This window comes from Shinella sp. NM-101 (assembly GCF_021401195.1).
Lineage (GTDB): Bacteria > Pseudomonadota > Alphaproteobacteria > Rhizobiales > Rhizobiaceae > Shinella.
Genome location: NZ_JACBFT010000004.1, coordinates 57,672 through 285,466, shown reverse-complemented (window position 1 = coordinate 285,466; position 227,795 = coordinate 57,672). Strand labels below are relative to the sequence as shown.

Annotated in this window: 203 protein-coding genes and 1 riboswitch (2 of these 204 cut by a window edge); of the genes, 84 read left to right on the top strand and 119 right to left on the bottom strand. The window is 67.3% G+C overall.

Annotation, left to right across the window (positions count from 1 at the left end):
- On the bottom strand, positions 1-2,105 hold the 5' portion of the coding sequence (locus L0976_RS10685) for a TonB-dependent siderophore receptor (protein WP_234187273.1). 91 nt of this gene lie to the left of the window's left edge; the window shows 2,105 of its 2,196 coding nt (coding positions 1-2,105); it begins with the start codon at positions 2,103-2,105; its stop codon lies off the left edge, out of view.
- A 183-nt stretch (positions 2,106-2,288) separates the two neighbouring features.
- Here L0976_RS10685 and L0976_RS10680 point away from each other — a divergent pair, with 183 nt between their 5' ends.
- The 3 genes from L0976_RS10680 to L0976_RS10670 all read left to right on the top strand — a co-directional run bounded on the left by L0976_RS10680 (position 2,289) and on the right by L0976_RS10670 (position 5,304).
- Positions 2,289-3,161, top strand: coding sequence for an AraC family transcriptional regulator (locus L0976_RS10680; protein WP_234187272.1), 873 nt, complete (start codon positions 2,289-2,291; stop codon positions 3,159-3,161).
- A 107-nt stretch (positions 3,162-3,268) separates the two neighbouring features.
- Positions 3,269-4,198 (top strand): bifunctional enoyl-CoA hydratase/phosphate acetyltransferase, encoded by a 930-nt coding sequence (locus L0976_RS10675; RefSeq protein WP_370643632.1) that lies wholly within the window; start codon positions 3,269-3,271, stop codon positions 4,196-4,198.
- Positions 4,195-5,304 (top strand): acetate/propionate family kinase, encoded by a 1,110-nt coding sequence (locus tag L0976_RS10670; RefSeq protein WP_234187271.1) that lies wholly within the window; start codon positions 4,195-4,197, stop codon positions 5,302-5,304. The genes L0976_RS10675 and L0976_RS10670 overlap by 4 nt, the downstream gene beginning before the upstream one ends.
- 9 nt (positions 5,305-5,313) lie before the next feature.
- Here the strand turns inward: L0976_RS10670 and L0976_RS10665 are convergent, their stop codons facing one another.
- Complete coding sequence (locus L0976_RS10665; protein ID WP_234187270.1) at positions 5,314-6,231, bottom strand: hydrogen peroxide-inducible genes activator; 918 nt, start codon at positions 6,229-6,231, stop codon at positions 5,314-5,316.
- 165 nt (positions 6,232-6,396) lie between these two features.
- Here L0976_RS10665 and katG point away from each other — a divergent pair, with 165 nt between their 5' ends.
- Complete coding sequence (gene katG, locus L0976_RS10660) at positions 6,397-8,571, top strand: catalase/peroxidase HPI (protein ID WP_234187269.1); 2,175 nt, start codon at positions 6,397-6,399, stop codon at positions 8,569-8,571.
- Between the two features lie 57 nt (positions 8,572-8,628).
- Here the strand turns inward: katG and L0976_RS10655 are convergent, their stop codons facing one another.
- Positions 8,629-8,808 (bottom strand): hypothetical protein, encoded by a 180-nt coding sequence (locus L0976_RS10655; RefSeq protein WP_234187268.1) that lies wholly within the window; start codon positions 8,806-8,808, stop codon positions 8,629-8,631.
- Positions 8,809-9,140: 332 nt separating this feature from the next.
- Between L0976_RS10655 and L0976_RS10650 the strand changes: the two genes are divergently transcribed.
- The 3 genes from L0976_RS10650 to rpsU all read left to right on the top strand — a co-directional run bounded on the left by L0976_RS10650 (position 9,141) and on the right by rpsU (position 10,054).
- On the top strand, positions 9,141-9,350 hold the full coding sequence (locus L0976_RS10650) for a cold-shock protein (RefSeq protein ID WP_203320287.1): 210 nt from the start codon (positions 9,141-9,143) through the stop codon (positions 9,348-9,350).
- 132 nt (positions 9,351-9,482) lie between these two features.
- Positions 9,483-9,770, top strand: coding sequence for a cold-shock protein (locus tag L0976_RS10645; RefSeq protein ID WP_203320286.1), 288 nt, complete (start codon positions 9,483-9,485; stop codon positions 9,768-9,770).
- Positions 9,771-9,808: 38 nt separating this feature from the next.
- Positions 9,809-10,054, top strand: coding sequence for a 30S ribosomal protein S21 (gene rpsU / locus L0976_RS10640; RefSeq protein ID WP_203320285.1), 246 nt, complete (start codon positions 9,809-9,811; stop codon positions 10,052-10,054).
- A 72-nt stretch (positions 10,055-10,126) separates the two neighbouring features.
- Here rpsU and L0976_RS10635 read toward each other — a convergent pair whose 3' ends face one another.
- The 7 genes from L0976_RS10635 to L0976_RS10605 all read right to left on the bottom strand — a co-directional run bounded on the left by L0976_RS10635 (position 10,127) and on the right by L0976_RS10605 (position 18,382).
- Positions 10,127-10,954, bottom strand: a complete 828-nt coding sequence (locus L0976_RS10635) for a LysR family transcriptional regulator (RefSeq protein ID WP_234187267.1) — start codon at positions 10,952-10,954, stop codon at positions 10,127-10,129.
- Positions 10,955-11,078: 124 nt separating this feature from the next.
- Positions 11,079-12,269 (bottom strand): NnrS family protein, encoded by a 1,191-nt coding sequence (locus tag L0976_RS10630; protein WP_234187266.1) that lies wholly within the window; start codon positions 12,267-12,269, stop codon positions 11,079-11,081.
- Positions 12,266-13,018: an ABC transporter ATP-binding protein gene (locus L0976_RS10625; protein ID WP_203320282.1), complete on the bottom strand. Its 753-nt coding sequence runs from the start codon at positions 13,016-13,018 to the stop codon at positions 12,266-12,268. The genes L0976_RS10630 and L0976_RS10625 overlap by 4 nt, the downstream gene beginning before the upstream one ends.
- Entirely contained in the window at positions 13,015-13,824 is an 810-nt protein-coding gene (locus L0976_RS10620; protein ID WP_234187265.1) for an ABC transporter permease, read from the bottom strand. The genes L0976_RS10625 and L0976_RS10620 overlap by 4 nt, the downstream gene beginning before the upstream one ends.
- Positions 13,825-13,828: 4 nt before the next feature.
- Entirely contained in the window at positions 13,829-14,812 is a 984-nt protein-coding gene (locus L0976_RS10615) for an ABC transporter substrate-binding protein (protein WP_234187264.1), read from the bottom strand.
- 15 nt (positions 14,813-14,827) lie between these two features.
- Positions 14,828-16,972 carry a TonB-dependent receptor gene (locus L0976_RS10610; protein WP_234187263.1) on the bottom strand — a complete coding sequence of 715 codons (2,145 nt, stop codon included), beginning with the start codon at positions 16,970-16,972 and terminating at the stop codon, positions 14,828-14,830.
- Positions 16,973-17,098: 126 nt separating this feature from the next.
- Positions 17,099-18,382 (bottom strand): cystathionine gamma-synthase family protein, encoded by a 1,284-nt coding sequence (locus L0976_RS10605; protein WP_203320278.1) that lies wholly within the window; start codon positions 18,380-18,382, stop codon positions 17,099-17,101.
- Between the two features lie 302 nt (positions 18,383-18,684).
- On the opposite strand from L0976_RS10605, the gene L0976_RS10600 reads away from it, so the two are divergent.
- The 3 genes from L0976_RS10600 to L0976_RS10590 are packed head-to-tail and all read left to right on the top strand — an operon-like array spanning position 18,685 to position 21,256.
- A complete protein-coding gene (locus tag L0976_RS10600; RefSeq protein ID WP_203320277.1) occupies positions 18,685-19,779 on the top strand; it encodes a methionine ABC transporter ATP-binding protein in 1,095 nt (364 codons plus the stop codon).
- A complete protein-coding gene (locus L0976_RS10595) occupies positions 19,769-20,437 on the top strand; it encodes a methionine ABC transporter permease (protein WP_203320276.1) in 669 nt (222 codons plus the stop codon). Before L0976_RS10600 ends, L0976_RS10595 begins: the two co-directional genes overlap by 11 nt.
- 42 nt (positions 20,438-20,479) lie before the next feature.
- Positions 20,480-21,256: a MetQ/NlpA family ABC transporter substrate-binding protein gene (locus tag L0976_RS10590; RefSeq protein WP_234187262.1), complete on the top strand. Its 777-nt coding sequence runs from the start codon at positions 20,480-20,482 to the stop codon at positions 21,254-21,256.
- A gap of 230 nt (positions 21,257-21,486) precedes the next feature.
- Here L0976_RS10590 and L0976_RS10585 read toward each other — a convergent pair whose 3' ends face one another.
- From L0976_RS10585 to L0976_RS10495, 19 genes are all read right to left on the bottom strand, one after another.
- The gene (locus L0976_RS10585; protein WP_234187261.1) at positions 21,487-22,398 is read right to left on the bottom strand and encodes an FAD:protein FMN transferase; all 912 of its coding nucleotides are present in this window, start codon (positions 22,396-22,398) and stop codon (positions 21,487-21,489) included.
- 4 nt (positions 22,399-22,402) lie between these two features.
- The gene (locus L0976_RS10580) at positions 22,403-22,984 is read right to left on the bottom strand and encodes a nitrous oxide reductase accessory protein NosL (RefSeq protein ID WP_234187260.1); all 582 of its coding nucleotides are present in this window, start codon (positions 22,982-22,984) and stop codon (positions 22,403-22,405) included.
- Positions 22,981-23,802, bottom strand: coding sequence for an ABC transporter permease (locus L0976_RS10575; RefSeq protein WP_234187259.1), 822 nt, complete (start codon positions 23,800-23,802; stop codon positions 22,981-22,983). The genes L0976_RS10580 and L0976_RS10575 overlap by 4 nt, the downstream gene beginning before the upstream one ends.
- Positions 23,799-24,698, bottom strand: coding sequence for an ABC transporter ATP-binding protein (locus tag L0976_RS10570; protein WP_234187258.1), 900 nt, complete (start codon positions 24,696-24,698; stop codon positions 23,799-23,801). The genes L0976_RS10575 and L0976_RS10570 overlap by 4 nt, the downstream gene beginning before the upstream one ends.
- Positions 24,664-25,992, bottom strand: coding sequence for a nitrous oxide reductase family maturation protein NosD (locus L0976_RS10565; protein WP_234187257.1), 1,329 nt, complete (start codon positions 25,990-25,992; stop codon positions 24,664-24,666). The genes L0976_RS10570 and L0976_RS10565 overlap by 35 nt, the downstream gene beginning before the upstream one ends.
- A 3-nt stretch (positions 25,993-25,995) precedes the next feature.
- Positions 25,996-27,924 carry a TAT-dependent nitrous-oxide reductase gene (gene nosZ, locus L0976_RS10560; protein WP_203320269.1) on the bottom strand — a complete coding sequence of 643 codons (1,929 nt, stop codon included), beginning with the start codon at positions 27,922-27,924 and terminating at the stop codon, positions 25,996-25,998.
- Between the two features lie 19 nt (positions 27,925-27,943).
- Positions 27,944-30,100, bottom strand: a complete 2,157-nt coding sequence (locus tag L0976_RS10555; RefSeq protein WP_234187256.1) for a NosR/NirI family protein — start codon at positions 30,098-30,100, stop codon at positions 27,944-27,946.
- Positions 30,101-30,393: 293 nt separating this feature from the next.
- A complete protein-coding gene (locus tag L0976_RS10550; RefSeq protein ID WP_234187255.1) occupies positions 30,394-31,602 on the bottom strand; it encodes an MFS transporter in 1,209 nt (402 codons plus the stop codon).
- A 1-nt stretch (position 31,603) separates the two neighbouring features.
- Positions 31,604-32,608: a glycoside hydrolase family 3 N-terminal domain-containing protein gene (locus L0976_RS10545; RefSeq protein WP_234187254.1), complete on the bottom strand. Its 1,005-nt coding sequence runs from the start codon at positions 32,606-32,608 to the stop codon at positions 31,604-31,606.
- Positions 32,609-32,624: 16 nt separating this feature from the next.
- Positions 32,625-33,407: a DeoR/GlpR family DNA-binding transcription regulator gene (locus tag L0976_RS10540; RefSeq protein ID WP_234187253.1), complete on the bottom strand. Its 783-nt coding sequence runs from the start codon at positions 33,405-33,407 to the stop codon at positions 32,625-32,627.
- Positions 33,404-34,033, bottom strand: a complete 630-nt coding sequence (locus L0976_RS10535) for an HAD family hydrolase (RefSeq protein ID WP_234187252.1) — start codon at positions 34,031-34,033, stop codon at positions 33,404-33,406. Before L0976_RS10535 ends, L0976_RS10540 begins: the two co-directional genes overlap by 4 nt.
- Before the next feature lie 73 nt (positions 34,034-34,106).
- On the bottom strand, positions 34,107-35,738 hold the full coding sequence (locus L0976_RS10530) for a GMC family oxidoreductase (RefSeq protein ID WP_234187386.1): 1,632 nt from the start codon (positions 35,736-35,738) through the stop codon (positions 34,107-34,109).
- A 15-nt stretch (positions 35,739-35,753) separates the two neighbouring features.
- Complete coding sequence (locus L0976_RS10525) at positions 35,754-37,256, bottom strand: GMC oxidoreductase (protein ID WP_234187251.1); 1,503 nt, start codon at positions 37,254-37,256, stop codon at positions 35,754-35,756.
- A gap of 9 nt (positions 37,257-37,265) precedes the next feature.
- A complete protein-coding gene (locus L0976_RS10520) occupies positions 37,266-38,366 on the bottom strand; it encodes an ABC transporter ATP-binding protein (RefSeq protein ID WP_234187250.1) in 1,101 nt (366 codons plus the stop codon).
- Between the two features lie 4 nt (positions 38,367-38,370).
- Entirely contained in the window at positions 38,371-39,246 is an 876-nt protein-coding gene (locus L0976_RS10515) for a carbohydrate ABC transporter permease (protein WP_203320261.1), read from the bottom strand.
- Positions 39,239-40,132, bottom strand: coding sequence for a carbohydrate ABC transporter permease (locus L0976_RS10510; protein ID WP_234187249.1), 894 nt, complete (start codon positions 40,130-40,132; stop codon positions 39,239-39,241). Before L0976_RS10510 ends, L0976_RS10515 begins: the two co-directional genes overlap by 8 nt.
- A gap of 67 nt (positions 40,133-40,199) precedes the next feature.
- Complete coding sequence (locus L0976_RS10505) at positions 40,200-41,447, bottom strand: ABC transporter substrate-binding protein (RefSeq protein WP_234187248.1); 1,248 nt, start codon at positions 41,445-41,447, stop codon at positions 40,200-40,202.
- A gap of 60 nt (positions 41,448-41,507) precedes the next feature.
- Entirely contained in the window at positions 41,508-42,821 is a 1,314-nt protein-coding gene (gene hisD / locus L0976_RS10500; protein ID WP_234187247.1) for a histidinol dehydrogenase, read from the bottom strand.
- A gap of 95 nt (positions 42,822-42,916) precedes the next feature.
- Entirely contained in the window at positions 42,917-44,719 is a 1,803-nt protein-coding gene (locus L0976_RS10495) for a thiamine pyrophosphate-binding protein (RefSeq protein WP_234187246.1), read from the bottom strand.
- Between the two features lie 387 nt (positions 44,720-45,106).
- Here L0976_RS10495 and L0976_RS10490 point away from each other — a divergent pair, with 387 nt between their 5' ends.
- Positions 45,107-45,796: a hypothetical protein gene (locus L0976_RS10490; RefSeq protein ID WP_234187245.1), complete on the top strand. Its 690-nt coding sequence runs from the start codon at positions 45,107-45,109 to the stop codon at positions 45,794-45,796.
- A 15-nt stretch (positions 45,797-45,811) separates the two neighbouring features.
- On the opposite strand, the gene L0976_RS10485 is transcribed toward L0976_RS10490, so the two are convergent.
- Complete coding sequence (locus tag L0976_RS10485; RefSeq protein WP_234187244.1) at positions 45,812-46,639, bottom strand: helix-turn-helix transcriptional regulator; 828 nt, start codon at positions 46,637-46,639, stop codon at positions 45,812-45,814.
- Positions 46,640-46,769: 130 nt separating this feature from the next.
- Here L0976_RS10485 and L0976_RS10480 point away from each other — a divergent pair, with 130 nt between their 5' ends.
- Both L0976_RS10480 and L0976_RS10475 read left to right on the top strand, forming a co-directional pair.
- On the top strand, positions 46,770-47,768 hold the full coding sequence (locus L0976_RS10480) for a Gfo/Idh/MocA family protein (RefSeq protein ID WP_234187243.1): 999 nt from the start codon (positions 46,770-46,772) through the stop codon (positions 47,766-47,768).
- A 32-nt stretch (positions 47,769-47,800) separates the two neighbouring features.
- Complete coding sequence (locus L0976_RS10475) at positions 47,801-48,685, top strand: sugar phosphate isomerase/epimerase (RefSeq protein ID WP_234187242.1); 885 nt, start codon at positions 47,801-47,803, stop codon at positions 48,683-48,685.
- Positions 48,686-48,772: 87 nt separating this feature from the next.
- On the opposite strand, the gene L0976_RS10470 is transcribed toward L0976_RS10475, so the two are convergent.
- Complete coding sequence (locus L0976_RS10470; RefSeq protein WP_234187241.1) at positions 48,773-49,669, bottom strand: fructose bisphosphate aldolase; 897 nt, start codon at positions 49,667-49,669, stop codon at positions 48,773-48,775.
- A 217-nt stretch (positions 49,670-49,886) separates the two neighbouring features.
- On the opposite strand from L0976_RS10470, the gene L0976_RS10465 reads away from it, so the two are divergent.
- The 7 genes from L0976_RS10465 (at position 49,887) to L0976_RS10435 (ending at position 57,375) form a co-directional block, all read left to right on the top strand.
- Positions 49,887-51,380, top strand: coding sequence for an NAD-dependent succinate-semialdehyde dehydrogenase (locus L0976_RS10465; RefSeq protein WP_234187240.1), 1,494 nt, complete (start codon positions 49,887-49,889; stop codon positions 51,378-51,380).
- A 75-nt stretch (positions 51,381-51,455) separates the two neighbouring features.
- On the top strand, positions 51,456-52,499 hold the full coding sequence (locus tag L0976_RS10460) for an amino acid ABC transporter substrate-binding protein (protein WP_234187239.1): 1,044 nt from the start codon (positions 51,456-51,458) through the stop codon (positions 52,497-52,499).
- Positions 52,499-53,623: an amino acid ABC transporter permease gene (locus tag L0976_RS10455; protein WP_234187238.1), complete on the top strand. Its 1,125-nt coding sequence runs from the start codon at positions 52,499-52,501 to the stop codon at positions 53,621-53,623. Before L0976_RS10460 ends, L0976_RS10455 begins: the two co-directional genes overlap by 1 nt.
- The gene (locus L0976_RS10450; protein ID WP_234187237.1) at positions 53,620-54,699 is read left to right on the top strand and encodes an amino acid ABC transporter permease; all 1,080 of its coding nucleotides are present in this window, start codon (positions 53,620-53,622) and stop codon (positions 54,697-54,699) included. The genes L0976_RS10455 and L0976_RS10450 overlap by 4 nt, the downstream gene beginning before the upstream one ends.
- A 41-nt stretch (positions 54,700-54,740) precedes the next feature.
- A complete protein-coding gene (locus L0976_RS10445) occupies positions 54,741-55,403 on the top strand; it encodes a GntR family transcriptional regulator (RefSeq protein ID WP_234187236.1) in 663 nt (220 codons plus the stop codon).
- A gap of 84 nt (positions 55,404-55,487) precedes the next feature.
- A complete protein-coding gene (locus L0976_RS10440) occupies positions 55,488-56,291 on the top strand; it encodes an amino acid ABC transporter ATP-binding protein (RefSeq protein WP_203320247.1) in 804 nt (267 codons plus the stop codon).
- 34 nt (positions 56,292-56,325) lie between these two features.
- The gene (locus tag L0976_RS10435) at positions 56,326-57,375 is read left to right on the top strand and encodes an Ldh family oxidoreductase (RefSeq protein ID WP_234187235.1); all 1,050 of its coding nucleotides are present in this window, start codon (positions 56,326-56,328) and stop codon (positions 57,373-57,375) included.
- A gap of 6 nt (positions 57,376-57,381) precedes the next feature.
- Here the strand turns inward: L0976_RS10435 and L0976_RS10430 are convergent, their stop codons facing one another.
- Positions 57,382-58,422 (bottom strand): tartrate dehydrogenase, encoded by a 1,041-nt coding sequence (locus tag L0976_RS10430; protein ID WP_234187234.1) that lies wholly within the window; start codon positions 58,420-58,422, stop codon positions 57,382-57,384.
- 61 nt (positions 58,423-58,483) lie between these two features.
- A complete protein-coding gene (locus L0976_RS10425; protein ID WP_234187233.1) occupies positions 58,484-59,869 on the bottom strand; it encodes an aspartate aminotransferase family protein in 1,386 nt (461 codons plus the stop codon).
- A gap of 258 nt (positions 59,870-60,127) precedes the next feature.
- Here L0976_RS10425 and L0976_RS10420 point away from each other — a divergent pair, with 258 nt between their 5' ends.
- Complete coding sequence (locus L0976_RS10420; protein ID WP_234187232.1) at positions 60,128-60,802, top strand: GntR family transcriptional regulator; 675 nt, start codon at positions 60,128-60,130, stop codon at positions 60,800-60,802.
- A 16-nt stretch (positions 60,803-60,818) separates the two neighbouring features.
- Here the strand turns inward: L0976_RS10420 and L0976_RS10415 are convergent, their stop codons facing one another.
- Positions 60,819-61,289, bottom strand: coding sequence for an Lrp/AsnC family transcriptional regulator (locus L0976_RS10415; RefSeq protein WP_234187231.1), 471 nt, complete (start codon positions 61,287-61,289; stop codon positions 60,819-60,821).
- A gap of 120 nt (positions 61,290-61,409) precedes the next feature.
- On the opposite strand from L0976_RS10415, the gene L0976_RS10410 reads away from it, so the two are divergent.
- On the top strand, positions 61,410-63,488 hold the full coding sequence (locus L0976_RS10410) for a transketolase C-terminal domain-containing protein (RefSeq protein WP_234187230.1): 2,079 nt from the start codon (positions 61,410-61,412) through the stop codon (positions 63,486-63,488).
- 2 nt (positions 63,489-63,490) lie between these two features.
- Complete coding sequence (locus tag L0976_RS10405) at positions 63,491-64,675, top strand: dihydrolipoamide acetyltransferase family protein (RefSeq protein ID WP_234187229.1); 1,185 nt, start codon at positions 63,491-63,493, stop codon at positions 64,673-64,675.
- A 15-nt stretch (positions 64,676-64,690) separates the two neighbouring features.
- Here L0976_RS10405 and L0976_RS10400 read toward each other — a convergent pair whose 3' ends face one another.
- Genes L0976_RS10400 through L0976_RS10390 form a run of 3 tightly spaced genes read right to left on the bottom strand, consistent with a single transcriptional unit; the run spans position 64,691 to position 66,491 of the window.
- Complete coding sequence (locus tag L0976_RS10400; RefSeq protein WP_234187228.1) at positions 64,691-65,239, bottom strand: GNAT family N-acetyltransferase; 549 nt, start codon at positions 65,237-65,239, stop codon at positions 64,691-64,693.
- A 60-nt stretch (positions 65,240-65,299) separates the two neighbouring features.
- Positions 65,300-66,049 carry an SDR family oxidoreductase gene (locus tag L0976_RS10395; RefSeq protein ID WP_234187227.1) on the bottom strand — a complete coding sequence of 250 codons (750 nt, stop codon included), beginning with the start codon at positions 66,047-66,049 and terminating at the stop codon, positions 65,300-65,302.
- 28 nt (positions 66,050-66,077) lie between these two features.
- Positions 66,078-66,491, bottom strand: a complete 414-nt coding sequence (locus L0976_RS10390; RefSeq protein WP_234187226.1) for a hypothetical protein — start codon at positions 66,489-66,491, stop codon at positions 66,078-66,080.
- Between the two features lie 324 nt (positions 66,492-66,815).
- Between L0976_RS10390 and L0976_RS10385 the strand changes: the two genes are divergently transcribed.
- The 7 genes from L0976_RS10385 (at position 66,816) to L0976_RS10355 (ending at position 74,829) form a co-directional block, all read left to right on the top strand.
- Entirely contained in the window at positions 66,816-67,985 is a 1,170-nt protein-coding gene (locus L0976_RS10385) for a PAS domain-containing protein (RefSeq protein WP_234187225.1), read from the top strand.
- On the top strand, positions 67,982-69,382 hold the full coding sequence (locus L0976_RS10380) for a sigma 54-interacting transcriptional regulator (protein WP_234187224.1): 1,401 nt from the start codon (positions 67,982-67,984) through the stop codon (positions 69,380-69,382). The genes L0976_RS10385 and L0976_RS10380 overlap by 4 nt, the downstream gene beginning before the upstream one ends.
- Before the next feature lie 28 nt (positions 69,383-69,410).
- Positions 69,411-70,469, top strand: a complete 1,059-nt coding sequence (locus L0976_RS10375) for a PotD/PotF family extracellular solute-binding protein (RefSeq protein ID WP_234187223.1) — start codon at positions 69,411-69,413, stop codon at positions 70,467-70,469.
- A gap of 77 nt (positions 70,470-70,546) precedes the next feature.
- The gene (locus L0976_RS10370; protein WP_234187222.1) at positions 70,547-71,638 is read left to right on the top strand and encodes an ABC transporter ATP-binding protein; all 1,092 of its coding nucleotides are present in this window, start codon (positions 70,547-70,549) and stop codon (positions 71,636-71,638) included.
- Positions 71,635-72,504 (top strand): ABC transporter permease, encoded by an 870-nt coding sequence (locus L0976_RS10365; protein WP_234187221.1) that lies wholly within the window; start codon positions 71,635-71,637, stop codon positions 72,502-72,504. Before L0976_RS10370 ends, L0976_RS10365 begins: the two co-directional genes overlap by 4 nt.
- A 9-nt stretch (positions 72,505-72,513) precedes the next feature.
- On the top strand, positions 72,514-73,302 hold the full coding sequence (locus L0976_RS10360) for an ABC transporter permease (RefSeq protein WP_203320232.1): 789 nt from the start codon (positions 72,514-72,516) through the stop codon (positions 73,300-73,302).
- Between the two features lie 21 nt (positions 73,303-73,323).
- Complete coding sequence (locus L0976_RS10355; protein ID WP_234187220.1) at positions 73,324-74,829, top strand: aldehyde dehydrogenase; 1,506 nt, start codon at positions 73,324-73,326, stop codon at positions 74,827-74,829.
- Positions 74,830-74,887: 58 nt separating this feature from the next.
- Here the strand turns inward: L0976_RS10355 and L0976_RS10350 are convergent, their stop codons facing one another.
- Genes L0976_RS10350 through L0976_RS10335 form a run of 4 tightly spaced genes read right to left on the bottom strand, consistent with a single transcriptional unit; the run spans position 74,888 to position 77,385 of the window.
- Positions 74,888-75,685 (bottom strand): pyrroline-5-carboxylate reductase, encoded by a 798-nt coding sequence (locus L0976_RS10350; protein ID WP_234187219.1) that lies wholly within the window; start codon positions 75,683-75,685, stop codon positions 74,888-74,890.
- Positions 75,682-75,867 (bottom strand): hypothetical protein, encoded by a 186-nt coding sequence (locus tag L0976_RS10345; RefSeq protein WP_234187218.1) that lies wholly within the window; start codon positions 75,865-75,867, stop codon positions 75,682-75,684. The genes L0976_RS10350 and L0976_RS10345 overlap by 4 nt, the downstream gene beginning before the upstream one ends.
- A gap of 32 nt (positions 75,868-75,899) precedes the next feature.
- Entirely contained in the window at positions 75,900-76,643 is a 744-nt protein-coding gene (locus tag L0976_RS10340) for an SDR family oxidoreductase (RefSeq protein ID WP_234187217.1), read from the bottom strand.
- Positions 76,636-77,385, bottom strand: coding sequence for an SDR family oxidoreductase (locus L0976_RS10335; protein ID WP_234187216.1), 750 nt, complete (start codon positions 77,383-77,385; stop codon positions 76,636-76,638). The genes L0976_RS10340 and L0976_RS10335 overlap by 8 nt, the downstream gene beginning before the upstream one ends.
- Before the next feature lie 99 nt (positions 77,386-77,484).
- Between L0976_RS10335 and L0976_RS10330 the strand changes: the two genes are divergently transcribed.
- The 8 genes from L0976_RS10330 to L0976_RS10295 all read left to right on the top strand — a co-directional run bounded on the left by L0976_RS10330 (position 77,485) and on the right by L0976_RS10295 (position 87,661).
- On the top strand, positions 77,485-80,535 hold the full coding sequence (locus tag L0976_RS10330; protein WP_234187215.1) for an FAD-binding and (Fe-S)-binding domain-containing protein: 3,051 nt from the start codon (positions 77,485-77,487) through the stop codon (positions 80,533-80,535).
- Positions 80,536-80,569: 34 nt separating this feature from the next.
- The gene (locus tag L0976_RS10325) at positions 80,570-81,301 is read left to right on the top strand and encodes a FadR/GntR family transcriptional regulator (protein ID WP_203320225.1); all 732 of its coding nucleotides are present in this window, start codon (positions 80,570-80,572) and stop codon (positions 81,299-81,301) included.
- A 398-nt stretch (positions 81,302-81,699) separates the two neighbouring features.
- Complete coding sequence (locus L0976_RS10320) at positions 81,700-82,815, top strand: branched-chain amino acid ABC transporter substrate-binding protein (RefSeq protein WP_234187214.1); 1,116 nt, start codon at positions 81,700-81,702, stop codon at positions 82,813-82,815.
- A 90-nt stretch (positions 82,816-82,905) separates the two neighbouring features.
- Entirely contained in the window at positions 82,906-83,823 is a 918-nt protein-coding gene (locus L0976_RS10315; protein WP_203320223.1) for a branched-chain amino acid ABC transporter permease LivH, read from the top strand.
- 10 nt (positions 83,824-83,833) lie between these two features.
- Entirely contained in the window at positions 83,834-85,141 is a 1,308-nt protein-coding gene (gene livM / locus L0976_RS10310) for a high-affinity branched-chain amino acid ABC transporter permease LivM (RefSeq protein WP_234187213.1), read from the top strand.
- The gene (locus tag L0976_RS10305) at positions 85,138-85,956 is read left to right on the top strand and encodes an ABC transporter ATP-binding protein (protein ID WP_234187212.1); all 819 of its coding nucleotides are present in this window, start codon (positions 85,138-85,140) and stop codon (positions 85,954-85,956) included. Before livM ends, L0976_RS10305 begins: the two co-directional genes overlap by 4 nt.
- Positions 85,953-86,678 carry an ABC transporter ATP-binding protein gene (locus L0976_RS10300; RefSeq protein WP_203320220.1) on the top strand — a complete coding sequence of 242 codons (726 nt, stop codon included), beginning with the start codon at positions 85,953-85,955 and terminating at the stop codon, positions 86,676-86,678. Before L0976_RS10305 ends, L0976_RS10300 begins: the two co-directional genes overlap by 4 nt.
- A 107-nt stretch (positions 86,679-86,785) precedes the next feature.
- Positions 86,786-87,661: a DMT family transporter gene (locus L0976_RS10295; RefSeq protein ID WP_234187211.1), complete on the top strand. Its 876-nt coding sequence runs from the start codon at positions 86,786-86,788 to the stop codon at positions 87,659-87,661.
- 13 nt (positions 87,662-87,674) lie between these two features.
- Here the strand turns inward: L0976_RS10295 and L0976_RS10290 are convergent, their stop codons facing one another.
- From L0976_RS10290 to L0976_RS10220, 15 genes are all read right to left on the bottom strand, one after another.
- Entirely contained in the window at positions 87,675-88,577 is a 903-nt protein-coding gene (locus L0976_RS10290) for a LysR substrate-binding domain-containing protein (protein WP_233290863.1), read from the bottom strand.
- Between the two features lie 66 nt (positions 88,578-88,643).
- On the bottom strand, positions 88,644-89,849 hold the full coding sequence (locus L0976_RS10285) for an FAD-binding oxidoreductase (RefSeq protein ID WP_234187210.1): 1,206 nt from the start codon (positions 89,847-89,849) through the stop codon (positions 88,644-88,646).
- Positions 89,846-90,664, bottom strand: a complete 819-nt coding sequence (locus tag L0976_RS10280) for an NAD(P)-dependent oxidoreductase (RefSeq protein ID WP_234187209.1) — start codon at positions 90,662-90,664, stop codon at positions 89,846-89,848. Before L0976_RS10280 ends, L0976_RS10285 begins: the two co-directional genes overlap by 4 nt.
- A 12-nt stretch (positions 90,665-90,676) precedes the next feature.
- On the bottom strand, positions 90,677-91,882 hold the full coding sequence (locus tag L0976_RS10275) for a pyridoxal phosphate-dependent aminotransferase (protein ID WP_234187208.1): 1,206 nt from the start codon (positions 91,880-91,882) through the stop codon (positions 90,677-90,679).
- Positions 91,879-93,498, bottom strand: coding sequence for a hydantoinase B/oxoprolinase family protein (locus tag L0976_RS10270; protein ID WP_234187207.1), 1,620 nt, complete (start codon positions 93,496-93,498; stop codon positions 91,879-91,881). The genes L0976_RS10275 and L0976_RS10270 overlap by 4 nt, the downstream gene beginning before the upstream one ends.
- 2 nt (positions 93,499-93,500) lie before the next feature.
- Complete coding sequence (locus L0976_RS10265; RefSeq protein WP_234187206.1) at positions 93,501-95,579, bottom strand: hydantoinase/oxoprolinase family protein; 2,079 nt, start codon at positions 95,577-95,579, stop codon at positions 93,501-93,503.
- Positions 95,576-97,252 (bottom strand): thiamine pyrophosphate-binding protein, encoded by a 1,677-nt coding sequence (locus tag L0976_RS10260; protein WP_234187205.1) that lies wholly within the window; start codon positions 97,250-97,252, stop codon positions 95,576-95,578. The genes L0976_RS10265 and L0976_RS10260 overlap by 4 nt, the downstream gene beginning before the upstream one ends.
- Positions 97,242-97,853: an SDR family oxidoreductase gene (locus L0976_RS10255; RefSeq protein ID WP_234187204.1), complete on the bottom strand. Its 612-nt coding sequence runs from the start codon at positions 97,851-97,853 to the stop codon at positions 97,242-97,244. Before L0976_RS10255 ends, L0976_RS10260 begins: the two co-directional genes overlap by 11 nt.
- Positions 97,854-98,093: 240 nt before the next feature.
- Complete coding sequence (gene kynU / locus L0976_RS10250; RefSeq protein WP_234187203.1) at positions 98,094-99,299, bottom strand: kynureninase; 1,206 nt, start codon at positions 99,297-99,299, stop codon at positions 98,094-98,096.
- Between the two features lie 23 nt (positions 99,300-99,322).
- A complete protein-coding gene (locus tag L0976_RS10245; RefSeq protein WP_234187202.1) occupies positions 99,323-100,147 on the bottom strand; it encodes an SDR family NAD(P)-dependent oxidoreductase in 825 nt (274 codons plus the stop codon).
- Positions 100,144-101,463 (bottom strand): branched-chain amino acid ABC transporter permease, encoded by a 1,320-nt coding sequence (locus L0976_RS10240; protein ID WP_203320209.1) that lies wholly within the window; start codon positions 101,461-101,463, stop codon positions 100,144-100,146. The genes L0976_RS10245 and L0976_RS10240 overlap by 4 nt, the downstream gene beginning before the upstream one ends.
- A complete protein-coding gene (locus L0976_RS10235) occupies positions 101,460-102,473 on the bottom strand; it encodes a branched-chain amino acid ABC transporter permease (protein ID WP_203320208.1) in 1,014 nt (337 codons plus the stop codon). Before L0976_RS10235 ends, L0976_RS10240 begins: the two co-directional genes overlap by 4 nt.
- Entirely contained in the window at positions 102,470-103,180 is a 711-nt protein-coding gene (locus tag L0976_RS10230; protein WP_234187201.1) for an ABC transporter ATP-binding protein, read from the bottom strand. Before L0976_RS10230 ends, L0976_RS10235 begins: the two co-directional genes overlap by 4 nt.
- The gene (locus L0976_RS10225) at positions 103,177-103,986 is read right to left on the bottom strand and encodes an ABC transporter ATP-binding protein (protein ID WP_234187200.1); all 810 of its coding nucleotides are present in this window, start codon (positions 103,984-103,986) and stop codon (positions 103,177-103,179) included. The genes L0976_RS10230 and L0976_RS10225 overlap by 4 nt, the downstream gene beginning before the upstream one ends.
- 54 nt (positions 103,987-104,040) lie before the next feature.
- Positions 104,041-105,231: an ABC transporter substrate-binding protein gene (locus L0976_RS10220; RefSeq protein ID WP_234187199.1), complete on the bottom strand. Its 1,191-nt coding sequence runs from the start codon at positions 105,229-105,231 to the stop codon at positions 104,041-104,043.
- Positions 105,232-105,449: 218 nt separating this feature from the next.
- Between L0976_RS10220 and L0976_RS10215 the strand changes: the two genes are divergently transcribed.
- Positions 105,450-106,142, top strand: a complete 693-nt coding sequence (locus L0976_RS10215; RefSeq protein WP_234187198.1) for a GntR family transcriptional regulator — start codon at positions 105,450-105,452, stop codon at positions 106,140-106,142.
- A 78-nt stretch (positions 106,143-106,220) separates the two neighbouring features.
- On the opposite strand, the gene L0976_RS10210 is transcribed toward L0976_RS10215, so the two are convergent.
- Both L0976_RS10210 and L0976_RS10205 read right to left on the bottom strand, forming a co-directional pair.
- Positions 106,221-107,060, bottom strand: coding sequence for a hypothetical protein (locus tag L0976_RS10210; protein WP_234187197.1), 840 nt, complete (start codon positions 107,058-107,060; stop codon positions 106,221-106,223).
- 17 nt (positions 107,061-107,077) lie between these two features.
- Positions 107,078-108,535, bottom strand: coding sequence for an amidohydrolase family protein (locus tag L0976_RS10205; protein ID WP_234187196.1), 1,458 nt, complete (start codon positions 108,533-108,535; stop codon positions 107,078-107,080).
- A 301-nt stretch (positions 108,536-108,836) separates the two neighbouring features.
- Between L0976_RS10205 and L0976_RS10200 the strand changes: the two genes are divergently transcribed.
- The 10 genes from L0976_RS10200 (at position 108,837) to L0976_RS10155 (ending at position 118,211) form a co-directional block, all read left to right on the top strand.
- On the top strand, positions 108,837-109,655 hold the full coding sequence (locus tag L0976_RS10200; protein ID WP_234187195.1) for an SDR family NAD(P)-dependent oxidoreductase: 819 nt from the start codon (positions 108,837-108,839) through the stop codon (positions 109,653-109,655).
- A gap of 80 nt (positions 109,656-109,735) precedes the next feature.
- On the top strand, positions 109,736-111,034 hold the full coding sequence (locus tag L0976_RS10195) for an ABC transporter substrate-binding protein (protein WP_203320203.1): 1,299 nt from the start codon (positions 109,736-109,738) through the stop codon (positions 111,032-111,034).
- A gap of 157 nt (positions 111,035-111,191) precedes the next feature.
- The gene (locus L0976_RS10190; RefSeq protein ID WP_233290859.1) at positions 111,192-111,887 is read left to right on the top strand and encodes an ABC transporter ATP-binding protein; all 696 of its coding nucleotides are present in this window, start codon (positions 111,192-111,194) and stop codon (positions 111,885-111,887) included.
- Positions 111,884-112,615, top strand: coding sequence for an ABC transporter ATP-binding protein (locus tag L0976_RS10185; RefSeq protein ID WP_203320201.1), 732 nt, complete (start codon positions 111,884-111,886; stop codon positions 112,613-112,615). Before L0976_RS10190 ends, L0976_RS10185 begins: the two co-directional genes overlap by 4 nt.
- Positions 112,602-113,459, top strand: coding sequence for a branched-chain amino acid ABC transporter permease (locus L0976_RS10180; protein ID WP_203320200.1), 858 nt, complete (start codon positions 112,602-112,604; stop codon positions 113,457-113,459). The genes L0976_RS10185 and L0976_RS10180 overlap by 14 nt, the downstream gene beginning before the upstream one ends.
- Positions 113,460-113,463: 4 nt before the next feature.
- On the top strand, positions 113,464-114,507 hold the full coding sequence (locus tag L0976_RS10175) for a branched-chain amino acid ABC transporter permease (RefSeq protein WP_234187194.1): 1,044 nt from the start codon (positions 113,464-113,466) through the stop codon (positions 114,505-114,507).
- The gene (locus L0976_RS10170) at positions 114,504-115,517 is read left to right on the top strand and encodes a zinc-binding dehydrogenase (protein ID WP_234187193.1); all 1,014 of its coding nucleotides are present in this window, start codon (positions 114,504-114,506) and stop codon (positions 115,515-115,517) included. The genes L0976_RS10175 and L0976_RS10170 overlap by 4 nt, the downstream gene beginning before the upstream one ends.
- A gap of 24 nt (positions 115,518-115,541) precedes the next feature.
- The gene (locus L0976_RS10165) at positions 115,542-116,321 is read left to right on the top strand and encodes an alpha/beta fold hydrolase (protein ID WP_234187192.1); all 780 of its coding nucleotides are present in this window, start codon (positions 115,542-115,544) and stop codon (positions 116,319-116,321) included.
- Between the two features lie 58 nt (positions 116,322-116,379).
- A complete protein-coding gene (locus L0976_RS10160; protein ID WP_234187191.1) occupies positions 116,380-117,606 on the top strand; it encodes an acyl-CoA dehydrogenase family protein in 1,227 nt (408 codons plus the stop codon).
- On the top strand, positions 117,603-118,211 hold the full coding sequence (locus L0976_RS10155) for a flavin reductase family protein (protein WP_234187190.1): 609 nt from the start codon (positions 117,603-117,605) through the stop codon (positions 118,209-118,211). The genes L0976_RS10160 and L0976_RS10155 overlap by 4 nt, the downstream gene beginning before the upstream one ends.
- Before the next feature lie 34 nt (positions 118,212-118,245).
- On the opposite strand, the gene L0976_RS10150 is transcribed toward L0976_RS10155, so the two are convergent.
- Positions 118,246-119,196, bottom strand: coding sequence for a LysR family transcriptional regulator (locus L0976_RS10150; RefSeq protein ID WP_203320194.1), 951 nt, complete (start codon positions 119,194-119,196; stop codon positions 118,246-118,248).
- Positions 119,197-119,276: 80 nt separating this feature from the next.
- On the opposite strand from L0976_RS10150, the gene L0976_RS10145 reads away from it, so the two are divergent.
- From L0976_RS10145 to L0976_RS10105, 9 genes are read left to right on the top strand one after another with little or no spacing between them, the layout of a single operon-like run.
- Complete coding sequence (locus tag L0976_RS10145; protein ID WP_234187189.1) at positions 119,277-120,137, top strand: dioxygenase; 861 nt, start codon at positions 119,277-119,279, stop codon at positions 120,135-120,137.
- Positions 120,134-121,198, top strand: a complete 1,065-nt coding sequence (locus L0976_RS10140) for a maleylacetate reductase (protein ID WP_234187188.1) — start codon at positions 120,134-120,136, stop codon at positions 121,196-121,198. The genes L0976_RS10145 and L0976_RS10140 overlap by 4 nt, the downstream gene beginning before the upstream one ends.
- A gap of 24 nt (positions 121,199-121,222) precedes the next feature.
- Positions 121,223-122,500 carry an ABC transporter substrate-binding protein gene (locus L0976_RS10135; RefSeq protein WP_234187187.1) on the top strand — a complete coding sequence of 426 codons (1,278 nt, stop codon included), beginning with the start codon at positions 121,223-121,225 and terminating at the stop codon, positions 122,498-122,500.
- 3 nt (positions 122,501-122,503) lie between these two features.
- Positions 122,504-123,223, top strand: coding sequence for an ABC transporter ATP-binding protein (locus L0976_RS10130; protein WP_234187186.1), 720 nt, complete (start codon positions 122,504-122,506; stop codon positions 123,221-123,223).
- The gene (locus L0976_RS10125) at positions 123,223-123,933 is read left to right on the top strand and encodes an ABC transporter ATP-binding protein (protein ID WP_234187185.1); all 711 of its coding nucleotides are present in this window, start codon (positions 123,223-123,225) and stop codon (positions 123,931-123,933) included. The genes L0976_RS10130 and L0976_RS10125 overlap by 1 nt, the downstream gene beginning before the upstream one ends.
- Positions 123,930-124,793 carry a branched-chain amino acid ABC transporter permease gene (locus L0976_RS10120; protein ID WP_234187184.1) on the top strand — a complete coding sequence of 288 codons (864 nt, stop codon included), beginning with the start codon at positions 123,930-123,932 and terminating at the stop codon, positions 124,791-124,793. The genes L0976_RS10125 and L0976_RS10120 overlap by 4 nt, the downstream gene beginning before the upstream one ends.
- A gap of 1 nt (position 124,794) precedes the next feature.
- Positions 124,795-125,877, top strand: a complete 1,083-nt coding sequence (locus L0976_RS10115) for a branched-chain amino acid ABC transporter permease (protein ID WP_234187183.1) — start codon at positions 124,795-124,797, stop codon at positions 125,875-125,877.
- Positions 125,877-127,631 carry an FAD-dependent monooxygenase gene (locus L0976_RS10110; protein WP_234187182.1) on the top strand — a complete coding sequence of 585 codons (1,755 nt, stop codon included), beginning with the start codon at positions 125,877-125,879 and terminating at the stop codon, positions 127,629-127,631. The genes L0976_RS10115 and L0976_RS10110 overlap by 1 nt, the downstream gene beginning before the upstream one ends.
- Positions 127,632-127,638: 7 nt before the next feature.
- Positions 127,639-128,523, top strand: a complete 885-nt coding sequence (locus L0976_RS10105; protein ID WP_234187181.1) for an intradiol ring-cleavage dioxygenase — start codon at positions 127,639-127,641, stop codon at positions 128,521-128,523.
- A gap of 47 nt (positions 128,524-128,570) precedes the next feature.
- Here L0976_RS10105 and L0976_RS10100 read toward each other — a convergent pair whose 3' ends face one another.
- A complete protein-coding gene (locus L0976_RS10100; protein ID WP_234187180.1) occupies positions 128,571-129,563 on the bottom strand; it encodes a LysR family transcriptional regulator in 993 nt (330 codons plus the stop codon).
- Between the two features lie 166 nt (positions 129,564-129,729).
- Between L0976_RS10100 and L0976_RS10095 the strand changes: the two genes are divergently transcribed.
- A complete protein-coding gene (locus L0976_RS10095; protein ID WP_234187179.1) occupies positions 129,730-130,686 on the top strand; it encodes a VOC family protein in 957 nt (318 codons plus the stop codon).
- A gap of 10 nt (positions 130,687-130,696) precedes the next feature.
- Positions 130,697-131,341 (top strand): alpha/beta hydrolase, encoded by a 645-nt coding sequence (locus L0976_RS10090; protein ID WP_234187178.1) that lies wholly within the window; start codon positions 130,697-130,699, stop codon positions 131,339-131,341.
- Between the two features lie 31 nt (positions 131,342-131,372).
- On the opposite strand, the gene L0976_RS10085 is transcribed toward L0976_RS10090, so the two are convergent.
- From L0976_RS10085 to L0976_RS10070, 4 genes are read right to left on the bottom strand one after another with little or no spacing between them, the layout of a single operon-like run.
- Positions 131,373-132,677, bottom strand: coding sequence for a hypothetical protein (locus L0976_RS10085; protein ID WP_234187177.1), 1,305 nt, complete (start codon positions 132,675-132,677; stop codon positions 131,373-131,375).
- Positions 132,674-133,267: an SCO family protein gene (locus L0976_RS10080; protein ID WP_234187176.1), complete on the bottom strand. Its 594-nt coding sequence runs from the start codon at positions 133,265-133,267 to the stop codon at positions 132,674-132,676. Before L0976_RS10080 ends, L0976_RS10085 begins: the two co-directional genes overlap by 4 nt.
- On the bottom strand, positions 133,264-135,117 hold the full coding sequence (locus L0976_RS10075; protein ID WP_234187175.1) for a hypothetical protein: 1,854 nt from the start codon (positions 135,115-135,117) through the stop codon (positions 133,264-133,266). The genes L0976_RS10080 and L0976_RS10075 overlap by 4 nt, the downstream gene beginning before the upstream one ends.
- A gap of 10 nt (positions 135,118-135,127) precedes the next feature.
- Positions 135,128-142,366 carry a hypothetical protein gene (locus L0976_RS10070; RefSeq protein ID WP_234187174.1) on the bottom strand — a complete coding sequence of 2,413 codons (7,239 nt, stop codon included), beginning with the start codon at positions 142,364-142,366 and terminating at the stop codon, positions 135,128-135,130.
- A gap of 260 nt (positions 142,367-142,626) precedes the next feature.
- Between L0976_RS10070 and L0976_RS10065 the strand changes: the two genes are divergently transcribed.
- Positions 142,627-143,535 (top strand): serine protease, encoded by a 909-nt coding sequence (locus tag L0976_RS10065; RefSeq protein ID WP_234187173.1) that lies wholly within the window; start codon positions 142,627-142,629, stop codon positions 143,533-143,535.
- Positions 143,525-145,567: a S8 family serine peptidase gene (locus L0976_RS10060; RefSeq protein WP_234187172.1), complete on the top strand. Its 2,043-nt coding sequence runs from the start codon at positions 143,525-143,527 to the stop codon at positions 145,565-145,567. Before L0976_RS10065 ends, L0976_RS10060 begins: the two co-directional genes overlap by 11 nt.
- A 34-nt stretch (positions 145,568-145,601) precedes the next feature.
- Here the strand turns inward: L0976_RS10060 and L0976_RS10055 are convergent, their stop codons facing one another.
- The 12 genes from L0976_RS10055 to L0976_RS10000 form a co-directional block, all read right to left on the bottom strand.
- Positions 145,602-146,708, bottom strand: a complete 1,107-nt coding sequence (locus tag L0976_RS10055) for an ABC transporter ATP-binding protein (protein ID WP_234187171.1) — start codon at positions 146,706-146,708, stop codon at positions 145,602-145,604.
- Positions 146,709-146,743: 35 nt separating this feature from the next.
- Complete coding sequence (locus L0976_RS10050) at positions 146,744-148,147, bottom strand: FAD-binding oxidoreductase (protein WP_234187170.1); 1,404 nt, start codon at positions 148,145-148,147, stop codon at positions 146,744-146,746.
- Complete coding sequence (locus tag L0976_RS10045; RefSeq protein ID WP_234187169.1) at positions 148,144-149,013, bottom strand: PfkB family carbohydrate kinase; 870 nt, start codon at positions 149,011-149,013, stop codon at positions 148,144-148,146. Before L0976_RS10045 ends, L0976_RS10050 begins: the two co-directional genes overlap by 4 nt.
- Positions 149,010-149,855, bottom strand: a complete 846-nt coding sequence (locus tag L0976_RS10040; RefSeq protein WP_234187168.1) for a sugar phosphate isomerase/epimerase — start codon at positions 149,853-149,855, stop codon at positions 149,010-149,012. Before L0976_RS10040 ends, L0976_RS10045 begins: the two co-directional genes overlap by 4 nt.
- 12 nt (positions 149,856-149,867) lie before the next feature.
- Complete coding sequence (locus L0976_RS10035; protein ID WP_234187167.1) at positions 149,868-150,728, bottom strand: carbohydrate ABC transporter permease; 861 nt, start codon at positions 150,726-150,728, stop codon at positions 149,868-149,870.
- Positions 150,725-151,690 carry a carbohydrate ABC transporter permease gene (locus L0976_RS10030; RefSeq protein WP_234187166.1) on the bottom strand — a complete coding sequence of 322 codons (966 nt, stop codon included), beginning with the start codon at positions 151,688-151,690 and terminating at the stop codon, positions 150,725-150,727. The genes L0976_RS10035 and L0976_RS10030 overlap by 4 nt, the downstream gene beginning before the upstream one ends.
- Before the next feature lie 13 nt (positions 151,691-151,703).
- Entirely contained in the window at positions 151,704-153,029 is a 1,326-nt protein-coding gene (locus L0976_RS10025; RefSeq protein WP_234187165.1) for an ABC transporter substrate-binding protein, read from the bottom strand.
- Positions 153,030-153,113: 84 nt separating this feature from the next.
- On the bottom strand, positions 153,114-154,127 hold the full coding sequence (locus tag L0976_RS10020; protein WP_234187164.1) for an SIS domain-containing protein: 1,014 nt from the start codon (positions 154,125-154,127) through the stop codon (positions 153,114-153,116).
- 167 nt (positions 154,128-154,294) lie between these two features.
- On the bottom strand, positions 154,295-155,317 hold the full coding sequence (locus L0976_RS10015; RefSeq protein WP_234187163.1) for a LacI family DNA-binding transcriptional regulator: 1,023 nt from the start codon (positions 155,315-155,317) through the stop codon (positions 154,295-154,297).
- Positions 155,318-155,439: 122 nt separating this feature from the next.
- On the bottom strand, positions 155,440-156,570 hold the full coding sequence (locus L0976_RS10010; RefSeq protein WP_234187162.1) for an FAD-binding oxidoreductase: 1,131 nt from the start codon (positions 156,568-156,570) through the stop codon (positions 155,440-155,442).
- Positions 156,571-156,768: 198 nt separating this feature from the next.
- Positions 156,769-157,608 carry a sugar phosphate isomerase/epimerase gene (locus tag L0976_RS10005; RefSeq protein WP_234187161.1) on the bottom strand — a complete coding sequence of 280 codons (840 nt, stop codon included), beginning with the start codon at positions 157,606-157,608 and terminating at the stop codon, positions 156,769-156,771.
- A gap of 76 nt (positions 157,609-157,684) precedes the next feature.
- The gene (locus tag L0976_RS10000) at positions 157,685-159,178 is read right to left on the bottom strand and encodes an FAD-dependent oxidoreductase (protein WP_234187160.1); all 1,494 of its coding nucleotides are present in this window, start codon (positions 159,176-159,178) and stop codon (positions 157,685-157,687) included.
- A 146-nt stretch (positions 159,179-159,324) separates the two neighbouring features.
- On the opposite strand from L0976_RS10000, the gene L0976_RS09995 reads away from it, so the two are divergent.
- Genes L0976_RS09995 through L0976_RS09985 form a run of 3 tightly spaced genes read left to right on the top strand, consistent with a single transcriptional unit; the run spans position 159,325 to position 162,010 of the window.
- Positions 159,325-160,332, top strand: coding sequence for an SIS domain-containing protein (locus L0976_RS09995; RefSeq protein ID WP_234187159.1), 1,008 nt, complete (start codon positions 159,325-159,327; stop codon positions 160,330-160,332).
- Positions 160,333-160,350: 18 nt separating this feature from the next.
- Complete coding sequence (locus L0976_RS09990) at positions 160,351-161,061, top strand: GntR family transcriptional regulator (RefSeq protein ID WP_234187158.1); 711 nt, start codon at positions 160,351-160,353, stop codon at positions 161,059-161,061.
- A gap of 10 nt (positions 161,062-161,071) precedes the next feature.
- The gene (locus L0976_RS09985) at positions 161,072-162,010 is read left to right on the top strand and encodes an ornithine cyclodeaminase (RefSeq protein WP_234187157.1); all 939 of its coding nucleotides are present in this window, start codon (positions 161,072-161,074) and stop codon (positions 162,008-162,010) included.
- A gap of 4 nt (positions 162,011-162,014) precedes the next feature.
- Here L0976_RS09985 and L0976_RS09980 read toward each other — a convergent pair whose 3' ends face one another.
- The 3 genes from L0976_RS09980 to L0976_RS09970 form a co-directional block, all read right to left on the bottom strand.
- On the bottom strand, positions 162,015-162,803 hold the full coding sequence (locus tag L0976_RS09980; RefSeq protein WP_304945042.1) for an amino acid ABC transporter ATP-binding protein: 789 nt from the start codon (positions 162,801-162,803) through the stop codon (positions 162,015-162,017).
- Entirely contained in the window at positions 162,803-163,726 is a 924-nt protein-coding gene (locus tag L0976_RS09975; protein ID WP_203320161.1) for an amino acid ABC transporter permease, read from the bottom strand. The genes L0976_RS09980 and L0976_RS09975 overlap by 1 nt, the downstream gene beginning before the upstream one ends.
- Positions 163,727-163,815: 89 nt before the next feature.
- Positions 163,816-164,661, bottom strand: coding sequence for a transporter substrate-binding domain-containing protein (locus L0976_RS09970; RefSeq protein WP_234187156.1), 846 nt, complete (start codon positions 164,659-164,661; stop codon positions 163,816-163,818).
- 260 nt (positions 164,662-164,921) lie between these two features.
- Between L0976_RS09970 and L0976_RS09965 the strand changes: the two genes are divergently transcribed.
- From L0976_RS09965 to xth, 6 genes are all read left to right on the top strand, one after another.
- Positions 164,922-166,010 (top strand): LacI family DNA-binding transcriptional regulator, encoded by a 1,089-nt coding sequence (locus L0976_RS09965; RefSeq protein ID WP_234187155.1) that lies wholly within the window; start codon positions 164,922-164,924, stop codon positions 166,008-166,010.
- 246 nt (positions 166,011-166,256) lie between these two features.
- Entirely contained in the window at positions 166,257-167,144 is an 888-nt protein-coding gene (locus L0976_RS09960) for a PfkB family carbohydrate kinase (RefSeq protein WP_234187154.1), read from the top strand.
- Between the two features lie 451 nt (positions 167,145-167,595).
- Positions 167,596-167,787, top strand: coding sequence for a hypothetical protein (locus tag L0976_RS09955; RefSeq protein ID WP_234187153.1), 192 nt, complete (start codon positions 167,596-167,598; stop codon positions 167,785-167,787).
- Between the two features lie 22 nt (positions 167,788-167,809).
- Positions 167,810-168,508, top strand: a complete 699-nt coding sequence (locus L0976_RS09950) for an isoprenylcysteine carboxylmethyltransferase family protein (RefSeq protein ID WP_234187152.1) — start codon at positions 167,810-167,812, stop codon at positions 168,506-168,508.
- Between the two features lie 99 nt (positions 168,509-168,607).
- Positions 168,608-168,796 carry a hypothetical protein gene (locus tag L0976_RS09945; RefSeq protein ID WP_234187151.1) on the top strand — a complete coding sequence of 63 codons (189 nt, stop codon included), beginning with the start codon at positions 168,608-168,610 and terminating at the stop codon, positions 168,794-168,796.
- A gap of 6 nt (positions 168,797-168,802) precedes the next feature.
- Positions 168,803-169,588: an exodeoxyribonuclease III gene (gene xth / locus L0976_RS09940; protein ID WP_234187150.1), complete on the top strand. Its 786-nt coding sequence runs from the start codon at positions 168,803-168,805 to the stop codon at positions 169,586-169,588.
- A 63-nt stretch (positions 169,589-169,651) separates the two neighbouring features.
- On the opposite strand, the gene L0976_RS09935 is transcribed toward xth, so the two are convergent.
- Complete coding sequence (locus tag L0976_RS09935) at positions 169,652-170,029, bottom strand: DUF4112 domain-containing protein (RefSeq protein WP_203320154.1); 378 nt, start codon at positions 170,027-170,029, stop codon at positions 169,652-169,654.
- Positions 170,030-170,209: 180 nt separating this feature from the next.
- The gene (locus tag L0976_RS09930; protein WP_234187149.1) at positions 170,210-170,575 is read right to left on the bottom strand and encodes a hypothetical protein; all 366 of its coding nucleotides are present in this window, start codon (positions 170,573-170,575) and stop codon (positions 170,210-170,212) included.
- A 163-nt stretch (positions 170,576-170,738) separates the two neighbouring features.
- Here L0976_RS09930 and L0976_RS09925 point away from each other — a divergent pair, with 163 nt between their 5' ends.
- The gene (locus L0976_RS09925) at positions 170,739-170,942 is read left to right on the top strand and encodes a cold-shock protein (RefSeq protein WP_203320152.1); all 204 of its coding nucleotides are present in this window, start codon (positions 170,739-170,741) and stop codon (positions 170,940-170,942) included.
- 486 nt (positions 170,943-171,428) lie between these two features.
- On the opposite strand, the gene L0976_RS09920 is transcribed toward L0976_RS09925, so the two are convergent.
- The gene (locus L0976_RS09920) at positions 171,429-171,641 is read right to left on the bottom strand and encodes a hypothetical protein (protein WP_234187148.1); all 213 of its coding nucleotides are present in this window, start codon (positions 171,639-171,641) and stop codon (positions 171,429-171,431) included.
- Positions 171,642-171,881: 240 nt separating this feature from the next.
- A riboswitch (cobalamin riboswitch) is annotated at positions 171,882-172,091 on the top strand.
- 151 nt (positions 172,092-172,242) lie between these two features.
- Here L0976_RS09920 and L0976_RS09915 point away from each other — a divergent pair.
- Genes L0976_RS09915 through L0976_RS09900 form a run of 4 tightly spaced genes read left to right on the top strand, consistent with a single transcriptional unit; the run spans position 172,243 to position 176,820 of the window.
- The gene (locus L0976_RS09915) at positions 172,243-174,177 is read left to right on the top strand and encodes a TonB-dependent siderophore receptor (RefSeq protein ID WP_234187147.1); all 1,935 of its coding nucleotides are present in this window, start codon (positions 172,243-172,245) and stop codon (positions 174,175-174,177) included.
- Between the two features lie 14 nt (positions 174,178-174,191).
- Positions 174,192-175,055, top strand: coding sequence for an ABC transporter substrate-binding protein (locus L0976_RS09910; RefSeq protein WP_370643624.1), 864 nt, complete (start codon positions 174,192-174,194; stop codon positions 175,053-175,055).
- Positions 175,052-176,053 carry an iron ABC transporter permease gene (locus L0976_RS09905; protein ID WP_203320149.1) on the top strand — a complete coding sequence of 334 codons (1,002 nt, stop codon included), beginning with the start codon at positions 175,052-175,054 and terminating at the stop codon, positions 176,051-176,053. Before L0976_RS09910 ends, L0976_RS09905 begins: the two co-directional genes overlap by 4 nt.
- Positions 176,050-176,820: an ABC transporter ATP-binding protein gene (locus L0976_RS09900; protein ID WP_234187145.1), complete on the top strand. Its 771-nt coding sequence runs from the start codon at positions 176,050-176,052 to the stop codon at positions 176,818-176,820. The genes L0976_RS09905 and L0976_RS09900 overlap by 4 nt, the downstream gene beginning before the upstream one ends.
- 147 nt (positions 176,821-176,967) lie before the next feature.
- On the opposite strand, the gene L0976_RS09895 is transcribed toward L0976_RS09900, so the two are convergent.
- Positions 176,968-177,867, bottom strand: coding sequence for a hypothetical protein (locus L0976_RS09895; protein WP_234187144.1), 900 nt, complete (start codon positions 177,865-177,867; stop codon positions 176,968-176,970).
- Positions 177,868-178,270: 403 nt separating this feature from the next.
- Here L0976_RS09895 and L0976_RS09890 point away from each other — a divergent pair, with 403 nt between their 5' ends.
- Both L0976_RS09890 and L0976_RS09885 read left to right on the top strand, forming a co-directional pair.
- A complete protein-coding gene (locus L0976_RS09890; RefSeq protein ID WP_234187143.1) occupies positions 178,271-178,966 on the top strand; it encodes a response regulator in 696 nt (231 codons plus the stop codon).
- Entirely contained in the window at positions 178,959-180,023 is a 1,065-nt protein-coding gene (locus L0976_RS09885; protein WP_234187142.1) for an ATP-binding protein, read from the top strand. The genes L0976_RS09890 and L0976_RS09885 overlap by 8 nt, the downstream gene beginning before the upstream one ends.
- 31 nt (positions 180,024-180,054) lie before the next feature.
- Here the strand turns inward: L0976_RS09885 and L0976_RS09880 are convergent, their stop codons facing one another.
- From L0976_RS09880 to L0976_RS09870, 3 genes are all read right to left on the bottom strand, one after another.
- Entirely contained in the window at positions 180,055-183,159 is a 3,105-nt protein-coding gene (locus L0976_RS09880) for a multidrug efflux RND transporter permease subunit (protein ID WP_234187141.1), read from the bottom strand.
- A gap of 13 nt (positions 183,160-183,172) precedes the next feature.
- The gene (locus L0976_RS09875) at positions 183,173-184,225 is read right to left on the bottom strand and encodes an efflux RND transporter periplasmic adaptor subunit (RefSeq protein ID WP_234187140.1); all 1,053 of its coding nucleotides are present in this window, start codon (positions 184,223-184,225) and stop codon (positions 183,173-183,175) included.
- Positions 184,226-184,544: 319 nt separating this feature from the next.
- Positions 184,545-186,065, bottom strand: a complete 1,521-nt coding sequence (locus L0976_RS09870) for an MFS transporter (RefSeq protein WP_234187139.1) — start codon at positions 186,063-186,065, stop codon at positions 184,545-184,547.
- A 46-nt stretch (positions 186,066-186,111) separates the two neighbouring features.
- Between L0976_RS09870 and L0976_RS09865 the strand changes: the two genes are divergently transcribed.
- From L0976_RS09865 to L0976_RS09850, 4 genes are all read left to right on the top strand, one after another.
- The gene (locus L0976_RS09865) at positions 186,112-186,684 is read left to right on the top strand and encodes a TetR/AcrR family transcriptional regulator (RefSeq protein WP_234187138.1); all 573 of its coding nucleotides are present in this window, start codon (positions 186,112-186,114) and stop codon (positions 186,682-186,684) included.
- 378 nt (positions 186,685-187,062) lie between these two features.
- Positions 187,063-187,317: an antitoxin gene (locus L0976_RS09860; protein WP_203320142.1), complete on the top strand. Its 255-nt coding sequence runs from the start codon at positions 187,063-187,065 to the stop codon at positions 187,315-187,317.
- Positions 187,314-187,649, top strand: coding sequence for a type II toxin-antitoxin system RelE/ParE family toxin (locus tag L0976_RS09855; protein ID WP_234187137.1), 336 nt, complete (start codon positions 187,314-187,316; stop codon positions 187,647-187,649). Before L0976_RS09860 ends, L0976_RS09855 begins: the two co-directional genes overlap by 4 nt.
- Positions 187,650-187,826: 177 nt before the next feature.
- Positions 187,827-189,470, top strand: coding sequence for a Na+/H+ antiporter (locus L0976_RS09850; RefSeq protein WP_234187136.1), 1,644 nt, complete (start codon positions 187,827-187,829; stop codon positions 189,468-189,470).
- Positions 189,471-189,713: 243 nt separating this feature from the next.
- Here the strand turns inward: L0976_RS09850 and L0976_RS09845 are convergent, their stop codons facing one another.
- The 9 genes from L0976_RS09845 to L0976_RS09805 form a co-directional block, all read right to left on the bottom strand.
- Entirely contained in the window at positions 189,714-190,937 is a 1,224-nt protein-coding gene (locus L0976_RS09845; RefSeq protein ID WP_234187135.1) for an OpgC family protein, read from the bottom strand.
- A gap of 409 nt (positions 190,938-191,346) precedes the next feature.
- Entirely contained in the window at positions 191,347-192,834 is a 1,488-nt protein-coding gene (locus L0976_RS09840; RefSeq protein ID WP_234187134.1) for a sugar ABC transporter ATP-binding protein, read from the bottom strand.
- Complete coding sequence (locus L0976_RS09835; RefSeq protein ID WP_234187133.1) at positions 192,831-193,901, bottom strand: hypothetical protein; 1,071 nt, start codon at positions 193,899-193,901, stop codon at positions 192,831-192,833. The genes L0976_RS09840 and L0976_RS09835 overlap by 4 nt, the downstream gene beginning before the upstream one ends.
- Positions 193,898-196,021 carry an SMP-30/gluconolactonase/LRE family protein gene (locus L0976_RS09830; RefSeq protein WP_234187132.1) on the bottom strand — a complete coding sequence of 708 codons (2,124 nt, stop codon included), beginning with the start codon at positions 196,019-196,021 and terminating at the stop codon, positions 193,898-193,900. The genes L0976_RS09835 and L0976_RS09830 overlap by 4 nt, the downstream gene beginning before the upstream one ends.
- Before the next feature lie 59 nt (positions 196,022-196,080).
- Complete coding sequence (locus L0976_RS09825) at positions 196,081-197,109, bottom strand: sugar ABC transporter substrate-binding protein (protein WP_203320135.1); 1,029 nt, start codon at positions 197,107-197,109, stop codon at positions 196,081-196,083.
- An 86-nt stretch (positions 197,110-197,195) separates the two neighbouring features.
- Positions 197,196-198,128: an ABC transporter permease gene (locus L0976_RS09820; RefSeq protein WP_234187384.1), complete on the bottom strand. Its 933-nt coding sequence runs from the start codon at positions 198,126-198,128 to the stop codon at positions 197,196-197,198.
- Positions 198,129-198,317: 189 nt separating this feature from the next.
- Complete coding sequence (locus tag L0976_RS09815) at positions 198,318-199,316, bottom strand: quinone oxidoreductase (protein WP_234187131.1); 999 nt, start codon at positions 199,314-199,316, stop codon at positions 198,318-198,320.
- A 3-nt stretch (positions 199,317-199,319) separates the two neighbouring features.
- The gene (locus tag L0976_RS09810; RefSeq protein WP_203320134.1) at positions 199,320-199,730 is read right to left on the bottom strand and encodes a carboxymuconolactone decarboxylase family protein; all 411 of its coding nucleotides are present in this window, start codon (positions 199,728-199,730) and stop codon (positions 199,320-199,322) included.
- Between the two features lie 20 nt (positions 199,731-199,750).
- Positions 199,751-200,605: a branched-chain amino acid aminotransferase gene (locus L0976_RS09805; protein WP_234187130.1), complete on the bottom strand. Its 855-nt coding sequence runs from the start codon at positions 200,603-200,605 to the stop codon at positions 199,751-199,753.
- Positions 200,606-200,735: 130 nt separating this feature from the next.
- Here L0976_RS09805 and L0976_RS09800 point away from each other — a divergent pair, with 130 nt between their 5' ends.
- Entirely contained in the window at positions 200,736-201,614 is an 879-nt protein-coding gene (locus L0976_RS09800) for a LysR family transcriptional regulator (protein WP_234187129.1), read from the top strand.
- Between the two features lie 121 nt (positions 201,615-201,735).
- Here L0976_RS09800 and L0976_RS09795 read toward each other — a convergent pair whose 3' ends face one another.
- From L0976_RS09795 to L0976_RS09730, 14 genes are all read right to left on the bottom strand, one after another.
- Entirely contained in the window at positions 201,736-202,983 is a 1,248-nt protein-coding gene (locus L0976_RS09795) for an LVIVD repeat-containing protein (protein ID WP_234187128.1), read from the bottom strand.
- A 27-nt stretch (positions 202,984-203,010) separates the two neighbouring features.
- Positions 203,011-203,730 (bottom strand): FadR/GntR family transcriptional regulator, encoded by a 720-nt coding sequence (locus L0976_RS09790; protein ID WP_234187127.1) that lies wholly within the window; start codon positions 203,728-203,730, stop codon positions 203,011-203,013.
- A 34-nt stretch (positions 203,731-203,764) separates the two neighbouring features.
- Positions 203,765-204,919: a mandelate racemase/muconate lactonizing enzyme family protein gene (locus tag L0976_RS09785; protein ID WP_234187126.1), complete on the bottom strand. Its 1,155-nt coding sequence runs from the start codon at positions 204,917-204,919 to the stop codon at positions 203,765-203,767.
- 26 nt (positions 204,920-204,945) lie between these two features.
- A complete protein-coding gene (locus tag L0976_RS09780; RefSeq protein WP_234187125.1) occupies positions 204,946-206,055 on the bottom strand; it encodes an ABC transporter ATP-binding protein in 1,110 nt (369 codons plus the stop codon).
- Positions 206,052-206,897 (bottom strand): carbohydrate ABC transporter permease, encoded by an 846-nt coding sequence (locus tag L0976_RS09775; RefSeq protein ID WP_234187383.1) that lies wholly within the window; start codon positions 206,895-206,897, stop codon positions 206,052-206,054. The genes L0976_RS09780 and L0976_RS09775 overlap by 4 nt, the downstream gene beginning before the upstream one ends.
- Before the next feature lie 41 nt (positions 206,898-206,938).
- A complete protein-coding gene (locus L0976_RS09770) occupies positions 206,939-207,826 on the bottom strand; it encodes a carbohydrate ABC transporter permease (protein ID WP_234187124.1) in 888 nt (295 codons plus the stop codon).
- A gap of 69 nt (positions 207,827-207,895) precedes the next feature.
- A complete protein-coding gene (locus L0976_RS09765; protein WP_234187123.1) occupies positions 207,896-209,140 on the bottom strand; it encodes an ABC transporter substrate-binding protein in 1,245 nt (414 codons plus the stop codon).
- Positions 209,141-209,415: 275 nt separating this feature from the next.
- The gene (gene proC / locus L0976_RS09760) at positions 209,416-210,222 is read right to left on the bottom strand and encodes a pyrroline-5-carboxylate reductase (protein ID WP_234187122.1); all 807 of its coding nucleotides are present in this window, start codon (positions 210,220-210,222) and stop codon (positions 209,416-209,418) included.
- Positions 210,223-210,285: 63 nt separating this feature from the next.
- Entirely contained in the window at positions 210,286-211,665 is a 1,380-nt protein-coding gene (locus tag L0976_RS09755) for a Xaa-Pro peptidase family protein (protein ID WP_234187121.1), read from the bottom strand.
- Positions 211,666-211,788: 123 nt separating this feature from the next.
- Positions 211,789-212,709, bottom strand: a complete 921-nt coding sequence (locus tag L0976_RS09750; protein ID WP_234187120.1) for an ABC transporter substrate-binding protein — start codon at positions 212,707-212,709, stop codon at positions 211,789-211,791.
- 18 nt (positions 212,710-212,727) lie between these two features.
- Positions 212,728-213,642, bottom strand: coding sequence for an ABC transporter substrate-binding protein (locus L0976_RS09745; protein ID WP_234187119.1), 915 nt, complete (start codon positions 213,640-213,642; stop codon positions 212,728-212,730).
- A gap of 26 nt (positions 213,643-213,668) precedes the next feature.
- On the bottom strand, positions 213,669-214,418 hold the full coding sequence (locus tag L0976_RS09740; RefSeq protein ID WP_203320517.1) for an amino acid ABC transporter ATP-binding protein: 750 nt from the start codon (positions 214,416-214,418) through the stop codon (positions 213,669-213,671).
- An 8-nt stretch (positions 214,419-214,426) separates the two neighbouring features.
- Complete coding sequence (locus tag L0976_RS09735; RefSeq protein WP_234187118.1) at positions 214,427-215,269, bottom strand: amino acid ABC transporter permease; 843 nt, start codon at positions 215,267-215,269, stop codon at positions 214,427-214,429.
- A 49-nt stretch (positions 215,270-215,318) separates the two neighbouring features.
- Complete coding sequence (locus L0976_RS09730) at positions 215,319-216,176, bottom strand: ABC transporter substrate-binding protein (protein WP_234187117.1); 858 nt, start codon at positions 216,174-216,176, stop codon at positions 215,319-215,321.
- Positions 216,177-216,262: 86 nt separating this feature from the next.
- Between L0976_RS09730 and L0976_RS09725 the strand changes: the two genes are divergently transcribed.
- A complete protein-coding gene (locus L0976_RS09725) occupies positions 216,263-217,012 on the top strand; it encodes a GntR family transcriptional regulator (protein WP_234187116.1) in 750 nt (249 codons plus the stop codon).
- 253 nt (positions 217,013-217,265) lie between these two features.
- On the opposite strand, the gene L0976_RS09720 is transcribed toward L0976_RS09725, so the two are convergent.
- From L0976_RS09720 to L0976_RS09675, 10 genes are all read right to left on the bottom strand, one after another.
- The gene (locus L0976_RS09720; RefSeq protein ID WP_234187115.1) at positions 217,266-218,141 is read right to left on the bottom strand and encodes an N-acyl homoserine lactonase family protein; all 876 of its coding nucleotides are present in this window, start codon (positions 218,139-218,141) and stop codon (positions 217,266-217,268) included.
- Positions 218,113-218,601, bottom strand: coding sequence for a hypothetical protein (locus L0976_RS09715; RefSeq protein WP_234187114.1), 489 nt, complete (start codon positions 218,599-218,601; stop codon positions 218,113-218,115). The genes L0976_RS09720 and L0976_RS09715 overlap by 29 nt, the downstream gene beginning before the upstream one ends.
- Positions 218,598-220,229: a GMC family oxidoreductase gene (locus L0976_RS09710; protein WP_234187113.1), complete on the bottom strand. Its 1,632-nt coding sequence runs from the start codon at positions 220,227-220,229 to the stop codon at positions 218,598-218,600. The genes L0976_RS09715 and L0976_RS09710 overlap by 4 nt, the downstream gene beginning before the upstream one ends.
- 77 nt (positions 220,230-220,306) lie before the next feature.
- Positions 220,307-221,785, bottom strand: a complete 1,479-nt coding sequence (locus tag L0976_RS09705) for an NAD-dependent succinate-semialdehyde dehydrogenase (protein ID WP_234187112.1) — start codon at positions 221,783-221,785, stop codon at positions 220,307-220,309.
- A gap of 11 nt (positions 221,786-221,796) precedes the next feature.
- Positions 221,797-222,813: an ABC transporter permease gene (locus L0976_RS09700; RefSeq protein WP_203320115.1), complete on the bottom strand. Its 1,017-nt coding sequence runs from the start codon at positions 222,811-222,813 to the stop codon at positions 221,797-221,799.
- Positions 222,814-222,821: 8 nt separating this feature from the next.
- Positions 222,822-223,793 (bottom strand): ABC transporter permease, encoded by a 972-nt coding sequence (locus L0976_RS09695; protein ID WP_234187111.1) that lies wholly within the window; start codon positions 223,791-223,793, stop codon positions 222,822-222,824.
- Positions 223,790-225,346: a sugar ABC transporter ATP-binding protein gene (locus L0976_RS09690; RefSeq protein ID WP_234187110.1), complete on the bottom strand. Its 1,557-nt coding sequence runs from the start codon at positions 225,344-225,346 to the stop codon at positions 223,790-223,792. Before L0976_RS09690 ends, L0976_RS09695 begins: the two co-directional genes overlap by 4 nt.
- A gap of 71 nt (positions 225,347-225,417) precedes the next feature.
- Positions 225,418-226,551, bottom strand: a complete 1,134-nt coding sequence (locus L0976_RS09685) for an ABC transporter substrate-binding protein (RefSeq protein WP_370577114.1) — start codon at positions 226,549-226,551, stop codon at positions 225,418-225,420.
- A gap of 32 nt (positions 226,552-226,583) precedes the next feature.
- Complete coding sequence (locus L0976_RS09680) at positions 226,584-227,459, bottom strand: alpha/beta fold hydrolase (RefSeq protein ID WP_234187109.1); 876 nt, start codon at positions 227,457-227,459, stop codon at positions 226,584-226,586.
- A gap of 2 nt (positions 227,460-227,461) precedes the next feature.
- On the bottom strand, positions 227,462-227,795 hold the 3' portion of the coding sequence (locus L0976_RS09675; protein ID WP_203320110.1) for a hypothetical protein. 50 nt of this gene lie beyond the right edge of the window; the window shows 334 of its 384 coding nt (coding positions 51-384); its start codon lies beyond the right edge, outside the window; the stop codon is at positions 227,462-227,464.

Genomic DNA, 227,795 nt, shown 5'->3' with positions numbered 1-227,795 from the left:
TCCGCGATGTTCTTGACGTTGACCTGCAGCGACAGGCCCTTCAGGTCGGGATTGCGCGCGCCGAAATCGTAGGATGCCATCGCGTCGAACAGTGTCACGGCGCCCACCTTGAACGTGTTGGCGTTGTTGCCCCAGCTCGTGCCGATATAGCGCACGCCCCCGCCGAGCGTCAGCCCCTCCAGCGCGCCGCCGTCGAGCGTATAGGTCGCCCAGAGCGAGGCCTGGTGCTGCGGAATGCGCGCCGGCATCCTGCCGACCTCGCTGGCCGTCACCGATTCCTTCACGACCGAACTGATGAAGCTGTAGCCGGCGATCAGCGACAGGCTGTCATTGATCTCGGCGCGGGCGGACAGCTCGACGCCGTGATTGCGGATCCTGCCGGTCTGCGAGTAGACGGGAACGCCGCCCACCCACTGGCTGCCCACGACATCGTTCTGCGTCAGGTCGTAATAGGCCGCCGTCAGCAGGAGATCCGAGCCTTCCGGCGCATATTTGACGCCGACCTCGAACTGTTCGGCGGTCGTCGGCTTGAAGGCGGGCGCGCCGGCCGGGGGCAGGTAGAGCACCGGCTCGAAGGACGTGGCGTAGCTGACATAGGGCGCGATGCCGTTGTCGAAGGCGTAGAGCGCGCCGGCGCGCCAGGTCAGGGCGCCCTCGTCGTAGGACTGGTCGTTGTTGGCGGCAAGCCGGTCGTCGATGTCGGTCTGCGCCCAGTCGTAGCGCAGGCCCGCGAGCAGGTTCAGCCCGCCGATCTCCATCTGGTCCTGGAGATAGACGCCCGTCTGGCGCGCATCGACCGCCTGGAGGTCCGACGTCGCCAGCACCACGGAGCCGTAGTTGAAGCCGCCATAGTGCGGATCGGCGATATTGATGCTCGGCACCGGCGCGCGGCCCCACTGGTAGTCGCGCGTTCGGTACTGGTAGTCCACGCCGGCCAGCAGCGTATGCTCCGCCGCACCCGTCGAGAAGGTCGCCTCCATCTGGTTGTCGATGGTGAACTGGCCCCAGTTGTCCGTGCCGCCGCTCGCCGAGCGGCTGATGACCGTGTTGGCGCCGGTCAGCGGGTCGGCGCTGAGGCTGCCGTAGACGAGCGTGTGGTGCAGCCAGTCGAGATGGAGGTAGCGCGCGTTCTGGCGGAAGGTCAGGTTGTCGTTGAACTCGTGCCTGAACTCGTAGCCGATCCAGGCCTGCTCGCGCTCGGAGCGTTCGTAGTTCGGGTCGGAGACGAAGAAGTCGCGCGGCACGTAGCCGAAGCCGGGGATCGGCGTGACGGTACCGGCGGCGTCGAGGAAGTTGCGGTAGCCGGCATCCGGCTCGTTCTGGTATCCGCCGAGGATCGTCAGCGACGTGCCCTCGTCCGGCGACCAGATGAACGACGGGGCGATGGCGAGCGAGCGCCTTTTGGCGAAATCCTCCTGCAGGTCGCGCGAAAGCCCCGTGGCGGCAAGGCGGTAGCCGAAGGCGTCATCGAACGTGTCGGAAATGTCGAAGCCGGCGGAAATGGAGCGGTCCGTGCCGATGGAGAGCTCGGCCGCGCGCAAGGGCTCGCCGGTCGGCTTCTTGCTGACCATGTTGACGATGCCGCCCGGATTGGCCTGGCCGTAGAGCACGGAGGCCGGGCCGGAGATCAGCTCCACCCGTTCGAGAAGGTAGGGATCGATCCTGGCATAGGAGAGGTCTCCGCCGAGGAACAGGCCGTCAAGATATTTCGGCACATAGTAGAAGCCGCGCACGAAGAGCTCGTCGCGCAGGTTCGAGGCGCCGCGATACTCGGTGACGACGCCGGGCGTATAGCGCAGCGCCTCGGCGACGGACTGGACGTGCTGGTCCTCGATCTGGTCCTTCGCCACGACGCTGATCGTCTGCGGCGTCCTTGCGACCGGCGTATCGGTCTTGGTGCCCGAAAGGCTCTTCTTCGCGACATAGCCCTTGACCGGGCCGTCGCCCCGCTCGCCCGCGCCGCCCTCGACGACGATCGCCTCCAGCGTCGTGCCCGCCGGCGATTGCGTTCGCTCCTGCGCATGCGCATTCAGCGCAAAGACGCTTGCCGCCGCCAATAGCATGATGCGCCGCCGCCCGGGCGACAGCGAAAGAGTGCCCCACATTGTCCTGAACCCACACGCGATAGCCGGCCCGAGGCCGGTGATTAAACTTGATTAACGTAGTCAACTATGCCAGTAGCATGAGCCGGTTGTCGACCGCGAAGACTTATGCGCAGGCCGCAGAAAATTTCGCGGACGCGGCAGCCGGGTCATTCACGCGGGTGGGACGATGCACGGGGGCGCGTCTTGAACATCAGGATCAAACCGGACATTCCCGAGCACCTGTTCGTCGGCGCCATGGACGGCCCGGCCAGTTGCACGCCGGACGACGATTTCTACGACATCTGGCCGAAATTCCTGGTCATGGTGCTGCTGCAGGGCCAGCAGCATTTCGTGATGGACGGGGAGCATTTCCGCATCGATGCCGGCGACGAGGAGAGCCCCGCCCCGCGCGTCTTCATGCTGAACATCGCCCGGGCGTGCACAGTGCAGTTCGTCAACGAGAGCACGACGCCGCTGCGCAAGGTGATGATCTCCGCGCCGCTGCCCTGGATCGACCGGCTGATCCGCTCGCAGCCGACGAGCATGCCGCGGCTGCGGGCCTTCTTCGCGCGCCACCTCGCCACCTTCGACTTCGCGCCCAGCCGCCACCTGACGCAGATCGCCGAGCAGATCCTCAAGCCGCCGGCGGCGATGACGGGCGAACTGCTGACGCTCCACCGCAATTCCCACGCCTTCGACATCCTGTGCCAGGCCTGCTCCATCCTGGTGCAGGAGGAGACCGCGCCGCGCCAGCCGACGGCCCTTGGCCGGCGGCAAGGCGAGAAGGTGCGCGACTATATCCTCGCCCATGCCTGCGAGGGCCCGACGCTGGAGCGCATCGCCCGCGCGGTCGGCATCAGCACCTCCTCGATCCAGCGCCATTTCAAGGAACGCTTCGGCGTCACCGTGTCGGATTTCATCCGGCAGGAGCGGCTGGAAACGGCCCGCGCCGCGCTCGAACGGGACGGCATCCCGATCTCGCAGGCCGCCTATCTCGCCGGCTACCGCAACCCTTCCAGCTTCACCACCGCCTTCAAGAAGGCCTACGGCGTCTCGCCGAAGCACCGGCGGGCGTGACGACGGGGGCATCCGCCCGCCGGGGCATGTTTTGACGTCTTGACCCGGCATCCGGTCTTCCGCGATCCTGCGGCGCGACCGTACCTCCCAGGAGCCTTCCCGAACCGATGAGCACACAGACAGACGCGATCCTCGATCTTTGCCGTTCCCTGCCGCCGACGCGCACCGCGATCGTGCATCCGGTGACGGCAAATGTCGTGGCGGCAGCGGCGGAAGCCACGCGGGCGGGGCTGGTCGTCCCGGTCCTCGTCGGCCCGGCGGCCCGGATCACCGCCGCGGCGAAGGAGGCGGCGGTCGACATCGCCGGCTGGGAGATCGTCGACACCGAGCACAGCCATGCGGCCGCGGTGCGGGCGGCGGAGCTGGCGGCCGGCCGCCACGTCGCCGCCATCTCGAAGGGATCGCTCCACACGGACGAACTGCTCGGCGCGATCATCCGGGCCGATGCGGGCCTGCGCACGGAGCGGCGCATATCGCACTGCTACCTGATGAGCATCGCGACCTATCCAAAACCCTTCATCATCACCGACGCCGCCGTCAACATCCTGCCGGACCTTTCAGTGAAGGCCGACATCGTGCAGAATGCCGCTGACCTCTGGCGCGTGGTGTTCGGCGAGGCGCGGCCGGCCCGGGTGGCGGTGCTGGCGGCCGTCGAGACCGTCAATCCGAAGATGCAGGCGACGCTGGACGCCGCCGCGCTCTGCAAGATGGCCGACCGCCGGCAGATAACCGGCTGCCTGATCGACGGGCCGCTCGCCTTCGACAATGCCATCAGCCCGCAGGCGGCGCGGGAAAAGGGCATCGTCTCGGAGGTCGCGGGCGATGCCGACATCCTCCTCGTGCCCGACATCGAGGCCGGCAACATGCTGGCCAAGCAGCTCACCTTCCTCAGCGGCGCGGAAGCGGCGGGCATCGTGCTCGGCGCGCGCGTGCCCGTGGTGCTGACGAGCCGGGCCGACGACGAGCGCACGCGCCTCCTGTCGGCGGCGCTCGCGTCCCTCGTCGCCGATGCGAGAACGAAAGGCCTCATCAAGTGATCGACGTCCTGCTCGTACTCAACACCGGCTCGTCGAGCCTGAAATTCGAGGTCTTCGGCTACGAGCGGCTCGACAGGCTCGCCAAGGGCAAGGTCACCGGCATCGGCACCGCGGCGCGGCTCGGCGCGACGATCGAGGAAACCGGCGCGAGGATCGACCAGACGCTCGCGGAAAACGACCACGATACCGCCATGGGCGCGGTGATCGACCTCATCGACCGCTACGACGACGGCTGGCGCATGGTGGCGACGGTCCATCGCATCGTGCATGGCGGCGCCGACTTCGTCGAACCCGTGGTCGTCACGCCCGACATCCTGAAGCGGCTCGAAGCGCTGGTGCCGCTCGCTCCGCTCCACCAGCCCTACAATCTGGCCGGCATCGCTGCCTCGGACCGGCTGTCGGACGCCCCGGACATCGCCTGTTTCGACACCGCCTTCCATGCCGGCAACGCGCCGCTCTTCCGCGTCTTCGCCGTCGAGGCGGCGCTTCGCGACCAGGGCATCCGCCGCTACGGCTTCCACGGCGTCTCCTACGAATGGATTTCCCGCATGCTGGAGCGGGACCATCCGGAGCTGGCGCGCGGCCGGGTCGTCGTCGGCCATCTCGGCAACGGCGCGAGCCTGTGCGCCATGGCGGGCGGGCGCAGCGTCGACACGACCATGGGCATGACCGCGCTCGACGGCCTTCCGATGGGCAGCCGCGCCGGGGCGATCGATGCCGGGGCCGTGACCTACATGCTGCGAGACCTCGCCATGACGGTGGACGAGGTGGAGCACGCGCTCTACGAGCGGTCCGGCCTCAGGGGCCTTTCCGGCATCAGCAACGACGTGAAGACGCTGCTCGAAAGCGAGGATCCGCGCGCCGCCTTCGCGCTCGACTATTTCGTGCTCAAGGTGGCGCAGCACGCCGCGGCGATGGCGGTCTCCATGGGCGGCATCGATGCCTTCGTCTTCACCGGCGGCATCGGCGAGAACGCCGCGCCGGTGCGCGAGGCGGTCCTCGCCCGCCTTGCCTTCCTCGGCCCGTTCCGCCCGCTCGTCATTCCCGCCAACGAGGAGCGGATGATGGCGATCCATGCGAAGGCGCTGCTGGAGGCGCGCGGCTGAGCGTCCGCCTCACGCCGGCGGCAGGGCCTCGCCCCGCTTGCCGAGCCCGGCCTGCCGGACGATCTCGGCGACCTGGGCGAACTGCGCGGCGAGCGGATTGGTCTTTCGCCAGACCATGCCGATCGTCCGGGTGGGGCGAGGCTCGGCGAGCCGCGACACGCAGACGGCGGACGAGCGGATCTCGGTATCGACCGCCATCTGCGGGATGAGCGTGACGCCGATGCCGGCGCCGACCATCTGGACGAGCGTCGACAGCGAGCTTCCCTCCATCAGGTCGCGCGTCGCGGCGGCGGTGATGTTGCACACGGAGAGCGCCTGGTCGCGGAAGCAGTGCCCCTCCTCCAGCAGCAGCAGGCGCATCTCGTGCAGCCGCTCGGAAGCCGGCACCGGCTTGCCCGCGTCCTCCAGCGGCCGCACCAGCACGAATTCCTCCTCGAAGAGCGGGATCTCCTCCAGCGCGGGCTCGGAGATCGGCAGGGCGACGATGGCGACGTCGAGCCTGGCTTCCGCCAGGTCCTCGATGAGCCTTTGCGTGATCGCCTCGCGCGGGCGCGGATCGAGCCCCGGATAGAGCCGCGTCAGCGCCTTTATGACATCGGGCAGCAGATAGGGCGCGACCGTGGGGATGACGCCGAGCCGCAGGCGGCCGGCAAGCGGCCCGTGCGCCGCCCGCCCGAGGTCCTCCAGTTCATCCACGGCGCGCAGGATGGCGCGGGTGCGCCCGGCGAATTCCTCGCCGAGGCCCGTGAGGCGGATCTGCCGGCCGCCCCGTTCGACCAGCGGCGCGCCGATCAGGTCCTCCAGCTCGCGGATCTGCACGGACAGCGCCGGCTGCGAGATGGAGCAGCTTTCCGCCGCGCGGCCGAAATGGCCGATCCGGGCGAGCGCATCGAAATAGCGGAGATGTTTCATCGAGAGGCCGATCATAATTAAAACATATCGCAGCCTTTAGTTTTTACAATTGGAATTTATGGAACCGATTTGCTACTGCTGGGACACTCGGAAGACGCTCCCCCGCGGCGGCGGCCAAGAGGCGGCCCGCAAAAGCCCTTCCGGTATCCGCAGATCGAAGAAAATCCGTTGGAGGACCAAATGGATACGAAGACGACCACGACCGGCAAGTGTCCGGTCATGCATGGCGGTGCCACCGCGCTGGGCAATTCCGTCATGGAATGGTGGCCCAACGCGCTGAACCTCGACATCCTGCACCAGCACGACAGCAAGACCAACCCGCTGGGCAAGGACTTCAACTACCGCGAGGAGCTCAAGAAGCTGGACGTGGAAGCGCTGAAGGCGGACCTGCGCGCCCTGATGACCGACAGCCAGGAATGGTGGCCGGCCGACTGGGGCAGCTATGTCGGCATGATGGCGCGCGTCTCCTGGCACGCCGCGGGCTCCTACCGCGCGGCCGACGGCCGCGGTGGCGCGGGCACGGGCAACCAGCGCTTCGCCCCGCTCAATTCCTGGCCGGACAACGTCAACACCGACAAGGGCCGCCGCCTGCTCTGGCCGATCAAGAAGAAATACGGCAACAAGATCTCCTGGGCCGACCTCATCGCGCTCGCCGGCACCATCGCCTATGACGTCGCGGGCCTGAAGACCTTCGGCTTCGCCTTCGGCCGCGAGGACATCTGGGCGCCGGAAAAGGACGTCTACTGGGGTGACGAGAAGCAATGGCTCGCCCCGAGCGACGGCCGCTACGGCGACGTCTCCAGGCCCGAAACGCTGGAGAACCCGCTTGCCGCCGTGCAGATGGGCCTCATCTACGTCAACCCGGAAGGCGTCAACGGCCGGTCCGACCCGATGGCGACGGCCGCGCAGATTCGCGAGACCTTCGCCCGCATGGGCATGGACGACGAGGAAACCGTCGCGCTGACGGCCGGCGGCCACACCATCGGCAAGTCGCACGGCAATGGCAGCGCCGGCAACCTCAGCCCCGACCCGGAAGCCGCAGGCCCGGAATTCCAGGGCCTCGGCTGGATGAACACCAAGGGCCGCGGCATCGGCCGCGACACGGTCGTCTCCGGCATCGAAGGCGCCTGGACCTCCGAGCCGACCAAGTGGGACAACGGCTTCTTCGAGATGCTCTTCAAGCATGAATGGACGCTGACGCACAGCCCCGCCGGCGCATCGCAATGGGCGCCGATCACCATCGCCGAGGAAGACAAACCTGTCGACGTCGAGGATCCCTCGATCCGCACCATCCCGATGATGACCGATGCCGACATGGCGATGAAGGTGGACCCGGTCTACCGCGAGATCTCGCTGCGCTTCATGAACGACTTCGAGGCCTTCTCGGATGCCTTCGCCCGCGCCTGGTTCAAGCTGACTCACCGCGACATGGGGCCGAAGTCCCGCTATGTCGGCCCGGACGTTCCGGCCGAGGACCTCGTCTGGCAGGATCCGATCCCGGCCGGCCGAAAGGACTACGACATCGGCGGCGTCAAGGCGAAGATCGCCGCATCGGGCGTTTCGCCCGCCGACCTCGTCGCCACCGCCTGGGACAGCGCCCGCACCTTCCGCGGCTCGGATTACCGCGGCGGCGCCAACGGCGCGCGCATCCGCCTCGCCCCGCAGAAGGACTGGGAAGGCAACGAGCCGGCACGCCTGGCGCGCGTCCTCTCCGTCCTGGAGCCGATCGCGGCCGCATCGGGCGCAAGCCTTGCCGACGTCATCGTCCTGGCCGGCAACTGGGGCGTCGAGCAGGCGGCCAAGGCCGCGGGCTTCGACATCGAGGTGCCCTTCGCGCCGGGCCGCGGCGATGCCACCGCCGAGCAGACCGACGCGGACAGCTTCGCGCCGCTCGAACCGCTCGCCGACGGCTTCCGCAACTGGCAGAAGAAGGACTACGTGGTGAGCCCGGAAGAGCTGCTGCTCGACCGCGCCCAGCTCATGGGCCTGACCGCGCCGGAAATGACGGCGCTCGTCGGCGGGCTTCGCGTCATCGGCACCAACCATGCCGGCACCGCGCACGGCGTCTTCACCGACCGCCTCGGCGCCCTGACGACGGACTTCTTCACGACGCTGACCGACATGGCCTATTCCTGGGTCCCGACCGGCAGCAACGCCTACGACATCCGCGAGCGCAAGACCGGCGCGACGAAGTACACGGCGACCCGCGTCGACCTCGTCTTCGGCTCGAACTCGGTCCTTCGCGCCTATGCGGAAGTCTATGCCCAGGACGACAACAGGGAGAAGTTCGTCAAGGACTTCGTTGCCGCCTGGACGAAGGTCATGAACGCCGATCGCTTCGATCTCGCCGCATAACCTTCGCCGTCACGACAACGCCTTCCCCCGTCGGAACGGGGGGAGGCTGGACGCGCTCTAGGACTTGCCGGCCGGCTTGCGCTCGGCGTCCTTCGCGGATTTGCCGCTCGTACCCGAAGGGGCCTTTCCGGACCCCTCGCGCGCATGGGCCTCGGGGCCGGCGACTATCGTGCCCGGCTTGGTGCTGTCCCGGCTGCTCTTGTCCTTCGACTTGCTGTGTGCGGCCTGTTTTTCCATGGCTGCCCGTTCCTCCGTTAGAAGACGCATCCTTAACGGGGCTGCCCGCGTCCGGTTCCCTTCCAGCCTGTGCGGCCAAACTGCGCGACAGGATAGAAAATTCCGGTCATGCCGCTGGATTCATGGGCTTAAACTGGAATTGCCGAAGTCGATTTCCCTGCCTTGCAAATAAAATTTGTTGCATAAGTCGGCCCCGGCACCTATGTTCGATCTATCGAACTTTGCTTGCGACCTTTGTCTTCGGCCTTTCGGCTTGGCCAGATTTCCTCTCATCGTCGATCTACACGCGATCGTTTCGGGTCGCTTTCTTTAACGATTGAAAGGACATCGCCATGAACTCCGGTACCGTAAAGTGGTTCAACAGCACCAAGGGCTTCGGCTTCATCGCACCCGATGATGGCGCCAACGACGTCTTCGTGCACATCTCCGCAGTGGAGCGCTCCGGCCTCCGCTCGCTGGCCGAAGGCCAGAAGGTGAGCTACGACCTCGTACAGGACCGCAAGTCCGGCAAGGTTTCGGCAGACAATCTGCGCGCTGCCTAACAGGATCGTCGCCCCTTTTCGCCGACCACGGATGTACCGGCGGCAGGAAAGGGTGAGCGACGGGAAGAGGTCGGGGTAACGCCCGGCCTTTTTGTTTCCGCACACGGGACATGTTCCCGAAAGGCGTTGCGCATGAGCCGGACCGTTCACGCGATCGGCGACAGGGTGACGCTCAGGGCCAGCCTGTTCCGGCCGGCAGACACCGACAGGACCTGCCGCATTGTGGCGATCCTGCCTTCCGATCACGGGGAGGTACAGTATCGGGTCCGCATGGGCGAGGAGACGTGCGAACGCCGTATCGTCGCCAGCGACATCGAAGCGCCGGAAACGGCAAGGCCGGGCAAGACCGCCGGCCCATCATCCGCCCGCAGGGCAAACGAGCCGTGGTTCAAGCCATCGAGCATACGGATCAAGAAGTAACATCAGGAAGCCGCCGTGCGGCCAGGGAAGGACATATTTTGCAGGTTCTCGTCAGGGACAACAATATCGAGCAGGCCATCCGCGTTCTGAAGAAGAAGATGCAGCGCGAAGGCGTCTTCCGCGAAATGAAGGCGCGCAGCGCCTATGAGAAGCCTTCGGAGAAGCGGGCACGCGAAAAGGCCGACGCCATCCGCCGCGCCCGCAAGCTCGCGCGCAAGAAGGCGCAGCGCGAAGGCCTGCTTCCGGCACCGAAGAAGAAGCCGATGCCCGGCAGAGCCGCATAACGACGCATCCGACGCCGCTTGCGGGCCGCTGCGCCCCTTGCGGCCTGCCGGCCCTTCCGCCTTGAGGCCGCGTCAGCGCGCGACCTTCTTCAGGCCGGCCAGCGCGTCCTGCACGGCGCGCCGGCCCGCGGCCGATTCCGGATAGACGGCATAGGCGGGATAGGTGAATTCGGGCGCGCCTTCGACCCGTTCGAGCGCGCCGGACGCCAGATAGGGCGCGAGCGTTTTCCTGCGGAAATAGCCCATGCCGCCGGCCCGCAGGATATAGTGCAAAGCGAGCGGGCCGAAGCCGGCCTGGAGCGCCGGCTCGGCAAAGCCGCCCTGCCCGGCAAATTGCGGTCCCCAGTCGACATGGACGTAATCCGCCTCGCCGCCATCCGCGGGCAGGCCGGCCTTGCGCACCAGCACGAGCTGCTCCTCCTCCACCAGTTCGACCTTGAAGCCCGCCATCAGTCTGGGCGCATAGAGCACGGCGATGTCGAGCACGCCGGTGCGCAACTGCTCCAGCAACTGGTCGGGAATGCCGACCTCGGCACGGATGGCGACCTGCGGGCAGTTTCCCTTCATCCACACGAGCCAGTCGACCAGCATCGGGTTCCACAGGCTCGTCTCCCCGCCAATGGCGACGACGCCGGTGCGGCCGGGCGGCACGGTGAGCTGCTGGCGCGCCCGCTCCCATACCTGCACGAAGGATTGCGCGAAGCGCTCGAACTCCCGTCCCGCCGCCGTCAGCGCCGCGCCGTTGCGCGTGCGCACGAAAAGCCGGCGCCCCAGCGCCTCCTCCAGCGTGCGGATGCGCGCGCTCACCGTCGTCTGGGTGATGTGCAGCCGTTCCGAGGCCTTGAGGAAGCTGCCGGTATGGACGATCTCAAGAAAGGTGCGCGCCCGGTCGATATCCATGCGAAACCCCCGTTCGATGCAATTTTTTTGTTCTTATAGCGCGTCCGGGGCCGCTCGCCTTCCGCTTTCTCCGCCGCCCCACCCGGCGACCGCCGATCCCGCGCGGCCGGCGGGAAGGCGTGCCTCATCCCTCGCAGCCGGTATCCTGCCCGATGCCCGGCGCGGCCAGCATCGGCAGGAAGCCGTGCAGCCAGACGGCGAAGCTTGCCCCCCAGAGCACGGCGCTCACCGCATGGTGCGCGGGGGCAAGGCCCGAGGCGAAGCCGAATTCCGGCAGCACGCGCACCGCCGCGGCGGCGGCCATCAGCAGGGCCGCGCCATGGGCCTGCCAGGGAAGATGCGCCAGGTCGCGGCCGGTATGCCGCAGGCCGGCGATGATGAACACCGCCATCACCGCGCATCCGAGCGCCCCGACCGACAGCATGTGCAGGCCTGCGACCGGCGGAAGATCGAGGCCGAGCCGCGTCGCCCCGAGCGCCAGGAACCCCGCGCCGGCAAAGGCGTTGCCGAGCGCGAGCAGCGCCACCTCCGTCTTGAAGGCCGCCCGGCCGATGAACCATTCGGCGAGCCGGTCGAGGAAGGCGGCGCCCGCCGCCAGCGCCAGCCAGGCCGAAACGCCGCTTTCCGGCAGGAACAGCGCGGCGGCCATGTAGAGCACCGTCATCGCCGCCGCCGCGTGGCGCCGCCCGGGATGCGGCCGGTAGGGCGTCGTCTCGCCGGTCGGGTCGAGCGCCAGGTTGATCACCACGACATTGATGCGCGAGGCGGAGAGGGAAAACAGGACGATGAAGATGCAGAGCGCGGTTTCGAGCAGGCGGGCGGACAGCGCGGTCTCGCCGGCGAACCAGCAATAGCGCACGCCCGCTTCCACGGCTGCGAAGGCGAGGAGCCAGAACAGGAAGGCGAGATGCTTCGTCGTGCGGCGCGCCAGCATCGCCCGGCCGAGAAGGAGGGAGAGGACGAGCAGGAAGGCAAGGTCGAAGAGGCCGGCCAGCGGGCTCAGCGCATCCGCCCCCGTCGCGCCGACCAGCCGGGCGGGAAGCCACAGGGCGGCAAGACAGACGAGCGTGCGGCCCCGTGCCGGCCGGGTATCGGTCCATTCCGGCACGGCCGAGCCGAGGAAGCCGGCAAGCGCCATGCCGTAGGTGCCGAAGATCATCTCGTGCGCATGCCATTGCGCGGGCGGGATGCCGGCGGCGAAAGGCAGCGCGTAGCCCCCGGCGACCACCCACAGGAAGGGCAGCAGCGCGCCATGGGCGGCGGCAAGGGGAAAGAACAGCCGCAGCGCTTCTGCAAGGATCGGCCGTTTCCTCATCTCAGACGCTCCGCCGCCGAAAACAGTTCCTCGAAAAGGGGATCGCGCGACCATGCCTCCACCTGCTCGAAAATGGCGCGCTCGGAGCGCTCGCCCGGCCGGCCGGCAAGCGCCCGGCTGGCGGCGATGCGCCCGTTGCGGGCCGAGAGGACGACGATGCGGTCCGCGATACGGACGGCCTCGGCGAGATCGTGCGTCACCAGCAGCACCGAGAAGCCCTCTTGCCGGGCGGCGGCGATCAGCAGGTCCTGGAGGTGCCGGCGCAGGCCGACATCCGTCGCGCTGAAGGGCTCGTCGAGGAACAGCATGTCGGGATTGACGGCCAGCGCCCGGGCCACGTTCGCCCGCTGCCGCATGCCGCCGGAAAGCTCGGCCGGATATTTCGCGAAGTCGGTCTCCTCCAGGCCGACGGCGAGCGCGAGGCGTTCGGCCGTCGCGCGGCGCGCGGCCTTGCCCTCGCCCCGGGCGGAAAGGCCGTAGGCGATATTGTCCGTCAGCGTCATCCACGGCAGGAGGCGCGGTTCCTGGAACACCACCGCCTGGCGGCGGTATCCCCGCGATACCCGGCCCTTGACCGGCTCGACGATCCCGGCGGCGATCTGCAGCAGGGTCGTCTTGCCGCTGCCGGAAGGGCCGAGCAGGGCGACGGCCTCGCCCCTGCCGATGGAAAGGTCGAAGTCCTCGAAGAGGCTGCGCCCGAGAAAGGCGTGCCCGACGCGGGAGAAGGAAAGCGCCGTGCTTGCGGTCATCGCTTCACCCCCCAGGGCAGGCCGGCGCTGCGCCAGCGCTCGGCGGCCTCGCGCACCACATGCAGCACGCCGTAATCGGTGGCGAGCGCGAGCATGACGGTGATCGCGAGCCACGCCGTGACGAGCGGGATGTCGAAGAGCGCGCGCGCCGTCGCCAGCTCCCCGCCGATGCCGCCGGAATTGGACAGGAGCTCCGCCATGACCGTGACCTTCCAGGCGCTGCCGGCCGTCGTCGTCCAGGCGGGAAAGAGGTAGGAAAGCACGTGCGGCAGCGTGATGGTGCGCAGCCGGTAGAGCCAGGACGCGCCGAAGGACTGGGCCATGATGTCGAGCTGCCGGTCGCGCTTGGCGACGCCCTCGAGCGCGCCGGCGAAGGAGAGCGGCGCGGAGGCGATGACGACCGTCATGACGGCCGTGCCGCCCGAGGAGCCAAACCAGATCAGCGCGAGCACGATCCAGCCGATCGGCGGCACGCCGAGCATCACCGTGACCACCGGCTTCATCAGCCGCATGGCGGCGAAGGAATAGCCCGCGAGAAGCCCGCTCATCGTGCCGATGACGGCGGCGAGCGCAAAGCCGGAAAGCGCCCGGCCGGCGCTCTGCCCGAGGATCGTCCAGAAGTCCGGCCGCGTCACGAGCGTGCCGATGGCCGCCGCGGTTTCCGCCGGCGACGGCAGGATGAAGGAGCCGTAGATCTCGTGCCCGGCCTGCCAGACGGCGAGGAAGCAGAAGATGCCGGCAAGGCCTGCCCAGCCGGCCCACAGATAGCGGCCCGTCCAGCCGAGGCCGGCGAGGATGGGGCTCATGGCATCACACCAGGTAGAACCCGTCGCCCGGCAGCTTCCCGCCGATGATCGCCGGGTTGGCCTCAGCCAGCACGCCGTAGAAGCCCTCCAGCGTCCTGCGCGCCGCGCTGGCGGGGATCGCGCTGAGATGGCTGGTCGGGAAGGAGGCGGCGATGATCTCCGGCGGGAAGCCGAGCGCATCGGCGACGGCATCGGCGGCCACCCCGGGATCGGCGAGCGCATCGGCAAGTGCCGCCTCGATCGCCTTCTGCAGGGCGCTGGTCCCGCCCCTGCCGAGCGCCTGCTGCACCTCGCCCGTCAGCGCGAGCCCGGCCTGGGGGATCTCCGCCGTGCCGGCGACGGAGCGCCATTCGGCCTGCACGTCGATGACGCGGTGGACGGTCATGAACAGCGACTTCGCCTTGATGATGACGCCCGTCGCCGCCGGCTCGCTGAGGAGGGCGGCATCGGCGCGGCCGGTCAGGAGAAGCTGGACGGCCTCGGGCGGCGAGGCCGTGTATTCGAGCGAGACCTCGCCCTGCCCCAGCCCGGCCTGTGCCAGCAGCCGCGCCATCACGAAATCCGGCATGTCGTTCTTGAACGGCAGGGCGAGCGTCCTGCCCTTCAGCCCGGCGACCGTCGTCAGGCTCTCGTCCTTGGAGACGATGTAAAGCAGGCCCGTCGTCAGGACATTGAGGAGGCCGATGCCGAGGCCCCTGTTGTGCAGGTTGGCGGCGGCGTAGCTCGGCATCACCACCGCGCCCATCGAACCGGAGGCGACGGCGGCGCGCATCTCGTCCGGCGTCTTCCAGGCGCGGAAGACCGCCGAGGGCGCGACGTCCTTCAGGAAGCCGGCCTTGACCGCATGGGCGAGCACGGCGGAGGGCGCGGCCGGCGGGCCGTACAGCGTCAGCGGCGCGGCGGCCCTCAGGATCGGAGGCGCCGAAAGGGTTGCGACGGCAAGCGCGGAAAGGCCCGCGAGAACGTCACGGCGGGTAGGAAGGGTCATGTCGTCGTCCTTTCGTCAGAAGCGGGCCTTGATGCCGGCATAGAAGCCGCGGCCGTCGCCCGGCAGGTAGACCGCCTGCCCCGGGGTCGCCTGATCGAGGATCAGGGTGGAGGAGGCATAGGTCTTGTCGAACAGGTTGGTAACGGCGCCGTAGACGCTGAAGGCCTCGTTGATGCGGTATTCGGTCTTGAGGTCCACCACCGCATAGGGATCGGCATAAAGCGTGTTCATGTTGTCGACGGGCGTCTTCGCCGGAACCCATTGCAGGGACGCGCCGATGTCCCAGTCCTCCGTCACGGCATATTGCAGCGCCAGGTGCACGACATGGCGCGGCGCGCCGGCAAGGCGGTTGTCGCCGCGCGTCGCGTCGCCGTCGAAACGGAAATCCTGGAACGTATAGGCGAGCCGGCCCGTCAGCCCGTCGAGGATCTCGCCCGTCACGCCGAGCTCCAGCCCCGCATGGATCGTCCGGTCGGCATTGAAGGCCGCCAAAAGCGAGCCGCTCGTGTCGCGCAGGCTCAGAAGCTCGTTGTCCACCCAGGAATAGTAGGCCACGGCGTCCACCGTCCAGGCATCGTGATCGCCCCGCCAGCCGATCTCGACCGTGGTTGCCGTCTGGGCATCGAGGCCGGGCGTGGAAAAGCCGGTGGGCGAGGCATTGGGCGTGCCGCCCGTGGTGCCGAGCAGGTCGTCATGGGTCGGCGGCTCGAAGCTGCGGCTGACCGCGGCGAAGAGCATGTTGCTCTCGTCGGGCCGCCAGCTTGCCGCCAATGCCGGCGACCAGCCGCCGTAGCTGCGGTCATAGCTCGTATCGACCGCCGGGACCTGGGTGACGACGCCTCCCGGGAAACTCAGCCGCGGGCGGGTCGCCGCGCCCCAGAGATCGTCGTTGCCGCGCGTCGCATGGGTGTAGGACAGCGAGGGCGAGATCGTCACCGCCGCGCCGACCGGCAGGTTGACGCCGGCGGAGAGCGACAGGGTGGCGGCGTCGAGATCGTTCTTCGAGAAGGCCGGCCCGTCGGCGCCCATGCGGTTGATGTTGTAGGTCCGCTCCGCCGAGCCGAGCGAATATTGCGCGGTCGTCTCGAAGAGCGGCAGGAGCGCGTCCGCGTCCGGCTGGTAGGCATAGCGCAGGAGGCCCGTCAGGTCGCCGCCCTCGGTGCGGCGCACGCCGCTCGAGATCGGGAAGCGGAACATGTCCTTCGTATAGGTATAGCCGAGCCCGATGTCGAAGAGATGGTCGTCGAGGGTGATCGAGGTGCGCGAGCCGACGAGGAACTGGCTGGCCTCGCGGCGCGGCCTGTCGCGGACGACATTGGGCCCCATGCTCGTCGGCGGCCCGGGCGAGACCTGCGTCGGATCCGCCTCCAGCGCGCTCCGCGTCAGCGGGCCGGAGACGTCGAAGCCGAGGTCGGTATAGCCGATGAAGGCGCGCGTCGTGACAAGGTCGGAGAGCGCGGCCTCGACCGTGCCGCCGAGGCTGGTGCGGCGGGAGCCGTTGTGCTGGCGGAAGCCGTCGCGGCGGCTGCTGTCGATGGAGAAGCTGCCGGCGAAGCGATCCGTGTCGAAGCCGGTCCTTGCGGAAGCCTCCGCCGCGCCGAAGCTGCCGCCGCCGGCCGACAGGCGCGTTCCCGCTTCCACGGGCGACGCGAAATTGATGGCCCCGCCGAGCACGCTGGCGCCGAGGCGGTTGGCGGTATAGCCGCGATAGACCTCAATCAGGCTCGACTGGCCGGGATTGGCAAGGCCGACGATGTAGGAGCCGTCCGCCCGGTTGATCGGCAGGCCGTCCCTGAGGACGAGGATGCCGCGCTCGACCGGGTTCTGCTGCAGGCCGGAGCCGCGGATCTGCACGCGCGGCTGGTCGTTGCCGCCGAAGAAGCGCTGCACGACGACGCCGGGCACCAGCGCCAGCGCCTCCGAAAGGGTCGGCACCGCGCGCGCGGCCATGTCCTCACCGCCGATGGCCGCCACGCCGCCGGGAATGGCGGCGAGCCGCTCCCGCGCCTTTTCGGCCGTATCGCTCCACCTGTTGCCGTCGACCACGATCGCGTCGAGGACCGTGGTCGAGCCGGGCGTTGCCGACTGTGCCCAGACCCCCGTTGCCGTGCCCGCCAGCAGGAATGCCGCCAGAAAGCCCAGTCCACCGTTGCGCGCCATGATAACCCCCGCTCGCCGATTGCCTTGCGGTGGGAATTGCATATCCGGCGAAGGCCGCTCTTTGCGCTGGCGCAAATAAGAGTCAAAACTTGAGTTTTGCAGACATGTTTATGCGCAGGAAGCCGCTCAGGCCGCGTCCAGCGCCAGCGTCAGGTCGGCGATGAGGTCGTCCGGATGCTCGATGCCGATGGAAAGGCGGATGGTCGATTCCAGCACGCCGATGCGCTCGCGCACCTCCACCGGCACGCCCGAATGCGTCATCGTCGCGGGATGGGAGGCGAGCGATTCCGTTCCGCCGAGGCTGACGGCGAGCTTGAAGATCGTCAGCGCGTTCAGGAAGCGGAACGAGGCCGCCTGCCCGCCCCTGATGTCGAAGGAGAAGGTGGAGCCCGCGCCGGTGCACTGGGCGGCGAAGGCGCGGCCGACGGGCGATTGCGGATCGTTGTAGGGCAGGTAGTGGATGGTCTCGACCTTGGGATGGTCGCGCAGGAAGCCGGCGACCGCCGCGGCATTGCCGTTCGCCCGCTCCATGCGGATCTGCAGCGTTTCCAGCGACCGTCCGAGCATCCAGCAGGAATGCGGATCGAGCTGCGTGCCGATGGCGCCCCTCAGCGCCTTCACCTGCTTCATGACCGCTTTCGGCCCGAGCGCCGCCCCCGCGATGAGGTCGGAATGGCCGCCGACATATTTCGTCAGCGAGTAGAGCGAGATGTCCGCGCCATGCTCGATCGGCCGCTGGAAGACCGGGCCGAGCAGCGTGTTGTCGCAGGCGACGACCGGCCTGTGGCCCTGCCGTTCGCCGATCCTGTCCGCGACGCGGCGGATCATCGCGACGTCGACCAGGCTGTTGGTGGGGTTTGCGGGCGTCTCGACGAGGATCACCGAGACGCGGCCCCTGCCCATCGCCTCCTCGGCCGCCGCCGTCACCGACGCCTCGCTGACGCCGTCGGCAAAGCCCACGGCCGCAACGCCGAGATTGAGGAACGTGCGGGCGAGCAGCGTCTCCGTGCCGCCGTAGAGCGGCTGCGAATGCAGCACGGCATCGCCCGGGCGCACGAAGGCAAGGAGGGTCGTGGCAATGGCCGACATGCCGGAGGAGAACAGCGCGCAGCTTTCCGTGCGCTCGTAGACGGCCAGCCGGTCCTCGACGATCTCGCTGTTGGGATGGTTGAAGCGCGAATAGACGAGGCCCGCGCCCCTGCCCTCCGGCGGCTCCTTGCGGCCGGAGACGTAGTCGAAGAAATCCCGGCCGTCCTCGGCCGACTTGAAGACGAAGGTCGAGGTCAGGAAGACCGGCGGCTTGACGGCGCCCTCGGAAAGCTCCGGGTCGTAGCCGTAGTTGAGCATCTGCGTTTCCGGGTGCAGGGCATGGTTGCCGATATGGGTCCTCGGCGGGTGCGGCGCGGTCATGGAAGGTCTCCTCGGTTGATGTCGCGAGTCCGGATGCGGATCATATCAAACATTGCGGCGCGGCGATCGGCCAAAAGTCCCGCTTCGCGAAGGCTGGAATGAGGTTATTTTCCCCGATGACGCGCTTTTAGGAATTTCATTCCTGTAAAACGCCGGCTACTCACGGCAAGAGTGCGGCGATCGGCCCGGAACCGGCGCCCTGTGACGGAGGGTCGCCCTTGATGGAGGGCGCCACGTCTTCGCATGAGGGAGCGGCGGTGCTATCTGCACCGGACGATCGGACTGAACGCGTGAGCTTGAAAATGACACTTCCAACCGCCGCGGCCGCGGCCCTGCCGCAGGACCGCGCGGACACCGCGCCCATGGTCGCCTTCGAAGGCGTGACGAAACGCTTCGGCGATGCCGCAAACGCCTTCGTCGCGCTCGACGGCGTCGACATGACGGTCGGCCGCGGCGCGATCACCGGCATCATCGGCCGCTCCGGCGCGGGCAAGTCGACGCTCATCCGGCTCGTCAACGGCCTTGAAAAGGCGACCTCCGGCAGGGTCGTGGTCGACGGGACGGAGGTGGGCGCGCTCAACGAGGCGGCGCTGCGGGGCCTGCGCCGCGAAGTCGGCATGATCTTCCAGCACTTCAATCTCCTGTCCTCGCGCACCGCCTTCGACAATATCGCCCTGCCGCTGGAGATCGCCGGGCTCGACCGCGCCGCCATCCGCGCCAAGGTTGGCCCGCTTCTCGACCTCGTCGGCCTCGGCGACAAGGCGGAACGCTATCCCTCCGAACTGTCCGGCGGGCAGAAGCAGCGCGTCGGCATCGCCCGCGCGCTCGCCACTTCGCCGAAGCTGCTGCTCTCGGACGAGGCGACCTCGGCGCTCGACCCGGAGACTACCCAGTCGATCCTCGCGCTCCTCAAGCAGATCAATGCCGATCTCGGCCTCACCGTGCTGCTGATCACCCACGAGATGGAGGTGGTCAAGACCATCGCCTCGCATGTCGCGGTCATCGACAAGGGCCGCATCGTCGAGCAGGGGCCGACCTTCGACATCTTCACCGCGCCGAAGCACGAGACGACGAAGATCCTGCTTTCCTCCACGCTCGGCACCAGCCTGCCGGAATGGCTGCGCTCCGGCGTGAAGGCCGCGCCTTCTGCGGGCGACCGCATCCTCGTGCGCCTCACCTTCTTCGGCGCGACGGCCTTCCAGCCGCTGACGGCGCGGCTCGTCACCGAGATCGGCGGCGACGTCAACATCCTCGCCGGTTCCATCGAGGAGATCGCCGGCGAGCCCTTCGGCACGCTGGTCGTCGCCTATCCGGCAACGCCCGAGGTCCTGGACCGCGCCGCCCGCTTCTATGCCGCAACCGGCCTTTCCACGGAGGTGCTCGGCTATGTCGCCTGACATGCTTTTCGACCTGCTCTGGAAATCCCTGCTGCAGACCCTGCACATGGTGGCCGTGTCCGGCCTCGTCGGCTCGCTGATCGGCCTGCCGATCGGCGTCTTCCTCGCCACCAGCGGCAGGAACGAGCTCTTCCCCGCCCCGGCGCTCAACCATGCGATCGGGCTCGTCGTCAACGCGGCGCGCTCGACGCCGTTCATCATCCTCGTGGTCGCCATCATCCCGTTCACCCGCCTCCTGACGGGCACGTCGATCGGCACGACGGCGGCCATCGTGCCGCTGACCATCGCCACCGTTCCCTTCTTCGCCCGCCTCGTCGAGGCGGCGATCCGCGAGATCGACAAGGGGCTGATCGAGGCGGCCCGCGCCATGGGCGCGACGCCCATGCAGATCGTCTTCAAGGTGCTTCTCGCCGAGGCCCGCCCGGCGATCCTGCTCGCCTTCACCATGACCATCGTCAGCCTGATCGGCTATTCGGCGATGGTCGGCGCGGTCGGCGGCGGCGGTCTCGGCGACCTCGGCATCCGCTACGGCTACCAGCGCTTCATGCCGGAGGTGATGCTGGCCGTGGTGGTCGTGCTCATCGTCCTCGTGCAGCTCGTGCAGAGCGCGGGCGACGCGCTCGCCCGCCGCTTCGACAAGCGCAACCGCAAGAGCTGATTTCCGCCCTCCCAAGCCTCATGTAACATCAAGGAGATACACATGATGAAATTCCTCGTTTCAGTGGCGCTGGCCGCCCTCATCAGCGTTCCGGCACTCGCCGAAGACATCAAGGTCGGCGTCACGCCCGGCGAGCACGCCCAGATCATGGAGAAGGTCAAGGAGATCGCCGCCAGGAAGGGCCTCAACATCGAGATCCTGGAATTCTCCGACTATGTCGTGCCGAACCAGGCGCTGGCCGATGGCGACCTCAACGCCAATTCCTTCCAGCACCAGCCCTATCTCGACAACCAGATCGCCGACCGCGGCTTCGACCTCGTCGGCGTCGGCAAGACCATCACCACGCCGATGGGCGTCTATTCGAAGAAGGTCAAGAGCCTCGCGGAACTGGCGGACGGGGCGACCGTCGCCATCCCGAACGACCCGACGAACGGCGGCCGCGCGCTGCTCATCCTCGCCAGGGAAGGCCTCATCAAGGTCAATCCGGACGCGGGCCTGAAGGCCGGCCCGGCAGACGTCACCGAGAACCCGAAGAACATCCAGTTCTCCGAGCTCGACGCCGCCCAGCTTCCGCGCTCGCTCGACGACGTGGACGCCGCCGTCATCAACACCAACTATGCGCTGGAAGCGGGCCTGCATCCGAAGTCCGACGCCATCGCCATCGAAGGTAGCGAGTCGCCCTATGCCAACCTGATCGTCGTGCGCAGCGCCGACAAGGATGCGCCGTGGGTCAAGACGCTTGTCGAATCCTACCACGACGACAGCATCAAGGCCTTCATCAACGACGAGTTCAAGGGCGCCCTGATCCCGTCCTGGTAATCGACGAAGCGCGACGCCCCGCCGGCCGGCGGGGCGCTCCGCCTGTTGACAACCTCGCCTTGCCACGACCGTCATCCTCGGCCTTGTGCCGAGGATCTGCCAACGCGTTGAGAAATCGGGACGTCGCAGATGCTCGGGACAAGCCCGAGCATGACGGAAGGGGAGTTGTCGCACCCAGCAGGCTGGACGCCCTGCCGGCCGTGGGGGCGTTTCTTTCAGATAATCCTCCCTTAGAGGCTGTTTTCCAGCCGCGCGCCGTCGAAGCGGCCGGCAAGCGCGAGGATCGCGTCCCTGTCCGGCATCAGGCAGGCGGCCGTGGCCAGCGCGTCGGCGATGGCGGCGGACGGCGCCGAGATCGAAACGGCACGCCACCTTGCGGGCGCCGGCATTCCGGTCTTCGGATCGAGGATATGGCCGTCCCTTCCGGCCTGGTCGAATGTCGTGCCGAGCGCGGCGGAGGTGGCAAGCGCCCGCTGGCGCAGCCCGAGGCGCTCGCCCGTTTCCAGCCGGACCGGCCATCCGCCGCCCTCCGGCCTGCCGCCGAGCGCGCGCAGTTCGCCGGTGTCGACCAGGATGTCGGTGAGGCCCTCGGCCTCCAGCAGCGCGGCCACCCGGTCGGCGACATAGCCCTGGCCGATGCCGTTCAGCGTGAGCGCCGTGCCGGGGCGAAGGGTGATCGCCGCCGCATCCATCTCCACCCTGTCCCAGCCGGTCTTCCGCCGCACGCGCTCCAGCGCCCCGGCGTCGGGCCGCGTTCCGTCGGCGGCGGCCTGCGCCCAGAGCGCCCACAGCGGCTGCACCGTCGGGTCGAAAAGCCCGCCGCTCGCATGGTGCACGGCGCCGGCCAGCGACAGGCATTCCAGCAGCTCGAAGGGCGGAGCGGAAAGATGCCCCTCCCGGTTGAGCCGCGACAGGGCGCTGGCGGGACGGTAGAGGCTGAGGATGTTCTCCAGCCGGTCGATCTCGGCCATGACGCGGGCGGCGACAGCCTCGCCGTCCGGATGGACGAGCCGGATCGAGGCGCGCGCGCCGAGCGCCTGCCCGGTCCACAGGCGGGCGGTTGCAGGATTGGCGCGCGCGACGGCGGGCAGCACGGCCAGCGCGGCGGATATGGCGATCAGGCGGCGGCGGGTCAGCATCATCGGGTCATTCTCCGGCTGGATGGGGCAAGGCGCGCAGACGGCCGAGATAGTCGGCGTCGTCGGGCTCGGGCACCGCGCCGGTCTCCACCGGCGTCAGGACCATGGCATCGGTAATATCGGCAAGCGCCAGCACGCGCCCGCCCTCGACAAGCGCAAAGGCCGCCGCCCGTTCGCGGTTGGAGAAGGGCACGGTCTCCGGCGCGCCCATGCCGCCCTGCCGGGCGGAGCCGACCACGTAGAAAGCCTTGTCGGCGGCGATCCAGTTGCCCTTGCCGGGTTCTTCCCATGTCGCGCCGGCCGCGCCCATGTCGTTGACATAGACGGCGACGATCGGCGCGACCTGCTCGGGCGCGCGGGTATAGGCGATGGCGTCGCGCACCTGGCTGAAGAACAGCGGCGCCGCGTTGCCCTCGAGGAAGACCTGCGCCTTGGGGCCGGGATGCTCCAGCAGGTTCATCTGGCAGTAATGGCCGAGCGTCTCGGGCGTCATCTCCTGCGGCTTGAAGGTCTGCGCCACGTCCTCCTTGCAGGCGGACAGCAGCGCCAGCGCCGCGAGGAACACGGCATGGCGGAAAGGCACCCTCATGGCGTCACCCTCCGGAAGGCGGCGACGGCGAGCGCGACAGCGGCGAGTGGCCAGACAAGGAGCGAGGCCGCCGATTGCCAGAGCGGTATGGCCTCCGCCGCCCCGCCGATGCCGCCGGCCGCCGCGACGGCCTGCGCGGCGGAGAGATTGAAGACGCGGAAGGCATCGGCCGGGTTGGCGAGCAGCGCCACGGGCAGCGCCTGCGTGGTGAAGGCCCCGCCGCCGTCGGTGACGATCAGCGCGAGAAGCGCAAGGTCGTAGAGCACCACGGCGGCAAGCCACAGGGCGATGGCCAGACCCGCCGCGCTTGAAGGCCGGCGGGCGAGCGCAGAGAGCGCATAGCCCGCGCCGAGGAAGGTCGCGCCGAGCACGACCGACGACCAGATCAGCCGCCAGAGCGCGCCGAGCCCCTCGACCGCGGCCGGGTCGGTCCAGACGGCCACCAGCGCGGCCGCGCCATAGCCGAGCGTCGCGGCAAGGCCGAGGATCGCCAGATGCGCCAGGAGCTTGCCGAGGAGGATCTGCAGGCGCGAGACGGGATAGGTCAGGAGCAGCGGCAGCGTGCCGCGCTCCACCTCGCCCGCCACCGCATCGAAGCTCATCAGCAGCGCCAGCAGCGGCACCAGATAGACGGCGAGCGAGGTCAGGGACGCGACCGTGACGGAGAGCCGGTCGACGCCGACCTCGCCGGTCGGCGCGGAGCCGGCGGCGGCCAGCACCAGCGCGAAGAGCACCATCATGCCGGTGGCGATGGAAACCCAGCGGTTGCGGAGCGCGATGCGGAATTCGCAGACCGCGGTGGCGAGGATGCGGCTCATTGCCCGTCCCTCCGGCTGAAATGGCTGTAGATGTCCTCGAGGCTCGGCGGGATGACGTCGAGATCGGCGATCTTCGTCCCGAGCGCGGCGATGCCGGCAAGAAGCGGCAGCTTGTCGGCCTGCGCGCAGGTGAGGCGCAGGACGCCGTCCTCGCCGGGCAGGCCCTGCGGATAGGCGGCGGCGAGCGCGGCCGCATGGTCGGGCGCCGGGCGGACGAGGAGAGAGACCGGCAGCGCCGCGCGGGCGCGCAGCGCGGCGAGCGTGCCTTCCGCCACCAGCCGGCCGCCGGACAGGATGAGGATGCTGTCGGTGCGCGCCTCCACCTCCGTCAGGACGTGGGAGGACAGGAGGATCGCTGTCCCCTCGGCGGAAAGCCCGTCGAGCAGGTCGTAGAAATCGCGCCGCGAGACGGGATCGAGGCCGGAGGTCGGCTCGTCGAGGACGAGAAGGCGGGGGCGGCCGATCAGCGTCTGGGCAAGGCCGACGCGCTGGCGCATGCCCTTGGAATAGGTGCCGATGCGCCGCCGCGCGGCATGGGCAAGGCCGACGCGCGACAGGAGCTCCATCGCCTGGCGCGGGCTTTCGCCGCGCAGCGAGAGATAGTAGCGGAGCTGCTCCTCCCCGGTCAGGGCCGGGTGGAAGGCGGCGTTCTCCGGCAGGTAGGCGACCTGCGACCTGGCGGCGGGCGAGCCCGGCCGCGCGCCGCAGACGGATACCTCGCCGCCGTCGAAGGGGATGAGGCCGAGGACGATCTTCATCATCGTCGACTTGCCGGCGCCGTTGTGGCCGAGCAATGCGGCGCGCTTTCCGGCCATGAGGGTCAGCGAGACGTCCTGCAGCGCCTCCACGTCGCCGAAGCGCTTAGTGAGCCGAGAGATCGTCAGGGTCGGTGTCATCGTCATTTCCTTCGGTCCAGCGCCCGGCGGTCTCGGCCTCATAGCCGAGGATTTCGGGCGGGACGGATATGGTCAGGGGCTTCATCAGCGGCGCGCTGTCGCGCACGCCGCCGGGAAGCGTCGCGGGAAAGTCCCGCTGGCTCCAGCGCACGAGCTGCACGGCGGGCGAGCCGATGAGGAGGCTTGCCGCCGGCTGCGACCAGAGGATCTGGTCCATCAGGTCGTTCGGGCGGTAGAAGCTGTCGGCGATGCCGTCGCCGTTGAGGTCGAAGGCCGGATGATCGGACCAGAAATTGCCCCGGCCCTCATGGCTCCATTCGATGTTGCGCGTGCCGACATATTTCACCTGCTCGCGGTTGGCGATGAAGGCGTTGCCGGTCAGCACGTTCTTCTCCGAGCCGGCGGTGAAATGGATGCCGATGCCGCAGCCCTCGAAACGGTTGTTCCAGATGAGATTCTTGTGGGCGTTGTAGATGAAGAGGCACTTCTTCGTGCCGCCGCGCACCAGGTTGCCGCTGACGTCGGCATTGTTGGCGTAGTTCAGCATCAGCCCGTGCTCGCGGTCGCCGAGGCTGAGATTGTCGAGGATCTTCGCCCGGTCGGAGAACATGATGGCGAAGCCCAGATGGTTGCCGACCGAGACATTGCCGGACACCTCGGTATTGCGCGTGTACATGAAATGCACGGCGAAGCGCAGGTCCCGCATGGTGTTGCCGCGATAGACGCTGTTCGCGCTGGCGTTCGAGAAGATGCCGTCGCGGCCGTAGCGGATGGCATTGCCCTCCAAGAGCGTGCCGGGGCTGTTCCAGACGTAGATGCCGTTGCCGCGCTCGTTCATGCGCGGGCTCTTGATGCCGACGATCTCGTTGCCCGTGACGGCGGCGTCGCGGCCGCCATGCACGTCGATGCCGTGCATGTTGCCGGTGACGAGCAGCCTTGCGATCCGGGCGCGATCGGCGCCCGTGAGGATCTTCACGCCCGCGTCGAGATCCTGGTTGACGTGCCCCGAACCGGTGACGGTGAACCCGGTCAGCGTCACGTCGGGCGCGGTGATCGTCATCACGCTGCCTTCGCCGAGACCGTCCACCACCGCCCCGCGCGGGCCGGTGATGGTGAGCGGGCGGTCGATGACGACGGGGCCGGCATAGGTCCCGTCGCCGAGGACAAGCACATCGCCGGGGTCCGCCCCGGCGATGGCGGCTGAAAGGCTGCCCGCCCCCGGCGCAACCGCGCGCTCCGCCGCCGCAAGCGGCGAAGCGAGAAGGAGGCCGATGAGAAGGACGGGCAGGCGCATTGCTCAGGCGTCCTTCGGTTCGACGAACATCCGGCCGCGCATCTCCATGTGCAGGGCATGGCAGAACCACTGGCAATAGTACCAGTAGACGCCCGGATTGGCCGCGATGAAGGTGACCGAGCTCGTCTGCTGCGGCCCGATCTCCATGGCAACGCCGTGGTTGCCCATGGTGAAGCCGTGCGTCAGGTCGTCGATCTCGTCGAGGTTGGTCACGATCACGGTGACCTCGTCGCCTTCCTTCACCGTGAAGCTCTCGTGGCTGTAGTTCGGCGCGACCGATGTCATGTAGACGCGCACCTTGTTGCCGTCGCGGATGACGGCATCGGTCCATTCGTCGATATTGACGCCGTCGGCCTCGGCCTGCTTGCGCGTCTCGGCCCACATCTTGTCGTTGCGGTCCCAGACCGAGCGGATGTTCGGCAGGATCGAGGGCGAAACGGCGATGGCGTCGTGCGGCTCGGCGAAGTTCGGGCCGTCATGCACCAGCTTCATCTTGTCGCCGGAGATGTCGATGAGCTGGTCGTTCTCCGGCTTCAGCGGGCCGACATTGAGGAAGCGGTCCTTGGAGAACTTGCACAGGCACACCAGCCAGTCGTTGGCGGCATCCAGCGTCTCGCCCATCACCGTCTTCAGGTGGCCGGGCTGGTACTGAACGTCCAGCTTGTCCTTGATCGGGTTGATCTTCTCGCCGGCATAGGCGCGGATGGCCTCCTCGATGTTCCACTTGACCACCTGGCTGTCGAGGAAGAGCGACGTATAGGCGTTGCCGCGGCCGTCGTAGGCCGTGTGGAGCGGGCCGAGGCCGAGTTCCGGTTCGGCCACCACGGCGCTGCGCGGTTCGGCGTTCTCGTAGAAGATCGCGTCGAACTTGGTGACGTCGAGCACGGTGACGGTCGGCGAGAGCTTGCCGTTGATGCACAGGTGCTTCTTGTCCGGCGCCATGTTGCAGCCGTGCGGGTTGTTGGCGATCGGGATGTAGCGGGTGAAGAGGGACTTCGCCTCCTTGCGGCCGTCCAGCACCTTGACGCCGTTGATCTCCTCGAACTGCCCGGCGGCGATGGCCTTCTCGATCTCGGCGAGGTTGAAGACGACGACATGGTCCATCTCGGACTTGGTCATCTCTTCCAGCGTCATGCCCATTTCGGAGTTGTAGCTGGTCGAGAAGGCCCACTTGCCCTCGTAGTCGGCATCGCAGTTGTCGAGGTTGCCGGAGACCTTGACCTGCCAGGCGACTTCCCACTTGTCGGCATCGACCGCGGTGAAGATGTTCACATAGGTCGAGACGTCCTTCATGGTCGAGCCGTCGTTGATGAGCGGTGCCTCGTCCTCGCCGTTGCAGAAGACGTAGTTCGAGCGCGGCCACTTCTGCGGACGAAGGCCATGGATGCCCTTGGCGTTGGGGATTTCCAGGATCGCGTCGGTCTTCATCACGTCGCAGCGAACGCGCGCCACGCGCGTGTTGGCCTTGTCGTTCATGAAGAGGAAGCGGCCGTCGTACTTGCCCTCGGTGAAGGACATGTGGACGTGGTGCAGGTCGCCGTTGTCGTGGATCTTCTTGCCGTTGGCGGCGAGCTGCTTCTTCGTCTTCTCCGACATCGTGCGCTGGTGGATGTGGATCGATTCATTCGTCTGGCCCCAGCCGGTGGCCGAGCAGCGGTTGAACACCGGAACGCGCATCAGTTCGCGCATCGAGGGGATGCCGAGGATGCGCATCTCGCCGGTCTGGCCCGAGGACCAGAAGCCGTAGTAGTCGTCCAGCTTGCCGGGCGCGACCGAGCCGTCGGCCCCGCTCGCCGCACGCGCGGGGGTCGAAAGACCCGCGACGCCGAGGCCGAGCGCGGCCGGCCCCATCGTGCCGGCCAGAACGGCCGTGCCGGCTGTCGCGCTGAAAAGCGCGCGGCGGCTCAATCCCTTGTTTTCCTTGGTTTCCATGGTCGGTTTCCTTCTTCGGTTAAACCTTGGCTGCGGGTTGGTGGATCGGGGCGCCGCCGGGGCTCGCGGCGAGCCTGGCGCGCGACTTCATTCTCTTGATCACGACGGGGCACACCGTTTCGGACTGGTAGAGCACCTGGCAGTGCAGGCAGTTGATGCATTCGTTCGGGTTGATCTCGCCCGTCTTGTGGATCGCCTGCACAGGACACTGGTTGGCGCAGGTCTGGCAGGGGTTTCCGCACTCGTGGTAGCGCTTGAGCCAGTCGAACATGCGCATGCGCGCGGGGATGGCGAGCGCGGCGCCGAGCGGGCAGAGATAGCGGCAGTAGAACCGCTCGACGAAGAGCCCGGCGACGAGAAGCGCGACGGCATAGGCGACGAACGGCCAGGCGCGGATGAACTTCAGGATGATCGCGGTCTTGAACGGCTCGATCTCGGCGAGGTGCTCGGCCTGCTCGACGCTCATCAGCGAGACGCCGAAGAGGCCGAGGAAGATCATGTATTTCACCGGCCAGAGCCGCTCGTGCAGGCCCCAGGGCAGCGTCCATTGCGGGATGCGCAGCTTGCGCGCGATCTGGTTGGTCAGTTCCTGCAGGGCGCCGAAGGGGCAGAGCCAGCCGCAATAGGCCCCGCGCCCCCAGAAGAGCAGCGCGGCGGCGACGGCGAACCACAGGATGAAGGTCAAGGGATCGAGCAGGAAGGCCTGCCAGCTGAAGCCGCCGACGAGGCTGCCGAACAGCGCCATGAGGTTGACGACGGAAAGCTGCGCATTGGCATACCAGCCGAGGAAGACCAGCGTCACCACCAGGAAGGCCATGCGGAAGATGTAGAAGCCCTTGGCGTTCCTGACCGCGTAGGTCTGGAAGAAGAACACGCCCGTCAGCACCACCAGCATGGAGCCGAGCACCGCGATCTTCAGCTTGGAATCGCGCCAGATGCGCTTCCACAGGTCGGCCTGCGCCGCGCCCTCTTCCCGCGGCGAGACGGCGGCGACGTCCTTTGCCGGCGGCGCGACGGCGCGCAGGTATTTCTGCGGCAACTGGTAGCCGAGATCGAAGGTGTGGAAGACCTTCTCGATCGGCCCGACCTCGCGCTGCGCCAGGAGCTGGATGCGGAAGGGCTTTGCCGGATCGAAGCCGAGGCCGGCGGGGATGCGGAAGAGGTCCATCTCGGAAAATTCCGGCGCACCGGAAAGCGCGATGGCGCCGAGGCGGCGGTGGTCGCGGTCGCGGAAGCGCACGGAGACGTCGTCCTGGATCAGCACGATGCGGTCGAAGATGCCGCCGCGCACATAGCCCGAGCCCTTGAAGGAATAGAGCCCGCGCCCGACGACGGCGATGGCGTTCTCGCCCTCCTTCAGCCAGCCCTTGAGGTTGGTTTCCTCGGCCGGGCCGAGCAGCGCCTTGCCGATGGCGGGAACCGAAACGAGCGCCGCCTGCATGTCGATGAAGGTGGTCTGCGGCGCCTCGGCGATGGCGCGGTCGCGCGCCCGCTCGTCGGGATGCCCGGCGAAGGCGGCGTTGACCTGGGCGACGTCGAGCGACAGCCGGCGCAGCGTGCCGTCGCCCTCGGCCTCGACCCAGTCGGCCGGCGCGGCGGCATCGGGATCGATCTCGAAGCGCGGCCCGGCATTGTCCGTTTCCGGCGCCAGCCCGCCGAGGCCGAGCGCGCGGGCGACCTTCAGTCCCGAGCGGACGATCGAATCGTCGATCACCATGACCGTCACGGTCGCGCCGGAGATGATGTCCACCTCATGCGCCGTGCCGCCGGATTTCGCCTCGGCGACGAGGTCGAGCCCGGCATAGCTCGCCACCAGCGCCTTCACCTTCGCCTCGGGAATGCCGATGAGGACGATCGGCTCGGAATGCTTGACGAGCTTTACGCCGACGATCCTGGCATCCTTGCCGACGGCCACGAGCGTATGGATGGGCTTGCCGGAATAGCCTGTCGTGCCCACGAAGTCGGAGGTCATGAAGACCCAGGCCACCGTCTCGCCGCCCTTGAGGACCGGCGCCACCGCCACGTCGTCGCGGATCGGCCCGAAGCCGTCCGCGCCCGGCACGAGGTCGGAGGCCGTGGAGGAAGGGAGATATTCCTGCAGGACGCTGGCCGCGTTGGCGGAGACCGCGAAGCACAGGCTGGCGCAGAGCAATAGGACGAGACGGACGAATTTCATTCCAGGCTTTCCCGCAAATCGTGCCCGGACATTGGATCGCCCGCACCGGCTGGTCTTTGTGCCCCGACAAAGAAGCGGTGATTCCACAGGCAACGGGCGGGAAAGGCAGGCTTTGACGCCGGGGATCGGGGAGGAGATGGCGCGGGATGCGCCGACCGGGCATGCCTTGCGAAAACGGGTTCGCGGGCAGGCCGCTGCGCGCGGCGGACAGCGACCGTCAGCGCCTCCGCGACGCCTTCGGCAGGCAGCCTGCTGCCGCGCGGTAAGGCGCTAGAATGCCCCGGCGTCCCGTCTCAGCGGCGCGCCTGCCGCCGCCTGAGGCTCCGGTCGAGCTGTATCGTGACCGCCGCGATCAGCAGGAACGCCAGCGTGATCAGGACGAAGCTGACGACGAGGCTCGTCGCCTGGGCGAGGAAGCCGAGCAAGGCGGGGCCGAGCAGCAGGCCGCTGTATCCCATCGTGGTCACGATGGAGATGGCCCTGCCCGCGGCCTTTCCGCCGACATGGCCGGCGCTCGCGAAAACCGCCGGCACCATGTTGGCAACGCCGAAGCCGCAAAGGGCGAGAGCGACGAGGGAAACGGCCGCGCTGTCCGTGACGAGCAGGATGGCGACCGACAGGGCGCAGACGAAGCCGCCCGCCCGCACCAGCCGGACATGGCCGACGCGCCGCGTCACGGCATCGCCGACAAGGCGCCCGCCCGCCATGGCGGCGGCGAAGACCGCGAAGGCATAGGCGCCATGGCTGCGGGATGCGCCGAGGATGTCGATCATGTAGATCGCGGTCCAGTCCATCATGCCGCCCTCAGCGAGCAAGGCGAGGAAGGCGACGGTCCCGAGCAGGACGATGAGTGCGCGCTGCGATGCGTCGAGCGCGGTGTCCGCGGCATGCGCGTCTTCACCGGCGGCGGGCGCCGCATGGTCGGCATTCGTGGCGATCAGCCGCGCCGCGACGGCAAGGCCCATCACCAGCACCCCGGCTGCGCCGAGGCACGCCCGCAGGTCGCCGCCGTAGCCGATCAACTGCCCGACGAGGAACGCGCCCGCAAGGTTGCCGATGCTGAAGACGGCATGGAAGGACGACATCAGGTGCCGTCCGGTCTCCCGCTCGATCTGCGAGGCCTGCGTGTTCATGGCCACGTCGAGCGTTCCGAACGCCGCACCGGCCAGCAGCACGCATCCGCCCAGCGCGATCGGATTTCCCACGAAGGGAATGACCAGGAAAACCGCGCCGAAGACCAGGCTGCCGCAAAGGCTCAGCGCCTGGTTGCCGATCACCCGGTCGATATAGCGGCCGACGTTGATCATGAGCACGATCGCGCCGAGGGCGAAGCAGAGCAGGACCAGCCCGAGCTCTCCCTTGTTCAGCCCGACGCCGGCCGCAAGCAGCGGCAGGCTGGATGCCCACGCGCCGATGCCGAGGCCGGCGGCGAGGAAGAAGACGTTGCAATGCAGCCGGCCGGACCGGCGAAGCGGGTTCGCTGCGGCTTGATCGGTCGTCATCTCATTCACCCGCCGCATTCCGCCTGACGCGCGCGGCCGCCTCCGCCAGGCGCTCCGGCGCGATCCTGCCGTCCCGCGCTGCGGCGGCGATGTCCTCGCACAGGGCATCGAGATGCGGCCCGCCGCCGACCAGCAGCAGGTCCGCCCCCGCATTCAGCGACGCGACGGCCGTCTCGGCCAGGGATCGCCCGCGCAGGGTGGCGGGCGCATCGAGATCGTCGCTGACGATCAGGCCCGTGAAGCCGAAATCCTGCCGCAGCATCGCCATCACCGCAGGCGATGTGCTGGCGGCATTGTCGGCGTCGACCGCGGCGACCGGCGCCGGTCCCGTCATGATCGCCTTCGTCCCCGCCTCGATGGCGGCCCTGAAGGGCAGCGCATCCTGGAGAAGGCGCGCGCGGGAGGTCAGCAGCGAGACGTCGGCAAGGGCCGGATCGGCCGAGAGGCTGTTGAAGCCGGGAAAATGCTTGGTGACCGCCGTTATGCCGGCGGCCTGGACGCCCTCGACGAAGGCCGCGACCAGCCGCGCCACGGCTTGCGGGCGGGTTCCCATCGTGCGTGCCTCCAGCCAGGGATTCCTGTCGTCGATGATATCGGCGATGGGCGCGAGGAACATCGAAACCCCGAGGTCGCGGGCGGCGGCGGCCGTCGTCCGGCAGCGTTCGGCAAGCACGTCGCCGGCAATGGCATGCGCCTCGTCCAGCGCGGGAAGCGGCGGGACCAGCCCCTGGAGCCGCTGGATGCCGCCCAGTTCCTGGTCCACCGCGACGATCAGCCGGGGGCTTGCGGCCCGCAGCACCGCGATGGCGGCGCGAAAGCCCTCCGGCGTCTCTTGGGCCAGCCGTTCCGCCGACATGGCGCGCGCGACATACTCCGCCCGGCTCTCGCCGATGAGGACGGAACAGCCACCCTTTTCCAGAAAGGGCGCCATGACGTCCATGACGTCGAGCCTGTCGAAAGCGGGCAGGAGCACCGCCCTCGCATCCCGGTCCATTGAAGCGTTCATCATCGTCTCCGCAATCTCAAACCGTCTGGACATCGACGCCGGCGGCGCGGATGGCGTCGAGGATGGCCATGTCCCGGCTGTCGGTGAAGAGCGTCGAGACCGCGGACATCGGCGCCACTTCGTAGGTCGAGGCCTGGCCGAGCTTGTCGGCCGTCGCCAGGAGCAGGGTCTTGCCGGCGGCCCGGATCATCGCCGATTTCAGGTGGGCATCCTCGTAGTCGTCGGCGCGGAGCGTCAGGTCCCGATCGATGCCGCAGGTGCCGAGAATGCAGTAATCGGCGCGCAGGCCCCGGATCGCATCGACCGCCGCGACGCCGGTGACGCCGCGCGTCAGCCGGCCGAGGCGACCGCCGAGCATGACCACTTCGGCCAGCGGGTGGTCGAGCGCGGCGGCGGCGACATCGACGGCCACCGTCACGATGCGCACGGAAAGCGACGGCGGCAGCGCGCGCACGAAGCGGACGACCGTCGTGCTGGAATCCACCAGCAGCGTCGCGCCCTGCGCAATGGTGGCGGCCGCCGCACGGCCGATCGCCTGCTTCTCGTCCGCCTGCAGCGCCTCGCGGCGCCGGAAATCGAGCACGGGCGTCACGAGCCGCGCCGCGCCGCCGTGAAACCGCTGCACGAGCCCGGCATCCGCGAGGTCGCGCAGGTCGCGGCGGATCGAATCCTCCGAGACGCCGAATTCCTGCGCCAGCCCGGCGGCGAGCACGCGCCCGGCGGTGTTGATCCTGTCGAGTATGACGGCCTGCCGCTCCTCCGGCGACAGCGCCGCCAGTTCCTTCGCGCCCTCGCTCACCCGGCCACCTCCGCCGCGTGCGCCAGGAGGCCGAGCGCCGTCAGGCGGGCCTCCAGCGCCTCGGCGCTGCGGAAGTGCTCGGTATGGAACCCGAGGGCCGCCGCCGCGGCGATATTCGCCGCATTGTCGTCGATGAAGAGGCATTGTTCCGCGCCGACGCCCGCCCGTTCCAGGAAGCGCTCGAAGATCGGCGCATGCGGCTTGACGAGCTTTTCCCTGCCGGAGACGACGAGAACGTCGAACGCATCCAGGAAAGGGAAGATCTCCCGCGCCCTCGGGAAGGTTTCCGCCGACCAGTTGGAAATCGCGTGCACGGGCACGCCGCCCGCCTTCAGCCGGCCGAGCAGCCCCGCGGTTCCGGCGATCTCCCCGCCCAGCATCTCGTGCCAGCGCAGCCAATAGGCCTCGATCAGCCCGGCGCGGTCGGGGTGGCGCGCGCAAAGGTCCGCCACGCCCTCGGCGAAGGGGCGCCCGGCATCGAACTGCTCGTTCCATGCCGGCGTGCAGACCTCCGCGAGAAACGCCGTGACCGCCGCCTCGTCCGGCAGGAGCTTGCGGTAGAGATAGGCGGGATTCCAGTCGATCAGCACGCCGCCGATGTCGAAGACCACAATGCTCGGATTCATTCTTCTGCCTCTTCATGCGCGAATCTGTTCCGAGATATGCATGAACACGCACATAAACGCAATGGCAAAGCCGTCAGGCCCGCAGGAAATCGGCGGCGCGCTCGCCGATCATGATGCAGACGGAATTCGGGTTGCCCGAGATCAGCGCCGGCATGACCGAGGCGTCGGCGACCCGAAGGCCCTCGATGCCGTGCACGCGTAGCGCCGGGTCCACCACCGCCATGTCGTCGCGGCCCATCCGGCACGTCCCGGCGGGATGGAGGGCGGCATGGGCATCCTTGACGCAGAAGGCGCGGATCTCCTCGCGCGTGCGCAGCGACGGGCCTGGCATGTGGCGCGCCGCCACGAACTTCGCGATGGCCGGCTGAGCCATGATGTCGAGGGCCGCCATCGTCCCGTCCGTTATCGCGTCGAGATCGTAGGGATCGGAGAAGTAGCGGGGCGCCACGCGCGGGTTCATGGCAGGGTCCGCGCCGAGAAGCGTCACCTCGCCTCGCGAGCGCGGGCGGATCTGACCGAGATTGACCGTGCAGCCATTGCCGCCGGGCACCGCGTCGACGCCCTCCTCGATGCCCGCGCCGACCACCATGAAATACTGGATATCGGGCGTTGCCTCGTTCCTGTCGCCCCACCAGAAGGCGCCGCCCTCGATGAGGTTGGACGATGCGGGGCCGTTGCGGAAAAGCGCATAGTTGAGGCCCGCGGCGGCCTTCCAGTGCAGCTTCTTGTACTTGTCGTAGCTGTGCGGGCCGTTGAGCTGGTAGACCAGCGAAATCTCGATATGGTCCTGCAGGTTCTGGCCGACGCCCGGCAGGTCGGCATGGACCTCGATCCCGTGCCGCCGCAACGGCGCGGCCGGGCCGATGCCCGAGAGCATGAGGAGCTTCGGCGTGGCGATCGCGCCGGTGGAGACGATCACCTCCCGGTCGGCGCGGTAGATGACCTTGCGCCTGCCCCTGGCGCCCTCGACGCCGACCGCCCGCCCCTTCTCGACCAGCACGCGGGTGACCGCGGTGCCCGTTTCGATGCGCAGGTTGGGCCGCCTGCGCGCCGGGTTGAGATAGGCGACGGCGGCGGAGCTGCGGCGGCCGTTGCGCGCCGTGATCTGGTAGAGGCCGCAGCCTGCGGGATCGCCCGAGTTGAAGTCGGGATTGTAGGGCAGGCCGGCCTGCTGGCAGGCCTGCAGCCAGGCGCGGGTCAGCGGGTGGATGTAGTCGATGTCCGAGACCCCGAGCGGCCCGCCGACACCATGGGCCTCGTTGCAGAAGCGGTTGTTGTCTTCCGCGCGCTTGAAGAAGGGCAGCACATCGCCGTAGCCCCAGCCTTCCGCGCCGAGTTCGACCCATCGCTCGTAATCGGCGGGCACGCCGCGGATATAGATCATCGCGTTGACGGAGCTGCCGCCGCCGAGCACCCGCGCCTGCACCATGGTCGGCGTCTCGTCACGCGCCTGCTCGGGCATCGGTTCCCAGGGAATGCGCTTCAGCAGATCGCCCTGCGCGGTCTTGTAGTAGGCGCCGGGAATGTGGATGTAGGGGCTGAGGTCGCGCGGCCCCTCCTCGACCAGCAGAACGCGGACGGCGGGGTCCTCCGAGAGGCGCGAGGCGACGACGCAGCCGGTGGACCCGCCGCCGACGACGATATAGTCGAAGGTGTCGATCTCGGCCGGGGCGCGCGGGAAAATGCCGTGGCGCGCCGATCCCATGTCCCGAAGTTCCATTCAGTGCCCCCTTGATATGGCCGCGCCGGCCTTGATGGCGAGCGCGGCGACGGTCAGCGCCGGATTGACCGCGGCCGATGTCGGCAGCACCGAGGCATCCGTGACGTAGAGGTTCTCGACATCGTGGCTGCGGCAGTCGAGGTCGACGACCGAGGTTTGCGGATCGGCACCGAGGCGCGCGGTGCCGCACTGGTGCGACGTCGTCTTGCGGCCGAAGGTATGCGTCAGCACGATGGGGAATCCCGCCTTGCGCATGACGGCGCGGGTCTTGCCGATCAGCGCCTCGTGGGCGCGCATGTTCGAGCGTATCCAGTGCATGACGATGCGGCCGTCGCGCACCATCACCCGGCTCTCCGGATTGGGAAGGTCCTCGCTCGTCAGGAACCAGCCATAGGCATGGCGCGCCATGAGTCTCGCGAACCACGCCGGCGCGGGCACCGGCAGGTTGGCCTTCAGGATGTTGCCGGTGATGTGGCCGAGGAGCTGGACGTTGCCGAGCGGAAAGCCGTATTCGTTGTCGGCATTGTAGAAATCGTTGAAGGCGATCGTCTTCTGGTAGACGCAGCTGTTGGCGGCGAAGGGATCGATTGCCAGCATCGCTGTGGTGTTGTGGTTCATGAAGTTGCGGCCGAGCTGGTCCGAGCTGTTGCCGAGACCGGCCGGGTGCGCCGTGCTCGAAGAACGCAGGAGAAGGGCGGCGGACTGGACCGCGCCGGCGGCCACGGCGAAGCGGCCCGCCGCGATGCGATGCTCGGCGCCATCCTTCCGGTAGACGGCGGCGACGACACGCCGTCCCGCCGCGTCGGTTTCAAGGCGGGTGACGTCGGCCCCGGTCACGAGGCTGACATTCGGATGGGCGAGCGCGCTGGCGAGCGGTCCCACCTCCGCGTCGATCTTGCCGGTTCCGGTGTTCGGGAAGGCGTCCCAGCCCGTCTTCGCCCGCTTCAGCCAGGCCTCGATGTCGATCGACAGAGGGAGCGAGGCGGGATGGACGCCGGCCTTTTCCAGTCGGCGGCGGACGGCGGCCATCGCCGGCTCGTCGGGAACCGGCGGATAGCCGTAGGGCTTTTCGTGCGGCGGCTCCGTCGGGTCGCCTTCGGTCGAGCCGCGCACCCGGAAGATCTGCTCTGCCGCATCGTACCAGGGCGAAAGCTCCTCATAGGACAGCGGCCAGCCGGGCGATGCGCCGTCCATGTGGCGGCGGGCGGCGAAATCCTCGCGGCGATAGCGGTACATGACCGCGCCGAAGAATTTCGAGTTGCCGCCGACATAATAATAATTGCCCGGCAGGAAACTTTTCCCGTCCGTGCCCAACCATTCCTCGGACGAGCGGTAGAACCCCTTCTGGAAGATGGCGACATCATCGCGCGCCTCGGGCGTGTCCGTCAGATGCGTCCCGCGTTCGAGGATGACGATCCTGAGGCCCGAAGGCGCGAGGCTGTGCGCCAGGGAAGCTCCGCCGATGCCGGAGCCGATGATGACGATGTCTGCCGTCCCGGTCATGGAAATCTCTCAGTCGATACGCGTTTCGGTTTCGCTGTCGAAGAGGACGATCTTGGACGTATCGACCGCCAGCCCCGCCTCCTTGCCCGCATGGGCCTGCCGCGGCGGAAGCCGGGCGGTCACCTCGACGCCGCCGAGCTGGAAGACGGCGAGCGTATCGGGGCCGGTCGGCTCGACGACGTCGAAATCGACGGTCAGCGCCGGGGCGCCGCCGCTTGTATCAATCGAGAAGTTCTCCGGACGGATGCCGACCAGGACCTTCCTGCCGGAATAGCGGCGCAGCGCCTCCGGGGAGAGGGAAATGCCCGCGATGCGCGCGGCCGGCCGGCGCGCGATATCGATCACGGCGGTTGCCGCCGTGCCCTCGACCTCAAGGACGGCCGGCACGATGTTCATGGCCGGGGAACCGACGAAGCGCGCGACATAGACATTGGCCGGCCGGTCGTAGACGGCCTGCGGCTCGTCGAGCTGCTGCACCACGCCGTCCTTCATGACGGCGACGCGCGTTGCGAGCGTCATCGCCTCGATCTGGTCGTGCGTGACGTAGACGATGGTCGTGCCGAGGCGGGCGTGCAGGCGCTTGATCTCGGTGCGCATGTCGACGCGGAGTTTCGCGTCGAGGTTCGACAGGGGCTCGTCGAAGAGGAACAGCTTCGGCTCGCGCACGATGGCCCGCCCCATGGCGACGCGCTGGCGCTGGCCGCCGGAGAGCTGCGAAGGCTTGCGGTCGAGCAGATGGGTGATCTGCAGGAGGTCCGACGCCGTCTTCACGGCCTTGTCGCGGTCGGCCTGGGCGATCCGGCGGATCTTCATGCCGAACTCGATGTTCTGCCGCACGGTCATCGTCGGATAGAGCGCGTAGGACTGGAACACCATGGCGATGTCGCGGTCCTTCGGCGAGAGGTCGTTGACGGTCTTGCCGGCGATGCGGATCTCGCCGCCGGTGATCGTCTCCAGCCCGGCGATCATGTTCAGCAGCGTGGACTTGCCGCAGCCGGAGGGGCCGAGCAGCACGAGGAAATCGCCGGTTCCGATGGAGATCGACACTTCCTTCAGGACTTCGAGATGACCGTAGGCCTTGCGGACGCGATCGATTTCAAGAGTGGACATGGGCTCAGCCTTTCACGGCGCCGGCCGTCAGCCCGCGGACGAAATAGCGGCCCGCGACGATATAGACGACCAGGGTTGGGATGGCGGCGATCATGGCGGCGGCCATGTCGACGTTGTATTGCTTGCGACCGGTGGTCACGTTGACGATGTTGTTGAGCGCCACCGTGATGGGGCTGCTGGAGCCCGAGGTGAACGAGACGCCGAAGAGGAAGTCGTTCCAGATCTGCGTGAACTGCCAGATGCAGGACACGACGATGATCGGGATCGAGGTCGGCAGGATGACGCTCCAGAAGATGCGGAAGAAGCCCGCGCCGTCGACCATCGCCGCCTTGGTCAACTCGTCCGGCAGCGACACGAAGTAGTTGCGGAAGAACAGCGTCGTGAAGCAGATGCCGTAGGAGGCATGCACGGCGACGAGGCCGGGAATGGAGCCGGCGAGCCCCAGCAGGCCGAGCGTGCGGGCCATCGGAATGAGGATCGCCTGGTAGGGCAGGAAGCAGCCGAACAGCAGGAGGCCGAAGACGAAGTTCGCGCCGGGGAACTTCCACTTCGTGAGGATGTATCCGTTGATCGCCCCGATGCCGGTCGACAGCGCCACCGCCGGGATCACCATCAGCAGCGAGTTGACGAAATAGGGTTTCAGGCCCGTGCATTCGGTGCCGATGCAGGCCTGCGACCACGCCGCGCGCCAGGCGTCGAGCGTGACGGCCTTCGGCAGGCCGATGAAGGAGCCGCCGTAGATCTCGTCGAGCGGCTTCAGCGACGTCACGACCATGACCCAGAGCGGCATCAGGTAGACGAGCGCGACGACGGCCAGGCAGCCGTAGACGACGAGACGGCCGAGCCGCGCCTTGCCGGAGCGGGAGAGGACCTCAGTCATTGTTCTCGCTCCTCAGTTCGGAATAGAGATAGGGAACGATGATGGCCGCCACGGTCATGAGCATCATGACGGCGCTCGCCGCGCCGACGCCCATCTGGTTGCGCCGGAAGGTGGCGGAGAACATGAAGGTCGAGGGCAGTTCGGTCGCCGTGCCCGGCCCGCCATTGGTCAGCGCCAGCACGAGGTCGAAGCTCTTGATGGCGATGTAGCTGAGGAGAACGACGACGCTCAGCATGGCCGGGCGCAGCATGGGGATGATGATCTGCCGGTAGATCAGCGGCAGCGAGGCGCCCTCGATCTGCGCCGCCTTGATGACGGAATTGTCGATGCCGCGCAGGCCCGCGAGGAAGATCGCCATGGCAAAGCCCGAGGACTGCCAGACGCCGGCCACCACGACGGTATAGATCGCCATGTCGGGATTGGTGATCCAGTCGAAGCGGAAGTCCGTCCAGCCGAGATCGTTGACGACCTTCTGGATGCCCAGGCCGGGATTCATGATCCACTTCCACGCCGTCCCGGTCACGATGAAGGAGAGCGCCATCGGGTAGAGGTAGATCGCGCGCAGCACGCCCTCGGCCCGGATGCTCTGGTCGAGGAAGATCGCCATCAGCAGCCCGAGGCCGGTGGAGAGCGCGAGGAACAGCGCCGAGAAGATGAAGAGGTTGGCGACGGCGGTGTGCCAGCGGGGCGTCGCCCAGAGGCGGACATATTGCTCGAGGCCCACGAAATCATAGGTCGGCACGAATTTCGACGATGTCACGGAGATCACGCCCGTCCACAGGATGAACAGGTAGACCGTGACGATGACGACGAGCAGGCTGGGAGCGACGACGAGGCGCGGTAGCCAGCCTGCCAATCGCGAGGACATGCGCTTAGAGGCGCTCATGGGTCAGCTCCGATGGCGGGACTTGCGGAGGAGCCGGCGGGCCGGCTCCTCCTGAGGGCGACTTAGATCAGCGGGCGTTGTCGATGCCGGAGACCAGCATCTTGACCGCATCCTCCGAGCTCATCCTGCCGACGAAGAACTGGGCGGCGACGTCGCTGAAGACGGAAGCGAATTCCGGCTTGGCGGCAAAGCCGTGCGTCATCGCGCCCTGCATGCTGCCCTTCTCGACGGCCTCCGCACGCTCCTTGAAGCCGAGCTTGGCGCAATCGTCGAAATCGTCGACCGGAACGTCGCTGCGCGCCGGGATCGAACCCTTGATGAGGTTGAAGTCCTTCTGCACCTTCGGGTCCATGATGGTCTCGGCGAGCGCGGCCTGCGCCTGCTGCACGCTCTCGTCCTTCACGGTGAACATGCCGAAGCTGTCGATGAGATACTGGAAGGAAGTGACCTTGCCGGGCGTCGCGAAGCAGTAGAAGTCCTGGTTGGGCTTCAGGCCCTTGGCGAGGAACTCGCCCTTGGCCCAGTCGCCCATGAACTGCATGGCGGCCTCGCCGTTGATGACCATGCCTGTCGCCACGGCCCAGTCGCGGCCGACGAAGTTGTCGTCCACGAGGCCGCGCACCTCGCGCAGCGCGTCGAACACCTTGACCATCTCGGGGCTTCCGAGCGCTTCGGGATCGAGGTCGATCGCCGTCTTCTGGTAGAATTCCGGCCCGTTGATGTCCGTCAGCAGCGCATCGAAGATGATGCCGATCTGCCACGGCTCGTCGCCCATCGCGATGGGAACGATGCCCTTCTCCTTCAGCGTCTTGCCGGCTTCGATCAGCTCTGCCCAGCTCTTCGGCACGGCAACGCCGGCATCGTCGAAGAGCTTCTTGTTGGCCCAGACCCAGTTCTGGCGGTGCATGTTGATGGGCGCGGCGATGAAGGCCTCGCCCGAGGTCACGAAGGGCAGGAGCTGCGGGGCGAGCGCCTCGCGCCAGCCGCCGGCCGTGGCGAGGTCGTTGAGGTCGCGCACGACGCCCTGCTCGGCCCACTGCACGCCTTCCCAGCCGAGGAACTGCATGGCGCCCGGCGGGTCGCCCGCCGTCAGGCGGGCGCGCAGCGCCTGCTGTGCATTGGCGCCGCTCATGCCGCCGACCGCCGAATCCTTCCACTGGAAGCCCTTGGCCTCGAGATCCTTGCGGATGACATTGAGTGCCTCGACCTCGCTCTGCGAAACCCAGTGGTGCAGAACTTCGATCTGGCCTTCCGCCCGGGCGGCGACGGGCATCAGCATGGTCGCCGCAAGGGCCGTGGCGATAAACTTGGACATGGTTTCATCCTCTCTGGTTGGGTTTGACCGCGGCCCCTGGCGGGCTCTTGTGCGTGGCTGTTAGTTGGGCTCGACCGGCATAGCGTATCCGACGTTCTTCCCGCCGTAGCGGCGCACGCGGATGTTGGCCTGCTCGGCATGGCCGGAAAAACCTTCCATCAGGCAGAGCCGCGAGCCGTAGGCGCCGATCATGGCGGAGGCCTCGTCGGTCAGGACCTTCTGGTAGGTGCAGGTCTTGAGGAACTTGCCGACCCACAGGCCGCCGGTGTAGCGGGCCGCCTTGTTGGTCGGCAGGGTGTGGTTGGTGCCGATTACCTTGTCGCCGAAGGCGACGTTGGTGCGCGCGCCGAGGAACAGCGCGCCGTAGTTCCTCATGTTGTCGAGGAAGTAGTCCGGATCGTGCGTCATCACCTGGACGTGCTCGGAGGCGACGCGGTCGGCCTCGGCCAGCATCTCCTCGATCGTGTCGCACAGGATGATCTCGCCGCAATCCTCCCAGGCCTTGCCGGCGACCGCCGCCGTCGGCAGTATCTTCAGGAGGCGCTCGATCTCGACGAGCGTGTCGCGCGCCAGCTTTTGCGAATTGGTGATGAGGACGGCCGGCGAGTTGACGCCGTGCTCGGCCTGGCCGAGGAGGTCCGTCGCCACGAGCTCGCCGTCGACGCTGTCGTCCGCGATGACCAGCGTTTCCGTCGGGCCGGCGAAGAGGTCGATGCCGACGCGGCCGAAGAGCAGGCGCTTGGCTTCCGCGACATAGGCGTTGCCGGGCCCGGCGAGCATGTCGACGGGCGCAATCGTCTCGGTGCCGTAGGCCATGGCGGCGATCGCCTGCACGCCGCCGAGGCAATAGATCTCGTCCGCGCCGGCAAGGGCCTGCGCCGCGACGATCTTCTCCGCGATCTTGCCCTGGAACGGCGGGGCGCAGGTGATGACGCGCTCGCAGCCGGCGACGCGCGCCGTCAGCACCGTCATGTGAGCCGAGGCGAGCAGCGGATACTTGCCGCCGGGCACGTAGCAGCCGACATTCTGCACCGGCACGTTCTTGTGGCCGAGGATCACGCCCGGCAGGGTCTCGATCTCGATGTCCTTCAGCGCCGCCTTCTGCGCTTCGGCGAAGCGGCGGATCTGGTCCTGCGCGAAGTCGAGGTCGGCGCGTTCCTGCGCCGTCAGCGCATCGATGCAGCCGGCGATCTCCTGCCGGGTCAGGCGGTAGGAGTCGCGGTCGAACCCGTCGAACCGGACGGAGAGTTCGCGAACCGCCCTGTCCCCGCCGTCCCTGACCTTGGCGAGAAGCGCCTCGACCGCCGTGGTGACCGCACTGTCGGCGCCGCCGTCGTGGGTGGTGGCCTTGGCTGTTTTGATGTGCCGGATCATGACAAAGTCTCTTCGTTCACGGCCGCCGGTGGCGCCGCGTCATCAATGGGCTTGGGAGGGGGACGAGGGAGGCGGCGCCTCCCCCGCAGGTTCGCTTAGAGGTGCTGTTCGCGGGCGCGCATCTCGGCGTAGGCCGCCTGTTCCTTCTCGTAGTAGGCCGGCGACGGGAAGTCCCACCAGCCGGTGGCGAAGGGGCCGGCGGCGTCACGCGAGACGATGACCTCGACGAGGGCCGGGCCGCCGCATTCGAGCGCCGCCTTCAGGCTGCTTTCGAGATCCTCGTCCTTCTCGACCTTCCAGGCCTGAAGGCCGAAGGCCTTGGCGGAAGCGGCGATGTCGGCTGAATAGGGCGCGCCGTTGCCGGCGTGATGGTTGAACTCGGAGGCGATATGGCGGCCCATGAACTTGCGCATGCCGCCGCGGATCGACATGTAGCCCTGGTTGTTCAGCACCAGGAAGACGACATTGATGCCGTTCATGACCGCCGTGCCCATCTCGGGCAGCGACATCATGAAGTCGCCGTCGCCGACGATGGCCACGACCTGCCGGTCCGGGCAGGCGAGCTTGGCGCCCATCGCAGCCGGCACCGCCCAGCCCATCGGCGAATAGGAGCCGGAGGTCAGGTGCGTGCGCGGCTCGTAGACCGGGAAGCTCTGCTTGACCGAGCCCTGCGTGTTGCCCGAGCCGACGACGACGATGCCGTCGCGGTCGAGCACCTTGCGCAGCGCCACCAGCGGGCGCTGCGAGGTGAAGGGCGTCTCGCGGCTGTTCTCGCGCGGCTCGACCTGGGCGCGCCAGTCGGCCTTGGACTTCTGCACGTCGGCGAGGAACGGTTCGCGGCGAGCGAGCATCTTCTGCGAGTCCGTGTCCGAAATCAGCGAGAGCAGCGCCTCCAGCGTCACCTTGGCATCAGCGACGATGCCGACCTCGGTCTCGTAGTTCTTGCCGATCTCGCGCGGGTCGAGGTCGATATGGATCAGCTTGGCCGAGGGGATCGAGAAGGAGACGCCCTTGGCGTAGGACGAGGCCGACCAGTCGGTGAAACGGCAGCCGACCGAGACGACGACGTCGGCCGACGCGGTGATCTTGTTGCCGCAGGTCGTGCCGGTCTGGCCGACGGCGCCGATGAACAGGGCATGATCTTCCGAAATCGCGCCCTTGCCGTTCCAGGTGATGGAGACGGCGGCGCCGAGCTTTTCGGCAAGGCGCGTCAGTTCGGCAGAGGCGTTCGCCGTGATCGCGCCGCCGCCGGCGACGATGACCGGGCGCTCGGCGGCAAGAAGAACCTTCAGCGCCGCCTCGACGGCCTTCGGATCCGGATAGGCGACGCCGACCGGCAGACGCTTGCCGAGCGGATAGATGGTGACATCCGCCGCCTCGACCTGGACGTCCATCGGGACCTCGACATGAACCGGACCCGGGCGGCCCGTCAGCAGTTCGCTGAAGGCGCGGTGCATGATGCTTGGGAGGACCTGCACCGAATTGGCCTGCCAGGCGCGCTTGGTCACCTGCTCGGTGATGCGCGGGAAGGCGTTGTCCTGCTGGCGCTCCAGTTCCTGCATGGTGCCGTGGCCGTGCATGTAGGTCTGGGGCGAGCCGGAGACGTAGAAGAGCGCGGTGGAATCGCAATAGGCGGTCGCAAGGCCGATGATGGTGTTGGCCGCGCCCGGGCCGACCGAGGTCGAGCAGGCCATCGGCTTGCCGGAGGCGCGATAGTAGCCGTCGGCCATGTGAACCGCGCTCTGCTCGTGCATCACCTGGATGAAGGGGATTTCCGAGCCTTCCTGCAGGAAGGCGTCGAACAGCGACCAGATGCCGTGGCCCGGCACGCCCGCCACATATTCGACGCCGTATTCCTTCAACGCTTTCGCGACGACTTGGCCACCTGTCAGTTTCATGTGATCGACCCTCTGAAATCGTGTTCTCTCGGAGCGGAAAGATCGTCCCCTCGGCACGACTTCCAGCGATGGGCTCATTCTTCGTTGGGGCGGGGTGCGACCGCAAGTTCGCAGCCATCGAAACACTGACGCGGGATGACGCACTTCCAAAGCAGTTCTGCTTCATGGATCGCGGCCGCGCCGGCCGCACCGCCGCCACAGGGGCCGATTTGCGGCACCCCGCGCCGCGGCGGAACCGCGGGCGGAAAACGGCCTGACGGGAGGCACACTTCGCAAAGTGAAGCTGGCGTCGCGTCATTACGCGAACAAATTAATTGCGGCGCGCACTTTTTCGCAAGCGCGCGCTATGGCTTTCTCAGGGCACTTTCAGACAACAGGGACGCCGCCGTGCAGAACCTAAGCAGAGATTTGGCCTTCGCGGACGATTTCATTTCCGCAACGCTGGTTGAGAACGTGGTCGACTACGACGTGGCGGACGCCGTCGTGGTCAATATCAGCCCCTCCCCGATGGTGACGGGCGACGAGCACCCCGCCATCGTGCCGGCCTGGAAATCCACATGGCTGAAGGGCGGCCGCATCCGTTCGGCGGAGCGGGCGGCGATCATCAAGGTCGTCAACCCCACCAATCTCGGCGGCTGCATGTTCCGCGGCTGGGACTGGCTCGGCAACCGCATCCGCAGCTTTCCGCGCGATACGCCCCTCTACATCTCGGCGCAGGACGAGATCGGCACGGTGACCCTCGACCCGCGCGTCTTCACCAACGAGCGCGCGAGGGCGGAAGCGCCGCAGGTCTTCACGCTGAAGCTCAATCTCTGGTGGTCGCCGGGCAATACCGACTGCTTCATCCACAACGAGCACCCGTTCCTGGAAACGCATACGCAGATCCACGGGCTCGGGCGCATGCAGAAGTTCACGGCGCGTGACGCCGCCACGCTCTACGAGGACGTCGTGATGCCGATCGGCTATTCGCACGATCCCTTCTGCCGGGTGACGGGCGAGAACCGATGGACCTATCCCTGGCACCGCTACTACGCGGATACCGACAGCTTGTGGCTCGCCGTCGAACTGCACCCCTGACGCGGCAGGGGGTCGTCAGCTCATCTGGATCATGTCCGAGCCGTCGCCGAGATATTGCAGCGCCTCGCGCGGGATCGCGGGGTCGTTGCGGTCGAGCACCGTAAGGTCCTTCAGGTGATCGCGGCGCAGGAGCCCGGGGCCGCGATAGTGCAGCGCCACCTTGGTGGAATAGGGCTGGCGAAAGACCGTCTCGGCGATGCCGCTGGAAATGCCGAACATGAACTTCTTGGCGTTGCGCTTGACCTGCGCATAGACGCCGAAGGTCAGCTCGTTCGACTGGATGCCCTCGAAATCCGCCGTGAAGAGCCGGTCGGCCACCGGGAAGCAGAAGCCGTAGTACTTGAAGACGTATTCGGTCTTCTTCGGATTGTCGAAGCTCGGGAATCGCTCGACGTAATAGTGCTGGAGGAACTCCTTGTTGCGGTAGATGCAGAAGGCCGAGCGCAACACGAAGCCCTTGTAGATCGAGGAGAACTGGTAGCGGTCGTAGACGCCGACGATGTCGTCGTGATCGGCGCTGTTGTTCTCTACGATCATGTCGGAGACGAAGCGCGAGAATTCCGGCAACTGGCGGGCCGTCGCCATCGCGTGGAAGAAATTGCCCTCGACGAGCGTGCGGAACTCCTCGGGATCGGTGAAAAGCATCTGTACGCTGAGGCCGAAGTAGTTCGCGATGATCCGAAGGTTCGCGGTCGACGGCACATGGGCGCCGGACAGGTACTTGTTGAACTGCTGCCGGTTGACGTTGATCTTGCGGCACACCGCCGCGACCGATCCGTGCTGCTCGCAGAGCGTCCTGAGATTGGCTGCCAATGCGGCCCCGTCCCTTCCCATATGTTCCATTCCAGCCCCCGATGAGTGACGCATTGTGACGCTAGAATTACTTCATGTCGCTAATGACTTCAATGATCTGCGAAGTTGTGGCGGACGGCGCGCGCAGGCAATCTCCGGGTGAAGAAGAGGAGGATCCACGGTGCATTCGACAGGAGAGGCCGGGTGGTCGGTCATGGGCACCGGCACGATCGCGACCGAGCACATGGTCGCGGCAATCCGTGCGGCGGGCCACCGGCCGCTGTGGGCCGTCAGCCGCAACCGGCAATATGCCGCGCATTTCTCGCAGGACATGGAAATCCCCGGCATCTCCGTCGACGCCCGGCGGACCCTGCAGGATCCCCGCGTCGGCTTTGCCTATGTCAGCGCCGCCCGGGATCGCCGCAGGCACTATATCCAGGCGGCGGCGGCCGAGGGGCGGCATGTTCTTTGCGACGGCCCGATCGCCGCCAGCAGCCGCATCGCCGCCACCCTTGCCGAGACGTGCAGGAACGCGGGCATCGTGCTCGCCCTCAACCAGCCCTTCCGTGCCCTGTCGCCGCACCAGACCATGCGCCGCCTGCTTCAGGAGGGCGAGATCGGTACCCTGCAATCGCTTCTCATCGCGCGCGGCGCGCCCTTCCAGCCGCCGCCGAACCGCCATCCCGATGAGGAAACGGACCACGGCGACGCGCTCTTCGAGATGTCCGTCGACAGCATCGACCTCGCGCGTTTCCTGACCGGCCAAGAGCCGGCTGCCGTTTCCGCGCTCCCGGCCGTGCCGCCGGGCAACGGCGCGGGACAGCAGGCCTATGCGATCGAGATGTCCGGCGGGGCGATCTTCCAGTCCTACGAGAGCTTCACGACCGCGGAATTCGACAGCATCGTCATGCTCGCCGGCGATCGCGGCACCCTCCTCGCCCACGGGACGCTCAGCGGCAAGGGATCCGGCGCCCTCGTCCGGCGGCTGAACGGGCGCAACGAGCTCATCCCCATCCGCGACCGCGACCAGCATGTGACGACGGTGGAAGCCTTCATCGCCTTGCCGCAGAAGCCCGCGGGCTGGATGTCCGTCGGAGAGGACAATGTCATGGCGCTTCGCACCGCCGAGGCGGTGAGGGCTGCCCAGCAGAAACGCCCCGCATCCATCCGCACGCGCTGAAGAAACCAGACATTCACACGAGGTTCGCCCCCATGACCAGGCTCCAGAACCAGCTCATCTTCCATTCGATGGCCTCAAGGCCCAACAGCCTTGCGATGGATATCGCGATCGCAAGACGCCTCGGTTTCGACGGCCTCGAAACCTCCGGCGCCAAGATCGCCGCGTTCCTGGAGGCCGGCTTCACCGAGCGCGAATTGAAGGAGCGCCTCGACGGCCTTTTCCTTCCGGGCATCGGCTTCCTCATCGATCTCGAACGCCAGGGAGACGGACGCGCGCAGATGCTGCGCGAGGCGGAGGCGCTTTGCGGCCTCGCCGTCGCGGCCGGCGCGAAAGGGATCGAAGCCATCACCGGGCCGCTCGACATCAGGGTGTTCGAGCCGGATGCCGCCGCGCGCCATCCCGGCCTCTACCGCGGGCTCATCGACCTGCCGGAGGCGGACCAGACCGAGCTTACCGCGCGCAACCTCCAGGCAGTCGCGGACATCGCCGCCGCCCACGGGCTGGTGGTCTATCTGGAGGCGCTGTCCTGGACGCCGCTCAACACGCTCGATGCCCAACGACGCATCCTCGACCTCTGCAAGCGGGACAATGTGCGGATCGTCATCGACTTCTGGCATTCCTATACATCCGGCGACACGCCGGAGCGCATCTCGCGGCTCGACAAGGAGCTTATCTACGGCGTGCATCTCTGCGATTCCCTGCCCTTCACCGGCGGCATACCAAACGAGCCGGTGCTGCGGGACGTGCCCACGGGCCGGGGCGTCCTTGACCTCAGGGAATGGGTCGACGCCGTGCGATCGACCGGCTACCGGGGCTGGTGGAGCTGCGAGCTCTTCTGCAGGCGCCAGCACCAGGACGACAGCTTCGCCGTGGCCGCCGAACTCAAGGCCGTCATGGAGCGGCTGATCCCGAACTGAGGCGCGGGCCGCGAGATCGGCCCCGGGCAGGCCGACACCGCCGTGGCCCGCCCGCGACGGTGCGCGGCAAGCCACGGCGCCTTGCCCTCACGCCTTCTCGACGCTCGCCCTGTAGATCTCGTCGATCGTGCCGGCGAGGCTGGCGTCGAACTCGGCCTTGCTCATCGTCGCCTTCAGGTCCTCGGTGAGGGCGCGGGAGAAGCTGGCGATCATGCCGTGGTTGCGGCTGAGCTTCTCGCAGGCCTCCGCCCGGCTGTAGCCGCCCGAAAGGGCGACGACGCGGACGACCGCCGCATGGGCGACCAGGGGTTCATAAAGGTCGGCGACGGTGGGCAGGGTGAGCTTGAGCATCACCCTTTCGCCGGCAGGCAGGGCGTCGAGCTCCTGCAGGATCGCCTCCAGCAGGATCGTCTCGGCCTCCGCCTTGGTCGGGCTCTTGATGGACACTTCCGGCTCGATGATCGGCACCAGCCCGTGGCCGAGGATGCGCCGGCCGATCTCGAACTGCTGCTTCACCACGGCCGCGATGCCGGCGCGGTCGGCATTGGCGATCACCGAGCGCATCTTGGTGCCGAAGATGCCCTTCTTCACCGCGCGGGCGAGCAGGTCGTCGAGCCCGGGCATCGGCTTCAGGAGCTGGACGCCGTTCTCCTCGCCGGCAAGGCCCTTGTCGACCTTGAGGAAGGGCACGACGCCGCGGTCCTCCCAGAGGAAGGCCGGGACCTGTTTGCCCCCCGCCTCGCCGTCCATGGTCTTTTCGAACAGGATCGCGCCGATCACCTTGTCGCCGGAAAAGGCGGGCGCCGTCATGATGCGCACGCGCATCTCGTGCATCAGGCGGAACATCGCCTCCTCGCCGCTATAGTCGGTATCGGCGATACCGTAGTTGCGGAGCGCGCCCGGCGTGGAGCCGCCACTCTGGTCGAGGGCGGCGATGAAGCCCTCCCTGCCCGCCATCTGCGCCATCATTCCCGCGTCAACCATGCCTGCCTCCCTGCTGCTGGCCAATCCGATCCCATCCTAGCCTATCACCGATGCGGACGCACGTACCGCGATCTTCGCACCTGTTTTCGACCGTCGCACCCGTTCACAGCACCCTGTGGATGCCACCGGCCGGCACGGGAAATTGCGTCTTGACAGTTTGAAATCTGATGTGTGTTATAACACTCGACAGAACCCGGAGTGAACAGGAATCCGATCCATGACCGTGCACCAACTTTCGCCACGCCCCCTTGCCGAACGCCTTGCAGACCCCTCGCTGTTGCGCGAGCGTGCCTATATCGACGGCGCATGGGCGGAGGCCGACAGCGGCGCCGTGGTGGCGGTGGTCGACCCGGCGACGGGCCTTGAGATCGGCACCGTGCCGAACATGGGCGCCGCCGAGACCCGCCGCGCCATCGAGGCCGCGGAAGAGGCCCGTCATGATTGGGCGGCGCTCGCCGCCAAGGACCGCGCCGTCGTGCTGCGCCGCTGGTTCGACCTGATCGTCGCCAACCTTCCCGACCTTGCCGCCATCATGACTGCCGAGCAGGGCAAGCCGCTGGCCGAAAGCCAGGGGGAAATCCGTTATGCCGCCTCCTTCGTGGAGTGGTTCGCCGAAGAGGCGAAGCGCGCCTATGGCGACCTCATCCCCGCCCCGCGTGCCCAGTCGCGCATCATGGTGCTCAAGCAGCCGATCGGCGTCGTCGCCGCCATCACGCCGTGGAACTTCCCCTCGGCCATGATCACCCGCAAATGCGCCCCGGCCTTCGCCGCCGGCTGCGCGGTCGTCGTCAAGCCTTCCGAGTTCACGCCCTATTCGGCGCTGGCGCTCGCCGAGCTTGCCGAGCGCGCCGGCATCCCCAAGGGCGTCTTCAACATCGTCACCGGCGACGCGACGGCCATCGGCGGCGAGGTGACCGCAAGCCCGATCGTCCGCAAGATCAGCTTCACCGGCTCCACCCGCGTCGGCAAGCTGCTTCTGGAGCAGTCGGCCAACACGGTGAAGAAGGTGGCGATGGAGCTCGGCGGCAACGCCCCGCTCATCGTCTTCGACGACGCCGACCTCGACGTCGCCGTGCAGGGCGTCATCAACGCGAAGTTCCGCAACACCGGACAGACCTGCATCTGCCCGAACCGCATCTATGTACATGAAAACGTCCACGACGCCTTCGTCGCCCGCCTTTCGGCGGCGGTCGGCGCGCTCAAGGTCGGCGACGGCTTTGCGGACGGCGTGCAGCAGGGCCCGCTGATCAACGAGGCGGCGCTGACGAAGGTCGAGCGCCATGTCGCCGACGCGCTCGGCAAGGGCGCCAAGGTCGCCACCGGCGGCAAGCGCCACGGACTCGGCCAGACCTTCTACGAGCCGACCGTACTGACGGATGTCGACGCCACCATGCTCTTCGAGAGCGAGGAGACCTTCGGCCCCGTCGCCCCGATCCAGCGCTTTTCCGACGAGAAGAGCGTCATCAAGGCGGCGAACGCCACCGCCTCCGGCCTTGCCGCCTACATCTTCACCCGTGACCTCGACCGCATGTGGCGGGTCGCCGAGAAGATCGAGTCCGGCATTGTCGGCGTCAACGAGGGCCTGGTGTCGAACGAGGTCGCGCCCTTCGGCGGCGTGAAGGAATCCGGCATCGGCCGCGAGGGCTCGAAATACGGGATCGAGGAATTCCTCGAGCTCAAATACGTCTGCATCACCCAATCGGCGGCCTGACGGCGGCCGGAAGTCCATCCCGCCGGCAATGGTGCCTGCGGGCCTCACCTGAATGCGCATGAAAAGGGGAAATACATGAAACTTGCGACTTCACTGAAACTGGGGGCTCTCGCCTGCGCGAGCGCGCTGATGGGCGCCATGTCCTTTGCCGGCACCGCCGAGGCCGGCGCGACGCTCGACGCCATCAAGGCTCGCGGCAACCTCGTCTGCGGCGTCGGCCAGGCCGTTCCGGGCTTCTCCGCGCCGGCCGCCAATGGCGAGCTCGCCGGCATCGACATCGACTATTGCAAGTCGATGGCTGCCGCCATCCTCGGCGACGCTTCCAAGGTGACCTACCGCCAGACCTCCTATTCCGAGCGTTTCGTCCTGCTCTCCTCCGGCGAGATCGACGTTCTCGCGCACGACACGACGACCACGCTCAACCGCGAAGGCGCCCAGAGCGCGCGCTTCGCCTCGCCGAACTATTTCGACGGCTACACCTTCATGGTGCCGAAGTCGCTCGGCGTCGACAGCCCGGACCAGCTTGCTGACGCCACCGTCTGCATCCTGCAGGGCTCGACCTTCGAGGTGAACACCGAGAACTTCTTCAAGTCGCGCGGCCTCAACTACACGCCGCTCGTCCTCAGCGCCTGGGAACAGCTCGACGCGGCCTTCTTCGGCGGCCGTTGCGACGCCTTCGGCGGCAACTACGGCAACCTCGCCGGCTCGCGCGCCGGCAACGGCAATGTCGACGACTACATCATCTTCCCGAACTTCATCACGCTGGAGCCCTATGCGCCGGCCGTGAAGAGCGGTGACGAAGAACTCTTCCTCGTCGCGCGCTGGGTCATGTTCGCCCTCGTCGAGGCCGAGCGCCTCGGCATCACCCAGGCCAATGTCGACGACCTCGCCAAGAACTCGCCGGATCCGGAAGTCAAGCAGCTCCTCGGCACGACGCCGGGCAACGGCAAGGACCTCGGCCTTTCCGAAGACTGGGTCGTCAAGATCGTCTCGTCCGTCGGCAACTACGGCGAGAGCTTCGAGCGCAACCTCGGCAAGGCCTCGCCCCTCAAGCTCGACCGCGGTCTCAACGACCTGTGGACGAAGGGCGGCCTCATGTACGCAGCACCCTTGCGCTGATGCGTAGCGAGCGCCTTCAAAACGCGCTGTTTGTCGCGGCAGCCATCGCAGTTCTTGCGTGGCTGTCGCACAATCTTGCGTCCAACCTCGCCGCCCGCGGCATCACCATCGACTACGGCTTCCTGTGGAGCGCCACGTCGTTCCCGATCGGCGAGTCGCTGATCTCCTTCGGTTCGGGCGACACCTATTTCCGGGCGCTGCTCGTCGGGCTGCTCAACACCGTCAAGCTGGCGCTTGCCGCCATCGTGCTCTCTACCCTGCTCGGCGTCTTGATCGGCCTTGCGGGGCGCACCGCCCATCCGCAGCTCCGTGCCCTCGCGAAAGCCTATATCGAGGTGACGCGCAACACGCCGCTGCTGCTCATCCTCGTCGTCTGCGCCACCGCCGTGCGCGTCCTGCCGCCGCCGCGCCAGGCCTGGACCTTCGGCGAATCCGTCTTCATTTCCAGCCGCGGCCTCTACATCCCGACGGTGCTTGCCGGCGATGCCGGCCCGGTCCTCGCCGCCGTCGCCGTGCTCGCCCTTGCCTGCGGCGTCCTCTTCTGGCGCGCCATGGTGCGCGGCCGCAACGAGACGGGCCGTTTCCCGCGGCCCGCGACCGGCGGCCTCTTCCTCTCGGCCGCCGCGCTCGTCGGCGTCGTCGTCTATGCGCTCGGCTGGGGCGAGATCCAGAAACCGACGCTGATGGGCTTCAACTTCCGCGGCGGCATGGGCATGACGCCGGAATATCTGGCGATGCTGGTGGGACTTTCCTTCTATACCTCCGGCTTCATCGCCGAGATCGTGCGCGGCAGCCTCGCTGCCCTGCCGAAGGGCCAGTCGGAAGCCGCCAACTCGCTCGGCCTCAGCCCGCTCCTCACCCTCTACCTGGTGCTCGCCCCGCAGGCGATGCGGCTCATGCTGCCCCCGCTCGCCAACCAGTATCTCAACGCCATCAAGAACACGACGCTCGCCGTGCTCATCGGCTATCCGGACCTGGTTTCCGTCGGCAACACCGCGCTCAACCAGACCGGCCGGGCCATCGAGACCGTATCCATCTACCTTCTGATCTACCTGTCGCTCAGCCTCGTGACCTCCGCGGTCATCCGCTGGCTGGAAAAGCGCGCGCAACTGGTGAAGTCATGAGCGAAATTACCGCGGCCCTCCCCCGCCCCTCCAATGGCGGCCTCGCCGGCCGGCTGCGCCCGTACTTCCATCCGTGGCCGCATGCCCTGCTGACGGTGGCGATCACCGGCGGCCTCCTCTATCTGCTTGCGCGCTTCTACCGCTGGGCCGTCACCGATGCGGTGTTCGGGCAGGCCTCGCCCGAGACCTGCCGGGCGGCGGCGGGCGCCTGCTGGGCCTTCCTGCACGAGCGCTACCACATCATCCTCTTCGGCAGCTATCCGGCCGACCAGTACTGGCGCCCGACGCTCGCCGTCGTGCTGGTGCTCGCGATCCTCATCCTCAGCGGCTTCCGCCGCTTCTGGAAGCCGCCGCTGGCGCTCGCCTGGATCGCCGTCATGGTGATCAGCCTCATCCTGATGGGCGGCGGCGTCCTCGGCCTTCCCTCGGTCTCCACCAGCCGCTGGGGCGGCCTGCCGCTCACCGTCGGCCTTTCGGCCTTCGGCATCGTGCTCGCCCTGCCGCTTTCCGTACTGATCGTGCTCGGCCGTCGCTCCAAGGCCGCCGTCATCCGCCGCTTCTGCTCGCTCTATGTGGAGATCGTGCGCGGCCTGCCGCTGATCGCGGTGCTGTTCATCGCCTCGACCATGCTGCCCTTCCTGCTGCCCGGCGGCAACCTGATCGACAACATCCTGCGCGCGCAGGTGGCGCTGATCCTCTTCCAGGCGGCCTATCTGGCAGAAGCGATCCGCGGCGGCCTCGAAGCCGTGCCGCGCGGCCAGTCGGAGGCCGGCCACAGCCTCGGCCTTTCCGGCGGCCTGATCTCCCGCCTCATCGTGCTGCCGCAGGCCTTCCGCATCGCGCTGCCGGCGATCATCAACACCTTCATCGAATCCATCAAGGACACGACGCTGATCAGCATCATCGGCCTCATCGACGTGCTTGGCGGAGCGCGCGGGGCGATCGCCGACGGCGCGTGGCTGGGCTTCTACCGCGAGGCCTACCTCGTCGTCGGCGGCGCCTTCTTCGTCTTCTGCTTCATCCTCTCCCTGCATTCCCGCCGCCTCGAGCGGGAATTCGCCAACGAGAAGCACTAGGCATGGAAGGCAGGAAACACGCGCCGGCGGATGGCGGGTCGATGCAGACCTACAGGACCCTCGTCCAGGATACGCTCAACGAGCAGATCTACCAGCAGATCAAGGAGAAGCTGATCATCGGCGAGTTCCGCCCCGGCGACCGGCTGGTGCTGAGGAACCTCGCCGCCGCCCTCGGAACGAGCGTCGTTCCGGTGCGCGATGCGCTGCAGAAGCTCGAAAGCCTCGGCGCGCTGCGCCTCGAACGCACCTTCGTCGTGCCGCGCCTGACCATTGCGGAGCTGACGGAAATCCGCGACATCCGCGTCGCCCTCGAAGGCCTTTCGGCCGCCCGCGCGGCACGCGGCGCGACCGCCGAGAGCCTTGCGGGCCTGCGCGTCCATTTCGACGCGATGAAGGAGGCGGCCCGGGCCAACGACACCAGCCGGTTCCTGCGCGCCAATGCCCGCTTCCACCTGCATATCGCGGACATGAGCCATTCGCCGATCCTGCGCGACATGATCGAGCCGCTCTGGCTGCGCATGGGGCCCTCGGTGCGCCTCGCCAAGGCCGAGCCCGGCAAGCTGACCGATGCCATTCCCGACCACGAGACGGCCTTCGCGGCGATCGCGTCCGGCGACGCGGCCGCCGCGCGCAAGGCGGTCGTGTCCGATGTCGTCAACTGCTTCGGCATCCTGGCCGATGCCTTCCAGGGCGCGGACGAATGAGCGTGCGACCCGCCCATGGCGGCGGAGAATAAGATCAACGGCGCGGCCGGAACGGCGCGCGCAGCAAGACAGGAGGATGCTCGGATGGCGGGCGAAAATGTCATACGTGCCGGCGATCTTCATGCCGACACCGCGAAGATGCAGGTCTCGGCGACCGATATCGCGATCAGGATCGAGAAGATGCACAAGTGGTACGGCGAGTACCATGTCCTCAGGGACATCGACCTGACGGTGATGAAGGGCGAGCGCATCGTCATCTGCGGACCCTCCGGCTCCGGCAAGTCGACGATGATCCGCTGCATCAACCGGCTGGAGGAGCATCAGAAGGGCCGCATCGTCGTCGACGGCATCGAGCTCAACGACGACCTGAAGAAGATCGACGAGGTGCGCCGCGAGGTCGGCATGGTGTTCCAGCACTTCAACCTCTTCCCGCACCTGACGATCCTGGAAAACTGCACGCTCGCGCCGATCTGGGTGCGCAAGATCCCGAAGAAGGACGCCGAGGCGGCGGCCATGCACTATCTGGAGCGCGTCAAGATCCCCGAGCAGGCGCACAAATATCCCGGCCAGCTCTCGGGCGGCCAGCAGCAGCGCGTGGCGATCGCCCGCTCGCTCTGCATGAAGCCGAAGATCATGCTGTTCGACGAGCCGACCTCGGCGCTCGACCCGGAAATGGTGAAGGAAGTGCTCGACACCATGGTCTCGCTCGCCGAGGAAGGCATGACCATGCTGTGCGTGACGCATGAAATGGGCTTTGCCCGCCAGGTCGCCAACCGGGTGATCTTCATGGACCAGGGCCAGATCGTCGAGGAGAATGCGCCGGCCGCGTTCTTCGACAACCCGCAGCACGAGCGCACCAAGCTCTTCCTCAGCCAGATCCTGCACTAGCACCGCGCCAGCGACAGCCGCGAAGGAGACGACCATGCAACGCTACCGTTACACGGACCTCATGGCCTTCTCCGCGCGGCTGCTCGAACGCGCCGGCCTTGCGCGCGAACGGGCGGAAACCGTCGCCTCGCTCTTCCTCGAAGCCGACCTCCTCGGCTATTCGACCCACGGCATGCAGCGCCTGCCGGCGAATGTCGAATGGTTGCTCGGCGGCGAGACGCGCCGGGAGGGCGACCATACGGTCCTCAGCGCATCCCGCGGCAGCGAGGTGTGGGATGCCGAATTCCTGCCCGGCCCATGGATCACCGCGAAGGCCGTGGACCGGGCCTGCGACATCGCGACGGCGGAGGGAACCGGCACGGTCGTCGTCCGCCGGGCGCAGCACATCGCCTGCCTTGCGAGCTATCTGGAGCGGGCGACCCGGCGCGGCATCATGGTGACGATCACCGCCAGCACGCCGACCGAGGCCGTGGTGGTGCCGCATGGCGGATTGAGCCGGGTCTTTTCCTGCAATCCGATCGCCGCCGGCATCCCGACGGACCGGGACCCCATCCTCATCGACACGACGGCGGCGATGTCCGCGCTGGGACCGCTCAACCGCAGCTACCGGCTCGGCCAGACGCTGCCGGCGCCCCTGATCGTCGCGCAGGACGGCAGGGTCACGGACGATCCCGCCGAATTCGTCGAACGGGGCGGCGGTATCCTGCCCATCGGCGGCACCGAACAGGGCTACAAGGGCTTCAGCCTTGCCCTCCTCACCGAAGCACTCTCCGGCGCGCTCGGCGGCTTCGGCCGCGGTTCGCAGACCGGCGACAGCGAGGCGAACGGCGTCTTCGTGCAGGCCATCGACCCCGCGCATTTCGCCGGCCGCGCGACCTTCGAGCAGGAAATGGGGCGGCTTGCCGAACGATGCCGGGCAAGCGCGGTCGCGCCGGGGCACGACCCCGTGCGCATTCCCGGAGACCGCTCGCTCGCCCGCAAGCGCGACCAGCTCGAAAACGGCGTGGGGCTGATCGAGACCATCGTCGGCGACATCCGCCCCTGGGCGGTCAGGCTGGAATGCCCCTTCCCCGAGCCGATCTGAACCGCCTCAATCGAGCGCCGCCAGCACGGCGGCGGCAATCGCCTCCGTCCTGTCCTTGCCCGGCCTGACGCCGATGCCGCGCGCTGTGGTGCGCTCGATGGCGGCCATGACGCGGGCGGCGGCCTCGCGCTCGCCGAGATGGTCGAGCATCATCGCGCCGGACCAGATGGCGGCGATGGGATTGGCGATGCCGAGATGGGCGATGTCGGGCGCCGAACCGTGCACCGGCTCGAACATCGAGGGGGCGCTGCGGTCGGGATTGATGTTGGCGGAGGCGGCGAAGCCGAGGCCGCCCTGGATCGCCGCGCCGAGGTCCGTCAGGATGTCGCCGAAGAGGTTGGAGGCGACGACCACGTCGAGGCTTTCCGGCGCCATCACCATGCGGGCGGCCATGGCGTCGATGTGATAGCTGGTGACCTCGACGTCCGGATATTCGGCCGCAAGCTTGCGGGTCATCTCGTCCCAGAACACCATCGAATATTTCTGCGCATTGGACTTGGTGACGGAGGCGAGCCTGCCGCTGCGGGCGCGCGCCTTCTCGAAGCCGAAGCGCAGGATGCGCTCGACGCCCGTGCGGGTGAAGATGGAGGTCTCCACCGCCACCTCGTCCGCCGTGCCCTGATGGACGCGTCCGCCGGCGCCGGAATATTCGCCTTCCGTGTTCTCGCGGATGCACAGGATATCGAAGCCTTCGGCGCGCAGCGGGCCCTCGACGCCCGGCAGCAGGCGGTGCGGGCGGATATTGGCATATTGCACGAAGGCCTTGCGGATCGGCAGCAGCAGGCCGTGCAGGGAAACGGAATCGGGAACCTCGGCCGGCCAGCCGACCGCGCCGAGCAGGATTGCGTCAAAGCCGCGCAGCGTCGCGATGCCGTCCTCCGGCATCATCGTGCCGGTCTCCTTGTAGAAGGCGCAGGACCACGGGAAGGTCGTGCCCAAGAGCCTGAAATTGCCCGCCGCCGCCTTTTCGAGAACCGCAAAGGCGGCTTCGGTGACAGCGGTGCCGATGCCGTCGCCGGGAATGAGCGCGATCGAATAGGTCTTCATGGGATAGGTCTCCAGGTCGGGCGTGAAAGGGGCGCCGCGATCGATGCGGCGCCCCTTTGTCTCAATTCAGGTTTTCTTCAGTGCACCACCTGGCGGTGTCGTCAAGCGCCTTGCGCAGGCGGCCGACCGTCTCGTGCACCTGCTCCTCGTTGATGATGAGCGGCGGGCAGAGGGCGACGACGTCGCCGATGGCGCGGACGATCAGGCCATGCTCATGGCCGGCCGCGAAGGCGCGGGCGCCCGCCTTGCCGGCAGCGGCGAAGGGACGGCGCGTCTCCTTGTCGGCCACCATCTCGATGCCGGCGATGAGGCCCGCGCCGCGCACTTCGCCGACCAGCGGATGATCGGCCAGTTCCGCAAGGCGCGCCTGGAAGATGGCGCCCATGCGGGCGGCATTGCCGATGAGGTCGCGCTCCTCGATGATCTTGAGGTTTTCCAGGCCGACGGCAGTCGCGACCGGATGGCCGGAGGCGGTGAAGCCATGGCCGAAGGTGCCGATCTTCGCCGTGTTGTCGGCAATCGCATTATAGACCGCCTCGGTGAAGACGACGGCGGCAAGCGGCATGTAGGACGAGGTGAGCTGCTTGGACATGACCATGATGTCCGGCGTGAAGCCGTAATGCTCGCAGCCGAAGGTCGTGCCGAGACGGCCGAAGCCGCAGATCACCTCGTCGGCGATGAGCAGGATGTCGTATTTGCGGCAGAGCGCCTCGATGCCCTTCCAGTAGCCGGACGGCGGCGGCATGACGCCGCCCGCGGCCATCAGCGGCTCGCCGATGAAGCCGGCAATGGTTTCCGGGCCTTCCTCGAGGATCACGGCTTCGGCCTCGGCGATCAGGCGGTCGGCGAACTGCGCCTCGCTCTCGCCCGGCTGGCCGAAGCGATAGTAATGCGGGCAGGTCAGGTGGCGGACGGGGATCGCCGGAAGGTCGAAGTCACGGTGGTTGTTCGGCAGGCCCGTCAGGCTGCCCGAGGCGACCGTGATGCCGTGATAGGCGCGGGTGCGGGCGAGGAACTTCTTCTTCTGCGGCCGGCCGAGCGCGTTGTTCATGTACCACACCATCTTGATCATGGTGTCGTTGGCTTCCGAGCCGGAGCTGGTGAAGAAGACGCGGGTCAAGGGCTCCGGCGTCATCTCGACGATCTTCTCCGACAGGCGGATGGAGGGCTCGTGCGACTTGTGGCTGAAGGTGTGGTAATAGGGGAGCTTCGCCATCTGCTCGGCCGCGACCTTGACGAGGCGCGGCTCGTCGAAGCCGATGGCGACCGACCAGAGGCCCGCGAGGCCCTCGATATATTCCTTGCCCGCGTCGTCGTAGATGTAGATGCCCTTGCCGTGGTCGACGATCATCGGGCCCTGGCGCTCATGGGCGCGGGCATCCGTATAGGGATGCAGGGTCGTCGTGATGTCCGCATGGGCCAGCGAATTGGAGAGCGTGCCGCTCATGGTCTGTTTCTCCTTCGGGCTTTTCCGCCAGCGCGGAACCCCGGCGGCGGAAGGATCCGCCGCAAGCATGTTGTCCTGCCACCCTTGCGGATGGCCGTTCGGGAAACCGGTGGCGCGGTGCTGGCGCCTGCCGCCGGCAGCGCAACCCCGCGCGATCGATCTTGTCTACTGTTATAACAAAATCACCATGCCTTTTCATGTTTTTGGTGTCAAGCGGCCTGCTCGGTGTTATGACAGGTGCACGCAAAGGGAGAGCCTATGACAAGCCACGACACCGCCCATGGTGGGGCGCTTGCGCCGGAACTGTCGCCCGTATCCCGCGACATGCTGCACGAGCAGATCTACGACATGCTGAAGCGCAACCTGATGATGGGACGCTTCACCCCCGGGCAGAAGCTTCCCCTGCGCGGCCTGGCCAAGAGCCTCGGCACAAGCCTCATGCCGGTCCGAGACGCGCTGCAGCGGCTGGAGAGCGTCGGCAGCGTGGTCTCGACGCCGAACAGGACGATGATGGTGCCGATCTTCAGCACCAAGGAGCTGGAGGACATCCGTACCCTGCGCTCGATCCTGGAAAGCGCCGCCCTCGAGCGCGCGGTGGAGAACCGGACGGAAGAGGAACTCGCGAAGCTGAAGGACTATGTCGCCGACATCTGCCGCTCCGCGGAGATCAACGACATCGATCTCTTCCTGGAGGCCAACTACCATTTCCACATGATGATCGCGCAGATGAGCCGCCTTGCCTTCATCGGCCAGTTGCTGGAGCCGCTGTGGATGCATATCGGTCCATCGGTCCGCCGCTCCGTCCCCAACGAGGCGCTCTTCCAGAGCTCGGCGCAGAACCACAGGGACGTCTATGACGCGATCGTGGCGAAAGACGCCAGGGCCGCCAACGAGGCGCTCCAGCGCGACATTTCCGAAGGCTACAACTTCTGACCGGCCCGGCAGCGCCTCAAAGCGGCAGCTCGGTCGTGTATTTCACGCTCTTCAGCGCGAAATGCGAGGAGGAGTTGGCGACGGCCTCATGGGTCAGGATCGCCTGCATGAGGAGCTGTTCGTAGTCCTTCACGTCCTTGACGACGACGCGGATGAGATAATCCCATTCGCCGGACATGGAATAGCATTCCAGCACCTCCTCGTGGCGCTGCACGAAGCGCTCGAAATCGCGCCGCGCGGCGGGATCGTGCGTCTTCATGCGCACCTGGCAGAAGACGTTGAGGCCGCGACCGATGCGGTCGGGATCGAGCAGGCGCACCGTCGGCCCGAGCACGCCGGCCTCCTCCAGCGCCTTGATCCGCCGCCAGCAGGAGGCGCTGGAGGCGCCCACCTCCTCGGCCAGCGCCGCATGGCTGATGTCGCCGCGCTGCTGCAGGACCTTCAGGATCTTCCGGTCGACGGCATCCAGATGAACTGAACTCATCATAAAACTCGTAATGTTGAAACGCTCGTTTCATTTCTACCGTAAATCGCGGTCTGTTTGAAACGCCTTTTCGCGCTTGACGTTCTACAATTTTCCCGAAGAGACATCATGCGGGAGGAAACCATGGCGCAGGCTGCTCTCAAACCCGTCGTCAGGCACGCACCGGACGAGGCGGTGGACTGGAAACGCGTCGCCCGGCTCGTGCACCTGTCGCGCGCGCTCGACGAGATGGAGGAAACCCGCCTCGTGCCGGAGAAGAAGGTGCTCTACCAGTTCTCCGCCCGCGGCCACGACATGGCGCAGGTGCTGCTCGGCCTTCGCCTCACCGGCCGGCATGACGCGGCCTGCGGCTACTACCGCTCCCGTCCGCTGCTGCTGTCGCTCGGCGTCGATCCCGCCGATGCGCTCGGCTCGGCCATGGGTCGGGCCGGCGGCTATTCCGGCGGGCGCGACATCGGCGTCGTCTTCAACCACCCGAACCCCGAGGGCGCCTGCGCCCTGCCGATGTGCGGCGGCGTCGGCACGCAATACACCCCGACGGCCGGCTGGGCGCAGGCGATGAAATACCATGCCGAGGTGCTGGGAAGGGCCGACCATGCCGACAGCATCGCCGTGGCACTCGGCGGCGACGGTTCGGTCGCGTCCAACGGCTTCTGGTCCGCGCTGACGATCGCGACCACCGAGACCCTGCCGATGCTCTTCTACATCGAGGACAACGGCTACGGCATCTCGGTGCCCTCCGTCCTCCAGACCCCCGGCGGCAACATCGCGGCCAACCTCTCGGGCTGGAAGAACCTGACAATCTTCGAGGGCGACGGCACCGACCCGGCCGCCGCCGCCCGGCTGACCGGAGAGGCCGTCGCCCATGTGCGCCATCGCCGCGCGCCCGCGCTGCTGCGCCTTGCCGTGCCGCGCCTGCAGGGCCACTCCTTCCAGGACACCCAGGCCTACAAGAGCGAGGAGACGGTGCGCCGCGAATGGGCGCGCGATCCCCTGCCCCGCCTCAAGGAGCATGTCGTGCCGGCCGTGCTGAGCGAGGCGGAATGGCAGGCGGCCGGCGAGGAGGCCCGAAAGGTCGCCGAGGCCGCGCGCATCGCCGCGGAGGCGCGGCTGGCGGCCGCGCCCGAAACCGTGACGCGGCATGTCTTCTTCGAGGGGGAGATGCAGGCGATGGGCGGGCCGGCCCGCCACGCCAACCCCGCGCCGCGGACCACCGACGTGCCGCAGGCGGACGGCCAGCGCATCAACATGGTCACCGCCATCCGCCGCACGCTCGAGCACGAGCTTTCGGTGAACGAGCGCATCGTGCTGTTCGGCGAGGACATCGGGCCGAAGGGCGGGGTGCATGCCGTCACGCTCGGCCTTCAGGAGAAGTTCGGTCGCGCGCGGGTGTTCGACACCTCGCTCTCGGAGGAGGGCATCGTCGGCCGGGCGGTCGGCATGGCGCTGGCGGGCCTGATGCCCGTACCGGAAATCCAGTTCCGCAAATATGCCGAGCCGGCCACCGAGCAGATCAACGACTGCGGCACGATCCGCTGGCGCACCAACAACCGCTTCGCCGCGCCCATGGTGCTGCGCATGCCCGGCGGCTACTTCAAGTGCGGCGATCCCTGGCACAGCCAGACCAACGAGGTCGCCTTCGTGCACCAGCCCGGCTGGAAGGTCGCCGTGCCCTCCAACGCCGCCGACGCGGTGGGCCTCCTGCGCACCGGCCTTCGCGGCAACGACCCCGTGATCTTCTTCGAACACCGCGCCATGCTGGACCATGCCTCCGCCCGCCGGCCCTATCCGGGCGACGACTATGCCCTGCCCTTCGGCAAGGCGAGCCTCACCCGCCGCGGCGACAAGATCACGCTCGTCACCTGGGGGGCGATGGTGCATCGCTGCGAGGCGGCGGCGGAAGGCCTTTCCGCCGATGTCATCGACCTGCGCACGCTGATGCCGTGGGACCGGGAGGCGGTGCTCGCCTCCGTGCGGCGCACGCGGCGCTGCCTCATCGTGCATGAGGACCTCGGCACCGCCGGCTTCGGCGCGGAGATCGCCGCCGTCGTCGCGAACGAAGCCTTCATGGACCTCGACGCGCCCGTCTCGCGCCTCACCATGCCGGACATACCGAGCCCGCACAATCCGGCGCTGCTCGACCATGCCGTGCCCTCGGTCGCGACGATCCGCGCCCGGATCGAAGCGCTGCTGGAGTTCTGACCATGACCGACCTCATCGACATCCGCGCGCCCGCGGAACAGGAAGGCACGCAGGCCGTGGTGCGCGACTGGCTCAAGGCCGTCGGCGACACCGTGGTGCTCGACGACCCGTTGGTGGAGCTGGAAACCGACAAGGTGACGCACGAAATCCCCGCGCCCGCCACCGGCATCCTGCACGAAATCCTCATGCAGAACGGCGACAAGGCCGAGCCCGGCTCCGTGCTCGGCCGCCTCAGGCCGGCGAATGCCGATGACGCCGGGCAGGCCGCCCCCGCACCGGGCATGTCCTACTCGCCCGCCGTGCGGCGCGCGGCGGAAGAATACGGCATCGACCCCGCGACGGTGACCGGCTCCGGCAAGGACGGCCGGGTGACGCGGGCCGACATGGACGCGGCGCGGCAGGCGATGCCCGCCGGGGGCTCCGCCCCGCAACCGCCGGCGGATGCCGACGCTTCGCCATCACGGGAAACGGAGAGGCCGGCCACGGGCCTGCGCTCGCGCGCGATCCCCCATTCGCCGATGCGCCTTGCCATCGCCGCGCACATGCAGGCCTCCGTCTCGACCGCGCCGCATGTCACCTCGGTCTTCGAGGCGGACTTCACCGCCGTCATCCGCCACCGCGAGGCGAACAGGGCAGCCCTTGCGGCATCCGGTGTCCCGCTTTCCTACACCGCCTATATCGCCGCCGCCTGCGTTTCGGCCATGAAGGCCGTGCCCGCGGTCAACAGCCGCTGGTTCGACGACCGGCTGGAGGTGTTCGAGGACGTCAATATCGGCATCGGCACGGCGCTCGGCGATGAAGGGCTGGTCGCGCCGGTGATCCGCGCGGCGCAGGGGCTTTCGCTGTCCGGCATCGCCGCGCGCCTGCACGACCTCACCGGCCGCGCACGGGCGGGCGCCCTCACGCCCGCGGACCTCAGCGGCGGCACCTTCACCATCTCCAACCACGGCGTCTCCGGCTCGCTTCTCGCCGCGCCCGTCATCATCAACCAGCCGCAGTCGGCGATCCTCGGCGTCGGCAGGCTGGAAAAGCGGGTCGTCGTGCGGGCGGTGGACGGCGTGGACACGATCCAGATCCGCCCCATGGCCTATGTCTCGCTCACCATCGACCACCGCGCCCTCGACGGCCACCAGACCAATGCCTGGCTCACCCGCTTCGTCGAGGCGCTCGAAACCTGGCCGCCGTAGCGCCCGGCGCTGCGATCAGGACGGGCGTTCCCGTCCCGACAGCCACTCCGCCCGCGACAGCTCGTACCAGACCTCGCCATGCTCGCTGCCGGCAATGGCGTCGGACAGGCCGGCATGGACGGTGCGCGTGTATTTTAGGCCGATCTTCTCCATGACGCGGCGCGAGGCGCGGTTCACCGCCATCGTGGTCGCCACGACCCGCTCGTATCCGGCATTGCGGAAGCCCCAGTCGACGAGGGCCGCGGCGCCTTCCGCTCCGAGCCCCTGCCCCCATTCCGCCCGGCGCAGGCGGTAGCCGAGCTCGGCCAGCGCCTCGCCTTCCGGCCACAGGCAGAACCAGCCGACGAAGGTGCCGTCCGCCGTGCGCCGCGCCGTCCAGACATGGTGCTCCGTCCCCCGCGGCCGCAGGAAGGTCGCGTCGGGATCGACCGTGTCAGGCTCGATGGCGTGCCCGCCGTTCAGGAAGCGCATGACCTCGCGGTCGCGTTCGAGGCCGATGAAATCGTCGCGGTCTTCCGGGCGGCAGGGCTTGAGCGTCAGGTGCGTCGTCTGCAGAACGGCCATGTCGGTACTTCCTCCCTCACGGCCGCCAGTATGCCCCGATTTGCCCGCCGTTCCAGCCCCTCAGATGGTGATCCCGCCATCGAGATTGATCGCCTGCCCCGTGATGAAGGCCGCCTCGTCCGACGCGAGGAAGGCACAGAGCGCGGCGATCTCCTCCACCGTGCCGAAGCGGCCGGCGGGCTGGCGGCTGATGAAGGCGCGGTAGGCCTCCTGCCTGCTGCCGAGGGTTTCGCCAAGTTCGCCGATGCGCTCCTCCAGCGAGGGCGAGGCGACCGTTCCCGGGCAAACCGCGTTGCAGCGGATGCCGAAGGAGACGTAGTCCGCGGCAACCGCCTTGGTGAGGCCGATGACGCCGCCCTTGGCCGCGCCATAGGCCGCGCGCCGCGGGAAGCCCTTGATGGAGGAGGCGACCGAGCCGATGGTGACGATGCTGCCGCCATGCGCCTTCATCTTCGGGACCGCCCCGGCGATGACGTTGCAGGCGCTGTCGAGCGTGATGCCCACCGAGCGCCGCCCGTCCTCCGGCCCGCATTCCTCGATGGTGCCCTGGTGGACGTAGCCGACCGCGTGCACCAGGACGTCGATCCGCGCGAAGGCGGAGAAATAGGCGGCCGCCGCCGCCGCGTCGGTCGCATCCAGCCGCGCCGTTGCGGCGCCCTGGAGGCTGGCGAGGAGGTCGGCGTTGATGTGGCTGGCGTAAACCTCGGCCCCTTCCGCCGCCAGCCGCTCGGCGGTGGCCCGGCCGATGCCCTGGCCGGCCGCGGTGACCACGGCCACGCGTCCGGCCAGTCGTCCAATCCCTTGATTCATGATCGTGTCCTGTCTTGTGGATGATTGCTCAGCCCGTGGGGGCCGGCTCCGCGGAAAGGCGGTAGCGGGTGAGGAAGGGCCGGTCCGGCGCGAAGGCGAGCGCCGTCGGCGTGCCGGCCCGAGCCAGCGGATTGGCGGCGGTGGAGACCGCCGGTCCGAGATCGAAGGCCGAGGCGACGGGCTCGACGCCCAGCGCCACATGCCGCCCGCCCCAGGGATAGGCCGTGCGGCCGCGATTGCTGTACCAGATGAGGAGACCAGGGAAATGCTCCTTTTGCCAGGAGAGCCGCGCGCGAAACCCCGCGTCGCGATAGTGCAGCGCGACGCCGCCGTCGATGCCGGTCAGTTGCAGCAGGTCCTCGATGTCCTCGGCGAACGGCACGTCCTCCGTCTCGCCCCACCGCGACGAGACGATCGTGCCGAAGCCTGCGCGCCATGCCAATGGCGCGGCTCGGCGCCGAGCCGTGCGGCGCCGCCCGCCACCTTGGCGATCATCGGTTCACCCGTGCCCACCTCGACATGCAGGAGCTGCACCTCGCGAACTCCGGCATCCCGGCGGGCGGAGTGCCATCGCGCCGGTCCGCAGGCCCTCATCATGCGCAATACCGCAGCGAATGCTGCACTTCTGCGCACATGACGCGCCGATCCGGCGCATTTTTCCGCCTGCCGTCCAAATATGGGTTGCCACCGGCGGGAATTGTGGCGGGATTGCGCATGTCCTCTGGTGCAATGCCGGAGCAACAGGCCACTTCGGATCGGATCTGGAATGAAAGTACACGCGCCCGGCACCGCCAATTTCGATGCCCTGCTGGTCGACTGGATCGACGGCGAAGGCCGTATCTGTGCCGTCAACGCGAGAGAGGCGCACGAGCTTGCCATCGCGCTTGGGCACGGTGAAAGCGTGCCGCTGGAGCGCATCTACAGCAGCACCTCGGCGCAGATGCTGCGCGCCATCGCCCGCGACGGCCAGCCGTTCGTGTCCGGGCGCGCCGTCTGGGTGAATTCGCCGCAATATAGCGAAATCCCGATGATCGCCACCGTGGTCTCCGATCCGGGCCGCGGGCTCGCCGTCATCAAGCAGCCGTTGCCCGAAAGCGTGCTCGGCATCGGGCCGGAGCTCGCCGAGCGGGTGGAAATCCTCTCGCAGATGATCGGCGCGGCGACGGAAGCGTGCTGGTGCATCGAATTCCTCGAACCGGTCGATACGGCGCTCGCCGAGGACGAGATCGTCGAGCGCATCTTCTCCAACCAGAGCCGCTGGCGCGCCTGCAACGAGGCGATGGCCCGGCTCTACCGAGTGCCCGAAGGGCTCGATTTCAATATCCAGCCGGTCTCGCGCTATTTCCCGGCGACCGAGATCAACCGCCGCATGGTGCGCGACCTCGTGCGCTCCGGCTACCGCCTCGACCGCGCCGCCGCCGTCGACCGCCGGCACGACGACAGTGAAATGCTGGTCGAGAACGATTTTCGCGCCGCGATCAAGGACGGCTTCCTCGTGCGGCTGTGGGGCACGACGCGCGATATCGGGGCGCACCGCCAGCGCGAGCAGCAGCTCGCCGACCGGGCGGACACGATGCAGGACATCCTGAGCGCCGCGCCGGACCCGATCCTCGTCATCTCCGAGGACGGTCTTCTGCTGGCGACAAACCCGGCGGCGGAGAGCGTCTGGGGGCGCACCGCCGAGCAGGTGCTCGGCCGGCCGCTGCAGCAGTTCGTCGAAACGCGCAACGCGCTCGACAAGCTCCGGCAGGCGGCCCTTGCCGGCGAGGACAGCGACGGCGAATGCGACCTTGCCGTCATCGCCGCCGATGCCAGCCGCGACGTCTGGCGCTTCCGCGCCGCGCGCATCGAGGGCGAGATGCGCCGCTACGTGCTGACCGCCCGGCGCAAGAGCCGCCGCAGGACGCGCGGCCTTCTGCAGGAGGCCGCGTCATGAAATTCTACGCCAACGACCTCACCCCATCCGGCCAGCGGCGCCTGCGCCCTTCCTTCATCGACGAGCCGCAGTTCGGCGCCTTCCTCGAAGCCTTCCCCGACGGCGTGGCGCTGCTGGAAACGGACGGCACCATCAAGCTGGTCAACGGCAAGCTCGAACTGCTGCTGAACCTTGCGCGCGGCGACCTCGTCGGCTCGGATCTGGCGAAACATGCCAAGACCGCCGGCCCCCTCGTCCAGAAGCTCGCGAGCGCCCTGCGGCAGCTCAAGCGCACCGAGGTTTCCGGCACGCTCAATTCGCAGCGCAACGTCACCGCCTCCATCGGCATCCTGCGCACGCCCGACGGCGGCGCCTATGGCGCGCTGCTGACGATGCGCGAGACCGGGCGGCACAGCCGCGGCTACGAGCGCAGCGACCATTTCCGCTTCGGGGCCGAGCCCCTGCCGGCGGCCGGCGGCGGCGGCCCTGTGCTCACGCCGCGCCTCGCCACCATCGCCCGCCGGGCCGCGACCGCCATCGAGCGCGGCAGCGCCGTGCTCCTGACCGGCGAGACCGGCACCGGCAAGACGGAGCTTGCCCGCTTCATCGGCAAGGCCGGCGCCTCCGATGCGCCGCCCTTCGTCCACGTCAATTGCGGCATGCTGAGCGACGCGCAGTTCGACGCGGAGATGTTCGGTATCGAGCCGGGCTCGTCGCTCGACACCTCGACGCGCGGCAAGCTCGGCTTCGTGGAGGCGGCCGACGGCGGCACGCTCTTCCTCGACCAGGTGACGGACCTTTCGCCCGTCTCGCAGATGAAGCTCGTCGCCTTTCTCGAAAGCCAGACCTTCAGCCGCCTCGGCTCGATGCAGCGGCGCAAGGCGCGCATCAGCCTCGTCACCGCCACCAATGCCGACCTGCCGGACCTGATCGGGAGCGGCGCCTTCCGCCGCGACCTCTATTACCGCATCGCCGTCGTGACGCTGGAGCTGCCGGCGCTGCGGGACCAGCCGGAACTGGTCGCCGCGCTGACCGAGAACGTCCTGCGGCGGCTCAATGCCGGCCGCACGCCGACGCTGCAGCTTTCCGCGGCCTTCAGCAAGCGGCTTTCCGCCCATGCCTTTCCCGGCAATGTGCGGGAGCTGACGAATATCCTCGAACGCGCGGCGGCGAGCGCCGAGGACATGGCGCTTGCCGAGCATTTCATCGTCGCCGAGGGGGCTTCGTCACGGCCTGCCTCTGCCCGCCCAGTCGGCGATGGGGAGACATCGCCGCAGAGCTTCCGCGACCTGATGCAGGCCTTCGAAAGCTGGGTCCTGGAAAAATCCATCGCAGAGCATGGAAGCAAGAGAGGCGCCGCCAAGGCGCTCGGAATCGATATCGCCACCCTCGTCCGAAAGACAAAGCGGGCGAAATGACCAACCAAAGACATGAAGGGGAACAAACATGTCCAGACTGCGCAGATCCGCAATTCTCGCCCTTGCTGCCGCAAGCCTCATCCCCCAGACCCTCGTCGCGAAGGCCGGCGAGCTCAACTACCTGACCTGGGAGGGTTATGCGGTTGACGGCTTCATCTCCAAGTTCGAGGCCGCCTCGGACTGCAAGGTGACGGCCTCCTATGTCGGCTCGAACGACGACTTCGCCGCCAAGCTTGCCGCCGGCGGCGGCGTCTACGACATCATCAGCCCCTCGCTCGATACCGTGCCGATGATGCGGCAGGCCGGCTTCGTCGCGCCGATCGACACGGCCAGGGTGGAAGGCTTCGACGGCATCTATCCGGAATTCTCCAAGCAGAGCGACGTGGTGGCCGATGGCGAGACCTGGGCCGTGCCGCTGATCTGGGGTTCCGTCTCGCTGATCTACCGGCCCGACAAGCTGGCCACCAAGCCGGATTCCATCTCCGTCCTGTTCGATCCCGCGCTCAAGGGCAAGGTCTCGCTGTGGGACGACAAGTCGGCGCTCTACTGGACGGCACGCTATCTCGGCTACGACAATGTCTTCGACCTCACGGACGAGCAACTGGAGGCGGTGAAGGCCAAGCTCATCGAGCAGAAGGCACTGATCCGCAAATACTGGGCCTCGGCGGGCGAACTGACAGAGCTGATGGCCAACCAGGAGGTCTATGTCTCCAACGCCTGGACAGGCCTGACCAGCAAGGACGTCAACAACCTCAAGAAGGGCTTCGAGGTCGTCGAGTTCACGCCGAAGGAAAAGGCCGAGGGCTGGATGGATTCCATGATGCTGGTGAAGGACTCGCCGAACGAGGAATGCGCCTACAAGTTCATGAGCTTCATGCAGTCGCCCGAGGGCCAGTGCGGCATCGCGCAGTCCACCGGCTATTTCCCGGTCAATCCGAAGGCCGTGCAGGGCTGCATGGATGACCAGATGAAGAAGGATCGCCAGGTCGACAATGTCGAGTTCGTCAAGAGCCTCGTCATGTGGCAGCAGCCCGTCCGCCTCGACAAGTATCTGGAAACCTGGAACGCCGTGAAGGCCGCGCCGTAAGGCCCCGGCGGAAAGCGCCGCCAGTCGGGGCGCTTTCCGCCACCCACGCGAGACATTTCAACAGACACGGGGATCCGATGACCTCCAACCCGATTGTAACGCTCGACGGCGTTGCGAAACGATATGGCGCATTCCTCGCCCTCCAGGAGACCGACCTTGCGATTGCCGAGGGCGAGTTCGTCACCCTGCTCGGCCCGTCGGGCTGCGGCAAGACGACGACGCTTCGGCTGATCGGCGGCTTCGAGCAGGCAAGCGCCGGCCGCATCGCCATTGCCGGACAGGACGTGACGGACAGCCCGCCCTATCGCCGGCCGGTCAACACGGTCTTCCAGGACTATGCGCTGTTTCCGCATATGAGCGTGGCGGAGAATATCGGCTACGGCCTTTCGGTGAAATCCGGCCGGGTGGCGAAGGCCGAGCGGGACAGGCGCGTCGCCGAGGCGCTGGCCATGGTCGGGCTGGAGGGCAAGGCCGGCATGCGGCCCGGCGCCCTCTCGGGCGGCCAGCGCCAGCGCGTGGCGATGGCGCGCGCCATCGTGCGCCGCCCGCGCGTGCTGCTGCTCGACGAGCCGCTTTCGGCGCTCGACGTGAAGCTGCGCGAGGGCATGCAGGTCGAGCTGAAGCGCCTGCATCGCGAGCTCGGCATCACCTTCCTCATGGTCACGCACGACCAGAACGAGGCGCTGGCGCTCTCCGACCGCATCGTCGTCATGAAAGAGGGCCGCATCGCACAGGTCGGCTCGCCGACGGATCTCTACGATCGTCCTGCCAGCCCCTATGTCGCTGACTTCATCGGCGGGGCGAACCTGGCGGACGCCGAGGCCCTCGGCGGCGGCGCCTTCCGGCTTGCGGGCGGACAGGTGCTGCAAAGCCGGCGCGGCGAGGCCGCCAGCCTTGCCGCCGGCCGCCATGCCAGCCTCGGCCTTCGCGCCGAGCACCTGCATGTCACGGCGGCCGGGGCGGAAAACACGCTCGCCTGTACCGTGATGGAGCGCCTGTTCCACGGCGACCGGCTGCGGGTCGAGCTCATGCCCGAAGGGGCCGAAAGGCCGATCTTCGCGGAGCTTGCCCGCACGGCCGTCCCGGCGGCGCTTGCACCCGGTGATCGCGTGACGATCGGCATCGACCCCGCCGACGTACTGGTCTTCGACGCGGAGGGCGGGCGATGAACCTCACCCGCCGCACCTTCCCCGGCTTTGCCGCCCTGTTCTCGCTGCCGCTCTTCTGGGTGCTGCTGCTGATGGTCGTGCCCTATGCGATCATGATCTCGGTGGGCTTCTGGTCGCGGCAGTTCCCGCTGTTCTATCCGGATTTCCAGTTCGGCAACTACGCGCAGATCGCCGCCGACCCGCAATATACCACCGTCATCCTGCGCACGCTGAAGATCGCCGCCAGCGTCACGCTCTGCTCGCTGCTGCTCGGCTATCCGCTCGCCTATTTCCTCGTCTTCACCGTCCGCTCGCGCGCGCTGCGCAACCTTCTCTACATGTCGGTGATCGTGCCGCTCTGGGTGTCCTACCTGCTGCGCGCCTATACGTGGAAGATCATCCTCGGCACGGACGGCGCGCTGAACTCGCTGCTGGTCTCCACCGGCATCGTCTCCGCGCCGCTCGACATCTTCCTCTACAACCAGACCGCCATGGTGGTGACGCTGGTCTATATCTTCGTACCCTTCATGGTCATGCCGCTCTTCGCGGTGCTCGACAACATTCCGCGCCGCCTGATCGAGGCCTCGGAAGACCTCGGCGTCGGCCCGTTCATGACCTTCTGGAAGGTGATCTTCCCGCTGTCGCTCGGCGGTGTCGTCGCCGGCGCGACCATGACCTTCTGCCTGTCCTTCGGCGATTTCGTCGCGCCCGTGCTCGTCGGCGGGCCGGACGGGACGATGGTGGCGAACCTCCTGCAGACGCAGTTCGGCGCCGCACTCAACTGGCCGCTCGGATCGGCGCTCGCGACGCTCGTGCTCGCGCTGGTGCTGATCCTCCTGCAACTCTCCAGCCGCCTCGACCGGGCCGGCCGGGTCGATCTTTCCTAGGAGGCCGCCATGCTGCGCTTGAGATGGTGGCAGAAGGGCATGGTGGGCGTCAGCCTCGGCGTGCTCGCCTTCCTCTACCTGCCGATCGTCATCCTCGTGATGTTCTCCTTCAACGACAGCAAGGTGACGTCCTTCCCGCTTTCCGGCTTCACGCTGCACTGGTACGAGGCCTTCCTCGCCAACGGCCAGATGCTGCGGGCGCTCGCCAACAGCCTGTGGGTCGCGCTCTTCGCGACGGCGCTCTCCGTCGTCATCGGCGTGACGGCGGCGCTCGCGCTCGACCGCTACGACTTTCCCGGCAAGCGGCTGTTCCAGAACGTCATCCTCCTGCCCCTCAGCCTGCCCGGCATCGTCACCGGCATCGCCATGCTGAACTTCTACAAGCAGATCGGCATACCGCAGAGCCTGACGGCGGTGGTGATCGGCCATGCGACGGCGCTGCTCGGCGTCGTCGTCTCGCAGGTCATGGCGCGGCTCGCCAAGATCAACCGCCGCCAGTTCGAGGCCTCCGCCGATCTCGGCGCGACGCCCTTCGAGACCTTCCGCCACGTCACGCTGCCGGGCATCCGCAGCGCCATCCTCGGCTCGGCGCTGCTCTGCTTCACGCTGTCCTTCGACGAGATCCCCGTCACCTATTTCCTGACGGGCCGCGAGGTGACGCTGCCGATCTACATCTATTCGACGCTCCGGCGCGGCATCACGCCGGAAATCAACGCCATCGGCACGGTGATCGTCGCCGTGTCCTTCGTCCTCATCGTCCTCTCGGTCACGCTCCTGCGCGACCGCGACCAATCCTGATCCATGGAAGGGAGAACAAGCATGGATGCCTCGACCTACACGCTCGACTTCTGGCGCAGCAAGGCAAGCGGCCTCAAATTCCGCACGCAGCACTTCATCGACGGAGCCTATGTCGCCTCCGCCGACGGCCGGACCTATCCGACGATCAATCCGGCGACCGGGGCGACCATCGCCGAGGTGGCGCGCGGCGGGGCGGCGGAGATCGACCGCGCCGTCGCCGCCGCCCGCAAGGCCTACCGCTCCGGCGCCTGGTCGCGCATGGACCCGCGCGCCCGTATGGCCGTGCTGGAAAAATTCTCCGCCCTCATCGAGGCGCATGCGGAGGAATTCGCCGTGCTCGACAGCCTCGACATGGGCAAGCCGGTCATGGACATGATGAACATCGACATTCCCGGCGCCGTCACGTCGCTGAAATTCTTCGCCGAGACGGTCGACAAGATCGAGGGCGCGGTGACGGCGACGGCCGCCAATGCCCTGCACTACATCCTGCGCCAGCCGCTCGGCGTCGTCGGCCTCATCGTGCCGTGGAACTATCCCCTGATGATGGCCGCCTGGAAGCTCGGCCCGGCGCTCGCCACCGGTAATTCCGTCGTCCTGAAGCCGGCCGAGCAATCGCCGCTCTCGGCCAACCTGCTCGCCGAACTCTTCATCGAAGCGGGCGGCCCGGCGGGCGTCTTCAACGTGGTGCATGGTCTCGGCGAGGAAGCGGGCAAGGCGCTGGCGCTGCACAACGACGTCGACAAGATCGGCTTCACCGGCTCCACCGAAGTGGGCAAGCTGCTGATGATCTATGCCGGCCAGTCGAACATGAAGCGCGTCTCGACCGAGTGCGGCGGCAAGACCCCGCAGATCGTCCTCGGCGACTACGACGACCTCGACACCGCCGTCACCTATGCCGTCAACGGCATCTACGGCAACCAGGGCGAGGTCTGCAATGCGGGCTCGCGCATTCTCGTGGAAAAACGCATCCACGACGATTTCGTCGAGCGCTTCGCCGCCCGCACGCGGGAAAACTTCGTGCTCGGCGATCCGCTCGATCCCGCAACGACCATCGGTCCGCTCGTCACCGCCTCGCACCAGCAGCGCGTGTTGAATTATATCGACATCGGCCGGCAGGAAGGGGCGGCGCTCCGCTTCGGCGGCGGCACGCTCGCCTCATCCCCGAAAGGCGCCTTCGTCGAGCCGACCCTGTTTACAGGTGTCAACAACGGCATGCGCATCGCCCGCGAGGAGATCTTCGGCCCGGTCGCCGCGATCATCCCGGTGGAGGGCATCGACGACGCCATCGAGATCGCCAACGATTCCATCTATGGCCTCGCCGCCTCCGTCTGGACCCGCGACATCTCCAAGGCGCACCGCTTCGCCCGCGACATCGAGGCCGGCGTCGTCTGGGTCAACTGCTTCGACCACGGCGACATGACCTCGATCTGGGGCGGCTACAAGCAGACCGGCAACGGCCGCGACAAATGCCTGGAAGCCCTGACGCAGTACACGCAGACGAAATCGGTCTGGGTGAATCTGGACTAGGGACGCGCGAGGAAAGGACCGGAGCGGGGCGCCTCGCGCCGCTCCGGTCACCCGTCGCCTAAATCCGCCGAAGCGCGCGCAGCCGCTCCAGCACGCCGTCGAGCGCCAGCGTCAGGGCATCAAGGCCGCCGTTCCTGCCGAACACGGCGAACATCTGCTCGTTGAGGCCCCCGCTCGTCGAATATTCGCGACGCAGGTCCGCCAGCGGGACGGATGGGTTTCGCAAGGCGACCAGCGAAAGGCTGTAGAAATGCTGCGCGAGATAGGCGCGCGCGCCGTCCTGCGGCAGTCCCCCTTCCTTCAGCCAGCCGACGACATGGTCCATGATCCCGAAGAAGGACCCCATCAGCGCACTGGCCGCGGCGAGCAGATCGAACTCGTCGATCGTGCTGCAGGGAACCGCCGTGCCAAGCTGCGAAAAGAGCGCTTCGACCATGCCGTTCGGCGGGAAGACCGTCGTCACGCCGCTCCGGTTGGCGACGAAGGGCAGCGGAACGGCCCGCACGATGTCAACCTCGCCGCCGATCCAGGCGCGCAGCGTGTCATGATCGACCGTCGACACCAGGCTGATGACCAGTTGTCCCGGCCGGAACCGGAGGCCACGGACCACCGCTTCGGCGACATCCGGCCGGATCGCCAGGAAGAGGATGCCGGCGGCATCCGCCACCGCCTGGTTGTCCCCTGCGACGCGAACGCGCGGCGAGAGATCCGCAAGGCGCGCCGCCCTTGCGGCGGACCGGGGAGACAGAACGATGTCCTGCCCGTCCTGCCCGCCGGCCAGAATGCCCGTGACGATGGCCTCGGTGATGGTGCCGGTGCCGATGAAGCCCAGCCGGGATCTTGCCGCCTGCGTCACCGCTCGTCCTCCGCCGCGCCATGAAAGCCGGGCGAACGCGCAGGACCAGCCTCCGGCACGGGCGGCACGCCGGGCCGCGCCCCCACGATCATCGCATGGGCGGCGACCACGGAACGGATCGCAACGGGGCGATGGTTGCGCACGAGGTCCGGCCGCCCGCCGTCTTCCTGCCTGTCGGTCATTTTCCTTCTCCAAGGCTGCCGCGCGCGCGACGTCACGTCGCCTCGAACTTCACCATCGTGCCGCCGCCGGTCGCCTGGTCGGTCGGGAAAACCTCGACGCGCGCGACATCCACATGGACGGGCAGCGCGATCACGTCGTTGACGATGCGGGCGATGTGCTCCGGCTGGATCGGCCGGTAGCCGTCATAGAGCACGGCCTGTGCCTGGTTGTCGGCGATGGATGTCCTGTAAAGGTCCGTCTGGACGCGGCCGGGAACGATCTCGGTGACCCGCACGCTGGTGCCGAGCAGGTCGCAGCGCAGGTTGTCGCAGAACAGGCTGAGGCCCGCCTTCGACGCGCCGTAGGCGCCCATGTTCGGATACGGCGCCTGTCCGCCGCTGGAGCCGATATAGATGAGATGGCCGCGCCGGCGCGCCACCATGCCCGGCAGCACGACGCGCGTCAGATGCAGCGGCGCCTTGAGATTGACGTCGATCATCGCGTCGATCTCGGCCGGATCGATGTCCTGGAAGGCGGCGCGGGTCGACAGGATGCCGGCATTGTTGACGAGGATGTCCACCTCGACGCCGGCCAGCGCCCCGGCGATGCGCGCGGTGTCGCGCACATCCGCCTGCACGGGGATCGCGCCGGTCGCGCCGGCAAGGTCGGCAAGCTGCGCCTCGTTGCGGCCGATGGCGTAGACCGTGAGGCCGAGGGCGCGCAGGGCCGGAACGATGGCCCTGCCGATCCCGCTGGTCGCGCCGGTGACGACGGCGATGCGGCAGGCGTCAGACATAGATGTAGCCTCCGCTGATCACGACGTTCTCGCCCGTGGCATAGGTGTTGCGGCTCGAGGCCATCATGACGATCCATTCGGCCATTTCGGCGGGCTCGGCGGCGCGGCCGAGCGCGCTGGCTTTGGCAAGCTCCGGCAGGAAGCCGAGTTCCTTGGCCCGGTCGGTGGCAAAGCCGGCGGGCGCCACGGAATTCACCAGGATCTGGTCTGCGGCGCATTCCTGCGCGAAGGACTTGGTGAGGCTGACGACGGCGGCCTTGGTGGCGGCATAGTGCGCGTTCTGCGGATGCGCCTTGAAGGCATCGACGGAGGTGACGTTGACGATGCGCCCGGTCACCGCGGGCGCGTTGACGAACTGGCGCATGTGGCGCACGGCCGCGACCATCATGTGATAGGTGCCCTTCACGTTGATGGCGTTCTCCAGGTCCCAGTCCTCGTCGGTGATCTCCAGGATGGGCTTGCGCGGATAGATCGCCGCGCTGTTGACCAGCGCATGGATGCGGCCAAGCCGGGCGGCGACCGCCTCGAAGCCGCCATGGGCCGTCTCCGCGCGGGAAATGTCGGCGACGGCGGTCGCCACCTCGGCGCCAAGTGCCTCCAGCGCCGCCGCGGACGACGCGAGCAGCGCCTCGTTGCGGTCGATGAGGCCGATCTTCGTCGCGCCCTGCGCGATCATCAACCGGGCGGTCGCAAGTCCGAGGCCCGAGGCGCCGCCGACGATGACAACAGACTGGTTCTTCACGTTTCCGACCTCGCGATAGTGGGTTGCGCCGTCATACTGGCATGTTATCACTTATATGCCAACTTATAGGAAGCACAAGCCCCTTTCCCGGACGCCGACATGATCCCTCGCCTTGGAGCCGCACCCCGCAAACCGTCACCGGGCGAGGCGTTCCTGTCCTATCTCGCAGGCGCCGGCTTTGCGGGAGACATCGGCCGTTCGGCGGCGGAGCGCACGGTCTTCGCCACGGACAATTCCATCTACCAGGTCGAGCCGGAAGCCATCGTCTTTCCGCGGGACGCCGGCGACCTGAAGCACATCGCAAGCGCCCTCGCCCGGCCGGAATTTACCGATGTCACCATCGCCCCGCGCGGCGGAGGAACCGGCACAAACGGCCAGTCGCTGACATCGGGCATCGTCGTCGACTGCTCGCGGCACATGAACCGCATCCTCGACATCGATCCCGTACGCCGCGTCGCGCGGGTGGAGGCGGGCGTCGTCAAGGACCAGTTGAACAGGGCGCTGGCGCCGCACGGCCTGTTCTTCGCGCCGGAGCTTTCGACTTCCAACCGCGCGACGATCGGCGGCATGATCGCGACGGATGCCTGCGGCCAGGGCTCCTGCCTCTACGGCAAGACGAGCAACCATGTGCTCGGCCTGCGCGTGGTGCTTGCCGACGGCACCGACTTCCTCTCCCGGCCGGTGGGCGCGGAGGAATTGCGGGCGCTCCAGGCGCGGGGCGACCGGATCGGCGACATCCACCGCACCCTCGCCCGCATCGCCACCGACGACCGCGCCGAGATCGAGCGCATCTTCCCGAAGCTCAACCGGTTCATGACCGGCTACGACCTCGCCCACCTGCAACGCGACGACGGCCTCTTCGACCTCAACGCGGTGCTCTGCGGCTCGGAGGGCACGCTGGCCATGATCGCGGAGGCGGAGCTCAATCTCCTGCCCCTGCCCGCGCAGGCGGCGCTCGTCAACATCCGCTACGATGATTTCGACGCCGCCCTGGAAGACGCCCGCAATCTCGTGGCGCTGAACGTCGCCTCGGTCGAGACGATCGACGAGACCGTACTGCGCCTTGCCAAGGGCGATATCGTCTGGCCGCGCATCGCGCCCTTCTTTCCCGACGACGCGGACGGTCCGGCCAACGGCATCAACATCGCCGAAGTGCTGGCCGAGACGCCCGCGGCGCTGGCGGAAAAGCTGGACGCCGTCACCGCGGCGCTGGAGCGCATCCCCTTCGCCGGTCGCAAGGGGTTCACGATCACCCGCGGCAAGGCGGATGTCGAGGCGGTCTGGACCATGCGCAAGCGCGCCGTCGGCCTGCTCGGCAATGTGGACGGGCCGACGCGGCCCGTCGCCTTCGTCGAGGACACCGCCGTGCCGCCGGAAAACCTTGCCGCCTATATCCGCGAGTTTCGCGCCCTGCTCGACGGGCACGGCCTTTCCTACGGCATGTTCGGCCATGTCGATGCCGGCGTGCTGCATGTGCGCCCGGCCCTCGACCTCACGCGGCCCGGGCACGCGGCGCTGGTGCGCACGATCAGCGACGCCGTGGTGGCGCTGACGCGCAAATATGGCGGCGTGCTGTGGGGCGAGCACGGCAAGGGCGTGCGCTCGGAATATGTGCCGGCGTTCTTCGGGCCGCTCTATCCGCGACTCCAGGAGATCAAGGCGGCATTCGACCCGCTCGGCCAGCTCAACCCCGGCAAGATCGTCGCGCCGGCCGGCCGCGCGTTGCCGAAGATCGACGCCATCCCGCTGCGCGGCGCGCTCGACCGGCAGATCGGCAACGACATCCGCGCCGCCTTCGACAACGCCGCCTACTGCAACGGCAACGGCGCCTGCTTCGATTTCGACGCCGACGGGCTGATGTGCCCCTCCTACAAGGCGACGCGCGACCGGCGCCAGTCGCCGAAGGGCCGCGCCTCGCTGATGCGCGAATGGCTGCGGCGGCTTGCCGAGAAGGGCGTCGATCCGCGCCGCGAGGCCATGCGCCGGCCCGCCGGAGGGCTGGCACGGCGGTTGTGGAACAGCCTCAATCCCGCCAATCGCGACGACTTCTCCCACGAGGTGCGCGCGGCCATGGACAGCTGCCTTGCCTGCAAGGCCTGCGCCGGGCAATGTCCGGTGAAGGTGAGCGTGCCGGCCTTCCGGGCGAAGTTCCTTGCGCTCTACCACCAGCGCTATCTCAGGCCGCTCAAGGACCCGCTGGTCGCGGCCATCGAAACCACCCTGCCGCTGATGGCGCGGATGCGCCCGCTCTACAATCTCGTCGCCGGCTCCGCCGCCGGCCGGGCCGCGATGCGCCATGCGGGGCTGACCGCGCTGCCGCTCCTTCCGCCGCTCTCCCTGCGCCGGGTGCTTGCCCGGCTGGAGGTGCCGCTCGCCACGCCCGCTCGCCTGCAGCGGCTCGATGCCGCCGCGCGCGCAAGGGCCGTCGTCTTCGTGCCGGATGCCTTTACCGAATTCTTCGATCCGCAGGTGCTGCTCGACGCGGTGGCGGTGGCGCGGCTGCTCGGGCTTTCGCCGCTCGTCGCGCCGGCGCTGCGCAACGGCAAGGCGCTGCATGTGCACGGCTACCTGCGGGCCTTCGAAAGGACGGCCCGCCGCACCGCCGCCGCGCTCGACAGGCTGGCGGAGGCCGGCGTGCCGCTGGTCGGCATCGACCCGTCGATGACGCTTGCCTTCCGCGGCGAATATGCAGGAACCGGCATGCGCGCGCGCATCCTGCTGCCGCAGGAATGGCTTGCCGCCATGATCGACCGGCTGCCATCAGGCGAAAGGCCGCGGCGGCATGTGCTGCTGGCGCACTGCACGGAGCGCACGAACGCGCCGGCCGCTTTCGCCCAGTGGCGGACGGTCTTCGAAAGGCTTGGCGTGGACCTTGCTGTCGGGGAGACCGGCTGCTGCGGCATGGCCGGCACCTTCGGCCACGAGGTGCGCAACCGCGCGCTTTCCGAAACGCTCTACAAGATGAGCTGGCAGCCCGCGCTGGCCGCCACAGGTCCGGCGGACGTGGTGATGGCGACGGGCTATTCCTGCCGGTCGCAGGCCGCGCTGATGGACGGACGGACGCTTGCCCATCCGCTCCAGGCGATCCGCGCCGTGCTGCAGGAAGGCCGCGCGCTTCCCTTGGGCGGGGATGCGACGTATGATATGTGATAAATTAGAAGTCTAAGGCAGGGGCGGTATCGCAATGTCGGTCATAACGCAGCGCGGCAATCTCGCTGAAATCGTCGTCGCCAAGCTCGCCGAGCGCATCGATTCCGGACTGTACGCCCCGGGCGAGAAGATCCCGTCGAGTGCGCAGCTCTGCGAGGAGTTCGGCGTTTCCCGTACCGTCATCCGCGAGGCGCTGACCTCGCTCAAGGTCGCCGGCCGCGTGATCGCCCGGCAGGGCGCGGGCGTCTACGTCACGGAAAAGGACGCAAGGACGCTGAACTTCGAGATCAGCCGGATCGACGACATCCGCTCGGCCATGCAGATCCTCGAACTGCGGCTTGGCGTGGAGATGCAGTCCGTGGCGCTTGCGGCCCAGCGCCGCACGCCAGAAGCGCTGGCCGAGATCGCCCGCGCCTTCGACCATATCGAGAACCTCGACACCGGGGACGCCGAGATCGAGGCGCGCGCCGATTTCGAATTCCACCTCGCCATCGCCAAGGCGACGCGCAACCCGCATTTCCCGCGGTTCCTGGAAGCCGTCATGGGGGAGATCAACTTCGATCTCGTGCTCAAGCACAGCCAGTCCGGCCGCTCCTACAACGCCTATCTGAAGAAGATAAACCGGGAACACGCCGCCATTCTCGCCGCGATCACCCAGGGCGATGCCAAGGCGGCAAGGCAGGCGCTTTCCGCGCATCTCGAGGAAAGCCTGAGCCGCTACCGCGCCCTGCTGGCCGAGCCGGCGGACGCGAAGACGAAAAAGTGATCTCGCGTCCCCCGCTCCGGGCAAACCGCGCCCCTTGACCCTGCTCCGCGGACGAGATGACCGGCGTCTCGCGCGCCGGCGCGCAGGCGTCCGCCGCCCCGGCCGCGGGGCAACGCCGATGTATCAAGGATAGCTTGTCGATCGACGGAATTTCTTACGCAGGCCCATGGCTGGGCAGCCCATATACTCCTTTCAGTGGCGATGGAACTTGCAAGGCGCTCCCCACACGACGCGCGTGCGGGACGCAGATCATGGCGGATACGTCATGATCCCTGCTGTCCGTCCTTCCAGGGATGCGCGCCCGCAAGAGGCCGGCGCCGCCCCTGCAACGACAAGAGATGCGGACGAACCGCATCCCGCTGAATCGTAAAAGGCTCAACCAGAGGGAAGCCCCGCACATGACCCAACTTCCGAAATTCCTGGCGGCGACCGCCATCGCCTCCTGCCTGCTTCTCGCGCCGGCCCTTGCCGCCGACACCATCAAGATCGGCGTCGCCGGCCCTTATACCGGCGCCAACGCCACGTTCGGCGAGCAGGTCTATAACGGCGTGTCCGCCTATGTGAACGACGTGAACGCCGCCGGCGGCATCAACGGCAAGCAGGTCGAGCTGGTGAAGGGCGACGATGCCTGCGAGCCCAAGCAGGCCGTGGCCGTCGCCAACCGCTTCGTCGACCAGGACAAGGTGCAGGCGGTGATCGGCCACTTCTGCTCGTCGAGCACCATCCCGGCCTCGGAAATCTACAACGATGCCGGCATCCTGGAGATGACGCCGTCCTCCACCAACCCGACCGTCACCGATCGCGGCTTCGACAACCTGTTCCGCGGCTGCGGGCGTGACGACCAGCAGGCCGTGGTGGCCGGCAACCTCATCCTCGACACGCTGAAGCGCGACAAGATCGCGCTGATCCATGACAAGGACACCTACGGCCAGGGCCTCGTCGACGCTGTCAAGAAGACCATCGAGGCGCGCGGCGTCCAGCCGGTCCTCTATGAAGGCCTGACGCGCGGCGAACGCGACTTCAACGCGCTCGTCACCAAGATCAAGAGCACCGGCGCCAATGCCGTCTATTTCGGCGGCCTCATTCCCGAAGGCGGCCCGCTGGTGCGCCAGTTGAAGGAGCAGGGCGTCGACGTCGTCTTCGTCACCGGCGATGCCTTCGCCCAGGCCGAACTGGTCGCGGCGGCCGGCGGCCCGGCCAACCTGAAGGACGTCTACTATTCCGCAACGCCCGATCCGCTCGCGGACCCCGCCACCAAGGGCGTCCAGGACGCGCTGACCAAGGCCGGCGTGACGCCCGCCAACTACGTGCTCTACGGCTATGCCAATGCCCAGGCGGTCGTCGCGGCGCTGAAGGCCGGCGAGGATCTCCAGGCCCAGGCCGCCTGGCTGCGCGCCAACACGGTCAATTCCGCTATCGGCAACATCACCTGGGACGAGAAGGGCGACATCAAGGACTTCAAGTTCGTCTTCTACAGCTTCGACGACAAGGGAACCCCCGTTCTCGTGAAGTAAGGGCGCTTCGCCCATGCCGGCCGGGCCGCCGCCCGACCGGCACCGCCTTGCCAGGTTTCAGAAGGACCGAACGTCCCCGGGGGTTCACGCATGGATGTCTACATCCTCGTCCAGCAATTGTTCAACGGCATCACGCTCGGCACGATCTACGGCCTGATCGCCGTCGGCTACACCATGGTCTACGGCGTCATCCGCATGATCAACTTCGCCCATGGCGACGTCTACATGGTCTCGGCCTACATCGCCGCGATCACCCTTGCCGTGCTCACCTTCTTCGGCATCCAGTCCGTGCCCTTCGCGCTCGTCACGGTGCTGGTGATCACCTGCGCCATAACGGCCGTCTACGGCTGGGCCATCGAGCGCGTCGCCTACCGGCCGCTGCGCGGCTCGACCAAGCTCGCCCCGCTGATCTCGGCCATCGGCATCTCGCTGATGCTGCAAAGCTACGTGCAGATCTCGCAGGGCGCGCGCGACCAGGGCGTGCCGACCCTCGTCAGCGGCGCCTTCCGCTTCGGCGACGGCACCCATTTCGCGCAGATCACCTACATGCAGACGGTCATCCTCGTCGCCTCGCTGATCGCCATGGGCATCCTGACCTATGTGATCAACTACACGCGCATCGGCCGCGAATGCCGGGCCACGCAGCAGAACATCCGCATCTCGGCCGTGCTCGGCGTCAACACCGACCGCATCATCTCGACCGTCTTCGTCATCGGCGCCGCCACGGCCGCCGTCGGCGGCACGCTCGTCACCTTCAACTACGGCTCGTTCAACTTCTTCATCGGCTTCGTCATGGGCATCAAGGCCTTCACGGCGGCCGTGCTCGGCGGCATCGGCTCGCTGCCCGGCGCCGTGCTGGGCGGCGTGCTGCTCGGCCTGACGGAGGCGCTGTTCGCCGGCTATGTCAGCACCGACTACAAGGACGTCTTCGCCTTCGCGCTGCTCATCACCCTGCTGTTCTTCCGCCCCTACGGCCTGCTCGGCCGGCCGGAAATCCAGAAAGTGTGAGGGCAGGGACATGGCACAGAACCGCTTTTCCACGCTTTTCAGGCAGGCGCTCCTCACCTTCACCGTCTCGCTCGTGCTGTTCGGCCCGATCTCCGGCCTCGTGCTGGAAGGGTTCTCGTTCCGCAACGAATTGGCGCGCGCGGTGCTGCTGGCCGCCATCGTCACCGCCGGGCGCATCGCGCTGTCGCTGGTCGACATGACGGCCTTCGGCCGCCGGATCGCCGGCAGGACCGCCGGCAGCGGCAGCGGCGTCACGGTCATGACGGGCAGGGAGAAATCGCCCGCGCTCATCCTCGTGCTGGTCTTCGCCGCCGGCCTCGCCCTGCCCTTGTTCGCCGACAAGTATTTCCTCGGCATCGCGATCCTGGCTTTGATCTACTGCCTGCTCGGTCTCGGGCTCAACATCGTCGTCGGCCTTGCGGGGCTGCTCGACCTCGGTTTCGTCGCCTTCTATGCGGTCGGGGCCTATCTGCTGGCGCTCGGCGCGCAGTATCTCGGCCTCGGCTTCTGGAGCGCGCTCGTTATCGCGCCGTTCCTGGCCGGCCTGTGCGGCATGGTGCTCGCCTTCCCGGTCCTGAAGATGCATGGCGACTATCTCGCCATCGTCACGCTCGGCTTCGGCGAGATCATCCGCCTCGTCCTCAACAACTGGCTGGAATTCACCGGCGGCCCGAACGGCGCGCCCGTGCCGCCGCCGACCCTTTTCGGCCTCGAATTCACCCGCACGGCCAAGCAGGGCGGCGTGCCGCTGCACGACTATCTCGGCATAGCCTACAGCGCCGACTACAAGTTCTGGTTCATCTATACGGTGCTGTTCCTCGTCGTCTGCCTGGTCGTCTATGCCGTGGAGCGCCTGCGCGTGATGCCGCTCGGGCGCATGTGGGAGGCGCTGCGCGAGGACGAGATCGCCTGCCGCTCGCTCGGCGTGAACCACGTCTTCACCAAGCTGACGGCCTTCATGCTCGGCGCCTCGACCGGGGGGCTGGCGGGCGTGTTCTTCGCCGTCCACCAGGGCTTTGTGAACCCGACCTCCTTCACCTTCTTCGAATCCGCCCTCATCCTCGCCATCGTCGTGCTCGGCGGCCTCGGCTCGACCGTCGGCGTCATCGCCGCCGCGCTGGTGCTGACCATCCTGCCTGAACTGCTGCGCGATTTCGCCGAATACCGCGTGCTGATCTTCGGCGTGATGATGGTCGTCATGATGATCTGGAAGCCGCGCGGCCTCGTGCGCATCCAGCGCCCGGCCTTCTTCCCGAGCACCGCCGCCGGGGGCCTCGATGCGGCCCCGCTCGCCGCGCGCCCGGAGGCGGCCCGATGACCGCGCCCCTTCTCGACGTGCGCAACGTCACCATGCGCTTCGGCGGCATCGTCGCCAACCGCAATGTCAGCTTTGCCGTCGAGCGCGGCGGCGTCACGGCCCTGATCGGCCCGAACGGGGCCGGCAAGACGACGATGTTCAACTGCATCACCGGCTTCTACCGCGCCAGCGAGGGCCAGATCCTGCTGGACGGCCCCGGCGGCGCGCAGGACATCGGCGCCCTGATGACGAAGCCGATCACCGGCGGCTCGCATCTCGTCACCCGTGCCGGCATCGCCCGCACCTTCCAGAACATCCGCCTGTTCAAGGAAATGTCCGTCGTCGAGAACCTGCTGGTCGCCCAGCATCTCGTGACGGCCAACAATGTGCTCTCCGGCGTCTTCCGCACCCCGGCCTTCCGCCGGGCCGAGCGCGAGGCCGTCGACCTTGCCTATCACTGGCTCGGCGAGATGAACCTCGTCGACGACGCCAACCGCCTTGCCGGCGAGCTGCCCTACGGCCGCCAGCGCCGCCTCGAGATCGCCCGGGCGATGTGCACGGGCCCGCGGCTCATCTGCCTCGACGAGCCGGCCGCCGGCCTCAACCCCTCCGAGACGCGCGAGCTTTCCGAGGTCATCCAGCGGCTGTGCGGCGAGCACGGCCAGACGGTGCTCGTCATCGAGCACGACATGGGCCTCGTGATGCGCATTTCCCAGCATATCGTCGTGCTCGACCACGGCGAGGTGATTTCCGACGGCACGCCGGAGCATGTGGCGAACGACCCCGCCGTCATCGCCGCCTATCTCGGCGTCAGCGAAGAAGAGGTGGAGGCATGAGCGAGGCAGGAACACCGCTGCTCGAACTCTCGGGCGTGCGCGCCCATTACGGCCCGGTCGAGGCGCTGAAGGACGTCAACGTCCATATCTTCAAGGGCGAGATTGTCAGCCTGATCGGCGCGAACGGCGCCGGCAAGACGACGCTGCTCTCGTCCATCTTCGGCGCGCCGCGCGCCTCCTCAGGGCATATCCTGCACCGGGGCGAGGACATTTCCCGCCTGCCGACGAACCGCGTCTCGCGGCGCGGCATCGCGCTCGTGCCGGAGGGCCGGCAGATCTACCAGGACATGAGCGTGGAGGAGAACATGATGATGGGCACGACGCCCATCGGGATGGCGCATTTCGAGGAGGATCGCTCCGCCATGTTCGAGCTCTTCCCGCGCCTGAAGGAGCGCCGCAACCAGACCGCCGGCACCATGTCCGGCGGCGAGCAGCAGATGCTCGCCATCGCCCGCGCCATGATGGCCCGGCCGGAGCTGATCCTCTTCGACGAGCCCTCGCTCGGCCTCGCCCCGCTCGTCGTCAGGCGCGTCTTCGAGGTGCTGGGCGAGATCGCCGCCATGGGCAAGACGATCTTCCTCGTCGAGCAGAACGCCAACCACGCGCTGAAGCTCTCCAGCCGCGCCTATGTCATGGTCAACGGCCGCATCCACCTGTCCGGCGAAAGCGCCGCCCTCCTCGACAACGAGGACGTCCGCAAGGCCTATCTCGGCCTGCACTGAGCGGGAGGGACGAAGCGGAGCGGCACCGGACGGAGATCGCGGGTTACCCGTCGCAAGCGGGCCGCCCTGTGCTATCAGGTGGTCAACGATTCTGAGTGTGTAGTCCCATGACCCCCAAGACCCGCGGTTATCTTTTCGCCTTCCTGGCCGTCTGCATCTTTGCCGGCCAGGACGCGATCACCAAATATCTGGGCGATCGCTATCCGGCCCTGTTCATAACGATGATCCGGTTCTGGGCGTTCGCGCTCTTCGTCTGCGCTTTCGCCGCCTCCTCGCCGGGCGGCATCCGGCAGGCGGTCCGCACCCGGCGCCCCTGGCTCCAGGTGGCGAGAGGGCTCCTGCTCGTCGCGGAGATCGTGCTCATCGTCTTTGCCTACGTCCATGCCGGCCTTGCCATGAGCCAGTCGATCTTCCAGGCGACGCCGCTGATCATCACCATCCTCTCGATCCCCCTGCTCGGCGAGGCCGTCGGATGGCGGCGCGGCACCGCGGTGCTGGTGGGCCTCCTCGGCGTCCTCGTCATCATCAATCCCGTGGACGTGCATTTCGACATGTCGCTTCTGCTGCCCCTCGGGGCATCCGTGCTGTTCGCGCTCTACAGCATCGCCACGCGCGCCGTCGGCCGCGAGGATTCGGCCGTGACGAGCCTCTTCTACGCCGGCATGGCGGGCGCCGTCGCGATCTCGCTGATCGGCCCGTTCTACTGGACCGAGGTCCGGTCCGCCGACTGGTTCGCCCTTGCGGCCCTCTGCGTCTGCGGCACGCTCAGCCACTATTTCCTGATCCGCGCCTACGGCCTGCTGCCGGCCGCCGAGGTCCAGCCCGTCACCTATTTCCAGCTCGTGCTCAACGTCATCCTCGCCGTCTGGCTGTTCGGCGAGATCGTCACGCTCAACATGATCGCCGGCGCCCTCATCGTCGTCGGCGCCGGCCTCTTCACCATCTGGCGCGAGCACCAGCTCGCAAGGCGCCCCTCGCCCTGAGGGCATCCGCCGCTCACCAGTGCTCGGAGGCGATCCAGTCGCAGAAGGCGGAGATGATCTTGACCCGCTTGTGGGCCTTGGGAACGACGAGATAGAAGCCGGGGACGTCCTTCTTGTCCATCGTGTCGAGCACGTCGATGCCGAGCGGCGCGACGAGGACGCCCGCCTCGATGTCGCCCAGCGCGTCGAGCTTGGAGACGAGCCCGACGCCGATGCCCGAAATGCTGCCCCTGCGCATCGTGGCGGCGTCCTGGAACTCGATCTCGCCGGCCATCTCCAGCGACGGCAGGCCGAGATGGGCGAGCACCTTGCGCCAGAGGTCGCGCGCCATGACGGGATGGAGCAGCGTCATGCGGCCGAGGTCGGCGGGCGAGCGGATCTGCCTGGCAAGGTCCGGCGAGCAGCAGATGATCTTCGGATCGTGCATCAGCAGCCGGACGTCGTATTCCTTCCAGTTGCCGAAGCCCCACTGGATCGAGACGTCCACCTCGTCGGCCGCGAAGTCGCGCACATTGACCATCGTCGTCAGGCGGATGTCGGCGCCCGGCATGAGCTGGCGGAAGCGCTCGAGCCGCTCCATCAGGTAGCGCGTGGCGAAATAGGGGCTGACATTGATGTTGATGCGGTTGCGGTAGGTCGAATTGGTGACCCGGCGGATGCCTTCCGTGAACTCGTCGAAGCCGGCCTGGATGAAATGCGACAGGACGATCGCGTGCTCCGTCGGCTCGATGACGCGCGCCTTGCGCTCGAAGAGCGGCACATGCAGGGTATCCTCCAGCAGCTTGATCTGCTGGCTGATGGCCTGCGGCGTGACGAGAAGCTCGTCCGCCGCGCTGCGGAACGTGCCCTGGCGCATGACGGCCCAGAAGGCGCGCAGCGCATTGAGAGGGGGAAGCCGCGTATGTTGTCCAGCCAATTCACCCTCCGGTAGACGACGCATCGCATTGCAGCCGGCCCCGCCTGCCGGCCGGGCCGGTCGCCGTTATATCACAGCTTTCTCGAGGAACGGGCGATTCTCCACGATCCGCTCGTAGCCGACCTCCGTCAGGTCGAGCGTGCGATATTCGCCATAGACGATCAGCTCGCACACCCCGCGCCCGGTCGCCGGTCCCTGCTGCAGGCCGTGGCCGGAGAACCCGTTGGCGAAGACGAAATTGCGCACCACGGGATGGCGGCCGACGACCAGGTTGTGGTCGAGCGTGTTGAAATCGTAGTGGCCCGCCCACTGGTTCACCGCCTTGATCGCCTCGAAATCCGGCGAGCGCCCGGCCAGCGCCGGCCAGATGATCTCCTCGAATTCCTCGTAGCGCGGCTCGAAATCGTCCCAGTCGGCCGCGGGGTCCTCCACCGGCGGGCAGCCCGCCAGGAAGAAGCGCCCTTCGGGCCGGCAGAACACGCCGGACGGATCGATCATCAGCGGAAGCCGCCCCTGGTTGACCCGCGCCGTTCCCTCCGGCGTTCGGGCGCAATCGAAGACGAACAGTGTGCGCTTGCGCGGCTCGACGGGAATGTCGAGGCCGGCCATGCGGGCGGTCAGCGCCGCGCGGGGGCCGGAGGCGTTGACGATCGTGCCGGCCTCGACGACCGCGCCCGATTTCAGCGTCACCGACGTCACCCGGTCGCCATCGCGGCCGATGGCCACGGCTTCGTCCGTGACATAATCGACACCGAGCGAACGCGCCTTGTTCCGGAAGCCGTACATCAGGCCGGTATTGTTGAACCAGCCCTCGCCGGACCGGCCGTAGGAGGCGAGCTCGATGTCGGCGACGTTGAGGTGCGGGAAGGCGTTCGCCAGTTCGTCGCGGTTCCACAGCACGACATCGGCGCCGCAGGAGACCTGCGCCGCGTGGTTCTCGCGCAGCACCTGCACCTGCGCCGGGCTATTGGCGAGGAACAGGTAGCCGCCCGGATGGAAGCCGAGATCCGGCCGGTCGTCGCCGACCTGCATCATCTCGCCGAAATTGCGGATGACCTGCGAGCCGTACTGGCTGATCTTCACGTTGATCGGGTTGGAGAACTGCGTGCGGATCGAGGACGACGAGAGCGAGGTCGCCGCCTTGAGGTAGGTCGGGTCGCGCTCGACGACGAGCACCGAGCCGTCGAAATCGGGGTTGGCCGAAAGATAATAGGCGACGGCGGAGCCGATCACGGCGCCGCCGACGATGACCACGTCGTACCGGTCCTTCATTTCGATGCCTCGTCGTCGGGATGGCCGATGTCGACGAACCATCCGCCGAGATAAAGGGTGGAGGGCGCCTTCGGATAGGCTGGCGGCTTTTCCGCCTCGACCTTCGCGCGGAAGCGCTCCGTATCGTCCTTCGGCACGTAGCCGAGATGGCCGGCCCCGGAATTGTCGACCGGCTTCACGGCATTGTCGGAGAGGCCGAAGCTGATCGTGTGGCCGACATGCGGCGCCGTCAGGCTGGCCGTCACCAGGCGGATGCAATCCTCGAAGGACAGCCAGGACCAGAGCATGCGGCGATCCGCCGGCTCGGGGAAGGAGGAGAAGATGCGCAGGCACACGCTCTCCAGCCCGAACTTGTCCCAGTAGAAGCGGCTCAGCGCCTCGACGAAGCATTTGGAAACGCCGTAGAGGCTGTCGGGCCGCACCGGCGCCTGCGTGTCGATATGGGCGTCCAGCGTGTGATAGCCGATGGCATGGACGGAGGAGGCATAGACCACGCGCCTGACGCCGTGCTTCCTGGCGGCCTCGTAGATGTGGTAGCTGCCGCGGATATTGGCGTCGAGAATGTCCTGCCACGGGCTTTCCAGCGGAATGCCGCCGAAATGCACGATGGCATCGACACCGTCGACCGCCCTCGTCACCGCGGCCTCGTCGGCAAGGTCGAACACCATCGCCTCCTCGTTCGGCTGGATGTCCGCGATGTCGCTGATATCCGCAAGGCGGAGCCTTTCGGCCAGCGGCGCAAGGCCCCGGCGCAGTTCCGTGCCGAGGCGGCCGGCCGCGCCCGTGATCAGGATGGTCTTGTAAGGCTTGGACATTCTTCCTTCCAATCAGAATTCGAGTTTGGCGACGGCGGCGCCGATGCGCTCGACCGCCTCGGCCAGCACCGCCTCGGAGGTGGCGGTGGAGATGCGGAAGAAGGGGGAGAGGCCATAGGCCGCGCCCGGGACGGCCGCGACATGCGCCTCCTCGAGAAGATATTTCGCGACCGCGACATCGTCGTCCAGCGTCCCGCCCGAGGGGGTCTTCGCGCCGATCAGCGCCGCACAGCCGATATAGGCGTAGAAGGCGCCCTCCGGCGGATCGAGGCTCAGCGCGTCGATCTCCGCGATGCCGGCGACCACGAGGTCGCGGCGCCGCTCGAACGCCGCGCGGAATTCGGCGACGCAATCCTGCGGCCCCTCCAGCGCCGCCCGGGCGGCGATCTGCGCGGGGGCGGAGACGGAGGTGCAGGACTGGCTCTGGATCGTCGCCATCGCCTTGATCAGGTCCTTCGGGCCGGCGGCGTAGCCGACGCGCCAGCCGGTCATGGCATAGGCCTTGGACATGCCGTTGACGATCAGCGAACGCTCGCGCAGTTGCAGGCAGGCCGCGCCGAAGGAGACGAAGGCGCGCCCGTCGAAGAGGATGTGCTCGTAGATCTCGTCCGACAGGATCATCACGTCGGGATGCTTCGCGAGCACCGCGCCGAGCGCCTGCAACTGCGCTTCGCTATAGACCGCGCCGGACGGATTGCCCGGCATGTTGAGGAAAAGCCAGCGGGTCTTGTCCGTGAGCGCGGCTTCCAGCATCTCCGGCGTCAGGCGGAAGCCGTTCTCGGCCGGGCAGGCCGGGGTGACCGGCACGCCGCCGAAGAGCTTCACCATTTCCGGGTAGGAAACGAAGTAGGGTGCGGGCAGGATCGCCTCGTCGCCCGCCTCCAGCGTCGCCATCAGCGCGTTGAAGATGATCTGCTTTGCGCCGTTGGCGACCGCGATCTCGTCGATCGCATAGTCGAGGCCGTTCTCGCGCCTGAACTTGCCGGCTATGGCGCGGCGCAGGTCCGGCGTGCCGAGCGAGGCGGTGTAGAGCATGCGCTCGCTGCGGGCCGCCGCGAAGGCGGCCTCGGTGATGTGGGCGGGTGCCGGGAAATCCGGCTCGCCGAGGCCGAGGTCGATCACGTCGATCCCGGTCGCCGCGAGGTCCCTGGCAGCCTGCGAGACGGCCATGGAGGCGGAGGGCTTGACGGCGGAAAGCCGGCTGGCGACATGGCTCATCGTTTCTTCTCCGTCACGTAGCCCCTCGACAGGTCTTCGGCGTCCGCGTCGCCCGCGCGCTCGGCCGGGTTTCCGAACCCGCCGCCGCCGGGCAGTTCCAGCACCAGCCGGCGGCCCGCCGGCACATGCTGCCAGCCTTTCGGCCGCAGCTTCGTGCCGTCATCCAGCCGCGCCGAGCCGGGCGCGCCGTCTTCACCGCCGTCGCGTCCGCGCGGCGGCGTCGCGATGCGGTCGAACATCGCCGAGAAGTCGAATTCATGGCCGTCTGCCGGCGCGATCTCGATCACCTGGCCGAGACCGCCGCGATACTTTCCCGCGCCGCCGGAATCCGGGCGCAGTTCCTTGCGCCAGACGACGATGGGGCCGGTATGCTCGGTCGCCTCGATCGGCATGGTATGGACGCCGGAGGGAAAGGCCGTCGCGGACAGGCCGTCGATGCCCGGCCGCGCGCCCATGCCGCCGGAGTTGAACATCAGCACCTCGGCGCGCCGGCCGGCGGCGCCGGCGACCGGGCGGACCGAAATGTGGATGTTCCACAGCGCCGCCGCGCCTTCGGCAAGGATCCGGCCGGGCAGCGCCCGGGCGAGCGCGCCGAGAACCAGGTCCGGCACCATGTGGCCGATGACGTGGCGCACCGACACCGGGGCCGGCCGCTCCGCATTGAGGATATTGGTCGGCGAGGAGACGTCGAAGACGGCGAGCGAGGCGGCATTGTTCGGAATGTCCGGCGCCACCACGCATTTCAGCGCATAGCAGGCATAGGCCTTGGTGTAGATCAGCGGCACGTTGATGCCCCAGCGGCTCATGCCGTCCGTGCCGGAGAAATCGACGTTGACGCCGCTGTCGGTGATCGAGACCGCCGCCGCGAGCCGGATCGGCTCGTCATAGCCGTCCGTCAGCATCTCGTTCGTCCACGTTCCCTTCGGCAGGCCGGCGATGCGCTCCATCGTCGCCGCGTGGGTGCGCGACAGGATGAAGTCGCCGAGCGTGTCGAGATTGTCGTAGCCGACCTCGTCCAGCATCTCGATCAGCCGGCGGTGGCCGACGTCGTTGCAGGCGGCGAGCGAATAGAAGTCGCCGATCACCTGGTTGGGCTCGCGCACGTTGAGGCGCAGGATCCTCAGGAGGTCCCGGTTCACCTCGCCGCGCTCGGCGAACTTCATGATCGGGATCTGGATGCCTTCCTCGTAGACCGACTTGCCGTCCGCCCCGAAGCCGCGCCCGCCGACATCGACCACATGCGCCGTGCAGGCGAAGAAGCCGATCAGCTCATCCCCCTTGAAGGAGGGCGAGACCATGGTGATGTCGTGCAGGTGGCCGGTGCCCTTCCACGGGTCGTTGGTGACGTAGGTGTCGCCCGGATACATCTCCTCGCGCGGGATCTCGGCGATGAAGTGCAGCACCGCCTCGGCCATGGTGTTGACGTGGCCGGGCGTGCCGGTGACGGCCTGGGCGAGCATCTCGCCCTTTGCGTTGTAGACGCCCGCCGAAAGGTCGCCCGCCTCGCGAACGGAGGTGGAGAAGGCCGTGCGCAGCAGCGTCAGCGCCTGTTCCTCGACGACCGAGATCAGGCGGTTCCACATGACCTGCATGCGAATTTCGTTGATGTCGCTCATGGTCAGCGGCCCTTGCGCACGAGAAGGATGGTGCCGTCGACCTGGATGACGGCATCGAACGGCGAGGTGACGACGGTGGAGGTTTCCCGCTCCACGATGACGGCGGGGCCTGCCACGCGCGCGCCGGGGCAGAGCGTATCGCGTGGCACGATGGCGGTTTCCAGCACCGTGCCGGACGCCGGATCGAAGACGCCCCTTCGCGCCGGCACGGCGACGGCGGCACCGTCCGTTTCCAGCACGAAGCGCTCGCCTTCGGGACGGACGTCCTGCGCCTTGACCGACCAGGTGACGAATTCGATCTCCGGCCCCTCGACCGCGCGGCCGAAGAACCGGGCGTAGCGCTGCTTGAAGGCCGTCTCGAACATCGCCGTGTCCGCCGCGGCGAAGGCCCGGTCGGGCAGCGTCACCGGGATTTCCCAGCCCTGGCCCGCATAGCGCATGAAGGCGGTGATCTCGCGCACGATCGCCCCATCCGTCCCCGCGCGCACGAAGCCTTCGGCGGTCGCCTTCAGGTCGTCGAGCATGGCATTGACGGTTCCGGCGTCGAATTTCGACAGGCCCATGATCTTGGAGGCGAGCGCCTCGTAGCCGAACGGCGCCTTCAGGAAGCCGATGGCCGAACCGACGCCCGCCCCTTGCGGCACGAGGCATCGCTCGACGCCGAGCTTCTCGCAGAGTCGGGCGGCATGAAGGGGCGCGGCGCCGCCGAAGGCGATCATGGTGTTTTCCGAGATGTTCTTGCCGTTCTCGACCGCGTGGACGCGCGCCGCATTGGCCATGTTCTCGTCCACCACTTCGACGATGCCGAAGGCGGCAGCCTCGGGAGAAAGCGCCAGCCTGTCGCCGACGTCGCGCGCGATCGCCGCGCCGGCATTGTCGAGCGAAAGCCTGATCTTGCCGCCGGCGAAATTGTCGGGGTCGAGCTTGCCGAGCACGAGGTCGGCATCGGTGATCGCCGGGCGTTCGCCGCCGCGCTGGTAGCAGGCCGGCCCCGGCTCGGACGCCGCCGATTCCGGGCCGGCCTGGATCCGGCCCATGGCGTCGACCCAGGCGATGGAGCCGCCGCCCGCGCCGATCTCGATCATCTCGATCACAGGAATGGAGATCGGCATGCCCGATCCCTTGCAGAAGCGGTAGGTGCGGGCGACCTCGAAGGTGCGCGCCGTGTGGGGCTGGTAGTCCTCGATGAGGCAGATCTTCGCCGTCGTGCCGCCCATGTCGTAGGACACGACGCGCTCGAGGCCGAAGCGGCGGGCGATGTCGGCGGCGAAGATCGCCCCGCCCGCGGGCCCCGATTCGACGAGGCGGACCGGGAATTCGGACGCCGTCTCCACCGAGATGAGCCCGCCGCCCGAATGGATCATGAAGACAGGGCAACCGGCCCCCATCTCCTTCAGCCGCACCTGCAGGCGCGACAGGTAGTCGGCCATCTGCGGGCGCACATAGGCATTGGCGCAGACCGTGTTGAAGCGCTCGAACTCGCGCATCTGCGGCGAGACTTCCGCCGAAATCGAGATCGGGATCGAAAGCCTGCCTGCGAGGATGTCGCGGGCGCGCTGCTCATGCGCCGGGTTCATGTAGGAATGGATGAAGCCGATGGCCACGGCCCCGAAGCCGCGCTCGGCGATGACGTCCGCCAGGACTTCCAGCGCCGCCTCGTCGAGCGGCTGGAGCTCCCTGCCCTGCGCGTCGATGCGGCCGCGGACCGCGAAGCGGTCCTCGCGCGGGATCAGCGGCCTCGGCAGGACGAGGTCGAGGTCGTACTGCTCGAACCGGTTTTCCGTGCGCATCTCGATGACGTCGCGGAAGCCCTCGGTGGTGACGAGCGCGGTCTTCGCGCCGCGGCGCTCGATCAGCGCATTGGTGGCCAGCGTCGTGCCATGGATGACGATGCCGATGTCGCCGGGCGCGATGCCCGCATCGCGGATGACGATGTCGATGCCGTCGAGGATCGCCTGCTCCGGCGCGGCATAATCGGTCAGCACCTTCGTCGAGAAGAGCCTGCCCCGCACATCGAGCGCGATGTCGGTGAAGGTCCCGCCTATATCGGCGCCAAGGCGGATGTCGTGACGCTGTGTCATGCGGTTTCCTTTGCAGAAAGGGCTGCCTTGCGCATCTGGCTCAGAGTCTGGCGCGGGGTCAACGCCTCGGGCGAAACGACGAGGTCCAGGAGGGCGCCGGTCTTCGACGCGCGGGCCCGCTCGAAGGCGGCCGGAAAGTCCGCGGTCGATTCCACGCGCTCGGCATGAAAGCCGTAGGACCTCGCCAGCGCCACGAAATCCGGATTGACCATCGTGGTGCCGGAGACGCGCTCGGGATAGTGCCGTTCCTGGTGGGCGCGGATTGTGCCGTAGATGCCGTTGTTGACGAGCAGGATGATCGGCTGCGCCCCGTGCTGCAGCGCCGTCGCCAGTTCCTGGCAGTTCATCTGGAAGTCGCCGTCGCCGGCAAAGCACACGACGGTGCGCCCGGGATGGGCGACCCTGGCGGCCACGGCCGCCGGGACGCCATAGCCCATCGCGCCCGATTGCGGGGCGAGAAGGCGCGCCTTGGCGCCGAACCTGAAGAACTTGTTCGGCCAGACCGTGAAGTTGCCCGCGCCATTGGTCAGGATCACATCGTCGGGCAGGACCGCGTTGAGGTGAGCCGTGACCTTGCCCATGTCGACCGGCGACGGCAGGTCGGGCAGGTCGAAGCCGTTTTCATAGGCGGCGCGCGCGCCCGCCCGCCATTGCGCCCATCCGCCCCGGACGGGTTCGAGGGCGCCCAGCGCTTCGGCAAAGGCATTCGGGCCGGCATGGATGCCGAGCGCCGGCCGGTAGACCTTGCCGATCTCCAGGTCCGAGCCGTGGACATGCACGATCCGCTGGCGGGGCTGCGGCACGTCGAACAGCGTGTAGCCGTCGGTGGAGTTCTCCCCGAAGCGGTTGTTGACCGCGAGGATGACGTCGGCTTGGCGCAGCAGGTCCTTGACCGAGGGGACGATGCCGACGCCGGCTTCGCCGCAGAAGGTCGGCGAGCCGTTGTCGTACTGGTCCTGGTAGCGGAAGACCGAGACGACCGGGATGTCGGACGCCTCGGCGAACCGCTGGACGGCAGCCATCGAGCCCTCGGCCCAGTTGCAGCCGCCGTAGAGGATGACGGGGCGCTTCGCCCCGTCCAGCATTTGCCGCAGGCGCCGCATGGCCGGCGCCGACGGCGCGGCCTCGGCGATCTCGACGGGGCCGGACAGCGGCGCGGCCGCGGTCAGCGACGTCAGCATGTCCTCCGGCAGCGCGATCACGACGGGGCCGGGACGCCCGGAAACGGCAAGCGTCCAGGCGCGCGAGAGGATTTCGGGGATGCGCTCGACCTGGTCGATCTCGACGGCCCATTTCGCCATGGTTCCGAAAACCGCCCTGTAGTCGACCTCCTGGAACGCCTCCCTGCCCTTCATGTCGGTCCCGACCTGGCCGACGAAGAGGATCATCGGCGCGGAATCCTGCATGGCGGTGTGCACGCCGATCGAGGCATTGGTGGCGCCGGGTCCGCGGGTCACGAAGCAGATGCCGGGCTGGCCGGTGAGCTTGCCATAGGCCGCCGCCATGAAGGCGGCGCCGCCCTCGTTGCGGCACAGGATATAGTCGAGGCGCCCGCCGGTGTCGTGCAGCGCATCGAGCACCGCGAGATAGCTTTCCCCCGGCACGCCGAAGCTCTTCCTCGCCCCCAGCGCCAGGAGGCTCGCGACGAGCAACTGCCCTCCGTTACGGTCCATGTCCATGTTCCTGTCGTTCGATGAAGTGAGATTGGAAGCCGGATGCGGACAGGAGCGAAAGGACCTGCGGTCCCAGCCGATGAAAAGGCGGCCTTCCAAGCGCAAGGGCGTGGACGAAGACCCCGCTGCCCCGGACCTCGTCCGCAAGGGCGCGGGCAAAGCCGTCGATCGCGCCGGCCGCCGTCCGCTCGAGCGCGCTTTTCGCCTCGCACTCGTCCGGCACGAGCATGACGAAGGCGCCATGGCCCCGTTCGGCCATCGCCGGCAGCACGGCGCGCGTGACATGCAGCGTTGCGGAGAGGTTGACTTCCAGCGCCATGTCGATGTCGGCCTCCGCAAGACCGAGGAAACGGGTCTCTTGCGGCCAGCGCAGAGCCGCGTGGACGACGACGTCCGGCTCCATGCCTTCGACCGTGAGGCGCACATAATCGCGGTCCGTCAGATCCATCGCAAGCGGCACGATGCCGTGCCCGGCGCGCATGTCGTCGAGCGCGATGCGATCGCGGCCGAGCGCGTGCACCTCCCAGCCTTCCTTTGCAAGCGTGGTGGCGATCGCGCGTCCGGGAGCCCGCGTCGCCCCCGTGACAAGTGCTTTCGTCATCACACGATCCCCATGAGGCAAACCGGAAGATGCCCGCGGAAGCCATCGCCTTAAACGAAGAAATTGACGTGCTTAGACAAGTTCTCCTTGTTTGCGCCCGGCCGCGGCATCCGGAGCGCACGGCGGCGCGGCCGGGAAAGGAATTACGGCGCGTGCATCCGATCCCGGCTGGCCGATCCCTTCCGGCGTCACAATCGTGACGCCGCGCGCCTTGCCGGCGGCGGCCTCGTGCCTGTGCCGTCAGGTAACCACGGCGCCGGCCGGGCGGCGGTATGCGGCCTTGTCCCAGCGCCTGCCGGCCATGATGCCGACAAGGATCTGCGCGGCGCGCCGCACGTCGTCCAGGCCGACATAGAGAGGGGTGAAGCCGAACCGCAGGATGTCGGGCGCGCGGAAATCGCCGACGACCCCCTCATCGATCAGCGCCTGCATGATTGCGTAGCCTTCCGGATGACGGAAAGAGATCTGGCTGCCGCGCTCGCCATGGGCGCGCGGGGTTGCCAGGACGAGCTCCGGGCAGCCGGCCTCGACCTCCGAGACGAACAGATCGCCGAGCTCCAGCGACCGCGCCCGCACATCCTCGATGTCGACGCCGTCCCACACGTCGAGCGCGGCGTCCAGCGCGGCGAGCTGCAGGATCGGCGGCGTGCCGACACGCATGCGCTCGATCCCCCGGCCCGGACGATAGTCAAGATCGAAGGCGAACGGCGATTCGTGCCCCATCCAGCCGGAAAGGGCAGGACGGGCATGGTCGATGTGACGCGGCGCCACATAGATGAAGGCGGGGCCGCCCGGACCGGAATTGAGGTATTTGTAGGTGCAGCCCACGGCAAAATCGGCCTTGCAGGCCGCCAGCTTGACCGGCAGGGCGCCGGCGGAATGGGCCAGGTCCCAGATCGTCAGGATGCCCAGCGCGTGCGCCCGCGCGGTCAGCGCGGCCATGTCGTGCCGGTAGCCGGTACGGTAGTCGACCTCGGTCACGAGCAGGACCGCGACCGTTTCGTCCAGCGCCGCGGCGAGATCGCCGGGCGCGGCCAGCCGCAATTCATAATCGGGGCCGAGCGTGCGGGCGAGCCCGCCGGCGATGTAGAGATCCGAGGGGAAATTGCCGGTATCCGACAGGATCACCTTGCGGGACGGGTTCATCTCCAGGGCGGATGCGAGCGCCTGATAGACCTTGATCGACAGCGTGTCGCCGACGACCACCGTGCCGGGTTCGGCTCCGATCAGGCCGGCGATGCGGTCGCCGACCCGGCGCGGAAGGCCCATCCAGCCCGCGCGGTTCCAGCCGCCGATCAGCATCTCGCCCCATTCCTCGCTCACCGTGCGCGCCAGCCGTTCCCTCACCGCCGTCGGCAGGGGGCCGAGCGAGTTGCCGTCGAGGTAGATCATTCCTTCGGGCAGGTCGAAGGCCCGGCGGGTGGCGTCGAAATCCGTTTTCATCATGCTGCTCCTGTTTCTCGCGGCGCTCAATGGCCGCCATATTCCGACATCAGGCCGGGTCGCACGCCGAGGCCCATGGAGGCGTCGAGGATCGCGCCATGCAGGACGCGGGCGGAAGGGCTGGCGAGGAAATGCACGATGGCGGCGATCTCCCGCAGTTCGATCAGGCGCCCCTTCGGCAGGCGGGCAAGGAAGGCCGTGCGTTCGCCGGACCCGAGCTTCGACAGCGTGCTGGCCTGGAACATCGGCGTGTCGGTGGCGCCGGGGCAGACGGCGAACACGTCGACGTCCCCGTGCACCGTCTCGGCGGCGAGCTGCCGCGTCAGGAAGGCGACAGCCGCCTTGCTCATCCCGTCCGACAGGCGGAAGCCGGGAAAGGCGGTGATGCCGCCGCCGACCGAACTGATATTGATCAGCTTGCGCTCCGGCCCGCCGGGGGCGTCGAGAAATTCCCGGCACATCTTCAGCGTGCCGTCCGCGTTGATCGCCAGCATAAGGCTGTCCTGCTCGTCGGCATCGCCCGACCAGTTGGCGACCGTGGCCGAGCCGACCGCGGCGTTGTTCACCAGCATGTCGATGCGGCCATGCGCATCGAGCACCGAGGCGATGCAGCGCCGGATCGAGGCGACGTCGCGCAGGTCGAGGGCATGGGCCGTCAGGCCCTGCGGCCCGTCGAATGCGCCGAGGACGGCGGCGGGATCCTCGACGCCGTCGACGCAGGTCAGCGCCACGGTCGCGCCATAGGCTTGCAGGCGCTCGACGCAGGCGCGCCCTATTCCCCCGGTGCCGCCGGTGACAAGGGCGACGCGTCCCGTCAGGTCGAAAGGAGCGAGGAGATCGGTGGCTGTCATTTCTGGGGCTCCGGTGTTTCTTCGGGGATCAGTCCACGCGGCGCGAAACGCATCACGAAGACCAGGATGAGGCCCATCACCACATAGCGAAGCTGGGCCGGACTTTGTTCGAACGCGGCGCGAAGGGGGTTGTCGGGGGCAAGGAGCGCCGACGCCGTACCGGCGATCCACAGACCTGCCGTTTCCGCCTGAACCCATACGAACCAGATCAGGAACGCGCCATAGACCGCGCCCCGATGGTTGCCGGCGCCGCCGATGATCACCATCACCCAGATCAGGAAGGTGTAGCGGAGCGGCTGGTAGGCGCCGGCGGTGAACTGGCCGTCCAGGGTGACCAGCATCGCGCCGCCGATGCCGACGATGGCCGAGCCGAGCACGAAGGCCTGGAGATGACGGCGCGCGACATCCTTGCCCATTGCGCGGGCGGCTTCCTCATTGTCGCGGATGGCGCGCATCATTCGGCCCCATGGCGCGCGGCCAAGGCGCTCCAGAAGCCAGAAGATGACCACGAGAACGGCGAGGAACCACGCGGTATACGCCAGTTTCACCAGGATCGACGCCAGGTCGCGGAGCGGCAATCCCAGCCACAGGGCAAGCGACTGGACCCAGCCGGCCGCCTGGAGATCGCTCTCATAGGGCACCGGACGCGGCAGGCCGGTCACGTTCTTCACGCCGCGCGCCAGCCATTCCTCGTTGCGCAGGACCGCCAGAACGATCTCGGAAATGCCGAAGGTCGCCACGGCGAGATAGTCGGAGCGCAGCCCGGCGGTCAGCCGGCCGACCGGCCATGCGAGCAGCCCGGCAAACACCCCGCCGACCAGCCAGGACAGCGCCACCGGCAGGCCGAGCCCGCCGAGATAGCCGGCGCTTGCCGCATCGACCGCCTCGATCGCGGCCGTCGCGGGCAGGAACCAGTGCTGTGCCAGCAGGAAGCCGAAAAACAGGACCGCCGCGACCGCCGCCCCGCGCAGCGCGGGCCGGGAGCCGAGCCACCGCCATAGCGCCAGGGCGACGGCGGCCGTCAGAACCAGGATCGACGCGCTGGAGAAGAGGCCCGCGCCGCCCTCCGCCCACGCCGCGCGCACCGGGGGAGCCGAAACCAACACGACCGCCAGCCCGCCGATGGCGGCCGAGCCCATCGTGCCGACATTGAACATGCCGGCGACGCCCCATTGCACGTTGACGCCCAGCGCCATCACCGCGGAGATCAGGCAGAGGTTGAGGATGGTGAGCGCCAGTTGCCAGCTTTGCAGCAGGGCGACCGACAGGAGCACCGCCGCCATGGCAGCGTAGAGAAGCGTCGTGCGGCGGTTCATTTCACGGGCTTTCCAAACAGTCCCGCAGGCCGGACGAGCAGGACGACGACGAGGATCAGGAAGGAGACGGCGAACTTGTATTCCGTCGAGAGGAACTGCATCATTCCCTCGGGCGCCCATGCCGCGGGCAACAGATAGCCCAGCACCTTCTTCCAGGCGAAGGTGAGCGCCAGTTCCGAAAAGGCGACGATCATCGATCCGGCGATGGCGCCGAGGGGGCTGCCGAGCCCGCCCACCACGGCGGCCGCGAACATCGGCAGCAGAAGCTGTTGATAGACGAACGGGCGATACCCCTTGTCCAGGCCGAACAGCACGCCTCCGGTGACCGAGAGCACGGCGACGAGGATCCAGGTCAGCCGCACGATGCGGTCCGGATCCACCCCCGACAGCAGGGCGAGGTTGCGATTGTCGGCATAGGCGCGCATCGAGCGTCCCGAACGCGTCCTGTTGAGGAACAGGAACAGTGCGACCCCGACCGCCAGCGCCAGGGCTATGGTCATCGCCTGCGACGTCTTCACGACGAGGGGCTCGGCCAGGCCGGACCATTCGCGAAATCCCCTGGCCGTGACGATGAAGCGCTCGCCATCCTCGAAATCGCGACCGTTCGGACCGATGATCAGACGGATCGCGCCGTTCATGATCAGCATGACGCCCGCCGAGACGATCATGAACACTTCAGGCCGGGCATTGATGCGGCGGAAGTGCCGATAGAGGGCCTGGTCGGTGCCGATGAAGACCAGCGCCATGACCGGAATGGCCAGCAACATGCCGATGAGCGCCGTCGGCAGGGGACCGAGCGCGATGCCCCTGCCCTGCAGCCACAGGGTGAAGAGGATGCAGACGGCCGTTCCGAGCGACATGCCCTCGGCATGCGCGAAATTCGAGAAGCGCAGCACGCCGAAGATCAGCGTTACACCGAGCGCGCCGAAGGCGAGCTGGCTGCCATAGGCGAGGCCGGGAAGCAGGAGCATGCTCGCCAGATGGACCAGGGCGTTGAGAATATCCGTCATTTGCGTCCACCCAGAAAGCTGCGGCGGGTGTCGGGATCGTTGAGGAGATCCCGACCGGCCCCGGTGAAGCGGTTCGCGCCATGCACCAGCACGTAACCCGTATCGGCGATTTCCAGCGCGCCGGCCGCGTTCTGCTCCACCATCAGGACGGCGAGGCCCTGGGCGGCGATGCGGGTGATCTTGTCGAAAAGCTCGTCCATGACGTTCGGGCTCACCCCGGCCGTCGGCTCGTCGAGCAGGAGGACGGAGGGGCGCGTCATGAGCGCCCGCCCGACGGCAAGCTGCTGGCGCTGGCCGCCGGATAGCTGGCCGGCAAGCTGGTTCCGCTTCTCGGCGAGGATCGGGAAGAGGGAAAATATCTCCTCCAGCGTCCCCTCGATCGGATCCCTGCGCAGCAGCGCGCCCATCTGGAGGTTTTCGAACACGCTGAGGGAGGGAAAGACATTGTCGGTCTGCGGCACGAAGGCCATGCCGGCGCTGATGCGCGCCTGGGTCGGCAGGGCCGTGATATCGCGCGCGTCCAGCAGCACCCGGCCCGAGGTGAGCCGGAGCAAGCCCAGTATCGCCTTCATCGCGGTGGATTTTCCCGCACCGTTCGGACCGACGATGACCGCGATCCGGCCCCGGTCCACCTCGATCGTGCAGCCGTTGAGGATCGTCGCGCCGCCATAGCCGCCCACGAGCGCCTCCGCCTTCAGATAGCTCATGCCACACCCGTGCCTTTCGCGGCGCGCCCGCGTCCAAGATAGGCCTCGATCACCCGCTCGTTGCCGAGGATGTCGGCGACCGAGCCGCGGGCCAGCGCCTTGCCCTCGGCCATGCAGGTCACGTCGTCGCAGAGCTCGGCGATGAACTGCATGTCGTGCTCGACAAGGCAGAAAGTGTAGCCGCGCTCGCGATTGAGGCGGCGGATCGCGGTGGCGATATTGTAGAGCAGCGTCCGGTTCACGCCGGCGCCGACCTCGTCGAGAAAGACGATCTTCGGCTCCGCCATCATCGTGCGGCCGAGCTCCAGGAGCTTTTTCTGACCGCCGGAAAGGCTGCCCGCCGGCAGGTCGGCGACATGGATTATCTCCAGGAATTCGAGAATCCCGTCGGCCTTCTCCCGCAAGGCCCGCTCTTGCGCGCGCACCCTGGCCGGATGCAGCCAGGCCCCGAGGAAGGTTTCCCCGGCCTGGCCCGCCGGCACCATCATCAGGTTCTCCCGCACGGTGAGCGTCGAGAATTCGCGCGCGATCTGGAACGTGCGCAGCAGCCCCCTGCCGAACAGGATATGCGGCGGCTTGCCCGTGATGTCGTCGCCTTCCAGCAGGACGCGCCCGGAATCGGGGCGATGGTATCCCGCGATCAGATTGAAGAGCGTGGATTTACCCGCACCGTTCGGGCCGATCAGCCCGGCGATGCTGCCCTTCGCGATGGTCATCGACATCCTGTCGACGGCCTTCAGGCCGCCGAAGGCGATGCCGAGGTCCTCGACCACCAGCAAGTCCGGCGGCGTGTCGGCTTTTCCCATGACTGGATTCCCCCCGAAGGGCGCGGGACCGCGCAGGGCGGCCCGCACCCGGCCTCATTCGGCCGTCAGCATGCGGACGGTTTCGAACTTGCCGCCCCTGTTCTCGAACTCGCGGTAGCTGCCCGCGCTTTCGCCGGTGCCGATCATCTGCACGTCCGAGGCGCCGACATAGTCGATGCTGCCGCCGTCCTTGAGGATCTTGAGCGCCTTGGCCAGCTCGCCGGGATAGATCTTCTCACCCGGGCCATTGGCGACCTCCATGATGTGCCCTGCCGCCTTGGCCGGATCGCCGGCCTTCTGGATCGCCAGCAGGATCAGCGCCGTCGCATCGTAGGATTCGCGCACGAACGAGCTGTCGGCGTTCTTGCCGGCGGCCTTGGCCAGGGCGGCGAATTTCGCCGCGCCGTCGCCCACCGTCCACGGCACGGTGCCGAAGATCTTCAGGTCCGGGCCGAAATCGGCGGTGAGCTTTTCGGAATGCATGCCGTCGCCGACGGCAAAGCTGTCGAAGGCGCCGCTGTCGAGCGATGCCTTGATGATGCCGTGGCCGCCCTGGTCGGAATAGCCCAGAACCACGAGCGTATCGCCGCCTGCCACCGACAGTGCCGAGACCTCCGCCGAATAGTCCGCCTTGCCGTCCTCATGCGGGGCAACCAGCGTCACCGTGCCGCCGGCCGCCTTGTAGGCGGCGACGAAGGAATCGGCGAAGCCCTTGCCGTAGTCGTTGTTGGTGTAGGTCACGGCGACGGCCTTGATCCCCCGATCGATCAACACCCTGGACAAGAGCTCGCCCTGGCGCGAATCCGAAGGCGCCGTGCGGAAGAACAGGCCCTTGTCGGTATCGGCCGCAAGAGCGGGAGACGTCGCGGACGGCGAAATCATCAGAAGATCGTTCGGGATCGCCACGTTGTTCAGCACGGCGGTGGTGACGCCCGAGCAGTCGGCACCGACGAGCGCCACGATCCTGTCGACCGTCACCAGCCGTTCCGCAGCGGCCGTTGCCGCCGACGCATCGGTGCAGGTGCTGTCGCCGCGTACCGGCACCACGCTGTCGCCGCCAAGCAGCAGATGGCTGTCGGAGACCTCCTTCATCGCCAGTTCGGCGCCGTCCGCCATCGGCGGGGTCAGCGATTCGATCGGGCCGGTGAAGCCGAAGAGAATGCCGATCTTGATGTCTTTGGCTATGGCCGGCGCCGCCGCCACGACGACGGATCCCAGCAAAAGGGTCCTGAGGATTGTTTTCATAATCGTTCCCGCTGTTTTGTTTGATTTTTGATCGTTCGGCCCGGCGCCGCATGGCGCGGTGGCCTCTCCTCCATGCCCTTAAAATAAAATATAATATCCAAAAAATGTCAATATAAAATATAATTGGCATATCTATTTGATGATTATATATAAATTTGGATCGAGATTCGTTGACCGCCCCGAGGACCGTCGACCGGGGGTGGGAAGGCAGGTGAAAGATGTCCAAGACAGATCAGGCCTATGAGGCCTTGAAGCGCGACATCCTGGCGGGAGTGCTCCTGCCGGGGGAGCCGCTGACCGTTTCCGCGCTTGAAGCACGTTACGGCTTCGGCTGGACGCCGTTGCGGGATTCGCTTTCACGGCTCGAGGGCGAGAATCTCGTGACCTCGGCGCGCAATCGCGGTTACCGGGTTTCGGGCGCCAGCTATGCCGAACTCCAGGACATCCAGAATGCGCGGCTGGTCATCGAATCCCAGCTTCTGCGGGAATCCATCAGGACCGGCGACGACGAATGGCAGAAGGACGTCCTGCTGGCACACCGGGCCCTGTCGCGGGCGCCGGCCCTGGAGCAGGGCATGCCGGAAGCGGCCTACGAGGAATTCGAAGCCGCCCACCAGGATTTCCATCTTCGCCTTGTCGGAGGAAGCCATAGCCGCTGGCTGCGCCGCTTCCTCGAACAGTTGCATGGGCAGGTTCGCCGGCACCAGCGCCTGATCGTGCTGGGCAAGGGTGTTCTGTCGGATGCGCGCGCGGATGCAGCGCTGATGGCCATACTGCGTTCGACCTCGACGATCGACCACCATACCCTGCTGATGGACGCCGCCCTCGACCGGGACGAGGACCGTGCCGTCGCGCTGTTGCACGAGCATATCGGCATCAAATCCATGCCGCTTGCGCAAGACGGTCCCTGACGGTCGCCCCCGCGCGTTTGAAAATGCCGCGGGAGGTTGAAGCGTCGGTGCAATCGCGACACAGCCCTGGATCGGGGACTAGAACCGGTACGTCAGCCCCAGCACCGGGCCGGAAAGCCGGGTGTCGAAGACATGGCCGTCGTGCTTGTAGTCGACATCCAGCACCTTGTAGCCGGCCGAGGCGGAGAGGTTCTGCGTGAACGTGTAGTTCACCGTCGCCAGCGCCGACCATGTGAGGTCGGATCCGACGCCGAAGCCGCCTATGTCCACCTGCCCCTGCACGGAGAGCTTGTCCGTGAGGTTGATGAAGAACCGCGCACCGATGACCGGGTCCACCCAGCCGAAGCTTTCGTCGTGGCTCGCGGAGACCGTGCCGATGGAAATATGGCTTGCCGTCACCGAAACGTCGTTGGAAATGTACCAGAAGCGCGCGCCGCCGAGCGCATCCAGGGAAAATTCCGGCGTGTCGAGGACGCGGTAGCCGCCCTGGAGCGTCGCCGTGAACTGCGTCGTGTCGACATTGGCATCGACGCTCGCGCCGGGAGGTATCGTGCCGATGCCCGGAATCTGCAGCGCCGGCAGCGGACCGGTCGCGTGGCTGTCCGTCGTGTCGACATACATGATGTCGCCGGAAAGAACGAAGCGGTCGTAACGCCCCCAGACATTGACGAAGCCGCCGAAATTGAGGTCGTCCATCACATCGGAGAACGACTTCTCGACGTGAAGCGTCGGCGCGCGACGGAACGGCGATATGTTCCCCTCGAGGCCGGCCGCCCACATATAGGGCGTGACCTGTAGCGCCCAGTCCGGATGCCCCTCCGCCGCCGGGCCGGAAGCGCCTCCTGTGACAGCGTCGTCGGCGTGGGCGGCATGGGCCGCGCACAGCGCCAGAATGACTGCAGCAAAATATCTCTTCAAGGAAGTTCCCCCGCCCTTCAAGCCGGCAACGTATTCCTGTGAACACGCCCGTCCTTCATCACCAGCGCCAGCGTCCGTTCCGGATCGGCAATCAGCGAAATGTCCTGGAGCGGATCGCCGTCGACGACCAGCAGATCCGCATAGGCACCCGCTTCGATGCGGCCGAGCTTTGCCGGATAGGGATTGCGCGGCCCCGAGAGCCCCATGAGGTCGGCATTGCCGCTGGTCAGCATGCGCAGCACCTCGGCATTGTCGTACCAGCGGGCGAACTTCGCGAGCTGGCGGCCCTGGCTCGCCGTTCCGGTCGGGCTGAACAGGATGTCCGTGCCGAGCGCCATCTTCACCTTGTGCTGCTTGCCGAGCTCGATGGCGCGGACCGTGCCCTCGGCGATCTGTTCCTGCTGGGCACGTTGCTCCGGCGACGGTTTTACATTGGCATCCTCGTCCGCCAGGAAAGGCTGGATGCTCCACCACGCATCGGCGTCCACCATGCGCTTGACCGTCTCCTCGTCGACCAGCTGGCCGTGCTCGATCGACTTGACGCCGCACGCGAGCGCCCGGCGAACGGCCGCGGAGGTATAGGCGTGGATGCAGACATAGGTGCCCCAGTCCGCCGCCGCCGCCACGGCCGCCTTCATCTCGGCCTCGGTATACTGGAGGGAATCGATCGGGTCGAACGACGACGATACCCCGCCGCCGCCCATGATCTTGATCTGGCTGGCGCCGAGCATGAGTTGCTCGCGCACACGGCGCAGCACTTCTGCCTCGCCATCCGCGATGGCGGAGATGCCCGCCTGCTCGGCCCCGCTGAGATCGGTCTGCGGCGCGCGCGGCAGCTCCGTGCGCATGCGGAAATCGCCATGCCCCGAGGTCTGCGAGATCATGGCGCCGGACGGATAGATGCGGGGGCCGGCGATACGCCTCTCGTCGATCGCCCTCTTCAGGGCAAAGGACGGGCCGCCGACATCGCGCACCGTCGTGAAGCCGCGAAGAACGGTCCGCTCGGCCTCCTGCGCGGCAACGAGATGCACATAGGGCACATCGGCGGTCATGGCCACGACTTGCGAAATGGCGGCGAGGATGGAATGCCAGTGGGCATCGATCATGCCGGGCATCAGCGTGCGCCCGCCGCAGTCGATCACCTCGGCGTCGGAAACGGCATCGGCGGCCGGAACCAGCGACTTGATGCGGTCGCCTTCGACAAGCACGCCCTGCCCGTGTATCAACGCGCTGCCGGTTCCGTCGAATATGCCGACATTGCGAAGCAGTAGCGGCCTTGCGGATGCCTGCGCGAAAGCCGGGCTGACCGCACCGAGCGCCGGAGCGGCGAGGCTGGCCGCGATGCCCTTCAGCACGGACCGGCGCGAGATACCGGCGTTGATGCGCGCGAAAAGCTTCTGCGCCTGCGGATTGTGACACGGGCAGGCGCCGCCATGGTCGAGATGACCGTATTTACCCCCGAAACGAAACCCCAAGACAACACTCCCTCGTCGCCGCGACGCGCGATCCGTCACCCTTCCCGCCAGTCTAGCCGATTTCCATCCCCCAACAAGCCCGCTCCAGGCGGATCGCGAGGATAGGTCCCGCCTCCATAGGGCGGCGGCTTCACGCATTCATGCAAGGATGGCCAAACCGGAAAATTCGCGGCAAGCCCCCGGCCGTGAAACCATCGATGAATACGGTTTCCAATATAACGAAACGACATATTAAATTTGAGAAAAATCATTAAATCGGGTGTCCACCGCTGCTAGCCTCTCTTCAATCGGGAGGACAAGAATGGCGACATTGCAGGAGATGTTCGACGTTCGCGACAAATCGGTCATCGTCACCGGCGGCGCCAGCGGTATCGGCCGCGCCTATGCCGAGGTCATGGCGGACAATGGCGCGCGGGTCTGTATTTTCGACCTCAACCCGGCAACGCTCGACAGCGTCGTGGCGGAGCTGAAGGCCGGTGGCGGCGATGTGTGGGGGCAGGTGGTCGATGTGGCCGACCGTCTGCGCATGAAGGAAGCCTTCGATGCCGTGGCCGAACGCCACGGGCGGATCGACGTGGTCTTCGCCAATGCCGGCATCGACGCCGGGCCGGGCTTCCTCTCGACGACCGGCGAGCGCATTCCGGAAGGGGCGATCGACGTGCTCGACGACCACCACTGGGACCGGGTCATCGAGGTCAACCTCTCGTCCGTCTACACCACGGTCAAGCATTCCGCGCGCCACATGAAGGCGACAGGGGGCGGGCGGATCATCGTCACCTCCTCCATCGCCGGCCAGATCAACGAGGCGATCGTGGGCACGCCCTACATGCCGGCCAAGGCGGGCGTCGACCATTTCGTCCGGCAGATGGCGATGGAGCTGGGCATGTTCGGCATCCTCATCAACTGCATCTCGCCCGGCCCCTTCATGACCAACATCGCCGGCGGCCGGCTGAAGATCCCCGCCGACCGCAAGGCCTTCGAGGAGCAGTCGCTGATCGGCCGGATCGGCAGCACCGAGGACATCAAGGGCCTGGCGCTTTATCTCGCCTCGCCCTGCTCGTCCTACGTCACCGGCAGCCAGCTGGTGATCGACGGCGGGTCGATGAACCGCATCAAGTAAGGCGACGGCCGGGTCGGGGAGGACCTGCCGTCACCGCATGCGCGTCAAGACGACAAGAACACCAGAGGGAGGAGACCAAGGTGGACCTGAAGACGAATTTTGCGCAGCCATCCCGCCGGACCGTGCTGAAGGGCATGGGTGCCGGACTTGCCGCCTCGGTGCTCGGCGCACCGATGATCGCCAGGGCCCAGTCGGCCGGCACGATCAAGCTCGGCTTCGTGACGCCGACGACCGGCCCCCTCGCCCTGTTCGGCGAGACCGACGGCTGGGCGGCCCAGAAGGTCAAGGCCATGCTGAAGGACGGCCTCGAGACCGCCGCCGGCAGGTTCGATGTCGAGATCCTGATCCGCGACAGCCAGTCCGATCCCAACCGCGCCGCCGAAGTCGCCGGCGACCTGATCCTGAACGACGGCGTGCACCTGCTTTTGCCCGCCTCGACGACCGACACCGTCAGCCCCGCGGCCGACCAGGCCGAGCTTAACGAATGCCCGTGCCTTTCGACCGGCGCGCCCTGGCAGGCGGTGATCTTCCCGCGCGGCGGCCAGAACGAGCCGTTCAACTGGACCTATCACTTCTTCTGGGGCCTCGACGAGGCGCTCAACACCTTCGTCGGCCTGTGGAACACGCTCGACACCAACCGCAAGGTCGGCATGCTGTTCCCGCAGAACGCCGACGGCGAGACCTGGGGCAACAACGACTACGGCCTGCCCGCGCCGACCCAGAAGGCCGGCTTCGAGATCACGGTCCCCGGCTTCTTCCAGCCGCGCACCAACGACTATTCGGCGCAGATCGCCGCCTTCAAGAACGCCGGCTGCGAAATCGTCGGCGGCATCACCTATCCCGACGACCTCAAGACCTTCATCAACCAGTGCGCCCAGCAGGGCTACAAACCCAAGGCCGTCACCGTGGCGGCCGCGCTGCTCTTCCCCGGCGGCGTGCAGGCGCTCGGGCCGCTCGGCGACGGCATGTCGTCGGAAGTCTGGTGGACGCCCGCCTTCCCCTTCAAGTCGACGCTGACGGGCCAGGTGAGCCGCGAGATCGCCGACCAGTGGGAGAGCGAGACCAAGAAGCAGTGGACGCAGCCGCTCGGCTACAGCCATGCGATCTGGGAGGTGGCGCTCGACATCCTCAAGCGCGCCGCCAACCCGCTCGACCGTACCTCGATCCGCGACGCCATGGTCGAGACCAGGATCGACACGCTGATCGGCAAGGTCGATTTCTCCAGCGGGCCGCACAAGAACGTCTCGACGACGCCGATCTTCGGCGGCCAGTGGGTCAAGGGCGAGACGTGGCCCTACGACCTGAAGATCGTCGACAACACCGTCAACAAGCTGTTCGAGCCCGAGCAGACGATGAAGGTGATCCCCTGGGCGGGCTGAGCCTGGCGGATCGGACATCGTGCCGGGCGGCCCGCCGCCCGGCCATCCGCAAAACCATACGAATGCATGTGAAGACCGGCCCGGCGGCGCGTGAAGGCGCCTGTCGCGGCCCGGAGCGGAGGATCGATTGGACGGCATATTGCTGGAAGCGAGGGGATTGAGCAAATCCTTCGGCGCCCTCCCCGTTCTGCACGACATCAGCTTCGATGTCCGGCGCGGCGAGGTGCTGGGCATCCTCGGCCCCAACGGGGCGGGCAAGACCACGCTGTTCAACCTGATCAGCGGCGACCTCAGGAACGATGCCGGCGAGCTCGTCTTCGCCGGCGAGCGCCTGGTCGGCCAGCCGCCCTATTCGCGCTGCAAGATCGGCATCGGCCGCACCTACCAGATTCCCCGGCCCTATGTCGGCATGTCCACCTTCGAAAACCTCCTCGTGGCCGCCACCTTCGGCGGCGGGCGCACCGAGGCCCAGAGCTATGCGCTCTGCGCGCAGATCCTGCGCGACTGCGAGCTCGCCGACAAGGCCAACCGCTCGGCCGGATCGCTGACGCTGCTCGACCGCAAGCGGCTGGAGCTGGCCCGCGCGCTCGCCTCCAGCCCGAGCCTGCTGCTGCTCGACGAAATCGCCGGCGGCCTGACCGACGAGGAGGGCAAGGCGCTCGTGCAACTCATCCGCCGCATCCGCGACCGCGGCGTCACCATCGTCTGGATCGAGCATGTCCTGCACGCGCTCCTCGCCGTGGCCGACCGGATCATGGTGCTGAACTTCGGCGAGAAGATCGCCGAGGGGCTGCCGGACGACGTCATCAAGGACCCGGAAGTGCGGCGCGTCTATATGGGGATCGAGGCATGACGGGAAAGACGCTTCTCTCCACCCACGACCTCAAGGCCCGCTATGGCGACTTCCAGGCGCTCTACGGCGTCGATCTGGAGGTCGCCGAGGGCGAGGTCGTCGCCCTGATCGGCGCCAACGGCGCCGGCAAGTCGACGCTTTTGAAATCGGTCATGGGGCTGATCAGGGTCGCGCCCGACATGGTGCGGCTCGACGGCCGGCCGGTCGGAGGCAGCCGGCCGCACAGCATGGTGGCAGACGGCGTGGCGATCGTGCCGGAGGGCCGCCGGCTGTTTGCCGGCATGTCGGTTCTCGACAATCTGCGCGTGGCCATCGACCATGCCGCCCCCGGCCGTGGCGACGCCTGGACGATCGAGCGCATCCATGCGCTGTTCCCGATCCTCAAGGAAAAGCAGGCCGTGCCGGTCCAGTCGCTTTCCGGCGGCCAGCAGCAGATGGTGGCGATCGGCCGCGCGCTGCTCAACCAGCCGCGCCTTCTGCTGTGCGACGAGATCAGCCTCGGCCTCGCCCCGAAGGTGGTCAAGGAAATCTACCAGTCCATCCCGTCGATCTCGGCCAACGGCACGGCCATCGTGCTGGTCGAGCAGGATGTCGGCCTCGCCAAGTCCGCCTCGGACCGGCTCTACTGCATGCTGGAGGGCCGCGTGACGCTGACCGGCCGTTCCGCGGACATGTCCCGCGAGGCGATCGGCGAAGCCTATTTCGGAGCATCCCATGCAGTGGCTTGACGGTCTCGTCCAGGGCGTTCTTCTCGGCGGCCTCTATGCGCAATACGCCCTCGGCATGGCGCTGATGTTCGGCGTCATGCGCGTCGTCAACATCACCCATGGCGACCTGATGATCCTGCTGGCGCTGGTCGGCATCAGCCTCGCCTCGACCTTCGGCCTCGGCCCCTGGTCGGTGCTGGTGGTGCTCGTCGCGCTCGGCGGCATCATCGGTGTCATCCTGCAGCGGCTGATCCTCAACCGCGTCGTCGGCGCCGACCCGCTGCCCTCGCTGATCGCCACCTTCGGCCTGTCGATCGCGCTGCAGAACGCGATGCTGCAGGTCTGGTCGGCCGATACGCGCTCGCTGCCGAGCGACGGCCTCGCTCAAGCCTCCTTCCAGCTCGGGCCGCTCTTCGTCGGCGTGCTGCCCGTCATCGTCCTCTTCACGGCCACCGTGCTGACGGCGGCGCTGGCGACCACGATGCAATATACCCGCTTCGGGCGGTCGCTGCGCGCGGCCGCCGCCGACGTGGAAGCCGCGGCGATGACCGGCGTCGATCCCAAGGCGGTCTATGCCGGCGCGACGGCGCTCGCCGTCGGCATCCTCGGCTTTGCGGCCGTCTTCCAGTCGATGCGCTCGACGGTATCGCCGGCCGACGGCGCCTTCCAGCTCATCTATGCCTTCGAGGCCGTCATCATCGGCGGCATGGGCTCGATCTGGGGGGCGTTCATCGGCGCCATGGTGCTCGGCATCAGCCAGTCGATCGGCTTCCGCATCGATCCCGGCTTCGGCATCCTCGCCGGCCATCTCGTCTTCCTCATCATCCTCGCGCTGCGGCCGCAGGGCATCCTCGGAAAGGACTGAGACCGTGACCCACGCGCTCGCAACCGCACCAGGCCCGGCCGCCGCCACGGAACTCCCGCCGGTCCGCGTCCAGCGCCAGACCCTTTCCGGCGTCATCGCCATGGGGCTCGGCATAATCGCGCTTCTTACCATCGCCTCGATGCCGCTCTGGGCGAGCCAGGGCCTCATCCGCGACGTGGTCGAGCTCTGCTGCTACATCGCCGTCGCCCAGATGTGGAACCTGCTTGCCGGTTATGCCGGCCTCGTGTCGGTCGGCCAGCAGGCCTTCGTGGGCGTCGCCGCCTATGCGATGTTCGTCATGGCGCAGCTCTGGGGCATCAATCCCTTCATCGCCGTCGTGCTGGCGATGATCGCGCCCGCCCTGCTCGCCATTCCCACCTATGGCCTGCTGCACCGGCTCGACGGCCCCTATTTCGCCATCGGCACCTGGGTCGTGGCCGAAGTGATGCGGCTTGCGACATCGGTCTTCGGCTATGTCAACGGCGGGGCGGGCATGAGCCTGCGCGTCATGACCGGCTATTCGTCCATGGAGCGGGCCGTCGGCGTCTCGCTGCTCTGCGCGCTGATGCTGCTCGTCACCGTCGGCGGCAGCTACCTGCTGCTGCGCTCGCGCTACGGGCTGGCGCTGATCGCCATGCGCGACAATCCGGTGGCGGCCGCAAGCCAGGGCGTCAATGTCAGCCGGCTGCGCTTCCTGATCTGGGTCGCCGCGGCTGTCGGCACGGGCCTTGCAGGCGCGATCTATTTCATGGCCCAGCTCCGCATCACGCCGCCCTCCGCCTATGACCCGAACTGGGCCAATATCGCGATCTTCATCGTCATGGTCGGCGGGCTGGGATCGCTGGAGGGCGTGCTGATCGGGGCGCTGATCTATTTCTTCGCCGAGCGCTGGTTCGGCGAATATGGCGCGACCTATCTGGTGGTGCTCGGCCTGCTCACCGTGTTCATGGCGCTTTTCGCGCGCGGCGGCCTCTGGGGCCTGATCTGCAAGGTCGTCGACGCCCCCTGGTTCCCGACGCGGCGAAGACTGATGGAGGACCGGACATGAAGGCCGTCCTGTTCGATGGCGTCGGACTGCCCCTGGCGGTGGGCGAACGGCCGATGCCCGAGCCCACCCCGGACGAGGTCCTGCTCAGGATCGCCGCCTGCGGCATCTGCGGGTCCGACCTGCACATGACCGAGGATCCGGCGACCTTCGGGCTCAACCGCCACGACGTGCTCGGCCACGAATTCGCCGGCGAGGTGATCCGGTGCGGCAGCGACGTTGCCGGCCTGACACCGGGCGACCGGGTGGCGGTGGCGCCGATGCGCGGCTGCGGCGCCTGCGACAGTTGCAGGAGGGGCGAGCCGGCCTGGTGCGCCGAGATGCGGCTGATCGGCGGCGGCTACGCCGAATTCACCACCGTCGCCGCCCGCCAGTGCCGCATCCTGCCCGACGACCTCCCCATCGAGGAGGGCGCGCTGGCCGAGCCCGTCGCCGTGGCGCTGCATTGCGTCATGCGGTCGGGGCTGAAGCCGGGCGGGCGCGTGCTGATCCTCGGCGCCGGGCCGATCGGCCTGCTGGTCGCCTTCTGGGCACGGCGCCAGGGCGCCCGCGACGTCATCGTCGCCGACATCAACCGGCACCAGGAGGAACGCGCGGCCCTTGTCGGCGCGACCGGCTTCGCCCTGTCCGGCCCCGGCCTTGCCGAGGACTTCCGCAGCCGGACGGGCGGGGAGCCCGACATCGTCTTCGAATGCGTCGGCAAGCGCGGGCTGATCGATTTCGCCTGCAGGCTCGTGCGGCCGCACGGAACGGTGGTCGGCGTCGGCCTATGCGTCGGCGGCGACGAGTGGGACCCCTTCGCCGCCATTTCCAAGGAGATCCAGGTCGTCTTCGCGGTGTTCTTCAACATGGCCGAATTCGAGACGGCGCTCGGCGCGCTCGGCCCCGGCCGCTACCGCCCGCAGGCGCTGATCACCGGCCGGATCGGCTTCGACGCGGTGCCGGAGACCTTCGAAGGGCTGAAGCGCCGGACGACGCAGTGCAAGGTATTGATCGCCGCCGAGGCGGCGTGAGCGAACGGACGAGGAGGACAGGCCATGGAATTTGAGACCCTGACGCAGGACATCGACGGCGTCCGCACGGTGGTGAAGGCGATCGGCCGCGGCCCCGCCGTGCTCGCCCTGCACGGCGCGGCGACGATCGAGGGCTACGACTGGGCGCGCGGCCTTGCCGACCGCTTTCGCGTCTACCTGCCCTTCCATCCCGGCTTCGGCGAGAGCGCCGAGGCGCCGCATGTCTGCGGCATGCAGGACATGGTGATCCACAATCTGCGCCTGGCGGCCGCGCTCGGCCTCGAACGTCCGCATCTCGTCGGCCATTCGATGGGCGGCTGGATGGCGGCCGAGATCGCCGCCGTCGCCGGCGAACGCTTCGGCAGGCTGGTGCTGAACGCGCCGGCGGGCCTCAACCATCCCGATCATCCCGGCGCCGATCTCGGCCAGATCCCGCCCGAGCAGTTTCCCGCCTATCTCGCCCACGATGCGGCGGTCGCCGCGCGCTATTTCCCGGGCGGGTCGCAATGCCCCTCGGTGGAGGATTTCGTCGCCGCCCGCGAGAAGGAAGGCCCGGCGCTGGGCAACATCCTCAAGGTGCACGGCATGGGGCACCCCAATCTCGGCCGCTGGCTGAGCCGGATCCCCAACGAGACCCTGATCGTGTGGGGCGACCGGGACCGCATGCTGCCCGCCGCGCAGGCGCCGCTCTGGCAGGCCGCGATCCCCAATGCCCGAACGCTGATCATCGAGGATGTCGGCCATCTCGCCATGCAGGAAGACCCGCGCACCGTTACGGCCATCGGCGACTTCCTGGCCAAGTGAAACCCCAGCGCGGCGCCAAGGCGACCCGCGACGACAGGACCATCAAGGAGGAATTGTCATGAACGCACCTATCAAGCACGCATCCGGCTACTGGGGCACGAAGACGGACTTCGCGTCGCTCCTGGCCCAGGTCGAGAAGATCGGCCCCACCCTCGACAGGAATTCCGAGGCGAACGAGAAGCTCGGCCGCCTCAACGACGAGACCTTCGAGGCGCTGAAGCCGCTGCGCATGAGCCATATCTTCGCCGGCGAGGACATCGGCGGCGCGCAGCTCTCGCCCACGCAGGGCCTGCAGCTCATCGAGGCCATCACCTATAACAGCGGCGCGGCCGGGTGGGTGTCGATGGTCCACGCCTGCATCGGCGCGATGTCGGCGGCCTTCCTACCCGACACCGCCATCGCCCGCCTTTACGACGGCAAGACCGACAACCGGTTCTCCGGCCAGGGCACGCCGACCGGCATGCTGAAGAAGGTCGAGGGCGGCTATCGCCTGAACGGCAAGTGGTCCTATGCCAGCGGCATCTACCACGCCACCTATACCCATACCGCGGCCCTGCTCGACGACGGCAACGGCCAGCCGGCCAAGGACGAGAAGGGCGACGTGATCGTGCTGTGCGCCCATGCGCCGGTCGGCGAGCACGAGCTGCTCGGCAACTGGAGCGTGCTGGGCCTCCAGGCCACCGGCAGCATCGACTATGCCGCAAACGACGTCTTCATTCCCGACGACATGGTGTTCCCGATCCTGACCGCAGAGCCGCAGCGCATGCAGGAATTCTTCAGCCTCGGCGTGGTGGGCCTTGCGGCCATCGGCCATTCCGGCTGGGCGATCGGCGCCTCGCGCCGCATGCTCGACGAAGCCGCGAAATACGCCAAGACCAAGACCGGCCGAGCCGGCCTGCTCGGCGAAAGCGACAAGTTCTGGTATGATTTCGGCCGGGCCGAGGCCCGCGTGCGGGCCGCCCGCGCCTTCCTGTTCGAGGTCTGGCGCGATGTCGAGGCCTCCATCGAGGTGGGCAACCGCATGACGACGCGCCAGATCAGCCTGGTGCACCTGGCCAAGTCCGAAGTGCACGAGGCCGGCGTCGATGCCTGCCACTTCGTCTATCGCTCGCTCGGCGGGGCGTCGCTGCGCTACGGCGTGATGCAGCGGATCTATCGCGAGATGCTGACGGCGGCCAACCATTTCACGATCAACCCGAACATCGTCGCCGCCGCCGGCCGCGACATCGCCGGCCTGTGGAGCGACCGCACCTGGCAGTTCTACGACCTGATCGAGAAGAAATGAGCGCGCCGGCGAAAGACCTGCCGGGCGGACAGCCCGGACCGGCCGCCGCCGCCAGCGGCGCCGGCCTCACGGAGGCGTTCCTCGCCGCCTTCCGGCACCACCCGTCCGGCGTCGCCATCGTCACGGCCGACGGCGCCGACGGCCCGGTGGCGCTGACCGTGAGCTCGCTGATCTCGATCAGCGCCGCACCGCCGATGGTCGCCTTCTCGCTCTCGGCATCGTCGTCGAGCGCAAGGGTCGTCGAGGGCGCCGCGTCGGTGGTCGTGCATTTCGTGCGCCGCGCCGACATGCAGCTCGCCCGGCTCTGCGCGACGTCGGGCAAGGATCGCTTCGGGCCGGACGTCCGCTGGTCGCGGCTTGGCAGCGGCGAGCCCTACTATCCGCAGGTCGAGCTCTGGTTCCGCGCCGAGCTGCGCGGCCGGCTGGAGACGCCGGGCGCCTGCCTGGTCACGGCCGAGCTGACATCCGTCTCGGCTGGCGCCCATGCGACGCGGCAGGCCGAGGCGCTGGTCTATTCCAACCGGGCCTGGCACGCGCTGGGGCCGGTGGTGGACGCCGCGGCGGCGCCGGTGCTGCTGTGGCCGGACGATTCGGCCACCTTCTGAGAAAGATGCCGGCAATGCCCGCCGGCATCCTCCGCTACATCCCCCAGATCACGGACTGCTCGTGGCGTTTGATCAGATGCCTCAGATTCTCGAAACTCTTGCGCAGATGCGCCGAGAACGCCTCGATGGCCGGCGCCCCGAGATCGCCCGAGCGGCGCAGCAGGCCGAGCGCCCGCTCCGGATGGGGAATCTCGACCGGCAGCGCGGTGATCGCCCTGTCGTTGCGATAGGCGAAGACGACGCTGTGCGGCAGGATCGTCAAGGCATCGCTTTCCTTCATGTAGTTGATCGCGCTCGTCAGCGAGCCGCCCGCATAGCGGATCTTCGTCTCGGTGGCGCCGAGCGAGAGCACCAGGCTGCGCAGGTCGGCCAGCAGCGGGCTGCCCGGCGGCGGCGCGATCCAGGGAAAATCGAGCAGTTCGGGACCGGCGAGCTTGCGCTTGAGCAGCAGCGGATGCGTGACGCGGCAGGCCACGACATTGCGGCCGGGCAGCAGTTCCTGGAAATGCATGCCCGACCCCTCGTCGAGCATGTCGATCGGGCAGATGGCGAGATCGATCCGGTCCGCGACGATGGCCGCGCGCAATTCGGAAAGATAGCCGTAGCTTTGCTCGACGCGGACGTCGGGGTAGGCATTCTGGAAGCCCGCGACCATGCCGGCGATCAGCGCGTCCATGAAGAAGGGCGTGCCGCCGACGCGCACCAGCCCCGTGCGGCCGTGGCGGAACCCCTCGACCAGGGTCGACGCCTTGCGCGCGGAGGTCAGGATGGCCTGGCCGTGATCGGCCAGCGCCCGGCCGAGCGGCGTCGGTTGCAGCGGCCGCCGTCCCTTGAGGAAGAGCGGCTCGCCCAGGCGCTTCTCCAGCATCGCGAGCGTGCGCGATACAGCCGGCTGGCTGAGCCCGAGCATGGTCGCCCCCTCGGTCACGCCGCCCGCCTGGACGACCGCTGCGAGCTGCGCAAGGTGCCTTTCGTCGATCTTCATAACAATAACGAATATAAATCGCCGAAAAAATTATCAAGCACTCTATTCCGGCCTGTTAGGTTCTCGCCATGGGAGAAGTCATGCCAGACATATCGTTCAGTGAGCGCACCTCTGCGCAGCGTGTCGCCGAGCGGCTCGACAAGCACGCCGCGGGACCGCTGCAAGCCTTCATGGTTCCTTTCATAGAGCATCTGCACAAGCTCATTCGGGAGACCCGTCCCTCGCAGGCCGACTGGCGCCGGGCGATGGAATTCCTCACCGATGTCGGCCATGCCAGCGACGGCCGCCGGCAGGAATGGGTGCTGCTCTCCGACCTGCTCGGCGTCACCGCGCTCGTCGAGGAAATCAACACGAACCGGCCGAAGGGCGCCACGCCCAACACGGTGCGCGGCCCCTTCTACCGCGCCGATGCACCGCGGCTGGCGCTCGATGCCAACATATCGCTCGACGGCGTCGGCCCGGCGCTCGCCGTCACCGGCCATGTGCGCGACCTCGACGGCAAGCCGGTCGCCGGCGCCACGGTCGAGACCTGGCAGGCCAACAGCAAGGGCTTCTACGAGAACCAGCAGCCGGACCAGCAGCCGGAATTCAACCTGCGCGGCATCTTCACCACCGACGCGGAGGGCTGCTTCCGCTACAGGACCGTTCGCCCCGGCGGCTATGCCGTGCCCGGCGACGGCCCGGTCGGCCAGATGCTGGGCGGGCTGGGCTTTCCCATGCGTCGTCCCGCGCACCTGCATTTCCTGATCAAGGCCGACGGCTTCGAGACAATCAGCACGCATGTCTATGACGGCAGCGATCCGCATCTCGGCCAGGACGCACTGTTCGGCGTGAAGGACGAGCTCATCGGGGAATTCAGACCGGCCGGAAAGGGTGACGCGTGGACGCTCGACTTCACCTTCACCATGGTCCGGGCGAAGAAAGCGAGGACCACGACATGACCCTGTCCTTTACCTACCAGGGCAGCGCTGCGCGCATCGTCTTCGGCAACGGGGCGAGCGAGGACGTCGGCAAATGGGTGGAAGCGCTGGAATGCCGCCGCGCGCTCGTGCTGTCGACGCCGCACCAGGCCTCCGATGCGCACGCCATGTCGAAGCGGCTCGGAGCGCTCTCGGTCGGCACCTTCACCGACGCGACCATGCACACGCCGGTCGACGTCACGGAGCGCGCCGTGGCGCGCGCGGCCGAGCTTGGCGCGGACTGCGTCGTCTCGCTCGGCGGGGGCTCGACGACCGGGCTTGGAAAGGCCATGGCCTATCGCACCGACATTCCGCAGATCGTCGTGCCCACGACCTATGCCGGCTCGGAAGTGACGCCGATCCTCGGCCAGACCGAGAACGGCGCCAAGACCACGCTGCGCAGCCCGAAGGTCACGCCCGAAGTGGTGATCTACGATCCGGAGCTCACGCTCGGCCTGCCCGTCGCGATGAGCGTCACCAGCGGCCTCAACGCGATCGCCCATGCGGCCGAAGGGCTCTACGCGCCCGATCGCAACCCCATCGCGACGATGATGAGCATCGACGGGATGCGCGCGCTGAAGGAAGCCCTGCCGGTTCTCATCGACAGTCCGCGCGACGGCGCCGCCCGTGAAAAGGCGCTCTACGGCGCATGGCTGTGCGGCACCGTTCTCGGCCAGATCTCGATGTCGCTGCACCACAAGATCTGTCACACGCTGGGCGGCAGCTTCGACACGCCGCATGCCGAGACCCATTCCGTCATGCTGCCGCATACGATCGGCTTCAACGCATCGGCCGTGCCGGGCCTGATGACGCCGGTCTCCGACATTTTCGGCGGGGCGACGCCGGGACAGGCACTCTACGACTTCGCCAAATCCATCGGCGCGCCGATGGCGCTGCGGGATTTCGGCCTCGGCGAAGCCGATCTCGACCGGGCGGCCGACATTGCGACCAAAAACCCCTATTCCAATCCGCGACCGATCGACCGGACGGCGATCCGCGCACTGTTGCAGGACGCCTGGAGCGGAACACGACCGCCATATTGAATTCTTTTGGGAGGAGGAATGAATATGCTTACGAGACGTGAATTGCTGAAGTCCGCAGCCGCCACGGGCGCGCTGGCGGCGACATCGGGCCTGCCCATGCCGGCGATCGCCCAGAACGCCCCGATCAAGCTCGGCTATGTCAGCCCGCAGACCGGCCCGCTCGCCGCGTTCGCCGAGGCCGACAAGTTCATCATCGACGGCTTCATGGCCGCCACCGAGGCCGCCGGCCTGAACTACCAGGTCGTGGTGAAGGACAGCCAGTCCAATCCGAACCGCGCCGCCGAGGTGGCCAAGGAGCTGATCGTCAGCGACGAGGTCAATCTCGTCCTCGTCGCCTCGACGCCGGAGACGACCAACCCCGTGGCGACGACCTGCGAGGCGGAGGAGGTGCCGTGCATCTCGACGGCCGCCCCCTGGCAGCCCTGGTTCATCGGCCAGCAGGCAAATCCCGGCGATCCGCAATCCTGGAAGCCGTTCAACAGCGCCTTCCACTTCTTCTGGGGGCTGGAGGACGTCATCGCCGTCTACACCAACATGTGGGGCCAGCTCGAGACCAACAGGAAGGTCGGCGGCCTGTTCCCGAACGACGGCGACGGCAATGCCTGGGGCGACAAGGCCGTGGGCTTCCCGCCGGTCCTGGAGAAGCTCGGCTATACACTGAGGGATCCGGGCCGCTACCAGAACCTGACCGACGACTTTTCCGCCCAGATCAACGCCTTCAAGTCCGACGGCAGCGACGTCATCACCGGCGTGATGATCCCGCCCGACTTCACCACCTTCTGGAACCAGGCGCAGCAGCAGGGCTTCAGGCCAAAGGTCGCCTCCATCGGCAAGGCGATCCTGTTCCCGCAGGCCGTCGAGGCGCTCGGCAACAACGGCCACAACCTTTCCTGCGAGGTCTGGTGGTCGGCGAGCCATCCGTTCAGGTCGTCGCTGACCGGTGAGAGCGCCGGCGAGCTGGCCGAAGGCTTCACCAAGGCCACCGGCCGGCCCTGGACCCAGCCCATCGGCTTCGTCCATGCCCTCTTCGAGGTCGCAGCCGACGTGATGAAGCGCGCCGACCCGACCGACAGCGAGGCGGTGATCGCCGCCATCGCCGCCTCGAACATCGAGACGATCGTCGGCAAGGTGGCCTGGGACGGTTCGAACGTGCCGCCCTTCGCCGCCAGGAACATCGCCAAGACGCCGCTGGTCGGCGGCCAGTGGCGCCTCAAGGACGGCGGCGGCTACGACCTCGTCATCGTCGACAACCAGACGGCGCCGAACATCCCGACCGGCGGCAAGATGGAAGCGATCGGCTGAGCCATGCCCATACTCGCCCTCGACCAGGTCTCGAAAAGCTTCGGCGCCCTCAAGGTCGCAGACGGCATTTCGTTCGCGCTGGAAAAGGGCGAGGCGCTCGGCGTGATCGGGCCGAACGGCGCCGGCAAGTCGACGCTGTTCAACCTCATCACCGGCAATATCCGCGTCGATGCCGGCACCATCCGGTTTGCCGGCGACGACGTGACGCGACAGCCGCCGATGGCCCGCTGCCTCGGCGGCATCGGCCGCACGTTCCAGATCCCGCAGCCCTTCGAAAAGCTGACGGTGTTCGAGAACCTGCTGGTCGCCGGCGCCTTCGGATCGCGCAGGACCGAGCGGGAGGTCGCAGACCGCTGCGCCGACATCCTCGTCGAGACGGGGCTCCATCCCAGGGCGAACCAGCCTGCCGGCAGCCTGGGCCTCCTGCAGCGCAAGCGCCTGGAACTCGCCCGAGCGCTCGCGACCGACCCGAAGATCCTGCTGCTCGACGAAATCGCCGGCGGATTGACCGAGGGAGAATGCCGGGAACTGGTGGAGACGATCCGCGCGATCCATGCGCGCGGCGTCTCGATCATCTGGGTCGAGCATGTGCTGCATGCCCTCAATTCGGTCGTCGGCCGGCTCGTCGTCCTGCATTTCGGCCGGGTGATCGGCGACGGCGATCCCGGCGCGATCATGGCCTCCAAGGACGTGCGCGAAATCTATCTCGGGATCGACGTCTGATGGCCCTGCTCGAGACCCGTGGCCTGACGGCCTTCTATGGTGACTTCCAGGCGTTGTTCGGCGTCGACATCACCCTCGACGAAGGCGAGACCGTCGCCGTGATCGGCGCCAACGGCGCGGGCAAGTCCACCCTGCTGCGGTCGATCTCCGGCCTGATCCGCAACGTGCCCGGGCATATCCGCTTCGACGGCCGCCAGATCGGCGCGCTTGCCGCGCCCGATGTCCTCAGGCTCGGCATCGCCATGGTGCCGGAGGGCCGCCGGCTCTTTCCCTCGCTTTCCGTCGAGGAGAACCTGCTGATCGGCAGATACGGCCGGGTCGGCGGCGGTGCGTGGTCGCTCGATACCGTCTACGATCTCTTTCCCGTCTTGCAGGAGCGCCGCCGCCACCCCGCAACGGCGCTCTCCGGCGGGCAGCAGCAGATGGTGGCGATCGGCCGTGCGCTGATGTCCAATCCGCGCGTGCTGCTGTGCGACGAGGTGAGCCTCGGCCTCGCCCCCGTCGTCATCAGGGACATCTACGCGGCCTTCCCGAAGATCCGCGCGACGGGCGCCTCGATCGTCATCATCGAGCAGGACATCGGCCAGGCGCTGAAGGTGGCCGACCGGGTCTACTGCATGATGGAGGGCCGGGTGACGCTGACGGGCACGCCGGCAACGCTGAGCCGCGAGGACATCCACGCCGCCTATTTCGGAGCGCATGCGCCATGAACTGGCTCGACACGATCGTTCAGGGCATCTTGCTCGGCGGCCTCTACGCCCTCTTCGCGGCGGGCCTCAGCCTCGTCTTCGGCATCATGCGACTGGTCAATCTCGCGCATGGCGACCTGATCGTGCTTTCCGCCTTCCTCATCCTGCTGCTGGTCTCGGCCCTTGGCCTCGATCCGTTCGTCGCCGCAGCGCTGGCGCTGCCGGTGATGTTCGCGCTCGGCTGGGCGCTGCAGTTCCTCGTGCTCAACCGCACGCTCGGCAACGACATCCTCCCGCCCCTTCTCGTGACCTTCGGCCTTTCGGTCGTGATCCAGAACGGCCTGCTCGAAGGCTTTTCGGCCGACAGCCGCAGGATCTCGGCGGGCGCCCTGGAAACGGCGTCGCTCAAGGTCGGCCCCGTCAGCATCGGCACCATGCCGCTGCTCACCTTCCTGTCGGCGGTGGGCGTCATCGTCGCGCTCAACCTCGTCTTCTACCGCACCTCGCTCGGCCGCGCCTTCCGCGCCACCTCGGACGACAGTGCAACGGCGGGCCTGATGGGCATCCGCACCGAGCGCATCTTCGCCACCGCCACCGGTATTGCCATGATGGTGGTGACGATCGCGGCGCTCTATCTCGGCACGCGCGCCAATTTCGACCCGACCATGGGTCCCGCGCGCCTGATCTACGCCTTCGAGGCGGTGATCATCGGCGGGCTCGGCTCCTTCTGGGGCACGCTCGCCGGGGGCATCATCATCGGCGTGGCGCAGACCGTGGGCGCCGCGATCAATCCGGAATGGCAGATCCTTGCGGGCCACGTCGCCTTCCTGCTGGTGCTGGTCGTCAGGCCGCGCGGCCTTTTCCCACGGGCGGTGGACTGACATGAGCGACCACGTTTCCTCCTCCTGGACCGTCTCGACGCGCACGCGGGGCTCCGCGGCCTCCATGCTGGCGGTCCTCGCGCTGGTGGTGCTCGCCGTCGCCGCGCCGCTCTTCGTGTCGCGCTCGGTGGTGCAGGACCTGTTCTTCATCATGACCATGCTGGTGCTCGCGCAGTGCTGGAACCTGCTCGCCGGCTATGCGGGCCTCGTCTCCGTCGGCCAGCAGGCCTTTGTCGGCTTCGGCGCCTATGCGATGTTTGCCGGCGTCAGCCTGCTCGGCATGGATCCGATGGCGGCCATCGTGCTCGGCGGGCTCGCGGCGCTGGCGCTGGCGATACCCACGGCCTTCTTCGTCTTCCGCCTGCAAGGCGCCTATTTCGCCATCGGCACCTGGGTGATCGCCGAGATCGTGCGGCTTTCGCTCGCGCAGTGGAAGGCGCTGGGCGGGGGCACCGGCACCTCGCTGCCGTCGGGCGCGACGCGCGACATGGTCGGCGTGCGCCTCGTCGCGGACCTTCTCGGCGTGCGCGGCCCGCAGGCTACCGACATCGTCTGCTACTGGCTGGCGCTGCTTCTGGCCGTCGTGACGATCGGCTCGATCTACAAGCTGCTGCGCTCCAAGCAGGGCCTGGGGCTTGCCGCGGTGCGCGACAACCGCGAGGCGGCGCGCTCGGTCGGCGTCGATCCGCTCTGGACGAAGTCCTTCGTCTATCTGGTCGCGGCGCTGGCGACGGGCCTTGCCGGTGCGCTGATCTATGTGCAGAAGGCGCGCATCTCGCCCGACGCCGCCTTCTCCGTTCCGGACTGGACGGCCTATGTCATCTTCATCGTCGTCATCGGCGGCATCGGCACGATCGAGGGGCCGATCGTCGGCGTGATCGTGTTCTACATCCTGCAGAGCCTGCTGGCCGACTACGGCTCCTGGTATCTGCTGATCCTCGGCCTGATCGGCATCCTGATCATGCTGTTTGCGCCGCGCGGCCTGTGGGGCCTGTTCACCGACCGCACGGCGATCCAGCTCTTTCCCGTCCGCCGCATCCTGGCGGGCCAAGCGAAAACCAAAGACATCAGAGGGAGTGACTGATGGCCGATATCGAAACCGACGTCCTGATCATTGGAACCGGCCCGGCAGGCTCGGCGACCGCGGCGCTGCTTGCCAGCTACGGCGTCGAGAACATGGCGATCAACCGTTACCGCTGGCTGGCCAACACGCCGCGCGCCCACATCACCAACCAGCGCACCATGGAGGTGCTGCGCGACCTCGGCCGCGAGGTCGAGGCGGAAGCCTATCTCCATGCCAGCCCGCAGGAGATCATGGGCGAGAACGTGTTCTGCACCGCACTCGCCGGCGAAGAGCTCGGCCGCCTGAAGACCTGGGGCACCCACCCGGTCTCCAAGGCCGAGCACCTGCTCTCCTCGCCCTCCGAGATGAACGACCTGCCGCAGACCTTCATGGAGCCGCTGCTGTTCAAGACGGCCTGCGCGCGCGGCACGCAGGCGCGCATGTCCACCGAATATGTCAGCCACGAGCAGGACGACGAGGGCGTGACGACCACCTGCCGCGACCGCCTGACCGGCAGGGACTTCACCATCCGCTCGAAATACCTCGTCGGCGCCGATGGCGGCAATTCGCTGGTGGCGCAGCATATCGGCCTGCCCTTCGAGGGCAAGATGGGCGTGGCCGGCTCGATGAACATCCTGTTCAAGGCCGACCTCACCCGCTACGTCGCGCACCGTCCCTCCGTCCTCTACTGGGTGCTGCAGCCGGGCTCGAATGTCGGCGGCATCGGCATGGGTCTCGTGCGCATGATCCGGCCATGGAACGAGTGGCTGATCAACTGGGGCTACGACATCAGCCAGGGCGTGCCCGATGTCGACAACGCCTTTGCCGAGGGCGTTGCCCGCGACCTGATCGGCGATCCCGACATCGACATCGAGATCACCTCCGTCTCGACATGGACGGTCAACAACTGCTACGCCACGCGCGCCCAGAAGGGCCGCGTCTTCTGCATGGGCGATGCGATCCACCGCCATCCGCCGTCGAACGGGCTCGGTTCCAACACCTCGATCCAGGACGGCTTCAACCTCGCCTGGAAGCTCGCCATGGTCATCAAGGGCGAGGCCGGCGCCGGCCTGCTCGAAACCTATACGCAGGAGCGCGCGCCGATCGCCCGGCAGATCGTCACGCGCGCCAACCAGTCGATCGAGGAATTCGGCCCGATCTTCGGCGCGCTCGGCCTGCTCGATTCCATCGACCCGGTGAAGATGCAGGAGAACATGGACCGCCGCTGCGACGACGGCGCGGCCGCCGAGAGCCAGCGCGCGGCGCTGCGCGAGGCGATCGCCTTCAAGATCCATGAATTCGACGCCCATGGCGTGGAGATGAACCAGCGCTACAAATCCTCGGCCGTCGCGACCGACGGCCAGCCGGAACCGCCGTTCACCCGCAATCCGGAACTGCATTTCGAGCAGACGACCTGGCCCGGCGCGCGCCTGCCGCATGCCTGGCTGTTCGGCGAGGGCAACCGCAGGGCCTCCACGCTCGATCTCTGCGGCCATGGCAGGTTCACGCTCCTGAGCGGCATCGGCGGGCGGGCCTGGGTCGATGCGGCGGAAGCGGTGTCGGCGGAACTCGGCCTGCCGCTCGCCGCCCATGTCATCGGGCCGCGGCAGACCTGGCAGGACCACTACGGCGACTGGGCGCGTGCCCGCGAGGTGGGCGATGCCGGCGTCGTCCTGGTGCGGCCCGACCACCATGTCGCATGGCGCTGCGAGGGACTTGCGGGCGATCCCGCAGCCGAACTGCGCCGCGTTCTGACAACAATTCTGGATCGGTGAGGCAATCATGGAAGCGCACGAGAAGGGCTATTTCACGGAGGAGAACTCCGTCGAGGTCGTGACCGGCCGCAATGCCGGGGCCAGCGACGAGCGTCTCAAGCAGGTGATGGAGGTCATCACCCGCAAGCTGCACGAGGCGGTGAAGGAAGTGGAGCCGACGCAGGACGAATGGATGCAGGCGATCCTCTTCCTCACCCGCACCGGCCAGATGTGCAACGAGTGGCGGCAGGAATTCATCCTGCTGTCGGACGTGCTCGGCGTGTCGATGCTGGTCGACGCGATCAACAACCGCAAGCCTTCGGGCGCGTCCGAAAGCACGGTGCTCGGCCCGTTCCACGTCGCCGACGCCCCGGAACTGCCGATGGGCGCCAATATCTGCCTCGACAGCAAGGGCGAGGACATGGTCATCGAGGGCCGCATCCTCGACACCGAGGGCAAGCCGATCGCCAATGCCGTCATCGACGTCTGGCAGGCCAATGACGAGGGCTTCTACGACGTGCAGCAGAAGGGCATCCAGCCCGACTTCAACCTGCGCGGCATCTTCCGGACCGGCCCTGACGGGCATTACTGGTTCCGCGCCGTCAAGCCGAAATACTACCCGATCCCGGATGACGGCCCCGTCGGGCAGTTGCTCGGCCATCTCGGCCGCCACCCCTACCGGCCGGCGCATCTGCACTACATCATCAGCGCCGACGGTTTCGAGACGCTGACGACGCATATCTTCGACCCCGACGATCCCTATATCCATTCGGATGCGGTGTTCGGGGTCAAGGAAAGCCTGCTGGCGAAATTCAACCGGGTGAACGATCCGGCGCGCGCCAGAAGCTACGACTTCGCCGGCGATTTCTGGGACGTGACGCACGACTTCGTGCTGGCGAGAAACCGCGCCTGACGCGATGGCGGCGGGAGAGGATGCGAGACCGCGTCCCCTCCCGCCTCTCATTCGGCGGACGAGATGCGCTCGCGCTCGCCCATGAACGGTCCCTGCACCCAGCGGATCGTCTTTTCGTGCTTTTCGACCGCCCGCCGCAGCTCCGCGAATTCCCGGCGCATATGGCCGAGAAACTTGCGGCCGGCCGGGTTCGAATAGGGTTTTCTGCGCGTCATGACCCCGAGCACGCGCTCGGGCTGCGGAATATCGAGCGGGATGATGCTGATCTTGTTCTCGCCGCGGAAGGCGTGGACCACGGAATGCGGCAGAATGGCGAGCGCATCGGTGCCGGCAAGGTAATTGACCACGCTCAGCAGCGACCCGCCGGCATAGCGCAGCGACACCTCCTCCAGGCCCAGCGTCAGCAGGATATTGTGCAGGTCGAGCACCAGCGGAGACCCCGGCAGCGGCGCGATCCAGGGATAATTGACGATGTCCTCCGTGGCGAGGTTGCGCTTGCGGACCAGGGGATGGCCGGCCCCGCAGGTCAGCACGTTGCGCGCCGTGAGGATCGGCTCGAACTGCAGGTCGGCGCGCAGGTCCACCGATCCGGTCGGGGTCACCGCAAGATCGATCTGGCCGGAATCCAGCCCGGCGACGAGGTCTGGATAGTTGCCGTAGGACTGGTGCACCATGATGCCCGGCTCGCCGCGCTGGAACGAGGCGATCATCGGCGATACGACCGCATCCATGAAGAACGGCACGCCGCCGATCCGCACCCGCCCCGATGAACCGGACTTGAAGCTGCGGATGATCTCCATCGCCTTGCGCGAGGAGGCGAGGATCGCCTTGCCCTGCTGGCCGAGCTGCTCGCCGAGCGGCGTCGGCTGCATCGGCCGGCGGCCGGAGACGAAGAGCGGCTCGCCGATGCGCTTTTCCAGGATCGACAGCGTGCGCGAGACCGCCGACTGCGTCATGCCGAGCATGGCGGCCGCTTCGGTGACGCCGCCGGTCTCGATGACGGCAGCAAGCTGGACGAGGTGGGCTTCGACGATCTTCATAGCAAATTGCTATAACTTCCATGAACAATGTCAATCAGCAGTCGAACGGAGCGGCTATAGTCGGACAATCACGGCATGCCCGCGACAGGCAGGCGCCCGTGGTTCCGGAGATCAACGGCGGAGGAACCGTTTCCGGAAGAGGCAATGTCTTTGGGAGGAGGACAACATGGCCCTTGTCAGCGGCTACCATCACCTGACGCTCTGCACCGACGGCGTGCAGGAGGATTACGACTTCTACACCAAGGTGCTCGGACTCCATTCGGTCAAGCGCACCGTGCTGTTCGACGGCACGATCCCCGTCTACCACCTCTATTACGGCTCGCGGAACGGCGACGCCTCGACGATCATCACCACCTTCCCGTTCCGCAAGCCGGCCGTCTTCGGCAGGCGCGGCACCAACCAGTCGAAGATCATCCAGCAGGCCATCCCGGTCGGTTCGGCCGACTACTGGATCGACCGGCTGAACGGCAAGGGCGTCGAGGCCGCGAAGATCTCGCGCTTCGGCATCACCCGCGTCGCGTTCAAGCATCCCTGCGGCATTCCGCATGAGCTGGTCGAAAGCCCGGCCGACAACCGCCCGTCCATCGTCAACGAGGCGCAGGGCGTGAACGCCTCCCACGGCATCAAGGGCATCTACGGCGCGGCGATCGCCGTCTTCGACCGCACCGCCATGGACGACTTCCTCGGCGTCGGCATGTCGATGACGAAGGAGGCCGACAGCGACGAGGGCCTGATGTTCTCGGTGCCCAACGCGGGCGGCCCGAGCAGCATGGTCGAAGTGCTGCACGAATCGACGGGCCCGCAGGGCACCTGGACGCTGGCCGGCGGCACGATCCACCATCTCGCGCTCAACACCGGCAACGAAGAGAACCAGCTCAAGCTCAAGGCGCATCTGGAAGGCCTCGGCTTCACCGACGTGTCGGACCAGAAGGACCGCAACTATTTCAAGTCCTGCTATGTCCGTTCGCCCGGCGGCGCGCTGTTCGAGATCGCCTGGTCGGTCGAAGGCGGCTGGGCGCTCGACGAGCCGGCCGACCAGATCGGCACGACGCTGGTCTTCCCGCCGTGGTTCGAGGATCGCCGGCAGGAACTGATCGCAGGTCTCGAACCGGCAACGTTCTGAGCCTGGCGCCATGTCGATCCACGACACGCCGCTCCTCCTCGGCGCGAGCCCCGGGGAGGCCCTGGTGCACTGCGTCTTCATCCACGGGCGGACCCAGTCGCCGGAGGACATGCAGGAACAGGTGATCGCAAAGCTGAGGATGCCCGGCGTCTGCTTCGTGCTGCCGCGGGCGCGGGGCAACAGCTGGTATGACGCGCGCGCGACGGACGTGCTGACCGATCGAACGCGGCAGCAGCTCGATCAGGCGATCGGCCATGTCCGGCAACTGATCGGGGCGCTTCCCGGCATGGACGACCACGCAAGGCCGCTCGTCATCGGCGGCTTTAGCCAGGGCGCCTGCCTTGCGGTCGAATATGCCATGCGGCACGGTCCGTGGAACGGCGCCCTCGCCAGCCTGACCGGCTGCCGCGTCGGCACGCCGGACTGCGAGCGGCCCTTCGCCGACCTCGACCGGCTGCCGGTCTATCTCACCGGCTCCGACAAGGACCCCTGGATCCCCGTCGCGGCCTTCGCCGACACCGCGGCCGCCCTCGCCCGGGCCCGGGCGCGGCTCCACTGCGACATCCTGCCGGACAGGTCGCACGAGGTCTCCGCCACCGAGATCGCGCAGCTCGACAAGGTCCTGTGCGGGCTTTCGAACCGGAGCTGGTGGTAGGAACGCCAAGGCGTGCGCGGGCACGGGCCGGTCAGCGCGGCTTCGTCTCGATGAAGGGAACGAAGGCCGTGCCGTTCAGGGTGTCGGCGGCATAGTCCAGTTGGCGTTCGGGATCGGAAACCGCGTCCACGGCGGCCACGAGGCCCGTCCGGTCGAGGTTCCGCCCGGCGCTCTTCAATGCGGAAACGAGGAGGCGGGCGGCTGCCGCGGCGTGGACATCCACGAGATTTGCCTTCTTGTCGCGGGAAACGAGCAGGGCTTCGGGCGAGGCGAGGACCAGATGGTGACGGCCGGCCTCCGCGGATGAGAGCAGCTCGCCCGCAAGTCCGTAGATGCGCAAGCCGTCCGGCAGGCCGTGAAGGACCCGCCGCGCCACCTGCCGGTCCGGGCAAAGCAGCAGCACATCGCCCGACGCCTTTGCGGAGAGCGGCAGGGCCGACAGCGTGTAGCGGACGCTCGTCGCGGCGTATCGGCGCGCAAAGCTCTCCGCCTGCCCGCCGCATCCCGGCGCGTCGATGGCGGTCATGGCCGTCACCTTGTCGGATGCCAAGCGGGCGGCGATGGCGGCAAGGGCATCCTGCCGGTCCGCCATCAGCCCGCGCACCACCGTCGCGTCCTCGCCGCCGGCGAGCGGGAAGAGCGGAAAGAGAACGGGGACCTGCCGGTCGGTGAACGCCGCGACGTCGAGCCGCGCGGACGGCGCAAGACCGACGACGGCGACCGCATCTTCCGCCCCTTCGAGGATCGCCGCCGTGTCCCCGGCAAGAAGCGTGACGCCGACCGTCCGCCCGTGAACCGGCCTGCCGCCCAGAAGATCGTCCAGCGCCGCCCTGAGCGCGTCCGCATAGCGGCGGGCGGTGGCGGCGTTGTCGGGCGGAACGGCGACGGCAAGGGTCACGGCGCGCGGATGGACGCCGCGCCGTTGCAGCCCGGCGAGCCCCTCGAGATAGGCCGCAAGGCTGGCGAATGTTGCATCGTCCATCGCATAGCGCGGCATGAGGCTGGCAAGGACGCGCCCGTCCGGTGCGCGTCCCTCCGCCAGGGCGCGCTTCAGGCTGGCGGTGTCATAGGCCGGGCGGGCAAGGGTGGCGTGGAAGAGGTCGCTTCCTCGGATCGGCGGGGCCGCGCCCTCGCGGCCGCCTGCACCATTGCGCCCATGGCAGGCGCGGCAGGCGAACCGCGTCGCCGGTAGCGCCGCGGCGCCCCCCATCGAGACGGTCGCCGTCGCCGCGCCCACGCCGTTATAGAGATCGCGGCCGGCATCCGGCCGGTCGCTGCCGGCGGCAGCCGCCGTCCAGAGCAGGAGCAGCAGGCCGGCAAGGGCGGGCCCTTTCAACGGCCATATCCGTCGAGCGCCGCGATGATGCCGGAAACGGTCCCGTCGTTGACCGGCATGCGGCGGAAGTCCTTCCGCCTTCCGTCCCCGACGATGAAGACGAGCTCGTGCAGCTCGATGTCGGCCGTTCGCGCGTTGGCCTGCCGCAGCACCTTGTCGATGTCGCCCGGCCGCCCGGTCGTCCAGAGCCAGCGCTCGCTCGGCGCCCATTCGCGCGCCGCGCCGGCCAGGATGTCCGGTGTGTCGACCGTCGGGTTTATCGTTATGGACACGAGACGGACGGGCCGCTCCACCTGCGGCGCGACGGTCCTGTCCAGCTCCTGCATGATCGCGTTGCCGACCCCGCAGATGGACTGGCAGGACGTGTAGTTGAACGTCACCACGAGGAGATCGTCGCCGGCAAGCTCGCTGACCAGCGCCGCGTCGTGTCCGTGCTGGTCGGTCAGGCGCACGTCGGGAAGGTCCACCGGCTCCTGCGCCATCGTGGCGGCCTGCCGGGCAGGCAGGACGCGGCCGGCAACGATCGCCGCCGATGCCGCAAGGCCGAGGAACACCGCAAGGGGAAGGGCGACGGAGACGATTCTGTTCATGGCGACACCTGTGCGAGCGCCGGCTCCCGCAGCTCGAAGGCCTGCGGTATGTCGACCGGGCTGATCGAGAAGAGGCCGGGATGGGGAAAGCGGATCTCGGCTTCGAGGCGGTTGTCCCGGCCGCGCCGCGCATCCACCGGCATCGTCCAGGACGATTGCAGGCTGGAGACCAGGAAGCGGGCGCCCGCGACGGCGATCTCCCGGCCCTCGCCGTCGCGCAACTCGAAATCGACGGTTTCCGGCCGGCCGGCGCTGTAGGTCCCGTCGCGCGGGAACGCCTTCAGGGTGAAGACCCGGTCGTTGCGCGCGCCGTCGCCCTCCACGTCGAAGCGGATGCATGTGGTGAGGCCGCCGACGCCGGTGGTGACGATCAGCTCGTGCTCGCCGCCGGCCTCCAGGCGCGCGACGGTTTCGAAGCGGCCGGGCGCGATCTCGGCAAGGCTCCTGTCGATAACGCCGATGGAGAGCGGCACGCCGCTGCTGAGGCGGACATAGTCTTCCGGCGGCACGTTGCCGATGGCCATCGCATCATGGAGGATGAGGCCGATGGCGCCGCCCCGGTCGACGACCAGCGCGCGGGACGCATCGAGCGGCGCGATGCGCGTGCCGGCGCCGCCGGCCTGCGGCTGGCCGCGGGCAAGGCCGACGATGCGCGGTGCAGGGCGATCCTTCCGCCCGAGCGCCGCTGTCTCGAAAATCGCGACCGCCCCGCCGTCCTCGCTGAGAATGTAGAGATTGCTCCCGACGAACGCGGCCTCCGCTACGGCTATCCGCTCCTGCAGGTGGCCGGCCTCGACCAGCCGGGAGGCGGCGAGGTCGACGACGACGAAGAGCGGCTCGCCCGGGCTGTAGGCCACGGCAAGGCGACCGTCCTCGCTGACCGCAAGGCGGGTCGCATCGATGCCGATGGGGATGCGGAGCGGTGCGCCCGGATCGTCCGTATAGCGGATGTCCATGGCCTTCCTGCCGGACGGCAGCACGACGACGGTTCCGTTGCCGATGAAACGGGCATCGGCAACGGGCGGTCCCGCCGCGCTCCAGACGATGGCGGGCGCCAGGTCGTCGATCAGGACAAGCCGGCCGTCGCCGGAATAGGCGCCGACAAGGCCGGCAAGGCCGGTCTCGCGCAGGAACAGCCGGTTCTCCGCCGCGCCCGGTCCGCCCGCAAGCGCAAGGCGGGTGCCGACCGTGCCGTCCGGCTTGACTTCCACGAAAGTGTCGCGGCCGGCCTCCGCGATCCAGAGATTGCCCGCCGCGCTCGCCCTGACATCCGTCGGGGCGGCGAGGTCGCCGGCAACAAGCCGCCGCTCGCCCGTCAGGAGATCGACTGCCTCGATCCGTCCCTCGCCGGTCAGGACCGCAAGCGCGCGCAGGCCCGCCCGGTCGAAGGCGATCGCATCCGGCAGGCGCTCGAAGGTCGCGGCGGCGATCATGTTCGCCCCGCTCTGGTCGAGCCGGCGATCCACGACGCCGAAGCTCGCATCGTCGTTGAGAACGCCGATCAATTCGCCGTTGAGGTCCATGACGCCGCGCGGCGTGCCGCGCGTCGCCCTGAGCGCGCGGGCCGTGTCGGTGCAGGAGGTATTGTCCGCCGCCACGGGGCGGATCCAGGCAGCCGGCCTGAGGCCTGTCGGCTGCTGGCCGGTCTTCGCATCGGAGATCTTCAGCGCGAGCCGGAACGGCTCCCGGCTTCGCGGTGTGCGCAGCGCCTCCCCCGCACGGTCGCGCACCGTCATCTCCACCACCAGCCCGCTGTCGGCCGGCTGGCCGGTCGCCGGCAGGGCCGCCGCCAGCACCGCGGCAACGCCCGGCCAAAGCACCGATCCCCGTTTCGAGACGCCTGTCACCATCCTCGTCACCTCACGGCGCACGGGCGCAGGAGGTCCTGGCGGGATCGTCGAGGTCCTTCTCGGTGGCGACGACATCGACCAGTCCCCACAGGCCACCTGCCTGCAGATAGGTCGGCCCGTCGTGGAAGAGATAGCAGCCGACCACGGCCTTGCGCGTCAGCGACGCGGTGATCGCCTTGCCGGGCGCGACCAGCGCCGAGCGCGGGAAACCGAAGCCCGGGAAGAGGTCGTTGTAGTTCTGGCCGATCATCGCGAAGGCATGCTGGCGCGCGCGCCCGCCCGGATGCACCACATGCACGACGATCTCCTCGCCCGCCACCACCTTCAGCACGGGCGGCGCGCCTCTCCCGCCGATCTCGGCCTGCTTGAGGCGGAAGAACTCGGCGGGGAACCGGTAGGCGTTGAGGTCGGTGTGCCGCTCGGCCTGCGGGAGCCCGGCATTGTCCGGTTCCTTGCGCAGGCGGATGTGGAAGGGGCTGGCGCGATAGCTGACGCCCTGGTCGCCGAAGTCGTAGGTGTCGTCGCAAATCCGGCAGTCGCTGACAAGCCGCGGGCGCCTGCCGTCGCGCGCCGCGAAGGTATCGGCGGTGGAGCGGTCGCGCAGGTTCAGGCCGTCCTGCCAGAACAGCGTGAAGGACCGTATGTCATGCACGCCCCCTTGCGGGTCCCTGGTGGAGATGCGCAAGGCGCCGAACGGGTCCACGCGGCCGGTCCGGCCGACGACCGGCCGCGTGACCAGGACCTTGCAGTCCTGGCCGCGGCTGGACGGTGTCGCATCGTCGCAAAGATCGCGCTCGAAGGTCAGGCGGCCGATCTCGCTGCGGGTCTCGCCGCCGACCGCCGCGCCCGCGGGCAGGACATCCACCGCGCCGACCAGCCCGTGCGTCGGATGGCCGATGACGTCGCCCATGCTCTTGAGGGGCAGCGCACCATAGGCATAGGGCATGAAATTGATCTTCTCGCTGAGGCTGAGCCGCGCATAGGCCCTCCACAGGCGATCGACCGCCGGCCGGGCGGGGGCATTTGCCGGCGCAAGGTCCGCAAGGTCGGCCACGCTGTCGTCGCTGAGCGTCACGCTCACCTTGTAGCGGCGCCCAGCGAAGACGAAGGCGCCTCCGTCGGCAGGGTCGATGCCGCTCAGCCTGGCGACGGTACGGCCCGGCAAGGCGCCAGCCAGCGCCGCATTCAGCGCGGTGACGAAATCCTCGGCATGGTTCTCGTCGGACGTGACGGTCGTCAGGTCCTCGTTGGACTTCGCCGCCGCCCGGCCGGCATAGAACGAGATCTGCTCGATCTGCGCCGTCCGGCTGGTGCCGGTGCCGGCCTCGTCCATGGTCAGCGTCGTGCCGCCGGCGGCAAGTCCGGCAAGCGCGCCCGTCGCATTGACGCCGAACGGCCGGGCGATCGCATTGGTATAGCTCAGGGTCGGCAGCGGCAGCATCAGGGCAAGGCGCGAGGACGGCCGGACATTCGCGCCGTCTTCGTACTTGAAATGCCAGGGGCCGAGTTCCTCCTCCGTGTTGCGGGTCGCCCATTCGGGCTCGGTGTTGAGGGCGGTGATGGCCGGCATCCGCGCATCGCCGAGATCGTCTATCAGGCCCTTGACGCCCGTATGGTCGCGCAGCGCGTTGATGACCGTCAGCACGACGCAATCGCCGGCCTTGACGGGCAGGACGAGCGGTTCGGGATGCGCATAGGCGGCCCTGACGGCCTTCACCACCGTCTCCAGCCTGATGTTCCGCCAGGCATCGGGGCTTTCGAGATAGTCGGGCCAGGCGATACCGGCCGGCTTGCGGTTGGCGACCGCCATCGGATCGACCTGCGCCAGGAACAGGCCGTTCCGGTCGTAGAGGCCCTCGCCATAGGCGACGCCCGTATCGCCGACCGAGGCGTCCGGGCCGAAGACGGTCCGCGTCTCGATGGCCACCACGGCGGCATGGACCACCGGCGCCTCGTAGCGGCAGGCCGCCGGCTGGGTGTTGGCGAAGGCGCCCGCCCGTTCTGCCTCGACACCTTCCGGGAACCTGTTCTTCGCGGAATCGCCGAGCTTGCGCTTCAGCGCTTCCGCCTTTGCCTGCACCTGCGCGATGCCGGCGATCTCCTTGCTGGCCCTGGGATAGGTTCGCAGCAGGCTCCAGGCGCCGTTCCACAGCGCGTCCTGCGAGCCGAAATGCTGCAACGTGTCGGAGGGAAGGTCGGCGGCGTTCGCCAATGGGTCCGTCGCTCCGAAGCGCTCCGTGTTGACGTCGTTGCGATAGGTGCCGCTGAACTCGAAATGCTCGGAGATCCCGACTTCCTGTGCGCTGACGCGGCCCTCGCGGTTGAAGCAGGACGCCATGCCCTGTTCGGCCGCTTCCCAGAAATCGACCGAATCGGGCAGGCCCGCCGCACCGTTGCGCAGCCAGTAGAAATATTCGTCCGCATGGCCGGCATCGATCAGCCGCATCGCGTTGCCGCCGGCAAGGAAGGTCGCGTCGTCGCATTTCTGCGTCAGCGTCGCGCGCGGCGCGGTCTCGCCATGCGGCCAGGCGGCGGAGGGGAAGCGCTGGTCGATGTTGCGCGGCCAGGTGTAGCCTTCGAGGGTGAACGTGTGCTGGACCTCCTGCGCGCCCTGGATGAGCCTGAACAGCACATGGTCGCCGGTCATCGTCTTCATGATGTGGGTGGCGGGGTCGTTGTGATAGGCCGAGAGGAAGACATTGGCGAGGTCCCCCTCGCCCCCCTTCTTCTGCACGGCGATGCTGCAGGAATCGCTGCCCGAAATGCCCGCTTCGAGCTTTCCGACCCATTTCTCGGGCGTATCGTCCTTGAACTGGCATTTTCGCGCGGTGTCCGTGCCGATGCGCAGCGGGATGGGCTCGCCGCGATAGTTCACGAGATAGGGGTCGTGGTGATCGACCGAGATGCTCTCCGGCCGCTTCACGGCCGCGACCGGCCGGGCCATCACGCCGCTGCTATCATTGCCCGCCGCCTTCTGGCGGTAGGCGGTCAGATAGGCGCGCAGACCATCCACGTCCGTAGCCGTGATCAGGCCGGGGAAGAGGTCCTCGGAATGGGACTGCGTGTCGCGCGGCATGGCGGCGGCAAGCCAGGCCGGCGAAACGTTGCCCGGCACGGCGAAGACCGCGTCCTTTTCCTGCTTCAGACCCGAGCCGCAATATTCGTTCATGTTGCCGGTCTGGCCGAGAAGGGCGTATTTCGCCTCGCAATAGAGCGTCGCCATGCCCTTCGCGAGCTTCGGCTCCTCCAGCGCGGCCTCTGGCGTGGTGCTGTCGGACTTCCTGTCGGGGAAGGCGGCAAGCAGCGTCTCCTTCGCCATCGTGTCGCTCGGGTCGTAGAGCGTCGCGAAATCGGCGATGGCGAGGGCGAATTCCCGGCTGGACACGTCGTCCAGCGTGTCGAAGTCGACGACGATCTTGTCCCTGCCGACATCGATCGGCCCGGCATTGATCAGCCGGCGGTCGATGCGCGGGCTGGTGCAGTCCTTGCCGTCGACCTCGCAGGTCTGCGACCCCTGCGGCTCGATCAGCAGCGCCGTGTAGAAGCCGTGCTGCTGGATCGAGGAGGGGCCGAAGTGATCGTGGCTGAAGACGGTGCGAAGGGTGCGGTCGACGAAGTCGTTATCCTTGTTGGCGCTGCTTCCGTCCGCCTTCGTGCCGCCGTCGCCCTTCCGGCGGACGGGCGAGAGCAGCGGATCGGCGAACCAGCGCTGGGTCGTCGTCTGGAACAGGCGGCGCTGGTTGCCCTCCTCCATGGAAAGCCGCCAGATCTCCTGCCTGTCCACCACCCAATGGGGGGGCTTGCCGGCCGCAGCCTCGTTCCGGCACAACCCCGGATATTCGCGCAGGCGCGGCACGGCGGCATCGCCTTGCGGATAGGTCGCCATGCCCGCGTTCTTGGCGGCGCAGATGCGGCTTGCGATCTCGTCCGGCGCGAAGGTGCCGTCCTCGTAGTTGAAGCCGTTGCCCGAACCGTCGGACGAGGTCACGTCGAACTTCACGAGATGGATGTGCTGGCCGATCGTGTCCGTCGGCGTCTTGACCTGGAAATCGTCGAGCGCCAGTTCCTTCGGCAGTTCGTTCGTGTGCCGGAACTCGATGCATTCGCCGGAAAGCGCCCGGAAGAAGAACGGCTGCTCGCTGGCGCTGATCAGCGGCGAAATGCGCTTCTCGCCGATCTCGCCCTTGTAGAGGTGCGAGCGTTCGGTCAGCACGTTGATGCGCGCCTGCGGATCGTGCCAGCCGGCCCTGTTCGTCACCATGTCCAGTTGCACGGCGGATGCCTTGTAGCGGCGGAAGCCGATCACGGCGGGATCGGTCGTCAGGCCCGCCTCGCCGGTGAAGGGATCGACCTCGCTCACCGTGACGAGGTCGCCGCCGGCAAGCGCGGTCGGCCGCTGGTCGTCGTCGAGATAGTAGAGGGTCGGCCGCTTGGCGATCCTGTCGTCCGACCGGCGCCACTTGACCCAGTTGGAGACCTCCTCGTCGCGGGCCGCCACGGGCGTCGCGCCCGCCGGCATCTGGTCCACCGGGCCGGGGGTGAAATAGAGCGGCCGGTCCTCGAACGTGTATCTGGCCGGCGCGCTTCCCGCGCCCGGAACGCGCACCAGCATCCGGTAGCTGTCCGGCGCCGCGCAGGGATCGGCAAAGGGCGCGCCCGGCTTGGCCTTGCCGCCGTTGACGGCAAAGAGCATGCCGCCGCTGGCCGCCGCGCGCGCATAGCCGCCGCGCGTCATGTCATATTCGGCCGTGGACCCGTCCGCCAGGAGAAGATCGAGGCCGGCCCCGTTGTGGTGGAAGGCCATCGCTGCCTTTTCCAGCGCCGTCCCGTCATAGGGCAGGAGCTTGAGCGGCGCCTTCTCCAGATGCATGGTCAGGTTGCCGAGCGCCAGCATCTTGGCGACGAGCTGCGTCTGGCGGGCTTCGCGCTTGCGCAGCGCCGCATTGGTCTCGGCGCTGGCAAGGTCGGTCACCGCGTCGGGCGCATAGGCATCGAGAAAGCCCTCCGGCACCACGACGCCGGGCTTGCGCTCCGCCGCGTCGAGCACGATGTGGCGCGGCAGGCCGCCGTCGAGATATTCGCCTTCCGGCACGCCGTCGCCGGCCGTGGCCCTGGCGATGTCGAGCGGCGCCTGCGCCGGGCGATGGCCGGGCTTGCCGCCGATATAGTAGGGATAGCCGGGAAACGCGCGGGTCTCAGTGACCTCGGGCGTTTTGCCCTCGTCGACTTCGGCGACCGTCGTCTCGCCGCTATAGGTCGGCAGCAGCGGCCAGGCCTCGCCCGGCAGGGGCACGAGCGCGGGCGTCGGCGTTCCCACGGAATAGAAGGGGGCGCCCGCCGCGGGATTGATCCACGCGCCGCTCGCGCTCACCGAGCCCGGTCGCTTGCGGGCGCGGGTGTCCTTGCTCATCTCGGCAAGCGAAAGCCCGGCCTCCCGCTGCCCGTCCGGCAGCTTGCGGGTGCCGTCCTCCAGCGCGTCGTGCACGCGCCAGAGCTCCCACATCCCTTGGGCGAAATGCGGGTAGAGGTGGCAGTGGAAGATGGAATCGCCCACCGTGCGGTTGCGGTTGCCGGAGCCGAGCGTCTCGTACCAGCCCTTCTCGCCCGCCGCGCCCCGGCGATAGATCTGCATGCCGCCGCCATAGATGTCGTAGGTGAAGCCCTGCTGCGGCGCGACCGTCTGGGAATCGAGATAGGTCCCCCGGTTCGCATCGTTGCCCGAGAACCATTGATGGGCATGGAGATGGAAGACGTGCGTCTCCTTCGGGCCGGCGTGGAAGTTGCGGAAGACGATCGGGTCGTTCAGGTAGGAATGGTGGACGTTCGAGGGATCGTCGCTGAACTGCTCGAGCAGCGCCGGGTCGCCGTTGGCCCAGGAGGTGAGGAAGAACTCCTCGTAGAGGCATTCGGCGCAATTGGCGGCCGGGCCGATGCCCTTGCGGTTGGCGAGCAGCGCCGCCCCCATGCCGCTGGAGCCGTAATTGATGGCAAAGCCGTCGCGAACGCCGGCAAGCTGGCCTTCGCCGAACTTGCCGAGCTCCGAGAAGTTGCGCGTGTAGAAGGCCTTGAGCTCGTCATGGAAGAAGACCGAGAACTCGCGGAAGCTCTGCGGGCGGCCGTCGAGGCGCGTTGCGGGATCGCGCTCGACGATGGCGTTGAGGTCGGAATGGACGATTTCGAGGAGCCCGTCGCCCACCCGCTTCGCCATCGCCAGGATCGGCACCCCGCCGACGCCGTCCGGCAGGCCCGCGAACGTGTCGCGCATCTGCCGAACCGCATGGCGCGGCGTGGATTTCGCGCCCCACAGGTCCCGGAAGGCCTTGGCGGTGATCTGGCTGCGGTACCAGGCCGAGCCCTTCGGCTCGCCGATCACCGCGCCGAAGAGCCCGTGGGTGATCGATCCGCCGTCGCCTTCCCCGCCCGCGGGCGCCGCGGTGCTGGAGAGGAAATAGGTGCCCTCGTCATCGATCCTGTAGGTGCAGACCGCAAAGGCGCCGGGCGCCATGCCGCGCTGGCCGAGGCAGGTCCGGTCGTCCGCCTCCACGCCGCTCGGCACGAGCGTCAGCCCCTGGATCGCCATGGACATTAGCCTCGTCGCCGGCGCGTCGGTGTCCGGTTCCTGCCCCGCCTTTGCGTCCGGGCGCCTTCCGGCGGTGTCCGTGCTGCAATCCGCCTCCTTGTGCGCGGCGCGGTCGGCAGGCCCTTCCGAAACCCAGGACCGGATCGCGCCCAGCAATTCCCACATCCGGCCCGTCGCCGGCTCCGCCTTCGCCGACCGGCAGAAATCCTCGGAGTAACGCGGCTGGCTGTCGCGCAGCAGGTTCTGGACGCGGATGCGCAGGACGTCGCCGGCATTGGCGCGCAGCACCATCGGCCGCGGGCGCTTGCAGTCCTTCAGCCGCACGGCGCCGGGCGTGAGGGATGCGGCTGCGCTATAGGTTTCCGTCCCGTCCGTCTGCCCGCAGGCGTCCGCGTCGTATTTCTCCGGGCCTTCCGCCGTCGGCACGACGTCGCGCCGGAGGGCGAAGATCATGCCGAACGGGTTGAAGGAGCCGAAACGGTTGTAAACCAGCGTCTGGTCGAGGGCGACGACATCCGCGCAGACGGTGCGGCTTTCGCCGATGGAAGAGCACCAGCCTGTGCCCTCCCCCTTCGTCTCGCCGCCTTTTCCCGCTGCCTGCGCGCAGGCCGCGCTGCCGATGAGGACGGTCGCCACGCTTGCAGCAAGGAAAACGAATGCACGAGACATGGGCAGCCTCCTCGAGAACGAACGTTCTCCAGTTTCAGAGCGGCATGTACTGCTATGCTATTTCCGATAGATGGATGCATTGAAGATTAAGACGCCCGCATTGTCAACGACAAGTCGACGATGGATGCACTTATAAAAGTATGATAGAAGTGCTGATACGACTTACACTTCAAGGAGGCATGAAAAGAAGGTCTGCGCCGGCGCCGATTTCTATAAGGAGGGGTTTCATTTTGAAACGGCAGGCTAATTCCAAGTTAATCATGGCCCTGGTTCTCTTGGCCTCCTTCGCCTTTCTGGCGCGGCCCGGCGAAACGCAGGAGATCGATTCCACGCCTTACGGCCTTCCCTTCGAGGAAGGCATCGAGCCGAAAACCGTCTGCGGCCCGAGAAACGACCTCCAGGACGTCGAGCTCTACGACGGCAGCCTCGGGGTGACGCAGGATTACGTGGCGGCAAACGAGGGCTCCACGGTCCAGTTCCAGTGGAAGCCGGAACGGGCGATCCGGCGCGAATTGCCCGGCTACACGCCCGGCACGATCGGCGGGCGTCGATGGTGCACCGGCACGCTGATCTCCGACCGGATGGTCCTCACCGCCGGCCATTGCTTCGAGACCCAGCGCGGCGGCGCCTCCGGCTGGACGACGCCCTATTTCCGCGAGCGCGACGGGGAGCACCGCATCGTCTACGCCTCCGACCAGCAGCTCGCCAGGCTGCAGCTCGTCCATTTCGGCTATCAGGTGAACCCGCAGACCCATGTCGCGCGGGTCGCGCGCAGCTTTTCCATCGAGCGGGTGGTCGAGCGGGTCTACACGGAGCGCGGGATCGATTTCGCGCTCGTCGAGCTCGCGCCGGACGCGGACGGAAAATATCCCGGCGCCTTCGTCGCCCCTGCCGCGCTCGCCTCCCGCCCGGCGGTGGCCGGGGAGAGGCTCGTCATCATCCAGCATCCGCAGGGCGAGCCGAAGAAGATCGGCGTCGGGACGGCCGGCGCCCCGGGCGAGCCGTTCATCTTCTACGACGACATCGATACGCTCGGCGCCTCGTCGGGGGCGGGAGTGCGCGACGAACACGGCGACATCCTCGGCGTGCACATCCGGGGCGGCTGCGAGACCTCGGCCAACAGCGCGGTCTCGATCATCGCGATCGAAGGAGCCTCCAATGTCCTCTAGGTCCCCGCGCCTTTGCGCTCTCCTCGCCTGCCTGCTCGCCGCGGCGGGCGGCGGGGCGGCATCCGGCGAGGAGGCGCCGCCGGCCTATGCCTCGCGGGCCGTCGACGGCATGACGCCCGAGCTCAAGGAACTCATCGCGCAGAATTTCGAACCGACCTACATCACCGTGCAAAGCCCCGGCGTGACGCTCGAAAGCCTCCTTGCCGAAACCTGCGGCGAGCAGCCGCGGGCGGTGGCGGAGGCGCTCGCCGCCGAGGCGCTGAAGCTGAACCGCCTGCAAGCGCTGGACGAGGGCCTCGTCCCGGGCGAGACGGTCGCCATTCCGAGCTGCGTGAAGCTGGAGCGCCGTATCGAGTTGGAGGTGCGCGAGGGCGACACGATCGAAAGCCTGCTGCGCGAGCATACGGGCGTCTACGGCAACGTCACGCTGCGCAAGACGTTCGAGCTCAACCGCGGCAGGAGCGGGGCGCGCAGCCCGGATGCATTCTTCCGCAAGCTCGCCGTCGGCCAGAAGATCACGCTGCCCTATGCGGCCGAGCCGCAGATCTTCGTGCCCCGCACGGCGGGTACGGATTTCCGGCAGATCGTGCAGGAGAATTCCACGCCGCAGGTCGCGGCCGTCGCCGAACAGGTGACGACGCCCGAGGCAAGGCCGCGCAACGAGGGGGACTATCTCCTGGTCGAGTCCGTGCAGATTGCCTCGGCCGACGGCCAGACGCCCTGCTCGGGATCGGAGGACATGCCCGAGCCGATCGACATGGCCGCCCTCAAGGCGGTGTTCGACGAGGAGGCGCGCCTGCGCGCCCTGTCGGGCGGCACGGTCGAGCCGACGAATATCGGCATCATCGACACCGGCCTTTCGGAACCGGAGGACGATTTCTTCACGCTCGACGTGCTCCTTGTCCGTCAGGAGGAGATGGACGGCGAGGACGGTAAGGACGACCTGCCGAAGAACGGCGCCGTCGACGACGTCTTCGGCGTCAATCTCAACAGCTCTCCCCTGACCGGCGATGTCAGGCCCTTCGGTCCGGAACGGCCCGCCTGGCAGTTCCACGGCACGCGCATGGCCTCGCTGCTGCTCGGCGGTCCCGATATCGTCGCGCGCTGGGGCGGCACGCGCCCGCCGATCAAGCTGCGCATCGTCAATTTCGCCTCTTCGCAATTGAGCGGCGGCATGGTGTCCCCGCTCAACCTGCCGACGGCCATCGACCAGTTGCAGCGCGACCGGGTCGCCATCGTCAACATCAGCCTGGCCGGCAAGCAGGACCATGCCGGCGTGAAGCGCTACTTCGCCGACAAGACCGAGATGCTGTTCGTCGTCGCGGCCGGCAACAGGCAGGGCGGCGGGCCGGGGCAGAACCTCGTCTCCGCCCGGCAATATCCCGCCCGCTACGGCGGTTTCAGCGCGCAGAACGTGATCACGGTCGCCGCCCATGGCCTTTCCGGCCGGAAAGCGCCGTTCTCGCACTATGCCCGCGAATATGTGGACCTTGCCGCGCCCGGCTGCGGCGTCGCGACGCGCGACGGCGACGGCACCGTCGTTGCCGATTCCGGCTCCTCGCCGGCGACCGCGCTGGTCTCCTTCACGGCGGGCCTCGTGCATTCCCTCGGGCTGGAGAGCCCCAAGGACATCAAGATGCGCATCCTCGCCGCCGTCGACACCGACCCGCAACTGGAGGGAGCATCCTGGAACGACGGCCGGCTGAACGCCGTGAAGGCCGTGAGCCTGAGACGCGACCTCGTCGAGACGGTGGACAAGGCGCTGCATTTCGGCAGGATAGCCGACCGCGACGCGCTCTGGGCGCTGTGCGACGACAATGCCGTCGATTTCTCCGGCGAATACGAGATCCTCAAGGTCGTGCCCAACATCCGGACGCCTTCCGGCCTCAAGGTGGACTACTTCATCGAGTCTGATGGCGTGGTGGGCGCGCAAAGATGCACCCAGCGCGACACGACGGACCGCGTGCTGACGATCGACGGCAACGAGATCCGCCTCTCCGATGTCCGCGACGTCGTCTTCCGGTCGCTGTGAACGGCGCGCTTTTCGGCCCGTATCGCCCCCGGCCTCATATCCCCTTGCAGGCAACGGCGCTGCCCGTGGCATCGAATACGTGGATGTCCTGGCGGCGCGCGGCAAAACGGATGTCCTGCCCGCGCGTAAAGGCGCTCTCGCCGTCCGCCTTGATCAGGAACTTCTCGCTGGCGCCCGGCAGGTCGAGATAGAGGATCTGCACCTCGCCGAGATGCTCGACGAGATCGATGCTCCCGGTGAAGGTGAGATCGGTCCCCTCGTCCTTCGCGACCTGCGTGTTCTCCGGGCGGATGCCGATGCTGACCGCCTCGCCCTTCGAAAGCCTGCCCGGCTCCGTCGCCAGCCCGATCTCGACGCCGCAATCGAGCCGGCAGCGCGCCGACGTCTCGCCGCGCTCGATGACCGTACCCTTGAGGATGTTCATCGCCGGCGAGCCGATGAACTGCGCGACGAAGAGATTTTGCGGCCTGCGGTAGAGCTCGGTCGGCGAGCCGACCTGCTCGATGCAGCCGTCCTTGAACACGACGATACGGTCCGCCAGCGTCATCGCCTCGACCTGGTCGTGGGTGACGTAGATCATCGTCACGTCCGGCATGCTCTGCTTCAGCTTGGCGATCTCGATGCGGGTGGCGACGCGCAGCGCCGCGTCGAGGTTGGACAGCGGCTCGTCGAACAGGAAGACCCGCGGATTGCGCACGATGGCCCGGCCGATCGCCACGCGCTGGCGCTGCCCGCCGGAAAGCGCCTTCGGCTGGCGTTGCAGGTATTTGTCGAGCTGGAGGATCTCGGCCGCCTTGTGCACCCGCGCGTCGATCTCCGCCTTCGCCATGCCTGCGATGCGCAGCCCGAAGGCCATGTTCTCGTAGACGGTCATGTGCGGGTAGAGCGCATAGGACTGGAACACCATGGAGATGCCCCGTTTCGACGGGGCGACGGCGTTCATCCGCTCGCCGTCGATGACGAGGTCGCCCGACGTGATGGTCTCCAGCCCGGCGATCGATCGCAGGAGCGTGGATTTCCCGCAGCCCGACGGCCCGACGAAGACGATGAACTCGCCCGACCGGATCTCCAGGTCGATGCCGTGCAGGATTTCCAGTTCTCCATAGGCCTTGCGGATGTTTCTCAGCGACAGATCGGCCATCGTTCCATTCCGTTGTTTGATTTAAGGCGCCCTCGTCAGGGCGCGAGCCCGGCCAGGAACCGGGTGACCGGATCCGCCGTCCTGTTGCGGATTTCGAGATCGTTCTTGCGGCGGATGGCGCGCCGCACCACGCGCGCGCCGAGATAGCGCAGCGGTTCGGGCGGAAGCCGCGTGCGTCTGTCGAGGCCGACGAGCCCGCAGCGGCTCCAGGCATCGTCGCGGCCGAGCACCAGGCTTGCCACGATGCGGCCTGCGACCGGCGCCTGCGCGATGCCCGTGCCGTTGAAGCCCATCGCGTAGAAGATGCTGGCGTGGTCCTTCAGATGGCCGAAGACCGGCAGGTGCTGCGACGTGCAGTCGATCGGGCCGCTCCAGTCGCACAGTACGGGGACGTCCCTGAGTTCGGGATAGACCCGGTGCATCTCGCGGATATTGTCCGCCCCGCCGTCGCCGCCGCGGTTGAAGCGGGCATCGATACGGTCGCCATAGGCGATGCCGCCCGTGCCGCGGCCGAAGATGACCGTGCCCTCGGGCGTGCGCTGGTAATAGAGCACATGCTGCTGCGCGTCGCAGATCGACGCGCCGTCCGTCCAGCCGATCCGCCTGAGGACGTCCGGCACCGGCGCCGTCGCGATGACCTGGCTGCTGACGACATAGAGATAGGGGTGCAGCTCCGCGATGGCCGACAGCCAGGCATTGGCGGCCAGCACCACCTTGCCGGCGCAAAGCGTGCCGCCCGCCGTGCGCAGCCGCGGCCGGGGGCCGGGCACGATCTCGAGGACGGGGCTGCGCTCGTGCACGGCGATGCCCCTCGAAAGGGCGAGATCGCGCAGGCCGATGGCGAGCTTGGCCGGCTGCACCGTCCCTGCCCTCTCCTCGACGATGCCGACATAGGAGGCGGCCGAGCCGGTGCGGCGCAGGATGTCGTTGCGCCCGAGCGGGCCCAGGCGTGGCTCGCCGAGCGCGCGGCCGAGCTCCGCGGCCGCCGTCCATGCCCCTTCCTGGGCGGTCGAACTCGCGGTCCAGAGCCAGCCGTCGAGCCTCAGGTCCATGTCGATGGTGCCGGAGGCCTGCAGGCCATGCAGTTCCTCGATCGCATCGGCGGTCGCCCGGCACAGCATCAGCGCATCGTCCTCGCCGACGAGCGCGCGCAGCATGTCGATCTCGGCAAACCAGCTATGGACCTGGCCGCCATTGCGGCCGGAGGCACCGGAGCCGCAGAAATCCGCCTCCAGCACGGTGACGCGCGTTTCGGGCGCCTGTTCCTTGATCCGCAGCGCCGTCCAGAGCCCGGCGTACCCGCCGCCGACGATCGCCACGTCGCAGTCCAGGCTGCCCTCCAGGGGCGGCGTCACGGCATCCGCGCCGATGCTCTGCAGCCAGAAGGAGCGGTCGCCCCGTTTCGCCGCGACGGGCGGCCGCATGGTGATGGCGTTCATGTTCCGGCCCTCTGTGTGCTGCGGATGACGGCGTCGTATTTGGCAAGCAGCCATTGCGGGATCGCCCGGACCAGCTGCGGGAAGCCGCCGAGATGGGTGCAGGTCTGCGAGGCCCTTTCGGCGGCGCGGTCGAGCGCGGCCTTGCCGGGCAGGTCCGAGAAGAACCGCGCCGTGATGAAGGTCGCGATGAAGCTGTCGCCCGCGCCGCAGGTATCGACGACGGCGACCGGCACCGAGCCCGCCTCGACCGTGCCGGCGCCATCGTCATAGAACGAGCCGCGCTTGCCGCAGGTAACGACGACATGGCGCGCGCCCGCGGCCCTGAACCGTGCGATCAAGGGTTCGACGGGCTCGGCCGGATCGTCCGGGCCGGAGGCGAAGACCAGCGGCACGCCTTCCAGCGAAAGGTCGAAATGCCGGGTGGAGACGTCGATGCTGAAGGGCACGCCATCCGCCACGAGCCGGCGCACCAGCGTTGCGCTGGAATTCGTGCCGAGATGCACCCAGTCCGCCTGCCGCAAAGCCGCATAGCGGTCGTCGCTCGGCACGTAGTCCTCGCCGACGCCGAGGGATTCCAGGAGAAAGCGCCGCTCGCCGGCATCATCGGTGAGCAGCGTCACGGCGGAGGCGCCGGGACGGATCTCGACGTCGCGCCGATCAAGGCCCGCCTCCCCGATGGCTGCCAGCATGATGTCGGCCTCCGCATCCGCGCCGAGCGCGCCGAAATAGCGGGCGTTCAGCCCGTGCCGGCGCCATTGCACGGCGACATTGAGCGCATTTCCACCCACCGCGAGGAAGCCCTTGTTCAGGTAGGCGTCAAGGCAATTGTCGCCGACCGCGATCAGGTTGGGATTGGCTTTCGTCATTCGTCATCCGCTCGGTCGAGATGGGGGGCGATCGCATCGAGGCAGCGCCTCCAGGCGGCGACGGGGTCGAGCGCGTAGGAGCCGTTGCCGAAGGGCTCGAAGGTGAGCGTGCCGGCATAGCCATGCGCGCCGAGCGCGGCGAGATAAGCGTCGAGCGGCAGGTTGCCGTCGCCCCAGGCAAGGTGCCCGGCCGGCGTCCCGTCGACGACATGCACATGGGCGATCCGCTGTCCGAAGCGCTCGAAATATCCCTCGACGCTGTCGCCGGCCGTCGCCATGGCGACGAGGTCGAGAACGATGTCGATCCCTTCGCCGTCGAGCGCGCGCCAGAAGGCTTCAAGCGTGCCCGCATCGGTGACGATGTTGCTTTCGAGCCGCTGGAGGGGCTCCAGCAGGCAGGCGACGCCGAGCGACCTCGCATGGGCGGCGATCCGGTTGACGGACTGGACCGAATGCGCCCAGGCGACCTCCCGGCTCTCGCACTCGAAGCCGCGGCCGGGCGTCAGGAAGAGATAGCGCGCGCCGAGTTCCGCGCAGAGATCGGCGGCCCGCAGGAAGCGCTCGACGCTCGCCTCGCGGAAGGCGGCGTCTCCCGAGGCGATGTTGATCGGGTAGAGGACCTGCTCGGGCGTGAAGCAGCGAACCGCCAGGCCATTGTCGGCGAGGATCGACTTCACCTCGGCGAGCCGCGTGCGATCGTCATGGAAGAGGTCGAGATGCGGGGCGATGCCCCACAGTTCCATCCGCTCGAACCCCATGGCGGCGAGCTGCTCGGCCGTCCAGCGGAAGGGGTGGTGCTGGAAGGAGAAGTTCGCGCCGATGAGCTGGTTTCGCTTCAACATGATCCCTGCCCCCTACTTTCCGATGCCTTCGGCGAGCCCGCGGATGAAGAAGCGCTGGGCCGCGAAGAAGGTGATGACGATGGGAAGCGCCGAGAGCGTCATGGCGGCGAAGACGACGGCATAGTTGGTGCCGTGCTTGGCCATGATGGAGGTGAGGCCGACCGGCAGCGTCTGCAGGTCCGCGCCGCTGGTGAAGATCATCGCGAAGAGATATTCGTTCCAGGCGAAGAGCACATGCAGGATGACGCAGGATACCAGGATCGGCTTGCACAGCGGCAGCGTCACCTTCCAGAAGATCTGCCCCTCGCTGGCGCCGTCCATGATCGCCGCCTCGTCGAGGTCGCGCGGCAGCCCCAGCATGTAGGCGCGGATCAGGAAGGTGGTGAAGGGGATGCGGAAGGCGGTATAGAGGATGATCAGCGCCCAGTAGGTGTTGTAGAGGCCGAGCTCCTGCATCATGCGCACGAGCGGAATGACCGCGACCGTCGGGCTCAGCATGAGGCCGCCGAGCACGATGCCGACGAAGAACGGCTTGCCCGGCAGTTTCGAGCGGGTGAGGCCATAGGCCGTCCAGGCGCTGACCAGCACCGTGCAGACGGCGGACCCGAGCGTGACGATGACGCTCGTGGCGATGTAGTTGCGGATCCCCTGGTTCCAGGCCGAGATGTAGTTCGCGATGCTGAAGCCGCCGGGCAGCGCGAACGGGTTGCCGAAGATCTCGGCATTGGTCTTGAAGCCGTTGAGCGCCATCCAGAGCAGCGGATAGAGCACGACGATGCCGAGGCTGGTCAGAAAGGTGACGAGGCACACCTTCGCGAGAACCGCGAGGAAATCCGTGCGCTCGGTTTCGCGCGGTCGATAGGCGTCGCTCACAGCTCGACCCTCCGTCTCTTCGTGTACCAGAGCTGCGCCAGGCCGGTCAGGAGCGTGATGACGAAGATGACCGATGCGATCGCCGCGCCGTAGCCGAAGTCGTTTTCGATGAAGCCCTGCTGGTAGAGCCACGTCCCCAGCACCTGGCTGCTGTTGTTCGGCCCGCCGCCGGTCATCACCATGACCTCGTTGAACACCTGGAAGGCGCCGGTAATGGTGACGATCACCATGAGGCCGGTCATCTCGCGGGTGAGCGGAAAGGTGATGTTCCACAGCCGCCGCCAGGTCCCCGCCCCGTCCATGATCGCCGCGTCGTAGAGTTCGCGCGGGATCTTCTGGATGGCGATTGCGAAGAGCAGCGTGGAATAGCCGAAGCCCTGCCACTGGCTCATGGCGATGATGGCATAGATCGCGGTCCCCTCCTCGCCGAGCCAGGCGCGCGACCAGTCCGCAAGGCCGATCTGCGTCAGCGCCGAATCGAGGAGGCCGATGTCCGGCTGGTAGATGAAGTAGAAGAGAAGGCCGGTGACGGTGATCGAGATGGCCGAGGGCACGAAGTAGACGGCCCGCCAGAACCGGCGCCATTTCTCCTCGCCAAGCCCTTCGATGAGCGCCGCCAGCACGAATGCCCCGAAGACCTGGAAAATGACGGAGATGACGGCATAGAGCGTGTTGTTGACGATCGCGGTCCACACCACCGGATCGCCCTGCAGGCGGCGGTAGTTCTCAAGCCCGACGAAGGCGGTCTCGCCGGTGAAGATGTCCTGGTTCTTGGTGCTGACGACGAAGTTGTCGACGATGGGATAATAGACGAACCAGAGGATCAGGACGAAGGCGACCAGGACCCAGCGGAAGGACAGGATCCCGGCGAGCGGGCCGGACCGGTCGCTTGGCGCCCGGGCCGGCCCGGTGAAGCCGATTTTGACGGCTCCACCCTTCTGCTCACGCTTCATGACGGTCATGTCTGGCCGATCCTTACTTGGATGAAGCCGCTGCTTCCTTGACGCGCTCCATGACCGCTTCCGGCGTCATCGAGCCGCCGATCAGCGCCTGAAGGCCGGAGAGCCACGCAGCCGCCACGCGCGGCGGATTGGCGGTGTCGAGCCAGGGCATCAGGTAGGAGGCGTCGGCGATCACCTTCAGGCCGTCGACCACCGCCGGGTTCATGGCCTCGGCGGAATAGCCGCCGACCGTGGCGCTCGGCTGGCCGTAGGGCGGGGCCGAGAGGACCTTGCCGTTATCCGCCGAGGTCACGAAGCGCATGAAGTCGATCGCCAGCGGGATGTTCTTCGAAGCCGAGTTGATCATGTAGCCCTCGGGCGCGCCTTCGACGGACCTGGGATCACCCTTGGCATCCTTGGGAACCGGCAGCTTGAAGAAGCCGAAATCCTCCCGCTTCAGCGCGCCCTCGGCGGTCGCCTGGTCGAATTCGATGATCTCCTGGTAGTACATCGCCGACTTGCCGTTGCTGAACTGCTGCAGAGCCGAGGCATAGGAGGAGCCGTTGGTGCCCGATCCGTCCGAGCACTCGTCGATGAGCTGCTTGAACTGCGTCAGGCTGGTGACATAGCCGGGATCGCTGAACTCGGCCGTCGCGGGCACGAAATCCTTTTCGAGCGTCGCCTGCGGCACGTTGTAGGCAAGAAGCTGCCCGGCATAGTGCACGCCCGGCCAGCCTTCCTTGTTGCCGAACGAGATCGGCGTCGTGCCGGACTTCTTCAGCGCCGCGCAGGCGCCGAGCAGATCCTCGAAGGTGCCCGGCTCGGCAACGCCGGCCTTTTCGAACAGGCTCTTGTTGTAGCCCATGAACTTGGCGTCGAGATAAAGCGGGATGCCGTAGAGCTTGCCGTTGTACTGGAAGGCGGAGACGGCGGCGCTCGCCAGCGTCTTGCCCCATTCGGTATCCGGGCCGATGACCGGGGTGAGATCGACGGCGCGGTTGCCGCGCACGAAGTTCTCGCCCCAGCTTCCCGTCCAGGTGAAGTAGACGTCCGGCAGCGAATTGGATGCGACGAGGGCCTTGGTCTTGCCCTTCACGCTGTCGTCGCTCTCCTGGATGAGCTCGACCTTCACGCCGGGATGAAGCTTTTCATATTCTTTCGCGGCATCGACGAAGAAGGGCGAGAGCTGCTGCAGGCCGAATTTCGTCAGCACGCTGACGGTGCCGGAATAGTCGACCTTGGCATTGGGATCGGCGACGACCGGGTCTGCGGCGGTCGCCATGCTGGCGCTGCCGATGACGAATGCGGCGGCAACGATCGACCCGAGGCTCGTCGTGCTCAAGACCATATTGGCTTTCATTTCGCGGTTCCTCTCTGTTGTTTTCGTTTCGTCGGGCATGCAGGGCAGGCGGCCGGCCCGGCGTTTCCGCCGGACCGGAAGGTCTCAGTATTCGACGCGCTTGTAGTAGCGGCGCGTGGTCAGCGGATGGTCGCGCAGCACCTCCAGGTGCGCGCTGAGGCGCTCCAGCATGGTGGCAAGGACGATCGGCGAGATGAGGCTGCGCGTGCCGGCCGAGATGCCCGGAAGGCTTGCGGAGGCCGCATCGAGAACGCGCACCTTGTCGGTGTAGCGCCGGGCGAAGTTGTCCACGCGGTCGGTCAGCGGCCGGAAGGCATCCTCGCCCTTGAAGATGAAGAGGCTGACGCCCGGCTCCACCAGTTCGAGCGTGCCGTGGAAGAAGTCGGACGCCTGCACCGGACGGGTGCGGATCCACTGCATCTCCTCGAGGATGCACATGCCGTAATAGTGGGCTTCGGGCCAGACGGAGCCCGCGCCGGTGAAGATGTGATAGGTCTCGTCCTTGATCTCCGCAGCAAGCGCGGCAGCCTCGGCCTCGTAGCCTTCCTTCACGGACACGAGCAGTTCCGGCAGCAGCGCGAGCTCGGCCACCGTGGCGTCGAAATCGGCATGCTCGCCACGCTCGGCGAGCAGCGCGAGGACGATGATCAGGGTCTGGAGGTAGAAGGATTCGGAGGACGTGTCGTCCTCGGCGAAGTTGGTGAAGTTGTAGTCGGCGTCGCGGCCGAGCGGGGTGTCCTTGTGGCCGGTGAGCGACAGCGTCTTCACGCCGCGTTCCTTGAGGAAGGAAAGGAGCTGGACGCTCTCCTTGGTGGTTCCCGAAAGCGACGGCAGCACGACCAGCGCCTTCTCGTCGAGGCCCGCCGGCGGCTCCAGCACGACCTGCGCGGGATAGGCGGCCGAGACCGGAAAGAGCGTCGCATTGCGCGCAAGCTCGATGGCCGGCTGGGTCAGGAACTGCACGCCGCCGGTCCCCATGAAGAAGATGCGTTCCAGACCGCCATCCAGCAGATCCCGCATCAGGGCACGCATGTCCCCGGCGATTGCAACCGCGCCGCTTTGAATCTTCACAAAGCGATCCCTGTCGAAGTTGAGCATTTGAACCTTCCCGTTTTGCGCTCCGCGATCGCCCTCGCCATGAGCCGGCGTCGCCACGCAAATGATCTTAGAGACGTTATGAGATCGATCTCACATATATTTAGCGCACAAGAACCGCACGCTGGCAAGTGGGGCGTCAAAAAATAATGGAAGGGCGTTTTCGGGGCTCAGCCGGCGCTGCGCCGACTGACCGAGCCGCGGACTATCAGCTTGGTTTCAAAGCGGATTTTCTGCGGAAGGTCGCTTTTTCCGGAAAGCCGGTCGAAGAGAAGCCGGCCGGCCGCCCGGCCGATTTCCGACACCGGCTGGGAGACCACGGTGATCTGCGGATCGGTGAAAGTCGCCAGATTGAAGTCGTCGAAGCCGATCAGCGAGACGTCGTGGGGAATGGACATTCCCATCGAGCGGAAGGCCAGGAGAGCGCCCTGCGTCATCAGGCTGTCGACCGTGAAGAGGGCCGTCGGCGGCGTCTTCTGGCGGAAGAGCCGTATCGTGGCATCGACCGCGTGCTCTACCGTCGATTGCGAGACCGCCACCATCCGCTCGTCGAGCGAAATGCCGGCGGCGGCAAGGGCGGACCGGTAGCCGGTCATGCGCTCGCGCGAGGTGAAGATGCGCATGTCGTCCTGCAGCAGCCCGATGCGGCGGTGGCCCATGGCGATGAGATACTCGACGGCCTTGCGCGCGCCGCCCTCGTTGTCGACCACGACGCTGTCGCAATCGACGTCCTCGGCGACGCGGTCGATCAGCACCAGCGGCACGTTTTCCGCGGCGAGGCTTTGCAGATGGGCATTGTCGCCGGCCGAGGTCGGCGCGACGATGAAGCCGCGGATGGAGAGCGAGCGCAGGCTCGACAGGAGGGAGATTTCCTGGTCGAGCTCTTCCTCGCTGCTGCCGATGACGAGGTTGTGGCCGCATTCGCGGGCAAGAACCTCGATGTCATGCGCGATCCGGGCGAAGAACGGGTTCTGGATGTCGCCGAGGATGCAGCCGATGATCGGCAACTGGCCGTTGCGCAGCGCCTGCGCCAGCCGGTTCCCGCGATAGCCGAGCTTCTCCGCCGCCGCCTGGACCCTTTGCGCGGTCTCGCCGCCGACATAGCCGTAGCTGTTGAGGGCGCGGGCCGCCGTCGCCCGCGAGACATTCGCGAGCGCCGCCACATCCTTCAAAGTCGCCGGTTTGCGAACCATGTCACCCTTCGATCCTACAGCAGGCTTCTCGTGAGCCCTTGTAGCTTCGGGTTGCCGGTTCGCATAGGCCCGCGCTTGAGGAAAGCGGCCCGCCGGTCGCCATGTTCGGCCATCACGGGGACCTATCCCGCCGTGAAACGTTCCGGCCGGAAGGTCGCGAGCATGGGATGCTCGGTGCCGGTGGCGATCTCATCGGCGAGCAGCTCGCCGACGATGAGGCCGAGCGTCGCGCCACTGTGGCTGAAGGCGACATGGTAGCCCGCGACGGCCTTGAACGCACCGACGACCGGCTCGCCGTCGCCGGGAATGGGCTTGCCGCCGACGCCGACCGTGGCGACGTCGAGCCGGGGATTGCCCTCCATCACCCTTCCGGCTTCGGCAAGAAGGGCGGCAACGACGGCCTCGTCGATCTCGTATCTGCCGTCCGCGCGCCGCTTCACCCCTTCCTCGGCCGCCCAGTCGGCATCCAGCGCGAAAGTGCCGCCCGGCGCCGGGCGGACCGCGACGCGCGGCGTGTTGAGGACGGCGCGCAGGGGATGGGCGAGCGGCCTCGTCTGCACGAGCAGGGCGAGCGGCGTGCCGTCGCCGATGGCCAGCCCGCTCTCCGCCGCCATTTTCGGCACGGCGGGGCCGGTGGCGAGCACGACGGCATCCGCCCGGAAGCGCCCACCTTTGGCGGTTTCGGCGCCGACGGCCCGGCCGCCTTCGATCACCGCCCGCGCCGCGCCCTGATCCGTGACAAGCACACCGCCGAGCACGGAGAATTCCTTGAGAAGCACGCCGATCAGCGCCGGAAGATCGACCCAGCCCTCGCCCGGATTGAAGATCGCGCCCTGCGGCGTGATCGCGCGGGCATCGACGCCGGGCGTGACGCGGGTGACCTCGGCCGCCGACAGCCGCCGCGCATCGTAGCCGAGCGACACTTCGTGGCGATAGGCCGTGTCGATCTCGTTGCGCTCGTCATCGGCATCCCAGGTCAGGCCGCCGTCGAAGCGGAGCCATCCGGCATCCGGGTTTTGCGCAGAAAGCGTGCGGTAGCGGTCGACGCCGGCCATGCGCAGCCGGTGATAGGGCAATGAGCGCATGCGCGACGAATTCAGCCAGGACAGCGAACGACCGGAGGCGCCGTTGGCCGGCGGCCCGTCGTTGACGATGGTGACGGCAATGCCGCGCCGGGCAAGGTGAACGCCGGTGGAGACGCCGAAGATGCCGGCGCCGATGATGACGGCCGAAGAGATGGCGTTGTCGGTCATGAGAGTTGTCTTTCCGTCGGTTGGTCATGCGGAGGAACGAGGTGGCCAGGGATCTTCCAGGCGGTCCCCTCGCCGGTGCTGGCGATCCGGCCGTGCCGCAACGGCCGCAGCGGCGGATCGGCCGTGCCTGCCGCCATGGCCGGCAAGGCTTCCGGCACAGCGGCTGGATTCCGTCGCCCGATGTCCGCACCCATCCCGCTATGCCCGGCCGAGGGCCTTGCGCATGGCCTCGACGCATTGCTTCAGCGGCGGGGTGGGATCGACATTGTATTTCCAGTTCGTCAGCTCGACCGTCAGCGCGCCATCGTAGTTCCGGCCGCGCAGATAGGCGACCAGTTTGTCGAGATCGATGATGCCGTCGCCCCAGGCAAGGTGGCTGCCGCCGGCATCGGAATCGGTGAAATGCACGTGCGCGAGGCGGCCGGCGAGATGCGTGAAGTAATCCTCCGGCGTCTCATGGGTCATGACGGCACCGGCCACGTCATAGACCGCATGCAGCACGGGGCTTGCGAGCCTGTCCATCAAGTCGCGGATTTCGCTGGCCGAGCGGACGATGTTGGCGAAGGAATCCGGCAGCGATTCCATCCACAGGTCGATGCCGAGCCTTTGCGCGCGGTCGCACAGAAGGCCCATGGAATCGACGCAGCGCTCCAGCGCCTGTTCCGCCGGCTCGTCGCGGTAGCCGCCGCCCGCCGTCACGAGAAGCGCCGGCGCGCCGCATTCGACGGCGAATTCCATCGATTCCAGGAAATAGCGCAGCGAACGGTCGCGCAGTTCCGGCTCCTTCGCCGAGATGTTGATCGGATAGATGCATTGTTCCGGCGTGAAGGCGACGATGTCGATGCCCATGCCGCGGACCTTCCGCCCCAGCGCCCGCGCATCGGCCAGCGTCCTGTCGCCGATGTAGAAATGCGGCGCGGCGGCCCAGAGCTCGATGCGCGAGACCCCGGCATCGCAGACGTCGGCCAGGAACCGGTCCAGCGTATGGCGCACATAGTGGAAATTCATCACGCTGATACTGCGTTCGTCAAGGGCCATCGCCTGTCCTCCTCCATGGCCGCCGGTGCGGCTGTTGTCGTCGATTTATGAGAACGCTCTCTCTTCCGGTCGCCCTTTATCGCGGCCCGGCCGTGCGCAGATTGAACGCGGTGGCGGTCTCGTCGATGAACGCGGCAACCTGCGCCGCCGTCTCCTCCGGTGTCCAGCCGAGAAGCGGGGCGGCAAGGCCGGCGGCCGTTTCGGCATGGCGCCGGCCGAGATCCGGCTCCCAGCCGACGGAAAGGCGGCGGCGCAGGATGTCCGAGAGCGTCTGCGCCTGCTCGTTCAGGATGGCATGGGCGACCGAGGCCTCCGTCACATGGTCCATGTCCGCAGAGGCCGGCGCCGGCGCATCGAGCGGACGGCGCGGCCCCGATGGCGCCAGCCGGCGGGCGACGGCCCGCGTCAGCCGCCGCCCGGCATCGCGATGCGTCATCAGCAGCCCGCCGGTGAAGGTGAAGACATTCGGCAGGCCTTCGCCTGTCAGGTCGTGCTCGCGCACGGCGGGGGCCGCGCTGCGGCCATCCCCGGCAAGGCTGCGCGGCCGCACGCCCGCCCAGGCATAGAGCACGTCCTCGCGCGTGCGGCCGAAGCCCGGAAAAAGGCGGCCGAGCTGGTCGAGGATCGCCGAAATCTCCGCCTCGGCCGCGCGAAACCCCTCCGGCCTGCCGTCCGAGACGCAATCCCATGGCCCGACGTAATGGAGTTCGCCCCATGGGATCAGGTAGAAGGGCGCCCCCGCCGCCGTCACGGTCTCGAAACCGACGCCGCGCAGGCTTTCCGGCAGGCGCAGGACGATGTTCGTGCCCTTTTCGCCGGTATTCTTGCGGATATGCGGCGCGCCGGCCAGCGCGGTGATCTCGTCGACCCAGACGCCCGCGCAGTTGACGACCGCGCGCGCCAGGACATGCCGCGTGCCCTCGGCCATCGCAAGCGTGACGCGCCAGAGATCGCCCTCCCGCGCCAGGCCCGTCACCGCGGTATGGTTCAGCGCCTCCATGCCGATCGCACGCGCCTTCATGACCGTATCGACGACGATGCGCTCGGGCCAATGGTACTGGTATTCGGTGAAGCTCATCGCGCCGCGAATGTGCTCGATCCCCGCCATGCCCTGAAGCGCCGGATGGGCCCGCGCCTCCGCGGCAGACAGGATGCGAAGGTCGAGCGGTACTTCGCCGCCGTCGCTGGCCGCCATCAGGCGGAAGGCGAGCCGCGCCTTCCAGCGGGGGATGGCGTTTTCCGGCGTCAGCGGGACGATGAAGGTGACGGGCTTTACCCGTTCGGGCGCCAGGCGCACGAACTCCGCCCGCCCGCGCATCGCGCGGTGCATGAGGCTGAAACATTCGATGGCCCTGCGCGGATGAAGCAGAAAGGCCGCAATCGAGCCGCTGGCGGCGGAAAGATAGCCGAGCCCGCAATGCTGGAGGCGCGAGGTCCGGCTGGAGGTGCCCGCGCCATAGTCGTCGCGCTCGACCAGCAGCGTGCGATAGCCCGCCGCCGCAAGATGCTGCCCGGCCGCCGCGGCGATGATGCCGCCGCCGATCACCACGGTGTCGTAAATCCGGCTCACGCTCAACTCCCCGCCCACGGCCGGGCCAGCCACTTTCGCATCGAATGTGAGAACGTTCGCAAAATTTCGTCCCGGGTGTCAAGCCTGCTTGACGTCGCCATGCGGATTATAATACGTATTATAACGTCATATAGAAAGGTCCGACCATGTCCCTCCCCTCCGCCTTCGCCTTCGACGCCGGCGTCGTCGCCGCGCTCTCCGCCCTGGATGCAAAATCGGTGAAGCATGTCTTCTTCGTCGCCTGCGGCGGATCGCTGTCGATCATGCATCCGGCGAAGTTCCTGCTCGACCAGCATTCGCCGCTGCCCTCGGATGTCTACAATGCCGCCGAGTTCGTCGCCCGCGCGCCCCGCACCCTCGATGCGAATTCGCTGGTCATCCTCTGCTCGATGACCGGCACCACGAAGGAGACCACCGCCGCGGCCGAATTTGCCCGCGCCCGGGGTGCCAAGACCATCGGCCTGACGGTCGAGCCGGCCTCGCCGCTCGGCAAGGCGGTGGATCACGTCGTCGGCTTTGAGGCTCCCTACACGACCGGCGTGCCGATCGATGCGAAGGACAGCAACTATGCGCGGATCTACCAGATCGTCCTCGGCCTCGTGGCGCTGACCGGCGGCGAGGACCTGACCGGGACGCTGATCGAAAGCCTTGCCGCCCTGCAGCCGGCGATCGACCGGGCACATGCCGTCTTCGCGCCTATGTTCGAGGACTATGCGCCGCGCTTTGCGAAAGAGGACGTGATCTACACCGTCGCCAGCGGCGCAAGCTACGGCGCGGCCTATTCCTTCGCCATCTGCGTGCTCATGGAGATGCAGTGGATCAACAGCCAGGCGATCCATGCCAACGAGTTCTTCCACGGCCCCTTCGAGGTGCTCGACAAGGACCGCGCCTTCATCCTCATGAAGGGCCTCGACAGCACGCGCCCGCTCGAGGAGCGCGCCGATGAATTCCTGCACCGCTTCGGCTCGGCCGAGAACATCCTCGTTCTCGACGCCGAGAAGCTCGATCTTGCCGGCATCGACCCGCGGCTGCGCGGCAATGTCGTGCCGCTGATCTTCTTCGACACGCTCTGGCGTTTCGCCTATAAGATCGCCGACCTGCGCAAGCACGAAATGCTGGCGGCGCGGCGCTACATGAAGAAGATCAGCTACTGAGAAAGCCCGGAAGAGCGGATGGAAGACCAAGCGAACCTCTTGCCGCTCTATGAACAGGTCCGGCGCTCGATCCTTTCCGGCATCGACGCCGGCCAGTATGCCGAGGGCAGCTTCCTGCCCACCGAACCGGAGCTCATGGCGCAGTACGGCGTCAGCCGGATCACGCTCAGGCGCGCGATCGGCGAGCTTTGCGCCGATGGCCGCCTGCAGCGCCAGCAGGGCCGCGGCACCATCGTCATGCCCGGCAAGGTGCGCCAGACGCTCGTTTCGCTCTCCGGCTTCTCCGAGACGATGGACGGGCTCGGCCGAAAGGCCGGCCACCGCATCCTGTCGCGCGACGACAATCCCGACGCGCCGGCCATCCGCGCCCGGCTGCGGGCCGGAGCGCTGATCCGCTTCGACCGGCTGCTGGAGGACGACGGACGGCCGATGACGCTCGAAACGCTCTGGTTCGATCCGCAGCGCTTTCCCGACGTCATCGCCCCGGTCGCAAGGGGCGGCTCCTTCTTCGCGGCGCTGCGCGACAAGGCCGGCATCGAGCCGGCCCATGCGGAACGGCAGATCGATGTCGGCTTCGCCTCGGCCAGTGAGCGCGACATCCTGGCCATCACGGCCGCCCAGCCGGTCTACCGGATCGAGAAGATCGTCACCGACGCCGAAGGGCGCCCGCTCGCCCTGTCGCAGCTCGTAACCCCAAGCCATCTGGTCACCTACACCATCAAGACCTGAAAGGTTCGACATGCATGTTTTCGACGCGGCCGCCGTTCACGCGGCGCTTGACTGGCCGTTCCTGATCGAGGCGCTGCGGACGGCCCATCGCGGGGCCATGCCCGCTTGCGAGGTCGTGGTGCAGTCCGACCCGGCCGGCGGCGACGCGCAGTTCGTCACCCTGCCCGGCTGGGCGCCCGCCGGCCCGATCGTCGTGAAGATGGTCGGCGTCTTCCCGCAGAACGCACGCCTGCAGCCACCGCAGCCCGCCGTCCAGGGGCTGGTCGCGCTGTTCGACGGCGGCACGGGCGGCCCGCTGCTCGTCGCCGACGGCGCGGCCATGACGGCGCGCAAGACCGCCGCCGATTCCGCTCTCGGCGCCGCCATCCTCGCCCGCGACGACGTGGAGGACCTGCTGATCGTCGGCGCCGGCGCCCTCGCGCCGCATTTCGCCGAGGCGCACATGGCCGCCCGGCCTTCGCTGCGGCGGGTCGTCATCTGGAACCGCACCGCCGCCCGCGCCGAGGCCGTCGCGGCCGGGCTGCGGGAGAAAGGCATCGATGCGGCGGCGAGCGGCGACCTCGACGGCGCGGTCGCCCGCGCCGATGTCGTGTCCTGCGTCACCATGTCGGATACGGCGCTGGTCAAGGGTGCGCTGCTGCGGCCCGGCAGCCATCTCGACCTCGTCGGCGCCTACCTACCGACGCTTCGCGAGGCGGACGATGCGGCGCTGGCGCGCGGCACGATCTTCGTCGACAGCCGCAACAACATCGAGGGCGGCGGGGACCTGTCGCAGGCCGTCGCCTCCGGCGCGATCACCTGGGATGCCGTGAAGGCCGACCTGTTCGAACTCGTCCAGGGGAAAGCGGCAGGCCGCACGGGCGCCGACGAAATCACCGTGTTCAAGAACAACGGCGGCGCCCATCTCGACCTTTTCACCGCATCCGCGCTGGGACAGACGCTCGGCTGACGCCTCACGCGTCAGCCAGCACCCGCGCCAGGAACGCCCGCGTACGATCGTGCTGCGGGCGCGTCAGAACGTCGGCCGGCCGGCCCTGCTCGACGATCACCCCGCCGTCCATGAAGATCAGGTGGTCGGCCACGTCGCGCGCAAAACCCATTTCATGGGTGACCACGACCATGGTCATGCCGTCGTCGGCGAGCTTGCGCATGACGGCAAGGACCTCGCCGACGAGCTCGGGGTCGAGCGCCGAGGTCGGCTCGTCGAACAGCATGACATCGGGCTTCATCGCCAGCGAGCGGGCAATCGCCGCGCGCTGCTGCTGGCCGCCGGAAAGCTGCGCGGGATAATAGTCCGCCCGTTCCTTCATGCCGACGCGGTCCAGAAGCACCATCGCCTCCTCGACCGCCGCGGCCCGCGGCACGCGCTTGACGAGGACCGGCGCCTCGATGACGTTTTCCAGCACGGTCTTGTGCGGAAAGAGATGGAAGCCCTGGAACACCATGCCCATGCGCTGGCGCTGGCGGGCGAGCTCGTTGAAGCTCATCTCGTAGAGCCTGTCGCCCTTCCAGCGCACGCCGACGGGTTCGCCATGCAGGAAGATCGCGCCGCCCGTCGGCTTTTCGAGATAGTTGAGGCAGCGCAGCAGCGTGCTCTTGCCGGAGCCGGACGGGCCGACGATGCAGGTCACGTCGCCGCGCATCACCGCCACGTCGATCCCGCACAGCACCTCATGGGCGCCGAAGCTCTTGCGCAGGCGCTCGACCTTCAGCAGCGGTTCGGCGGTCATCTGGTCGTCCATCAAAGGGCCTCCTGCTGGCGCGCGAACAGGCGGAAGGGGAAAAATCCGCCCGCCTTCTTCGCACCCGCGCGGTGTTCGGATTTCAACCGGTGCTCGACGGCATGCTCGACGACCGTCAGGACGGTGGTGAGCACGAGATACCAGATGGTCGCCACCAGCAGCAGCGGCACCGTCTGGTAGGTGCGCGCATAGACCATCTGCGCGGAATAGAGCAGGTCGGGCAGCGCCAGCACGGAGACGAGCGAGGTGAATTTCAGCATCGAGATCGTGTCGTTGCCGATGGGCGGAATGACGATGCGCAGCGCCTGCGGCAGCACGATGCGGCGAAGCGTCTGGCCGCGCGTCATGCCCAGAGTGGCCGCCGCTTCCGTCTGGCCGGCATTGATCGCCTGGATGCCGGCGCGGATCATTTCGGCGGCGTAGGCGCTCTCGGTGAAGGCAAGGCCCATGATGGCCGCGCTGAAGGGCGTGATGAGCGCGTTGGTATTCCAGGAGAAAAGCTTCGGCCCGTCGAACGGGATGCCGATCGAGATCTCCGGCAGAAGCAGCGCGAGATTGTACCAGAAGATCATCTGCACCAGCGGCGGCACGCCGCGGAAGAACCAGATCCAGCCCCAGCTTACCGACCGGAAGACGCTGCTGGCCGAAAGGCGCATGATGGCAAGCACGACGCCGATCGCCAGGCCGAGCACCATGGCAAGCACCGTCAGCAGCAGCGTCATGCCGAGACCCGAAAGGATCGGCCGGCTGAACATGTATTCGGCGACCACGCTCCATTGCATGTTCTTGTTGGTGACGAGCACCTGCAGGAAGACGACCGCGAGAACGGCAAGAGCCACGCCGCCGATCCAGTGGCCGATCTTCGGCACCGCGATGGGCTTCACATCGTGGATCGAGGGGCGGGAGAGTGGTTTTTCAGACATCGTCATTCCTTGCTGGCCGTCCGGGACTGCCTGATCCGGCCCGAAGCGCGTCCGGACCGGATGGATTTGCACGCGGCAAGACAGGCGGCTCAAAGATCGGCCGGGTTCTCTTCCGTGATCAGCAGCGCCTTGGTCAGCATGCCGCTGTCGTCGAGGCCCCACTTGGCCATGATCTTCTCATAGGTGCCGTCGTCGATCATCGACTGGATCGTATCCGTCAGCACCTGGCCGAGCGGATCGCCCTTGCGCACGCCGATGCAGCTATTGACCGGCGACAGGACAAGCTCGGACACCTTGAGGTCACCCGTCTGCTTTGCCATATAGGCCAGCTTGACCGATCCGCCCACCGTGGCCTGCGCGCGGTTGGAGCGCACGGCAAGCTCGGCCTGCGCCTGCGTGCCATGGGTCTGCATGACGACCGGCTTGTCCTTGCACTCGTTGGCGTTCAGCCTCTCGAGAAGGCCGATGTCCCAGGAACCGTTGAGCACGGCGACCGTCAGGCCGCAGGCATCGCCCGCGGACTTGATGTCCAGCGTGCTGTCCGCCGGGTAGGCGAAGGAGGTGCCGATCCGGCGCTGGGACACGAAGTCGAGCGTCTTCAGGCGCTCCGCCGTGGTGCCGAAGGACGAGAAGCCCGCGTCGAAGCGCTTGGACTGCAGGCCCGGAATGATGGCGTCGAAGCTCGTGCCCTCGAAGGTGAAGGTCACGCCGAGGCGCTGCTCCATCTCCTTGGCGATGTCGACGCTCCAGCCCTTGAGCTGGCCGTCGGCGTCCTGGTACTCGTCCGGCGCCCAGTCGTTGAAGACCGCGGCCTTGATGCCGTTGTCCCTGTATTCCTGCGGCAGTGCATCGTGCAGCGCGGGAATGACATCGGCCAGCGCCGGCATCGCCAAAGCGGCGCTCAGGACGCATCCGGCCAGAATGGATTTAAACATGACGACCTCCTTGTTGTGGCGAACCCCGCGGGCTCGCGATGGCGCTCTCCGGTTCCCCTTTTTCAAAGTCGCGAGAACGTTCTCACATATGAGACACGGAGATTGCCCATCCGTCAAGCATGACTTAACAGGAAGAAGCGCCCAGAGACGTTGAAAACCATCGCCGATCTGTTAACACCTAAGAAGAGCTGCCATTTTCTCCAAACCGAAGCATGATAAAATTCTCATTTCGGCGGCTCAAATTGTGAGAGGAATTGCCAGTGGCTCCGAAAAGCAAGGCAACGATCACGGATGTTGCGCGGGCAGCCGGCGTTTCCACGGCGACCGCCGGACGGGTGCTCGGCGGTTACGGCTATACCAGCGAGGACAAGAAGGAACAGGTCCTCAAGGCCGCGCAGAGCCTCGGCTACCGGCCCAATGCGCTGGCGCGCAGCCTGATCACCGGCAAGACCCGCACGCTCGGCGTCGTCGCCGGCGACATCCAGAACCCGTTCTACGCCTCGGTGCTGCGCGGCATTTCCAACGTGGCGGAGGCCAACGGCTTCGGCCTGCTGATCACCAACAGCGACGAGGCCCAGCCCAAGGAGGTCCATTCGGTCGAGCTTTTGGCGCAGAAGCAGGTGGACGGGCTGATCGTCACCCCGAGCGACACGCGCAAGGCGCGGCACCTGCACAATCTGCGGGCCATGGGCGTTCCGCTCGTGCTGATCGATCGCGCCGTCGCCGGCCTGATGGTCGACCGCGTGGCGACGGACAACATCGCCGCCGCCGAGCAGGCCGTGCGCCATCTCATCGCCGCCGGCCATCGCCGCATCGGCATCGTGGCCGAACTCGTCGATGAGGAAGGCGGCGGCCTCGACACCTTCCTCGCCCGCGCCATCGCCGGCGATCCGATCGAAAGCGAGACGCTCTATCCGAGCTGGCAGCGTCTTCTCGGCTATATCCGCGCCCACCGGATCGAGGGCCTGCCCGTCGACCCGCGCCTGACGCTGCGGGCCGGAAGCTATTCGGCCCTTGCCGCGCAGGCCGTTGTGCCCGGCCTGATGACCGCCCCCGAAGCGCCAACCGCGCTCTTCACCACGGACGGCACCATGTCCGAAGGCACGATGCGGGCGCTCGCCGAGATGCAGATATCCATCCCGCAGGACATCTCGATCATCTGCTTCGACGACCTCGACTGGATGAGCTTCCACCGGCCCGGCATCACCACCGTCGCGCAGCCGCGCCTGGCCATGGGCGAGGCGGCGGCGCGGATGCTGCTGGAGCGCATTCGCGGCGAGGATTATCCGCCGCGCACCGTGCTGATGCCCGCGGAACTGATCGAGCGCGGCTCCGTCGCACGGCTTTGACCCTCCCGGCGCGGGAGAAGGCCCTTATCGCCGCCCGCGCCTGACGCCGGATTATCCTCCTGTTTTTCCATTGTCTTTTCCAGCAATGCTGCCGGCGGGCACCTTTCGGCGCCACTCAGCCCGGCCTTGCGAACCCCATCACGATTGCGCATTGCCGGCGCCCCTGACGCGGGAAACCATTTGCCTTTTTTACCGCAGGCCTATAATTGAGAACGTTCTCAGTTTCTTCTCAGGAGAGCTTGCCAGATGCCGCATCCCGCCAGAATCCTCGCCTTCGGTGACAATGTCGTCGATTGCTATCGCGACCGGAACCTGATGTTTCCCGGCGGGAACTGCGTCAACCATGCCGTCTTCGCACGCCGCGCCGGCGCAGAGACCGCCTATGCCGGCGCGGTCTGCGACGACGATGCCGGGCGCCTGATCCGTGCGGCCCTCATCCAGGAAGGGGTCGACGTCTCCCTGCTGCGGATCGAGCCGGGGCAGACGGCCTATTGCGTGATCGAGACGCAGGACGGCGACCGGGTCTTCGTCGGCGCCAATCTCGGCCCGTCGATCATCGCGCCCTCGCCGGCCGACCTGTCGCGGCTTTCGCAGTTCGACGCCGTCCACACCGGCCGGTCGAGCCATGTCGACGCCTGGCTGCCGCGCTTTGCCGCGGTGACGAAGGTCTCCTACGATCTCGCCACGGTGCACGATCCAGAGCGCATCGCGAAGGTCGCGCCGTACAGCTTCCTGATCGCCTTCTCCGCCGGCGGCATGTCGCGCCGGGAGGCGCTTTCGCTGGCGCAGCGTGCCCGGACGGCGGGGGCCCGCTGGAGCCTCGTCACCCGCGGCACCGACGGGGCTCTTCTTGCCGGCGAAACCGGCGTCTTCGAAGCCCCGGCCAAGACGGTCGAGGCCATCGACACGCTGGGCGCAGGAGATACCTATATCGCCAACGTCCTCGTCGGCCTGCTCGACGACCGGCCGCCCGAGGCCATCCTGGAAAACGCCGCTGAGGCCGCCGCCCGGACCTGCCTGATGCGCGGCGCCTTCGGGCACCAGGCCCCGATGAGCGTCGACCTCTCCAACATGATGAGCCTGGACGAAATCTACCGCACCACCCGGCCCGCGAAGATGCCCGCCGAGGCGTGACGGAGGCCCGGCCGTCCGCATTCCAGCCGGCGGGCAAGCTCGGGCAGGGAAACGGGTCTCCTCAAATGGACGGCACCATGGCGATGGGGAGGCCGCGAACAGCGCCGTGCCCGGTAACGAGGATCGTGTCGAGGCCGGCGGCCTGTCGGAGTGCATCACCGGCATCGCCAGGCTGAAAGCCGCAAGTCGTGGACGACCGGGGTCATCCTGAAAAAGTGCCGTCCCCGTGATGCCGGAGACCGGCCGGCGGGTCGAAATCCGCGCCGGGCGCCTTACATTGCCATTGCACCGCGCCGTTACGCCGCCGGCAAAGCCGGCCGATCGGAGAGGTCATGTGCGAAGATCATCGTCCTGACGTATCGCGGTCCGTGGATGAGGTGGGATGATGCGCTTTTCCTTCCCGCACAGCCATGCCTTTCAAGGCGGCCGCCTCACGATAGAGGATGCCGAGATGAGCGAAGGCATGTGCGTGGTCGAGTTCGGCGACGGCGTCGCGATGATCGGCGAATGGCACCCGGACGGCGACGACATCCGCCTGAGCGTCCCGGCCTATCGCACGGCGAAGGGCACGGGCGTCGATGCGCGCCGCTGGCAACTGGTGCGAGGCCAGGATGGATCGTGGCGATCCTACCGCCGGTCCTGACCGTATCGTGAGGTGCAGCACCATGACGTTCACCGACCCCCCGCCGATGTCGCGCTCAAAAGCCGCCGCCTATGCCATCGGCCTGCCGATCGCCCTCCTCGCGCTGGTTTTCCTGCCCGTCGGGCGGTTCGACTGGACACCCGGCTGGATCTTTGTCGGCTTTCTCGTCGCCGCATACGCGGTGTCCGCCCTGGTCCTCCAGCGGGCGAACCCCGTCATCTATCGCGCGCGCAGCCGGTTCCAGCCCGGGACCGAGGGTTGGGATCGGATCCTCCTGCTGCTGATGCTGCCGGCCATGGTGGCGGAGGTCCCACTCGCCACGCTCGATGCGGGCCGGATGGCCTGGTCGGCCGTGCCCATGGCATTCGTGGCGCTCGGCTACCTCCTGCTCCTTGCCGGCATCGCCATCACGACCTGGGCGCAGGCGGTCAACCGCTTCTTCGAGCCGGGTGTGCGCCTGCAGCGCGAGCGCGGCCAGCGCGTCATCTCCACCGGGCCCTATGCCTTCGTCCGCCATCCCGGCTATGTCGGGGCGCTCATGATGTTCGCCGGGATCGCGCTGGCGCTCGCTTCCTGGTGGGCGCTCGTGCCGGCGGCGTTCGCCGGCGCCATGCTCGTGCTGCGCACGAACTGGGAGGATGCGCTTCTTCGCACCGGGCTCGTGGGCTATGGCGACTATGCCCGCCGCGTCCGCTTCCGCCTCTTTCCGGGCCTGTGGTGAGAGACGGAACGAATCGGCCGCCCGCGCATTTATCAGCCGATGTTGGTTTTTCGCCCCGCTGCGCCAGCGGGGCGTTTTTTTTGCAGCAGGAGAATTGCCATGGATATCGGAATTCCCTCGCCGCAACGCCCGACCTCCGATCCGGATGCCGCGCTGGTATTCGAGGCCGTCATGCGCGCTGCCGGTCATCAGGCGGCCGCCTACCTGGAAGACCCGGACCCCGCGGACGATCCCGCCATGCCTCGCCCGGACGCTGCCCTTGCGGGCGGCAATAGACGCGCGGACTGAGGATCGATGAAGATCGCGACCTACAACGTCAACGGCGTGAACGGGCGCCTCGCCGTGCTTCTTCGCTGGCTTGAGGACGACGCGCCCGACGTGGTGTGCCTGCAGGAATTGAAATCGCCGAACGACCGGTTCCCGCGCGCGGAACTGGAGCGTGCCGGCTATGGGGCGGTCTGGCACGGCCAGAAAAGCTGGAACGGCGTTGCAATCCTCGCAAAGGGCTTGGTGCCCCTTCTCACGCGCCGGGGCCTGCCGGGCGACCCTGACGACACGCACAGCCGCTACATCGAAGCCGCCGTCGACGGGATGCTGGTCGGCTGCCTCTACCTTCCCAACGGCAACCCTGCTCCCGGCCCGAAGTTCGATTACAAGCTGCGCTGGTTCCAGCGCCTTCTCGCCTATGCGGCGGAACTGATCGAGCTCGATGTTCCCGTTCTGCTGGCCGGCGACTACAACGTCATGCCGACCGACATCGACGTCCATGCGCCCGAGCGCTGGCGAGACGACGCGCTGTTTCGCCCCGAGGTTCGCAAGGCCTATGCCGATCTCCTCGCGCAAGGCTGGACGGATGCGATCCGCCGTCTCCATCCCGACGAGCGGATCTACACATTCTGGAAATATTGGCGCAATTCCTTCGAGCGCGATGCGGGCCTGCGGATCGATCATTTCCTGCTCAGCCCCGCCATCGCGCCGCGGCTGCGCTCCGCCGGCGTTCGCCGCGCGCCCAGGAGCTGGGATCACACCAGCGACCACGCGCCGGTCATGATCGAGATCGCACCGCCGGCCGACAGTTGAAGGACCAGGCTTGTCCGCCGCTTTTCGCGCAATTCTTCCGGGGTCGCGAACCACCGTCGGCGCCTAGCGGTCGAGGTCGGCGTGGTCGAGACCGAAATGATCCAGCACAAGCTGGAGGTTGCGGCGGTTGGACTTGAAATAGACGTCGAAGACGTCGCCCAGCACCGGCACGCTTCCCGCGACCGTATCGAAGCCGATATTGACCAGCATCCTCATGAGCTTGTCGTTCGGCACCCCGAGCCGCCGGGCCTCGTTGACGATGACGAGGCTGACGGCCGCGGCCGCGAAATCGCCGATGCCCGGGACAAGGCCGAGCACGGAGTCCGCGCCGAACGACACGCGCGTGCCGGGAATGCGCAGCGCCGTGTCCATCAGCCGCGCCAAGCCGCGGATCCGCCGGAGGCGCGCCAGATGCTCGATGGGTATGCTGGACCTGTTCATTCTCCTGATGTGGTCCCGGCGCCCAGCGGTTGAAAGGTCCTGCCGCAACTTTTGCTTGCCGGGCGGCTCGATCGCCTGCCGACCAACGCCATGCGCCCGCTTCGCAGATGATCGGGAGGCGCTTCCTTCTCGCAGGTCGGGCTTGTCGGCCTCGCTCCCTCCGGCCCCCCACTGTTCCGCCTACCAGATCCTTCGGTCGAGCTGCGAGGCGATCATCGGCACGGCGGCCGCGCCCGGCGCGCCGAGGCGAAGACGTTGCACGAGCCGCCCGAGGAGATAGGTCGTCGCGGCCGTCGCGGCGATCCTGAGCCAGGGGTGCAGCTCGCCCCGGGAGGGCGGCGCATCCATCCCTTCCGCCTGCCTGCGGATCGTCGCCAGCCGGGCGCGTAGATCGGCGACCTCCCGGCGAAGGTCCGCGACCTGCTGGACGGCGGAAGGCGTTTTCGTCTCGCCCGGCCCCTCCGCCGGGCTCTCGTCCTCGATTTCGGCCAGATGCTCGCGCAGTTGAGCGGGGCTGTCGAACCCCTTGGCCCGGATGTCCGTCATGACGTGTACCTCTCCTGGAACGATGTCGGCGCTTGCCGAAGTCGGGATGAAGAACCCGTCTGTGCGATGGTTGTTCCGCATGCACGGTCACCTGTTGCGGGAACGGCAGATGACGAATAAGCTAAGGTGATGGCGCCGCCGGCGCGAAGCTCACGAGGACGACATGGCAACGGGTACAGTAAAGTTTTTTAATCAGGACAAGGGGTTCGGCTTCATCACGCCCGACAACGGCGGATCGGACGTCTTCGTCCATGTCTCGGCGGTCGAATCCGGCGGCCCGCTGCGCGACGGCGCGAAGGTGAGCTACGACATCGGCCAGGACCGCAAGACGGGCAAGTCGAAGGCGGAAAACGTTCGCTCGATCTGACGGCCGTCAAAGTCTCTGACATCGAATCGACAAGGCTGCCCTAGCAGGGCGGGATGGCGCGCGCCTGAAAACGGCCCGCACTCCCGCCTTCGGCGGCCTGGCCGGACATGCGCCGGATCTTCGATCATCCGGCGCATGTCTCTTGGCGTGCCGAGATTGCCGGCGCCTGGAAAGAATGTGTACTCGCCTGCCCCGCACATGCCGGGACGAACGAGCACGCCTTTTGATCCGGGCAGGGCGGCGACAGCAGTCACCCCGCCATCACTCGGCGTTGCACCGGGATCACGGCGTTCGGCCGCTCCCGATGAACGAGCGAAGGCATCCGCCATGACAGCCGGACGCACCCCTTCCGTTCGTCTTCCGCGAACGATCGCGCGGACTGCCAGGATCTGCGAGGCAGGGTGGCGGGCCTGTCGACTTGAATACAGTTCCAGCCCTTTGCGATGACCGCCGAAAGGACCGTGCTGCCGGCAGAGGCGTCGATTGTTACCGCTCCGTTTTCTCCCAGGCGAGCGCGGTCGCGAGATAGCCGAGGGCGAAGGCGGCGCCGATGCTGTAGATCACGAGCAGGATTTCCAGGGGGCCGAGGGCCGCGCCGAATGCAGACGGTTCGAGCAGCAGGACGGCCACCGTGCTTGCGGCGCCGAGCGCGAAGCCGATGCAGAGGCGACTCAGCATGTAGCGTACGAGCGCTGGCATTGGTCGGACTCCGGGTTCAGGACAGTCAACGATCCCGGCCCGCCAATGTTCCGTTCGAGCAGCGCGCCCGCACGAAGGCTTGGCCTGTCTGCGGGGATCGGATCGCCTGAGGCGAAATCCGCTCGGCCGGCCACGCAAAACCGGCACGGATGGAGCCGCTCTTTGCGCTTCGACAAACACCGATCCGGAGTATCGTCGCGCCCGGCTTTTATCGATTGACGGTCTTGTCCCCCAACGATTAGGGTCCGCGCTGGAAACGGCTCCGCCGCAAGGCGGATTAAAAGGGAACACGGTGAAGCCGGTTTGAGGCTGAAGCCGGGACTGCCCCCGCAACTGTAACCGTCGAGTCTTCTTCCAATTGCCACTGGGATGCGTCCTGCGCAGCCGGGAAGGCGGAAGAGAGACGAAGAAACGGAAGTCAGGAGACCTGCCCTTTCCAGTCACCCATGCCAGGCACGAGGGGTGCCCCGGCGCGGACGTCCGTGGCGGTGACACGATGTGTTGCCGTGTGCGGGACGGGCCGGTCGGAGTTTTCCTTGCTCCTCAGCTTTGCCAGTCGGACCGCGGTTTATAGCGAACCGGGGCGCAGCGATGCGCCCGAATGTGCCTGGGGGTTGATTTGAAGACGGTCCTTTTGACGACGAGCGCGCTGGCATTGGCGTTCACGGGGATGGCCGGCACGGGCATGGCCCAGGAAGCGGGCGCCGATGAAGGCGGGGCCACGCAGCTCGAAGCCATCGTGGTCACCACGCCGCTGCGCCGCGAATCGAGCCTGGCGCGCTCGACGTCCTCCGTGACGGTCGTAAGCGAGGAAGAGATCCGGCGGTCCGCCGCGTCCGACCTGGCATCCCTGCTCAGAAGCTATCCCGGCGTCACCGTGACCTCGAACGGCGGCATGGGCGCCGATTCGAGCGTCTCGCTGCGCGGTGCCACGGCGGCGCAGACGCTGGTCCTCGTCAATGGCGTGCGCGCCGGTTCGGCGACCGCCGGCACCGTCAACCTCTCCGCGATCCCGCTTGCCTCGATCGAGCGCATCGAGATCGCCAAGGGCGGCCATTCCGCGCAATACGGCGCCGACGCCATCGGCGGCATCATCAACATCGTCACCCGGCAGGGCGGCGTCTGTGCCGATGGCCGCACAAGCTGCGGCACGGCCATCGTCGGCGTGCTGCATCCGTGGGGCGGCTACGTTTCGGGCAATGTGCAGGGCCGGAGCGCCGATGGGATCGATTATGCCTTCGGCGCGCAGATGCTGGGCACCGAGGGCTACGATTTCACCCTGCCCGCCACCTTTGGACACGAACCCGACAAGGACGGTTTCCGGCTGGGCTCGTTCAACGCCTCGCTGTCGAAGGACTTCGATTGGGGGCGTATCTATGCCGACGGGCTCTATGCGCGCGGCCGCAACCAGTATGACCGCCAGCCGGCGAACGAGGCGGACACGGCCAACGCTTCCGGCCGCATCGGCGCGCGCATCGACCATTCCGATAGCTGGTCGTCGACCGTCGAAGTGATGGGCGCGCTCGACAATGCCTCGAATTTCGGTCGGGCCACCAGGGGCGACGATTTCGACACGCTGCGCTACGGCGTCCTCGCCTCCACGCAAAGGACGTTCGAGACGGACGAGGCGAAGCACATTCTGGCGGGCGGGGTCGAAGCCTATCGCGATTCGGTCGACAGTTCGTCCATCTCGGGCGTCGCCTACGCGGCGACGAAGCGCGACCTGGCCGCCGTCTTCGGCCAGTATTCGTTCGAGTATCGGGGCCTTACGTTCGACAGCGGCCTGCGCTTCGACCACAACGAACAGTTCGGCGGCGCCACCACCTACAATATCGGCGCGAGCTACGAACTGACGCCGGACCTGGTGGCGCGCGCATCCTACGCCACCGGCTTTCGCGCGCCGACCTTCAACGACCTCTATTATCCGGACCCCTACCTCTCGGGCAATCCCGACCTCCGGCCGGAAACGTCGCGTTCCTACGAGATGGGATTGAAGTGGCAGGCCACGGCCGATACGGGCCTCGACATGGCGGTCTATCACATGCGCGTGGAAGACCAGATCAACTGGGCGCCGGTCGATCCCGCCGACCCCCTCGGCGCCTGGCACCCGGACAATGTGGAAAAGGTGCAGGTAACCGGTTTCGAGGCCACCCTGACGCACCGGTTCAGCGAGGCGTGGAGCGGCAATCTCGGCCTCGACATCCGCGAACCGCTGAACAAGAGCCCGGGCAGCCACGGCAGGTATGTCGCCTATGGCGACCGCTTCAAGGGCATGGCGGGGCTCACCTACACGCCCGTGGAGGATCTCGAACTGTCGGCAGCCGTCATCTATGGCGGTGAGCGCTATGCGGATGCCGCCAACACCATCAGGCTTCCGCACTACATCACGGCCGACTTCACGGCGCTCTATGCGCTCGACGAACAGTCGCGCCTCAAGCTTTCGGTGGCAAACATCCTCGACGAGCAGTATCAGACCAAGCAGGGCTACAGGGCGCCGGGCCGGTCCGTCGATTTCAGCTTTACCCGATCGTTCTGAAAGGCCTTGTCATCATGACCGCTGCTTCCGCACGATGCCGCAGGATCGCAATGGCGGCCACCGCAGCGCTCATGCCTGCCTTTGTCCCCGCTGCGGCCGCTGCCGACCCGCCGCCGCAGCGGGTCGTCTCCATCAACCTGTGCACCGATCAGCTCGCCATGCTGATGGCGGCGCCCGGACAGCTCAGGTCGGTGTCCTTCCTCGCCGGCGAGGAAGGAACGTCCGTGATGGTGGAGGAAGCCGCGCAATACCGGCCCAACAGCGGCCAGGCCGAGGAGATCTTCCTCATGCAGCCCGATCTCGTGCTTGCCGGCACCTACACCGCGAAGGCGACGGTCGTCCTGCTTCGCGAGCTTGGCTTCAGGGTCGAGCAGTTCACGCCCGCCGCGTCCTTCGACGACGTGCGCGAGAACCTCACGCGCATGGGCCGCCTGCTCCATCGCGAGCAGCGGGCCGGCGAGCTGGTGGCGGAACTGGACAAGGGCCTTGCCGACCTTGCCGCGCGTCATCCGCCCGCCAAGACCGTCGCCATCTACTACGCCAACAGCTACACGTCGGGTTCGGGCACGCTGGCCGATGCGATCGTGCAGGCCGCGGGCCTTGTCAATCTCGGCGATACGCTCGGCTTCAAGGGCATGACGCGCCTGCCGCTGGAACTGCTGATCTCCGCCAATCCCGACATCATCCTGGAAGGCGACAGCCAGTACAGCGCACCGGCGCTGGCCAAGGCGAATTTCTCGCATCCCGCCTTCAGGGCACTTTCCGACCGGGCGATCGCCATTCCGGACAAGTACACGATCTGCGGCGCGCCCTTCACGCTGGAGGCATCGCGCATGCTGCAGCGCGCAGCGCTCGGCGAACGGAGCGAAACGCCATGAGCGATACGGCGCGTTTCCGGCTGGTGATCGCCGGGCTCGGATTTCTCACCTTCCTTCTCTTCCTGCTGTCGCTGACGGTCGGGCCGGCGGCGGTCGCCTTCGGCGACAGCCTCAGGGCGCTCCTTTCCGACAAGGGCGATACGATTGCCCTCGTCATGCAGGAAATCCGGCTGCCGCGCGCGCTGCTGGGGCTGATGATCGGCGCCACGCTCGGCCTGTCGGGCGCGGCGCTGCAAGGCTGGCTGCGCAACCCGCTGGCCGAGCCGGCGCTTCTCGGGGTGAGCGCATCGGCCTCGCTGGGCGCGGTGCTGGCCATCTATACCGGCTTTTCCGCCCTGTTCCCGCTCGGCCTGCCCCTTGCGGCGCTGGCGGGCGCGGTCGCCGCCGTGCTGGTGGTGCAGGCGATGGTCGGCCTCAGCGGCGGCGCGCTTACGGTCATTCTCGCCGGCATCGCCGTCTCGAGCCTGGCGAGCGCCCTGACCGCGCTTGCGCTCAACCTGTCGCCCAATCCCTTCGCGGCGCTGGAAATCATGTTCTGGATGCTGGGCTCGCTCTCCGACCGCTCGATGACCCATGTGTGGCTGGCCGGTCCGTTCATGGTCGCGGGCTGGGTGATGCTGGCGAGCCTCGGCCGGGCGCTCGACGCGCTGACGCTGGGCGGCGATGCGGCGGCCAGCATGGGCGTCGACATGCGGCGGGTGCAGTTTCTCGCGGTCTTCGGCACCGCCGCCAGCGTCGGCGCGGCGACCGCGGTGGCGGGCGTCATCGGCTTCGTCGGGCTGGTGGTGCCGCACATGCTTCGCCCGCTGGTCGGCGCGCGCCCGGCGCGGCTCCTGCCGGCGAGCGCGCTCGGCGGGGCCTGCGTGCTTCTGGCGGCCGACACGCTCGTGCGCATCATCGCACCCGAACGCGACCTCAAGCTCGGCGTGCTGACGGCCCTCGTCGGCGCACCCTTCTTCCTGTGGCTGGTCTACAAGACGCGGAGGCAGATGCTGTGACGCTGCTGTCGGTAAAGGCCCTCGGCGCCTCGCTGGGCGGCAGGCAAATCCTGAAGGACATCTCATTCGATCTGGCCGCCGGAGAGTTCGTCGGCCTGATCGGGCCGAACGGGGCGGGAAAATCGACGCTGCTGCGGACGATCCTCGGCTTCACGCCGCATCGCGGCGACGTCGGGATCGACGGCCGCGCCGTCGCGGCGATGGGTGCGCGCGAACGCGCCCGCCATGCCGCCTACCTGCCGCAGGAGCGCGACATCGCCTGGCCCGTTCCGGTCGAGATGATCGTGGCGCTCGGCCGCCATGCCCACCGGCCGGCCTTCTCCCGGCCGGGCAAGGCGGACCTGGACCTTGTCGAACGTGCCATGCGGCGCATGGAGGTCGACGGGTTTCGCGCCCGCCCGGCGACAGAACTTTCCGGCGGCGAAAAGGCAAGGGTGCTGATCGCGCGCGCGCTCGCCCAGGATGCGCCGCTGCTGCTGGCCGACGAGCCGGCGGCCGGGCTCGACCCCTCGCACCAGATCATGCTGATGAAGACCTTTGCGGAGCTTGCCGGCGAAGGCCGCGGCGTCATCGCCTCGCTGCACGATCTCAGCCTCGCCGCGCGCTGGTGCTCCCGCCTGATCCTGCTCGACAAGGGCGTGATCGTCGCCGATGGGCCGCCGAACGCGGTCTTGACGCCGGAGCGGCTGCGCGCGGTCTATGCCGTGGAAGCCCATCTCGGCGAGGCCGCGGGAAAGCCGATCGTCGTGCCGCTCGACCTCGTATAGTTCAACAGGCGCTGCCGGGCGCACGAGCTGCCGGTTGCGAAATTGCGCGGCGTTCCTTGAGACGCGACGTGCAGCAACAGGCGCCGTGCAGCGCCTGTTGCAACGTCCGGAAGGCCGGGCAGACGTGCCCGACCAATGCGCTGGAGCTTACGCCCGCACCACGAGGGCAGCCTCTTCATCGTCGCGCTGCCGGCCGCCGAGAGCGGCAGCGGCGGAAGCGACGAAGGCACCGACCAGCAAGGACAGGGCACCCAGCAACGCCACCGTAGCGGCCGACTTGCGTGCCTCGTCGGCCGCCTGGAGGGCGGCGTTCTTGGCGTCCTCGATCTGCTGCAGCACCTGGTCAACGCGGGCGCGGGCCTCGTCCGGCGAAATGGCGGCGCGCGACGCGACGATGGTCGCGATATAGGCGCGATCGGCCTCCGGCACCTCGCCCCTGGCTGCGCCCTGCATGAGAATGCGCGAAACCTCGGCGGTGGCCGCCGCATCGTCCGACTGCGCCCTGGCCGTGGCCTCCTGGGGACGAAGAAGCAGGTCCGTGAAGTAGCCCGTCGCAAGATCGGGCGCCTCGTTGGTTCCTGCCGCGGCCGCGGTGGCGCCGACGGTCGCGGTCGTGGCGACCGACGATGCCGCCTGTATCCCGCTTCCGACGAACGAGGTGAAGGCCGAGCCGGCAAGCCCGGCGACGACCACGGTCGCCAGCGCCCAGCTCAGGAACCCGTGCGCGGTATCGCGGAAGAACACCTCATCGGTGTGAACGCCGGCCCATTTCGTGCGCAGCCGCCCGGTGAGATAGCCGCCGAGCGCCGAGGACAGCCACTGCACGATGACGAACCAGATGGCGGCCGTGACGCTGACCGTCGTGAACGAAGCGCTCTCCCCCGACCAGGGCGACACCATGGTGAGCCCGACACCGGAACCGAGAAGAAGGAGAATGAGGCTTGCCGCGGATGCCGTGGTCGCCCCGCCGATGACCGGTCCCCACGCCAGGGCAGGAACGTTGGATTCGATGCCGACGTCTGAAACGCCCGTCGTATAACTCGCCATCTCCGCCTCCTATCGCATGAACAGGACAAGCAGGATGACGATCGGCAGGGGGATGCCAAGGAGCCAGAGAAGAATGCCGCGACCCATTTTGAAATCTCCTTCATGTCGTGAACGCGTCTTGCGCGTGGCACAACAACTTCCGGTGCGCCCCGATGTTCCATGATACGGCCGCATTCATCGTTTCGGGGCCTTTTCAAGGCACCGCCGCACCCAATATCGCCCCGCAGGACGGGTTTCGCAGGACGGCATCACCATCGAGCCGTTGGCTCGCGTGGCGGCCATGGCGCTTTTTTGTCAGGCCTGCATGCAGGTTGTATGGAGATTGCGTGGAGACATGCCGTTCCGGGTTGACGCCGACAATGGCGATGCACTCTTTAGGAAGAACACAGCCGGGGGCGATGTCATGGACAATCCGCTGATCCTTATCGTCGAGGACGAGCCAGAAATCGCGGACATACTGGAAACCTATTTCGTCCGGGAGGGCTTCCGTACCGTCAGCGCCGGCGACGGGTCGATCGGGCTTGCGCATTACATCCGGCTCCGGCCCGACCTGATCGTCCTCGATATAAAGCTGCCCGGCCAGGACGGCTATGACGTGCTGGCCGCCATTCGCAGGCGCGACGACACGCCGGTCATCATGGTGACGGCGCTGGCCGAGGATCTCGACAAGCTGCAGGCCCTGCGGATCGGCGCGGACGACTATGTCGTCAAGCCGTTCAATCCGCTGGAGGTCGTCGCCCGGGCCAAGGCCGTGCTGCGCCGCACGACAGGGCGCAAGGGAAGACAGCCGCTGCGTATCGGGCCGCTGACCATCGATCCCGACGCCTATATCGCAACGGTCGGGCAAGGCGCAGGCGAGGCGACGCTGGAACTGACGCGCACGGAATTCCGGCTGCTTGCCTATATGGCGGCCTCCCCCAGCCGTGTCTTCGAGCGTTCCGAACTCGTCGATGCGTGCCTTCCGGAAGGAGAAGCGCTCGATCGCACCGTCGACAGCCATGTCAGCAACCTCAGGCGCAAACTGACCGCCGCCGGCGCCGATGGATTGCTGACGGGTGTCCGCGGCGTGGGTTACCGGCTGGCGGATCGCCATGGCTAGGAGCCTAAACGCACAGATCGTCCGCGTGATGAGCGCCCTGACGCTTGCCGCCTTCGCCGTGATGGTCACGGGTACCTTCGGCTACTACACGTTCTTCTATCCGTGGCTTTATCCCGACGACCTCTACAGCGACAAATGGAACGCCGGCGATTTCGTCGTCCTCGGCCTGATCCTTGCGATCAGCCTGTCTGCCGCGGCTGTCGTGGCATGGCGCCTGGCGCAGAGCATCGTTCAGCCGCTGAAGTCGGTCGCGGGCGCGGTCCATTTAATCGCGCACGGCGATTTCTCCGCGCGGGCCGAGACGATCAGGACGGTGTATGGCGAGGCGGAAAGCCTCATCGCCGACTTCAACGCGATGGCGATGCGCCTCGAGAACGCGGAAGCGGAGCTGAAATACTCGAATTCGGCCATCGCCCATGAACTGCGCACGCCGCTGACCATTCTGCGAGGGCGCCTGCAGGGGCTTTCCGACGGGGTGTTCACGCCGAGCCCGGAGCTTTACGGCCGGCTGATAGCGCATGTCGACGATCTCGCGCGTATCGTCGAGGATCTCAGAACCCTCGGCCTGTCGAATGCCGGCAGGCTGGAGCTCAAGCTTGACGAGATCGATCTCGCCATTGAAGTCGAGAGCGTCACGGCCTCCATCGAGCAGGACCTGGCGAAAGCCGGCCTTGCCGTCGAATACGACCTCGGAAGCGCCGTCGTCGTCGCCGATCGGGCGAGGATACGGCAGGCGCTGTTCGCGATCCTCGACAATGCCCGACGTTACGCCCCCCGCAGCACGCTGTCGATCCAGACGCGCAGGGCAAGGGACCGCGTGGTGATCCGGTGCACCGACGACGGCCCGGGCCTGCCGCCCGGGACCGGGCATCGCGCCTTCGAGCGGTTCTGGCGGGCCGATGATTCCCGCGCGCGCGCCAGTGGCGGCTCGGGGCTTGGCCTGCCCGTCGTCCAGGCCATTGCCCGCGCCCATGGCGGCGATGCGATCGTTACCGGCAACGAGGAGGGCGCCGGCCTTTCGATCGAGATCTGGCTGCCGGCGGGCGGGCCCGCCTGACGGTCGGCCGCCGCCGGCCGGCGACGACAGGTCAGGCGGCCCCGGCCTCTTGCCGCCGCCGCGCAAACACCTTCATCACGACGACGTAGAAGACGGGCACGAAGAACACGGCCAGCACCGTGGCGGAGACCATGCCGCCGAACACCCCCGTCCCGATCGCGTGCTGCGTCTCGGAACTTGCGCCCCGGGCGATCATCAGCGGGACCACGCCGAGCGCGAAGGCGAGCGAGGTCATCAGGATGGGCCGCAGCCGCAACCGCGCCGCCTCGACGACGGCATCGTCGATGCTTCTGCCCTCGCTGCGCAGGTTCTTCGCGAATTCGACGATCAGGATGGCGTTCTTTGCCGACAGACCGATGATGGTGATCAGGCCGACCTTGAAGAACACGTCGTTCTCGAGCCCGCGCAACGACACGGCCGCCACCGCGCCGAGAACGCCGAGCGGCACGACCAGCATCACCGAAAACGGGATCGACCAGCTTTCGTAAAGCGCCGACAGGACCAGGAAGACCACCAGTGCGGAGAGGGCGAACAGCAGGGGAGCCTGCGAGGCCGACTGCTTTTCCTGGAGAGACTGTCCCGTCCATTCGATCATGAAGCCGGCGGGAAGTCGTGCGGCGAGCCGCTCCATCTCCGCCATGGCATCGCCGCTGGATACGCCGGGGGCGGCATTGCCGGAAATCGACGCCGCGGGATAGCCGTTGTAGCGGGCGAGCTGGAGCGGGCTTGCCTGCCAGACCGGCGTGACGACTTCGGACAGCGCGACCATCCCGCCGGCATTGTTGCGCACGTAGAGCTTCAGGACGTCGTCCACCTGCATGCGGCTCGGCGCATCCGCCTGGACGATGACCTGTTGCAGGCGCCCGGCATTCGGGAAGTCGTTGACATAGGTCGAGCCGATGGCGGCCGTCAGCGTTTCGCTGATCGCCGGGAACGGCACGCCCAGCGCCTCGGCCTTCTGCCGGTCGATCTCCAGGGCGATGCTGGCGCCGTCCGGCAGCCCTTCCGGATAGACACCGGTGACGAGCCTGCTCTGCCCGGCCAGCCGCGTCAGTTGCGCCTCGGCCTGCTGAAGCGCCGCACTGCCATGGTTGGCCCGATCTTCGAGGCGTAGCGAGAAGCCGGATTTCGTGCCGAGACCTTCGATCGATGGCGGCTTCAGGATCATCACCGTGCCTTCCGGCGCCTCTGCCATCGCCTGCGTCGCCGCGGCGATTTCCCGGTCCAGGGTGGTCTTGCGCTCGCTCCAGTCCTTCAATGTCGTGAACGACATCGCGGCGTTCGGGCCCGAGCCGGAAAAGCCGAAGCCGAGGATGGAGGTGTTGCTCTCGACATCCGGCCGCGAGGCCACATGGCGATCGAACATCGCGACGATCCTGCGCGTCCGTTCCGCGGTCGCGTCCGCCGGCAGCGAGAAGGAGGTCAGGTAGCTGCCCTGGTCCTCTTCCGGAACGAAGGAGGACGGCAGTGTCAGGTAGCCATAGCCAAGTGCGCCGAGGATCACGGCATAAAGCGCCATCATGCGGCCGCCTCGCCGCAGGAGCGCGCCGACCCAGCCTGCATAACCGTCGGTCACCCGGTCGAAACCGCGGTTGAACCAGCCGAAGAAACCCGTCTTCCCGTGATGACCGGGGTCGACGGGCTTCAGCAGCGTCGCGCACAGCGCCGGGGTCAGCGAAAGGGCAAGAAAGGCGGAAAAGAGGATCGACACCGACATCGACAGGGTGAACTGCCTGTAGATCGCGCCGACCGAACCGCCGGCGAACCCCATCGGAATGAAGACGGCCGCCAGCACGAGCGTGATGCCGATGACCGCGCCGGTGATCTCCTTCATCGCCTTCTCGGTGGCTTGCCTTGGCGGCAGGCCTTCGCGCGCCATGATGCGCTCGACATTCTCCACCACCACGATCGCGTCGTCGACGATGATGCCGATCGCCAGCACCATGCCGAACATGGTCAGCACGTTGATGGAGAAGCCCGCGGCCCACATGACGGCGAACGTGCCGAGCAGGGCGATCGGCGCGACGATCGCGGGGATCAGGGTGTAGCGGACCTTCTGCAGGAAAAGCAGCATGACCAGGAAGACCAGCACCATGGCTTCGCCGAACGTCTGGACGACCTTCTCGATCGACACCTTCACGAACGGCGCGGTATCGTAGGAGATCGCATATTCCATTCCGGCGGGCATCGCCCCGGCGAGTTCGGCGAGCCGGGCGCGCACGGCCGCGGCGGTGCTGACCGCATTGGCGCCCGTGGCGAGCTGGATGGCGGCGCCCGTCGCGGGCTGGCCGTTGTTGCTGATCGAGAAGCCGAGCGTCTGGGCTCCGAACTCGACGCGCGCCACGTCGCCGAGAAGCAGTTTCGAGCCGTCCGGTTCCGAACGCAGGACAACCGCCGCGAACGCCTCCGGCGTCGTCAGTTGGCCATGCACCGTGAGCGGTATGCTGATCATCTGCCCCGGCACGGTCGGCTCGTCGCCGACACGTCCGGGAGCGATCGGGACGTTCTGGCTCTGGATGGCCTGGGTAACCTGTTCCAGCGACAGGGAGTAGGAGGCGAGCCTCGCTGGATCGACCCAGATCCTTATCGCCCTTTCCGAGCCGAAGGCCTGGACGCGGCCGACGCCCGGCACGCGCTTCAGTTCCTCGCTGATGTTGCGGGTCATGTAGTCGCCGAGCGCGAGGGGGTCGTATTCCCCGTTTCTGGAATTCAGCGTCACCATCATGAGAAAGCCGGAATCGGCCGCCTCGACCGACACGCCGGACCTTCGAACGGTCTCGGGGAGCCGGGGCTCGGCGGCCTTGAGGCGGTTCTGGACGTCGACCTGCGCCAGTTCCGGGTCGGTGCCCGGCTTGAAGGTTGCCGTGATGCTGGCGCTGCCAGACGTGTCCGAGGTGGACTCGAAATAGAGCAGGTTCTTGACGCTCGGCAGCTCGCGCTCGATCACGCCGATGACGCTGTCGTTGATCGTCTGCACGCTCGCGCCGGTATAGCTTGCATAGATTGAGACGGACGGCGGCGCGATCGCCGGATAGCGCGAGATCGGCAGTTGCGGAATCGCGATGACGCCGAGCAGCACGATGAAAATGGCGATGACCCAGGCGAAGACCGGGCGATTGATGAAGAACTGGGGCATGGCGGCTTCCCGGTCAGTTCCGCGCCGAAACAGCGGTGTTGAAGGATGCGTCCTTTGTCGCGAAGGGAACGGTCCTGAGGGCGACGCCGTCCTGAACGCGATCCTGGCCCTGCACGACGACGGTCTCGCCGGCGACAAGGCCGGACGTCACGATGGCGCGGCCGCCGATCGTCTCGCCGATCTCGACGGGACGCCCCACGCCCTGCTTCTTCCCGTCGACGATGACGAGCTGCGGCCGGCCGGCCGGGTCGCGCACGATCGCCTCCTGCGGCACGAGCAGCGCATCGCGGCGGACGCCGCGCGGCAGGCGGGCGCGGACGAACATGCCGGGCAACAGCAGCCGGTCCGGGTTCGGCACCTCCACCCGCACCGTCACATTGCCCGTGCCGGGATCGACGCTGATGTCGGAGAACAGCGCGCGCCCCGCCACCGGATAAGGCTTGCCGCCCGCCGCGAATATCGCGACCGGCGTCCTGGAGGCATCATCGAGCTCGCCCGCGCGCTCCGCCTGCCTGATCACGTCGATCTGCGAGGCGGGCTGGCGCACGTCGACATAGACGCGATCGATCTGCTGGATGACGGCCAGGGCACCTGTACCGGCGGTGGACACGAGCGAGCCTTCGCTTGCGAGCGATTGCCCGATGCGGCCGGAGATCGGCGCGCGCACGGTCGCGAATTGAAGGTCGAGCCGGCGCCGCTGCAAGGTCGCGCGAGCCTCGGCCACGCCGGCCTTCGCCTGGGCGAGATCGGCGACCGCATCGTCATACGCATCGCGGCTGACGGCCTTTGCCGCGACCAGTTGGCGGGCACGGTCGAACCTTGCCTGCGAGCGGACCAGGACGGCCTCGACCCTTTGCAGCGCCGCCGCGGCGCTGTCGGCGTCGGCCTTGAACGGGTCCGCATTGATCTGGAACAGCGCCTGCCCTTCCCTCACCTCGGAGCCCTGCTCGAAGAGCCGCCTTTCCAGGATGCCGCCGACCTGCGGCCTGATCTCGGCGGTGCGGAAGGCAACCACGCGCGCCGGCAATTCATCGGTCAGGGTCAGCGTCTCCGGCTTTACCGACATCACGGTGACCAATGCGGCGGGGGCGGCCTGTTGGCCCGCATCGCCGCCCGGCTCCCCGCTCTCCTTGCATGCGGCAAGCAGGAGGGACGTGGCTGCGAGGAGGATAAGGGAGCTTCGTATTCCAGGTGCCATTCGATCAGCCCAAGCATGGTCGGCGCGACCTTCGCGCTGTTCGATTTCAGCTTTGCAGGCGATGCGTCGGGCGGGTGTCGAGTTCGTGTGGAGGAATGGTGGAGATCTGCGCGTCTACCAGGACCGCGGCCTTGCCTTGCCGGGCGCACGGTCCCGATCCGCCGCAGCGCGGCGAACCGGGCGGCGGCTAGTGCCGCGCATCCGGCCGCTTGCGATAGCCCGCCAGGGTGAAGAACACCGCGATTGCCAGCAGCGCGATCACCGTGGCCGCTGTCGTCAGGAGCACCGTATGCGTCTGGGTGAACGCGGCCTTGCCGGCCTCGATCAACGCGGCGCCCTGCGCGCCCGCAAGCCGGCCGGCGACGATGTAGGTATCGCCGATCGTTCGCGAGGCCTGCTCGGCGAGAGCCTGCGGCAGGCCGGACGGCAGCTCGATGGCGCGGCTGAACACACCCGACATGAAGACGCCGAAGAGGGTGATCCCGAGGCCGGTGCCGAGCTCGTAGCCCGTCGCTTCCAGCGAACCCGCGGCCCCGCCCCTGCTCGCGTCGACGGCGCCCATGATGGCGATCGACGAGGCCGTCAGTCCGATGCTGAGCGCGAGGCCCAGGACGGCCAGCACGAACGGCACGAGAAAGCCCGGATCATGAAAATCCCGATACCCGAGGAACACCAGCGCGCCCGCCGAGATCGCAAGCGACAGGGTCGCGACGGACCGCAGGCCGAACCGGTTGGACAGATAGCCCGCGACGGGGCCGCCCACCGCCGCCGCGGCCATGATCGGTATCATGAAGATGCCGGCCTGCAGCGGCGTCTTGCCGAGCACGTATTGCAGCTCCTGCGCCAATGTCAGCTCCACGCCGGCCAGCGCGCCCGATGCCACGATGGCCATGACCAGGCCGGCGACGATCGCCGGATGGGACAGGAGCGACAGGTCCAGCATCGGCTCCGGCGACCTCAGCTGCTTGCGCACGAACAGCGTCACAAGCGCGATGCCGAGCACGACCACGAGGGCGATGACCGGCAGCGGCTGCTTGCCGGCGAAGCCGGCCTTGATCCCGTATACGAGCGATATCATGCCGGCGATCAGCAGCAGCGCCTGACCGATCGCCCATTTGCCGGGCGTCGTCTGCTCGACACGCGGCAGCAGGACATGGCAGGCGGGCGCGACCACCAGCATGACCGGCACGTTGATCAGGAAAACCGAGCCCCACCAGAAGCGTTCGAGAAGAGCGCCGCCGACGAGCGGCCCCACCGCCGCGCCCGCCGCCCCGACCATGCCCCAGAGGCCGAGCGCCATGGCGCGCTCGCCGTCGTCCTCGAAGGTCTTGCGGATGATGCCGAGAACGCATGGCATGATCATCGAACCGCCGAGAGCCAGCAGCACGCGCGCGGCGATCAGTGTGACCGATCCTTGCGCGAAGGCGGCCCATGCGGAAGCCGCGCCGAAGACGACGAGGCCGGTGAGCAGGATCCTCCGGTTGCCGACCCTGTCGGCGAGCGTGCCCATCGGCACCAGAAGCCCCGCCATCAGAAGAGGATAGATGTCGATGATCCACAGGACTTCATTGCCGGAGGCGTTCAACGACTGCGTGAGCGTCGGGACGGCGACATGGAGGACCGTCATGTCGAGCACGACCGGCAGAAAGGCCAGCATGACGGCGATCAGGACAAGCCAGCGGTTGGTTGCGAGGGGAGCGGAAGACATCTTACACCTGAACAAGGGTTGCGCCCGATGATATAAATACATACGTATGGATTTCAACATCTATCGACGGATCGGGGGTGGCGAGGTGGGCCGGAAGCCGACAATCACGCGCGAGGGACTGCTCGAAATTGCCGAGGCGATCGTTCGCAACGACGGCGCGGCCGCCCTCACCATCGACGCCCTGGCCAGGGCCGCGGGCGTCTCGAAGGGCGGCGTGCAGTATTCCTTCGCCTCGAAGGACGACCTGGTGCGCGCGCTGGTCCGGCGATGGACATACCGGTTCGACGAGATGCTGGGCGCCATGGACGGCGCTTCGCCGGCCGATCTCGTCCGAAGATACATCAGGGTCATGCGCAGTTCGCAAGAGGCCATGAACGCCAAGATGGCCGGCCTGATGATCGCCTATATCCAGAATCCGCAGAACCTCGAAGAAACGCGCCAGTGGTATCGTTCCATGTTCGAGCGCCTGGGCGGCGAAACGAAGGACGCGCAGGCGGCCCGCGTCGCGCTGCTGGCGGTCGAGGGCCTGTTCCTGCTGCGCATCGCCGGCATAGACGAGGACGGGGAATGGAGCGGCTTTCTCGACGACGTGGAGAGCGTGATCGATCGCCTGCTGTAAGTTCGCTGCCAAGGCACACCGCTGCAGGACGTCGCGGTAGAGCGTCGAAAGCCGGCTGCCGGCGGCGCGGCATCGGTATCAACTGCCGGGTCTCGTGCAGGAAGAGGCTCACGGCCCGCCACAACGGCGCGGCGGCGCCGGGCTTCCACCAGAGCCGGTTCAGCACTCCGGGAATCCCGGCGGCCCGGCAATGGCCGAAATGCACGGCCGCTGCGACAGGCTCGACAGGGATGCTTCGCATCGCCACCCCTTCCGGCATCTTCACCTCGTGGCCGGTTGCGCAGGGCTTTGCGGGATGATCGAAAGCCGCACCGCGAAAGGATGCACATATGGCACATTTGTGCTAATGTGGGCTTGTGGGAATTGACGGAGCACTCCATGAGCCGCCTGACGATAGACATCACCGACCAGCAGCATCAGAGCCTGAAAGCGCTCGCCGCCCTGCAGGGCAAGACGATCAAGCAATATGCGCTTGAACGGCTGTTTCCCGGCGACGCGGATGGCGGACAGGCATGGCAGGAACTGAAGGCCCTGCTGGGCGAGCGCATTGCCGGGGGTCTGGCCGGGAAGGTTTCGGCCAAGGGCGTTGGCGAGATCCTTGACGAGGAACTTGCCCGGGAACGCCGCGATTGAGCAGAAACTATGTCCTGACGGATGCCGCGGAAGCGGACCTGCGCGGAATCATCCGCTACACGCGCGACCAGTGGGGCGAAGCGCAGCTACGCCGCTATATGGCGCGGCTTGAGGAGGGCATCATCCGCCTCGCTTCCTCCCGCCAACCCTTCAAGGACATGCGTTCGCTCCACCCGGAGCTTCGCATGGCGCGTTGCGAGCAACACTATATTTTCTGCCTGCCGCGCGAGAGCGCGCCGGCGCTGATCGTCGCGATTCTTCACGAACGCATGGACTTGATGGTTCGGCTGGCCGACAGGTTGAACGTGCCGGACACGCAGCGCGGCGAATGAGCCGAAGGCGGCGGTCGGGATCGGCGAGCGGCACGACATAGGGCCGGGTATCGGCCGACCGAATTCGGGCAGGCGCCGCACGGACGGCTTGACCGGCGAAACCGGCGCTTTCAAACTCGGGGAAACACGACGCCCGCGAAACCTCGCGGCGGCGCCGATCCGCAATCAGGAGACCCCATGGAGAGTATCGGTATCGCGCTGATCCTGTTGCTGGCGGTGGTGGTGAGCGGGACGCTTGCGCGCCTCTCCCCCGTCGCCATTCCCCTGCCGCTGGTGCAGATCGCGCTCGGCGCGGCGATCGCCGGCGTCACCGGGTCCAGCGTGCAGCTCGAACCGCATATCTTCTTCCTGCTCTTCCTGCCGCCGCTCCTCTTCCTCGATGGCTGGCGCATTCCCAAGGACGGGCTGTTCCGCGACAAGGGAACGATCCTCGAACTCTCGCTCGGCCTCGTGGTCTTCACCGTCATCGGGGTCGGCTTCTTCATCAACTGGATGATCCCGTCGATGCCGCTGCCCGTCGCCTTCGCGCTGGCGGCCATCGTTTCCCCGACGGACCCGATCGCCGTCTCGGCGATCACCGCCCGCGTGCCGATGCCGCATCGCCTGATGCACATCCTGGAAGGGGAATCCCTCCTGAACGACGCCTCGGGCCTCGTCTGCATGCGCTTTGCCGTCGCCGCCGCCCTCACCGGGGTGTTCTCGCCGGTCGCCGCGCTCGGCACCTTCCTCTGGCTCGCCATCGGCGGCATCGCCATCGGCGCCGGCGTGACCTGGGTCGTGATGAAGGCCAAGGATCACCTTTCCCGCAAGCTCGGCGAGGAGCCGGGCTCGCAGATCCTCATCAGCCTGCTCATTCCCTTCGGCGCCTATCTGCTGGCGGAGGAGCTTCATTGCTCCGGCATCCTGGCGGCCGTCGCCGCCGGCATCAAGATGAGCTATGCGGAACAGACCGGCCAGACCCTTGCCGTGACGCGCGTGCGCCGCACCGCCGTCTGGGACACCGTGCAGTTCTCCCTGAACGGCGTCATCTTCGCGCTGCTCGGCGAACAGTTGCCGAGCATCGTCGCCGGCGCGGCGCAGGTCGTCATGGACACCGGCCATCACGAACCGATCTGGCTGGCGGTCTATGTGGTGGCGATCAACGTCGCGCTGGCGCTGCTGCGCCTGCTCTGGGTCTGGATATCGCTGCGCTTCACCCTCTATCACGCCGCGCGGCAGGGGCGGACGGTGACGAGGCCGGACTGGCGGCTGGTGGTGGCGGTGTCGGTCGCCGGCGTGCGCGGCGCCATAACGCTCGCCGGCATCCTCACGCTGCCGCTCGTGCTTGACGACGGAACGCCGTTTCCGGCGCGCGACCTTGCCATTTTCCTGGCGGCGGGCGTCATCATCGCCTCGCTCGTGGCCGCCAGCATCGGGCTGCCGTTCCTGCTGCGCAACCTGGAACTGCCGCCGGAACCGGACCACCAGCGCGAGGAGGATGCGGCGCGCATCGCGGCGGCGGAAGCGGCGATGCGCATGATCGAAAGGTTGCAGCACGAGCTGGGCGAAGGCCGCGGCAATGTCGATCTTTATGCCGATGTCGGAAGCCGGCTGATGGAGCTCTACCGCAAGAGGATCGACACCCGCTCGAAGACCGGCGACGAGGCCGAGCAACTGAAGCACCTGGAGGAGATCGAGCGGCGGCTGCGCCTTGCCGGGGTGAGAGCCGAGCGGGACGAAATCTACCGCCTCGGACGTGCCCGCAAGCTCTCCGACGACCTCGTGCGCAAGCTCGTGCGCGAGGCGGACCTGATGGAAGCCCGCTACATGACCGCCGGATAGGCCCCGGCACGTGCGGTATCGGCCTGAACATAACTTGACGAATAGATCGAGGGCGGGGCCGGTAGGCAGGAGAGCAGAACGCGCTTCCCGAAGGCGCGACAGCCACCGGATCGCCGGCTGCCGGAGCCGGCACAGCCACATGGTAGATGCGCTGGACGAGGGAGCGGCAAGCGGCGGATCATGCCGCCGGCCCTGCCCGCGCCCGCGACCCGATCTCGCCGGGAGGATCACCGGCCCGGCCTGTCAGCGCGCGTTCGATCCGGGCTTGTTCCTGGCGGGTTCGGTCGCCGGCTGGCCGAACAGGGCGGCACTTATCTCCTCGCGTTCGCGCCAAAGCGCCGGAAGAGCGAGCAGGGCTATGCAGACGACCGCGATCGTCGTCTTCGTGAGCTGCGAAAGCTCCGGCGTTCGTCCGTCCACGTAGTAGACGGCATAGACAATGGCGACGTGCCAGACATAGACCTGCAGCGAGTGACGGCCGAGCAACCGCAGGAAGCGCAGCGTGAAGACGCCCGTCACGATGCCTGCGGCAGTGCGGATCCAGGCGCTGCGGTGTTTCGGGCCGGCGATGAGCAGCCAGGCCAGGCCCGTCGCGACGGCGGCAAAGTTCAGCAGGTAGACCGGGCCGAAATCGGCGCGGATTTCCATCGTCGCGAACTTCTCCAGCACCGGCTGAGGAAGCAGGTCCCACGCGGTGGCAATGCGCAACGGCAGGAAGAACAGGCAAATGGCGAGCGCGAGCTTCGGAAGCCATGTCCTTTCCGGCGAGAAGATACGCGTCCAGTCGATTTTCCCCTGCGCGACGAGCACGCCGATCACCATGGCCGGGAAGAAGACGATCTGCCATCCGAGCATGTTGAAGCTGGCGCGGATCCCCTGTTCGTCGGCGCCCGTGATCAGCGCATTCAGCGGCTCCGTGGCGAAGCGTTGCAGGCCGAGTTGCGCCGCCATCCAGGCAATCAGCGAGCCGGCGAGCACATGCAGCCATTTTCCCCGCAGGCACAGCCAGACCAGCAGCGGGGCGAAGAGCATGTAGACGATATATTGCGGCAGGATGTCCATGAAGGTCGGCTGGAACAGGAAGGTCGCGATCGCCGCCAGCCGCAGCGGCGCATCGAAATTCGTCGTGCCGAGCCAGTTGTACCAGAGCCGGAAGGCGTCCGGCAGAACCATCTGCACGACCAGCACGGCCATCACCGTGCCCATGGCGTAGCGGTAGAGTTCGAACGCCCGGCCATGGATGGCCTGGCGGCCGACCTCATATCCGTATTTCAGCATCTTGCGCGCATAGACCATGCCGATCAGCAGGCCGGAGAGGAAGACGAAGCCCTGCGCGTCTTCGACGAAGGCGAACTGGCGATGGTTCACTTCCACCATCCAGTAGCCACCGACGAAGACCAGGTGGTTGATGAGCATGAAGACGAGAAAATAACCTCGCATGCCGTCGATGATTTCAAATCGCTTCAAAATCCGCACTCCGTCAATATTCGAGGCGCGCCTCCGTAGGTCGCTGAATGGACGCTTGTCGAACCGATGATGGGACCTGCCGCAAGCCTCGCCACGCGACGGCCGTCGCCCACCCTGCGCCCCTTCGCGCGGAGCACGAAGGTCAGGCTCTTCCCGGTGAGCACCAAGGAGGGTAGCGGTGGAAAAATGAACCCAGGATGAACCCGGCGCTCACGTTTTTGCCGATGGGAAGGCGGAAAAGCCGGACTGACGGACATCCGCCCGACCGCTTCGGCATGGGCTGACGCTGCCGGGACCCGGCCAGGCCGCCGCCTGCATTCCCGATGTCCGCGCCGGGAATTCCCTTAAAATTCAGCCACCGTCCGCGAGGTTGGAAACGGCCCGCGGGCCTGAGCCGCCCCGGCGGCGTTCAGTGCACCGCGGCATACATGATGCTTTCGCTGGATGCGTCGACGGGCGAGAATTCCTCGACCACCCGGCCCTGCCGCGCGACCAGGATGCGGTCGGAAAGGGAGAGGATTTCCGGGAGATAGGAGGAGATCACCACGACGGCGAGGCCCTCGTCGGCGAGGCGATGGATGAGTGCGTGGATTTCGGCCACCGCGCCGACGTCGACGCCGCGTGTCGGCTCGTCGAAGATGATGAGCCGCGGCTTCTGGATCAGCGCCTTGCCGATCACCACCTTCTGCTGGTTGCCGCCGGACAGCTCGACCACGCGCGCCTCGGCGCCGATCGAGCGGATGGCGAGCCTGCCGGTCCATTCTTCGGCCAGCGCCTTCATCTCCGACAGGGAGACGAAGGGAAAACGGTTCAGCCCCGCCGCCAGCAGCCCGGCATAGAGGTTTTCGGCGATCGACATGTTCTCGAAGAAGCCTTCGAGCTTGCGGTCCTCGGTCACATAGACGATGCCGTCCGCGACGGCCGGGCCGGGCGTGGCATAGCGCACGGGACGGCCCTCGTATTCGATGGCGCCGCCGCGCAGGAAATCGCGCTTGAAGACGCCGGCGACGATCTTGGCGGTCTCGGTGCGGCCCGAGCCGACGAGGCCGAAGAGGCCCGTCACCTGCCCGGCGAAGACCGAGAAGGACGTGTTGCGGACCAGCGCGCCCATCGAGACGTCCTCGACCGAAAGCACGCGCGCGCCGGCCGGCCGGGTGCCGGTGCGCGGCGTGAATTCGGTCGCCAGTTCCCGGCCGACCATGGCCTGGACGATGCGCGCCTGCGTCAGGTCCCGGGCCTTTTCGGTCAGCACCCTGCGGCCGTCGCGCATGACGGTGATGCGGTCGGATATCTGGAGCGCCTCCTCCAGCGCGTGGGTGATGAAGACGATGGCGACCCCGCGGGCGCGCAGGCGCTCGATCAGCGAGAAGAAATGCCGCCGCTCCTCGGGCGTCAGCGTCGCCGTCGGCTCGTCGAAGATGATGACGCGCGCATTCAGCCGCACCGCGCGGGCGATCTCGACCATCTGGCGCTTGGCCGCCCCGAGGCTGGAGACCAGCGCGGTCGGATCCACGGTGAAGTTCAGCGATTGCAGGAACTGCTGCGCCGCGATGGTAATGCCGCGCAGGCGGTTGAACGCCTTTTCATGGCCGAGGAACAGGTTCTGCGCCACGGTCATCGAGGGCACGAGGCTCGTTTCCTGGTAGACCATGGCGATCCCGCGGCTGAGCGCTTCCGCCGGCCCCTCGGCGCGCAGCGGCTCGCCGAGATAGAGGATCTCGCCGCCTTCGGGCGGATAGACGCCGGCCAGGAGCTTGCTGAAGGTCGACTTGCCGGCGCCGTTCTCGCCGAGAAGCGCATGGACCTCGCCGGCCGCAAGGTCGAAATCGACCGCGTCCACCGCCACGTTGCCGTGGAAGGCCTTGGTCAGCGCGCGTGCCTCGAGGATGGTGGTCATGCCTGCGGCTCCCGGTTCAGGATATCGACGACCTCGCCCGCCCCCTTGAAGGCGACCAGCCGGCTTTCCGGCAGGTCCAGCACGCAGACCGCCCCATGGCGCCGGCCGTCCGCCCGCGAATGGAGGCTTTCGACCGGGCGGAACTGCGCGTCCAGCCGTGCGACAAGACCGTAGGACCGCGCGGGCGCCCAGGGCTTGCGCACGCCCATGGTGCGCACCCCGCCCCGCTGCAGCGGCTCCAGGAAGCTCTCGCCCGAGCGCAGCGCGGGGGCGATCCAGTGGTCCTGCGGCACGGTGGCGATCATGTCGGCGCGGAAGCGGTCCTCGCGCAGCACGAGTTCGATCAGCCTGTTGCGCGGGGCAAAGACCGCCAGCCACCAGCCGCCGCCCCTGGCCGGCGAAAGCTTCCCCGGATAGCCGGGGATGCGATCGAGAACGGTGCGCGGGCGCCCGCCGCCAAGGGCGACGAGCCGATGCGCGAAGGCCTCCGCCACGACGGGCGCACCGCTTTCGTCGAGCGCCAGTCCCGTCGGAAAGGCAAGCCCGTCGGCGATCCGCTCCGCCTTTCCGCCGGCAAGGTCGAGCCGCCAGAGCGCGCCGTCACGCCGCTTGCGCATCAGCGCCGGCACCCATTCCGTCGCCGGCAGACCGGCCGAGCCTTGCGCGACCAGCAGTGTGCCGTCATCGCCCGCGAAGAGCGCCGTGGCTGAGACGGCGGCGGGAAAGGCCTCGCGCAGGTCGCGGCTCTCCCCGCCGCGCCGCAGGAGCAGGCCGCCGTCGGAAAGCGCCACGACGAGCCCTCCGGCCGGCAGGGCAGCCAGCGCGGTGATCGCCGAGGAGAAGGTGGCGACCGGTTCCACGTCCCGCCCCGCCAGCCGGTAGAGCACCGGGCCGCCCGACAGCCAGACCGCCCCCTCGCCATCGCGAGCGAGATTGTCGGCCTCCGCCAGCGTGGCGACCTTGGCGGCGGTTTCCAGCAGCGTGTTCGGCTTCCATGCGCCGTCATAGGGCGGAATGGTGATGGCTTCGCCGCGGAACGGATCGAGCAGGCGGTCGAGGAGCGTCATGCCCTGTCTCCCCAGTAGGAATTCCAGCTTGTCCATTCCGGATCGGCATCGGGCAGGCGGATGCGGCCGATGCGGTTGTTGAGGATGCCGCCGATATAGAGCCAGCCCTTGTGCTCGCGCATCGAGGTGACCATCGGATGGGCCGCGCCGCCGAGATCGCCGAGCGTGGCGACGATGGCGCCCGTCTCGTCGAACTTCACCACGCCGCCGGTGTTGATGTTCGGGAAGAGCCAGTCGTCCTGCGGCAGGTTGCGCGTCATGCGCTTGCGCATCGCGGGGTGGCGCAGCGCCAGGTCGAAGCTCGGCGTGCGCATGCCGAGCCACGCCATCCAGTAGGTGCCATCCGAGGCGCGGTTGATGTTGTCGGGATAGCCGGGCATGTCGCGGATCACCGTTTCCAGCCGGCCCTCCTTCGGGCCGGCGATCCAGTAGCGGTGCACCGAGCAGGCCCAGCTTTCGGCGATCAGCAGCGACTGGCCGTCATGGGAGAGGCAGACGCCGTTGGCATAGCGCAGGTTCTTCAGCACGGTGCGCGTCCTGCCGGTCTTCGGGTCGTGGACGAGGAGGCGACCGGTCGGCCGGCTTTCGATGGAATCGAGCGCCCAGTCATGGGCATCGTAGCGCGTGGTGGAATCGGTGAACCAGATGCGCCCGTCCGGGCCGATGTCGCAATCGTTCGGATCGCGCAGGCGCGCGTCGTCGACGACCGAAAAGAGCGAGCGCTGCGTCTCCGTGGAAAGCTCGCGCACGTCGCCGTCCTTCGCCACGCCGTATAGGCCCATGGCGCCGACGCAGGAGACGATCTCCCCGTCGCGGCCCATGGCAAGGCCGAGCGGGAAGCCGCCGATATGGGCGAACACCTCCGAGCGCGTATAGTCCGGCGCGAACCAGCGCACGATCTGGCCATGGCGCGTGCCGGCATAGAGATTGTCGTCGGCATCGAGGATCACGTCCTCCGGCCCCTCGACCGTGCCGAGCGCGATGGGCTCGGCCGAGGCCAGCGCATCGTTCAGCGCATAGGCCGTGCCCGAGCCCGGCAGCGCCGACTGGGCGGGCTGCATGGCATGGTGCAGCGGGGCGACATAGACTTCAGACAGGACCTTGTGGCGGTTCTTCAGCCAGCGCACGTCGAGCACGATGGCGGCCGCCAGCAGCAGGCCGACGATGAGCTGGCTGGTGCCGGTGCCCGCGCCCATGCGGATGAGGCCGTTGGTGATGAGCAGCACGACGACGGCGCCCATCAGCCCCTTGGCGATGGAGCCGCGCCCCCCGCCGAGGCTGTTGCCGCCGACGACGGCGGCGGTGAGGGCGGCGAGCTCCAGGCCCAGCCCCGTGCCCGGCCCGACGCCGGAAAGGCGCGCGGCGAAGAGGAAGCCGGCCAGCCCGCAGGCGGCCCCCGAGATCACATAGGTGAGGAAGATCGTGCGGCGCACGTTGATGCCGACATTGAAGGCCGAGCGGCGCGCGCCGCCGACGGCGGTAAAGTGCCAGCCGATGCGCGAGCGGCTCATCACCAGATGGGCGACGAGCGCGAAGGCGAGCGCGATCAGCGCGCTGATCGGCTGGCCCCAGACCGCGCCCATGCCGATATGGTCGAACGTGTCGTTGAACACCGGCGAGCTCTGGATGCGCGCGCCCCATGTGGTGATCAGGATATCGTAGAGGGAGCGGCCGATGATGAGCGTGACCAGCGTGGTCAGGAAGGCGCGCAGGCGAAGATAGCCGACGAGGAAACCGTTGAGCGCGCCGAAAAGCGCACCGGCCCCGAGCGCGGCGAGCAGCGCCAGCCAGACCGGCCCCTCGGCGATGTAGATGACGGCAAGCGTCGCGAAGGCGGCGAGCGCGAAGATCGAGCCGACGGAAAGGTCGATGCCGCCGCCGATGATGACGACCGTGAGGCCGAGCACGACGATCAGGAATTCGCCGAGCTGGCGCGTCGTGTCGAGGAGGCTGGAGGGCGCGAAGAAGCCCGGCAGGAGAAGGCCGAAGGCGGCCACCACCACGAGGAGGAAGGCGAAGGGCACGAGATTGTCGGCCCAGCTCTTCGACAGGATTTCGCCCAGCAGGTGATCGGGCACCTTGTTGTAGCGCAGGCGGGTGAGTTTCTCGCGGAGGGTCATTCTGGCCGGTTCCGTATGCTGGGGGAGGCTGGCCGGCGGCCGGCCTCCCCGCGTCTGCGTCATTTCTTGGCGGCGGCCTCGATCTCGGCCTGGCTCCAGCAGGTGCCGGGCGCGACGTCCTTCTTGGTGCGGGCGATCTCGTGCGTATAGAGGTAGTTCTTGCTCTCGCCCGGCTTGATGCCGCTCTGGAGCAGGATCTTGATCGCCGCCACGACGTCCTGCGACTGGCGCGGCAACTCGCTGGTCACGATGGCGCCGAAGGTGCCGTCCTCCAGCAGCTTGCAGTCGATGGCCTCGCCCGATCCCGTCGTGGCGAGGAAGATCTTGTCCTTGAGGCCGGCGTCGCGGATCGCCGATGCGGTGCCCTGCGCCGTCGCATCCCAGAAGTCGACGATGCCGCAGACGTCGGGATGCTGCTGGAGGATGGTGGCGGCCGCGTTGCGCGCCGTCGTCGCGTCCCAGTTGGAATCGGCGGTGCCCGCCACCGTCCAGCCCGGATTGCGCTCGAGGACAGCCTGCACGCCGGCCCACTGGTCGAGGCTGGAGGCGTTCACCTGGTCGCCCTGGATGACCGCGATCTTCTTGGAGGAGCCCTCGCCGCAATGGTCGATGACGGCCTGGGTCTCCAGTTCGCCGAGACGCTTCCAGTCCGAGCCGGCGAAGACGTCGGAGGCGTAGTTCGAGGGGTTGTCGAGCTGGATGACGAAGATGCCCGCCTCCTGCGCGCGCTTGAAGAGGCGCGAATAGGAGTTGAGGTCCGGCGTCTGGACGATCAGCACGTCCGGCTTCTCGGCGGACGAGATGAGGTCGGTGATCGCCTGCGCGCCCGCATCGACGCTCCAGTTGGGATCGCGCGTTTCCCAGATGCCGCCGAACTGCTTGACCTCCTCGCCGATGAAGTGGTTCCAGCCCTGCGCCAGGTCGAAGCCCATGGTCATCGGCACCATCACGACGCGCTTGCCTTCCAGCGCGGAGCGATAGGCCTCGGGGCCGGGATTGGTCTCCTGCGCCTGCGCGCCGATGACCGCACCCGCAAGGCAGGCGCCCGCAAGGATCGCATGCCGCAGTGTCTTCGTCAGTTTGCTCATGTCATTGCCTCCGCTGAAGATGCGCCCCTCTCCGGGCCGCGATTGTTGCCGTTCGCTTACCGCCGGCGGGCCGAATGCCCCGCCGCCTAGATGTCGCCCTGCTGACTGGTCTGCTCGTCGCGGGGATTGAGTTGCCCGTCGAGGATGATCGCCCCGAGGAGGATCAGCGCCTTGATGAGATTCTGGTGGATGTTGGGCAGGTTGAGGATGGTCATGCCGTTGAGCAGGATGCCGATCAGCAGCGCGCCCACCACCACGTTGCGCATGCCGCCCTTGCCGCCCGAAAGGCCGATGCCGCCGATCACCACGACCAGCACGACATCGTAGAGAAGCGCCGAATTGACGAGGCGCGTGTTCATGCTCTGCAGGCTGACGGCGCTCGCCACGCCCGCAAGCCAGGCAAGCAGGGCGCTCGCCATGAAGGAGGCGACTATCAGCGGGCGGACGGGAATGCCCATGGTGCGCGCCGCCTGGAAATTGTCGCCCATCAGGTAGAGGAAGCGGCCCGGCCGCGACCAGCGCAGCAGCACCAGCGCCACCGCCACCACGGCGAGGAAGACGACCACGTCGACCGGCAGGCCGAGGATGCGCGCCTTGCCCAGCCACAGCAGCGTGCCGGCCGTCTCGGGAATGTAGATCACGTCCTGGGTGAGGATGCGCGAGCGCACGAAGCCGAAGACGAAGGCGCTGGACGCGAGCGTCGCGAACAGGGCCGAGACGCCGGCATAGGCCACCATGAAACCGTTCATGAAGCCGAGCGCCAGCGTGATGGCGGCCACAATGGCGCTGGCGGACCAGAGCGACCATCCCGCCTGGAGAAGCTGGAGCTGGATGGCGACCGTGACGACCATGATCGACACCATGGACAGGTCGATGCCCCGTCCGATGACCACGATGCCCATGCCGGCGGCGAGGATCCCCAGGACGGAAACGCTCCGCACGATGTTGAGGAGGTTGGCCGGGGCGGTAAAGCCGTCGAGCGCGAGGGCGAAGCCGGCGAACAGCGCCACCGCCATCATCAGCACGATGGTTTCCTGCGTGAATATCCTGAACAGGGGGCGGCTCTCTGGCACCTGGCGACTTTCGGCTAGATCATGCGGAGCGGGCGCGCCCGCGGATAGATTGATACGTCCGGGCGCAAATGCCCACAATGTCTATGGATTTCCTTTTATATGCCGAACAGGGCAGGCTTTTCCCGAAACGCCGCCTCATGCGGAAAATCCATCCATCGTCAGGATCGTCGATCCGGTGGTCGCCCGGCCTTCCAGCGCGCGGTGCGCCTGCGCCGCCTCGCGCAGCGGCAGGCGCGCCGCCGGGGCGGCCCTGAGGCGGCCGTCGGCAAGGCGTGCGAACAGGGCCTCGCTGCGCGCGCGGCGCTCCTGCGGCGTGGCCAGGTAATCGAAGACGACGGGCCGGATGGCGGACCTGGAACCGGCAGCAAGGTCCGCGATGCGGAAGCCCTCGATCGGCCCGGATGCCTGGCCGAAGCTGACGAAGCGCCCGTGCGGGCGCAGGCAGGCGAGCGAGCCGCGCCAGGTGTCCTTGCCGACAGCGTCGAAAACCGTGTCGCACAGCGCCCCGTCCGTCAGCTCGGCGACGCGCGCGGCGAAATCCTCGCGGCGGTATTCGATCACCGCGTCGTAGCCGTGCACGCGGGCGAGCGCCGCCTTCTCCGGCGAGCCGGCCGTGCCGATGGCGCGCGCGCCGAGCGAGGCGATCCACTGCCCGAGCAGCAGCCCGACCCCGCCGGCGGCGGCGTGGACAAGAACCGTCTGCCCCGCCTCCACGGGCGCGGCGGTCGAAACAAGCGCCTGCGCCGTCAGTCCCTTCAGCAGGACCGAGGCGGCCAGCGCGGCGTCGATCCCGTCCGGCAGGAGGAACAGCCTGTCGGCGGGCATCACCCGCATTTCCCGATAGGCGCCGGTGCGCTCCAGATAGGCGACGCGCTGGCCGGCGGAAAACGCCGTGACGCCGGCACCGACGGCCACCACCGTGCCCGCCGCCTCCGCGCCCGGCACCAGCACGCCCTCCGGCCAGGGATAGAGCCCGGAGCGGTAATAGGTGTCGATGAAGTTGAGCCCGGCCGCCTCCTGGCGGATCAGCACTTCACCGGGGCCCGGCATCTCGACGGCGAGCTCCGTCCATTCCAGGACCTCCGGCCCGCCGGGCCTGTGCGCGACGACCGCGCCCGCCATGTTCGCGGCCATGTCTCAGCTCTCGACCAGGAACTGCGGGTCGATCGGCAGTTGCAGCGCGTTGAGCAGGGCATTGGTCTGCGAGGCCATGCCGATCACCGCGAGCAGCTCGCCGTGCTGGTCCTCGGTCATGCCCTTCGCCTTGGCGGCCGCAGTGTGGGAATGGACGCAATAGCTGCAGCCATTGGCGACCGACACGGCGATATAGAGCATTTCCTTGACCAGCGGATCGAGCGCGCCGGGCTTGACCATGATGTCCTTCAGGCCCGCCCAGATGCGCTCCAGCGTATCCGGCTGGTTGGCGAGCGCGCGCCAGACATTGTTGACGAAATCGGACTTGCGGGTGGCGCGGATGTCGTCGAACACCGCCTTGACGCGCGGGTTCGCTTCGACTTCGGCATCGCTCCACAGGCGAACGGTACTCATGGCAGGTCTCCTTCCGGGCGTCAGCTATGCGCCCAATCCCAGTAAAGCTGGCGCGCTCTCTTCGCGAACGGGCCATGGTCGAAAGCGCGGTCGTCGAAGCCGAGGACCGGCATGACCTTGGAAATGTTGCCGGTGCTGAAGATCTCGTCGGCAGCGCGGAAGTCGCCGACCGTCAGCGTCTTCTCGTGCACCGCGATCCCGTCCGCGCGCAGGAGGCCGATCACCCGCTGGCGGGTGATGCCGTCGAGGAACGTGCCGTTCGGCACGGGCGTGAAGACCGCCCCGTCCTTCGCCATGAACACGTTCGAGGTGGCAAGCTCCGCCACATTGCCCAGCGTGTCGCAGACCAGCGCATTGCCGAATCCCTTCGCGCGGGCCTCGGCCAGCATGCGTGCGTTGTTGGGATAGAGGCAGGCGGCCTTGGCATTGACCGGCATGGTCTCCAGCGTCGGCCGGCGGAACCGCGTCGTGGTGATGGTGAAGCCGCCGGGCACGGCCATCGGCCGCTTCTCCAGGCACAGGGCGAATGCCGTCGATGCCGGATCGGGTGCGACGACGCTCGCATCGCTCTCCTCGGCCCAGTACATCGGGCGGATATAGATCGCGGCATCGGGCGCGAAATGCGTCAGCCCCTCGTGCACGCGGTCGATGATCTGCGCGGCCGTCAGGGTCGGCTGAAGGCCGAGCGCCCGTGCCGATTCGTTCACTCGCTCCGCATGCAGGTCGAGATCGGGCACGACGCCCTCGAAGCGGCGCGCGCCGTCGAACACCAGCGATCCGAGCCATGTCGCGTGCGAGCCCGCACCGAGAATGCGGACATCGCCCGCGTGCCAGCGGTTGTCGTACCACGTCCATACGGAAGGAGCTTCAGCCATCGCATACCTCGTCATTTCAAAAGCGCCATTACCTAGACACAGCTTGCCTCATGCGTCCAATGCAAATATCCCTTGGCGATACATGCAGGATCGGCATGAATCGGAGGGACCCGCGTTGGACGAGAGGCTGTTGAAAAGTTTCGTGACGACCGCCCAGCTCTGCAGCGTCACCTCGGCCGCCGAGCGGCTCAACCTTACCCAGCCGGCCCTGTCGCGGCAGATCCAGCGGCTCGAGCAGGAACTCGGGCTGCCGCTCTTCCAGCGCAGCGGCCGCAACCTGCGCCTGTCGGTGCATGGCGACCGGCTGCTGGTCGATGCGCAGGCCGTCCTCGCCGCGAGCAAGCGCCTCCACGATGCGGTCGCCGAGATGCGCGAGGGCGAGTGCGGCCTGCTGCGCGTCGGCGCCTGTTCCCAGGTCATCGAGCGCCACATGAGCGAGGTGCTGCCCGCCTGGAAGCGGGACAATCCCAACATCGACATCCGCCTGGAGGAAGGCGGCGGGGCGGAGCTTGCGCGCCGCCTCGACGACAACGAACTGCATCTGGCGATCAACGCCCGCCATTTCGCGCGGCCCGACCGCTTCAGCCGCATCGACATCGGCGCCATGCGCGTGCGCGCCTTCTGCATCCCCTCGGTCTTCACCGCCGAACCGGGGGCCGTCACGCTGGCGCAGTTGTGCCGCCAACCGCTGCTCCTGCTCAATCGCTGGCATTTCACGCGCGAATTGCTCGAAACCGCCTGCCAGGCCGAAGGCTGCCTCGCGCAGCCGACCCTCGAATCCGGTTCGCCGCACACGCTGCTCGCCATCGCCAGGAGCAGCGGCGGCGTCGCCGTGGTGCCGCATCTGGGCACCGGTCCGGTGGAGGGCCTTCTCGCGCACGACATCCTGCACCGCGGCAGGCCGCTCGATTTCGAAATATCGGCCATCTGGCCCTCGGCCATGCCGCTGCCCGGCTACGGCCGCCGCTTCATCGCCTACCTGCGCGAATGCCTCCTGCCCGCATCCTGAGCGTCGCGCGATACGCCTGCGAGACGCACCTGCGATAGCCGACCGTCATGTCTCTGCAGATACATCCGCCCGGCAGAGGGCTCCGGGCCGTCCGGTCCGCCGTCACCGGAGGGGGCGGTTTCTAGCCTTGCCACTCGACGATCGACAGGCCCGCATTCATATCGGAAACGTAAAGCAGGCCGTTGGCGTCGGCAAAGACGTCGTTGGTGTGCAGGACGGGCGGAATGCCCGGCCGGTGATCGAGGATCCGCCGCGGGGCGGCCGGCACGAAGGCGCCGATCTCCACCGGGCGATAGGGATCGCGGATATCATAGGCACGCACGCCGGCATTGTTGTAGGTCGCGAAGATCGTCTCGGACGAAACGAAGCTTCCGGGCCTGTTCTCATGCAGGTTGTGCGGCCCGAAATGTCCGCCCTTGGCGATATAGTCCGCCTCCTGCGGCGCCGGCATGGTGGAGATGGAGACGGGATTTGCCGGCTCACGGATATCGAACATCCAGATGCGTTTCTCACCGTCGGCGCAGTTCGTCAGCACCGCCTCGTCAAGCACCACCAGCAGATCGCGGTCGACCAGCGGCAGCGCATTGTGCGTGCCGCCGCCATAAGGCGGGCTCCAGTTGCGATGGGAAATCAGCCGGGGAGCGCCCTTGTCGGCGATGTCGAGGAGCGTGACGCCCCCGTCGCGCCAGGTGACATAGGCCGTGTCCCCCGCCACGAGGCCGTGGTGGCAGGAATAGCGGAATTTCCTGTCGTCCCAGGCAGGCCGCTCGCCGGCGGCGGTGTTCATGCCCGGCAGCCAGTATTTCCCGGCGATCACCGGGCGCGTGGGATCGGACATGTCCACGATCAGGAAGATGAAGTCGGAGAACCCGTCCAGCATCGCGGACATGTAGGCCCAGCGTCCCCCCACATACCAGATGCGGTGGACACCGACGCCATCGACCGGCATGAAGCCGATTTCGCGCGGATTGGCGGGATCCTTGATGTCGTAGACGCGCATGCCGGCGCTGTAGCCCGTCTCGGCCGCGCTCAGCTTGTCGCGCATCGAGCCCGTGTAGTATTTCCGCTCGTCCATCAGGACGGCATCGCGATAGAGGTCCTTGGCGTTGACCACCAGCAGCAGGTCGTCATGCGCCTGGAGATGCAGCGTCCAGGTGTTCGGCGGACTGGGAATGTAGGTGACCGGGCGGGGGCGGCGCGGGTCGCGCACGTCGATCACCGAAAAGCCCTGCGAGAACATGTGCCCGACGATCGCATGGCCCTTGTTGATCATGATCTGCACGCCGTCCGAACGGCCGTCCATCTCGGTAAAGCCGATCAGCCGCATGTTGCGGGCATATTCGGGCTCCGGAAGCATGTCGCTGCCCATTCGTTCCTCCATTGGTTCAATGCCGTGTCAGGATGTTCCGGCAGGCGACGCATCGCCCATCGACACCAGATAGTGGTCCTCGACCCGGCCGATATGCCGGTCCATCAGCTCGACGGCGAGGTCGACGTCCCGGGCCTCGATGGCCGCCGTGATCGCCATGTGCTGGGCGAGCGATGCGTCACCGCGCTTCGGATCGCGGAAGAAATCCTCCCGCCGGTTCCGCGACATGAGGTAGAAGGGCGTCACGACCCGGGTGAAGATGTCGTTCTGCGCGGCGCGGAAGACCGCCATATGGAACTCGAAATCGCGTTCGGCGATGCTTCCGCCCGCCTCGATCGTTTCCCGCGTGTCGCGCAGGTTCTGCCGCAGGGTCTCGATGTCGGCCTCGGTGCGCCGCTTGCATGCAAGCGCGATGGCCTGCACCTCCAGGATCTTGCGCACCTCCATGCAATCCATGATGGTCCGGCGGTCGAAGGGAATGTTGACCTTGGAATAGAGAACCAGCGCCTCCAGGCTGACCTGGTCCATTCCGTCGGTCAGGTAGATGCCGGAATTGCGCTTGCGCTCGATGTAACGGCTGGCCTCGAGAAAGGTCAGCGCCTCGCGGATCACCCCGCGCCCGACCGAGAAACGCTCGGTCAGGTCGCGTTCGGAAGGCAGTCTTTCGCCCGGCTCGTAGCCGCGCTTCTGGATGAACGCCATCAGGTCGTTCACGGTCCGCATCACCTGGTTTTCCGCTTCCTGCATTCCCGGCTCCCTCAAATCCGGCCGCAGCCGGGGATTATCGCACCATCCGCGCCGGACCAGGCGCATAAGCCGGCCCTTCGATGAAGGGATGGGCGCGGATGAAGTCTTCGTCCACCTCGACACCGATGCCCGGCCTGTCCAGCGGCGAAACGGTGCCATCCTTTGCCACCACATACGGCGTGGAGACAAGCTGGTCGCGGAACGGATTGGGCGTCGAGATGTCGCCCTCGAACCAGCCCGCGTTCTCGACGGCGGCCAGGACGTGGATGGTGACCGCCATGTTGATCCCGGTCGTCGCGGTGTGCGGGCACAGCGGCAACTTCCAGGCCGAGCCCAGCGCGGCGATGCGGAGCACCTCGGTGATGCCGCCCGCCTTGGACAGGTCCGGCTGCAGGATGCGGACATGCGCGTCCTCGATCAGCCGGTGGAACTCGAAGCGGGTATAGTGGTTTTCGCCCGCCGCCAGCGGGATCCGGCTGCGGTCGGCCTGCGCGTAGGAGCGATGGTCGTGCGGCGCGAAGGGCTCTTCCAGCCATTCGACGTCCAGGGCCTCGAAAGCCGGCAGGACCGCCAATGCGTCTGCCAGCGAATAGGCCGTGTTGGCATCGACCATGATGACGAGATCGTCGCCGAAGGCCTTGCGCACCGCCTCCACCCGCTGGATGTCGCGGCGGGGCGCGTCCCCGCCGCGCAGCTTGACGGCCTTGTAGCCGAGCGCCAGCGCCTCGCCGACCTCCTCGCAGAGCGCGTCCGGCTCGCTCCAGCCGAGCGACACCCCGCCCGCATAGGCCGGGATGCCGCGCCTTGAACCGCCGAGCAGCTTGTAGAGCGGCCAGCCGACGGCCTTGCCCCGGATATCCCACAAGGCCTGGTCGATGCCGCTCATGGCGATCGAGGTGCCGGCGCCCATTCCGTGGCTGCGCAGTTGCATCTCGTAGATCCTGGCCCAGACGCCCGTGACGTCGCTGGCGTCCATTCCGATCACGAAATAGCGCAGCAGGTTGTTGACGATATCGGCCACCGAGCTCGCCGCGCGGCCATGATGGGATTCGCCGTATCCGACGATGCCGCTCTCCGTCTCGACGCGAACGACGACGGTGTCGCGGCGCAGCACCTTGCCGATGCCGAAGGTGATGCCGTCCTCGACCGGCACGGAGAGGGCCCAGGCTTTGACGTCGACGATTTTCATGCTGTCCTCACTGTTTGGAATGGGGTTCAAAGGCGCGCGCCGCTCGCGCCATCGAAAAGCGAGATGCGCGACGACGACAGGCCGAGGGTCAGGGTTCCGCTCCGCGCGATCCGGCGGTCGGTGTTGATACGGGCGGAAAGCATCGTGGCGCCGATGGATGCCCAGACGAGCACGTCCGCCCCCATCGGCTCGACCAGCTCGATCCGGGCCTCCTGCCGGAAGGGATCGCCGGCCGCATCCCCGGCCAGCCGGACGTGCTCGGGCCGGACGCCGAGCGACACGGCCTGCCCCGCTTCGACCGGGCCCAGAAAGCGATAATCGGAAAGCGGAAGGCTCAGCGAGGCGCTCTCGAAGACCATCCCGCCGTCCCGCTCGGCGAGGCGGCCTTCGACGAAGTTCATGCCGGGCGAGCCGAGGAAGCCGGCGACGAAGCGGTTGGCCGGGGTGGCGTAGACCACCTCGGGGGAATCCAGTTGCTGGATGATGCCGTCCTTCATCACCGCCACGCGGTCGGCAAGCGTCAAGGCCTCGATCTGGTCGTGGGTGACGTAGATCATCGTGGTGCCGAGATCGCGGTGGAGGCGCTTGATCTCGACCCGCAGTTCGGCCCGCAGCTTCGCATCGAGGTTCGAGAGCGGCTCGTCGAACAGGAAGACATCCACATTGCGCACCAGCGCCCGGCCGATCGCCACGCGCTGGCGCTGCCCGCCCGACAGGTCCGACGGGCGGCGGTCGAAATAGGGCTCGATCTGGAGGATGCGCGCGGCCTCGCGGACCCGCCGGTCGATCTCGTCGCGGGCGACGCCCTGCATCCTCAGGCCGAACGACATGTTGCCGTAGACGGTCATGCGCGGATAGAGCGCGTAGGACTGGAACACCATGCCGATATGGCGCTCCTTCGGCTCCTTCCAGGTGACGTTGTCCCCGCCGATCCAGATCTGGCCGCCGGAGATCTCGCCGAGGCCGGCAATGGCATTGAGCAGGGTGGATTTTCCGCAGCCCGAAGGGCCGAGCAGCACGAGGAATTCCCCCTTGCCCACATTCAGATTGAGGTGATGCAGCACGGTCAGCGAGCCGTAGGCGATATGCAGGTCGCGGATTTCGATGCTGTTGCGGGTCGCGTGCGGGTTGTTCATCCCTTGACGGCTCCTGCCATGATGCCGCGGACGAACCAGCGCCCGGACAGGAAGTAGAGGACCAGCGGCACCAGGCCCGTGAGGATGGTGGCCGCCATGTTGACGTTGTATTCGCGCTCGCCGAACTGCGAGTTCACCACGTTGTTGAGCAGCACGGTGATCGGCATGTTGTCGGCGCCGGCGAAGATCAGGCCGAGGATGAAGTCGTTCCAGGTGCCGGTTATCTGGATGATGAAGGCCACGACGGTGATCGGCACCGACATCGGGGCGAAGACGTGGATCAGCAATTGCCAGAACCCGGCCCCGTCGACCCTGGCCGCCTTGTAGAGGTCCATCGGGACGCTGCCGTAGAAATTGCGGAACAGCAGCGTCATCAGCGGCAGGCTGAAGCAGATATGCAGCAGGATGACGCCCGGCAACGTGCCGAAGACGCCCGCCGCGGAGGCGATCCGCACCAGCGGGTATATGAACACCTGCAGCGGAATGAACGCGCCGGCCATCAGCACGGCGAAGACGAGATTGGCGCCCGGAAACCGCCAGAACGACAAGGCATAGCCGTTGATGGCGCCAAGGAACACCGAGCAGGTGACGGCCGGAAGCGTGATCAGGACCGAGTTCACGAACCCCGCGCCGACGCCCTCGCAGGTGAGGCCGGTGCAGGCGCCGGACCACGCCTTGATCCAGGGGGCGATGGTCGGGGCGGCGGGCAGCGCGAAGATGTTGCCCTGGCGGATCTCCGCCATGTCCTTCAGCGACGTGACGACCATCACGTATAGCGGCATGATGAAGAAGAGCGCCGACAGGACGAGGAAGACATAGATCGCGATGCGGCTTGCGCCCATGCGCTGCGGCCGGCGGCCGGCGGGGCCTTCGAGATGCGCGCTCACCGGGCCCCTCCCTTCGCCTTGCGGAAATATTCGAGATGCAGCCACGGCACCAGCACGGCAAGGACCGCGAGCAGCATCAGCGTGGCGGCCGCCGTGGCGAGCCCGATATTGCCGCGCTCGAACAGGTGATCCATGACGAATTTCGCGGGCATTTCCGTGCCGATGCCCGGCCCGCCCTGCGTCATCGAGACGATCAGGTCGTAAGCCTTGACCACCGCGATCGCCAGAAGGACGACGGAGGTGACGATCATGGGGCGCAGCTCCGGCAGGATGATGCTGACATAGGCGCGCCAGATCGGGATTCCGTCGACGCGCGCCGCCTTGAGGATTTCGCCGTCCACGCTGCGCAGGCCCGCCAGCAGCATGACCATGACAAGCCCGGCGCCCTGCCAGACGGCCGCGATGACCAGTGCGGCGATGGCCGTGCCGGGTGACGAGAGGATGCCGATATGGCTTTCGAGGCCGATCCCTCGCAACGCCGCCTCGATGCCGAGTTGCGGATCGAAGATCCACTGCCAGACCGCGCCGGTCACGATGAAGGACAGGGCGTAGGGGAACAGGTAGATGGTGCGCAGGGTATTTTCGAAGCGGACCTTCTGGTCGATCGCCACGGCGGTCAGGAAGCCCAGCACCAGGCACCCGAGAATGTAGCACGCGCCATAGATCAGGATGTTGTGGACGGAGACGGTCCAGCGTTCCGTCGCCAGCAGGCGCTCGTATTGCGTTGCGCCTGCCCATCTGGCGACCGGCAGCACCTTCGACGTCGTGAACGAGATGGCCACCGTCCAGGCCATGCAGCCCAGATAGATGATCACCACGAAGAGCGTGGTCGGCAGCATCGCCACGAATGACGGCAGATGCCTGGAAATTCTCTTGGACTGCATCCTCGGTCTTCCCGGACAGTGAGCAGGAGGGACGGGCGGCGCTACCCGCCGCCCGTCGACACGTTCGCGTCAGTCGACGCTCGCCAGCACCTTGCCGAGCGCGTCCGAGAATTCGCCCGGCGTCATTGCGGGCGTGTTCCAGTAGGTGGTGATCACGTCGCGGACCGCCCCCAACCCGTCATTCGTCATCAGGAACTGGGGGTTCGGAACCTGCCGTGCGGGGTCCTTCAGCACCTCGGCCGCATGCCGGGCGCAGACATCCATGCTCGACACGTCCACATCCTGGCGGATGGGGTTCGAGCCCTTCTTGATGTTGAAGGCGATCTGGGTTTCCGGCGCGAACAGCACATGGGCGAGGAGATCCTGCGCCTGCGTGCGCTGGGCATCTTTCAGCTTCGGCATGACGAAGACGTCACCCGACATGATCGAGACTTCCTGGCCCGGGAACAGCGTGCAGCCATATTCCTTGCCGGGGGTCAGCCCCGCAGCCGCGAACTCGCCCTTGGCCCAGTCGCCCATGATCTGGAAGCCCGCCTTGTTGGTGATGACGAGGTTGGTCGCATCGTTCCACTTGCGGCTGGCCGCGCCGGAATCGGCGTATTGGCGCAGCTTGCCGAGAACCGCGAAGGCCTCCTGAACCTTGGCGTCCTTCAGCGCCTCGCCATCGCGATCCTTCAGAACGCGCAGGTAGAGCTCGGGGCCGGCGACGCTGACCAGGACCTTCTGGAACACGAAGCGCTCGGCCCAGGAGCCGCCGCCGAGTGCCATGGGGATATAGCCGGCAGCCTTGATCTTGTCGGCAGCGGCGAAGAAATCGTCCCAGTTCTGCGGCGGCTCGCCGACTCCCGACTTTTCGAAGACCTCCCTGGAATACCAGATCCAGTTTTCCGTCTGGAGGTTGATCGGAACGGCCATGATCTTGTCGTCGCGGGTGACCGCGTCCAGGAACACCTTCGGAATGACCGCCGCCCATCCTTCCGACTTGGCGACCGTGTCGACGTCGCGCAGCAGCCCCGCCTCGATCAGCTCCTCGAACGGCTTGCCGGTGTTGAAATGGGATGCCGATGGCGGATCGCCGCCGATGATGCGGTTCATCGCGGCGGCGAGCAGGGCGTCGTTGCCGGCGATCGCGCGGTCGATCCAGACGCCGCCGGCCGCCGTGAACTTGTCGGCGAACACCTTGGCGGCCGCCGATTCGCCGCCCGATGTCCAAGGGTGCATCACCTCCGCCGTAAGGTCGTCAGCCAATACGGGCGTGGCGAGGGCGCACAACACCAGCGCGGCCCAAACAGGACTTCTCTGCCTGAAATTCATCGATTCCTCCTCCCATCGCCGGCTCTCTCCCCGACGCTTGCGAGCACACCATAGGGATGGTCGATCATTATTGCAAGCAATTTTGGTAGTACCAATTTATCGCCACTCGACGGACGGTTAAGTCCGATATGGACCGGCCTGGATGCACGGGGTGAAGGTGCCGTCCCTTGATCGGCCATCGGGTCTGCCCATGTGCGGCAGCAAGGCCGCGCCCGCATGGACGATCGAGCAGCACCTCGGATGCAGCCGCTGCATAAGCCGGTGCCTCTCCCGGCCTATCCGGCAGGCGGCGGCGCGCCCAGGTCCCGGGAGCGCCGTTCGGCCGCGGCGACCGCGCGCCGCAGGAGCGGGGCCAGCCCATCCTGCGGGTCCATCAACACGGACAAGGCGGCCGCCGTCGTTCCATTCGGGCTCGTCACCTGGTCGCGCAGCACAGCCGGATCGACCTCCGGCGCAAGGGCGAGCTTGGCCGCCCCGAAGATCGTCTGCTTGGCAAGCATCATGGCGAGCTTTGGCGGCAGGCCGACGCAGACGCCTGCCGCGCTGAAGGCTTCCATCAGGTGGAAGACATAGGCGGGACCGGAGCCGGAGATGGCCGTCACCGCATCCATCAGCGTTTCTTCATCGACAAAGGCGACACGGCCGGCAGCGGAGAGCAGGGTGCGCGCGCACTCCTGGTCCAGAGGACGTGCATTCGCGCTGGCGCAGCAAACGATCATGCCCTCGCCGATGGCGGCGGGCATGTTCGGCATGCAGCGGATTATCGCCGGCCCGTCGCCGACTTGCGCGCGGATCGCATCGATGGTGATGCCCGCCGCCACGCAAACCACCAGCCCGCCGTCCTTGAGAGCGGGACGGCTGGCGGCCGCCGCTTGCGCGACCGCTTGAGGCTTGGTCGCGATCACCACGACATCGGCGCAAAATCCATCGGGAAGATCGCCAAGTGACGCGAATGCCTCCGCGCCCGTCGCGGCCGCCCTGTCCCGCAACGGCGCGTTCAACTCGATGACCGCGAACCGATGCCCGTTCAGGGTTGTCCAGGTGCGCAACAGGGCAAAGCCCATGTTGCCCGCGCCGATCAAGAGGATCTGCATGGTCTTTCCTCCGCGGAATTCGAACCGTCAGCAGCCAGACGAACGCTCCGCCTAGACGGCGACCCGGTGCACGTCGAGCGCCGTATGGCAGGTCAGGCGTTCGTAGCCGTCGTCCGTCACCAGATAGCAATCGCCGATGTTCGAACCCGCCTTCAGCGGGTCGAGCCACTGGGCGTGCAGGACAAAGACCATGCCCTCCTCCGCCCGGTCGCAATTGTGCGACGACACGTTGAAGACCGGCATTTTCGGCATGCCGACGGCATGGCCGAGATTGGGGTTGTGCGGTCCCTTGAGCGGCGGATAGACGTGAGACAGCCGCCGTCCCTGGGCTTGCCAGTCGATATCCTCCACGTCGGCGCTGGGAATGCGGCGCGGGGTCCCGTCGTCCTGCGCCGCCCAGTTGAATGGCATGGTGCGCGTGCGATCGTCCTTGAGATAGCCGCGCTCGGTATAGGCGGTGAAGGCAGCGGCATGCAGATCGCTCATGGCGACGCCCGGCCGGATCAGCCGTTCGGCGCGGCGGACCGCATCCGTCGTCATTTCCAGGACGGCCTCCTGCTCCCGCGTCAGGTCGCCGACCGCGATCATCCGGGCGCTCTGGGCGAAATAGCCCTGGTAGGTGACGTTGGAGACGTAGATGTTGATCAGGTCGCCCGGCCGGACGACATGGCCGTAGGGCTTGCCGCAGTGGGTGCCGTAGCGGTTGACGCCGATCTGGTATCCGTCGCCGGTCTCGCCGCCGCGGGCGAGCTGGGCAAAGGTGAAGGCCGCGTAGATCTCCCGGTCGGCAACGCCCGGCCGCGTGACGTGATAGGCGGCCTGCAGCCCGATGTCGATCAACTGCGCGGCGGCGCGCAGCCGTGCCTGCTCGGCCCTGGAGCGCCGCCGTTGCAGGTTGTCGACGATGGCATTGGCATCGGCGAAGGCGCAATCCGGCAGGAGCTTGCCGAGGGCGGCAAAATAGTCGCGCGAGGTCTTGTCGCCAACAAGGCCGATTCTGCCCCTGCCGAGACCGAACCGGCGCAGGATGCCGGCGCAGCCTTCGGCCGCCTTGACGATCGGCGAGCCAGGCCGATCGAGCGCTTCGCGCCCCCAGGGACCGACCTGCCATATGTCCTCGACCAGAAGCGGCTCGCCCGCCGGCGGCAGCAGGACGGAATCGCTGAAGAACGACAGAAGCTGGAGGCCCTTGTCCGCATCGGTCGGCACGATCAGCATGCCCTCGCGCATCCAGTCGCAGACATAGCGCAGATAGGAATTCGACGTGTGGTACCAGCCGATCTGGTCGCAGTGCAGGACGATCGCGTCCAGTTCCTCGACGGCGGCCTGGCGGCGGATGCGTCGCAGCCGTTCGGCGAACTCCGCCTCCGGCAACGGCGGTGGCGGCTCGAAGACGAAATCCGGCTCGAAGCCTTCGAGCAGTCTTTCCATGCTTGCTTGCATCTTCACGCGATCAGGCTTCATCGGCGCTCACTCCAGAAGTCCAGCCGGAGTACCGGCAACGAATGTCTTTGCCCGTGGCGGCGCAGGGCGCCACCACGGCGGTCGGTCCGGTCAATCCCGCGAAACGTCCGGCGGTCCTATCCCGCCGGCGGGATAGGACACGACGTCGTCGAACGGGAACGGCCGTTCGATCAGGCCGAAATCCGCGATGATGCGTTGATAGTTGTCGAAAGGATCACGCGGGATCGTGGTATCCTGGCGCCAGACCCCGTCGGCCCGAAGCCGGGCGATGGAACGGGCGAGCAGCGCCACCGGCTTGCCAGGGAAATAGGAGGCAATCGCCTCGGCGACCTCCTCGTCCGTGTGGGCATGGATCCAGCCAAGGGCCTCGCCGATCGAGCGCACGAACAGCGACGCCATGCCGTCCTCGCGCTGCAGCACGCGTGGCGCGGTATAATAGACGCTCCACGGTACGGGGCCGCAGATCCGGCCGAGCGTCGTGACGACGTGATAGCCCTCGTCCTCCAGTTCCTCGGCGGTCAGCGGATCGGCCAGGAAGAACGCTCCGAGACCGGCGCGCCAGAGACGGATATTGGTGAGGGCGTCGAGGTCGCGCAGGAACTGCACCTTCGACGGGTCGGCGCCGGCCTGCTTCATGACGCCTTCGAGGAGCATCCACTGGCTGGTGGAGCTCATCGAGAGAAGCATCTTCTGGCCGTAAAGGCTCTCCCACCCGAAATTCTCGATCGGACGGCGCGCCATGATCGCCTGCGGGTTGCGATGGCAGACGAGCGCGCAGATCGGCAGCTCGGCAAGCCGCCCGCGATAGGCGAGCGGGATCCAGATCCCGCCCATGGCGAAATCGGCCTTGTCGTCGAGGAGATTGCTGGAAAGCCACGAGCTGCCCGGCCCGGCGGGAATGGACGCATCGACCCGCAGGCCGTTCGCGGCATAGATGCCGAGCGTGTCGGCCAGGTAACAGGGCGCATAGTTGGTGTGGAGTGCGGATGAAGTCACGCGGACGTCGATCATGTATTGGGGCTCCAAAGATCAGGATGCGGTGGCCAGAGGCTGCGCGGACGCGGCCCGGTCGTCGACGATGGTGCCGTGCGGCATGGGCGCCGGGATGAGGCCGTAGGACGCGATCATCTTCTGGTAGCGCTGAAGGGGTTCGGCCGGCACATGCATGTCCCTGTTCCAGGTTCCCTTCGCCCGCATGCGCGCCAGCGCGCGCTCCACGACCGGCAGGCCCCATGCGGGAAAATCCTTTCCGATCAACCGGGCGATTTCACTCGCCGGCACGGTCTCCATCCAGCCGACGGCGCGCGACAGGGCCCCGACGAAGCGCGAAAGCGGCTCGGCCTTTTCCTCGATGGCGATGCGCGGGGCATAGTAGACGCTCCAGGGAACCGCACCCGTATCGGCAAGGTCGAGCGCGGCATGGTGGCCCTCGCCAATCAGCGTCTCCGCGAGCGGCGGCGAGGTGAGGAACCCGTCCGCATAGCCGCCGCGCCACAGGCGCAGCATCGTGCGGACTTCCAGGTCCCGGATCCACAGAACCTTCTTCCAGTCGGCCCCCTGCTCCTCGAAGAGACCGCGCACATACATCCACTGGCTGGTCGCTGCCGCCGGCAGCATGATGCGGCGCCCCTCAAGCTCCCGCAGCGAGAAATTTTCGGACGGCGTGCGGGTGAACAGGACCTGCGCGTTGCGATGACACAGCGCTGCGAAGAGCCGCAGGTCTTCCAGGTGGTCGCGGTACATCATCGGGATCCATACGCCGCCGCGCGCGATGTCGGCCTCGTCCCGCGCCAGCACTTCGGCGAGCCAGGAGCCGCCGGGGCCGGATTCATAGCTGAGGTCGATATCGAGCCCGGCATCGGTGAAATAGCCGAGATGGTCGGCCACATGATGGGGCGCATAGGTCAGGGAATGCTCGGCGATGAGGCGCAAGCGATCGTTCATGTCGTCACCTGTATTTTTTCGATTTTTCAGAGGATCTTCGAGAAGAAATTCCTGGTCCGGGCGTTCTTCGGCGAGACCATGATCTCGCCGGGCGGTCCCATTTCGACGATGCGCCCGGCATCCATGAAGACGATGCGGTCGCTCACCTCGCGGGCGAAACCCATTTCGTGGGTGACCACCAGCATGGTCATGCCCTCGCGCGCCAGCTGGCGGATGACGGACAGCACCTCGCCGACCGATTCCGGGTCCAGTGCGGACGTCGGTTCATCGAAGAGCATGACCTTCGGACGCATGGCGAGCGCCCGGGCGATGGCCACGCGCTGCTGCTGGCCGCCGGAAAGATGCTCGGGATAGGCATTGGCGCATTCGGCAAGCCCCACCTTGGAAAGGAGTTCGCGCCCATGTGCGATGGCTGCGTCCTTGCGCTCTCCCCGCACCAGCACCGGCGCCTCGATGATGTTCCCCATCGCGGTCATGTGCGAGAACAGGTTGAAGCGCTGGAACACCATGCCGATCTCCATGCGCTGGCGGTCGATCTGCTCGTCGGGGAGCGGGCGGCGGCGCGCGCCTTCCTCGTAGCCTATGGCCTCCCCGTTCACGACGATGCTGCCGATGTCGAACGTTTCGAGCAGGTTGATGCAGCGCAGGAGCGTGCTCTTGCCGGAACCGGAAGGACCGAGGATCGACACGACCTCGCCGGAGGCGACATCGAGATCGACGTCGTGCAGCACGCGGACAGAGCCGAAAGCCTTGCTCAAACCTGCGATCTTGATCATGGGGCCGGTCATACGAGCTGCTCCGAACCGGAGGAAACCTGCGGCCTGCCGACCTCTTCGCGCGGGTCGGAGGGCCGGTGGGACGCCCACTTTTCAAGGAAGTGCTGGAGAAGCGAGGCGAGTGCGGTCAGCGCGAGATACCAGATGGCCGCCACGATCAGCAGTTCCATGATGAGATAGTTGGCGGTGTAGATGAACTGCGCCTGGGTCAGCAGGTCGTGCACGCCGATGACGGAGACGAGCGACGTCGCCTTGAGCATGCCGATGAGTTGGTTGCCGGTTGCCGGAATGACCATGCGCAGGGCCTGCGGCAGGACGATCCGGCGGAAGGTGCGAGCGCGGCTGAGGCCGAGCGCCCGCGCCGCCTCGACCTGCCCCCGGTCGATGGCGAGAATGCCGCCGCGAACGATCTCCGCCATATAGGCGCCTTCGTTCAGGCTGAGCGCGATCAGTGCGGCGGTGAAGCTGCCCATCACCTGGTTGGTGGAGACCGAATAGTCGCCGAACCCGATGCGCGGCATGAAAAGCGCCAGGTTGAACCAGAAAATGATCTGCACGAGCAGCGGAATGCCCCGGAACAGCCAGATATATCCGGCAGCGACCACCTGCGGCATAAGCAGCGAGGAGACGCGCATCATGGCGAAGACCACGCCGATGGCGATGCCGATCGCCATCGACAGGATTGTCAGCACCAGCGTGACGCGGGCGCCGGCGATGATCTGGGGTGCCAGGATATATTTCGGAATCTCGTTCCACGAGAAGCTTGCCGTCGCGAAAATGTAAAGGACGGCAGCCACCCCCGCCACGCAGAGCGCGACGGAGAGGCGGCTTTTCTGGCTGGCGCTCAACATGGGCGGCCTCCCTTTCGAAAACCTGGCATTGTCCGTCACCCTCTGCCGCCTACTTCTTGCCGAGCTGGAAATTGTTGATCTCGGCCTTTTTCAGCGCCATGTCCGCAGTGCCCCACTTGGCGAAGATCTTCGTGTAGGTGCCGTCCGCGATCATGTCGTCGATTGCCGCCGCGACGGCATCGCGCAGCGCCGCCTTCTCCTTGGCGAGGCCGATCCCGAGCGGCTTTCCGGCGAAGTCCTTGGTGAAGACCGCCTCGATGCCCTTGGAGGCGAATGTGCCGTTGCCGGAAAGATAGCCGCTGACGATGTAGCCGTCGATCGTCGCATCGGCCCGCTTCGTCTCCACCTGGAGGAAGGCGTCGGACTTGGCAGGGAAGGTGCTGATCGTGATCGGCTTGTCGCAGCCGGCCGAGACCTCCTGGAGGATCGCGAACTGTGCCGAGCCGATGACAGCCGAGGCCGTCTTGCCGCAAAGATCCTGCGGAGACTTGATGGCGAGCGGATTGCCGGCCTGGACGAGGATGGCATTGGAATCCACTGCATAATCGACGAGGTCGATCACCTTGGTCCGCTCCTCGGTGGTCGTCATGCCGACCATCACCATGTCATAACGGCCGGCGCGGATCGCGGGAACGATGCCTGCGAAAGCAAGCGAGACGAAACGAATCTCGACGCCGAGGCGCTCGGAGATGCCCTTGGCGATATCGGGGTCGATCCCTTCGTAGACGGTCTGGTCCGTGCCCGGGTGATAGTTCCACGGCGGCCCGAAGGAGGGATCGGTGACCACCTCGATATATCCCTTTTCCTTGATGTCCGCGGGAACCAGGCTCGAAAGGTCCCTGGCGCCGGCCGGGCCGGAAAGGGCGAGCGCAGTGACGGAAACAGCGAGAAGCAGATTGCGATGCATGACGTTCCCTTTTTCGTTGTGTAATTGGACAGAAATTTCAGTAGTCATATCTAGGCACAATCGCGATTTGCCGTCAAGCAACTGTTTTGGCGCGTCGATGCGGGGCGCTGCATTTTTCTCGTGCGAGCGGGCGCGAAACTCTGGAAAACCAGGTTGTTTTGCGCTATGCGACTACCATGACCATAGAAATTTCACGCATGCCCGCCGAGAGCCCCGGCCTGTCCGACCTCGCCTACGAGCGTCTCAGGGATCGGATCGTGCGGGTGGAGATCCCGCCGGGAGCGCCGTTGGCCGAGGATCGGCTCAGCGAGGAGTTCGGTGTCGGCCTCACACCGATCCGCAATGCCGTTCGCCGGCTTTCCTATGAGCACCTTGTATCGATCTACCCCCGGCGCGGAACCTTCGCCGCGGACATCAATATCGGGGACGAGCGCTGGCTGACCGAGGTGCGCCTCGAAATCGAGGGGCTCAGCGCGCAACTGGCCGCCGAGCGCGCCACCGAAGCCGAGCGCAACAAGCTCCTGCATCTTGCGGAAGAGATCAAGACGACGACCGACAATGCCGGCGTCACGGATCTGGACGCCGCTTTCCATCGGCAGATTTTCCTGGCCGCGCGCAATCCCTTCCTGGAATCCTCGGCCAACCTCTACTTCAATCTTTCCCTGCGCATCTGGTATTTCTGCAACCAGAGCTTCACCATCTCCGACACGCGCGGCGCCGATCAATACGCCGTCGCATCCGCAATCGCACGACGCGATGCCCAGGGCGCCCGCAAGGCGGCGTGCGAGCATCTGCTCAACGCGTCACGAACGCTACGAGGTCTGTTGGGAGCGTAGGGCCGCCGCGACCGCGACGCCCCTCCTCCCGCCTGATAATTTGGGGAATTGCTTCGGCGCCGAGAGCGCCGGAACCGCCGACCTGTCCTGCCGGATCGACGACGCGGATCGAACCTGCGCGGATGATGCTTGCGGCAACACAGGCAAGGCGGCAGCGCAGCGGGCGGAGGGGCATCCCTCCCTCCCGGCTGACTGCCGCCAAGCTTCACGGATCCGCACGCCTGCGCGACTTCCCGCCCTTGCGAGGCATATTTCAGACGCGCGATGCGTCTCCATTGGCAAGCGCGACCTCGACCAGATAGTGGCCACGCTTTGTTGTCCGTGACGGATAGAGCTCGGCCATCTTCTGGTCGTGCGGGATAAGGACACGGCGTATGTCGTTGCCGACGGTCTTCATGATCTCGTCGGTCACCAGCAGCAGCTTGGTGTTGCTGCCGTAGGACAATCCGTTGGCCACGTAGAAGGGATCGTCCGGCGTGCCGCCGTGAATGTTGTCGTGCCGGTAGATGAGGTCGCCCGTATAGATGTAGCAATCCTCGCTGACGGCCTTTCCGTCATTGCGCACGACGACATATTGCGAGTGGGCCGTATGCGTATCAGGCGCGACGCGCAGGTCGATGCCCGGCAGGATGTCGTCGGCGTCGCCGTCGATGCCGAGCAGGCGGCCTTCCCGCGCGAGCTGCACGGCCTCCATCATGTCGTTCGGATCGGTCGCGCCCATCAGCCAGCGGAACTTGCGGTCCATGGCCATGATCTTGACCCAGGCCGCCAGTTCCTCCGACTGGATCATGAACGTCGCGTTCGGGAACAGCGACAGGCCACCCATGTGGTCGAAATGCGCATGGGTCAGGATGACGTAGTCGATCTCCTCCGGCGTGACGCCGATTTCGCCGAGCACGTCTTTCGGATGCGCCCATTTCTGCACGTTGAACTTTTCGACGAAGGCCTTGCCGTGCGATTCCGCGTTCAGGCCGCAATCGAGCAGGATCGTCTTGCCGTGCCCCTTCAGCAGCGTGTAGGCGTAGGGCAGCACCTGCGTGCCGGCATTGTGGCGGCCGAAGATGAGCGAGCTCGTCGCCGCATCCGGCACCTCCGCGAAATTAAGAATCCAGATTGAATATTCGGCCATGTCGTCCTCCGCTGTTAGCCGGCTTGATGTGCAGGGCACAGCAAGATTGTTGAAAATCGACGGTCTCGAAGCCGGGCATCGCACGCGATGCCGCTTCCATGTCGCGCCAGGCCGAGCGCAGGGACGGCAGCGGATCTCCCGCCGCAACCAGTCCCGCCAACCGGCCGTCGATATGGTCCAGCGATGCCGTGAGCTTGCCGAGGGCATCGGTGAGGTGATGATGGAAATGCGCCGCGACCGCCGGCGGCCGGAGCCGCCGATACGCGGCCTGCGCGCTCTCCAGCCTCGCCCTTGCGGCAACGCGGCTTTCGACATCCAGAACATGCCGCGACTTGAGCATTTCCAGCGACATCAGTAGCCCTGCGAGCCGCGTCGCGACCTCGTGCAGGGCGTCGAACACCCGCTGCGCCTCGGTGACATAAAGGCGCGTTGCCTCGCCGTGCCGGTCGGCGGCCGTCATGGCGATGCCTGCCGGCCGAGGATCATGTCGGCCGCCTTCTCGGCGATCATCAGCGTCGAGGCATTGGTGTTGGCCGAGGGCATGGATGGCATGATCGAGGCGTCGCAGACACGCAGGTTCTCGATGCCGTGGAACCTCAGTTCATGATCGACCACGCTGTCCGGCCGATCCCTGGGCCCCATGCGGGCGGTGCCGATCATGTGGTAGACGGTCGTTCCCTTCTCGCGGGCAAAGGCGAGAAGTTCATCATCGCCTTCCAGCTCCGGCTTCGGGGACGTCTCGGCCTCGACATACCTTGCCAGCGGCGGCGCGCGGAACAGCTTTCGCGCGATGCGCATGCCGCCGAGAAGCGCCTTCTGGTCGCGCTCGTCCGTCAGGTAGTTCGGCTGGATCGACGGCGCCTGGAAGACATCGCTGCTCTTGACCCGGACATGGCCGAGGCTTTCCGGCCGCTCCTGCCAGACGCCGAGCGTCAGGCCCGGATGCTTGTCGAGAAGGCCGACAACACCCTCCCGGAAGCTGGCCGGCGCGCAGGCGAATTCGAGGTCCGGCCGGTCGAGCGACGGGTCGGAACGGGTGAAGATGTGGACGAGCGACGGGCTGATGGCGAGCGGGCTCGGCAGCCCGACCAGCCAGCGGGCGACCTGCACGGCAAGCGCCGGCCCCTGGACCTTGGCATTGATCGTCGGCGCCCCGTGAATTCTCGACACCATGCGCACCGCGTAGTGATCGCGCAGATTGGCGCCGACGCCCTGGATGTCGCGCAACACCTCGATGCCGGCCGCCCTCAGCACGTCGGCCGGCCCGAGCCCGGAAAGCTGCAGCAGCTTCGGCGTGTTGAGCGCCCCGGCCGTCAGCAGCACCTCGCGGCGGGCGCGGACCGTCCGCGACGTGCCGCCCGGTCCACCCTGGATATAGCGCACCCCGCGCGCAACGCCGTTCTCGATGACGATCGACGTGCACTGCGCATGGGTACGGATCGAAACGTTCGGGCGGCGCTTCGCCTTGGACAGGAAAGCCCTGGCGGCACTGACGCGCTTGCCGCGATGGATCGTGCGCTGGAAGAAGCCGACGCCTTCCTGCGTCGCGCCGTTGTGGTCGGGATTGCGGGGAATGCCGATCGCCACCGCGGCAGCGACCAGCGCGTCGCTGACCGGGTTGTGCCAGTCAAGATCCGAGATCGGCAGTTCGCCTTCCGTGCCGCGATATTTCGGATCCGGGTTTCCGAGCCGCCGCTCGGAGCGCCGGAAATAGGGCAGGACATCCTGGTAGCTCCAGCCCGGATTGCCGGCCGCGGCCCAGTTGTCGTAGTCGACCGACTGGCCGCGCACGTAGTTCAGCCCGTTGATCGAACTCGACCCGCCGAGGACGCGGCCCTGCGGCAGCGAGAACGAGCGGTTGTTGACGCCCGGACCGGGCTCCGACTGGAAATTCCAGGTCAGCGTCCTGGAATAGATGTTCTTGATGTAGCCGGCCGGGATGTGGATCAGCGGATTGGTGTCCCGCGGCCCGGCCTCCAGGGTGCAGACGGAATGACCGGCGGCGCTCAGGCGCTCGGTCAGGACGCAGCCCGAGGTTCCTGCCCCCACGATGATGTAATCGAAGACGTCTTCGCTGTCAGTAGCCATGATTTTCCTCCCCGCAGCTTCCGGTGAAGCCGCGACCTTCTTTCAAAAATGATCCGGCGTGACGCGGCGCCGGGCGATCAGGAAATTCCCCCGAGGCAGACGTATTTCAGCGACAGGAAATCGTCGAGACCGTATTTCGAACCCTCGCGGCCGAAGCCCGATTGCTTGACGCCGCCGAAGGGGGCGACCTCGGTCGAGATCAGGCCCGTATTGACGCCGACCATGCCGTATTCAAGCGCCTCGGCCACTTTCCAGACCTGTTTCAGGTCATTGGCGTAGAAATAGGAGGCGAGCCCGAACTCGGTGTCGTTGGCAAGCGCGATCACCTCCTCCACGTCGTCGAAGCGGAAGACCGGCGCAAGCGGTGCGAAGGTCTCCTCGCGCGCGACCTTCATCCCTGACGTCACGCCGGTGACGATCGTCGGCGCAACGAAGGTCCTGCCGAGGGGATGGGGCTGGCCGCCTGTGACGATGCTGGCGCCCTTGGCCACCGCGTCGTCGATATGGTCCTTCAGCTTCACCATGGCCGCCTCGTTGATCAGCGGGCCGAGCTCGGTCGTCTCTTCGAAGCCGTCGCCGACCTTCATCGCCGACACGGCCTTGCCGAAGCGGCGGACGAATTCGTCGTGGATGCCCGACTGGACATAGAGGCGGTTGGCGCAGACGCAGGTCTGTCCGTTGTTGCGGAACTTCGACTGGAGCGCACCCTCGACCGCCGCATCGACATCGGCGTCGTCGAACACGATGAAGGGCGCATTGCCGCCGAGTTCGAGGCTGAGCTTGAGGATTTTCTGCGCGCCCTGCGCCATCAGGATGCGGCCGACTTCCGTCGAACCGGTGAAGGTCAGCTTCTTGATGATCGGGTTGGTGCAGACCTCGGTGCCGAACTCGCGCGAACGTTTGGTCGGCAGCACGCTGAGCAGGCCCTTCGGCAGCCCTGCCCGCTCGGCGAGCGTTGCAAGGGCGAGCGCCGAAAGCGGCGTTTCCGCGGCCGGCTTGAACACCATCGAGCATCCGGCGGCAAGCGCCGGCGCGAACTTGCGCGCCACCATGGCCGAGGGAAAATTCCACGGCGTGATCGCCGCGACGACGCCGACCGGCTGCTTCAGCACGATGATGCGCTTGTCGCGATGATGGCCGGGGATGGTGTCGCCATAGATGCGCTTGGCCTCTTCGCCGAACCATTCGATATAGCCCGCGCCATAGGCCACCTCGCCCATGGCCTCGGCAAAAGGCTTGCCCATTTCGGCGGTCAGGATGGTGGCGAGGTCCTTCTGGTTCGCCATCACGAGATCGTACCAGCGGCGCAGGATTACGGCGCGCTCCTTGCCGGTCGCCAGCGCCCAGGATTTCTGGGCCCTGTCCGCAGCCGTGATCGCGGCACGGATTTCCTCAAGGCCCATGTCCGGCACCTGCGCCAGGACCTCGCCGGTCGAGGGGTTCCTGACGTCGATCGTCTCGCCGCTGGCCGACGTCACCCAGTCGCCGGCAAGCAGGGCCTGCTCGCGGACAAGCGTCGGGTCGGAGAGGCGGGAGAGAAGGGATTGCGCTATCATGTCTGCAGGTCTCAGATTTGGTTGCGGATGTGCGGGGCGCGGGCGTAGATCGCCACCATCGGAATGATCAGCAGGCCGACCACGGCCTGCTGCGAGGCAAAGCTCAGGCCGAGGCCGACCAGGATCGAGGTCAGCACGGTCAGGACCAGCACGCCGAGAACGGTGGCGCCATAGCCACCGGCGCCGCCGAGCAGCGACGTGCCGCCGATGACGACCGCCGCGACCGTGGTGAAGAGGTAGGGATCGCCGACGCCGACGAAACCGCCGCCGGAAAAGCCGAGCAGCAGCATGCCGGCCGAGACCGAGGCCACGCCCGAAATCGCATGGACGGCGACCCAGAGCTTGCGCTCGGAGATCTGCAGCCGCGCCGCCGCGACACGGCTTCCGCCGAGCGCATAGATGCCGCGGCCGAACCAGGTGCGGTGCATGGCAAGGATCACGACGGCCGCCAGGATGGCCCAGATCAGGATCACCGGGGGCATGGGAATGCCGAGGGTGGTGCCGTTGAAGGCGGCGAGGTTGCGCAGCCAGTCGGGAATGGTGGCGAAGACCGTCCCGGCATAGATGGAGCCGAGCGTCGTATAGATCTGCGTCGCGCCGACCACGGCGAAGCCGACGGCGAGCGACATGATCAGCGCCTGCCCCTGGATCCTGAAGCTCATCAACCCGTTGACCGCGCCGACCAGCGCACCGAGCAGGAGGATCAGCGCGATCGCCACCGCCGGCGGCAGGCCGGACACCAGCAGGCTCGGCAGCAGGATATTCGCCGAACCGATGACAAAGGGTATCGACAGGTCGAGCGCGCCGAGCAGCGCGCAGAGCGTCTGCCCCAGCGAGGCAATCCCGAGGAACGAGGCGAGCAGCAGGATCGATCGGGCGTTCTGCATCGAGACGAAGCCCGGCACCAGCACGGCACCGGCGACGGCAAGCACGGCCAGGAGGCCGGCGCCGATGGCGAGCGATCTCTGCACGCGGATGCCGGCGGCGGAGCGGCCCGGGGAAAGCGTGGTGTCGGCGGTCTTGTCCATGTCCTTCCTCATGCCTTGCTCGCGGACGGAGACGTGAAGAGGTTCACCAGAAGAGAACATGCGAGGATCGCTCCGAAGGCCATCTGGGTGACGTAGCCCGACAGCGAGCCGAAATTGAACGTTCCCAGGAGGTAGTTGATGAGGAACATGTTGACCGCGCCGAGAGCCGCGCCGATCGCGCCGCCACGCCCGCCGGACAGGCTCGCGCCACCTAGCACCAGTGCGGTGACCGCCTGCAGCGTGTAGGTCGAGCCCTGGGTCGGATCGCCGGAGGCGATGAGGGCGGTATAGCTCAGCGCCGCCAGGCCCGCGAACATGCCGCCGATGGCAAAGGCGATCAGGCGGACGAGATCGACATTGATGCCGGCCGTGTAGGCCATGCGTTCGTCGGAGCCGACCATGCGCAACTGGCGATGGAAGCCCGTGCGGGTGATCGCGACCCAGGCCACGAAGGCGACCAGCGCGAGCAGGAAGATCGGCGAGATCACCTGTGCGGCACTGGCGGCGCCCCAGTTCATGATCCAGTCGGGCGCCACGCCGCCCGGCCGCGACATGATCATCAGGTTGACGCCGCTCAGGACCAGGTAGCCGGACAGCGAGACGATGATCGGCGCGATGCGGACATAGATGACGATCAGCGCCAGCAGGACCTGCCACAGCGCGCCGGCGAAAAGGGCCCAGCCGATGAACAGGACCGGATGCGTGATGCCCCTGGCCGACAGCCAGGTAATCAGCGTCACGTTGAGGAAGCCGATCAGCGGGCCGATCGACAGGTCCACCGCCCCTCGCCCGGACATGACGATGGGCGTGAGCGCCATGGTCGCGAAGAACAGCGGCGCCGCGACGAGGATGCCGTTGCCGATGCCGGACGGCGTGAACAGGTTCGGCGAGCGGATCGCGGCGATCGCGAGCAGCACGACGACGAGCGTGAGGGGGACGGCAAGCGACCCGAGTTTCTGGAAGGCCTTGGCCGCTGTCATTGTGCCACCTCATGTGCTGCTTCGAGTTCGACATGGGCCCCTGGCGGCTGCCCGAACATGGCGCCGAGGATTTCCCGCTCCTCGATGTCGTCGCCGCTCAGCGACCGGAACAGCGACCCGTTGACGAAGACATCGACGCGATGGGCAAAGCCGAAGAACTCCTCGATCTCGCTGGAGAGGTAGACGACGGCACCGCCGCTCTCGGCAAAGCGCTGCAATTCCCGGTAAAGGTCGCGCTTGGTGCCGATGTCGACACCGCGCGCCGGGTCATTGAGGACGATCACGCGCGGCGTGTCGGCGAAGGCCCGGGCGATCAGCACCTTCTGCTGGTTGCCGCCGGACAGCGAGGTGATGCGGTTGCCGGACGAGCCCATGCGGATGGAGAGACGCCGCGCCTCGTCCTCGAACAGGGAGCGCGCGCGTCCGGCATCGATCGTCCCGAAGGCGCCGAGCTTGCGGCGATAGATCCCGAGGGCGAAATTGTCGAAGATGCTGAGCTGCGGGAAGATGCCCTCGCGCTTGCGGTCCCCCGACACCCAGGAAATATGGTTTCGCCAGGCAGCCTGAAGGCCGTCGATGCTTTCCATCCCGCCGTCGCGGCTGCGGCACGAGACGGCGCCGGAGGACGGCTGCAGGATCCCGGCGAGGATGCGGGCGAAGTGCTCCTGCCCGTGCCCGTCGAGGCCTGCCAGCCCGACGATGGTTCCGGGCTGCAGCGAAAAGTCGAAGGGCGCCGCCGCTTCGGACATGCGGATGTCCCTGGCGAGGATGATGGGCTTGTCCTCGGCATTGTCGCGCAGGCGCACGGTCGGCGCGGCGCTCAGCGTGCGGCCGGCCTGCGTCATCATTTCCAGAAGCCGGGCTTCGGTGATCTCCTCGCGGTGAAGCACGCCGACGGCCTTGCCGTCGCGCAGGATCGTGGCGCGGTCGGCGATGCTGACAAGCTCGGCAATGCGGTGCGTCACCAGCAGGATGGTCTTGCCCGCGTCGCGAAGGCGGGTGATTTCGGCAAACAGACGCTGGGTCGCCTCAAGGTCGAGCGCGGCGGAGGATTCGTCGAAGATGAGCACGTCCGGCGACCGCAGGATGGCGCGGACGATGACGATCCACTGGCGCACGCTCAGCGGCAGGCCGCCGGCGCGCGCATCGAGATCGACGGCATCCCCGACGCAGCGCGTCATGATCTCGCCGGCCTCGCGCAGCTTGCGGCTGCGGCTCTTGCCGGTGCCGACCAGCCCTTCGCTGCCGACATAGAGATTGTCGAGGACGCTCGCCTCGTCGGCGATCAGCACTTCCTGGAAGATCGTCGCGACGCCGCGGTCGCGCGCCTGGCGCGGCGTCGCGATGCTGGCGCCGAGCACCTGGCAGTCACCGCTGTCCGGCACAAGGACGCCGGAAATGATCTTCGCCAGCGTGCTCTTGCCGCTGCCGTTCTCCCCGACGATCGCGTGGACTTCGCCCTTGCAGGCTTCGAAGTCGCAATCCGTCAGGGCGCGGGTTTCCCCGAAGCGCTTCGAAACGTTGCGCAAACGGATTGAAATCGTGCCCGCCATGCTTGCTCCAGTTCATCTGTGGCCGCGACAGGACGACCGGGCCTGCCTGAAGGCCCGGTCGCGCGGTCCGGTTACTTCGGGTTGGCGAAGAACTGCGTGGCGACATCCTTCGGCCACCAGGCATCCGCCGTCGGCTGCACCCAGTCGGTGGAGTTGAGGTCGCAGTCTTCCGGCAGCGCCGCCTTCACGTCTTCGATCGTGTAGGGCAGCACCGGCCGCAGCATGGACTGGATCTTCGGGCCCTCGCCGCCCAGCGTGCGCAGCATGACATCCCAGACCTGATCCATTTCGCGGGCCGGCGGCCAGATGTGGAAGGACTTGGAAATCCAATCCGGGTTCTTGCGCCAGTAGCAGGCGGCCGATGCCTCGCCGCCGAGCGTGATCGGCACCATCGGACGGCCGGATTGCAGCATGGCGTTCAGGACGCCGTTTTCCTGCGCCGCCTGGGTCAGAATGCCATCGACCTTGGCCGGGTTGATCGCCAGGAACTTCTGCAGCTCGGTCTGGGCGACCTGGTCGGTCCACTTCCCGGCCACTTCGCCGATGATCTTGATATCCGGATAGTCCTCCAGCGCCTTCTTGGCGCCGGAATCGAAGGCGTCGGACGAGGCCGTGCCGGGAACGCCGGAGACGAGGACGACATTGCCCTTGCCGCCCATCTCGTCGGCCAGCCATTTGGCCATGTCGAAGCCGCCCTGCATGTGGTTGGCGGCGACGTTGATCGAATACGGCGAGGTCGTGTAGCCGGAATAGGCGAACACCGCGACGCCCTTGGACCAGGCATATTCGATGGTCGGGTTGAAGGCCGTGACGTTCGAGCAGCAGATGATGATCGCATCGACATCGTTGTCGATCATCTGGCGCATCTGCTGGATCTGCACGGCATCCTTGAAGTCGGCTTGCGTGACGACGAGTTCCGAAACGAGGCCGGCCTCCTTGGCTGCCGGGGCAAGCTTGTTGACGATCTCGTCGAGCGCCGTGGCCTGCCAGGTGTTGCCGGCATAGGTCGAGGCATAGCCGATCTTCCACGGCGGGCCCTTCTTGGCCTTGAAGTTCGCCAGCGGCGATGCGCCGACCGGGATCTGGCTGTCGACCATGCTGTAGACGCTGCGGATATTCTCCGGCAGCGTGTCAAGCCCGTCGGCCTGCGCGCTGGCAGCCGTCATCATTGCCGCGACGGACACCGCCGCAGCCAGGGATTTCATCTTCATGTTACTTTCTCCTCCTCTAGAACCCTCTATGTCCTGGACTGAACCTCTTCCAGGATCGGCAGCAGATACTCGCGGAACTTCGTGTAGTCCTCGGTGACGGGGAAATGGCCGAGATCCTTCATCGCCCAGAACTTCGAGCCCTTCACCAGCTTGGCGAGCGCTTCGGTCTCCTTCGGCGATGTATTGGGGTCGTATTCGCCCGTCAGCATGTAGAGCATGCATTTCGACGTATCGATCGCACGCGCCTCGTCGTCGGACATGTTGTGATCGTAATAGTAGTAATAAAGGTCGCCGGCGAAGATGCCGGGCCCGCCGCAACTGTATTCCCACTGTATCTCGCGGACGTTCTTCTCCGGCGAATAGGGCGAGATGTTCAGCATCATCGCGGCGCCGATCGACGTGCGGTTGACGTTGGGGTTGTCGAATTCCTTGCGGATGCCGGCCATGCCGACATCGACATATTCGACGGCCGAGCGCAGCGCGCCCTCCACGGCAATCGTCGCGCGATAGCGATCCGGGTGGTTGGAGGCGAGGTCGACCGCCAGATGCCCGCCCATCGAGCTTCCCATGTAGACCGGCCGGTCGAGCCCGAGGGCATCGGACAGGGCGTTCGGAAACGCCATCATCCGGCTCTTGGTCATGTTGTATTCCTGTTCCCACCAGTTGACGCCGTATGGCGGCAGCGACTTGCCGTGGTAGGGAAGATCGAAGGCGATGACGCGGAAGCGCGAGGTGACCGCCTCGTCGCAGAGCATGTGGCGGTACTGGCGGCCATCGGAGCCTGCCGTGTGACCGACGATCAACGGAATGCCGGAGCCGGCCTCCTCGTAATACACGCGGTACTCGATGCCCTCGACGGTGAGATAGACGTAGCGTCCCGTGATCGGATCGTGCCTGGTCATGATCAAGCCTTCCCGTTGTAAAGCTGGCGCAGCAGCGTCGTCATGCGGTTGAGTGCGGGCAGGTAGGCGAAGGTCTCGTTGGCGACGTTGATCCTCATGCCGTGCTTGACGGCGGCCGACTGGATGCACTGGTAGAAGGGACGCGGCTTCGACTGCAGGAGCTCATGCCACTGGTCGGCGCCTCCGCCGACGATGATGTTGGCTTCCGCATCCGGCACGAGCGTGCCGTCGGTGATGCCCGCGAGCGCACCATTGGCGAAGCTGAGCGCCCAGGACTCGCCGCCGAAATCAAGGCGGATGACGCCGGTCAGGTAGCGGGTCTCGTGGGTGAACTCG

What these genes read in the sequence shown, in the direction of transcription:
- L0976_RS10675 (WP_370643632.1), top strand. Translation starts at nt 3,269, where the DNA reads ATGAGCACACAGACAGACGCGATCCTCGATCTTTGCCGTTCCCTGCCG.
- L0976_RS10665 (WP_234187270.1), bottom strand. Translation starts at nt 6,231, where the DNA reads ATGATCGGCCTCTCGATGAAACATCTCCGCTATTTCGATGCGCTCGCC.
- katG (WP_234187269.1), top strand. Translation starts at nt 6,397, where the DNA reads ATGGATACGAAGACGACCACGACCGGCAAGTGTCCGGTCATGCATGGC.
- L0976_RS10655 (WP_234187268.1), bottom strand. Translation starts at nt 8,808, where the DNA reads ATGGAAAAACAGGCCGCACACAGCAAGTCGAAGGACAAGAGCAGCCGG.
- L0976_RS10650 (WP_203320287.1), top strand. Translation starts at nt 9,141, where the DNA reads ATGAACTCCGGTACCGTAAAGTGGTTCAACAGCACCAAGGGCTTCGGC.
- L0976_RS10645 (WP_203320286.1), top strand. Translation starts at nt 9,483, where the DNA reads ATGAGCCGGACCGTTCACGCGATCGGCGACAGGGTGACGCTCAGGGCC.
- L0976_RS10635 (WP_234187267.1), bottom strand. Translation starts at nt 10,954, where the DNA reads ATGGATATCGACCGGGCGCGCACCTTTCTTGAGATCGTCCATACCGGC.
- L0976_RS10630 (WP_234187266.1), bottom strand. Translation starts at nt 12,269, where the DNA reads ATGAGGAAACGGCCGATCCTTGCAGAAGCGCTGCGGCTGTTCTTTCCC.
- L0976_RS10625 (WP_203320282.1), bottom strand. Translation starts at nt 13,018, where the DNA reads ATGACCGCAAGCACGGCGCTTTCCTTCTCCCGCGTCGGGCACGCCTTT.
- L0976_RS10620 (WP_234187265.1), bottom strand. Translation starts at nt 13,824, where the DNA reads ATGAGCCCCATCCTCGCCGGCCTCGGCTGGACGGGCCGCTATCTGTGG.
- L0976_RS10615 (WP_234187264.1), bottom strand. Translation starts at nt 14,812, where the DNA reads ATGACCCTTCCTACCCGCCGTGACGTTCTCGCGGGCCTTTCCGCGCTT.
- L0976_RS10610 (WP_234187263.1), bottom strand. Translation starts at nt 16,972, where the DNA reads ATGGCGCGCAACGGTGGACTGGGCTTTCTGGCGGCATTCCTGCTGGCG.
- L0976_RS10605 (WP_203320278.1), bottom strand. Translation starts at nt 18,382, where the DNA reads ATGACCGCGCCGCACCCGCCGAGGACCCATATCGGCAACCATGCCCTG.
- L0976_RS10600 (WP_203320277.1), top strand. Translation starts at nt 18,685, where the DNA reads ATGACACTTCCAACCGCCGCGGCCGCGGCCCTGCCGCAGGACCGCGCG.
- L0976_RS10595 (WP_203320276.1), top strand. Translation starts at nt 19,769, where the DNA reads ATGTCGCCTGACATGCTTTTCGACCTGCTCTGGAAATCCCTGCTGCAG.
- L0976_RS10590 (WP_234187262.1), top strand. Translation starts at nt 20,480, where the DNA reads ATGATGAAATTCCTCGTTTCAGTGGCGCTGGCCGCCCTCATCAGCGTT.
- L0976_RS10585 (WP_234187261.1), bottom strand. Translation starts at nt 22,398, where the DNA reads ATGATGCTGACCCGCCGCCGCCTGATCGCCATATCCGCCGCGCTGGCC.
- L0976_RS10580 (WP_234187260.1), bottom strand. Translation starts at nt 22,984, where the DNA reads ATGAGGGTGCCTTTCCGCCATGCCGTGTTCCTCGCGGCGCTGGCGCTG.
- L0976_RS10575 (WP_234187259.1), bottom strand. Translation starts at nt 23,802, where the DNA reads ATGAGCCGCATCCTCGCCACCGCGGTCTGCGAATTCCGCATCGCGCTC.
- L0976_RS10570 (WP_234187258.1), bottom strand. Translation starts at nt 24,698, where the DNA reads ATGACACCGACCCTGACGATCTCTCGGCTCACTAAGCGCTTCGGCGAC.
- L0976_RS10565 (WP_234187257.1), bottom strand. Translation starts at nt 25,992, where the DNA reads ATGCGCCTGCCCGTCCTTCTCATCGGCCTCCTTCTCGCTTCGCCGCTT.
- nosZ (WP_203320269.1), bottom strand. Translation starts at nt 27,924, where the DNA reads ATGGAAACCAAGGAAAACAAGGGATTGAGCCGCCGCGCGCTTTTCAGC.
- L0976_RS10555 (WP_234187256.1), bottom strand. Translation starts at nt 30,100, where the DNA reads ATGAAATTCGTCCGTCTCGTCCTATTGCTCTGCGCCAGCCTGTGCTTC.
- L0976_RS10550 (WP_234187255.1), bottom strand. Translation starts at nt 31,602, where the DNA reads ATGACGACCGATCAAGCCGCAGCGAACCCGCTTCGCCGGTCCGGCCGG.
- L0976_RS10545 (WP_234187254.1), bottom strand. Translation starts at nt 32,608, where the DNA reads ATGAACGCTTCAATGGACCGGGATGCGAGGGCGGTGCTCCTGCCCGCT.
- L0976_RS10535 (WP_234187252.1), bottom strand. Translation starts at nt 34,033, where the DNA reads ATGAATCCGAGCATTGTGGTCTTCGACATCGGCGGCGTGCTGATCGAC.
- L0976_RS10530 (WP_234187386.1), bottom strand. Translation starts at nt 35,738, where the DNA reads ATGGGATCGGCGCGCCACGGCATTTTCCCGCGCGCCCCGGCCGAGATC.
- L0976_RS10525 (WP_234187251.1), bottom strand. Translation starts at nt 37,256, where the DNA reads ATGACCGGGACGGCAGACATCGTCATCATCGGCTCCGGCATCGGCGGA.
- L0976_RS10520 (WP_234187250.1), bottom strand. Translation starts at nt 38,366, where the DNA reads ATGTCCACTCTTGAAATCGATCGCGTCCGCAAGGCCTACGGTCATCTC.
- L0976_RS10515 (WP_203320261.1), bottom strand. Translation starts at nt 39,246, where the DNA reads ATGACTGAGGTCCTCTCCCGCTCCGGCAAGGCGCGGCTCGGCCGTCTC.
- L0976_RS10510 (WP_234187249.1), bottom strand. Translation starts at nt 40,132, where the DNA reads ATGAGCGCCTCTAAGCGCATGTCCTCGCGATTGGCAGGCTGGCTACCG.
- L0976_RS10505 (WP_234187248.1), bottom strand. Translation starts at nt 41,447, where the DNA reads ATGTCCAAGTTTATCGCCACGGCCCTTGCGGCGACCATGCTGATGCCC.
- hisD (WP_234187247.1), bottom strand. Translation starts at nt 42,821, where the DNA reads ATGATCCGGCACATCAAAACAGCCAAGGCCACCACCCACGACGGCGGC.
- L0976_RS10495 (WP_234187246.1), bottom strand. Translation starts at nt 44,719, where the DNA reads ATGAAACTGACAGGTGGCCAAGTCGTCGCGAAAGCGTTGAAGGAATAC.
- L0976_RS10485 (WP_234187244.1), bottom strand. Translation starts at nt 46,639, where the DNA reads ATGGAACATATGGGAAGGGACGGGGCCGCATTGGCAGCCAATCTCAGG.
- L0976_RS10475 (WP_234187242.1), top strand. Translation starts at nt 47,801, where the DNA reads ATGACCAGGCTCCAGAACCAGCTCATCTTCCATTCGATGGCCTCAAGG.
- L0976_RS10470 (WP_234187241.1), bottom strand. Translation starts at nt 49,669, where the DNA reads ATGGTTGACGCGGGAATGATGGCGCAGATGGCGGGCAGGGAGGGCTTC.
- L0976_RS10465 (WP_234187240.1), top strand. Translation starts at nt 49,887, where the DNA reads ATGACCGTGCACCAACTTTCGCCACGCCCCCTTGCCGAACGCCTTGCA.
- L0976_RS10460 (WP_234187239.1), top strand. Translation starts at nt 51,456, where the DNA reads ATGAAACTTGCGACTTCACTGAAACTGGGGGCTCTCGCCTGCGCGAGC.
- L0976_RS10455 (WP_234187238.1), top strand. Translation starts at nt 52,499, where the DNA reads ATGCGTAGCGAGCGCCTTCAAAACGCGCTGTTTGTCGCGGCAGCCATC.
- L0976_RS10450 (WP_234187237.1), top strand. Translation starts at nt 53,620, where the DNA reads ATGAGCGAAATTACCGCGGCCCTCCCCCGCCCCTCCAATGGCGGCCTC.
- L0976_RS10445 (WP_234187236.1), top strand. Translation starts at nt 54,741, where the DNA reads ATGCAGACCTACAGGACCCTCGTCCAGGATACGCTCAACGAGCAGATC.
- L0976_RS10440 (WP_203320247.1), top strand. Translation starts at nt 55,488, where the DNA reads ATGGCGGGCGAAAATGTCATACGTGCCGGCGATCTTCATGCCGACACC.
- L0976_RS10435 (WP_234187235.1), top strand. Translation starts at nt 56,326, where the DNA reads ATGCAACGCTACCGTTACACGGACCTCATGGCCTTCTCCGCGCGGCTG.
- L0976_RS10430 (WP_234187234.1), bottom strand. Translation starts at nt 58,422, where the DNA reads ATGAAGACCTATTCGATCGCGCTCATTCCCGGCGACGGCATCGGCACC.
- L0976_RS10425 (WP_234187233.1), bottom strand. Translation starts at nt 59,869, where the DNA reads ATGAGCGGCACGCTCTCCAATTCGCTGGCCCATGCGGACATCACGACG.
- L0976_RS10420 (WP_234187232.1), top strand. Translation starts at nt 60,128, where the DNA reads ATGACAAGCCACGACACCGCCCATGGTGGGGCGCTTGCGCCGGAACTG.
- L0976_RS10415 (WP_234187231.1), bottom strand. Translation starts at nt 61,289, where the DNA reads ATGATGAGTTCAGTTCATCTGGATGCCGTCGACCGGAAGATCCTGAAG.
- L0976_RS10410 (WP_234187230.1), top strand. Translation starts at nt 61,410, where the DNA reads ATGGCGCAGGCTGCTCTCAAACCCGTCGTCAGGCACGCACCGGACGAG.
- L0976_RS10405 (WP_234187229.1), top strand. Translation starts at nt 63,491, where the DNA reads ATGACCGACCTCATCGACATCCGCGCGCCCGCGGAACAGGAAGGCACG.
- L0976_RS10400 (WP_234187228.1), bottom strand. Translation starts at nt 65,239, where the DNA reads ATGGCCGTTCTGCAGACGACGCACCTGACGCTCAAGCCCTGCCGCCCG.
- L0976_RS10395 (WP_234187227.1), bottom strand. Translation starts at nt 66,049, where the DNA reads ATGAATCAAGGGATTGGACGACTGGCCGGACGCGTGGCCGTGGTCACC.
- L0976_RS10385 (WP_234187225.1), top strand. Translation starts at nt 66,816, where the DNA reads ATGAAAGTACACGCGCCCGGCACCGCCAATTTCGATGCCCTGCTGGTC.
- L0976_RS10380 (WP_234187224.1), top strand. Translation starts at nt 67,982, where the DNA reads ATGAAATTCTACGCCAACGACCTCACCCCATCCGGCCAGCGGCGCCTG.
- L0976_RS10375 (WP_234187223.1), top strand. Translation starts at nt 69,411, where the DNA reads ATGTCCAGACTGCGCAGATCCGCAATTCTCGCCCTTGCTGCCGCAAGC.
- L0976_RS10370 (WP_234187222.1), top strand. Translation starts at nt 70,547, where the DNA reads ATGACCTCCAACCCGATTGTAACGCTCGACGGCGTTGCGAAACGATAT.
- L0976_RS10365 (WP_234187221.1), top strand. Translation starts at nt 71,635, where the DNA reads ATGAACCTCACCCGCCGCACCTTCCCCGGCTTTGCCGCCCTGTTCTCG.
- L0976_RS10360 (WP_203320232.1), top strand. Translation starts at nt 72,514, where the DNA reads ATGCTGCGCTTGAGATGGTGGCAGAAGGGCATGGTGGGCGTCAGCCTC.
- L0976_RS10355 (WP_234187220.1), top strand. Translation starts at nt 73,324, where the DNA reads ATGGATGCCTCGACCTACACGCTCGACTTCTGGCGCAGCAAGGCAAGC.
- L0976_RS10345 (WP_234187218.1), bottom strand. Translation starts at nt 75,867, where the DNA reads ATGACCGACAGGCAGGAAGACGGCGGGCGGCCGGACCTCGTGCGCAAC.
- L0976_RS10340 (WP_234187217.1), bottom strand. Translation starts at nt 76,643, where the DNA reads ATGTCTGACGCCTGCCGCATCGCCGTCGTCACCGGCGCGACCAGCGGG.
- L0976_RS10330 (WP_234187215.1), top strand. Translation starts at nt 77,485, where the DNA reads ATGATCCCTCGCCTTGGAGCCGCACCCCGCAAACCGTCACCGGGCGAG.
- L0976_RS10325 (WP_203320225.1), top strand. Translation starts at nt 80,570, where the DNA reads ATGTCGGTCATAACGCAGCGCGGCAATCTCGCTGAAATCGTCGTCGCC.
- L0976_RS10320 (WP_234187214.1), top strand. Translation starts at nt 81,700, where the DNA reads ATGACCCAACTTCCGAAATTCCTGGCGGCGACCGCCATCGCCTCCTGC.
- L0976_RS10315 (WP_203320223.1), top strand. Translation starts at nt 82,906, where the DNA reads ATGGATGTCTACATCCTCGTCCAGCAATTGTTCAACGGCATCACGCTC.
- livM (WP_234187213.1), top strand. Translation starts at nt 83,834, where the DNA reads ATGGCACAGAACCGCTTTTCCACGCTTTTCAGGCAGGCGCTCCTCACC.
- L0976_RS10305 (WP_234187212.1), top strand. Translation starts at nt 85,138, where the DNA reads ATGACCGCGCCCCTTCTCGACGTGCGCAACGTCACCATGCGCTTCGGC.
- L0976_RS10300 (WP_203320220.1), top strand. Translation starts at nt 85,953, where the DNA reads ATGAGCGAGGCAGGAACACCGCTGCTCGAACTCTCGGGCGTGCGCGCC.
- L0976_RS10295 (WP_234187211.1), top strand. Translation starts at nt 86,786, where the DNA reads ATGACCCCCAAGACCCGCGGTTATCTTTTCGCCTTCCTGGCCGTCTGC.
- L0976_RS10285 (WP_234187210.1), bottom strand. Translation starts at nt 89,849, where the DNA reads ATGAAGGACCGGTACGACGTGGTCATCGTCGGCGGCGCCGTGATCGGC.
- L0976_RS10280 (WP_234187209.1), bottom strand. Translation starts at nt 90,664, where the DNA reads ATGTCCAAGCCTTACAAGACCATCCTGATCACGGGCGCGGCCGGCCGC.
- L0976_RS10275 (WP_234187208.1), bottom strand. Translation starts at nt 91,882, where the DNA reads ATGAGCCATGTCGCCAGCCGGCTTTCCGCCGTCAAGCCCTCCGCCTCC.
- L0976_RS10270 (WP_234187207.1), bottom strand. Translation starts at nt 93,498, where the DNA reads ATGAGCGACATCAACGAAATTCGCATGCAGGTCATGTGGAACCGCCTG.
- L0976_RS10265 (WP_234187206.1), bottom strand. Translation starts at nt 95,579, where the DNA reads ATGACACAGCGTCACGACATCCGCCTTGGCGCCGATATAGGCGGGACC.
- L0976_RS10260 (WP_234187205.1), bottom strand. Translation starts at nt 97,252, where the DNA reads ATGGACCGTAACGGAGGGCAGTTGCTCGTCGCGAGCCTCCTGGCGCTG.
- L0976_RS10255 (WP_234187204.1), bottom strand. Translation starts at nt 97,853, where the DNA reads ATGACGAAAGCACTTGTCACGGGGGCGACGCGGGCTCCCGGACGCGCG.
- kynU (WP_234187203.1), bottom strand. Translation starts at nt 99,299, where the DNA reads ATGATGAAAACGGATTTCGACGCCACCCGCCGGGCCTTCGACCTGCCC.
- L0976_RS10245 (WP_234187202.1), bottom strand. Translation starts at nt 100,147, where the DNA reads ATGACAGCCACCGATCTCCTCGCTCCTTTCGACCTGACGGGACGCGTC.
- L0976_RS10240 (WP_203320209.1), bottom strand. Translation starts at nt 101,463, where the DNA reads ATGAACCGCCGCACGACGCTTCTCTACGCTGCCATGGCGGCGGTGCTC.
- L0976_RS10235 (WP_203320208.1), bottom strand. Translation starts at nt 102,473, where the DNA reads ATGACGGATATTCTCAACGCCCTGGTCCATCTGGCGAGCATGCTCCTG.
- L0976_RS10230 (WP_234187201.1), bottom strand. Translation starts at nt 103,180, where the DNA reads ATGAGCTATCTGAAGGCGGAGGCGCTCGTGGGCGGCTATGGCGGCGCG.
- L0976_RS10225 (WP_234187200.1), bottom strand. Translation starts at nt 103,986, where the DNA reads ATGGGAAAAGCCGACACGCCGCCGGACTTGCTGGTGGTCGAGGACCTC.
- L0976_RS10220 (WP_234187199.1), bottom strand. Translation starts at nt 105,231, where the DNA reads ATGAAAACAATCCTCAGGACCCTTTTGCTGGGATCCGTCGTCGTGGCG.
- L0976_RS10215 (WP_234187198.1), top strand. Translation starts at nt 105,450, where the DNA reads ATGTCCAAGACAGATCAGGCCTATGAGGCCTTGAAGCGCGACATCCTG.
- L0976_RS10200 (WP_234187195.1), top strand. Translation starts at nt 108,837, where the DNA reads ATGGCGACATTGCAGGAGATGTTCGACGTTCGCGACAAATCGGTCATC.
- L0976_RS10185 (WP_203320201.1), top strand. Translation starts at nt 111,884, where the DNA reads ATGACGGGAAAGACGCTTCTCTCCACCCACGACCTCAAGGCCCGCTAT.
- L0976_RS10180 (WP_203320200.1), top strand. Translation starts at nt 112,602, where the DNA reads ATGCAGTGGCTTGACGGTCTCGTCCAGGGCGTTCTTCTCGGCGGCCTC.
- L0976_RS10170 (WP_234187193.1), top strand. Translation starts at nt 114,504, where the DNA reads ATGAAGGCCGTCCTGTTCGATGGCGTCGGACTGCCCCTGGCGGTGGGC.
- L0976_RS10165 (WP_234187192.1), top strand. Translation starts at nt 115,542, where the DNA reads ATGGAATTTGAGACCCTGACGCAGGACATCGACGGCGTCCGCACGGTG.
- L0976_RS10160 (WP_234187191.1), top strand. Translation starts at nt 116,380, where the DNA reads ATGAACGCACCTATCAAGCACGCATCCGGCTACTGGGGCACGAAGACG.
- L0976_RS10155 (WP_234187190.1), top strand. Translation starts at nt 117,603, where the DNA reads ATGAGCGCGCCGGCGAAAGACCTGCCGGGCGGACAGCCCGGACCGGCC.
- L0976_RS10150 (WP_203320194.1), bottom strand. Translation starts at nt 119,196, where the DNA reads ATGAAGATCGACGAAAGGCACCTTGCGCAGCTCGCAGCGGTCGTCCAG.
- L0976_RS10145 (WP_234187189.1), top strand. Translation starts at nt 119,277, where the DNA reads ATGCCAGACATATCGTTCAGTGAGCGCACCTCTGCGCAGCGTGTCGCC.
- L0976_RS10140 (WP_234187188.1), top strand. Translation starts at nt 120,134, where the DNA reads ATGACCCTGTCCTTTACCTACCAGGGCAGCGCTGCGCGCATCGTCTTC.
- L0976_RS10135 (WP_234187187.1), top strand. Translation starts at nt 121,223, where the DNA reads ATGCTTACGAGACGTGAATTGCTGAAGTCCGCAGCCGCCACGGGCGCG.
- L0976_RS10130 (WP_234187186.1), top strand. Translation starts at nt 122,504, where the DNA reads ATGCCCATACTCGCCCTCGACCAGGTCTCGAAAAGCTTCGGCGCCCTC.
- L0976_RS10125 (WP_234187185.1), top strand. Translation starts at nt 123,223, where the DNA reads ATGGCCCTGCTCGAGACCCGTGGCCTGACGGCCTTCTATGGTGACTTC.
- L0976_RS10120 (WP_234187184.1), top strand. Translation starts at nt 123,930, where the DNA reads ATGAACTGGCTCGACACGATCGTTCAGGGCATCTTGCTCGGCGGCCTC.
- L0976_RS10115 (WP_234187183.1), top strand. Translation starts at nt 124,795, where the DNA reads ATGAGCGACCACGTTTCCTCCTCCTGGACCGTCTCGACGCGCACGCGG.
- L0976_RS10110 (WP_234187182.1), top strand. Translation starts at nt 125,877, where the DNA reads ATGGCCGATATCGAAACCGACGTCCTGATCATTGGAACCGGCCCGGCA.
- L0976_RS10105 (WP_234187181.1), top strand. Translation starts at nt 127,639, where the DNA reads ATGGAAGCGCACGAGAAGGGCTATTTCACGGAGGAGAACTCCGTCGAG.
- L0976_RS10100 (WP_234187180.1), bottom strand. Translation starts at nt 129,563, where the DNA reads ATGAAGATCGTCGAAGCCCACCTCGTCCAGCTTGCTGCCGTCATCGAG.
- L0976_RS10095 (WP_234187179.1), top strand. Translation starts at nt 129,730, where the DNA reads ATGGCCCTTGTCAGCGGCTACCATCACCTGACGCTCTGCACCGACGGC.
- L0976_RS10090 (WP_234187178.1), top strand. Translation starts at nt 130,697, where the DNA reads ATGTCGATCCACGACACGCCGCTCCTCCTCGGCGCGAGCCCCGGGGAG.
- L0976_RS10080 (WP_234187176.1), bottom strand. Translation starts at nt 133,267, where the DNA reads ATGAACAGAATCGTCTCCGTCGCCCTTCCCCTTGCGGTGTTCCTCGGC.
- L0976_RS10075 (WP_234187175.1), bottom strand. Translation starts at nt 135,117, where the DNA reads ATGGTGACAGGCGTCTCGAAACGGGGATCGGTGCTTTGGCCGGGCGTT.
- L0976_RS10070 (WP_234187174.1), bottom strand. Translation starts at nt 142,366, where the DNA reads ATGTCTCGTGCATTCGTTTTCCTTGCTGCAAGCGTGGCGACCGTCCTC.
- L0976_RS10065 (WP_234187173.1), top strand. Translation starts at nt 142,627, where the DNA reads ATGGCCCTGGTTCTCTTGGCCTCCTTCGCCTTTCTGGCGCGGCCCGGC.
- L0976_RS10060 (WP_234187172.1), top strand. Translation starts at nt 143,525, where the DNA reads ATGTCCTCTAGGTCCCCGCGCCTTTGCGCTCTCCTCGCCTGCCTGCTC.
- L0976_RS10055 (WP_234187171.1), bottom strand. Translation starts at nt 146,708, where the DNA reads ATGGCCGATCTGTCGCTGAGAAACATCCGCAAGGCCTATGGAGAACTG.
- L0976_RS10050 (WP_234187170.1), bottom strand. Translation starts at nt 148,147, where the DNA reads ATGAACGCCATCACCATGCGGCCGCCCGTCGCGGCGAAACGGGGCGAC.
- L0976_RS10045 (WP_234187169.1), bottom strand. Translation starts at nt 149,013, where the DNA reads ATGACGAAAGCCAATCCCAACCTGATCGCGGTCGGCGACAATTGCCTT.
- L0976_RS10040 (WP_234187168.1), bottom strand. Translation starts at nt 149,855, where the DNA reads ATGTTGAAGCGAAACCAGCTCATCGGCGCGAACTTCTCCTTCCAGCAC.
- L0976_RS10030 (WP_234187166.1), bottom strand. Translation starts at nt 151,690, where the DNA reads ATGACCGTCATGAAGCGTGAGCAGAAGGGTGGAGCCGTCAAAATCGGC.
- L0976_RS10025 (WP_234187165.1), bottom strand. Translation starts at nt 153,029, where the DNA reads ATGAAAGCCAATATGGTCTTGAGCACGACGAGCCTCGGGTCGATCGTT.
- L0976_RS10020 (WP_234187164.1), bottom strand. Translation starts at nt 154,127, where the DNA reads ATGCTCAACTTCGACAGGGATCGCTTTGTGAAGATTCAAAGCGGCGCG.
- L0976_RS10015 (WP_234187163.1), bottom strand. Translation starts at nt 155,317, where the DNA reads ATGGTTCGCAAACCGGCGACTTTGAAGGATGTGGCGGCGCTCGCGAAT.
- L0976_RS10010 (WP_234187162.1), bottom strand. Translation starts at nt 156,570, where the DNA reads ATGACCGACAACGCCATCTCTTCGGCCGTCATCATCGGCGCCGGCATC.
- L0976_RS10005 (WP_234187161.1), bottom strand. Translation starts at nt 157,608, where the DNA reads ATGGCCCTTGACGAACGCAGTATCAGCGTGATGAATTTCCACTATGTG.
- L0976_RS09995 (WP_234187159.1), top strand. Translation starts at nt 159,325, where the DNA reads ATGTCCCTCCCCTCCGCCTTCGCCTTCGACGCCGGCGTCGTCGCCGCG.
- L0976_RS09990 (WP_234187158.1), top strand. Translation starts at nt 160,351, where the DNA reads ATGGAAGACCAAGCGAACCTCTTGCCGCTCTATGAACAGGTCCGGCGC.
- L0976_RS09985 (WP_234187157.1), top strand. Translation starts at nt 161,072, where the DNA reads ATGCATGTTTTCGACGCGGCCGCCGTTCACGCGGCGCTTGACTGGCCG.
- L0976_RS09980 (WP_304945042.1), bottom strand. Translation starts at nt 162,803, where the DNA reads ATGGACGACCAGATGACCGCCGAACCGCTGCTGAAGGTCGAGCGCCTG.
- L0976_RS09975 (WP_203320161.1), bottom strand. Translation starts at nt 163,726, where the DNA reads ATGTCTGAAAAACCACTCTCCCGCCCCTCGATCCACGATGTGAAGCCC.
- L0976_RS09970 (WP_234187156.1), bottom strand. Translation starts at nt 164,661, where the DNA reads ATGTTTAAATCCATTCTGGCCGGATGCGTCCTGAGCGCCGCTTTGGCG.
- L0976_RS09960 (WP_234187154.1), top strand. Translation starts at nt 166,257, where the DNA reads ATGCCGCATCCCGCCAGAATCCTCGCCTTCGGTGACAATGTCGTCGAT.
- L0976_RS09955 (WP_234187153.1), top strand. Translation starts at nt 167,596, where the DNA reads ATGAGCGAAGGCATGTGCGTGGTCGAGTTCGGCGACGGCGTCGCGATG.
- L0976_RS09950 (WP_234187152.1), top strand. Translation starts at nt 167,810, where the DNA reads ATGACGTTCACCGACCCCCCGCCGATGTCGCGCTCAAAAGCCGCCGCC.
- L0976_RS09945 (WP_234187151.1), top strand. Translation starts at nt 168,608, where the DNA reads ATGGATATCGGAATTCCCTCGCCGCAACGCCCGACCTCCGATCCGGAT.
- xth (WP_234187150.1), top strand. Translation starts at nt 168,803, where the DNA reads ATGAAGATCGCGACCTACAACGTCAACGGCGTGAACGGGCGCCTCGCC.
- L0976_RS09935 (WP_203320154.1), bottom strand. Translation starts at nt 170,029, where the DNA reads ATGAACAGGTCCAGCATACCCATCGAGCATCTGGCGCGCCTCCGGCGG.
- L0976_RS09930 (WP_234187149.1), bottom strand. Translation starts at nt 170,575, where the DNA reads ATGACGGACATCCGGGCCAAGGGGTTCGACAGCCCCGCTCAACTGCGC.
- L0976_RS09925 (WP_203320152.1), top strand. Translation starts at nt 170,739, where the DNA reads ATGGCAACGGGTACAGTAAAGTTTTTTAATCAGGACAAGGGGTTCGGC.
- L0976_RS09920 (WP_234187148.1), bottom strand. Translation starts at nt 171,641, where the DNA reads ATGCCAGCGCTCGTACGCTACATGCTGAGTCGCCTCTGCATCGGCTTC.
- L0976_RS09915 (WP_234187147.1), top strand. Translation starts at nt 172,243, where the DNA reads ATGTGCCTGGGGGTTGATTTGAAGACGGTCCTTTTGACGACGAGCGCG.
- L0976_RS09910 (WP_370643624.1), top strand. Translation starts at nt 174,192, where the DNA reads ATGACCGCTGCTTCCGCACGATGCCGCAGGATCGCAATGGCGGCCACC.
- L0976_RS09905 (WP_203320149.1), top strand. Translation starts at nt 175,052, where the DNA reads ATGAGCGATACGGCGCGTTTCCGGCTGGTGATCGCCGGGCTCGGATTT.
- L0976_RS09895 (WP_234187144.1), bottom strand. Translation starts at nt 177,867, where the DNA reads ATGGCGAGTTATACGACGGGCGTTTCAGACGTCGGCATCGAATCCAAC.
- L0976_RS09890 (WP_234187143.1), top strand. Translation starts at nt 178,271, where the DNA reads ATGGACAATCCGCTGATCCTTATCGTCGAGGACGAGCCAGAAATCGCG.
- L0976_RS09885 (WP_234187142.1), top strand. Translation starts at nt 178,959, where the DNA reads ATGGCTAGGAGCCTAAACGCACAGATCGTCCGCGTGATGAGCGCCCTG.
- L0976_RS09880 (WP_234187141.1), bottom strand. Translation starts at nt 183,159, where the DNA reads ATGCCCCAGTTCTTCATCAATCGCCCGGTCTTCGCCTGGGTCATCGCC.
- L0976_RS09875 (WP_234187140.1), bottom strand. Translation starts at nt 184,225, where the DNA reads ATGTCGGTAAAGCCGGAGACGCTGACCCTGACCGATGAATTGCCGGCG.
- L0976_RS09870 (WP_234187139.1), bottom strand. Translation starts at nt 186,065, where the DNA reads ATGTCTTCCGCTCCCCTCGCAACCAACCGCTGGCTTGTCCTGATCGCC.
- L0976_RS09865 (WP_234187138.1), top strand. Translation starts at nt 186,112, where the DNA reads ATGGATTTCAACATCTATCGACGGATCGGGGGTGGCGAGGTGGGCCGG.
- L0976_RS09860 (WP_203320142.1), top strand. Translation starts at nt 187,063, where the DNA reads ATGAGCCGCCTGACGATAGACATCACCGACCAGCAGCATCAGAGCCTG.
- L0976_RS09850 (WP_234187136.1), top strand. Translation starts at nt 187,827, where the DNA reads ATGGAGAGTATCGGTATCGCGCTGATCCTGTTGCTGGCGGTGGTGGTG.
- L0976_RS09840 (WP_234187134.1), bottom strand. Translation starts at nt 192,834, where the DNA reads ATGACCACCATCCTCGAGGCACGCGCGCTGACCAAGGCCTTCCACGGC.
- L0976_RS09835 (WP_234187133.1), bottom strand. Translation starts at nt 193,901, where the DNA reads ATGACGCTCCTCGACCGCCTGCTCGATCCGTTCCGCGGCGAAGCCATC.
- L0976_RS09830 (WP_234187132.1), bottom strand. Translation starts at nt 196,021, where the DNA reads ATGACCCTCCGCGAGAAACTCACCCGCCTGCGCTACAACAAGGTGCCC.
- L0976_RS09825 (WP_203320135.1), bottom strand. Translation starts at nt 197,109, where the DNA reads ATGAGCAAACTGACGAAGACACTGCGGCATGCGATCCTTGCGGGCGCC.
- L0976_RS09820 (WP_234187384.1), bottom strand. Translation starts at nt 198,128, where the DNA reads ATGATGGCGGTGGCGCTGTTCGCCGGCTTCGCCCTCGCGCTCGACGGC.
- L0976_RS09815 (WP_234187131.1), bottom strand. Translation starts at nt 199,316, where the DNA reads ATGGCCGCGAACATGGCGGGCGCGGTCGTCGCGCACAGGCCCGGCGGG.
- L0976_RS09810 (WP_203320134.1), bottom strand. Translation starts at nt 199,730, where the DNA reads ATGAGTACCGTTCGCCTGTGGAGCGATGCCGAAGTCGAAGCGAACCCG.
- L0976_RS09805 (WP_234187130.1), bottom strand. Translation starts at nt 200,605, where the DNA reads ATGGCTGAAGCTCCTTCCGTATGGACGTGGTACGACAACCGCTGGCAC.
- L0976_RS09795 (WP_234187128.1), bottom strand. Translation starts at nt 202,983, where the DNA reads ATGGGCAGCGACATGCTTCCGGAGCCCGAATATGCCCGCAACATGCGG.
- L0976_RS09790 (WP_234187127.1), bottom strand. Translation starts at nt 203,730, where the DNA reads ATGCAGGAAGCGGAAAACCAGGTGATGCGGACCGTGAACGACCTGATG.
- L0976_RS09785 (WP_234187126.1), bottom strand. Translation starts at nt 204,919, where the DNA reads ATGAAAATCGTCGACGTCAAAGCCTGGGCCCTCTCCGTGCCGGTCGAG.
- L0976_RS09780 (WP_234187125.1), bottom strand. Translation starts at nt 206,055, where the DNA reads ATGAACAACCCGCACGCGACCCGCAACAGCATCGAAATCCGCGACCTG.
- L0976_RS09775 (WP_234187383.1), bottom strand. Translation starts at nt 206,897, where the DNA reads ATGGGCGCAAGCCGCATCGCGATCTATGTCTTCCTCGTCCTGTCGGCG.
- L0976_RS09770 (WP_234187124.1), bottom strand. Translation starts at nt 207,826, where the DNA reads ATGCAGTCCAAGAGAATTTCCAGGCATCTGCCGTCATTCGTGGCGATG.
- L0976_RS09765 (WP_234187123.1), bottom strand. Translation starts at nt 209,140, where the DNA reads ATGAATTTCAGGCAGAGAAGTCCTGTTTGGGCCGCGCTGGTGTTGTGC.
- L0976_RS09755 (WP_234187121.1), bottom strand. Translation starts at nt 211,665, where the DNA reads ATGGAAAGACTGCTCGAAGGCTTCGAGCCGGATTTCGTCTTCGAGCCG.
- L0976_RS09750 (WP_234187120.1), bottom strand. Translation starts at nt 212,709, where the DNA reads ATGATCGACGTCCGCGTGACTTCATCCGCACTCCACACCAACTATGCG.
- L0976_RS09745 (WP_234187119.1), bottom strand. Translation starts at nt 213,642, where the DNA reads ATGAACGATCGCTTGCGCCTCATCGCCGAGCATTCCCTGACCTATGCG.
- L0976_RS09740 (WP_203320517.1), bottom strand. Translation starts at nt 214,418, where the DNA reads ATGATCAAGATCGCAGGTTTGAGCAAGGCTTTCGGCTCTGTCCGCGTG.
- L0976_RS09735 (WP_234187118.1), bottom strand. Translation starts at nt 215,269, where the DNA reads ATGTTGAGCGCCAGCCAGAAAAGCCGCCTCTCCGTCGCGCTCTGCGTG.
- L0976_RS09730 (WP_234187117.1), bottom strand. Translation starts at nt 216,176, where the DNA reads ATGCATCGCAATCTGCTTCTCGCTGTTTCCGTCACTGCGCTCGCCCTT.
- L0976_RS09720 (WP_234187115.1), bottom strand. Translation starts at nt 218,141, where the DNA reads ATGGCCGAATATTCAATCTGGATTCTTAATTTCGCGGAGGTGCCGGAT.
- L0976_RS09715 (WP_234187114.1), bottom strand. Translation starts at nt 218,601, where the DNA reads ATGACGGCCGCCGACCGGCACGGCGAGGCAACGCGCCTTTATGTCACC.
- L0976_RS09710 (WP_234187113.1), bottom strand. Translation starts at nt 220,229, where the DNA reads ATGGCTACTGACAGCGAAGACGTCTTCGATTACATCATCGTGGGGGCA.
- L0976_RS09705 (WP_234187112.1), bottom strand. Translation starts at nt 221,785, where the DNA reads ATGATAGCGCAATCCCTTCTCTCCCGCCTCTCCGACCCGACGCTTGTC.
- L0976_RS09700 (WP_203320115.1), bottom strand. Translation starts at nt 222,813, where the DNA reads ATGGACAAGACCGCCGACACCACGCTTTCCCCGGGCCGCTCCGCCGCC.
- L0976_RS09695 (WP_234187111.1), bottom strand. Translation starts at nt 223,793, where the DNA reads ATGACAGCGGCCAAGGCCTTCCAGAAACTCGGGTCGCTTGCCGTCCCC.
- L0976_RS09690 (WP_234187110.1), bottom strand. Translation starts at nt 225,346, where the DNA reads ATGGCGGGCACGATTTCAATCCGTTTGCGCAACGTTTCGAAGCGCTTC.
- L0976_RS09685 (WP_370577114.1), bottom strand. Translation starts at nt 226,551, where the DNA reads ATGAAATCCCTGGCTGCGGCGGTGTCCGTCGCGGCAATGATGACGGCT.
- L0976_RS09680 (WP_234187109.1), bottom strand. Translation starts at nt 227,459, where the DNA reads ATGACCAGGCACGATCCGATCACGGGACGCTACGTCTATCTCACCGTC.